Source organism: Mycolicibacterium neoaurum ATCC 25795, assembly GCF_000691525.1.
Classification (GTDB): Bacteria; Actinomycetota; Actinomycetes; order Mycobacteriales; family Mycobacteriaceae; genus Mycobacterium; species Mycobacterium neoaurum.
Genome location: NZ_JMDW01000005.1, coordinates 1 through 230686 on the forward strand (window position 1 = coordinate 1; position 230686 = coordinate 230686).

At 65.9% G+C, this 230686-nt stretch carries 194 protein-coding genes, 2 tRNA genes, 4 pseudogenes and 1 riboswitch; of the genes and pseudogenes, 67 read left to right on the forward strand and 133 right to left on the reverse strand.

Annotated elements, in window-relative coordinates; all coding sequences use genetic code 11:
* On the reverse strand, positions 1-312 hold a 312-nt coding region (locus IC40_RS0104390), incomplete at its 3' end, for a DUF222 domain-containing protein (protein WP_157837297.1).
* 112 nt (positions 313-424) lie between these two features.
* Here IC40_RS0104390 and IC40_RS0104395 point away from each other — a divergent pair.
* The 3 genes from IC40_RS0104395 to IC40_RS0104405 all read left to right on the forward strand — a co-directional run bounded on the left by IC40_RS0104395 (position 425) and on the right by IC40_RS0104405 (position 4991).
* Positions 425-1273, forward strand: a complete 849-nt coding sequence (locus tag IC40_RS0104395; protein ID WP_051644269.1) for an SDR family NAD(P)-dependent oxidoreductase — start codon at positions 425-427, stop codon at positions 1271-1273.
* A gap of 53 nt (positions 1274-1326) precedes the next feature.
* Positions 1327-4476, forward strand: a complete 3150-nt coding sequence (locus IC40_RS0104400; RefSeq protein WP_030133541.1) for a bifunctional cytochrome P450/NADPH--P450 reductase — start codon at positions 1327-1329, stop codon at positions 4474-4476.
* 83 nt (positions 4477-4559) lie between these two features.
* Positions 4560-4991 (forward strand): hypothetical protein, encoded by a 432-nt coding sequence (locus IC40_RS0104405; RefSeq protein ID WP_030133542.1) that lies wholly within the window; start codon positions 4560-4562, stop codon positions 4989-4991.
* Here the strand turns inward: IC40_RS0104405 and IC40_RS0104410 are convergent.
* The 7 genes and pseudogenes from IC40_RS0104410 to IC40_RS28185 form a co-directional block, all read right to left on the reverse strand.
* Positions 4981-7848: an MMPL/RND family transporter gene (locus IC40_RS0104410; protein WP_030133543.1), complete on the reverse strand. Its 2868-nt coding sequence runs from the start codon at positions 7846-7848 to the stop codon at positions 4981-4983. The two genes, IC40_RS0104405 and IC40_RS0104410, sit on opposite strands and share 11 nt — an antisense overlap.
* Complete coding sequence (locus IC40_RS0104415) at positions 7845-8291, reverse strand: MmpS family transport accessory protein (protein WP_030133544.1); 447 nt, start codon at positions 8289-8291, stop codon at positions 7845-7847. Before IC40_RS0104415 ends, IC40_RS0104410 begins: the two co-directional genes overlap by 4 nt.
* 248 nt (positions 8292-8539) lie before the next feature.
* Positions 8540-9019 carry a hypothetical protein gene (locus tag IC40_RS0104420; protein ID WP_138158187.1) on the reverse strand — a complete coding sequence of 160 codons (480 nt, stop codon included), beginning with the start codon at positions 9017-9019 and terminating at the stop codon, positions 8540-8542.
* Positions 9020-9119: 100 nt separating this feature from the next.
* Positions 9120-9931, reverse strand: a pseudogene (istB, locus tag IC40_RS26410) (IS21-like element helper ATPase IstB).
* Positions 9928-11445: an IS21 family transposase gene (gene istA, locus IC40_RS0104430; protein ID WP_081843332.1), complete on the reverse strand. Its 1518-nt coding sequence runs from the start codon at positions 11443-11445 to the stop codon at positions 9928-9930. The pseudogene istB and the gene istA overlap by 4 nt, the downstream one beginning before the upstream one ends.
* 775 nt (positions 11446-12220) lie before the next feature.
* The gene (locus IC40_RS0104435) at positions 12221-14251 is read right to left on the reverse strand and encodes an AAA family ATPase (protein WP_081843315.1); all 2031 of its coding nucleotides are present in this window, start codon (positions 14249-14251) and stop codon (positions 12221-12223) included.
* 71 nt (positions 14252-14322) lie between these two features.
* A pseudogene (locus IC40_RS28185) lies at positions 14323-14453 on the reverse strand (type I restriction-modification system subunit M N-terminal domain-containing protein); the annotation flags it as partial.
* A 323-nt stretch (positions 14454-14776) separates the two neighbouring features.
* Here IC40_RS28185 and IC40_RS27755 point away from each other — a divergent pair.
* Together IC40_RS27755 and IC40_RS0104470 are read left to right on the forward strand one after the other, a co-directional pair.
* Entirely contained in the window at positions 14777-16879 is a 2103-nt protein-coding gene (locus tag IC40_RS27755) for a restriction endonuclease subunit S domain-containing protein (RefSeq protein ID WP_138158188.1), read from the forward strand.
* Between the two features lie 767 nt (positions 16880-17646).
* Entirely contained in the window at positions 17647-18882 is a 1236-nt protein-coding gene (locus IC40_RS0104470) for an IS256 family transposase (RefSeq protein WP_030133552.1), read from the forward strand.
* Here IC40_RS0104470 and IC40_RS27090 read toward each other — a convergent pair.
* The 4 genes from IC40_RS27090 to IC40_RS28525 all read right to left on the reverse strand — a co-directional run bounded on the left by IC40_RS27090 (position 18879) and on the right by IC40_RS28525 (position 23326).
* A complete protein-coding gene (locus IC40_RS27090; protein ID WP_324604690.1) occupies positions 18879-19772 on the reverse strand; it encodes a recombinase family protein in 894 nt (297 codons plus the stop codon). The two genes, IC40_RS0104470 and IC40_RS27090, sit on opposite strands and share 4 nt — an antisense overlap.
* 80 nt (positions 19773-19852) lie before the next feature.
* Positions 19853-22051, reverse strand: a complete 2199-nt coding sequence (locus IC40_RS27095; protein WP_081843317.1) for an AAA family ATPase — start codon at positions 22049-22051, stop codon at positions 19853-19855.
* A 492-nt stretch (positions 22052-22543) separates the two neighbouring features.
* Positions 22544-22876, reverse strand: coding sequence for a DUF732 domain-containing protein (locus IC40_RS27100; protein ID WP_081843318.1), 333 nt, complete (start codon positions 22874-22876; stop codon positions 22544-22546).
* 102 nt (positions 22877-22978) lie between these two features.
* A complete protein-coding gene (locus tag IC40_RS28525) occupies positions 22979-23326 on the reverse strand; it encodes a DUF732 domain-containing protein (RefSeq protein WP_052411936.1) in 348 nt (115 codons plus the stop codon).
* 251 nt (positions 23327-23577) lie between these two features.
* Here IC40_RS28525 and IC40_RS0104480 point away from each other — a divergent pair, with 251 nt between their 5' ends.
* The 3 genes and pseudogenes from IC40_RS0104480 (at position 23578) to IC40_RS27760 (ending at position 27917) form a co-directional block, all read left to right on the forward strand.
* Complete coding sequence (locus IC40_RS0104480) at positions 23578-23898, forward strand: hypothetical protein (RefSeq protein WP_138158189.1); 321 nt, start codon at positions 23578-23580, stop codon at positions 23896-23898.
* Positions 23899-25183: 1285 nt separating this feature from the next.
* Positions 25184-25867, forward strand: a pseudogene (locus IC40_RS28190) (tyrosine-type recombinase/integrase).
* 415 nt (positions 25868-26282) lie between these two features.
* Entirely contained in the window at positions 26283-27917 is a 1635-nt protein-coding gene (locus tag IC40_RS27760) for a hypothetical protein (protein ID WP_138158190.1), read from the forward strand.
* On the opposite strand, the gene IC40_RS0104500 is transcribed toward IC40_RS27760, so the two are convergent.
* The 6 genes from IC40_RS0104500 to IC40_RS27965 form a co-directional block, all read right to left on the reverse strand.
* Positions 27918-29255, reverse strand: a complete 1338-nt coding sequence (locus IC40_RS0104500; RefSeq protein ID WP_036469374.1) for a tyrosine-type recombinase/integrase — start codon at positions 29253-29255, stop codon at positions 27918-27920.
* On the reverse strand, positions 29255-29794 hold the full coding sequence (locus tag IC40_RS0104505; protein ID WP_030133559.1) for a hypothetical protein: 540 nt from the start codon (positions 29792-29794) through the stop codon (positions 29255-29257). Before IC40_RS0104505 ends, IC40_RS0104500 begins: the two co-directional genes overlap by 1 nt.
* The gene (locus IC40_RS27110; protein ID WP_158631992.1) at positions 29794-30606 is read right to left on the reverse strand and encodes a recombinase family protein; all 813 of its coding nucleotides are present in this window, start codon (positions 30604-30606) and stop codon (positions 29794-29796) included. The genes IC40_RS0104505 and IC40_RS27110 overlap by 1 nt, the downstream gene beginning before the upstream one ends.
* Positions 30551-31561 (reverse strand): hypothetical protein, encoded by a 1011-nt coding sequence (locus IC40_RS27960; protein WP_158631993.1) that lies wholly within the window; start codon positions 31559-31561, stop codon positions 30551-30553. Before IC40_RS27960 ends, IC40_RS27110 begins: the two co-directional genes overlap by 56 nt.
* Before the next feature lie 189 nt (positions 31562-31750).
* Complete coding sequence (locus IC40_RS27115) at positions 31751-34366, reverse strand: phage/plasmid primase, P4 family (protein ID WP_324604691.1); 2616 nt, start codon at positions 34364-34366, stop codon at positions 31751-31753.
* Complete coding sequence (locus IC40_RS27965) at positions 34344-34946, reverse strand: hypothetical protein (RefSeq protein ID WP_158631995.1); 603 nt, start codon at positions 34944-34946, stop codon at positions 34344-34346. Before IC40_RS27965 ends, IC40_RS27115 begins: the two co-directional genes overlap by 23 nt.
* Before the next feature lie 607 nt (positions 34947-35553).
* On the opposite strand from IC40_RS27965, the gene IC40_RS0104525 reads away from it, so the two are divergent.
* Entirely contained in the window at positions 35554-36759 is a 1206-nt protein-coding gene (locus IC40_RS0104525; RefSeq protein ID WP_030133563.1) for a hypothetical protein, read from the forward strand.
* A gap of 189 nt (positions 36760-36948) precedes the next feature.
* Here IC40_RS0104525 and IC40_RS0104530 read toward each other — a convergent pair whose 3' ends face one another.
* The 3 genes from IC40_RS0104530 to IC40_RS0104535 form a co-directional block, all read right to left on the reverse strand.
* Positions 36949-37230, reverse strand: coding sequence for a hypothetical protein (locus IC40_RS0104530; RefSeq protein ID WP_030133564.1), 282 nt, complete (start codon positions 37228-37230; stop codon positions 36949-36951).
* A gap of 114 nt (positions 37231-37344) precedes the next feature.
* A complete protein-coding gene (locus IC40_RS27765; protein ID WP_138158192.1) occupies positions 37345-37605 on the reverse strand; it encodes a hypothetical protein in 261 nt (86 codons plus the stop codon).
* Between the two features lie 517 nt (positions 37606-38122).
* A tRNA-Ile gene (locus tag IC40_RS0104535) sits at positions 38123-38196 on the reverse strand.
* 69 nt (positions 38197-38265) lie between these two features.
* Here IC40_RS0104535 and IC40_RS0104540 point away from each other — a divergent pair.
* A complete protein-coding gene (locus tag IC40_RS0104540) occupies positions 38266-38646 on the forward strand; it encodes a phage holin family protein (RefSeq protein ID WP_030133565.1) in 381 nt (126 codons plus the stop codon).
* On the opposite strand, the gene IC40_RS0104545 is transcribed toward IC40_RS0104540, so the two are convergent.
* Positions 38621-39325 (reverse strand): GntR family transcriptional regulator, encoded by a 705-nt coding sequence (locus IC40_RS0104545; protein ID WP_030133566.1) that lies wholly within the window; start codon positions 39323-39325, stop codon positions 38621-38623. The genes IC40_RS0104540 and IC40_RS0104545 overlap by 26 nt on opposite strands.
* A gap of 167 nt (positions 39326-39492) precedes the next feature.
* On the opposite strand from IC40_RS0104545, the gene IC40_RS0104550 reads away from it, so the two are divergent.
* The 8 genes from IC40_RS0104550 to IC40_RS0104585 are packed head-to-tail and all read left to right on the forward strand — an operon-like array spanning position 39493 to position 46825.
* Positions 39493-40314 carry a transporter substrate-binding domain-containing protein gene (locus IC40_RS0104550; RefSeq protein WP_030133567.1) on the forward strand — a complete coding sequence of 274 codons (822 nt, stop codon included), beginning with the start codon at positions 39493-39495 and terminating at the stop codon, positions 40312-40314.
* Positions 40315-40323: 9 nt separating this feature from the next.
* Entirely contained in the window at positions 40324-40986 is a 663-nt protein-coding gene (locus IC40_RS0104555) for an amino acid ABC transporter permease (RefSeq protein WP_030133568.1), read from the forward strand.
* Positions 40986-41690, forward strand: coding sequence for an amino acid ABC transporter permease (locus IC40_RS0104560; protein WP_030133569.1), 705 nt, complete (start codon positions 40986-40988; stop codon positions 41688-41690). Before IC40_RS0104555 ends, IC40_RS0104560 begins: the two co-directional genes overlap by 1 nt.
* Complete coding sequence (locus tag IC40_RS0104565) at positions 41687-42427, forward strand: amino acid ABC transporter ATP-binding protein (protein ID WP_275543307.1); 741 nt, start codon at positions 41687-41689, stop codon at positions 42425-42427. The genes IC40_RS0104560 and IC40_RS0104565 overlap by 4 nt, the downstream gene beginning before the upstream one ends.
* Before the next feature lie 5 nt (positions 42428-42432).
* Positions 42433-44028 carry an N-acyl-D-amino-acid deacylase family protein gene (locus IC40_RS0104570; RefSeq protein WP_030133571.1) on the forward strand — a complete coding sequence of 532 codons (1596 nt, stop codon included), beginning with the start codon at positions 42433-42435 and terminating at the stop codon, positions 44026-44028.
* 60 nt (positions 44029-44088) lie between these two features.
* A complete protein-coding gene (locus tag IC40_RS0104575) occupies positions 44089-45225 on the forward strand; it encodes a mandelate racemase/muconate lactonizing enzyme family protein (RefSeq protein WP_030133572.1) in 1137 nt (378 codons plus the stop codon).
* A complete protein-coding gene (gene eda, locus IC40_RS0104580; protein ID WP_030133573.1) occupies positions 45225-45860 on the forward strand; it encodes a bifunctional 4-hydroxy-2-oxoglutarate aldolase/2-dehydro-3-deoxy-phosphogluconate aldolase in 636 nt (211 codons plus the stop codon). Before IC40_RS0104575 ends, eda begins: the two co-directional genes overlap by 1 nt.
* Positions 45857-46825, forward strand: a complete 969-nt coding sequence (locus IC40_RS0104585) for a sugar kinase (RefSeq protein ID WP_030133574.1) — start codon at positions 45857-45859, stop codon at positions 46823-46825. Before eda ends, IC40_RS0104585 begins: the two co-directional genes overlap by 4 nt.
* A gap of 4 nt (positions 46826-46829) precedes the next feature.
* Here IC40_RS0104585 and IC40_RS0104590 read toward each other — a convergent pair whose 3' ends face one another.
* On the reverse strand, positions 46830-47645 hold the full coding sequence (locus IC40_RS0104590) for a carboxymuconolactone decarboxylase family protein (RefSeq protein ID WP_030133575.1): 816 nt from the start codon (positions 47643-47645) through the stop codon (positions 46830-46832).
* A 61-nt stretch (positions 47646-47706) separates the two neighbouring features.
* Complete coding sequence (locus IC40_RS0104595) at positions 47707-49374, reverse strand: amidohydrolase (RefSeq protein ID WP_157837301.1); 1668 nt, start codon at positions 49372-49374, stop codon at positions 47707-47709.
* A gap of 167 nt (positions 49375-49541) precedes the next feature.
* On the opposite strand from IC40_RS0104595, the gene IC40_RS0104600 reads away from it, so the two are divergent.
* A complete protein-coding gene (locus IC40_RS0104600; RefSeq protein WP_042509567.1) occupies positions 49542-50918 on the forward strand; it encodes an APC family permease in 1377 nt (458 codons plus the stop codon).
* Between the two features lie 52 nt (positions 50919-50970).
* Positions 50971-52311 carry a helix-turn-helix transcriptional regulator gene (locus IC40_RS0104605; protein ID WP_030133578.1) on the forward strand — a complete coding sequence of 447 codons (1341 nt, stop codon included), beginning with the start codon at positions 50971-50973 and terminating at the stop codon, positions 52309-52311.
* 11 nt (positions 52312-52322) lie between these two features.
* Here IC40_RS0104605 and IC40_RS0104610 read toward each other — a convergent pair whose 3' ends face one another.
* The 7 genes from IC40_RS0104610 to IC40_RS0104640 form a co-directional block, all read right to left on the reverse strand.
* The gene (locus IC40_RS0104610) at positions 52323-53705 is read right to left on the reverse strand and encodes a metallopeptidase TldD-related protein (RefSeq protein WP_030133579.1); all 1383 of its coding nucleotides are present in this window, start codon (positions 53703-53705) and stop codon (positions 52323-52325) included.
* Positions 53702-55219, reverse strand: a complete 1518-nt coding sequence (locus tag IC40_RS0104615; RefSeq protein ID WP_030133580.1) for a TldD/PmbA family protein — start codon at positions 55217-55219, stop codon at positions 53702-53704. The genes IC40_RS0104610 and IC40_RS0104615 overlap by 4 nt, the downstream gene beginning before the upstream one ends.
* Before the next feature lie 25 nt (positions 55220-55244).
* Positions 55245-55724 (reverse strand): GreA/GreB family elongation factor, encoded by a 480-nt coding sequence (locus IC40_RS0104620; protein ID WP_030133581.1) that lies wholly within the window; start codon positions 55722-55724, stop codon positions 55245-55247.
* A gap of 77 nt (positions 55725-55801) precedes the next feature.
* Entirely contained in the window at positions 55802-57055 is a 1254-nt protein-coding gene (locus IC40_RS0104625; RefSeq protein WP_030133582.1) for an NAD(P)/FAD-dependent oxidoreductase, read from the reverse strand.
* Positions 57056-57204: 149 nt separating this feature from the next.
* Positions 57205-58728 (reverse strand): PucR family transcriptional regulator, encoded by a 1524-nt coding sequence (locus IC40_RS0104630; RefSeq protein ID WP_030133583.1) that lies wholly within the window; start codon positions 58726-58728, stop codon positions 57205-57207.
* A 9-nt stretch (positions 58729-58737) separates the two neighbouring features.
* Positions 58738-59559 (reverse strand): CbiQ family ECF transporter T component, encoded by an 822-nt coding sequence (locus IC40_RS0104635; RefSeq protein ID WP_030133584.1) that lies wholly within the window; start codon positions 59557-59559, stop codon positions 58738-58740.
* Positions 59560-59581: 22 nt separating this feature from the next.
* Positions 59582-61600: an ABC transporter ATP-binding protein gene (locus IC40_RS0104640; RefSeq protein ID WP_030133585.1), complete on the reverse strand. Its 2019-nt coding sequence runs from the start codon at positions 61598-61600 to the stop codon at positions 59582-59584.
* A gap of 106 nt (positions 61601-61706) precedes the next feature.
* Here IC40_RS0104640 and IC40_RS0104645 point away from each other — a divergent pair, with 106 nt between their 5' ends.
* Both IC40_RS0104645 and IC40_RS0104650 read left to right on the forward strand, forming a co-directional pair.
* Positions 61707-62156, forward strand: coding sequence for a MarR family winged helix-turn-helix transcriptional regulator (locus IC40_RS0104645; protein WP_030133586.1), 450 nt, complete (start codon positions 61707-61709; stop codon positions 62154-62156).
* Between the two features lie 13 nt (positions 62157-62169).
* Positions 62170-63375, forward strand: a complete 1206-nt coding sequence (locus IC40_RS0104650; RefSeq protein WP_030133587.1) for an MFS transporter — start codon at positions 62170-62172, stop codon at positions 63373-63375.
* 25 nt (positions 63376-63400) lie between these two features.
* On the opposite strand, the gene IC40_RS0104655 is transcribed toward IC40_RS0104650, so the two are convergent.
* Positions 63401-64123: a VIT1/CCC1 transporter family protein gene (locus IC40_RS0104655; RefSeq protein ID WP_030133588.1), complete on the reverse strand. Its 723-nt coding sequence runs from the start codon at positions 64121-64123 to the stop codon at positions 63401-63403.
* 80 nt (positions 64124-64203) lie between these two features.
* On the opposite strand from IC40_RS0104655, the gene IC40_RS0104660 reads away from it, so the two are divergent.
* A complete protein-coding gene (locus tag IC40_RS0104660) occupies positions 64204-66174 on the forward strand; it encodes an acyl-CoA dehydrogenase family protein (protein WP_030133589.1) in 1971 nt (656 codons plus the stop codon).
* A 33-nt stretch (positions 66175-66207) separates the two neighbouring features.
* On the opposite strand, the gene IC40_RS0104665 is transcribed toward IC40_RS0104660, so the two are convergent.
* Positions 66208-66756, reverse strand: coding sequence for an LppP/LprE family lipoprotein (locus IC40_RS0104665; protein ID WP_081843323.1), 549 nt, complete (start codon positions 66754-66756; stop codon positions 66208-66210).
* Between the two features lie 28 nt (positions 66757-66784).
* Positions 66785-66857 (reverse strand) — tRNA-Asn (locus IC40_RS0104670).
* Positions 66858-66989: 132 nt separating this feature from the next.
* On the opposite strand from IC40_RS0104670, the gene IC40_RS0104675 reads away from it, so the two are divergent.
* Entirely contained in the window at positions 66990-67256 is a 267-nt protein-coding gene (locus IC40_RS0104675) for a hypothetical protein (RefSeq protein ID WP_030133591.1), read from the forward strand.
* A gap of 6 nt (positions 67257-67262) precedes the next feature.
* On the opposite strand, the gene IC40_RS0104680 is transcribed toward IC40_RS0104675, so the two are convergent.
* From IC40_RS0104680 to IC40_RS0104695, 4 genes are all read right to left on the reverse strand, one after another.
* Entirely contained in the window at positions 67263-67505 is a 243-nt protein-coding gene (locus IC40_RS0104680; RefSeq protein ID WP_030133592.1) for a hypothetical protein, read from the reverse strand.
* Between the two features lie 182 nt (positions 67506-67687).
* Positions 67688-67978: a DUF7155 family protein gene (locus IC40_RS0104685; protein ID WP_030133593.1), complete on the reverse strand. Its 291-nt coding sequence runs from the start codon at positions 67976-67978 to the stop codon at positions 67688-67690.
* Positions 67979-68033: 55 nt separating this feature from the next.
* Entirely contained in the window at positions 68034-69950 is a 1917-nt protein-coding gene (gene dnaG / locus IC40_RS0104690; RefSeq protein WP_030133594.1) for a DNA primase, read from the reverse strand.
* Between the two features lie 35 nt (positions 69951-69985).
* The gene (locus tag IC40_RS0104695) at positions 69986-71278 is read right to left on the reverse strand and encodes a deoxyguanosinetriphosphate triphosphohydrolase (protein ID WP_030133595.1); all 1293 of its coding nucleotides are present in this window, start codon (positions 71276-71278) and stop codon (positions 69986-69988) included.
* Between the two features lie 83 nt (positions 71279-71361).
* Between IC40_RS0104695 and IC40_RS0104700 the strand changes: the two genes are divergently transcribed.
* A complete protein-coding gene (locus IC40_RS0104700; RefSeq protein ID WP_030133596.1) occupies positions 71362-73404 on the forward strand; it encodes a TPM domain-containing protein in 2043 nt (680 codons plus the stop codon).
* 89 nt (positions 73405-73493) lie between these two features.
* Here IC40_RS0104700 and IC40_RS0104705 read toward each other — a convergent pair whose 3' ends face one another.
* The 4 genes from IC40_RS0104705 to IC40_RS0104720 form a co-directional block, all read right to left on the reverse strand.
* On the reverse strand, positions 73494-73994 hold the full coding sequence (locus IC40_RS0104705) for an SRPBCC family protein (protein WP_030133597.1): 501 nt from the start codon (positions 73992-73994) through the stop codon (positions 73494-73496).
* On the reverse strand, positions 73994-74314 hold the full coding sequence (locus tag IC40_RS0104710; protein WP_030133598.1) for an ArsR/SmtB family transcription factor: 321 nt from the start codon (positions 74312-74314) through the stop codon (positions 73994-73996). The genes IC40_RS0104705 and IC40_RS0104710 overlap by 1 nt, the downstream gene beginning before the upstream one ends.
* 119 nt (positions 74315-74433) lie before the next feature.
* Complete coding sequence (locus tag IC40_RS0104715) at positions 74434-75330, reverse strand: type IV toxin-antitoxin system AbiEi family antitoxin domain-containing protein (RefSeq protein ID WP_234411534.1); 897 nt, start codon at positions 75328-75330, stop codon at positions 74434-74436.
* 169 nt (positions 75331-75499) lie between these two features.
* Positions 75500-76906 (reverse strand): glycine--tRNA ligase, encoded by a 1407-nt coding sequence (locus IC40_RS0104720; protein ID WP_030133600.1) that lies wholly within the window; start codon positions 76904-76906, stop codon positions 75500-75502.
* Between the two features lie 96 nt (positions 76907-77002).
* Here IC40_RS0104720 and IC40_RS0104725 point away from each other — a divergent pair, with 96 nt between their 5' ends.
* Both IC40_RS0104725 and IC40_RS0104730 read left to right on the forward strand, forming a co-directional pair.
* On the forward strand, positions 77003-77371 hold the full coding sequence (locus tag IC40_RS0104725) for an ArsR/SmtB family transcription factor (protein WP_030133601.1): 369 nt from the start codon (positions 77003-77005) through the stop codon (positions 77369-77371).
* On the forward strand, positions 77368-77760 hold the full coding sequence (locus IC40_RS0104730) for a Fur family transcriptional regulator (RefSeq protein ID WP_030133602.1): 393 nt from the start codon (positions 77368-77370) through the stop codon (positions 77758-77760). The genes IC40_RS0104725 and IC40_RS0104730 overlap by 4 nt, the downstream gene beginning before the upstream one ends.
* On the opposite strand, the gene IC40_RS0104735 is transcribed toward IC40_RS0104730, so the two are convergent.
* Genes IC40_RS0104735 through recO form a run of 4 tightly spaced genes read right to left on the reverse strand, consistent with a single transcriptional unit; the run spans position 77753 to position 80216 of the window.
* Positions 77753-78151 (reverse strand): NUDIX hydrolase, encoded by a 399-nt coding sequence (locus IC40_RS0104735; RefSeq protein ID WP_030133603.1) that lies wholly within the window; start codon positions 78149-78151, stop codon positions 77753-77755. The two genes, IC40_RS0104730 and IC40_RS0104735, sit on opposite strands and share 8 nt — an antisense overlap.
* Complete coding sequence (locus IC40_RS0104740) at positions 78148-78531, reverse strand: hypothetical protein (RefSeq protein WP_030133604.1); 384 nt, start codon at positions 78529-78531, stop codon at positions 78148-78150. The genes IC40_RS0104735 and IC40_RS0104740 overlap by 4 nt, the downstream gene beginning before the upstream one ends.
* A 13-nt stretch (positions 78532-78544) precedes the next feature.
* Positions 78545-79426, reverse strand: coding sequence for a decaprenyl diphosphate synthase (locus tag IC40_RS0104745; RefSeq protein WP_030133605.1), 882 nt, complete (start codon positions 79424-79426; stop codon positions 78545-78547).
* Positions 79374-80216 (reverse strand): DNA repair protein RecO, encoded by an 843-nt coding sequence (recO, locus tag IC40_RS0104750; RefSeq protein ID WP_030133606.1) that lies wholly within the window; start codon positions 80214-80216, stop codon positions 79374-79376. Before recO ends, IC40_RS0104745 begins: the two co-directional genes overlap by 53 nt.
* Before the next feature lie 66 nt (positions 80217-80282).
* Here recO and IC40_RS0104755 point away from each other — a divergent pair, with 66 nt between their 5' ends.
* Positions 80283-81731, forward strand: a complete 1449-nt coding sequence (locus tag IC40_RS0104755) for an amidase (RefSeq protein ID WP_042509569.1) — start codon at positions 80283-80285, stop codon at positions 81729-81731.
* Between the two features lie 11 nt (positions 81732-81742).
* Positions 81743-82318: a CAP domain-containing protein gene (locus IC40_RS0104760; RefSeq protein ID WP_234411535.1), complete on the forward strand. Its 576-nt coding sequence runs from the start codon at positions 81743-81745 to the stop codon at positions 82316-82318.
* A 3-nt stretch (positions 82319-82321) separates the two neighbouring features.
* Here IC40_RS0104760 and era read toward each other — a convergent pair whose 3' ends face one another.
* The 8 genes from era to hrcA form a co-directional block, all read right to left on the reverse strand.
* The gene (gene era, locus IC40_RS0104765) at positions 82322-83236 is read right to left on the reverse strand and encodes a GTPase Era (protein WP_030133609.1); all 915 of its coding nucleotides are present in this window, start codon (positions 83234-83236) and stop codon (positions 82322-82324) included.
* The gene (locus tag IC40_RS0104770; RefSeq protein ID WP_030133610.1) at positions 83233-83556 is read right to left on the reverse strand and encodes a cytidine deaminase-like protein; all 324 of its coding nucleotides are present in this window, start codon (positions 83554-83556) and stop codon (positions 83233-83235) included. The genes era and IC40_RS0104770 overlap by 4 nt, the downstream gene beginning before the upstream one ends.
* On the reverse strand, positions 83553-84848 hold the full coding sequence (locus tag IC40_RS0104775) for a hemolysin family protein (protein WP_030133611.1): 1296 nt from the start codon (positions 84846-84848) through the stop codon (positions 83553-83555). The genes IC40_RS0104770 and IC40_RS0104775 overlap by 4 nt, the downstream gene beginning before the upstream one ends.
* A complete protein-coding gene (gene ybeY / locus IC40_RS0104780) occupies positions 84845-85381 on the reverse strand; it encodes an rRNA maturation RNase YbeY (RefSeq protein ID WP_030133612.1) in 537 nt (178 codons plus the stop codon). Before ybeY ends, IC40_RS0104775 begins: the two co-directional genes overlap by 4 nt.
* A gap of 19 nt (positions 85382-85400) precedes the next feature.
* Complete coding sequence (locus IC40_RS0104785) at positions 85401-86441, reverse strand: PhoH family protein (protein ID WP_019514604.1); 1041 nt, start codon at positions 86439-86441, stop codon at positions 85401-85403.
* Between the two features lie 93 nt (positions 86442-86534).
* Positions 86535-87275 (reverse strand): 16S rRNA (uracil(1498)-N(3))-methyltransferase, encoded by a 741-nt coding sequence (locus IC40_RS0104790; protein WP_030133613.1) that lies wholly within the window; start codon positions 87273-87275, stop codon positions 86535-86537.
* 29 nt (positions 87276-87304) lie between these two features.
* The gene (dnaJ, locus tag IC40_RS0104795) at positions 87305-88456 is read right to left on the reverse strand and encodes a molecular chaperone DnaJ (protein ID WP_030133614.1); all 1152 of its coding nucleotides are present in this window, start codon (positions 88454-88456) and stop codon (positions 87305-87307) included.
* Between the two features lie 57 nt (positions 88457-88513).
* Positions 88514-89545, reverse strand: a complete 1032-nt coding sequence (gene hrcA, locus IC40_RS0104800; RefSeq protein WP_030133615.1) for a heat-inducible transcriptional repressor HrcA — start codon at positions 89543-89545, stop codon at positions 88514-88516.
* Positions 89546-89745: 200 nt separating this feature from the next.
* Between hrcA and IC40_RS0104805 the strand changes: the two genes are divergently transcribed.
* Entirely contained in the window at positions 89746-90054 is a 309-nt protein-coding gene (locus IC40_RS0104805) for a type II toxin-antitoxin system VapB family antitoxin (RefSeq protein ID WP_030133616.1), read from the forward strand.
* Here the strand turns inward: IC40_RS0104805 and IC40_RS0104810 are convergent.
* The 9 genes from IC40_RS0104810 to IC40_RS0104850 all read right to left on the reverse strand — a co-directional run bounded on the left by IC40_RS0104810 (position 90024) and on the right by IC40_RS0104850 (position 110568).
* Positions 90024-90629 carry a DUF998 domain-containing protein gene (locus tag IC40_RS0104810; protein WP_042509570.1) on the reverse strand — a complete coding sequence of 202 codons (606 nt, stop codon included), beginning with the start codon at positions 90627-90629 and terminating at the stop codon, positions 90024-90026. The genes IC40_RS0104805 and IC40_RS0104810 overlap by 31 nt on opposite strands.
* Positions 90630-90691: 62 nt before the next feature.
* Entirely contained in the window at positions 90692-90901 is a 210-nt protein-coding gene (locus IC40_RS0104815; RefSeq protein WP_030133618.1) for an MbtH family protein, read from the reverse strand.
* On the reverse strand, positions 90879-92189 hold the full coding sequence (gene mbtG / locus IC40_RS0104820; protein WP_030133619.1) for an NADPH-dependent L-lysine N(6)-monooxygenase MbtG: 1311 nt from the start codon (positions 92187-92189) through the stop codon (positions 90879-90881). The genes IC40_RS0104815 and mbtG overlap by 23 nt, the downstream gene beginning before the upstream one ends.
* Entirely contained in the window at positions 92186-96571 is a 4386-nt protein-coding gene (locus IC40_RS0104825) for a non-ribosomal peptide synthetase (protein ID WP_030133620.1), read from the reverse strand. The genes mbtG and IC40_RS0104825 overlap by 4 nt, the downstream gene beginning before the upstream one ends.
* 24 nt (positions 96572-96595) lie before the next feature.
* The gene (locus tag IC40_RS0104830; RefSeq protein ID WP_042509661.1) at positions 96596-101950 is read right to left on the reverse strand and encodes a non-ribosomal peptide synthetase; all 5355 of its coding nucleotides are present in this window, start codon (positions 101948-101950) and stop codon (positions 96596-96598) included.
* Positions 101951-102027: 77 nt separating this feature from the next.
* Complete coding sequence (gene mbtD, locus IC40_RS0104835) at positions 102028-104994, reverse strand: mycobactin polyketide synthase MbtD (RefSeq protein ID WP_030133622.1); 2967 nt, start codon at positions 104992-104994, stop codon at positions 102028-102030.
* Positions 104994-106310, reverse strand: coding sequence for a beta-ketoacyl [acyl carrier protein] synthase domain-containing protein (locus IC40_RS0104840; protein ID WP_030133623.1), 1317 nt, complete (start codon positions 106308-106310; stop codon positions 104994-104996). The genes mbtD and IC40_RS0104840 overlap by 1 nt, the downstream gene beginning before the upstream one ends.
* Positions 106311-106324: 14 nt before the next feature.
* Positions 106325-107068, reverse strand: coding sequence for a thioesterase II family protein (locus IC40_RS0104845; protein WP_030133624.1), 744 nt, complete (start codon positions 107066-107068; stop codon positions 106325-106327).
* Positions 107065-110568 carry a non-ribosomal peptide synthetase gene (locus IC40_RS0104850; protein WP_030133625.1) on the reverse strand — a complete coding sequence of 1168 codons (3504 nt, stop codon included), beginning with the start codon at positions 110566-110568 and terminating at the stop codon, positions 107065-107067. The genes IC40_RS0104845 and IC40_RS0104850 overlap by 4 nt, the downstream gene beginning before the upstream one ends.
* A gap of 101 nt (positions 110569-110669) precedes the next feature.
* On the opposite strand from IC40_RS0104850, the gene IC40_RS0104855 reads away from it, so the two are divergent.
* Complete coding sequence (locus IC40_RS0104855; RefSeq protein ID WP_030133626.1) at positions 110670-112328, forward strand: (2,3-dihydroxybenzoyl)adenylate synthase; 1659 nt, start codon at positions 110670-110672, stop codon at positions 112326-112328.
* Between the two features lie 130 nt (positions 112329-112458).
* Positions 112459-117594 carry a type I polyketide synthase gene (locus tag IC40_RS0104860; RefSeq protein ID WP_036469392.1) on the forward strand — a complete coding sequence of 1712 codons (5136 nt, stop codon included), beginning with the start codon at positions 112459-112461 and terminating at the stop codon, positions 117592-117594.
* Here the strand turns inward: IC40_RS0104860 and hemW are convergent, their stop codons facing one another.
* Positions 117595-118743, reverse strand: coding sequence for a radical SAM family heme chaperone HemW (gene hemW, locus IC40_RS0104865; RefSeq protein WP_030133628.1), 1149 nt, complete (start codon positions 118741-118743; stop codon positions 117595-117597).
* Between the two features lie 83 nt (positions 118744-118826).
* Here hemW and IC40_RS28530 point away from each other — a divergent pair, with 83 nt between their 5' ends.
* The 4 genes from IC40_RS28530 to IC40_RS0104880 all read left to right on the forward strand — a co-directional run bounded on the left by IC40_RS28530 (position 118827) and on the right by IC40_RS0104880 (position 122174).
* Positions 118827-118931 (forward strand): Ms4527A family Cys-rich leader peptide, encoded by a 105-nt coding sequence (locus tag IC40_RS28530; protein WP_353618507.1) that lies wholly within the window; start codon positions 118827-118829, stop codon positions 118929-118931.
* A gap of 124 nt (positions 118932-119055) precedes the next feature.
* Complete coding sequence (locus IC40_RS0104870) at positions 119056-120738, forward strand: nitrite/sulfite reductase (protein WP_030133629.1); 1683 nt, start codon at positions 119056-119058, stop codon at positions 120736-120738.
* Between the two features lie 6 nt (positions 120739-120744).
* Complete coding sequence (locus IC40_RS0104875) at positions 120745-121452, forward strand: phosphoadenylyl-sulfate reductase (RefSeq protein WP_030133630.1); 708 nt, start codon at positions 120745-120747, stop codon at positions 121450-121452.
* The gene (locus IC40_RS0104880) at positions 121449-122174 is read left to right on the forward strand and encodes a sirohydrochlorin chelatase (protein WP_030133631.1); all 726 of its coding nucleotides are present in this window, start codon (positions 121449-121451) and stop codon (positions 122172-122174) included. The genes IC40_RS0104875 and IC40_RS0104880 overlap by 4 nt, the downstream gene beginning before the upstream one ends.
* A gap of 14 nt (positions 122175-122188) precedes the next feature.
* Here the strand turns inward: IC40_RS0104880 and IC40_RS0104885 are convergent, their stop codons facing one another.
* Positions 122189-122779 (reverse strand): TetR/AcrR family transcriptional regulator, encoded by a 591-nt coding sequence (locus IC40_RS0104885; RefSeq protein WP_036469394.1) that lies wholly within the window; start codon positions 122777-122779, stop codon positions 122189-122191.
* Positions 122780-123089: 310 nt separating this feature from the next.
* Between IC40_RS0104885 and IC40_RS0104895 the strand changes: the two genes are divergently transcribed.
* Both IC40_RS0104895 and IC40_RS0104900 read left to right on the forward strand, forming a co-directional pair.
* Positions 123090-123449, forward strand: a complete 360-nt coding sequence (locus IC40_RS0104895; protein WP_030133634.1) for a hypothetical protein — start codon at positions 123090-123092, stop codon at positions 123447-123449.
* A gap of 24 nt (positions 123450-123473) precedes the next feature.
* Entirely contained in the window at positions 123474-124943 is a 1470-nt protein-coding gene (locus IC40_RS0104900; protein WP_030133635.1) for an amidase, read from the forward strand.
* Here the strand turns inward: IC40_RS0104900 and IC40_RS0104905 are convergent.
* The 6 genes from IC40_RS0104905 to IC40_RS0104930 all read right to left on the reverse strand — a co-directional run bounded on the left by IC40_RS0104905 (position 124940) and on the right by IC40_RS0104930 (position 129296).
* A complete protein-coding gene (locus tag IC40_RS0104905; RefSeq protein WP_030133636.1) occupies positions 124940-125983 on the reverse strand; it encodes a sulfate/molybdate ABC transporter ATP-binding protein in 1044 nt (347 codons plus the stop codon). The two genes, IC40_RS0104900 and IC40_RS0104905, sit on opposite strands and share 4 nt — an antisense overlap.
* A gap of 13 nt (positions 125984-125996) precedes the next feature.
* Positions 125997-126815 (reverse strand): sulfate ABC transporter permease subunit CysW, encoded by an 819-nt coding sequence (cysW, locus tag IC40_RS0104910; protein WP_030133637.1) that lies wholly within the window; start codon positions 126813-126815, stop codon positions 125997-125999.
* Positions 126812-127684 carry a sulfate ABC transporter permease subunit CysT gene (gene cysT, locus IC40_RS0104915; RefSeq protein ID WP_030133638.1) on the reverse strand — a complete coding sequence of 291 codons (873 nt, stop codon included), beginning with the start codon at positions 127682-127684 and terminating at the stop codon, positions 126812-126814. The genes cysW and cysT overlap by 4 nt, the downstream gene beginning before the upstream one ends.
* Positions 127685-127717: 33 nt before the next feature.
* Complete coding sequence (locus IC40_RS0104920) at positions 127718-128740, reverse strand: sulfate ABC transporter substrate-binding protein (protein ID WP_030133639.1); 1023 nt, start codon at positions 128738-128740, stop codon at positions 127718-127720.
* 119 nt (positions 128741-128859) lie between these two features.
* Entirely contained in the window at positions 128860-128952 is a 93-nt protein-coding gene (locus tag IC40_RS28535; protein WP_368858996.1) for an Ms4533A family Cys-rich leader peptide, read from the reverse strand.
* Positions 128953-129101: 149 nt separating this feature from the next.
* The gene (locus IC40_RS0104930; RefSeq protein WP_019510681.1) at positions 129102-129296 is read right to left on the reverse strand and encodes a hypothetical protein; all 195 of its coding nucleotides are present in this window, start codon (positions 129294-129296) and stop codon (positions 129102-129104) included.
* A 29-nt stretch (positions 129297-129325) separates the two neighbouring features.
* Here IC40_RS0104930 and IC40_RS0104935 point away from each other — a divergent pair, with 29 nt between their 5' ends.
* Complete coding sequence (locus IC40_RS0104935; protein ID WP_030133640.1) at positions 129326-130558, forward strand: FAD-dependent oxidoreductase; 1233 nt, start codon at positions 129326-129328, stop codon at positions 130556-130558.
* Positions 130559-130642: 84 nt separating this feature from the next.
* Positions 130643-132601, forward strand: a complete 1959-nt coding sequence (locus IC40_RS0104940) for a glycoside hydrolase family 15 protein (RefSeq protein ID WP_234411574.1) — start codon at positions 130643-130645, stop codon at positions 132599-132601.
* Positions 132602-132610: 9 nt separating this feature from the next.
* Here the strand turns inward: IC40_RS0104940 and IC40_RS0104945 are convergent, their stop codons facing one another.
* On the reverse strand, positions 132611-133870 hold the full coding sequence (locus tag IC40_RS0104945; RefSeq protein ID WP_030133642.1) for a thioester domain-containing protein: 1260 nt from the start codon (positions 133868-133870) through the stop codon (positions 132611-132613).
* A gap of 304 nt (positions 133871-134174) precedes the next feature.
* On the opposite strand from IC40_RS0104945, the gene IC40_RS0104950 reads away from it, so the two are divergent.
* Genes IC40_RS0104950 through IC40_RS0104960 form a run of 3 tightly spaced genes read left to right on the forward strand, consistent with a single transcriptional unit; the run spans position 134175 to position 138035 of the window.
* The gene (locus IC40_RS0104950) at positions 134175-135098 is read left to right on the forward strand and encodes a family 2A encapsulin nanocompartment shell protein (protein ID WP_019510677.1); all 924 of its coding nucleotides are present in this window, start codon (positions 134175-134177) and stop codon (positions 135096-135098) included.
* A complete protein-coding gene (locus IC40_RS0104955) occupies positions 135085-136779 on the forward strand; it encodes a family 2A encapsulin nanocompartment cargo protein cysteine desulfurase (protein WP_191293577.1) in 1695 nt (564 codons plus the stop codon). Before IC40_RS0104950 ends, IC40_RS0104955 begins: the two co-directional genes overlap by 14 nt.
* A 38-nt stretch (positions 136780-136817) precedes the next feature.
* On the forward strand, positions 136818-138035 hold the full coding sequence (locus tag IC40_RS0104960; protein ID WP_030133644.1) for a GNAT family N-acetyltransferase: 1218 nt from the start codon (positions 136818-136820) through the stop codon (positions 138033-138035).
* A 44-nt stretch (positions 138036-138079) separates the two neighbouring features.
* On the opposite strand, the gene IC40_RS0104965 is transcribed toward IC40_RS0104960, so the two are convergent.
* From IC40_RS0104965 to lepA, 3 genes are read right to left on the reverse strand one after another with little or no spacing between them, the layout of a single operon-like run.
* Entirely contained in the window at positions 138080-138613 is a 534-nt protein-coding gene (locus tag IC40_RS0104965) for a class I SAM-dependent methyltransferase (protein WP_030133645.1), read from the reverse strand.
* 30 nt (positions 138614-138643) lie between these two features.
* Positions 138644-139363, reverse strand: a complete 720-nt coding sequence (locus tag IC40_RS0104970; protein ID WP_030133646.1) for a sensor domain-containing protein — start codon at positions 139361-139363, stop codon at positions 138644-138646.
* Positions 139364-139395: 32 nt separating this feature from the next.
* Positions 139396-141303 carry a translation elongation factor 4 gene (gene lepA / locus IC40_RS0104975; RefSeq protein ID WP_036461005.1) on the reverse strand — a complete coding sequence of 636 codons (1908 nt, stop codon included), beginning with the start codon at positions 141301-141303 and terminating at the stop codon, positions 139396-139398.
* 35 nt (positions 141304-141338) lie between these two features.
* On the opposite strand from lepA, the gene IC40_RS0104980 reads away from it, so the two are divergent.
* A complete protein-coding gene (locus tag IC40_RS0104980; protein ID WP_030133648.1) occupies positions 141339-141926 on the forward strand; it encodes a type II toxin-antitoxin system PemK/MazF family toxin in 588 nt (195 codons plus the stop codon).
* 53 nt (positions 141927-141979) lie between these two features.
* Here the strand turns inward: IC40_RS0104980 and IC40_RS0104985 are convergent, their stop codons facing one another.
* Positions 141980-143074, reverse strand: a complete 1095-nt coding sequence (locus IC40_RS0104985) for an LLM class flavin-dependent oxidoreductase (RefSeq protein ID WP_030133649.1) — start codon at positions 143072-143074, stop codon at positions 141980-141982.
* Positions 143075-143307: 233 nt separating this feature from the next.
* On the opposite strand from IC40_RS0104985, the gene IC40_RS0104990 reads away from it, so the two are divergent.
* The 4 genes from IC40_RS0104990 to IC40_RS0105005 are packed head-to-tail and all read left to right on the forward strand — an operon-like array spanning position 143308 to position 147341.
* Positions 143308-144309 (forward strand): methionine ABC transporter ATP-binding protein, encoded by a 1002-nt coding sequence (locus IC40_RS0104990; protein WP_030133650.1) that lies wholly within the window; start codon positions 143308-143310, stop codon positions 144307-144309.
* On the forward strand, positions 144306-144989 hold the full coding sequence (locus IC40_RS0104995) for a methionine ABC transporter permease (protein WP_030133651.1): 684 nt from the start codon (positions 144306-144308) through the stop codon (positions 144987-144989). Before IC40_RS0104990 ends, IC40_RS0104995 begins: the two co-directional genes overlap by 4 nt.
* 22 nt (positions 144990-145011) lie before the next feature.
* Positions 145012-145935, forward strand: a complete 924-nt coding sequence (locus tag IC40_RS0105000; RefSeq protein ID WP_030133652.1) for a MetQ/NlpA family ABC transporter substrate-binding protein — start codon at positions 145012-145014, stop codon at positions 145933-145935.
* Entirely contained in the window at positions 145932-147341 is a 1410-nt protein-coding gene (locus tag IC40_RS0105005; protein ID WP_030133653.1) for an NtaA/DmoA family FMN-dependent monooxygenase, read from the forward strand. The genes IC40_RS0105000 and IC40_RS0105005 overlap by 4 nt, the downstream gene beginning before the upstream one ends.
* Here the strand turns inward: IC40_RS0105005 and IC40_RS0105010 are convergent, their stop codons facing one another.
* From IC40_RS0105010 to IC40_RS0105035, 6 genes are all read right to left on the reverse strand, one after another.
* Positions 147342-148097, reverse strand: coding sequence for an ABC transporter ATP-binding protein (locus IC40_RS0105010; RefSeq protein ID WP_030133654.1), 756 nt, complete (start codon positions 148095-148097; stop codon positions 147342-147344).
* On the reverse strand, positions 148094-149080 hold the full coding sequence (locus IC40_RS0105015) for a FecCD family ABC transporter permease (protein ID WP_051936886.1): 987 nt from the start codon (positions 149078-149080) through the stop codon (positions 148094-148096). Before IC40_RS0105015 ends, IC40_RS0105010 begins: the two co-directional genes overlap by 4 nt.
* A gap of 35 nt (positions 149081-149115) precedes the next feature.
* Positions 149116-150126 (reverse strand): ABC transporter substrate-binding protein, encoded by a 1011-nt coding sequence (locus IC40_RS0105020; protein ID WP_030133656.1) that lies wholly within the window; start codon positions 150124-150126, stop codon positions 149116-149118.
* Positions 150123-151151, reverse strand: a complete 1029-nt coding sequence (locus IC40_RS0105025) for an ABC transporter substrate-binding protein (protein ID WP_030133657.1) — start codon at positions 151149-151151, stop codon at positions 150123-150125. Before IC40_RS0105025 ends, IC40_RS0105020 begins: the two co-directional genes overlap by 4 nt.
* 40 nt (positions 151152-151191) lie before the next feature.
* Positions 151192-151332, reverse strand: a riboswitch (cobalamin riboswitch).
* On the reverse strand, positions 151325-151933 hold the full coding sequence (locus IC40_RS0105030) for a GNAT family N-acetyltransferase (RefSeq protein WP_030133658.1): 609 nt from the start codon (positions 151931-151933) through the stop codon (positions 151325-151327). (Overlaps the previous riboswitch by 8 nt.)
* A gap of 8 nt (positions 151934-151941) precedes the next feature.
* Entirely contained in the window at positions 151942-152370 is a 429-nt protein-coding gene (locus IC40_RS0105035; RefSeq protein ID WP_030133659.1) for a CBS domain-containing protein, read from the reverse strand.
* An 88-nt stretch (positions 152371-152458) separates the two neighbouring features.
* Between IC40_RS0105035 and IC40_RS0105040 the strand changes: the two genes are divergently transcribed.
* Entirely contained in the window at positions 152459-153316 is an 858-nt protein-coding gene (locus tag IC40_RS0105040) for a ribonuclease Z (RefSeq protein WP_030133660.1), read from the forward strand.
* Position 153317: 1 nt separating this feature from the next.
* Here IC40_RS0105040 and IC40_RS0105045 read toward each other — a convergent pair whose 3' ends face one another.
* Genes IC40_RS0105045 through IC40_RS0105055 form a run of 3 tightly spaced genes read right to left on the reverse strand, consistent with a single transcriptional unit; the run spans position 153318 to position 156826 of the window.
* Positions 153318-154157 carry a transglutaminase family protein gene (locus IC40_RS0105045; RefSeq protein ID WP_030133661.1) on the reverse strand — a complete coding sequence of 280 codons (840 nt, stop codon included), beginning with the start codon at positions 154155-154157 and terminating at the stop codon, positions 153318-153320.
* Positions 154158-154160: 3 nt separating this feature from the next.
* Positions 154161-155138: an alpha-E domain-containing protein gene (locus IC40_RS0105050; protein ID WP_030133662.1), complete on the reverse strand. Its 978-nt coding sequence runs from the start codon at positions 155136-155138 to the stop codon at positions 154161-154163.
* On the reverse strand, positions 155138-156826 hold the full coding sequence (locus tag IC40_RS0105055) for a circularly permuted type 2 ATP-grasp protein (protein WP_030133663.1): 1689 nt from the start codon (positions 156824-156826) through the stop codon (positions 155138-155140). The genes IC40_RS0105050 and IC40_RS0105055 overlap by 1 nt, the downstream gene beginning before the upstream one ends.
* 156 nt (positions 156827-156982) lie before the next feature.
* Between IC40_RS0105055 and rpsT the strand changes: the two genes are divergently transcribed.
* Complete coding sequence (gene rpsT, locus IC40_RS0105060) at positions 156983-157243, forward strand: 30S ribosomal protein S20 (protein WP_030133664.1); 261 nt, start codon at positions 156983-156985, stop codon at positions 157241-157243.
* A gap of 68 nt (positions 157244-157311) precedes the next feature.
* On the opposite strand, the gene IC40_RS0105065 is transcribed toward rpsT, so the two are convergent.
* Entirely contained in the window at positions 157312-157710 is a 399-nt protein-coding gene (locus IC40_RS0105065; protein ID WP_199900914.1) for a PaaI family thioesterase, read from the reverse strand.
* A gap of 176 nt (positions 157711-157886) precedes the next feature.
* On the opposite strand from IC40_RS0105065, the gene IC40_RS0105070 reads away from it, so the two are divergent.
* A complete protein-coding gene (locus IC40_RS0105070; protein WP_030133666.1) occupies positions 157887-159221 on the forward strand; it encodes an aminotransferase-like domain-containing protein in 1335 nt (444 codons plus the stop codon).
* A gap of 20 nt (positions 159222-159241) precedes the next feature.
* Here IC40_RS0105070 and holA read toward each other — a convergent pair whose 3' ends face one another.
* The 4 genes from holA to IC40_RS0105090 all read right to left on the reverse strand — a co-directional run bounded on the left by holA (position 159242) and on the right by IC40_RS0105090 (position 163075).
* A complete protein-coding gene (gene holA, locus IC40_RS0105075; RefSeq protein ID WP_030133667.1) occupies positions 159242-160198 on the reverse strand; it encodes a DNA polymerase III subunit delta in 957 nt (318 codons plus the stop codon).
* 12 nt (positions 160199-160210) lie between these two features.
* Complete coding sequence (locus IC40_RS0105080) at positions 160211-161725, reverse strand: ComEC/Rec2 family competence protein (RefSeq protein WP_030133668.1); 1515 nt, start codon at positions 161723-161725, stop codon at positions 160211-160213.
* On the reverse strand, positions 161726-162565 hold the full coding sequence (locus IC40_RS0105085) for a ComEA family DNA-binding protein (protein WP_030133669.1): 840 nt from the start codon (positions 162563-162565) through the stop codon (positions 161726-161728).
* A gap of 108 nt (positions 162566-162673) precedes the next feature.
* Positions 162674-163075, reverse strand: a complete 402-nt coding sequence (locus IC40_RS0105090) for a DUF6841 family protein (protein ID WP_138158193.1) — start codon at positions 163073-163075, stop codon at positions 162674-162676.
* 102 nt (positions 163076-163177) lie between these two features.
* On the opposite strand from IC40_RS0105090, the gene IC40_RS0105095 reads away from it, so the two are divergent.
* Positions 163178-164245, forward strand: coding sequence for an NAD(P)H-dependent amine dehydrogenase family protein (locus tag IC40_RS0105095; protein ID WP_030133671.1), 1068 nt, complete (start codon positions 163178-163180; stop codon positions 164243-164245).
* On the opposite strand, the gene IC40_RS0105100 is transcribed toward IC40_RS0105095, so the two are convergent.
* The 8 genes from IC40_RS0105100 to IC40_RS0105135 form a co-directional block, all read right to left on the reverse strand.
* Positions 164229-165065, reverse strand: coding sequence for a DegV family protein (locus IC40_RS0105100; RefSeq protein ID WP_030133672.1), 837 nt, complete (start codon positions 165063-165065; stop codon positions 164229-164231). The genes IC40_RS0105095 and IC40_RS0105100 overlap by 17 nt on opposite strands.
* Positions 165062-165811, reverse strand: coding sequence for a diglucosylglycerate octanoyltransferase (gene octT, locus IC40_RS0105105; RefSeq protein ID WP_030133673.1), 750 nt, complete (start codon positions 165809-165811; stop codon positions 165062-165064). The genes IC40_RS0105100 and octT overlap by 4 nt, the downstream gene beginning before the upstream one ends.
* The gene (gene gpgP / locus IC40_RS0105110; protein WP_030133674.1) at positions 165801-166457 is read right to left on the reverse strand and encodes a glucosyl-3-phosphoglycerate phosphatase; all 657 of its coding nucleotides are present in this window, start codon (positions 166455-166457) and stop codon (positions 165801-165803) included. The genes octT and gpgP overlap by 11 nt, the downstream gene beginning before the upstream one ends.
* A complete protein-coding gene (gene rsfS / locus IC40_RS0105115; RefSeq protein WP_030133675.1) occupies positions 166454-166834 on the reverse strand; it encodes a ribosome silencing factor in 381 nt (126 codons plus the stop codon). The genes gpgP and rsfS overlap by 4 nt, the downstream gene beginning before the upstream one ends.
* Positions 166831-167445 (reverse strand): nicotinate-nucleotide adenylyltransferase, encoded by a 615-nt coding sequence (nadD, locus tag IC40_RS0105120; RefSeq protein WP_267880957.1) that lies wholly within the window; start codon positions 167443-167445, stop codon positions 166831-166833. Before nadD ends, rsfS begins: the two co-directional genes overlap by 4 nt.
* A gap of 138 nt (positions 167446-167583) precedes the next feature.
* Positions 167584-169038, reverse strand: coding sequence for a vWA domain-containing protein (locus IC40_RS0105125; RefSeq protein ID WP_110783536.1), 1455 nt, complete (start codon positions 169036-169038; stop codon positions 167584-167586).
* The gene (locus tag IC40_RS0105130) at positions 169035-169928 is read right to left on the reverse strand and encodes an AAA family ATPase (RefSeq protein ID WP_030133678.1); all 894 of its coding nucleotides are present in this window, start codon (positions 169926-169928) and stop codon (positions 169035-169037) included. Before IC40_RS0105130 ends, IC40_RS0105125 begins: the two co-directional genes overlap by 4 nt.
* Before the next feature lie 29 nt (positions 169929-169957).
* Positions 169958-171268 (reverse strand): glutamate-5-semialdehyde dehydrogenase, encoded by a 1311-nt coding sequence (locus IC40_RS0105135; RefSeq protein ID WP_042510029.1) that lies wholly within the window; start codon positions 171266-171268, stop codon positions 169958-169960.
* A 56-nt stretch (positions 171269-171324) separates the two neighbouring features.
* Here IC40_RS0105135 and IC40_RS0105140 point away from each other — a divergent pair, with 56 nt between their 5' ends.
* Positions 171325-172176 (forward strand): ribokinase, encoded by an 852-nt coding sequence (locus tag IC40_RS0105140; RefSeq protein WP_030133680.1) that lies wholly within the window; start codon positions 171325-171327, stop codon positions 172174-172176.
* A 31-nt stretch (positions 172177-172207) separates the two neighbouring features.
* Here IC40_RS0105140 and IC40_RS0105145 read toward each other — a convergent pair whose 3' ends face one another.
* Both IC40_RS0105145 and IC40_RS0105150 read right to left on the reverse strand, forming a co-directional pair.
* Positions 172208-174253, reverse strand: a complete 2046-nt coding sequence (locus tag IC40_RS0105145; protein WP_030133681.1) for an NAD(+) synthase — start codon at positions 174251-174253, stop codon at positions 172208-172210.
* A gap of 34 nt (positions 174254-174287) precedes the next feature.
* Positions 174288-175241, reverse strand: coding sequence for a phosphotransferase (locus tag IC40_RS0105150; protein WP_051644273.1), 954 nt, complete (start codon positions 175239-175241; stop codon positions 174288-174290).
* Between the two features lie 36 nt (positions 175242-175277).
* Between IC40_RS0105150 and IC40_RS0105155 the strand changes: the two genes are divergently transcribed.
* The gene (locus tag IC40_RS0105155; RefSeq protein ID WP_030133683.1) at positions 175278-176114 is read left to right on the forward strand and encodes an NAD-dependent protein deacetylase; all 837 of its coding nucleotides are present in this window, start codon (positions 175278-175280) and stop codon (positions 176112-176114) included.
* A 28-nt stretch (positions 176115-176142) separates the two neighbouring features.
* On the opposite strand, the gene IC40_RS0105160 is transcribed toward IC40_RS0105155, so the two are convergent.
* Entirely contained in the window at positions 176143-177408 is a 1266-nt protein-coding gene (locus IC40_RS0105160) for a cytochrome P450 (RefSeq protein ID WP_030133684.1), read from the reverse strand.
* Positions 177409-177474: 66 nt separating this feature from the next.
* Here IC40_RS0105160 and IC40_RS0105165 point away from each other — a divergent pair, with 66 nt between their 5' ends.
* Positions 177475-178110 carry a TetR/AcrR family transcriptional regulator gene (locus tag IC40_RS0105165; protein WP_030133685.1) on the forward strand — a complete coding sequence of 212 codons (636 nt, stop codon included), beginning with the start codon at positions 177475-177477 and terminating at the stop codon, positions 178108-178110.
* Positions 178111-178113: 3 nt separating this feature from the next.
* On the opposite strand, the gene IC40_RS0105170 is transcribed toward IC40_RS0105165, so the two are convergent.
* From IC40_RS0105170 to IC40_RS0105235, 14 genes and pseudogenes are all read right to left on the reverse strand, one after another.
* Complete coding sequence (locus IC40_RS0105170; RefSeq protein ID WP_030133686.1) at positions 178114-179406, reverse strand: protoporphyrinogen/coproporphyrinogen oxidase; 1293 nt, start codon at positions 179404-179406, stop codon at positions 178114-178116.
* A 3-nt stretch (positions 179407-179409) separates the two neighbouring features.
* Entirely contained in the window at positions 179410-180033 is a 624-nt protein-coding gene (locus IC40_RS0105175) for a PIG-L deacetylase family protein (protein ID WP_030133687.1), read from the reverse strand.
* A 234-nt stretch (positions 180034-180267) separates the two neighbouring features.
* Positions 180268-181389 (reverse strand): glutamate 5-kinase, encoded by a 1122-nt coding sequence (gene proB / locus IC40_RS0105180; RefSeq protein ID WP_030133688.1) that lies wholly within the window; start codon positions 181387-181389, stop codon positions 180268-180270.
* Positions 181386-182825 (reverse strand): GTPase ObgE, encoded by a 1440-nt coding sequence (gene obgE, locus IC40_RS0105185; RefSeq protein ID WP_030133689.1) that lies wholly within the window; start codon positions 182823-182825, stop codon positions 181386-181388. The genes proB and obgE overlap by 4 nt, the downstream gene beginning before the upstream one ends.
* Before the next feature lie 108 nt (positions 182826-182933).
* Positions 182934-183200 (reverse strand): 50S ribosomal protein L27, encoded by a 267-nt coding sequence (gene rpmA / locus IC40_RS0105190; protein ID WP_019513236.1) that lies wholly within the window; start codon positions 183198-183200, stop codon positions 182934-182936.
* 13 nt (positions 183201-183213) lie between these two features.
* The gene (rplU, locus tag IC40_RS0105195) at positions 183214-183537 is read right to left on the reverse strand and encodes a 50S ribosomal protein L21 (RefSeq protein ID WP_019513235.1); all 324 of its coding nucleotides are present in this window, start codon (positions 183535-183537) and stop codon (positions 183214-183216) included.
* Between the two features lie 162 nt (positions 183538-183699).
* Positions 183700-186783 (reverse strand): ribonuclease E, encoded by a 3084-nt coding sequence (rne, locus tag IC40_RS0105200; RefSeq protein WP_030133690.1) that lies wholly within the window; start codon positions 186781-186783, stop codon positions 183700-183702.
* A 294-nt stretch (positions 186784-187077) separates the two neighbouring features.
* Entirely contained in the window at positions 187078-187497 is a 420-nt protein-coding gene (gene ndk, locus IC40_RS0105205) for a nucleoside-diphosphate kinase (protein WP_030133691.1), read from the reverse strand.
* A 27-nt stretch (positions 187498-187524) separates the two neighbouring features.
* A complete protein-coding gene (locus IC40_RS0105210) occupies positions 187525-187947 on the reverse strand; it encodes a DUF4233 domain-containing protein (RefSeq protein ID WP_030133692.1) in 423 nt (140 codons plus the stop codon).
* Between the two features lie 66 nt (positions 187948-188013).
* Positions 188014-189426, reverse strand: a pseudogene (folC, locus tag IC40_RS0105215) (bifunctional tetrahydrofolate synthase/dihydrofolate synthase); the annotation flags it as partial.
* Positions 189427-189445: 19 nt separating this feature from the next.
* Entirely contained in the window at positions 189446-192097 is a 2652-nt protein-coding gene (locus IC40_RS0105220) for a valine--tRNA ligase (protein ID WP_030133694.1), read from the reverse strand.
* 97 nt (positions 192098-192194) lie between these two features.
* Positions 192195-193469 carry a saccharopine dehydrogenase family protein gene (locus IC40_RS0105225; protein ID WP_030133695.1) on the reverse strand — a complete coding sequence of 425 codons (1275 nt, stop codon included), beginning with the start codon at positions 193467-193469 and terminating at the stop codon, positions 192195-192197.
* 10 nt (positions 193470-193479) lie between these two features.
* The gene (locus IC40_RS0105230; RefSeq protein ID WP_030133696.1) at positions 193480-195447 is read right to left on the reverse strand and encodes a S9 family peptidase; all 1968 of its coding nucleotides are present in this window, start codon (positions 195445-195447) and stop codon (positions 193480-193482) included.
* Positions 195448-195469: 22 nt separating this feature from the next.
* Positions 195470-196069 (reverse strand): hypothetical protein, encoded by a 600-nt coding sequence (locus tag IC40_RS0105235; RefSeq protein ID WP_030133697.1) that lies wholly within the window; start codon positions 196067-196069, stop codon positions 195470-195472.
* A 200-nt stretch (positions 196070-196269) separates the two neighbouring features.
* On the opposite strand from IC40_RS0105235, the gene IC40_RS0105240 reads away from it, so the two are divergent.
* Together IC40_RS0105240 and IC40_RS0105245 are read left to right on the forward strand one after the other, a co-directional pair.
* On the forward strand, positions 196270-197601 hold the full coding sequence (locus tag IC40_RS0105240) for an ammonium transporter (protein ID WP_030133698.1): 1332 nt from the start codon (positions 196270-196272) through the stop codon (positions 197599-197601).
* On the forward strand, positions 197602-197820 hold the full coding sequence (locus tag IC40_RS0105245) for a hypothetical protein (protein ID WP_019513225.1): 219 nt from the start codon (positions 197602-197604) through the stop codon (positions 197818-197820).
* Between the two features lie 65 nt (positions 197821-197885).
* On the opposite strand, the gene IC40_RS0105250 is transcribed toward IC40_RS0105245, so the two are convergent.
* Genes IC40_RS0105250 through IC40_RS0105260 form a run of 3 tightly spaced genes read right to left on the reverse strand, consistent with a single transcriptional unit; the run spans position 197886 to position 200337 of the window.
* On the reverse strand, positions 197886-198863 hold the full coding sequence (locus IC40_RS0105250; protein ID WP_030133699.1) for a heme-dependent oxidative N-demethylase family protein: 978 nt from the start codon (positions 198861-198863) through the stop codon (positions 197886-197888).
* An 8-nt stretch (positions 198864-198871) separates the two neighbouring features.
* A complete protein-coding gene (locus IC40_RS0105255; RefSeq protein WP_030133700.1) occupies positions 198872-199807 on the reverse strand; it encodes a PDR/VanB family oxidoreductase in 936 nt (311 codons plus the stop codon).
* Positions 199804-200337: a dimethylamine monooxygenase subunit DmmA family protein gene (locus tag IC40_RS0105260; RefSeq protein WP_030133701.1), complete on the reverse strand. Its 534-nt coding sequence runs from the start codon at positions 200335-200337 to the stop codon at positions 199804-199806. The genes IC40_RS0105255 and IC40_RS0105260 overlap by 4 nt, the downstream gene beginning before the upstream one ends.
* 111 nt (positions 200338-200448) lie before the next feature.
* On the opposite strand from IC40_RS0105260, the gene IC40_RS0105265 reads away from it, so the two are divergent.
* Positions 200449-201603: an FAD-dependent monooxygenase gene (locus IC40_RS0105265; RefSeq protein WP_030133702.1), complete on the forward strand. Its 1155-nt coding sequence runs from the start codon at positions 200449-200451 to the stop codon at positions 201601-201603.
* A gap of 16 nt (positions 201604-201619) precedes the next feature.
* On the opposite strand, the gene IC40_RS0105270 is transcribed toward IC40_RS0105265, so the two are convergent.
* From IC40_RS0105270 to IC40_RS0105300, 7 genes are all read right to left on the reverse strand, one after another.
* On the reverse strand, positions 201620-202129 hold the full coding sequence (locus IC40_RS0105270) for a transglycosylase family protein (protein ID WP_030133703.1): 510 nt from the start codon (positions 202127-202129) through the stop codon (positions 201620-201622).
* Between the two features lie 212 nt (positions 202130-202341).
* The gene (locus IC40_RS0105275) at positions 202342-202665 is read right to left on the reverse strand and encodes a transglycosylase family protein (RefSeq protein WP_030133704.1); all 324 of its coding nucleotides are present in this window, start codon (positions 202663-202665) and stop codon (positions 202342-202344) included.
* Between the two features lie 1038 nt (positions 202666-203703).
* Positions 203704-204273, reverse strand: coding sequence for a molybdenum cofactor guanylyltransferase (gene mobA, locus IC40_RS0105280; protein WP_030133705.1), 570 nt, complete (start codon positions 204271-204273; stop codon positions 203704-203706).
* 9 nt (positions 204274-204282) lie between these two features.
* Positions 204283-205362, reverse strand: a complete 1080-nt coding sequence (locus tag IC40_RS0105285; protein ID WP_030133706.1) for a 2-oxoacid:ferredoxin oxidoreductase subunit beta — start codon at positions 205360-205362, stop codon at positions 204283-204285.
* Positions 205359-207287, reverse strand: coding sequence for a 2-oxoacid:acceptor oxidoreductase subunit alpha (locus tag IC40_RS0105290; RefSeq protein WP_030133707.1), 1929 nt, complete (start codon positions 207285-207287; stop codon positions 205359-205361). Before IC40_RS0105290 ends, IC40_RS0105285 begins: the two co-directional genes overlap by 4 nt.
* Before the next feature lie 310 nt (positions 207288-207597).
* Complete coding sequence (locus tag IC40_RS0105295) at positions 207598-208443, reverse strand: carbohydrate kinase family protein (protein WP_234411688.1); 846 nt, start codon at positions 208441-208443, stop codon at positions 207598-207600.
* A gap of 118 nt (positions 208444-208561) precedes the next feature.
* Complete coding sequence (locus IC40_RS0105300) at positions 208562-209587, reverse strand: LacI family DNA-binding transcriptional regulator (protein WP_030133709.1); 1026 nt, start codon at positions 209585-209587, stop codon at positions 208562-208564.
* A 184-nt stretch (positions 209588-209771) separates the two neighbouring features.
* Here IC40_RS0105300 and IC40_RS0105305 point away from each other — a divergent pair, with 184 nt between their 5' ends.
* Positions 209772-210791: a Gfo/Idh/MocA family protein gene (locus tag IC40_RS0105305; RefSeq protein WP_030133710.1), complete on the forward strand. Its 1020-nt coding sequence runs from the start codon at positions 209772-209774 to the stop codon at positions 210789-210791.
* Positions 210788-211654: a sugar phosphate isomerase/epimerase family protein gene (locus tag IC40_RS0105310; RefSeq protein WP_030133711.1), complete on the forward strand. Its 867-nt coding sequence runs from the start codon at positions 210788-210790 to the stop codon at positions 211652-211654. The genes IC40_RS0105305 and IC40_RS0105310 overlap by 4 nt, the downstream gene beginning before the upstream one ends.
* Before the next feature lie 63 nt (positions 211655-211717).
* Here IC40_RS0105310 and IC40_RS0105315 read toward each other — a convergent pair whose 3' ends face one another.
* The 5 genes from IC40_RS0105315 to IC40_RS0105335 all read right to left on the reverse strand — a co-directional run bounded on the left by IC40_RS0105315 (position 211718) and on the right by IC40_RS0105335 (position 216084).
* Entirely contained in the window at positions 211718-212191 is a 474-nt protein-coding gene (locus IC40_RS0105315) for an SRPBCC family protein (protein WP_030133712.1), read from the reverse strand.
* 62 nt (positions 212192-212253) lie between these two features.
* Positions 212254-213069 (reverse strand): ATP-binding cassette domain-containing protein, encoded by an 816-nt coding sequence (locus IC40_RS0105320; RefSeq protein WP_030133713.1) that lies wholly within the window; start codon positions 213067-213069, stop codon positions 212254-212256.
* Positions 213070-213073: 4 nt separating this feature from the next.
* Complete coding sequence (locus tag IC40_RS0105325) at positions 213074-214132, reverse strand: ABC transporter permease (protein ID WP_030133714.1); 1059 nt, start codon at positions 214130-214132, stop codon at positions 213074-213076.
* A gap of 20 nt (positions 214133-214152) precedes the next feature.
* Positions 214153-215172 (reverse strand): substrate-binding domain-containing protein, encoded by a 1020-nt coding sequence (locus IC40_RS0105330; RefSeq protein ID WP_036469404.1) that lies wholly within the window; start codon positions 215170-215172, stop codon positions 214153-214155.
* A gap of 174 nt (positions 215173-215346) precedes the next feature.
* The gene (locus tag IC40_RS0105335) at positions 215347-216084 is read right to left on the reverse strand and encodes a GntR family transcriptional regulator (protein ID WP_275543308.1); all 738 of its coding nucleotides are present in this window, start codon (positions 216082-216084) and stop codon (positions 215347-215349) included.
* Between the two features lie 148 nt (positions 216085-216232).
* Between IC40_RS0105335 and iolC the strand changes: the two genes are divergently transcribed.
* Genes iolC through iolD form a run of 4 tightly spaced genes read left to right on the forward strand, consistent with a single transcriptional unit; the run spans position 216233 to position 220914 of the window.
* Positions 216233-217219 (forward strand): 5-dehydro-2-deoxygluconokinase, encoded by a 987-nt coding sequence (gene iolC / locus IC40_RS0105340; RefSeq protein ID WP_030133717.1) that lies wholly within the window; start codon positions 216233-216235, stop codon positions 217217-217219.
* Positions 217212-218093: a Cgl0159 family (beta/alpha)8-fold protein gene (locus IC40_RS0105345; protein ID WP_030133718.1), complete on the forward strand. Its 882-nt coding sequence runs from the start codon at positions 217212-217214 to the stop codon at positions 218091-218093. The genes iolC and IC40_RS0105345 overlap by 8 nt, the downstream gene beginning before the upstream one ends.
* The gene (gene iolB, locus IC40_RS0105350; RefSeq protein ID WP_030133719.1) at positions 218093-218962 is read left to right on the forward strand and encodes a 5-deoxy-glucuronate isomerase; all 870 of its coding nucleotides are present in this window, start codon (positions 218093-218095) and stop codon (positions 218960-218962) included. Before IC40_RS0105345 ends, iolB begins: the two co-directional genes overlap by 1 nt.
* A gap of 2 nt (positions 218963-218964) precedes the next feature.
* On the forward strand, positions 218965-220914 hold the full coding sequence (gene iolD / locus IC40_RS0105355) for a 3D-(3,5/4)-trihydroxycyclohexane-1,2-dione acylhydrolase (decyclizing) (RefSeq protein WP_030133720.1): 1950 nt from the start codon (positions 218965-218967) through the stop codon (positions 220912-220914).
* A gap of 86 nt (positions 220915-221000) precedes the next feature.
* Here the strand turns inward: iolD and IC40_RS0105360 are convergent, their stop codons facing one another.
* Positions 221001-223178 (reverse strand): glutamine synthetase III family protein, encoded by a 2178-nt coding sequence (locus IC40_RS0105360; RefSeq protein WP_030133721.1) that lies wholly within the window; start codon positions 223176-223178, stop codon positions 221001-221003.
* A gap of 196 nt (positions 223179-223374) precedes the next feature.
* Here IC40_RS0105360 and IC40_RS0105365 point away from each other — a divergent pair, with 196 nt between their 5' ends.
* On the forward strand, positions 223375-224997 hold the full coding sequence (locus tag IC40_RS0105365; protein WP_036469406.1) for an HNH endonuclease signature motif containing protein: 1623 nt from the start codon (positions 223375-223377) through the stop codon (positions 224995-224997).
* 1 nt (position 224998) lies between these two features.
* On the opposite strand, the gene IC40_RS0105370 is transcribed toward IC40_RS0105365, so the two are convergent.
* On the reverse strand, positions 224999-225916 hold the full coding sequence (locus tag IC40_RS0105370) for a LysR family transcriptional regulator (RefSeq protein WP_030133723.1): 918 nt from the start codon (positions 225914-225916) through the stop codon (positions 224999-225001).
* 83 nt (positions 225917-225999) lie between these two features.
* Between IC40_RS0105370 and IC40_RS0105375 the strand changes: the two genes are divergently transcribed.
* Entirely contained in the window at positions 226000-228318 is a 2319-nt protein-coding gene (locus IC40_RS0105375) for an FdhF/YdeP family oxidoreductase (RefSeq protein WP_030133724.1), read from the forward strand.
* Positions 228311-229159: a formate dehydrogenase accessory sulfurtransferase FdhD gene (gene fdhD / locus IC40_RS0105380; protein WP_030133725.1), complete on the forward strand. Its 849-nt coding sequence runs from the start codon at positions 228311-228313 to the stop codon at positions 229157-229159. The genes IC40_RS0105375 and fdhD overlap by 8 nt, the downstream gene beginning before the upstream one ends.
* A gap of 63 nt (positions 229160-229222) precedes the next feature.
* On the opposite strand, the gene clpX is transcribed toward fdhD, so the two are convergent.
* A complete protein-coding gene (gene clpX / locus IC40_RS0105385) occupies positions 229223-230503 on the reverse strand; it encodes an ATP-dependent Clp protease ATP-binding subunit ClpX (protein ID WP_030133726.1) in 1281 nt (426 codons plus the stop codon).
* Between the last annotated feature and the right edge of the window lie 183 nt (positions 230504-230686).

Consider the following 230686-nt stretch of genomic DNA (forward strand, 5'->3'; position numbering starts at 1 on the left):
CTGCCCCTGACGCAACGTCGCCGCCAACCGCGGAAACACCTCCAAGCGTTGGGCAATGGCCACCACCACCTGCGCGTTGCGCGGAGACATCCCCAACCGCCACGCCACCAACTCCGACAACGACCGACACCCCGTATCACCCCACAACGACGGCCCATCGCCACCATCGATCTCGGCGACGATCTCCACCAACCGACCATCAAGGGCATTACGCTGACCCACCAACTCGGCGGCCTCGTCATAGAGCGCCAACAACCGATCGGACACCGAATTCACCGCATCAGCGGCGTAAGGCGTTGTCGGAGGAGGCATACCACAATCCTAAAGACAGGGTCCGACAAGTAGCGTGGGCGAAACCCCACCCCAGGGCTCGCGTTTCACGGACACTGTGTCTCGACTGCACAGTCCACCCGAGGAGAGTCAGATGGTACGCGCACCGGCACACCGGCGACGTCTGAAACCGCTGCGCCGATCACGCATCAGCGCCTACCGCGGCGGCTGGGCACTGGTCACCGGAGCGGCCCGCGATGTGGGCCTGGGATATGCCTTTTCGCGACAATTGGCCGCCGAGGGTCTCAATCTGATCCTGGTCGACATCCTCACTGATGAGCTGTCCGCACGCGCCGCGGAGTTACGCGGCGAGTTCGGCGTCGACGTGGTGGTCCTAGCATGCGATATGGCCGATCCCACGGCCATCGATCGGATCGAGCGCGCGGCCGACGGTGTCGATGTCGATGTGTTGGTGTGCAATCACATGTTCACCCCGCCGGAGACACCCAGGATCCTGGACATGCCGTTGGACACCCACCGCCGGATGATCGATATCAACTCTCGCGGTTATACCGACCTGGTACATGTGTTCGGCAACCAGATGCGCCGCCGCGGACGCGGATCGATCATCATGGTGGCGTCCGGGGTGGGCCTCACGTCCAGTCCGTTCACCGGCGCATACGGCGCCAACAAGGCCTTTCAGATCGGCCTCGGCGAGGCATTGTGGTACGAGCTGCGCGGCACCGGTGTCGATGTCCTGGTGATGATCGGCGGGCTGATGAACACCCAGGGCGACATGTTCGACCGGTATCCGCAGTGGCTCATCTCCGAGCCGCGTGATGTGGTCCGTCGGGTGTTCGCCGCGGTGGGCCGCAAGCACATGGTGGTGCCGAGCCTGCCCAACCGCTTGTTCCTGCTGGCCCAGACCCGGTTGATGTCACGCCGCCGGGCCGTCCTCTCGATCGGGGACTTCATGGCCAAAGGGTTGGGCAAGGAGGACTGAGCTGATTGTCGATTATTGACGGCAAGGTCAGGTGAACGTCCTACGCTGCGTAAATGACCGAGTTCGCGCCGTCGCTGCCCCCGACGCTCGATGACATCGTTTCTGCCGAGGGGCATGCGTTGCCCACCGGGGCAGAGCTGGCCGGCCGGCCATACGCGCTGCCGATCGACCTGCTGGGTGAGCGTTACGGGCCGATCTTCTACGCCGACTTCAACGGGTTCCGCAAGCTCTACGCCTGCTCGATGGATCTTGTCGACGAGCTCTGCGACGAGACGAGATTCGCCAAGAACATCACCCAGACTCTCGACCGCGTGCGGCCCCTCGCCGGCGACGGCCTGTTCACGGCATATCACGGGGAACCGAACTGGCAGAAGGCACACGATGTCCTGCTACCGGGATTCAGCTATGCCGGATTGCGCAATTACCACGAGGCGATGCTGGACATCAACGCCGAGCTGATCAGCCGGTGGGACGCTCGAGTGGGTCAGCGCCGGGTGAACGTCTCCGACGATCTGCAGAAGCTGGCGATGGACACCGTGGCACTGGCCGGTTTCGGCGCCCGGTTCGCGTCATTCGACCATGACGGGTTGGCGCCGATCCCGCAATGCTTCATGTCCGCGCTGACCGAAGCGGTAACCCACGGTGAGACAGCAGAATTCATCGCCGGCCGGACGTTGCTGCACAACTACTTCGATGAGCTGATCACCGGGCACCGCGCCGCCGGAGCCGGTGCGGATCTGCTCTACGTGATGCTGGATCACGATGGCGGACCGGCGCTCGACACCGCGAACATTCGCAATCAGATCATGACGTTCCTGATCGCGGGGCAACTCACCACGTCCGAGCTCATGCCCAACACCGTCTACAACCTCATCCACCACCCGGCGGTGCTGGCCCGCGTGCGCCGCGACGTCGACGCGGTATTCGGTGCCGACGACGACTACCTGCCCAGCTACGACGATATCGGCAAGCTCGGCTATCTACGCCAGGTCATCAGCGAGACGCTGCGGTTGTCCCCACCCGTGCTGACCTTCGACCGGATGGCCCTGGCCGACACCGTCATCGGCGGAAAATACCCGATAAAGGCCGGCGAGGCGGTTACCGTGCTGGTCGGTGCGCTGCATCGGCAGCCACAGTGGGGTGACAACGTCGAACTGTTCGACCCCGACCGGTTCGATCCGGATCAGACAGCCGGCCGCTCGCCTGCGTTGTTCAAACCGTTCGGCACCGGAGCGCGGTCCTGTATCGGGCGGCAGTTCGCCCTCCACGAAGCGACGATGCTGATCGCACGGTTGGTGCACCGGTACCACCTGGTGGACTCGCAACACTATGTCCTGCAATGGGAAAGCTCGCTGAGTCGGCGACCGGTCGGCTTTGAGGTCGATCTGGTGCGGCGGACCTCCGCAGAGCGCACCCCGACCATGTCGGCGGTTGCGGCACCGACGGCATCGGACGGCACGACGGCGTCCTCGCCGGTTCGGGCGGGCACGACACTGGCGGTACTGCACGGGTCGAACCTGGGGACGTGTCGGGCACTGGCCACCCAACTTGCCGAGGAGGCGGCCGATATCGGTTGCACCACTACGGTCGGACCGCTCGATGATGCGGCACACGGGCTGCCCGACGCCGATGTGATCCTCATCGTGGCGTCCTCGTACAACGGGCAACCCACCGACGACGCCAAGCAGTTCACCACGTGGCTGTTCGGCGACCACGCGGCGGTGTCTACCGACACCCGCTTCGCCGTCCTCGGCGTCGGGGATCACAACTGGGCCGAGACCTATCAGGCGGTGCCGATCGCGATCGACGACAGGCTGACCGACCTCGGCGCCCAGGCGTTGGTGCCCCGCGGTGCCGCCGACACCTCGGGTGACCTGACCGGTGCGCTGGAGGAGTTCACCTCGGCACTCTGGGCGGCGATATCCGAACTGTTCGGTGATCCGGATGCCGCGCCACTGACCGACAGCAACGAACCGTTGTACGACCTGACGCTCATCACCGGACCGATCACCGCCGCGATCGACGCCCGTTTTGCGGTGACCCCGATGACCGTCGTCCTCAATGACGAACTGGTCGGCGATGACAACTCGCTGGGTCAGGGCAAACGATATGTCCGAGTGACCCTTCCCGACGACGTCGACTACTCCACCGGCGATCATCTGACGGTACTGGCCGATAATCCCCCGGAGGCGGTGGAGGCGGCCGTGAACCTGCTGGGCATCGACCCGCAGCTACGGTTGTCGATCAACCCGCGGCGCACGTCGCGGCGGCTGATCGCACTCGACCGCGAAGTCAGCGTCCGCGAACTGCTCACGCACTTCGTCGAGTTACGTAAGCCCGCCACCCGTAGCCAACTGCGAAAACTGGCTGCCGCCAACCCATGTCGGCCCGAACAGGAACGTCTCCAGGCACTGGCCGAGTCCGACGAGGCGTGCCCTCTCAGCCCCATCGAGTGTCTGCAGGAGTTCCCCGCGTGCGCTCTGACCGGTGCCGAGCTGCTCGAAATGCTGGAACCCATGACCCCGCGCCATTACTCCATCGCGTCATCGTCACGGCTGTCGCCGAAGGAGGTGGCGCTGATCGTCAGCGTGCTGGATGCCCCGGCACGATCCGGTCGCGGACTCTTCAAGGGCGTGGCATCCAACCATCTGGCCGATATCTCCCCCGGTGCCTGTGTTCGTGCTCGCGTCGACCCGGCGCGGCAGGCGTTTCGTGCGGGTGCCGACCCGGAGAAGAACGTGATTCTGGTGAGCGCGGGGACCGGGGTGGCACCGTTCTGCGGTTTTCTCGGGGACCGGCTGGCGGCCAAGCAGAGTGCCGCCCCCTTCGCACCGGCGCTGTGCTTCTTCGGCGTGCGGGATCCCGACGTCGATTACATCTTCCGCGATCTGTTCGAGGATGCCGAACGGCAGGGCATCGTCGCGATGCGACCGGCATTCTCCCGGGCGCCCGAGGCCGGTGTGCGTTATGTGCAGGACCGGATCGCCGCCGATGCCGATGATGTCTGGGACCTCATCGGTGATCCCGCCAAGGACACCCATGTGTTCGTCTGCGGTGACGGGGCGAAGATGGCACCGGCTGTGCGCGAGGCGTTTCGGGATATCTACCGGGCCCGCACCGGTGCCGATGACGACCGGGCGCGTGACTGGCTGGAGGCCATGGTTGCCTCTGATCATTACGTCGAGGATGTGTGGGCTGGGTGATCGGGCGGGGTGATCCCACTCGCAGCCATTACACAGTTAGCTAAGGTAACCTTCTACACCTCGGACTGTAGGAGGGGCCACCGATGATCTGGGGCGAGCTGACAATCCTCGACGGCATCATGGCGGCGGTATTCGCCACCTGCGTCTTCGTCTACGTCACCCGACTGGAGAACCGGACGCCGCACCCGCTGGGTGAACAGGTGGGTGCCCACAAGGCGGTGCTGGCCAAGGTGCGCAAGCGCGAGCCGATCACCCAGGACGAGTACGACTACGCCCGCGAACTGGTCGCCGACGCGCGCACTCCCCTGGCGCTGGCCATCCCGGCCACGCTGTTCTGCATGGGCCTCTTCTACGTCGTCGGCTGCTTGTACGAGCTGCATGTGCACGGTGGCAATCCGTCGTTCCGCACCTTCATCGGCGGTATCCCCATGCTCACCTCGATGAACATGGCGGCCCAGTTGCGCCGCGTCGCGCGCATGGGGGGCAAGCTCGACGGCATCGCCGTCACGTCCTAGCCACCACCGGGTCGCCGTCCTCCCACAGCGGCAACTGCTGGTTCGTCGCGCGCGGGCGCACCGTCGCGCTGGCCGGCCGCTGCCGAACCCGCAGCGGCCACCAGAACCACCTGCCGAGCAACGCGGCGATGGCCGGCGTCATGAACGATCGCACGATCAACGTGTCGAACAACAATCCCAGCGCGATCGTGGTGCCGATCTGTCCGAGGATCTTCAGATCGGCGAACACGAAGGACGCCATGGTCGCCGCGAACACCAGACCGGCGGCCGTCACCACCGCCCCCGACCCGCCCATCGCGCGGATGATGCCGGTGTTCAAGCCGGCGTCGATCTCCTCCTTGAACCGCGATATCAACAGCAGGTTGTAGTCCGAACCGACAGCGAGCAACAGGATGATGGCCAGCGCCAACACGATCCAGAACAGCTCGGTGCCCAGGATGTCCTGCCAGATCAGCACCGACAGACCGAACGACGCGCCCAGCGACAGCGCCACGGTGCCGACGATGACCAGTGCGGCGACGATGCTCCTGGTGATGAACACCATGACCAACAGGATCAGGCAGAGTGCGGCGATCGCCGCGATCATCAGGTCGTACTTGGCGCCGTCCTGAATGTCCTTATACGTGGCGGCGGTACCTGCCAGGTAGATCTTCGATCCGGCCAGCGGGGTGCCCTTGACGGCCTCCTGTGCGGCGTGCCGGATCGCGTCGATATGCGAGATCCCTTCCGGGGTCGCGGGATCACCGTCATGGGTGATGATCATGCGGGCCGCTTTGCCGTCCGGTGACATGAAAAGCTTCATGCCGCGGACGAATTCGGGGTTGGTGAAGGCTTCCGGCGGCAGGTAGAACGAGTCGTCGGTCTTGGATGCGTCATACGCCTTGCCCAGCGCGGTGGCGTTCTCCAGGGCTGCTGCCGCCTGGTCGTTCAACCCCGATGTGGTGGCGTAATTGGTCATCGTCAGGTCGCGGTTGGTTTCCTGGCTCTGGATCTGCGGCGGGATGAGGGCCAGCAGCTTGGGTTGTAGCGCGTCGAGCTGGGCGATACTGCCCGAGACGTTGTTCAGCTGGTCGGTGAGGGCGTCGACACCGTCGAGCGCATCGAACAGCGACCGGATGGCCGCGCACATCGGGATGTCGAAACAGTGTGGTTCCCAGTAGAAATAGTTGCGCAGCGGTCGGAACTGATCGTCGAAGTTGGCGATCTTGTCGCGTAGGTCCTCGGCGGTCTGGACGGTCTGCTCGAAGGCTTTGGACTGGGCGTCGGTGACGGCGCTGGACTGCTGTTGCAGCGCATACTGCTGGCGCAGGATGTCGATCGAATTGTTGATCACGTCAACCTGTTTGAGCAGGTCTTGGCCGCGGGCCTGTTGGAAGGGCAGGTTGTTGATCTGTGACGCGCTGCTCGCGCTGATCTGGAACGGGATCGACGTGTGGTCCAGGGGCGTACCCAGTGGACGGGTGATCGATTGGACTTGGGCGATGCCGTCGGTGTGGAAGACCGCCTTGGCCACCCGTTCCAGCAGGATCATGTCGGTGGGATTGCGCAGATCGTGATCGGTTTCGATCATCAGCAGTTCGGGATTGAGTCTGGCCTGCGAGAAGTGTTGCGCCGCTGCCGTGTAGCCGACGTTGGCGGGAGCGCTCGCCGGCAGGTAGGGCTTGGCGTCGTAGCTCGTCTTGTACTGCGGGAGGGCAAGCAGACCGATGAGCGCGATGGCGATGGTGGCCGCCAGGATCGGCCCGGGCCACCGGACGATCGCCGTGCCGATCCGTCGCCAACCTCGGGTTTGCATGGGGCGGGCCGGTTCGAAAAGCCCGAAATGCCTGCCGATGGCGATAAGTGCGGGCGCCAGGGTCAACGCGGCGATGACCGCGACGAGCACGCCGGTGCCGGCCGGGACGCCCAGGCTCTGGAAGTACGGCAGCCGGGTGAAGGTCAGACACAGCACGGCTCCGGCGATCGTCAGACCCGAGCCCAAGATGATGTGTGCGGTGCCGTGGTACATGGTGTTGAACGCGTTGACACGATCCTGGCCGGCGTAGCGCGCCTCGTGGAATCGGCCGAGCAGAAAGATCGCGTAGTCGGTGCCGGCGGCGATGACCAACAGCGTGAGCAGGTTGGTCGAATAGGTCGACAATTCGATGATCCCGGCGTTGGCGAGCACCGCGACCACGCCGCGTGAGGCGGTCAGCTCGATCATCACCGTGAAGATCACCAGGAACACCGTCGTGAGGCGGCGGTAGAGCCAGAACAGCATGACCGCGATGACCAGGAGCGTGATGATGGTGGTCTTCAGCGTGCCGTGCCGGCCGACCTCGAACTGATCGGTGACCAGGGGCGCCGCGCCGGTGACGTACACCCGCAGGCCCTCGGGCGGCGGGCTGTCGGCAACGATATCGCGCACCGCGTCGACGGATTCGTTGGCCAGCGACTCCCCCTGGTTGCCGGCCAGGTAGAGCTGAACCAGCGCGGCCTTGCCGTCGGAGCTCTGGGAGCCGGCCGCCGTCAGCGGGTCACCCCAGAAGTTGTCGATGTGCTGAACGTGTGTGGTGTCGGCCGAGAGCTTGGCGACCAGGTCGTCGTAGTAATGGTGCGCCTCGGCGCCCAGCGGTTGATCACCTTCCAGGACGATCATCGCCGAGCTGTCGGAATCGAACTCTTGGAAGACCTTGCCGATCTGCTTGCTGGCCTGCAGGGAGGGTGCGTCCTGCGGGCTCAACGAGACGTTGTGCTGTTCGGCGACGGTCTCCAGCTGTGGGACGAAGACGTTGGTGACGACCGCCAGTGCCAGCCAGAACAGCGCGATGAGCACCGAGTACCGGCGGATGAGATCAGGAATGCGATTGCTGCTCATCCGGACTTGTCCAAGCAATAGGTGAAGGCGTTGACGTTGTCGGTGGTGCGCTCGTCCTTGACCGCGTCGTCGATGGTGATCCGGCAGCCGATCCAGTCGCCGGTGCCCTGGGCGGTGATGTTGACGAAGACCGCGGGTTGGGTGGTCGTCGCGTCGTAGGCCCAGGGCAGGCCGACGTTATCGGCGCGCTGCGGCTGGGCGTCGACGTCGAGGTAGGTGATGGTCGCCGCCGCCCCGGGCGGGCCGTACACCTCCAACACCACATGCTTGGGATTGAACGGGACGATCTGATCGGCCGCACCGTTGGGCGTGGAGACGACATCCTGCGATGCGAAGACACCGTTTAAGCGGTAGACGGCAAATCCGGCGATCGCGATGACCACGACCGCCGTGACGAGCGTCCACCGCCGCATCAAATGGCTTCCGAGGGAAACCCGTTGCATCCGTTACCCTTTCATCAGCGTCGACCGATGCCGGCAGCGGCAATCCCGTTAGGAACGCTAATAAACTTAGTTGACACTACGGTATGCAATCGGACTCCACAACAGATATCGCCGCGCCCGAAAGAGCTTCGCTCACAGGGATTTAGCAGCTGATCCACAGGATGAATGAGGGCGGGATTGCTTGGACAACCGGTCGCCGACCCCGACCAAACCCGCAAGCCCTCGACGGGCACCGGAACAGGCCTTCGTCATTCGCGCATTGATTGCGCTAACCCGCGGCGCCGCATGATGAGCACGATTCTCCAAGCTCCGACGTATGTCGGGATCATGATGATCCAGAACCATTTGCTGCCGATGGACACTTCCGGAGCCTGCATCCAGTCATCCAGCCACGTAGCGATGAGCATGACGGCCGCAGACCAGCCAAACATGATGCTGCAGCCGATCACGAATCGCTTGCGATTCATGATCTCGATCGCCACAGCAGAAGTGACGAAGAGGGAGAGCGCAGTGACGATCAGGACCACAGCCTGCCCTGGCGGCCGTCCGACATATCCGAGCGCCAGAGCGGCAAGATAGCCGAACCCACCAGTGATCAGGATCGACAGGGATCGGGTGACGACGTCGCGGTAGAAGGATTCTTCTCTCAGCCAGCCGCCCACGACGTCGGTGACTGGCCGCCTCCTCGACGGCTCACCGGTGGCCCAATCTGGTTCATAGAACGACATGCCGACTCCCCTTGCCCACTGTTGCTGGCCGTGCTGTCAATGGCCAAGTTGAAGTATCCGCTGGTGGCCAGGTGAAAGTATCCGCCCCGTGCGGTGGTTCCTAGGTTGTGCTGGGGTGCTCCTTTCGGTGGCGGGCGTCTTTCATGCGGTAGGAGTCCCCGTCGGTGATCACGACGGTGGCGTGGTGCAAGAGTCGATCGAGGATGCTGACCGCAGTGGTCTGCTCGGGTAGGAATCGGCCCCATTGTTCGAATGGCCAGTGCGATCCGATGGCCAGGGATCGGTGTTCGTAGGCGCCGGCGACGAGCCGGAACAGCAGTTGGGTGCCCGTGTCGTCGAGTGGGGCGAAGCCGAGTTCGTCGAGGATGATCAGATCGACCCGCAGCAGCGATTCGATGATCTTGCCGACAGTGTTGTCGGCCAGGCCGCGGTAGAGGGTTTCGACGAGATCGGCGGCGGTGAAGTAGCGGACCTTGTGCCCGGCGTGGATCGCCGCGGTTCCCAGCCCGATCAGGGTGTGAGATTTGCCGGTGCCAGCGGGTCCGATGATCGCCAGGTTCTGTTGGGCTCGTATCCATTCCAGGCTCGAGAGGTAGTCGAAGACCTTCGGTTGGATCGACAAGGATGCGACGTTAAATGAATCCAGCGTTTTGGGCACCGGGAACGCCGCAGCTTTGAGCCGGTTGACGATGTTGGAGGCATCGCGGGCGGCCAGTTCTGTCTCGATCAGGGTCGCAGCACTTCTTCGGGGGTCCAGCGTTGGGTCTTCGCAGTCTGGAGGACTTCGGGTGCGTTGCGCCGCACCGCGGCCAACTTCAATCGGCGTAGCCCTGCATCCAGATCAGCGGACAGTGGTGGGACTGACGGTGGCCCAACAGGTTTGGAATCAGTGATCGGTGTCGTCCTGGTCATGAGATCACCTCACCGTCGGCGACGGTGCTGACCTTGTAGGCATCCAGCGAACGCGTCGGAGCGACGGGCAGGTCCAGGACCAACGCATCTCCGGCCGGGCGGGGCACAGGTGCGCCCGTTCCGGCTGCGAGGATGGAACGCACGTCGGCGGCCCGGAACCGCCGGAACGCGACCGCCCGATGCAACGCTGCGATGAGCGCCTGCTCGCCGTGGGCCGCGCCCAGAGCCAGCAGGATCTCCAGCTCGGATCCCAGCCGTGTATTGCCGATCGCTGCAGCGCCAACTAAGAACGCCTGCGCATCGTCTCCTAGATCGCAGAACTGTTTTTCCACAGTGGTTCTCGGGCGAGGCCCACGATCGGGCGCCGGACGGGGCCCGTCGTAGTGGTCATCGAGGATCGAGGCTGATCCGGGTGCGGTGAGTTCATGTTCGGCCACAATCATCCCGGTGCTGGGTTCGATCAGACAGACCGCAACGTGATCGATCACCACTGCCACGTGCGTCCCGATCAGCCGGGTGGGCACCGAGTAGCGGGCCGAGCCGTACCGCACACACGAGAGCCGGTCGACCTTGCGTAGCACCGAGGCCGGCCCGACCTGCAGCCGCAGCGATGGCAGTGGTTGCAGCAGTTCGTGTTCGGTGACCAGTCGTTCGTCGGGAACAGCGCAGATTTCGGAGTGCATCGCGGCGTTGACCTCGGTGCACCACGCGGTCGCGGCCGTGTTGGCTGACCGGACATCGACGGTCACGCCGTCGATCGCGGCCTGGGTGAGCAGCGGGACGGCAAGGTCGCGTTGGGCGTAGCCGCACAGGTTCTCCACGATGCCCTTGGATTGCGGGTCGTTGGCGTGACAGAAGTCAGGGGCGAACCCGTAATGGGAGGCCAGACGCACGTAGTCCGGTGTGGGCACCACGACATTGGCGACCACGCCACCTTTGAGGCAGGCCATCCGGTCGGCCAGTACCCGCGCTGGGACCCCGCCGACCGCGGCCATGGCCTCGGCGATCAGCGCCAGTGTCGTGGTGGCCTTCTGGTCGGTGGCAAAGCGCACGAATCGCCACCGGGAGAACGCCAACACCGCGCAGAACAGGAACAACCCGGGTGCGGCCTGTGCCCAGTCGATGACCAGGTATTCCCCCGGTGACCACACCGCTGGACGGCGACCCGAATGATTCTCACTGCGCCACAATGCTTTCGACCCAGCAACTAAGCGACGGAAGTTGCGGGCTGATCCTTCATATCCCGCTGTTCGGGCGATCGGTAGCAGCCGCTTGGCCGAGATCCGCCCGTGCGACTTCTTCACTCGCTCGGCGACCAGGTCGGCTACCGCATCGTAGTTGTGGGGCCGTTCGGCCCGCGGTGGCGGCGGTATCCCTGCTTGGTCGGCTTCGAACTTGTCGATGACCTTCTTCACGGTGCGGTGAGTGGTGCCGCACTCCTCAGCGGCGGCCCGGTACGACCCGAGCTGTTGATAGGCAGAAATGATGTCCATGCGGTCCTTCGCAGACTTCAATGGAACTCCCCGATGGTGATGGCGATTGGTTGGCGCCTTCACCGTCACCATCGGGGCCCGCAGTTCCTGATCGACACGACGAACACGGGGTGGGTACTTTTACCTGGCCAAAACCGGATACCTCTACTTGGCCACCAGTGGGTACTTTTTCATGGCCACGGACACCGTGCGGGGCCACCGGCCGCAATTAACCTCTCCCCGAGCTGTTGCCGATAGCCTGCGTGCGATTCTGCACATCGAAGATTGAAACAGTTGCGCCGCGCCGGAGTGATCTTTGCCTGATCCTGTAGAGCCGCTCCCCCAGCTCGTGATGGTGTGGCCATCCCAGGAACCATCAGCCGGAGCAGAAAGCCACCCATCGACCGATGGCATAGACCTCTGACGTGGGGCTGTTGAGTGGGGCGGGCGGGGCTCGAACCCGCGACCAAGGGATTATCGGAAGCAGCATATCGCGGCAGCTCCACCGATTTCGGATCTAGCGCATACCTGTTGCAATACAAGCAATTTCAGTGATTATCATCACCCCACGCTACAAGAGGATCTCCGGACATCACGGTCATAATCGTCGAATAATCGTCGGGCAACCAAGGTCTTCATCGATAGTCGCGGCCTTGATGATTCGGCGATGGCTGTGGGTAGTTAGGCTGGCCTGCAGGTACCGACCCGGAGGAGATTGACGAGCACAATGCAGCAAAGTCGAATCGTACCTCGACGCGATGAGCGATAAAGAGCGGCAAGTATCCGCTGACGTATGCACTCATGCTCCCGGGGGGAGCTAGCTTCGAGCAGGATCCTCTGGCCTTCCGCCGTTGAGCACTTCGCTCAAGGCGGCGTGTGCAGCCTTGAGGATTTCGATTCCTTCCGGACTCGGAATGGCCAGGCCTTCCTCCACGAGGCGGCTCGCCACGACTCGCTTCCCTGGCAGCGGATGACCTGCAGATCGAGCCCAGCCCTTGATTGTCCTCGGCCACGGTGTTGTCGTGTGTGCCGGTAGATCCGGGAGGTCAGAGATGATCACTCGTTCCGCTCGCGCAGCCTCGTTGATCAGCTTCACGACGACCTGCTTGTAGGATTCCGGGTCGAGGACGTTCTCGAGGGTGAGTGCGCCGAGGGCGACGATGCGGTTCTCCGGGACACCAGCATCGATGAGCGCCTGGCGCAGCCCATGCCCGCCTTGGTCGCCGTCGACCAGATAGGCAACGCGCGCCCCTTCCAAATCCAACTCTGGGTACATCGAGACGGGAACCTCCGAGAGGCCCGGTGCAACTTGATAGTCCAGATCCTGGGCGTCGATTGCCTTTTTGATCAGCGACGGCAGCAACAACATCTCGGTGGCACCCTCTGTGAGCACCACCTTGCGTGCTGCCGAGAATGCTGCCGCACCCGCGCCCATGGCAAGCATCAGTGGCGAGTAACCGACGCCTTTTGTCCAGAAGCTGCCCTCAACTAGGCTTCGTTGTCCGTTGTCGGGGTCGGGCACCACGGCGCGGATATTGGTGCCGAGGTCGGGCGGTAGGCAGGCCGGTGAGTGGGTCGTGTAGATGATCTTCGCTGCCCTGGTCTGGGTCATGAACTCGTTCACAAGGTCGGCCTGTGCGTCGATGTGGAGGTGAGTCTCAGCCTCGTCGATCAAGAGGACCGGCGGCACTGCCTGCCCTCTGAGGTTAAGAAACGCCACCAGCGCCACGAACATCTGCAACCCCGCGCTGCGCTCATCGAATCGTGTGATCGCGTACCCATCCTGCTTGATCCGGATCTCCAGGCTCACACCGTTAATCTTCATGTGAGCCGCAACATTCGATTGATTCCAGGCCTGCGCGAACTTGCTCTGAAGCGTTTGATTCGCCAGCTCGATCAGCGTCTCGCGAGCTCCCTCGTCGCCGTTGTTAATCGCCTTCCACAGTTCGGCGAGCGAGAGCTCAGCCATTCTGCAGATGTTGTCCAGCGCTGCAGGCGGTGTGTCGACAATCTCTGCAGTTAGGTCATAGCTCGAAGCGAGAAGGCGATGATCGTCGGAGAACAACAGAATTTCCGGTGAGCGGCCCCAGAGAATGTTCGCAACCTCATCGGTGGGGTCACCTTTCTGGATCCACGCTTGTACTTGTTCTAGCGCCGACCGGATGGGCCCGCCGAGACCGTGCTCATCGAACTCCCCAATCCATGCGGCTGGGTCGAGTTCGACGGCCTGCTCTTCGGTGCCTAGTTCGCCACACAAATCGAGCGCGTCCAATGCCGCTTTCAGGCGGATTGAGAACGATGCGCGCCGTTGTTCGGGTTCCACCACATTGCCGTCCTCGTCCGGGTTGGCAGGCTCAAGATCTGCATTGCCGTCCTCGTCCGGGTTGGCAGGCTCAAGATCTGCGATGGCCGCATCGGTTCCCGCAGCCTTAAAAGCCTTCAAGGCCAAAGCAAGAGTGGCGAGATTCTTGTACGGAGCTGGAACGATCTCTTTGCCGATATCGCTCGGACCAGCCGTCCTGGACAGCCATAGTTCTGTTGGCTTCTCGTTTAGGTCGAGATGCGAAACGGCATCTTGGTCGTCACCGTTCAGCCGATATTGGACTCGAACGACGACATGATCGTCGAGGACGTCACCTGGAACACCGCGCGATCGCTGGACGAAAGAGAGCGACTCGCCATTATCGATGTAAGCCAGCGCGTTCAGCAGAGTCGTCTTGCCTGCCTCGTTGGGGCCGACAATGGCCACGACCTTATGGTCGAGATTAATCTGGGCATTCGCCAAGCGTCCAAAGCCGCTAAACTCTGCCTTCGTTAGTCGCACATCCACCCCCAAATTCCCATGCATTAGCAGTCGGCGTCTTCGCTGATGACCTCGAAGTGCAGCGTAGTTGCATTGGTCTTGGCGTAAATAGTGACCTCCAGGATGCAGTCAAGGCGGCGCAGGATGGTGAACGGCAAGATCCCCGTGCCGCCGTATTGATTGGGCTGATACGGCCCCCGCAGCGGTCTGCGATCTTCCAGATCAGGATGGCACTGGTCTGCGCCATAGCTGCGTGACTCTCCTCGCATTCAGATGTGACATGTTGACAATTACCGGTCGTGATGGCTCAGAGCGGTCGTTTGAAGCGGCGCGCGTCGCTAGAAGGCCGTCACCGAGGGCTTAGTGGGTGCCAAACTGACACTGTGCTCATCCCCATGTTCGCTGCCCGAATGCAACCGTCAGTCGTAGAGCATGGTTGTTGAACGCTCACCGGCTAAGTCCGAGTCAGTGGGTCGGCCTCCTCAGCCGTTGCAACGTAGTCCGATCTGGTCGCTGCTACAGGCGATAACAGGAGCTTTCTCCGGAGGAGTCGCGACGCCGGTCTACGTCGTGGCCAATGGCGATGAAAAACTCTGGCAGCTCGAAGCGCCGAACGAACTCGGCTTTGCCCGTCGAGATGCACCTTCCGAGGCCGAGTTGATTGCTAGCGTCAACTCAATACTGGAGACGCAGCCCGCGGTAGTCATCCCACCGTGGGACCGTCGACCTGGCGAGCAGATGGACCGGCACGAGGCTGTTGCTCTAAGTTGCACTGCACGACCTAAGCCACATGGCCTGACCATGGTGTTTCCAGCGTTTTCGTTGGTATCGAGTCGTGGCGAAACGTTTCGACGCCGATTCTTCGAGGCCTGGGAACCGACCACAGTCGCGTACATCGCCGGGGGCCTCACCGGAGTGCACCCAAGTTTCCGTACCGCCGTGGTTTCTGTGCTTCCGCGGACTGATGAGTCCCGGCTTCTGCGGATGTTCGAAACGCCGCCCGGTTGGGTGACGGGCGGGGACGATGTGTTTTCGGATATGTGCAGGCTGCTCCGGATGGACGGAGGGAGTACCCAATTCGGTTATGTGCTGCGCCAGCAACCTGAGGCTGGTGTCCGCCTTGGCTTTCGCGATCTCGACCCGCGTATTGCCCGCCGCCGCGATGGCCTGCGGGAATACGGGGACGCAGCAACCCTGGGAGCGGTTTTCCACATTTCTCGCGCTCGTTTACGTCCAACCGATCTTGTCCGCGACCACCGTAACGGCGCGGTGCGAGTGATTTCGGGGCGCGACATAAGGTCCGACGGCACGATTTCCCCGACAGAAACTGACCCTCGGTGGACACACGACAACGATCAGCCGCTTTTCGCGGGCGACATCGTTGTTCGAGCATTAAGACATCCCACCGACCGGCGAGGCTTCATCTGGGCGAGAATTTCGGATGACGACCTGCCTGCCGTCGCCAACACGTCCGTCATCACCCTTAGATCCAAGCATTTGCTATCACCGTTAGCCGAAGCATTCGTTCTGGAATATCTCCGCTCACCCTTGTCGACGGCACTAGGAACAGAACAGTCCGGTTCAACTATCAACGTTTCCCATCTCGCCGACCTACCGGTTCCGCTCCCTGACCACGACATGGAGACTGCGATGGCTGCAGTCCACCACGCGCTCAACCGTGCTGACGAATGGCGACAGGAGGCAGCAGACCTCCTCGACTCTGTCTTCGACGATCCCACCGCGGCCGCCAGCCGCATTCGCATCCTTACCGAAAGTCGGAGGCTGCGCTCAAAGATTGAAGCGGCAGAAGCCGTTGATGATTTCGGGCATAGGGTGCGAACGCTCTACCCGCACCCAATTGCGCTGCGATGGCGTCGAATTGAAGCCAACGCAGCCTCAAGCAGTGAGACAAATGACAATCTCTACCGTGAGATACTCCAGGCCGCCGAAGTTCTCCTCGCGTACCTCGCGAACATCGCACTTGCTCTCGCCCGGGAGTGCAATCTGCCCGTCGGCGCTGTTACGAATATCCGCGAGAACCTCGGCAGAGGCCATGGCCCCGGACTTGGCGACTGGGTCGCCGTACTAGATGAGATCTCGGGACGCCGCTTCAGCCCTATTGACCAACTCATAGGCTTGAGCGACTTACGCGAGTTCGTCGGAAAAGACGACGTAAGCCGAGCGCTGCGCGCATTGCGAAACCGACGCAACGACGAGTCTCACGTCAGAGGAGTAGACGCCCTGGAGCTGCCTACCGCCACCGCAGAAGCGCGCAACGAACTCATCGTGCTACTCACTGCCGCCGACTTCATTGTTGACCTGCCCCTCATCCTCGCCGAGTCCGACGAATGGGACGAACTGTCGAACGAAGGCAGGGTGACATTTCGACAGCTCAGTGGGGACCATGCTGTAGTGCCCGCCCAAGTTATGCGCTCAGATAGGCGAGTCGAGCGGCATAGTCTCTATCTGCTTGACGCCGAACGACGTCTGCATCTCTTGCGCCCATTCCTCATCGCCATGCAATGCCCGATCTGCCGCAACCCATCGACATTCCACATCGACCGGTTGACCTCAACGGGCATAGACGTCAAGAGTCTCGAAGATGGGCACACTACGGCTCGTCCAGACCTCCAAGAATCACTTCAGCGAGCTGGGATCATCAGCAACTCTTGAGTGTCCCGCAGGAAACGCGAATCGAGTGGGGCATGAATGTCGGACACCAACGCGGCTAGAGATCACCGCTTCGTCTTGCGGTCCGTCGCGGATTGTGAGATTCACCGGGTGGAATCCACTAGATGATCTTGCAACCATGCTCGACTGACGCGACCCATGGATACCGCCACTCAGCATCACCGTATCCATACGGACCCCAGACGCCGCTGCTGAAGAAGTAACCGACGTCGCCGCGAGTGAACTCGTGCACTTCATTAGACCCGCAATCAAGCGGAAAACTCTCGCGCCGTTGCTGCGTCGACACAACTCTCACTTCCAGCCGGTCATGTCTGCGTGGTCAGAGTCCACGATCGCGTGTCGATCACCGTCTTCGGTTGAGCAGTACTGAACTTGATATCTATCTGCAAACTGCTCCAGCTCATCGTCGGTCATGCCCTAACTTTTGCAGGCTCAGGCATCCCGGGCATCCAAACATGGAGATTTGCGCGAGGCCGATCTCGCCAAGATCTTTAATGTTCTCCGAATATCGGCATATCTTATTGTGAGACAGCAGCTTTCGACCTAATCTACCCACTGCACATCACCCGGCATCTCTCGCGTTGGGTAAGTCCCCTGGTGTGGTGGGATTTCGGGGGCCGGATGGAGTGTTGCGTTTCGCAACACCCTTCGGTGTTCGGGGTGTGTTGTTGACCTTGCTGGGGTGGGCCATCGCGTAGTGGTCAGTGAGTTACCGACCAAAGTGACTCACGCAAAGGACACACGACGCGATGACCCGGGATCATTCTGCCCTGCTCGCCCATCTCGATGCACTGAAGTCCGCTGATGCGGGCGCAGTGTTCGCCGAGCTGATCCGTAGCGGGCTGCAGCAGCTCATCGAGGCCGAAGCCAGCGCCGCGATCGGCGCCGGCCGCTACGAGCGCACCGACGGACGCACCGTGCACCGCAACGGGCACCGCCCCAAGACCATCGCCGCGACCGCCGGTGATGTCGAGGTGCAGATCCCCAAGCTGCGGGCCGGGTCGTTCTTCCCGTCGCTGCTGGAACGGCGTCGCCGCATCGACCGGGCGTTGCACGCGGTGATCATGGAGGCCTACGTGCACGGCGTGTCGACCCGCAGCGTCGATGACCTTGTCGCAGCTATGGGGGTGCAGACCGGGGTGTCGAAATCGGAGGTCTCGCGGATCTGTGCCGGCCTGGACAAGGAGGTCGAGGCATTCCGCACCCGCAGCCTGGCCCACACGACGTTTCCGTACGTGTTCTGTGATGCGACGTTCTGCAAGGTCCGCGTCGGGGCGCACGTGGTCTCCCAAGCGCTGGTGGTGGCCACCGGAGTGTCGATCGAGGGCACCCGCGAAGTGCTGGGCACCGCCGTCGGTGACAGTGAGTCCTTCGAGTTCTGGCGCGAGTTCCTGGCATCGTTGAAAGCCCGCGGTCTGTCCGGGGTGCATCTGGTCATCTCCGATGCCCATGCGGGACTCAAAACAGCTGTCGCACAGCAGTTCACAAACTCATCGTGGCAGCGTTGCCGGGTGCATCTCATGCGCAATCTGCACACCGCGGTCGCGGCCAAGCACGCTCCGGCCGTCACGGCGGCGGTCAAGACGATCTTCGCCCACACCGACCCCGCCGAGGTCGGCGCCCAGTGGGACCGTGTCGCTGATACCTTGGCCGCCAGCTTCCCGAAGGTGGCCGCGATGATGGCCGAGGCCAAAACCGACGTGCTGGCGTTCACCGCGTTTCCCAGGGCGCACTGGCAGAAGATCTGGTCGAACAACCCCATCGAACGGTTGAACAAGGAGATCAAGCGCCGCGCTGATGTCGTGGAGATCTTCCCCAACCCGGCAGCGTTTCTGCGGCTGGCCACCGCGGTGGTCATCGAGTCCCACGACGAGTGGCAGGTCACCCGCCGCTATCTCTCCGATGTCTCCATGGACGAGCTGCGGGCTGTGATCGCCGCGAAACAGGTTGCTGCAGCGGTTGCGAAACAACACCAAATCGCCTAGCGTTCACCACGACTCGTTGATCGCAACGCGTAACCACGCTCAGATCCGAAGTCCACCACTCCCCGGGGCGCTATCGCGACTGAAGATCCAGACACCGCTGCCCCGTCACCCAAGCGCCGGGCGACATGGTCGCTCAACGTCACCGCCCTAACAGTCGCCGGAAGCCATCGGTGGTGTCCCCTTGACGTCGGAACGCGATCCTCCGTAAGGCCATGTCCGATCGCTCGAAATGACAGTCCCTGCTCGCGCTCCCGCAGTATCCGATCCAGCACATCAGGAGGAAGTCGGGGAGCTGCACCCAATTTCTCACCGCGAGCACGTTTCGCGGCCAACGCATCTCGGGTCCGCTGGCTAATCAGTCGACGCTCGTACTGCGACCCCGAAATGATGATGGTCGCGGCCATCTCGCCCGCCGGGGTGCTGGTATCGATGTCGAGGTCAGCGAAGTACAGAGCCCAGCCCTCCCGCCGGGCTAACTCCATAAGACCTGCACCATCGACGACTGAACGGCTCAGTCGGTCCATCTTGGCCACGAGCAGGCCCGCAGCTCGTTTCGACCGGACCGCATCCAGCGCCGCCAACGCACCGGGACGTCCGCTCAAATTCTTGGCGCTGATGCCCTCATCGCAGAACTCCTCGACGACCTGCAGACCTTTACGCTCTGCATACGCTCGCGCTGTTGCACGCTGAGCTTCGATGCCTAGACCCGAAGCAGCCTGCTCAGACGTAGACACCGGGAGATAGACCACCACGGTGTCGGGCGGAGCGACACCTTTAGACCTTCGTTTCCCTGAAATCCCCACATAATGCATAACATTGAGGGACGTCAATGTTATTTCCGCAAGACACCCGGGAATGCCCATGCCCACTCGCCCGTAAGCTCGACACATCCGGCATATGTGCGAGAAAACAATCGCGCTGTGGCTCACATGGTATGCGCCGAGCCAAGCCGGTCTTCTCAATTCTACATTTAATAGCGATATGTGCCGTCGGGAATGATTGCGCCATTCTTTCGCAACGATTCGATCTTTAGCTGCGCTCGCTGCACCAAGGCTAAGTAGGACCGGGCACCACGAGCTTCAGGCTCAGCACCCTCGATCAATTCGAAGTAGGAAATAGCTTCACGAATCTTTGGTATGCCGATGTCGAATTCTCCTGTAGCGCACATCGCCATACCCAAGTTGTGATTAGCCCTTATACGCCCTTCTTTATTATGTTTGCGCGAATAAATCGAGACGGCTTCGGACAAAACGGCTTTCGCTCGATCGAACTTTGGAAAATCTTCGTTTTCATTCGCGATTACGATTAGAACCGTCCCCAGCTCGTTCAGAGAGTCTGCAAGATCTATCGCATCTCCAGAATTTCGCGCCATCTCGACTGACTGCTCAGCCGCCGATAAGGACGTCTGAGCAGTATTCGCAATTTGCATAGCATGGTACCCAGGCGTCCGCCGTCGTTCTAACGTCTCAGGGTCGCTACCCAGCGATAACGATTTAGTGTGTTTCTCACGAGCCATCTTAGCCAATTTTTGCGCATTTTTTTCCATGTCTAACCGCCCGAGACGCCCGGACACCTCTGCGGCCTGATCGAGCACACTCGCCGAGGCACTGAATGACAACTTTTCGTCCAAGTATCCCGAATACGCCGCCAGCGCCCGAACGCGCATTTCCGAATCTGGAATACGATCCAGCAAGCTGGCAAATACTTCCATTGTGGCGGCCGCTTGCAGCGCCCATCGATAATCACGACTAATCTGCTCGAATAGTTTTATTCCTATAGCGACTGCTGGTTCCGCTCTAGTATGTTCACGCGCGGTATGCTCTATAAAAGCTACCAAGCTATGTACATTTTCCTCGATCCAACACCATGCAATTTTTGCTGATTCAAATCGGTCTGTTGATATTTCCATCGGGGGGTCGAACCTCCAACCATCCACCGCACATAAATCGTCAAAGTAGCCAAGAGCCAAGCGCTTTAACGCCTCTAATTGATCGATACCGACTTCTGGCACTTTTTCCGCTGCATAGAGCCGGATTAGGTCGTGCATACTCCATCGATTATCGACATGTTGGACAACTAAGTGGCTCCGGACTAATGACATTAGCTGGGCACGCGCCGATGGCGGACGCAGATCCGCCATTCTGGCGGCAGCTTCAATGCTGACATCACCACCTGGCACCAGCGACATGAGTACGAATAGGCGACAAAGAGACTCGTCAAGCCGACGGAATGACATCGCTACAGCCGCTCGAAACGACAACTGATCGTCGTAGTGAAGCTGGTCGAGACGACTCTCCTCGTCCCGTAGCTCATCGACAAACAGATCGGCCGGACGTTCGGGCTCGTCGGCCATCAGAGCTGCAGCAATCTGCAGCACCAGCGGAGTGCAATCGCAGAGCGACGCTAATGCTACAAGGCCCGCCGTGTCAGCAATTCGCCTATCGCCTGGATTTCGAAATGAAAGCGATTGCGCCAATAATTCCCCCGCCTGGGCAGGTTGGAGTACTTTCAAATTTACTACCCTGCTCTTTGGTATTCGACCAAAGGTTTCCCTCGTAGTCACCACCATCTGATGGTAGTTTTTCCGGGGAATAAGCGAAAGAACCTGCTCCAAATCACTGACATTATCGGCGATTAATAGAATTCGACAGTATTGCCGTTCCAGAAGATCGAGCTGTTCGTGATACATTCTAAGTTGTTCACCGAAACTCGATGTCGGGGCACAGTCTGATACACCAATTAAGGGCAGTATTCGTCGCATTATATCGACAGCACCGACACGATCGTCAGGCGCATCGTATCCACGTAGGTCCACAAAGAGACTAAGTTTGAAGTGTCCTTTCAGATCACGTGCAGCATTCTTCGCAAGCTCCGTTTTTCCGATGCCGGGCGGTCCGCTTATCACCGTGGCGGAAGGAGCCGACAAGCCCGCACCATGTAGGGCCACCTTTAATTTTGACAATTCGTTCTCTCTGGCTACGAATGGCATGCCTTCGTAGTTCAGGTCGTCCAAGACGAACACCGCTGTGGACACCGTCGGCCGAACGGCATTCGGGTAGATCGCTTGAAAGTTCTTAATTGTGTGCGCGGCGACACTATTATCACGAGCTTCAACATGCAATCCCAGAGGATTTATTTTGCGGCGGCCAAAACGCCTCTTTTTAGCCATTATCGACTTACTTATCCTGAGCGCCAGGCATAGAGACTTTGTTTATCTTATAGGCTGCCACGGAATTATCGCGCGCTTTGATATTAACCTTAGTGAAGCGGCTTTTGAAACTTGGCGTCATTACTAACCGGCTAGACTCGCGTAGCGAAAATATTCCGCAAATCACTAGGCCGAGACTGCCGATACCCAGAGCGAGCCACCACCACCAGTGCGAGTCATCTGAAGTCAGAATATTCGTGGCGAATCCAATATCGACCGAACAAGCTGTCGACACCACTATCAGCATCGCGTTCTTTAATCTCATCGGCCGAGGCTCCCCGTCAGCTAGACATTCTGCCCTCCCACGACGATAGCGCAGCAGACTGCAGATTTCACGTCAAGTGCAGTATTCTGCGTCGTCCCGGCGTATAAACAAGGCCGCAGAATCTTTCAATACTCGTAGATGCGAAATGAAAGCCCTAAGGTTTGGCTTGCGGAGCATGTTGCTGCCCATCATGGATAGCCGACTTCCGGACATAACGTATCTACCGCCACATGCACGAGGCTGCCCATCTCAGCCATGCTGGACACCACACCCTGGGCATCCAGCGATTCCCAAATGACAATCTTTGCCTCATCGGAACTTTTACCTGAATGTCGTACAGAACACGCCAGATGCCCGAATTCTAAGAGACTTTGAACCTTCACACTCGGGTGCGCGGTCAGATAGATCTGGCTTATGAACGCCTGCTCGTCGGCACTAGCAATCGCTGGATTACCGACGCATACCCCAGCCACAGCCGCACCTGATAGCGCGACTAGCCCGACCAGCAAGCGTCGAAACATTGTTTCATCTCTCTCATATACGCGAAGGCGATCCGTGCGTTCTGACAACCCGGGTTATCGCCTGCACGCCGATTCAGGCACCGAATCCGTTGCTGCTAACGATCATCGAACCTCGGGACACAGAATCGACAGGGCTGCTGCGACGATCACCTTAGCCTCCGAATACTGATAAGGCCGTGCCTCATACTCACTCGTCACCTCGCCCATTGCCAGGCTGGCCTCGTTCATCCTCGGATACGTTTGGGCAGTACGGCATACATCGCGACCTAGCTGCACAACATACTCAGCCCCATAGATTGGAACTCCTTGAGCCTGCACGGCTGCCAGGTACGCATCTGACTGCGGCGACGCAGCGGCCACCGCCCCGCTAGACCAGACCATGACCACGGCAGCCACAACGGCAGCCCAAGACCTAGACACAGAAGCCTCCCCCAGCAACACGGTCTCCATATTGTCGCTCAGGCCAGCGTTCGCGCGCAGCAAGATTGAGATATCACCGACAGCAGAGCGTCAGCCCCTCTACCAGTGCTAACGTTTCGTACCGACCGGGCTAGATAACTGGGGGAGCATTGCGGAGAGTTCTTGCGATTGCACTTGCCTGTTCAGCACTCGGTGCGAGCTTCAGCACCGGGGCGCCTCTCGCGGCAGCCGCCGGGGACGAGATCGTCCGGACTCAGTCCGGCAAGATGCGATGCCTGGTCATGATCAACGATTCCGGTCGCGGCGGCGGTCCAGGCATAGCCTGCCAAGCAGACTTCTCGCCGGCACCGCGCTGGGCGCAAGGCTCCTTTGGCGAGCGGATGAACATCGCTGCGGTCAAGTACGACGGCGCCTTCAACTGGGACATAGGCAACATTCCAGGGTCCGATGCAGTGATGGCCGACGACATCGTCTTGACCTACGGATCGACCTACAAGATCAATGGCTGGACGATCCTCGCCGCCTTCGATGGCACCCGGTTCACCAACGATGCGACAGGCCGAGGCATGTTTGCCAGCATCGATCAGGTCTACGCATTTTAGGGCGCCAGTCCGAACTAGTCTTCGTTGATCAAGACCTCGGGGCAGAGGTCGACCCAAGCGGCGTTCACCAGCCATAGGGCCTGATCCGAAGCGGCGGGTTTCCGAAGTGACCCGAAATGCTCATCGATGCGGAGTGAACAGCATCGACGACAAAGGTTTGGGCAAGCCCTGCCTTAACATTGCGCAAGCCCGGTACCCCTCCGCTACCAGGGCATTACTGCTCGGCAACCCCACAACGCCACGAGATGCCATATCTTGCAGAAACTTCTGTTCACCTAGCGAAGAATCAGCTCCGGCAGTACTCGGCAGACCGATAGCGAGCGCGAGACTGAGAAACAACCAGACGCACGGTCCCCGGCGAGCAAGGGCCCAACGTCGTCCATTGTGACGGCTCGTGAAGTCTTGCTCGGGCAACGTACGGCCCGTCAATAGATCTTGCCGATGCACCTGTCCCCCTACCGCGCCTGCCTGACTTCATTATGCAGGCTGCATCCATGGCCTTGCGCTAAAACCGAGCAGCTCACCGCTGCCGTCAGGGACCTGTAGGAATTTCAGCCCTCTTTGTACTTATTTTTTCATAACGCTGTAGGCCTACTCAACGATCCGGACGCCAAGGTCGAGGTGGGCGTACCGAGATTGTCTGGGCATCTTTCGATCGTCCCACCGCAAAGCGGCCGGCCTACCAAATGTCTTCACAGATGTGCGTTGTGCTTCAGGACCTGTAAATAGACCTCAATCTCTGCATAAGCACCAGAGGGGAACAGCCTCCCGCTCCAGTGAAAGGACCGCGCCACTGTCGGTCTATAGGGACGAATCATGTCAATTTCAAGGCTATTTACCAGAGCTGAGTTCGCTCAGCTACTGGGAATATCCGAAAGCAGTGAGCTTAGAGGTCGAGCTCTACACCCAAACTGGCCGCCCCACATCCGTGTCGGAAATTTGGTGTTCTATCGCGAATCTGCTGTGGAGCAATGGCTTCAAGACCAAGAAGCCGCAAGCGCCACCGGCCTCGATGGCGAGCCGTTGAGCAACGAACTGCCGCTCCCCTGCGGCGCTGGTGGATGAGCACCTGCGCCGCCTCACCGAGGACGGCCTGTCCGTCGCCACACTGGGAACGTACACGTTCACCGCCGACAAGCTACGCAGATTCCTTGGCGGCGTACGGGTCCGCGAAGCCACCGTCGCCCGACTTGATGCAGCGCTGCGATCTATGCGTACCGCGCACGGCGCGACGATGGCCAAGCAATCCAAGACAATTCTCCGCGGAGCGCTACAGCTCGCCGTAATGGAGAGTGTTGTACCGGCCAACCCGGTGCGTGACGTGAACCCGATCAGGCCGCAATCAGCGCCCAAGGGTGCCGCCGCCCTCACGGCCGACCAGTTGCGATCGCTTCTGACTGCCGTGCGGGCATCGGCCTACTGTGCGCAGCACGATCTTGCCGACCCGATCACTCTTCTAGTCGCCACCGGCCTACGCCGGTCCGAGCTACTGGCGCTGCGGTGGTCTGACTTTGATGCCGATGCCGCGACGCTGAGCGTCACCGGCAAGCTGGTGCGAGCCACCGGACACGGGCTGCAACGCTTCGACTAGACGAAGACGGCCGCAGGCCAGCGAACCGTGGCGCTGCCGGCGTTTGCCGTCAACATGCTTACCGCGCGCCGGGGCCGGCAGTTCGTCGGCGAGCAGGAGATGGTTTTCCCGGCGACCTCCGGCACCTGGCGCGACCCGAACAACTTCGGCAAGGCATGGCGTACCGCGCGCGCCGACCTCGGGGTCCCTGAGGTCACCAGCCACGCATTCCGTAAAACGTTGGCCACACTGATAGACGACGATGGCTTGTCTGCCCGCGTTGGTGCTGACCAGCTCGGGCACTCAAAGGTGTCGATGACACAGGATCGCTGCATGGCCCGCGGCCGCGTACACACCGAGGTCGCCACCCTCTTGGACAGAGTCATAAACGCCGAATAGCCGCAGGATTTCTTATACCGATCTTGAAAAACACCACTTGAAGTGGGGCGGGCGGGGCTCGAACCCGCGACCAAGGGATTATGAGAACTTGATGCTCGCCGACAATCGGCCCAACTGGCGTGCCTGAAGATTCCCCCGGAGATACTTCAAACGCGATTGAATCCGTTTGTCTATCAATACCTTTCGATGAATCGAAGTGTCCAATCTGCCTTGGTGAATCAACGTCGCAGGTCAGACCCACCGGGGCGGTTGTGCGTAAGACTTGCGTAACGTCTCCCCCGCAACCAGGTTTGCTGACCGGATTGCGGATTGATTCGGCACACGTCCAAGTCCTTTGTTTAGCCGCGCTGCACACAATGCGGCATCCTGGCAAGATAGACCTGTACAATCACCGTTCACGAGTGAGGCCGAATCAATGGCGAACGGAACAGGAAGGCGCAATGTGGCGTCACTGATTGAAGACCCGAGGATGTCTCGCGCGGTCAGCAATATCTCAGCTCGATCTGAACGCGAACCCGACGTAACCGTTCTTCAAAATACATACGTCGAGACGGGCATTCTGCCTCAGTTAGAGAACTACAATAACCAAATTCTCTACGGTCGGCGCGGGACCGGAAAGACGCACGTCTTGCAGGTGCTTGGTCAAGAACTAGAGCGGGACAATGACACATATTCAATGTATGTCGATATCCGCCTCTTGGGCAGCTCGCATCTATTTACGGACAGCACTCGTCCTATTGCAGATCGGTGCGTTGCCGTATTTAAGGACCTTTTAGGCCTGATTCAGGCCCGCCTACTCGACATCGCTACCTCGCCGGATAACGACGGATCAGGACTGCAGGAAGTCAGCGATTTCGCAGATTTCATTGCTCAAAAAGCCGTTGAAGTGACGAAACGCGCGATAAAGGATAGCAATGCGACCAGCCGGAAAGATTCCACTAACGCTACAGTTGATGCGTCGCTAACCGGCGACATCAAGGCAAATTTAGGTTCTTCAGAATCCGATGAATACTCCGCATCACGCGAAGTCGAGTATGAAGAAGCTCTCAGAGAAAGTCTAGTGTTTAGCGAAGTCCAGCAACGCTTGAATTCGACTCTCTCCGCAATGAAAATAGGTCATTTCGTCTTACTGGTAGACGAATGGACGTCGCTGCCCGTAGAAATCCAGCCCTTCGTGGCCGAATTTATACGTCGATCATTCTTCACTTCAACTCGCGTCACCGTCAAAATAGCTTCGCTTGAGTATCGGTCGCGATTTTCACTCACGGACGCAGGCAACATAATAGGATTCGAACTTGGTGCGGATATAGCAGCTAACCTGGATCTAGATGACTTTTATGTATACGATCGCAATGAAGATAAGGTTGTATCGAATTTCCACGAATTGCTCTATAAGCACGTGACATCGGGGCTAGACCCTGAACTCCTCAAGCAACATACCATTCGCGATGCGACGTCCTTCCGGTCGAGAATATTCACAGAGCGCGCAACGTTTGTCGAACTTGTGCGAGCTGGCGAAGGTGTCGTTCGCGACTTCTTGGGAATATTTAGTGCCGCGTTCTTCAAGGCCATCACCACCGGCAGACAGAAAATCGACCTGCATTCTGTCGAAGAGGCAGCTAGAGACTGGTACGAGACTGACAAATCAACTGCACTTTCGGATAATCAGCGTGAAGCACTTCATCGAATAATTCAGGACGTGATCGGTGACCGATCGACGAAAATGTTCATGCTTTCGCGCTCTGACGCAAATCATCCAATGATTCAGTCACTTTTTGACCTCCGGCTGCTTCATCTTATTCTTCGCGGCTACAGCGACAAAGAAAATCCTGGCAAGAGATACAATATCTATGCACTGGATTATGGAACCTATGTCGACCTCAAAAGAACCAAGGCCGAGCCAGAAGGTTTGTTTGAGGTCGACGATGCCGATAAAGATCAGGAAAAGAAACCAGAGCAGTCAGCCGAAGATCGGATCGTACCTTTCAAGGATAAAAGAAGGATTCGCCGCGTGATCCTTGAGACAAGTATTTTTAACGACTTGATCTAGCTAGTTCGCCTTGCGGTCAATCGGCACAACATTCGACTGAATTGCAACAGGTCTCGCCATCCCCGCTGGCTGCGAAATATCGTCGTTGATGTAGTCGCCGTATACGTCCAATGTAAGCGTGAACGTGCTGTGGCCTAGCCACTTTGAGACGCGCTTGAAATCGACAGCAGGGCTCGCGCTCAGCAGATTCACCGCGAATGAATGCCGAAGGTCATGAAGCCGCGCAGCAGGCAAGGTCAGTGCAGACTCCCCCGGCTGCATAAACCGCTTGTAGAAGTTCGACGGGTCTATCGGTTCGGACCAATCGAACCGGTCAGCAGTGTCCTTGACGTTTCGGCCCGCAGCTTTAGCAGCCTTCAAATCCAGCCGACCGGGGAACAGTGGCGCGTTTGGATCATCGGCGCGCGGGTGGTTCTTCAGGTAGGCGCGTAGGTCATCGGCCAACCACGCTTCCAACGGCACCGTTCGCCGAGACTCATCAGTTTTTGGTGGTTCGGTCTGCCATGAGACAACACCGGTCGAATCATCACGGCGCTTGGTTTTCGTGCGATCCACTCGGACAGCGCCAGCTGTACCCGCAAGGTCACTCAGCGTCAGATCACGGATCTCTAGACCGGCAAGCTCAGCAGCACGCAGACCTGTGAAACCCGCGAACAGGATGAACAGACCGTAGGTAGCCAATCCCCTGTCCTTGGTCACGTAGTCCGCCAAGGCGGCGATCTGGTCAGGTCGCAACGGCGTGTGAGTGAACCGGTTGCGAGCATTGCGCTTACTCGACGTGGAGAGCTTCACCAGGGCGGGGTTGGCAGTGATCGCGCCATCTAGTACCGCGACGTTGCAGATACGCCGTAGTACCCCAAGAGCCTGTTTCGCCGTCTTGGGGCTGCGCTTGGCCAATTGGCGATCTTCACCGGGTGCGGTCCCTGCGACGTACCTAGTGGACTCCCCCGACAACAGCGCAGAGAACCACGCCGAGACATCACTAGGCATGATCGAACCGACCGGTCTTGATCCAAAGACATCAGCGAGGTGGCACCGGTAGATGTCGCGATAGCGGTCATGGGTCACTTTGCCGATAGTTGACTCGCTGGCATCGAAGTACCGAGACGCATAGTTACCGAGCGGCAACGCGGCCTTGTCACGCTTGGACGATGGATCGGTGCCCGAATCAATCTCGCTCTCTATCGCCACCCGGCGACGTTCAGCCGCTTTGGCCGTGTCAACCGTCTCTGAGCGTTGTACGTACTGACCTCTGATCGGAGCGCCGAAATCGTCGGTAGCGTGCTCACGCCACAGAACGCGGTACTTGCCGTTGGGAAGCGCGCGAATGTACGCCATCAGTCGTTTACCGCCTTCGGTTCAACATCAACTTCCGACGTGTTCTGTTGTGCCGCTTTGCTTCTCTCACTTTTGATGATGTCGAGAACCTCAAGTCTGATCTGATGAGGGTTGTTTAGAGCGCGGCGCCTCTCGCCGAAAATGCGGTTCACAAGAGCCACCAGAAGCAGCGAAGCAACCGCAATCCAAGTGAGCCATTTCGCGGTAGCGGTGCCGTAGATGCCGGGCAGCATGGTCGATCCGAACAGCACCAGGTACACGCCGATGAACGTGACCGCAAATCTGCGGTACCACTTCAATAGCGGAGAGCTGACTAGTTCGATGCCCTTTAGCTCCTGAATCATTAGTCGTTCAAGGCTCTGGTCATGGTTGATCCAACTGGGAATCTTCTGCTCAATCTCCACTAGGTTCTTTAACCGTTCGACACGACGGCTACGGGTGTTGGCGAGAGCGAATGTCCCAGCGATGAGCGCACCGACGATGGGAACAACGCCAAGCGCAACGGTCATCCACAACGGCGCACCGTCAGTTGAAGCCATCAGGCCAAGCCCTCTTTCAATACTCGTTGAATCGTGCTCACTTGCCATATCAGACCGCCGCGCGCCGTTGGAACCTGGTCGGCTGTTAGACCTGTAGCGATTGCCCGCAGCGATCTACCGGCCTTGCGCTCTTTGCGTATACGTTTGAGCACTGCATCTGGCAGTTGCACAGGACGGCCCAACTTCACACCCTGGGCGCGCTTTACGGCCAGAGCTTCACGGGTGCGCTCGCTGATTCGGTCACGTTCAAACTGCGACACGCTCGCGAACAGTGAAAGTTGCAGCTTGCCCGCAGCAGTGGACGTATCAATATCCAGATCGCCGAACACAATTGACCAACCGAATCGGGTTGCAGCTCTATCGATTTGAACGGCTACAACTACGTCGCGAGCCAACCTGTCGAGTTTGGCGACAATGAGCCGGTCAGCACGGTTTGAATCAAGCTCAGCGATAGCAGCAGACAACGCCGGTCGAGCACTCAAATCCTTCGTACCGCTGACATTCTCATCTAGATACTCGCCCACAAGGACTAACCCGCGACTCCTGGCAATCAAATCGATTGCAGCCCTTTGAGCCTCAATACCTGTGCTCTGGTCGTCTGTGCTCACTCTTAGATAGGCAACGGCTCTATTGCCGTCCCTGATCCCCGGTGCGGTCATCTTAGCTCTCAGATCGTGTACGCGATTAGACCCTTTAGCGTACACCTGCGAGCCGTCTAGCTGCGCCGATTCGGCATATTCGCTGGTCATCGGCTGATCAGTCGCTCTCACCACGCGGCAAGGCGCGCTGATCTGCGGCGATCCGTAGCGCATCCTCTCCGACGATATGGCTACCCGGCTGGTGTGATTGCCTATGCGACCTAGCATCGCGAGCCTGCGGGGCTGGTGGCCGGTCAGAATCGGCATACCGGCCATAGTCGGCGTGGTCGGCGTAGTCATCCACCAGGGCGGGTGGTGATGGACTGCCCAGCACATGATCCACGAGGTTCGATGAGTCGATTTCATGATCTGGCGATTCAAAACCGCGTGCACGCCGTGACTCCGCTCTAGTACCGGTGAAGATGTCAGAGAAGATCTCTTCGGCTGCGGTGATCGGACCAACTTCCACTTGCTCACGTGGTTTCAGCCCAGCACGGTTCAGTGAATCTTTGATCGCATCTAGTTGCACCGCAGCAGGTTTCGTGTCATCAAAAGCGACCTCAATCAATTTGCCCATCAATCGGTTTGAAGCCATCTCCACGCGAACACGGGCCTTGGTCACCACTTGCCGCGCTGAACCGCCGTGATTGCGGCAGACCGATGAACCCATGATCGCGATCTTGCGGCAACGGTTTCCCTTGGCATTGGTTGCAGTGCAACGTCTTTCCGCATTCCTTTCAAGCATCGAATCGTGTTGTGCCACAGCAGCAGGATTCGTTGACTGTCCGTCGGGTGTTCGGTTTGGTTTTGACGGATAGGCATGGAAACCTCGCTCCATGCGTTCGCTCTCTCCATCTATTAACGCCGGAAGATTCAGCGTCTCCACAATCTCGGCATCAATGATCCCGTCGTCTTCAATCTGCCCATCTGGACTACTCTCTACGACAGCCACGTCAGATTTGGCCGGCGCTTCCCGTTTCTCTGAATCTCGTTGCCCTACAGCCTGATTAAGAGATATAACTCCCAGCTCTGCTGCGATCTCATCTTCGGACATACCAGTGTCTCGCAACGTTTGGATCAACTTGTCTCGGCGCGAATTCAGCCGGTCGCGCTTCGCCTTCGCAGACATTTGGACCTCTCTATCAATCATTAACTGCTATTTCACTTTGACTAGCTGAGCTAATCAATATCACGGTCAATATCACGGCCAGTCGCACCGTTGTTCACCGAGAAACACACTCTGACCTGCGCAAAGGTGAGAAAGGTGAGAATGTTTTCTTTATCGAACAAGCAAACTTCATTTGTGAATTGAATATCTCTATGGCGTAACCGATTTGATCTCACCTTTCCCACCTATTCCCTGCTCAGACCGTGTTTCCGAGGTGACCAGACCGCTGTGGCCGACTCCGACCGGCCCACCGTTTTCCCTGCTCAGGTCCACCCGCGACGGGTCCAGACGAACCCCAACTAGAACAGCGCGATTCGTTTGGTAGCTAAAGTTCTTCCGTCGCAACAAATCAAGAAACTGTTTCTTGGGCAACAGTTCTGCGCTGTCTTGAGATCGCACCCAAGTGTTGTAATCATCGAGCAACACAGTCGGTTTCGTCTTGAACAGATCGCCGTGACCGATCTGGCACCGTTGGTCGATCCACATTTGCAGCTTGTCCTGAGAGTGTCGGTATTCCAGACCGGCTGCCACCACCGACTCAGGTAGCGTCATCCGGTATCCGTCTTGCTGATACTTGCGCCAACCTTCGTAGGCCCACATGAAGATGCCGTCAGTTTCCGTCTTGAGCTTTTCGCGCAGGAACTTGTCTTGCTCGCCGGGTTTGAAGTACGTCGGGAAATCCACGATGACGAGGCGATCCCAAATATCGGCACCTTGGCTGGTCACACGTGGAAGATAGTTCGTGATCATCAGCGGCAACCACGTCATATCGAACCGAATATTGTTCTGCCGCATACGTCTAGCGGTATGAGTGCCGCCGCCGGTCATTTTCTTCAACAGAGCTTCCGAAAGCCTTGCATCGCTCTCGGTTTCGTCAATTACCGCCAACCGCGAACCCATTAAATCTGTTTGACTGGTGGTGTGCGCGTTCGGACTTGCGGTGAAAAGATCGCTGGCCGCTGCAACCGCATAATCTCCGAGGACGTGACGCATCACGTCTTCGAAGACGCCTTTGCCGTTTCGCCCGTTTCCCTTGAAGATCACGAGAATGTGCTCTAGCTGCGTACCGGCTAGCGCCAGACCCATCAGAACTTGCACGAACTCGCGTACTTCGCTATCCGGCAACACTTTTGTCAGGTATTCGAGCCACTGCGGGCACTGTGACGACGAATCATACTGTGCGTTAGCAATTTTGGTGATCAGATCGGCGCTGTCATGGTTTCTGGTCTCGCCAGTCTCAAGGTTCAGCGTCAGATTTTGAAGGTTCACCGTGTACGGGTCTGCATCGAGTGATGTGACTGGAGTCGCGAAGCCTTTCCACGTACGTGCGATTCTGGTGATGCCTTCGATTCCTGCTGCGCTTTGGCAGCTTTCGGCGTCCTGCCACAACTTGTCACCGTAGACCGTGTCTTCGTGATCACCTGACTGCATCCTCTTTCCGGCGATCTTCATCGCTTTCGCAATGGTCGCAAGGACAAATTGGGTGATCTTACCTAATGAGTCCTCTTGCCAACGCTTCTTATCCCACCAGTACCAACCGATTTCGGGAACGTATATGAGTTTGTCGTGATACGTATTGCAAAGACCGGCAGCCATCCGAACCTGGCCCTTCGAAAGGCTTTCCTCAATCGGCATATCCGAGACCTTGCGTTTGGCCTTCGGTGTGCTCACATCGGTTCTCCCTGTTGACGTTTGCTTCGACTGTTGCGACTTCTGCCAGCGCGATTGCCATCGCTCGCGTAGTGCGGTCTCGCTGATATTGGCCACTTGATCGATGGCGTACATTTGCAACTGTATGAATTCGGTAGCGGGAAGCAGATCGCCACGGGCTCTATACGCAACACCCGCCCTGGTCTTAATCTTTGCGACGGCCTCTGACCATGAGTATCGACCACCTTTTGATTCCCTTGCAGCCCAGCACAATGCGTCTCGACATGCATCATGAAGGCTCGCAGGTTCTTTGAACTCTCTATCCACTAGCCAATCAATAGCGTTGGACTGCTCTCCACCAACGTATTTCGCGGCGAATCGATCATTGATTGTTCGATCTGATTGCGGCAGCGCACTGCCACCGGCCTTGGTCGTCAAGTACGTCAAAGCTATTGGGGGTAGCTCTGGAACTTCACCCGTTTTAGCCCAACGGTATTCGCCACCTTGTTTCGAGTGAGGCGTGGGTGAGGCAACAAAGATGCGATTGCCAGAGAGGATATCTCCAACTTTGGTACCATCAACCTTAATCTTGCCGGAAGTGAAGACCTGAGCAGACCGGAACACATAGTGACCGCGTTCAGATTCACCAAAGCGGCTGGACTGGACAAGACCCGACCTGAGCCAATCAAGCTCGGCGGGAATAGAATCCACGTCTAGATCGAACACAACAAGATTGCTACGTCCTGCTACGATTCCGATTCCCGCGCTAGGATTGTCTGACCACCAACGTTCTAGCTGTGATGGATCACCGCTGGCCTTTTCGGGCCATCCCTTGCCCAAGATTGATCCGGCATCTTTCCCGTTCGGATCAATCGGAACCACAACCGCTTTCAAGCAATCAGCGTATTGCAGTGCCGCAGTGGGTAGGTCGGCACTCAGTTCGTCGGGAACGTATGGTGAAAGCGGTTGCGGTGTTGGTGTATTCGGCGCTACCATGACTCGTATCTGCCCTTCATGCCTTGTCGTGTGGATGCCCCAGTGAATAAGACCCCCGGTAGTCGCCCTACCTACCGGGGGTCTTCTCATGCAGCGGTCACCGTCTGTCCCAAAGGTCATCAAAGAAGGTGCGCGTGCGAAAATGCTCACGGTCAGGCTGACTGAACCATTTGCGGCAAGACTCGCACGTCTTGTAGATGCACACGAATTCACCGGACTTGATCGCGATGACAAGGCCTGCGTTGGTGCGCTCGCAGCCGATCGACACGTCAACATCACAAACTCGGTACCTGCTCAGGTACTTTTCTGACAACTGTCGCCAGGTGAAGTTTTCCGACAACGGGAAGATCACCTTCGTATCGAAGGCAAGTAAACCGTAGAGTCGATCCGCTGTTTGAAGAGACAGTGACGGGTCATGTTGTGGACCAGCATGTTCGCCGATTACGGTTTCGGCACCGGGCACATGCTCTACACCTTTGCGATGCAACAGAATCGTTTCGCGCGCCAGGTTGCGCGCCTCTTCGTCGTCGTCAAGAGCACTGATACGTCCAAACCCGTTGTTGGCAATAGTTTCTGCCATCTTGTCAAGCGCAGGCCAATCGAGCACCGCAGGCGCACCGGCTTGCGAATTGACCTGGTTGATTCGTTGGTGCCGTTCGTGATTCGGATCTAGATGCTTGAACGGATCATGGTTCGACATATCATTCCTCCCAGTTGTACGCAGGGTCATCAATAGCGTTGTCATTCAACTCTTCGGGATCTACTGTTTGCACGATGCGATCCACCGATCTACATCACTCTGTGCATACAGGACACGACCGCCAATTTTCGTTCGGCGCAACGGCCTATCGCCTTCATAGGTCGCACGCCGGATAGTCCCCGGCTTTACCGTCTTGATGTTTCGCTTCTCATGGCAGTAGGTCACCACTTCATCAGCGGTAAAATAGGTTTCGTTCTCTTCGATTGTGGACGCAGCACGAGACACGGCTATTCCCTCTCAATTGAACTGGCCTGACACGGCCTGAAAGCACGTCAGTGACAACGTGATCCACCGATCATATCGCGTGAAAGGGGCTGTCTGTCAAGGGATTCCAGCGTGTCGAGGGTTGACCGCTGAGCGGGCTTGAGAGACACTGACACCACGGGCATGGTGAAAGTCCTGTGAGTCTCCCCGAGGTCGCCGCAGCAGAGCGTGTGAGCACCGCCGTCGCCGGTAGCAGGTGAGTAGGTCTCCTACCTCTGAAAACCTGCTACCGGGTCGGACGGAATCCGTTCCTACGTTTGCCTTTTGATTTGGAGACTCACAGATGACCGTCCACACCACACCACGATTCAATCCCGTTGATTTCGAACAGCTTTGGTCAGTTCTGCCGTTCGGTTCCGAAGGTGGCTACGCCACAGAATCAGACGCCTTGCCGCGCGTGACGCATCTGGCCGATGGCGTGGCATTGGATGTTGTTTGGCGCGAAGTTCAGCAGATCATCAACGTATGGAATGAGCACCGCAGCGCACTTTCTAGCCTGCTGAGCTACTACACCACGGTTTCCGCCGACGCCATCCCGCAGGCACAAACGGAAGACTACTTCGAACTTGCTACTGAATTTGGCGAGCCTGAGAGCCTGCGCGCTCCCAGCGATCACCTGTTGGTCTCGTACACGCTGAACGATTTTGACAAGGCCAGTCGGTTCACCTGGCGCGCTCTGCGGGCGATGAGTCAGGAACAGGTGCGAGCGAACCTAAATTACGCATTGGAAGCCGACAATCGTCTTGTCAACGGTTCGATCCTGCTGCGCCTGTTCTCACCGGAACAGATCGAAAACGAGTTCGGCAGCGCCGTCTATGGGCTTTACAACGCCGACAACTTCAAACCGCCGACTCATCTGGGCAAGACGTTCGGCCCCAGTCATTCGCACTACCTTGTTTCAGGTAGTGACCAAGTGGACTCCGGCGACCTCGACACCCTGATTCGCCACGTCACCGAGCATGGATTCGGGATGGACAACGGTAGCCAGTTGGTTCTGCTGTGCAACCCGGCAGAAGCCGACACCATTTCCACGTTCCGTGTGGGTACTGAGTCTGCCACTGGTGTCTTCCCGCGCTATGACTTCGTGCCGTCCGAAGGTGCGCCAGCGTTCTATGCACCCGATGAAATCGTCGGCAAGCGTGCACCCGAGAAACTGAACGGTCTGCGTGTTTCCGGCTCCTACGGGCCGCTGTGGATCATCCCCGATGATCTGATCCCCGAAGGCTATGTCACCGCCGTCGCGACGTACGGACCCAACAGCCCGAGCAACTGCATCGCTGTCCGGGAACACGGACTAGCTCAGTACCGGGGTTTCCGAACCATTCCGGGCAGTGTTCCCGGTTATCCACTTTTGGAGAGCTTCTACACGCGCAGCTTTGGTACCGGTGTACGCCGTCGCGGCCAAGCTGCTGTCATGCAGATCAAAACAAGCGGACCCTACGAAACACCCGCGATTGCCGGCCTAGCACCTGGCGCGATGCTGGTCTGATCCGATGGCTAGACACTCAGAAACCGGTGTACGCGGTGGGATGCCCTACGGATTCGTTCCAATGGGCGCAGCAGAGATCCTGGCCGCAAGCGACGTTCAGTCAGAATTCAGCCCACCGGAACCGGATGAGTATTCGGGCACCACACCACCGATGGAACCAAACGTGCGTGTTGACTCAGATGGGCGGATCTAGTCCGAACAGATCCACTGAACGTAACTGCTGAATTCGTCGCATGCGGCCACAATGTTGGTCGGTGACGGATCATCGGCTACGACATTCAGAGCGTCTTGAGTCGAGACGCCAAGCATGGAACTGGACCGCCAACCCAACATGCCGGTTTCAAGAGCACGCTTCATGTCGTCGCAAAACTGCCCGATCATCATCTCTAGCTTTTTGGCCAGCAGATCGCCATCTGTGCCGTCAACAGTGCCGATGGGTTGCCCACAGTCACCGTGGATGAACTTGACCATCTCACCATTTTACATTGGAAATCTCAGGCTACGACTGAAGTCGGCAGAAATATCGGGAACGGCAGTAAACGTTCTCTGGAGAATGAATACCTTCCGTTCCAGCCGAGTTAGCAGCTATATACCCGAACTACTGACGGTCAGCGATATTAGCATCACCTCGTAATCGACCGTCTGGTCCGCGTAGTTTTTCTGGTGGGTAACTGACACGTGGTAGTCAGCGCGCCACCGCGTCTCACCTTCAAGTTCTTCTGCTGCGGCCAATATTTCGAAGGGGGTTGCTTTCAGTTCCGCCACAAGATGACTTGCCGAGAACGACAGCACATCGGGGTTATTCTGCAATAGGGTAAGCAGCTTTTTGGCTAGTTCTGTAAACATCGCAATCCTTATCTTCGGGACTATTAATGGGGTAATTGGTCGACCTACTCCAGCTTAACTCGAGTGCTTCGCCTTGACTAGGCGGATAAGGCGGCCTATTCCACCTGATATCAGGCTAGTTGACATGCAATCTCTTGCGAGTTACTTTTCGGGCCGCTGATTTATTTAATTTGAGAAATTGATCCTGGTTGATTTCTCACTGATTAGGAATCTGAGCAAAATTTGGCATTACAGACGTTATTGTATGCGCATGTTAATCAAGTGACCCGGCCCCCTGCGCCGGACTAACTCGTTCGTCGCTCTGCGGGCCATCTAGAAGCCATTGCGGACCACTGCGAGATATCCGCAGGTCAACCGACATGTTTGCTGTGCGGCCATTGTCGCATACTTTGTACCGTTTGATTGCGTAAGACTTGCGTAAATCTGCGCCATTCTCGACCTAGCTGACCGATACTGGCCCGTCGTCAGCAATATCTTGCAATGCTTCTAACTGCATCGAAGCAGTTTCTAGCTAAAGTGGGGCGGGCGGGGCTCGAACCCGCGACCAAGGGATTATGAGTCCCCGGCTCTAACCAACTGAGCTACCGCCCCGGCGCACTGCGCGGCACCTATGTTCGCACAGCGCCCACGGCGCGGTCGCACCGCGGTTAGGCTCAGCGCGTGGTCAGATTCCTGCTGCGCATCGCCATCTTCCTGGGCTCGTCGGCCATTGGGTTGCTGGTGGCATCCTGGCTGGTCTCCGGGGTGACACTGCGCCCGCTCGGGTTCGTCACCGCCGTGGTGATCTTCACCGTCGCCCAGGCGATCCTGTCACCGTTCTTCCTCAAGATGGCCAATCGCTACGCCTCGGCCTTCCTCGGCGGTATCGGGCTGGTGTCCACCTTCGCCGCGCTGTTCCTGGCCTCGCTGTTCTCCAACGGCATCAGCATCAGCGGTATCGGCTCCTGGATCGCGGCCACCGTGGTCGTCTGGTTGGTCACCGCGGTGGCAACGGTCGTCCTACCGGCCGTTTTCCTCAAGAAGAAGACGACGACGAGCTGACACCGTCGGACTCCTCGCGCGCCAACAGATCACGGGCGCTGGCCACGATATGGGTGTCCAGAGCCGCAACACGTCCCGCCGCATCCGCGCTGGTGATGGCATCCAGCAGCACCCGATGCTCCTGCAAGATCGCAAAGGGCGTGGTGTGCCGCTTCGCCAACCGGTGAATCTGCATCCTGATTCGCGGTTGCACGCTGGCCCAGAGTTGCATCGCATGCTCTGACCGTGCGCTTCGCACGATCGCCTCATGAAAGGCCACGTCCAATTCGTTGAGTGCGTCGAGATCGCCTGCGCCGGCCGCCTCGTCCATCGCTGCGACCACACGCTCCAGTTCGGCCACGACAGTGGGATCCGCGCTGGCGGCCTCGACCGCGAACGACTCGATCGCCAGCCGCACCGGCAGCAGCACGCCGAGCAACTCCGCAGGGCTCACCGACGCAACGAAGGCTCCCCGATTCGGGATGTGATGGACCAGCCCTTCGCTCTCCAACTGCCGCAACGCTTCTCGCACCGGTCCGGGACTGGCCCCCAGATGGGCAGCCAACACATCCTGCTTGAGCTGGGCCCCCGGCGCCAGCGCACCCTTGACGATCTGTTCACGCAGCCAGTCGGCCACCTGGTGACGACGCGATGACACCACCGGCGCCGCTACGGCCAACGATTGCACAGCCTCGATCACTAGACGTCACTCCGCTCCGCGGGCCGTCGTCCCGCGCACTCAGATCCTAATCCGCTCACCGCAGGGTTGCAGCGATCACAGATTATAGATAATCTCCAATCTGTTCCAAGACGTGCTGCCGATCACAGGCCGTCGCCTTCCCATCCGACACCCATCAGAGGAGAGTCATGCGTCGTCGCATTCGGGTCGCGATCACCGTTCTCGCCACCACCCTCACGCTGACCGCTGCGGGATGCACCTCGTCCGGCCAGCACGGACCCGCCCAGACCGGCGAGAGCACACTGACGAAAGTCCTTACCTCCAAGAAGATCTCGATAGGAGTGTTCGCCGACGCTCCCCCGTACTCGGTGCTCAACAGCTCGGGTCAATACGAGGGGTTCGACATCGACAAGGCCACCGCACTGGCCGAATCACTCGGTGCCGAAGTCGAATACGTGAGCACCACCAACGCCAGTCGCATCCCCATGCTGGAGACGCAGAAGGTCGACGTCATCATCGCCGCCCTGACCAACCTCGACGAGCGTGCGCAGGTCGTCGCGCTCACCCGCCCCTACGCATCGGAGGGTCAGCTGGTGGTCGTGCCGGCCGACAGCGATATCCGCTCCTACGACGATCTCGACGGCCGTGCCGTCGCCGCCACCCGCGGTAGCGTCCCGGCCACCATTCTGGAGACCCAGTTTCCGCAGGCGCGCGCAAGTCTCTTCGAAGCCGTGGCCGACTCCATCCAGGCGCTGCGGAGCAACAAGGTCGACGCCCTCATGGAGAGCACCGCCGTCGTCGCCGATATCCGGCGCAGCCAGGGCGACGCCGTCCGCGTCCTCGACGCCCCCGCGCTCTCGCCCTCGCTGGTGTCGTTCGGAGCGAAGATGGGTGATCAGCTATGGCTGAACTACCTCAACAACTTCATCATGAACTACAACATCAGCAAGTCCGCCAACGACTCCTACAACCGTTGGCTCGGGGTCGATGTCCCGGACCTGATCAAGTAGCCGACCGCCATGCAGCTCTACTACGGCGACCTCATCCCCTATCTACATCCCCTGTTGCTCGGGCTGCTGATCAGCATCGCGGTCAGTGCGGCCGCGGTGGTGGGTGGCGGCGGCCTCGCGCTGGTGCTGTACGCGGGTCGGTCCTCCACGGTCCGGGTCATCCGCGCCGCGGCGGCCACCTATATCGAGATCATCCGCAACACCCCGTTGCTGCTACAGCTGTACCTGATCTACTTCGCCCTCCCCCAGGCGGGCGTCAACCTCGACCCGGTGGCGGCCGGGGTCTTGGCGCTCTCCCTCAACAATGCCGCCTACATGGCCGAGATCTACCGGGCCGGATTCGAATCGGTGCCCGCGGGGCTTGCCGAGGCGGGCGCCGCCCTGGGCCTGAGCCGACGGGACACTTTCTGGAAGGTGCAGCTGGCGCCGGCCATGCGAAACGTGCTGCCCGCCATCACCAACCAGACGATCCTGTTGTTCCTCGCCTCGTCGATCACGTCGGTCGTAGCCCTTCCCGACCTCATGCACGCCATGCTGGGCATCACGTCGACGACGTTTCGCACCATCGAGACGTTCACCGTCGGTGGCCTGATGTACTTCGCCGTCGCCCTGCTGATCGCGAGTTCCTCTCGGCTCATCGAGACCCGATTCATCAAGTGGAAGGTGGCGTGATGTTCGAAGGACTCGGTCTGCAGCATCTATCGTTGATCCTCAACGGCGCCGTCGTCACCATCCAGATCTGCGTACTGTCACTGCTTTTCGGATCGATGCTGGGACTACTTCTCGGCTTGATGTCGACGGGCAGCATCAAGGTTCTGCGGATTGTCAGCACCGTGTACGTCGCGCTGATCCGTGGCATACCCGTTCTACTGATCATCTTCTTCGTCTATTTCGGCGTCCCCCTGCTCATTCCGGGGGCCAGCCTGCCCGACTACTGGGCGGGCGTCATCGCCCTGTCGGTCTTCGCCTCGGCCTACATCGCCGAACTGGTCCGCGGAAGCATCCAGGCGATCCCGCGCGGTCAGTTCGAGGCGGCGCACGCGCTCGGACTGTCCTATCCGGCCCGGATGCGCTGGGTCATCCTTCCCCAGGCAGCCCGCATCATGGTGCCACCGGGCGTCGGATTCCTGGTCATCCTCATCAAGGACAGCTCCCTTGTCGCGGTGATCGGCTTGGTGGAGCTCACCCGCGCCGGCAACATCGTCAGCTCTCTGACGGCGGAACCCATCGCGACCTACCTCATCGTCGGCGCCTGCTATTTCGTCATCTGCTACGCCCTCTCGGCCGCAGGCCGCCGCTACGAACGACGCCTCGGCGTACGGGTGCAACCGCCCGGTGTCACCGAGGCCCTCACCCCGACAGGAGCCAAATCATGACCGCCGACATGATCGAGATCAGCGACCTACGACTGAGTTTCGGTGACCACGAGGTCTTGCACGGCGTGTCGTGCCGCGTCGCGCCTCGTGAGGTGGTCTGCATCATCGGCGCCTCCGGTTCCGGTAAGAGCACCCTGCTGCGCTGCATGAACGGGCTGGAACGTCCGACTCACGGCAGTGTGGTCGTCAACGGACACGCGCTGGGTCCGCAAGACAAACGGACCGACCTCGCGATCGTCCGCCGCGATGTCGGGATGGTGTTCCAGCATTTCAACCTCTTTCCGCACATGACCGTCGCGCAGAACATCGCGTTGGCGCCCCAACGCGTCCTGGGCTGTGACCGCAAAGAGGCAACCCAACGCGCACACACTCTGCTGGAGCGTGTCGGATTGGCGGGCAAGGCCGACTCGTATCCCGACTCGCTGTCCGGCGGGCAGGCGCAGCGGGTTGCCATCGCGCGGGCCCTGGCGATGCAACCGAAGGTCATGCTGTTCGACGAGCCCACCTCGGCGCTCGACCCGGAGATCGTGGGCGAGGTACTCGCGGTCATGAAGGGCCTCGCCCAGGACGGCATGACCATGGTCGTCGTGACCCACGAGATGGGGTTCGCCCGCGAGGTGGCCGATCGCGTGATCTACATGGACGAGGGCAGGGTCATCGAAACCGGCTCTCCCAAAGATCTTTTCGGAACGCCACAAATGACACGTACCCGCGAGTTCCTGAGCAAGGTGCTCTGATACCGATGCTCGACACCCTCATCACGGGAGCACGGGTCATCGACGGCACCGGAGCACCCGGCCGGCCGTGCGACGTAGGCATTCTCGACGGCCGCATCGTCCATGTCGGAACGTCCCCGCACCACGAGGCCGCCGTCACCGTCGATGCCGGTGGCATGATCCTGACACCGGGTTTCATCGATCCGCACAGCCACACAGACTGGTCGGTGCTCGGTAACCCGGAGGCGCACAGCACCATCCGGCAGGGCGTCACCACCGAGGTGGTCGGCAACTGTGGCGTGACCTATGCACCATTGCATGATGCCGACGTGCCCGCGGCCCAGAGCGCACTTGCCTCCCTCGGGTATACCGAACAGATCACCTGGCGGAGCTTCGGCGAACTGCTCGACACCGTGCACGGCGGGGGCACCACCCAGAACCTCATGTGGTTCGTCGGCCACACCGCTTTACGCACCGCGGCGGCATCCCGTGCCGCCCACGACGGTGTCGACCGTCGCGCCGAACTCATTCGCCTGCTGGAAGCGGCACTGGAAGCCGGCGCCATCGGCTTCTCCAGTGGTTTGGAGTACGGGTCCGGGCGTTTCGCCGACACCGACGAGCTGGCCGAACTGGCATCGGTCTGCGGTAAGCGGGACGGCATGTACAGCAGCCACATTCGCAACCGCGATACCGGGCTGGCTGCGGCAGTGGACGAGTTCTTCGACGTCGTCCACCGCGGCGGAGTGCGAGCGCAGATCTCACATCTGAACGTGCGGCACGGTACCGGTGCCTCCGAGGGAGCCTGGCACGACGCCGTACAGCGCGTGGTCACCGAGCGTGAACGCGGATGCGCGGTGCTTACTGACATGACGCCCTACCCCGACGGTATCGGCATGGCCACAGGCCTGCTGCCGCCGTGGCTGGCGGACCGACCGGCCACCGATATCGCCGAGTTACTGCGCGATTCCGACATCCGCCGACGGGTGCGCGAGGACTCCGACCGCTACTGGCGTTTCATCCACCGCGGCCAGTGGGATCGGGTCCGGTTGGGGGTCAGTGCGACGCATCCCCAATGGGAGGGTCTGAGCTTCCCGCGTATCGCCGAACTGGCAGGGAAAGACGAATGGGATTGCCTTTTCGACGTCCTGTCGGCGGCCGGACCGGATATCGGATCCGTCCAGCTCCTCGGTGAGCTCTTCACCGAGGAGCACCTTGCCGAGGCGATCGGGCATGACCATTTCCTGCTGGGCGTCGACGCGTTCAGCGCGCGTTGCACCGGACCGCTGGCCGCCCGCACCCGGCATCCCCTGTTCTACTACGGCCACACCCACTATCTGGCCCACCATGTCCCGGTCGGAACGCTGACGTTGGAGGATGCCGTTCACCGGATGACCGGCAAGGTCGCCGACCACTTCGGCATCACCGGACGCGGTCGCATCACCGAGGGCCACCACGCCGACCTGGTGCTCATCGATCCCGACGTTCTGGCCCGCACCGACACCTGGTCTCTGCCCGATGGCTACGCCGATGCGGCGCGCCACGTCTGGGTCAACGGAGTCGCGGTTGTCACCGACGCCGTGCACACCGGCCGTCGGCCCGGACAGCTTCTGTCACGTACCTGATCCCCCGCACCATCACACGACGTCCGCCGGAACGGACGACAAAAGAGGAGCACGTTCACCATGAAGATCACCCGAATCGCCACCTGCGGACTGCGCGGCGCCACCCCGGAGGGGGGATGGTCCAACGAACTGCAACCCGATGACGTGGTCCACACGCTGGTCGCCGTTCACACCGACACCGGACACGTCGGGATCGGCAGCGCATTCACCTCGGAGGGACTGATCCGGGCGGCGTTGGACCTGCTGGCCCCGCAGATCGTCGGACAGAGTGCGCTGGAGGTCGAACGGCTGACCGAAACGCTGCACCAGGGCGCATTCTGGATGGGCCGCGGCGGCACCCTGACCCACGCCACGAGCGCCATCGACATCGCGCTGTGGGATCTCGCCGGCCAGGCACTCGGTCAGCCCGTCGGCCGCCTGCTCGGCGGGCGTTACCGTGAACGAGTACGCCCCTACGCATCGGTGTTGATGGACGAAGCACCGGCGATGTCGGAGAACCTCACCGATCTAGTGGAACAGGGCTTTTCGGCATTCAAGATCGGCTGGTGGAAGTTCGGCCGGGTGGACTTCTCCACCGACGAACGCACGGTCGCCGCCGCCAGGGCCGCAGTGGGCGATCGCCTACTGGCAGTGGACGCCGGTGGTTCCGAGGCGTTCTTCCCTGGGACGCTGTCCTGGGCGAAACGCACCGCCGATATGCTGGCCGACTACGAGGTCGCCTGGTTCGAGGAAGCTCTCGATCCTGACGACATCGACGGATTCGTGGCGCTACGTGCACACTCCCGCGTACCCATCAGCGGCGGCGAGGTACTCACCCGTCGACAGTCCTTCGCGCCCTATCTCGCCGCCGGCGCCTTCGATATCGTCCAGCCCGATACGACCAAGGGCGGCGGGCTCAGCGAATCGCGCCGAATCGGCTGGGCGGCACAGGATCGCGGGATCCGTCTGGTGCCGCACGGCTGGAACACCGCCGTGGGACTGGCCGCCGACCTGCACCTGGCATCGGCACTGTCGGGCACCGATCTGGTGGAGTACAAGACCGGAGCGGCCTATATCGACGAACTCGTCGTCGGTGGCTGGGAGCTGGACAGCGACGGCCTGCTCACGGTGCCGGACCGACCGGGACTCGGTATCGCGCTGTGCCCCGAAGCACTGAACCGCTACGGGACCAACCCGACATTCGCGGCGGCCGCGTGATGTCAGCGCTGACCGGGCATCCACTGCTCGATCATCCCGTCATCCCCCTGGCGACGGTGCGCGCCGAGGAACATATCGACGCCATCGGTGACGGTCTCGTCGCCGCGGGCCTGCCGGTGGTCGAGGTGGCGTTGCGCGGATCGCATGGCCTCCTGGCGATTCGGCGGCTCGCGGCGCGCGGTGATCTGCTGGTCGGGGCCGGAACCGTGCTGACCACCCGGCAGGCGGCCGAGGCGGTGGACGCGGGCGCCGGGTTCATCGTGGCGCCGGGTCTGGATGTCGAGGTCGTCGAGCGGGTCACCACCGCGGGCCACCCGGTGATACCCGGTGTGCTCACCCCCACCGAAGTGGCGGCCGCCGCGCGGCTCGGACTCACACACCTCAAACTGTTTCCCGCATCGGCCGTGGACGCCCGCCTGATGCTCGGCGCCTATGCCGACGTCTTCCCGGACACCCGATTCATGCCGTCATCGGGCGTCAACCAACACAATGCCGGCGAGTTCTCCTGCTTGCCATCGGTATTCGCGGTCAGCGGAAGCTGGATCACGGCCTCGGCCCCCGCGGGTGCGGCGGCCGTGGCCGAGGCTGCCCGCGCAGCCGTCGCCGCGTGCCGGACCGTGGGCCTGCCGCGATGACCGAGCCCCGCACACTCGATGTCGTCACCGTGGGCGAGAGTCTCGGACTGCTCAGCTGCGAGGAGCCGGGCGCACTGCGGCACGGAAGCCGGATGCGACTGACGTTCGGGGGCGCAGAGAGCAATGTCGCCATCGGTGTCGCCAGACTCGGTGGCGCGGCGGGCTGGATCGGCCGCCTCGGTGCCGACGCCGTCGGCGCGTTGATCCTGCGGGAGCTTCGCGCCGAATCCGTCCGGACTTACGCCACGATCGACCCGGTGGCTGCGACGGCGATCATGCTCAAGGAGCTGCCGGTGCCCGGGTCCAGTCGTGTGCGCTACTACCGGCAAACGCAGGCCGGCAGTCGGCTGACGGCAGATGATGTGCCCCAGGGTGCGGTCGCGTCGGCGAAGATCCTTCATGTCACCGGTATCTCGGCGGCACTCGGCACCGGCCCACTGTCTGCCCTCCATCGCGCGATCGATGACGCCAAGGACTCGGGCACGCTCGTGTCCTTCGATGTCAATCATCGTGGATCTCTATGGGCGGACGCGGAACTCGCGGCGAAGGCATATCGGGCCCTTGCCCGCCGCGCCGATATCGTGTTCGCCGGCGACGATGAGGCGGGGTTGCTCACCGAAAGCCGCGATCTGCGGGCGCAACTGGACACCCTGCTGGAGTGGGGCGCCGACCAGGCCGTCGTCAAACGCGGTCAGCGGGGCGCAGTGGCGGCAGCCCGTGAGGGTGACTACGACTCGATGCCGGCCGTCGAGGTACCGGTGATCGACACCGTCGGTGCCGGTGACGCATTCGTCGCCGGGTGGTTGGCCGAGCAGGCCCGCGGTGCCGCGCTACGCGTCCGCCTCGCTACCGCGGTCGCCTGCGGCGCGCTGGCATGTACCGCCCGCGGTGACTGGGAGGCCAACCCCACCCGTGCGGATCTGGCGCAGCTGCAACGCAGTCCCGCCGATCCGGTCAGTCGATGACGTCTCAGGAGCTGAACACCGGGATCCCGTCATCGCCCAGCCGGTAGATCTCGGTCCCCTCGGCCACCCGCGGTTCGTCACCGCCGAGGGCGACGGCGATCTTGTTGGTCGCGTTGCGCATCACATCCAGCGTGATCTCCACCGCTTGTTCGGCCGAGAAGTGTTCCAGCACAGCCGCTGCCGCTCCGTCGACCGCCGCCGGTGTCCAGATCAGCGCGTCGACATAACCCAATGCTGCCTTGTGCACCTCGGTCAGCCGCGCCGAACTCTGATACGCCTCGATATCGGCGTACAGCGATTCCGAACCGCCGGCCTCCAGCGCCGTCGATTCGCGCAGCGACCGGCACAACCGGCAGTTGTGCTGCACCGCCCCGCGCAACCGGATGATCTCGGTGATCAGCGGATCCAGCCCGCGCAGCGCACCGACCGCTCCGGTGAACCTGTTCAGCAGCGCGTCGGCCGGATGGGTCGCGTGATCCCAGCCGTCCGGGTCGGGGAACTCGACCCCGAGTGCTCCGAGCCCGGCACGCACCCGGGGCACGAAATCGGCGACGAACATCAGCGAGACCACGCTGAGCACATCGGCCCCGAACGTCGCTACCAGGGCGCCGCGTTGCTGCACCGACACCCCCGCGACATCGGTGCTGAACTGCTCGGCAACGGCCGCCAACATCGGCTCGGTACCCGACGAAGGCTCGGAAGTCTCCTCGAACGGCAGCGGCTCCAGTCCGAGCGCCCCAGCGCACGCGCTTCGCATCATCTGGTTCTCGTTGGTCAGCCCACCGGGCGACAACGCCACCAGGCCGGTCAGCAGGTCCATCACACCAGCGATTATGGCCTCGACCGGTCGGCAATATCGCAAAGTGCACAGATGCGACCGTTTACAGCGACCCGGATACGATCTTCCCTTCGAACATCACCGCGTCGCACTTGACCTGGCTCAGCGCCTCGGCCGGAACATCGAACAGATCCGCGTTCAGCACAACCAGATTCGCGACCTTGCCTGCCTCGATCGAACCCAGCCTGTCGGCGAGACGCAACTGGCGGGCGGCGTCGATCGTGTGACCCCGCAGCATCAGTTCTCGGGACAGCATGGCGTCGGCACGGGGACGGATGCTGTCCGGGTACACGGCGGGGTCCAGCGGATACTCGGGATCGACTCGCGTGGCGGCCACCTGCATACCGAACATCGGTGCTGCGCGGTGCAATTCGTATCCGGTGACGACATCGCTGCCGAACGTCACCACCGCACCGGCGGCGGCGATCTCATTGAACCGGTACATGCGGTTCCAGCGCTCGTCGCCGAGGTGCTGTCGGGCCTCGTCACCGAAGTAGCCGCCCGACCAGTGTGTCGTCCAGTTGACGAAGACACCCAGCTCGGCGGGACGCGCCATATCCGACGGATCGACCAGTTCACAGTGCGCCAGCGTCACCTGGATCATCCAGCGGTCGGCGAGCCGCTGCCGGGCGACCCCGACCGCGTCACAGGCCACCCGGAAGGCACGGTCGCCGACCAGATGGATATGCACGTCGACCCGCGCATCGTTGCAGAGAATCAGGCACTGGGTGAGTTCCTCGACATCCATCGCGATCTCACCGAGGCCGGCCGGGGCGTGCGAGCACATGGGCGCGATCACCGCGCTGTTCCCACTCTCGTTGGTGCCGTCGAGGAACAACTTCACGGTGCGGATCCTGATGTGCGCGCCACCGTAGCCGGCGTGCAACTCTTCGACGCGGGCCAGCACCTGCGGTAGACCTGCCAAATCCTGGAACTGAAGAGCCCCTTCGTAATACACGTTCAATTCGCCGCGGGAATCGAGTTCGTCAAGTGACTGCAAGAGCTGTTCGTCGGGCAGCAGCGCCTCGAACAACGAGGTCACTCCATGTTCGGTCATGAAGTCGAAGAACGGTTTGATCCGTTCGGGAGTCAGGTCCTGCGGCGGCCGCCATCCGATGCGCTCGTACATGCCGTCGAGGAAATGCCGATGGACGAACTCCCGCAACAGACCCGTCGGATTGCCGTCCTCGTCACGGACGAACATCTCCAGACCCGGCACCGGGTCCGGGGTGTTCTTGTCGACACCCATCAGCTCCAGCATCGTGCTGTTGACCCAATGCTCGTGATCGCTGAAGTCCTGGCACAACACCGGACGATCCGAGACCGCACTGTCGAGCAGTTCCTTGGTGGGGCCGCCGTCGCGGAACGTCGCACTCGGGTAGTACTCGAAGTACAGGAAGGGTGCCTCAGCGACGGGATGCGCCTGGGCGTACTCCCGGATGAAGCACAGGATCTCATCGACATCGGTCGTCCACGGAAGACGTACGTGCCAGAAGCTCTGTGACACCATCGACGGGTGCGTGTGGGCGTCGATCAACCCCGGGATGACGGTGCGCCCGCCGAGGTCGTACACCGGCAGACCCGCGACGTTCTGCCACGAATCCAGCTCGCCCACCCGCGTGATGACGCCGTCCTCGATCACGACGCCACCGACCACGGGCTGCTGTACATCCAAGGTGTACACCCGCGCATTGCTCAGCACCATTCCCATCGCTCGAACGTATCCACCCCAGATCGGCGGCAGCATGACGATGCGGTCGGCCTGAGAGGACTATTCGGCTTTCTGCGGCGGTCACTGCCTGCAATGAGCGTCATCGTCATGTCGATCGAGCCGAATGAGTCTGTCGGGTACCCGTCGTCACTCCCTACATTTGCCCGATGACCGAACTGAAGCGGGTGCTGACACTGCGGAATCTCGTGGTGTTCGGGCTGGCATACCTGGCACCCACGGTGGTGTTCAACTATTTCGGCGTGGTCACGACGTTGACCGGCGGCATGATGACGCTGGCCTATATCGCCACCACGGTCGTCATGTTCTTCACCGCGTACAGCTACGCGACGATGGTGCGCACCTTCCCGGTGGCCGGTTCGGCCTACACCTACGTTCGCCGCGCGGTACATCCACACCTGGGCTTTCTGACCGGGTGGGTGATGCTGCTGGATTACATGCTGCTGCCGATGGTCTGCTACCTGCTCATCGGGATCTACATGAATCAGTTCGTCCCCGGCGTCCCGGTCTGGGTCTGGGTCGTGCTGGCCGCGGCGCTCGGTGCCGTCACGAATGTGCTCGGGGTGAAGATCGCGGGCCAGGTCAACTCGGTGGTGATCGGTGCGCAGATCCTGTTCGCCGTAGGCCTGGTGGTGATCATCGGCGTGTATGTCAGCAGCGGCAACGGCGCAGGCACACTGTTCGATGGCACCGCACTGTTCAACCCACAGACGTTCCAGGCCCCGGATGTGCTTTGGGCCGCATCGATTCTCGCCGCATCCTTCCTCGGCTTCGATGCCGTCTCGACAATGGCCGAGGAGACTGTCGAACCCGCCAAGACGGTCCCGAGAGCGGTACTGCTCGTCCCGATCACCGCCGGAATCGGCTTTGCGGTGATCTCCTACTTCATGCAGCTGGCCTGGCCCGATGCCGCCACCGAGATCGCGGATCCGGATGCGGGCATCTTCGAGCTGCTCGGCCGACTCGGTGGTAACACCCTGTCCACGATGTTCCTGGTCACCGACAATCTCGCAAGCATGGTGTGCGCCATCGCCGGCCTGGCGGCGGCGTCACGCATCCTGTACGGGATGGGCCGCGACGGCGCCCTGCCCCAGCGCTTCTTCGGTGTACTCAACCGACGGTTCCAGACACCGGTCAACAACATCATGGTGATGACGGCGATCGCCCTCACCGCGATCTTCTACGCCGACAATCTGGTCGGCGCCGCATCCCTGGTCGCCTTCGGCGCACTGACCGGATTCATCATGGTCAACTACTCGGTCATCAGTCACTTCTACCTCCGCGGCCGACGGCGCTCGGGTGGCGATCTGCTGCCTTACCTGGTCATTCCCGCCATCGGCATGATCGTCTGCGCAGTGCTCCTTGCCAACGTCGACTCCACCGCGAAGATTCTCGGAGCGGTCTGGCTCGTGCTAGGCATCATCTATCTCGGCGTCACGACCAAGGGGTTCCGGCGGCCGCCGATCGAAATCGACGTGTCCGAGGACGCGGGGACAACGCCGACGCCTACCGGACCGGTGGGCTGAGGCGCTTCCCGCAGCGGTCGTACCCGCCGGGTCTCGGGTATACGTTGATCGGGTGCTCGACGTGGTGACGACGTTCGCCCCCGGCACCCGGGCGTGCACGTCGGTCCGGGCGGTCCGGCGCACCGCCATGCATGCGCATCCCGATGCGCTGGAGATCGTCTACGTCCTGGCCGGCGACCTGCACCTGCGGGTCAGTAGCGAAGACTTCGATCTGACCGCAGGTGACTATGCGGTCGTCAACCGGCTCGATCCGCATCTGCTCGACGGATCCGCGGACAACGTCACGGCGATCATCCATCTCGACCTCTGCGCGTTCACCGATATCGATCCGTTCATCGAGGACATCCTGTTCGCCTGTGAGTCGTTCGATCTTCCCCGCTTCCGCAAACAGGAGGCACTGCTGCGCGGCCTGCTGCTCGACATCATCGACCTCGCGGACGGCAGCGATTCGCACCGGCTCGACGCCCGGAGCTCCGAGCTGGTGCACCTGCTGTGTACCGGCTACACCATTGCCGACTACTACCAGCGTGACCGGCCGATGACCGATGAGCAGCGCAGCAAGCTACGCAGCATCCAGTCGGTCGCGCGCCACCATCTGGACAGTCGCGATGTGTTGCAGGATGTCGCTGCGGCGCATCACTATTCGAAGTCCTACGTATCGCACTTCGTGAAGAACCATTCCGCGATCAGTTTCAGCAGCATGGTCACGGCGCTCCGCGTCATGCACGCCGAACGATTCCTGCTCACGACCGACCACACGATGCGCGATATCTCTGCGCAGTGCGGGTTCTCCGATGTCAAATACTTCACCAGGTGTTACGCCGACTGGTTCAAACAGACACCCGCCGAGTACCGTGCGCGCTATCGGCCGCTGGTGCAGCGCGACGACATTGTCGAGCAGGTCACCGCCGACACAACCGCCGGGCTCATCGCCGAACATCGCAGCCGGGTCGCCAACCCGACCGACCCGCCGCGACTGTCGATCACGCCGATCCTGCTCAAGAACGTCGGTTCGCGGGCCGACCTCTTCGAGCGGATCAAGGGCCCCGAAACCGATGAGCCGGCGCCACCCGCCCCGTCCGCCCACGCGCGACGTCACCTGTTGCCGCTGCGCGTCGGCAGCGCCGAGATGTGCGACGACCATCTGATCCAGGGACTCAAGTCCTTCGTCGAGAACGGTTCGACGCCATGCCTGATGGTCGACTACGCCGGCAGGCAGACGACGCTCGACACCCTGTCCGCGTTGGCCGGGATACTTCGTGATACCCGCACTCGAGACGTGAATGTATGGCTGGTGTATCCGCGTCCGCATCTGCGTGATGACGTCGATGCGCTGATCGACACAATCGACGCCACGCACGGCCTGAATGTACAAGCCGTGATGATCGGCTGAAATCGCCGAAACTATTGCGCCTGACTGACCGAGGACATGTGGAAATCGGGGATCCGCAGCGACGGCATGGTCGCCCGGGTGGCCCAATCACCCCATTCCCTGGGCAGCGTCGGTTCACTGACCCCAGCCTCGGTGGCCCGGCGCAACAGATCCAGCGGGCTCTCGTTGAACCGGAAGTTGTTCACCGCGGCGGTCACTTCGCCGTCTTCGATCAGGTAGACCCCGTCGCGGGTCAGCCCCGTCAACAACAACACGGTCGGATCGACGGTGCGGATGTACCACAGCGTGGTCAGCAGCAGCCCGCGCTCGGTCGAGGCGATCATGTCCGCCGGCTCCGCGCTGCCACCGGTGACCAACAGGTTGTCGGCCGGAACCGCCACCGGCGCAGAGAATTCCGCGGCGGCCGCACGCGGGTAGGCCAGCGCGTTGATGACACCGTCGCGAATCCAGTCCACCCGGCCGATGTCCATCCCGTTGTCGAACACCGAGGCCTGGTCCGATGACGTCGGCACCGCGACGAACGGCCGGCATTCCTGCCCCGGCGCAGCCGGATCGGAGTACATGGTCAACCCGAGGTCGGTGAGCTTCTCCCCCACCCTGGTCCCACCCGGCGCCGACAACGCCGACCGGCCCTCCTGCGCACCGCGCCCGTCCATGCTCCAGGCCAGATAGATCAGCATGTCGGCGACCGTCGAGGGTGGCATCAGGGTCTCGTAGCGGCCGGCGGGCAGCGCGACGGCGCGCTCGGCCCAACCCAGGCGCAATGACAGGTCTGCCAACAGCGCATCGGTGGACACATCGGCGAAATCGGGTGTGCCGACACCAGCCCACGCACTGGCGCCGCCGCGTTTGGCATTGATCTCCACCGAACCGGTCGGCTGCGTGTAACGCCGCCGCAGGCCGGTCGAGGTGGCCACGAACGTCGTCTCCAGCACGTGGCGGGCATACCCGTAGAGCTGGTCGCCGGCGCCCCGGGCGGCACGGAAGCCGTGCACCAAACCCGTTGCCACATCGGTGAACACATCGGCACCGGTGCTGGGCACCGCGGCATCCCAGTCGGCGGGACCCGTGTCGGCGGGCAGGGCCGGCGCGGCATCACCGGCGGCGGGGGCCGCGGCGGCCGCATCCTGGGAGGCCGCGACCAGCGCGGTGATCGCCGCGGGATCGACCTCGGTGCTGCTCACCGATCCGACATGGGCCTGCTCGCCGCGCCGGATCACCGAGATGACCGTGGTGCTGCGCCCGACGGTTTCGCCGTTGGTGGTCATCGAGTTACCGGCCCAGCGCAGCGACGCGTCCGCGCGGTCGGTCACGATGACAATGGTCTCCTCGGCACGGCCGAGCCGGGCGGCCTCGGCGAGGGCGCGGTCGACGACCTGCTGTGGCGCGATCATGAGCGACCCGATTCTGCTTGGGTGTTCAGGACGTTGATACCGCGGAACAGCGCCGACGGGCAGCCGTGGCTGACCGGGGCGACCTGACCGGGCTGGGCCTTGCCGCAGTTGAACGCGCCACCGAGGCGCCAGGTCGACGGTCCGCCGACGGCCTCCATCGAACCCCAGAAGTCGGTGGTGGTGGCCTGGTAGGCGACATCACGCAGCTGACCGTCCAGCCGACCGTCGCGAATCCGGAAGAACCGCTGTCCGGTGAACTGAAAGTTGTAGCGCTGCATGTCGATCGACCACGATTTGTCGCCGACGATGTAGATGCCGTCGGACACCCGGGAGATCAGGTCGGCGGTGCTGAGGTCCTCGGTTGCGGGCTGCAGCGACACATTGGCCATCCGCTGGATCGGCACGTGCTGCGCCGAATCGGCGTAGGAGCATCCGTTGGACCGGCGCACCCCGAGCCGCGGGGCGAACACCCGGTCCAGCTGATAACCGACGAAAAGGCCGTCGCGCACCAGGTCCCAGCTCTGGGCGCGCACCCCCTCGTCGTCGAAACCGACGGTGGCCAGGCCGTGTTCGACGGTACGGTCGGCGGTCACGTTCATCACCGGCGATCCGTACCTCATGGTGTTCAGTTTGTCCGGTGTCGCGAAGGACGTGCCGGCATACGCCGCCTCATAACCGATCGCCCGGTCGTATTCGGTGGCGTGCCCGATGGATTCGTGGATGGTCAGCCACAGATTGGTCGGGTCGATCACCAGGTCGGACGGCCCGGCGGTGACGCTGGGCGCCTTGACCTTCTCGGCGAGCAGCGCCGGCAACTCGGCCAGTTCTGCGCTCCAGTTCCACACATCGTCGGAGACGACGGCTTCCCAGCCACGCCCCATCGGGGGTGCCAGCGTCCGCATGGTCTCGAATGAACCCGCCGCCGCATCGACGCTCACGGCGTCCAGCAGCGGCTGCACCCGCACCCGTTGCTGGGTGGTGGAGGTGCCGAAACTGTCGGCGTAATAGGTCTGTTCCTTGACCGCCTGCAGACTGGCCGACACGTGATCCACCCCGTCGGCGGCGAGCAGGCGCTCCGAATAGTCGCCGAGCACCGCGATCTTGTCCGCCGTCGGGATCGTGAACGGGTCGATCCGATAGCTCGACACCCAGCTCAGATCGTTATAGACCGGTTCCTCGGCCAGTTCGATGCGCTCGGCGTTCAGCGGTGCCAGCGTGGTGGCCACCCGGACGGCGCGGCGGGCCGTCTCGGCGGCCACCTCGGGGGCCAACTCGGCATGCGCGGCGAACCCCCAGGTGCCGTCGACGATGACCCGCACCGCCAACCCGACCTCGTGGTTGATATCGGCGGTTTCCAGGCTGCCGTCACGTAACTGGATGATCTCGGTGGTCAGTCGGTGGATCCGCAGGTCGGCATAGCTGGCGCCGGCCGCCAACGCCGCCGAGAGGGCGGCGTCGGCCAGTGCCCGGCGAGGTAACGCGAGAAAATCGGCATCGACCGAGTGGGCAGTCACGGCCCCCACCGTAGCGGGCCGTCGGTCAGCGTGTGTGCATCCCGTAGGGCACGGCCGAGACCAGCGTCACCGCCTGGAGCTGCCCCGTCGGCAGACGATACTCCCGCCTCTCACCGGATCGCGCACCGCAGATTGCCTCGCCGAGAGGCGAATTCACCGAGTAGACCTCGATATCGCCGTAGTCCGCGCCGCGCACGCCGAGCAGGAACGTCTCGGTTTCCGGGTTGGCCGAGCCGTCCTCGAAGCGCACGGTCAGCACCATGCCGAGTTCGGCGACACCGTCGTTGGGCGGGTCCTCGCCGACGACCGCGGCGGCCAGCATGTCGTGGATCTGTTGGATGCGGCCCTGCTGCGCCCGCCGCACCGCCACGGCGTTGCTGTCGGCGGCGTCGCTGTCGTCACCGTCGACGCCGGTGATCGACCAGGTACGCAGCACCTCCAACTCCTCGAGCAATCGGGCATGGGCGTCCGGGGTGAGCCAGACAGGCGTCGCGGCGGTGGTCATGGGAACTCCTCGTATCGATGGTTGGTCGTCAGGGGCGGGGATATCCCTCCGCCCCTGACGACAGGGTGAAAGTCGTGTCAGCGCAGCGGGTCGAACGCACGCAGCGCCTCGGGTTGCTTGCCGGTGGTGATCTGCTCGGTCAGCAGTCGGCCGGTCACCGGGCCGTGGGCCAGTCCCCACATGCCGTGCCCGCCCGCCACATAGACGCTGGGACCGACCTGACCGATCATGGGCAGGCCGTCGGCACTGACGGGCCGCGGACCGACCCACACATCGCGCGCCTCGTCCCATCGCACCCCGTCGAGCAGACGTGCGGCCGACCTGACGATCGAGCGGACCCGGGCCGGCGCGATGGGTGCCTCTGGTTCCCGGAATTCCATGGTGCCCGCCACGCGCATCGCACCCTGGTAGGGCGTGCATGCCACCCGTTCGGTGGGCAGGTAGATCGGCCCCGGCATGGCCCGGTCGATGGGCACCGTGAACGAGTACCCGCGGCCGGCCCGGACCGGGACTCGCACCCATGGCCGGGTCAGTTCGTTCAGCCACGCGCCGGTGGCGACGACGACGGCATCGGCGGTGTAGTCGGTGCCCCCGGCACCGCGGACGATGACGCGGCTGCCCTGCGGGCTCACCCCGATGACCTGGTCGACCGGCATTGCCGCGCCGCGTTCGGCCACCGCCTCACCGAGGGCGGTAACGAACCGTCCCGGGTCGATATACCGCTGCCGATCGACGGCGACGGCCACGGTGGCCACGCCCGAGGTCAGCGGCACGGCCTCGCGCAGACCGGCACCGCGAAGCTCGTTCACCTCGACGGCCAGGCCCGCCCGCTCCAGCATCGCGATCTCGTGCCGTAATTCACGGGCGTGGGCGTCGGTCTCGAACAACGCGGTGATCGCCGATTCGGTGACCGGTACATCCACCCCGTTGCCCGAAAGTACGTCGAAGGCCTCCAGACATTCGGCGTTGAAGGGCTGATTGGCGCGCACCGCGCGCTCGGCCGACGCCGTGGTGCAGTGCCGGGCGAAGGTGGCGAGGAAACGCGCGAGGCCGAGATCGGCTCGCAGCGGAATATGCAGTGGCGCAGACGGATTGAACAACGATTTCAGCCCGTATCGCAGCACCGCGGGCTGGTTGAGCGGAATGGTCAGCGCAGGTGAGAGCCAGCCGGCGTTACCCCACGACGCGCCGGCCGCCACCCCGGTCCGGTCGATGACGGTGACCTGCACACCACGTTCCTGCAGGAACCATGCGGTGGACAGCCCGACGATGCCGGCACCCACCACCACGACCTGCCGCGGTCCGCCGTCGATGCGATCGACCCCGGCCATCCCCTCGCCCATGGCGCGCCCTCCTGACTCCGATGCTTCGGAACGGCGTCGTCGTCCGACGCCGTACAGGGCCATCATGCGGCCGATCGGAAGGCCTGGTGTTGCGGTATCCGACAGTTGGGTACAAGCCGATTGTGGCGATCCGACAATCAGCCGCGGTCGAGGGTTGCCAGTTCGATCATCATGGCCAGCCGCTTGCGCGGATCGTCGACCTGCACTGCGGCCACCTCGGCCATCTTGCGCAACCGGTAGCGCACGGTGTTCTCGTGCACGCCGAGAACCGCGCCGGTGCGCACCGGATCACCCTGGCATTCCAGCCACACCCGCAGGGTCCGCACATAGGGAGTGCCGTGTTCGCGGTCGTGCCGGTCCAGATCGATGACCGGTCCCCGACTCGGGCCACGGCCGTTGTCCACGGCGGTGCGCAGACGCTGCAGGACCAGGTCGTCCCAGGATTCGTCATAGGCCGGCGGGGGTAGATCCGGCGCTCCGGCCTCGTGCAGGGCCAGACATTCGTCTGCCTCCCAGCGGGCGGCGGCCAGCTCGCCCGCCTCGGCGGCCCCGCTGATACCGGCCATCAGCGTCGCCTGCCCCGGCAGGACCGCGCGCAGTTCGTCCAGCCACGCCCGTGCGGTTTCGGCGCTCTCCCCCGGCAACACCGTGTACACAGTGTTCTCCGCCAACGCGCTGCGCCCGGGACGCGACCACCCGAAGCCGGCCGTGGCCTTCTCGAAGGTCACCAGCAGCGCGGTGTGCCGGTCGGGTTCCAGCCGGGCGCGCAATGCGATGACCCGCAGCGGCCCCAGCGGCAGCCCCACCCGGCTGGCCACCGCGACCGCATCGGCGGCACCCTCGAGCAGACGCTGCACCGATTCCGACTCCACCTGGCGCTCCAGGTCGGCACTGGCGCGCGAGCGCAGCAGATGCAACGCGACGGTGCGCACCCCGGTGCGCAGCGCGGTCAGCCCCGTCCCCTGCAACGGCTCGGAACAGGCCACCCACACCGAGCCCAACAGCTCGCGGCCGACCCGGGCGGCGACCACCATCCGTCCGGTCAGTCCGAGCTGCGGGTCCGGATCGACGAAGATCGGCTCATCGGAGGAGCCCAGATGCGCGAAGACACCGCGGCGGGCCAGCTCATCACGAACCCGCGCGGGTTGCTCGCGTCGCAGGATGGTCTCCACGCGCGCCGCATCGGCCGTCTGCTGCAATCGCGAATAGGCCAGCATCTGCGCGTGCCGATCCTCGATGATGACCGCGCCGCCGATCGCCGCCGCCAGGCTGTCCGCAAGCGCGAACAGATCGGTGGGACCGCGGCCCGATTCGGTCTCCCGGCCCTCCAGCACCAGCCCGTAGGCCACGGCCGCCAGCTCGCTCCACGGCAGCGCGGCGTCCACCAACAGCACCGCGACGCCATCGGGAAGCGACGCGGGAACCTCGTCATCGGCGCCCCGGACCAGGACCACGGCCGCATGCGCCGAGACCGCCAAGGCCAACGCCTGATCCACCGAGTCAGCGCCGATGGCCAGCAGCACGTCACCGAGCACCGGCTCGCCACCAGCGGTCTCGGGCAGCACCACGCTGCGCAGTTCGGTGCTGCGCGGCACCGCGCACAACCGCGTCACCACGCCATACCCGCCCAGCACATTGACCAGGCGATCCAAGGTGATCACGATCGCAGCCTAGGTGGTGGCCAGAAAGGTGAACCCCTCGATATAACCCGCGACCCCGCACACCAGCGCCAAGACGATCAGGGCGACCACATCGGCGGTGTGCAGCCGTGACGGGTGCGCAGAGAGCTGGCCGGCACCCCCGCGCGCGGTGATGGCATCACCCATCTCATCGGCGCGCCGCAGCGACACCGTCACCGTGGCGGCCAGCAGGTCGATCAGATCGGACACCTGCGCCTTCATGCGCTCGCGGCGGCCGTCGGGCAGTTCCCGCGGACGCAGCCGCCGCGCGGCGTAGAGGATGCGGAACTCGTCGATGAGCATCGGGAAGGCACGCAGCGACAGCGCCACGGTGGCGGCCCAGTCGTCGATCGGTAGCCGCAGCCAGCGCAACGGTCGGCCGAGCGTCGACACCGCGGGGGCGATCTCGGCGACGTTGGTGGTCCACGAGACCAGCAGGCCCATGCCCAGCAGGACGATCGACACCGCCGTCACGCGCAGGAACTTCAGCAGCCCGCCCAGCTCGAGCTCCAACCCGCCCAGCGTGACGATCGGGGTGCCACCGGCGAACGCTGCGGTCACCCCGCCGAGCAGGATGAGCAGCCAGATCCACCCAGGGATGCTCGGCAGCGCACCGCGCGGCACTCGCGCCAGCCCGATCGCGACGGCCAGCAGAGCCGTGATCATCGCGATGGGGATCCAGCCCGGGTAGAGCACCATCAACACCGCCAACGCGACGACGCCGATGAGTTTCGTGCCGGCCCAGAGCCGGTGGATGACCGTGTCGCCAGGCACCGGGCGGAGCAGGACCAGCGGCCGCTTCTGTTCGCTCATGTTGTTCGCTCGCAAGCTTCGCTCATGACGGCGTCCCCGATGTGCTCGCGGGTACCGGCACCAACACGCCGTCGCGCAGGTGCAGGGTGCGCGGGCACAAATCTTCCAGACCCGCGAAATCGTGGGAGATCACGATGATCGTCAGCCCGCCTCGGCGCAGCTCCTCCAGCAGCCGCAACAACCCGCGGGCACTGGTCGCATCCAGTCCGGCCAGCGGTTCGTCGAGCACGATGGCCCGCGGCGCACGTGCCAGCAGACCGGCCAGAACGACTCGGCGCATCTGCCCGCCCGAGAGCTGATCGATGCGCCGGTCGGCCAGTTCGGGTTCCAGGCCGACGGTGGCCAGCGCGGCGTTGACCTTGCCGCGGTCCCGCGCGGAAAAGCCGGCGGCCGAGGCGATCTCGCGGAACACGTGACTGCGCATCAGCTGCAGTCGGGCGGCCTGGAACGACAGCGCCACCGCGCCCACCTGCTCGGCCACCGGCCGCCCGTCGAGCAGGCAGGTGCCGGTGGTGGGCTCGGTCAGTCCCGCCAGGATCCAGGCGAGCGTCGACTTGCCCGAGCCGTTGAGCCCGTGGATCAGCACACCGTCGCCCTCGTATACGGTCAGGTCGATATCGCGCAGCGCCGTGGTGGCCCACGGGGTCCCGTCGCCGTAGCTGTGACCCACCCCGGAGAGTTCGAGGACCGGGACGTCGCTGGGACGCTCGCCGGTCGGCTCCGGCGGATCCGCGGACTCCACCATCGCCGATCCGCCGGTGAGGTTGACCACCCGTTCGGCGGCCTCGGCCTCGCCGTTGTAGTGGGTGATGTGCACGAGCGCCATGTTCCGGCGGCGGGTCAGCTCGGCCAGCATCGACATCAGCCCGTCGCGGCCCTCCTGGTCGACCATGCTGGTCACCTCGTCGGCGATCAACAGCGCGGGTTTACGCGCCAGCGCCGCGGCCACCGCGAGGCGCTGCAGTTCGCCGCCGGACAGGCTGCCGGTGTCGCGCTCGTCGAGTCCGTCCAGGCCGACCTCGGCCAGTAGGGCCGGCACGTCGACGGTCGTCCCGGCGGGCAGTCCCCAGACGACATCGTCGGCCACCCGGGTGCCGAGGATCTGACTTTCGGGGTGCTGCATGATCACCGCGGTTCCGCCGGGTGCCCCGAGCCCGACGGCGCCGGGGCGCTCGACGACACCCTCGGTCGGTGGGCGGCCGCAGAGCACCAGCATCAGGGTGGTCTTCCCGGAGCCGTTGGCGCCGGTGACCGCGATGTGCTCGCCGGACTGCACACTCATCGACACCGGTCCGAGCGCGTCGCGGTCGGTACCCGGGTACCGGAACACGACATCGCGCAGGTGCAGCGGTGTCGGTGCGACCGGATCGGACTCGTCCAGGGATTCCAGCTTGTGCACATCGGGAACACCCGCCAACCGGCTGAGCACCCGGGACAATGCCCACCACCCCACCAGCCCGACGAAAACGATGGCGATCAGACCGTAGGAGAAGATGAGGATCGGCCAGTGATCGAGCAGGAAGCCGAAGATCTCGCGCACCTTGTCGGCGAGCGGTTGCAGGTCGGGGACGTAGCCCAGGATCGCGACGGTGCCGTCCACGTTGGCGGTCATCGCGGCAAAGACCAGCTCGCGCATGCGGGTGGCCACCAGCAGCACCAGCACGACGGCCGCGCCGAACAGCGCGCCGGCGGCCGCGGAGACCACGAGCACGGTGGGTAGACCGCGACCGCGGCGTTTGACGAAGCCGACGAGCCCGCCGACATACGCGCAGTTGAGCACCGTCATCAGGCCGCCGATACCCGCGATGATGAAGGCCACCAACGCGCCGGCGACGGTCGCGGCCACCAGCACCCGCAACCGGTAGCGGTATGCGAGCAGCCCCATGGGCACGGTGGCCAGCAGGGACAACCCGGCGGCGAACGGGACCACGACGGCAATGATCGCGATGGCCGCGGACAGCGCGGCCATGACGGAGGCTTGTGCCAACTCCCCCGGAAGCAATGAACCGGCCCGACGGGGGCGCGGCGGACCTGGGGGCATCACCCGATTCTGCCAGTTGACAGCGGCGCCCCGGTTCCACGGACTGTGACGGTGACCACGCCGACAGATTTGCGGATGCATAGTAAATCTATGTAACCTTGGTCGAGTGGATCGCCAAGACCCCGCCGCCCTCGGCGCCGACCTGCTGGCCGTCGTCGCGCGCATCAACCGACTGGCAAACCAACGGATCGAGCTGCCGCTGCCGTTCGCTCAGGCAAGGCTGCTGGCCACCATCGAGGACCAGGGCCGAGCCCGGATCTCCGACCTGGCCGCCATCGACCACTGCTCACAACCGACGATGACCACCCAGGTGCGCAGGCTCGAAGACGCCGGGCTGGTCTCGCGCACCGAGGACGCCGCCGACGCACGGGTCGTGTTGATCGAGATCACCGACGCCGGCCGGGCCATGTTGAACCGGGTGCGCGCCGATCGCAGTGCCGCGATCAATCCCTATCTGGACCACCTCGACGACGCGCAGCGCCGCGCGCTCGTCGACGCGATACAGGTGCTGCGTGGGCTGCTCGACGACGCCCAGCAGGACCGCCGATCGAAGTAAGGAGTTTCACGCCATGTGGCGTCAACCGAAAGCCGTCTGGGCCGTTGCCTTCGCCTCCGTCGTCGCCTTCATGGGCATCGGCCTCGTCGATCCCATCCTCAAGCCCATCGCCGACAATCTGCATGCCACCCCGTCGCAGGTCTCCCTGCTGTTCACCAGCTATATGGCGGTGATGGGTGTCGCCATGCTGATCACCGGCGTGGTGTCCAGCCGCATCGGCCCGAAGAACACCCTGCTGATCGGCCTGGTGATCATCATCGCCGGCGCCGGGCTGGCGGGGATGAGCGAAACGGTGATGGAGATCGTCGGTTGGCGGGCGCTGTGGGGGCTCGGCAACGCGCTGTTCATCGCGACCGCACTGGCCACCATCGTCAACGCCGCCCGCGGATCGGTGGCACAGGCGATCATCCTCTACGAGGCCGCCCTCGGCCTCGGCATCGCGATTGGTCCGCTGGTCGGCGGCGTGCTCGGCTCCATCTCCTGGCGCGGACCGTTCTTCGGGGTGTCGGCGCTGATGGCCGTGGCACTGGTGGTGACCGTGTTCCTGCTGCCGTCCACCCCGCGCCCGGCGCGCGCCACCAGCATCGTCGACCCGTTCCGGGCGTTGCGGCACCGCGGCCTGCTGGCGGTGTCGGTGACCGCGCTGTTCTACAACTTCGGCTTCTTCACCCTGTTGGCGTTCACCCCGTTCCCGCTGGACATGAACGCCCAGCAGATCGGGCTGATCTTCTTCGGTTGGGGTGTCGCGCTGGCCTTCACCTCGGTGGTGGTGGCGCCGCGGCTGCAGCATCGGTTCGGCACCATCCCGACGCTGGTGGTCAATCTGCTGGCGTTGACGGCCACGCTGGCCGTGATGGCCATCGGGACCGCCGACAAGGCGGTGTTGGCAACGTGTGTGGTGGTGGCCGGCTTGTTCATCGGCGTCAACAACACGCTCATCACCGAGACCGTGATGAAGGCCGCACCCGTGGAGCGCGGCGTCGCATCGGCGGCGTACAGCTTCCTGCGGTTCGGTGGCGCGGCGGTGGCCCCGTGGCTGGCGGGCACGCTCGGCGAGCACGTCAGCATCCATCTGCCCTACTGGGTGGGTGCGGGTACGGTGGCCGTCGGTGCCGCGCTGCTCTTCGCCGCGCGCGGACACCTGACCGGGGTCGACGCGCCAGAGGATGAGATCGACGAACTGACCGACGAGGCCACCGCCGTCACCGTCGGCAACTGAGTCAGCCGTACTAACTGACGGTGCTCTAACCGACAGCGACCCCCACCACGGAACCCACCAGATAGGTGGCCGCTATCGCGGCGCCGCCCAACAGCAGCAGGCGCAGCGACGAGAACAGCGGCGGGGTGCGGGTGAACTTCGATGCGAGCGCGCCGGTGATCGCCAAACCCAATCCGCCGCAAGCCAACCCGGCCCACAACGAGGCGAATCCGAGCAAGTACGGGATCAGCGGCACGATGGCGCCGATGGTGAACATCACGAACGACGAGATCGCCGCCACCCACGGGGAGGGCTTCTCGCGCGGGTCCACGCCCAGCTCCTGGACGAGGTGAAAGTTCAGCGCGCGGTTCTCGTCGCGGTGGATCTCCTCGGTGGCGGTGGCCGCGGTCTGCGGGGTCATGCCCATCTCGACGAGCATCGCGGTGAGCTCATCGCGTTCGGCATCGGGCTGGTTGCGGAACGAGCGACGTTCCACCTTCACCTCGGAGTCGATCTGTTCGTTCGCCGTCGTCACCGAGGTGAACTCCCCCAGCGCCATGGAGAACGCGCCGGCCAGCAGGCCGGCGATACCCGCGAGCACCACGGTCTGCGGGCTGGCGCTGGCCGCCACGCCGGCTATCAGGGCGGTGTTGCTGACCAGACCGTCCATCGCTCCGAAGGTGGCCGCGCGCAACCATCCACCCGTCACGTCGGCATGCTTGTGGTCGGGCACATGAGGCAGACCCGTCGGCGACTGAGGATCGGACATGACGCCATTGAACGCTTGGCATTTCCTGAGGTCTTACTCAGGTTTGCCTTGCCGGGAGAACGGGCACGTTACCGTCTGCTATGACCACTACCGCTGATCACCTCCGCAACGCCCTCGACGGCCGCTGGCGAGACGTGAAGAACCAGGTCCGCACGGAGCTCTCGGGCGAAGTGTTCCGTCCGCACTACACCCCGAACACCGTCATCGCCCGAACCAAGGTCGCCGAGCAGCTGAAGATCATGGCCGCGCGCGGTGCCGCCGAGGACGGTTTCAAGAAGGAGCACGGCGGCAACGGTGATGTCGGTGCCGCCGTCACCCAGATCGAGATGCTCGCGATGAGCGATCTCTCGCTGATGGTGAAAGCCGGTGTGCAGTGGGGTCTGTTCGGCGGGGCCATCGAGAATCTGGGCACCGAGCGCCACCACAACGCCTACGTGCGAAAGCTCATCGATCTCGAGCTGCTCGGCTGCTTCGCCATGACCGAGACCGGCCACGGCAGCGATGTGCAGTCCCTGGAGACGACGGCCACCTACGACCCGCGGACCCAGGAATTCGTCATCGACTCCCCCACCCCGTCGTCCCGTAAGGACTACATCGGTGGTGCGGCGGAGACGGCGCGGGTGGCAGCGGTGTTCGCGCAACTGATCACCAAGGGCGAGGGCCACGGTGTGCACTGTTTCGTGGTGCCCATCCGCGATGATGCCGGCAACGACCTGCCGGGCGTCACCACCTCGGACTGCCACTACAAGGGCGGTCTGCCCGGCGTCGACAACGGGCGCATCCAATTCGACCAGGTGCGCATCCCGCGGGAGAACCTGCTCAACAAATACGCCGACGTCGCCGAGGACGGCACCTACAGCTCGCCCATCGAGAACAAGGGCCGCCGCTTCTTCACCATGCTGGGCACCCTGATCCGCGGCCGCGTGACGGTCGGCGGCAGCGCCGGTGCCGCCGCACGGGTGGCGCTCGACATCGCCACCCGATATGCGCTGGAGCGCAGGCAGTTCGAGGCACCCGGCTCGGAGAACGAGGTGCTGATCATGGACTATCTGGTCCACCAGCGCCGGTTGTTCCCGCTGATCGCGAAGTCCTACGCCCTGCAGTTCGCGCAGAACGAGTTGGTCGCCAAATGCCACGAGTTGCAGACCGCGGAGAATCCCGACGCCGAGGAGCAGCGCGAGCTGGAGTCCCGCGCGGCCGGGCTGAAGGCGGCCAACACCTGGCACGCCACCCGGGCCATCCAGGAGGCGCGTGAAGCATGCGGTGGCGCAGGCTATCTCGCCGAGAACCGGCTGATCGCCCTGAAGGCCGACACCGACGTGTTCACCACCTTCGAGGGTGACAACCATGTGCTGACCCAGCTGGTGGCCAAGGAACTGTTGACCTCCTACGCCGACGACATCAAGGGTATGAGCCCCGTCGAGTGGGTGCGGTTCGCGGCCAACTTCGCCGGCGAGCGGGTGCTCAAACGCACCGCGGCCCAGACCATCATGCAGACCATCATCGACACCCGCGAGGACAACGAGGAAGAGGGCTCGCTGTTCAACCGCGGCACCCAGGTCAAGATGTTCGAGGACCGCGAGGAGTACATGCTCGCCTCGGTGGCCCGCCGGCTGCAGAGCAAGGCCAAGGAGATGTCACCCTTCGAGGCGTTCAACTCGGTGCAGGATCACGTGTTGCACACCGCGCAGGCGCATATCGACCGCATCATCCTGGAGGCCTTCGTCGCCGGTATCGACGCCTGCGAGGACGAGCAGGCCCGCGAGATCCTCGGCCTGGTCTGTGACCTGTACGCGCTGTCGGTGATCGAAGAGGACAAGGCGTGGTTTGTCGAACACCGTTTCCTGTCCACCGAGCGGGCCAAGGCCGTCACCCGCGGTATCAACGACCGCTGCCGCCGGTTGCGCCCGCACGCGGAACTTCTGGTGGACGGGTTCGGCATCCCCGAGCAGTTGCGCTACGCCGAAATGCTGCATCCCGAGCACATCCCGGACGCCGACGAGCATCAGGAGAAGGACGCTGTCAGCTCCGGGACCATCGAACCCAAATAGCGTAGGTACCCGATCCCCGGCACGGCGAGCGTCTCACGGGCCGGGGATCGGATCCAGCGCCTGCAGCGAGCCGTCGTCGCCGATCTGGAAGCGCACCTGACCGATTCCGGTCGGGCAACACGGCTTGTCCTCGCCCTGCAGCCACTGATACTGCACCGCGGCCGTGGAGTCGCCCATCGCCACCACCGTGGTGTACGGCCGGGGCCGCGGCGTGGGCGGACCCAGCGGCTTGTTCTTGTCGAAGAAAAGGACCTGCACGGCCGCGTCCGGGGCCTTGTCGCCCGTGCCGATGACGACCCAGTGCAATCGGCAATCGCCGGTGTGGCCGCGCGAGGTTTCCGTCCAGCGCTCCCCCACACCCTGGATGGCCGTGCGCACGGTCTCGGCGGTCGGGGTGTCCTGGGCCGGGCAATCCGCGGAGGTCTGCGGCGCGGAGTTCTTCGGGCTCCAACCGCATGAGGCCAGTGCCGGCGCAGCCAGCGAGACCAGCAAGACCGCTGCGAAAGCGACGGTACGGCGGTGGATTCGGTGCGATCGCGACCGTTGCGTCGCTGTCGGCGGGTGCTGGCTCGTCAGTGACATGAGACGAGCTTACGACCGAGATGAAAAGCTCCCCCGATTGGACTCGAACCAATAACCGCCCGATTAACAGTCGGGAGCTCTGCCAATTGAGCTACAGGGGAATGAACCGAGGACAGACTTTAGCGCATGTACCCCGCGGTCGAAGAATCGACTGGTCAGAAGCCCCGTCACCACCTCCTCCGGCGCGTGAGGCAGGATGGTGGGAGTCCTGCTGTCACCGTGGAGGGAGCCTCGTGTTCCGGATCGTCTTCGTACTGGGTGTCGGCTACGTGCTCGGCGCGAAAGCCGGCCGCCGCCGCTACGAACAGATCACCGCGACGTACAAGGCGGTCACCGAGAATCCGGCCACCAAGGCCGTCCTGGACGCCGGGCGCCGCAAGGTCGCCGACCGGGTGTCCCCGGATCCACAGTTGGTGCGGCTGACCGCGATCGACGCCGAGACCTCGGTGCTCGCGCCCGAGGAGACCGGCGTCCGGCCGCGCAACGGCGCCAGGGACTGATTCCGGCTAGGGAGTGCCGCCCTCGGATCGCAGGGCGGCGATATCGGCAGGCGCCCCGTCCACAGGGGCTTCGCCACCGATAGGTGTCTCGCTGGGCGTCAGCTCCAGCGCCGCCCGCGGCGCGCGCCACTCGTCGTTGTCCAGGGTGCCGCCGTAGAGCGCGATACCGAGCGTGGTGACCACCGCGGTTGCCAGGACGCCGACCCCCTTGGTCGCCGGGATCGCGCGGTAACCGTCCTCAGCGCTCACAATCGACGCCTTCCTGTCGCGTACCCCTGGTGCAGATCGAGTCTTGAGTCTCGCGTCACCAGATAACGAAAGGGACGCGACACGGTGACCATTGGCACACGGTCCTCGGACGCCGAAAAAGTCTGGCCGGATCTCGGAAGTATGTTCCGGGACCCGGCCAGGTGAACGAAAGCAGCGGCTCGCTAGCCGATCGGGATGCTGGTGTTCCAGCTGGTGCCCGGCAGCACCGGACCGGAGTAGAGGCCCCCTGGGCCGATTCCGATGCGGGGCGTACCGACACCGACGCCGTTACCGTTCGAGTAGGACAGGCAGTTGCCGTCGTCCTTGTTGCCGAACCAGGCCAGGCAGGCCGGGGCCGCCTCCGCCGCCGGGGCGGGCGTGGTCGAGAAGGCCACCACGGGCGCCGCGGCGACGGCCGCCGCGAAGGTGCCTGCGACGAGGATCGTGCGTGTCCGATTGCTCAGGAATGACACGGTGGGACCTTTCTGGACAGTTAGCTGCGCTCTCACCATAACGGTTGTGTCGCGATCATGCAGTCAAGTCGTCGCCACTGGCCTGCTCGAGCAGACTGCGCCGGTAGGTCTCCATGGCCACCAGGTCGCCGAACAGTGCGTGGTATTCGTCGCTGTTGTCCACCGGTGACATCCGCTGCAACTTGGACTTGACCTCGGCGATCTGCCGTCCGATCGACACCTCCTGCAGCCTGGCCAGTACGCCGCAGATATAGCGGGCCAGCCGCTCGTCGTCGTCGATCTTGATGGCATCCACGCTGAGTTCGTTCACCAGCACCGCGGCGTCACCCGCCAGATCGCGCACCGTCTCGATCCACTGCGCCCCGGACAGTCCGGCGGACACGCCACCGGCCGCCGCGATCGCTGTCCGCACCGCCGCATAGGCCGGGTGGGTGAAGCTCTCCGGGCCGAGGCTGTCGAACACCGGGCCCGCCAAGCCCGGGTACTGCAGCGCGGACTTCAACGCCTCCCGCTGCGGACGCAATGTCGGGTCCATCGGGTTCGGCCGGGCGACGGATGCCTGGGCTCCCGGCGCGGTGGCGGCGCGCCGGTTGGTCTGCTGGCTGGCACGACCGGCCCTCGGGCCCTTGCGGCCGGCCTCCTCGCGGACCCGGCCCAGCACCTGCCCGACGTCCTCCCAGCCGACCCAGCCGGCCAGCTGGCGGGCGTACTCGTCGCGCAGGGTCGGATCCTTGATCCGCGACACCATCGGAACACACCGGCGCAGCGCGGCGACCCTGCCCTCGGCGCTGTCGAGATCGTGATCGGTCAGCGCGGTGCGGATGGCGAATTCGAACAGCGGGGCGCGGCGGGCGACCAGGTCGCGCAGCGCCCCGTCACCGGAGCGCAGCCGTAGATCGCAGGGGTCCATTCCATCGGCCGCCACCGCCACGAAGGATTGCCCGGCCAGATTCTGCTCACCCTCGAAGGCCTTCACCGCGGCGGCGCGGCCCGCGGCATCACCGTCGAACACGTAGATCAACTCACCACGAAAGAAGTTGTCGTCCATCATGAGTCGTCGCAGCATCGACAGGTGCTCGTCACCGAAAGCGGTGCCGCAGGCGGCCACCGCGGTGGTCACTCCGGCCAGATGCATCGCCATCACATCGGTGTATCCCTCGACGACGACGGCCTGATGACCCTTGGCGATATCGCGCTTGGCCAGATCCAGCCCGAAGAGCACGTGAGACTTCTTGTACAGCACGGTTTCCGGAGTGTTGACGTACTTGGCTTCCATATGGTCGTCGTCGAAGAGCCGACGGGCCCCGAACCCGATGGTCTCACCGGAGGACACCCTGATGGGCCACAGCAGGCGGCGATGGAAGCGGTCGATCGGTCCGCGCTTACCCTCCTTGCTGAGCCCGGCGGCCTCGAGTTCCTTGAACTCGAAACCCTTGCGCAGCAAGTGCTTTGTCAGTTTGTCCCAGCCCGACGGGGCGAATCCGCAGCCGAACCGGGCGGCGGCTTCGGCGTCGAAGTTCCTGTCGATCAGGTACTGCCGGGCCGGGGCGGCCTCCTCGGAGCGCAACTGCTCGGCATAGAATTCCTGTGCGGCGGCGTTCGCCGCGATCAGTCTGCTGCGACTACCGCGGTCGCGCTGCACATTGGTTGCCGCGCCGCCGGTATAGGTGACGGTGTAGCCGACCTTGTCGGCGAGCAACTCGACGGCCTCGACGAAGCTGACATGCTCGATCTTCTGCAGGAACGCGTAGACGTCCCCGCCCTCACCACAACCGAAGCAGTGGAAGTGCCCGTGATTGGGCCGGACATGGAACGACGGGGATTTCTCGTCGTGGAAGGGGCACAGGCCCTTGAGCGAATCGACCCCGGCACGTCGCAACTGCACGTAGTCGCCGACGATGTCCTCGATGCGGACCCGTTCCCGGATGGCCGCGATATCACGATCGGGGATGCGGCCCCGGCCGCCCCGCATCGCATCATTGGCCATCGATGCAGTCTATCGGCCCGTCACAGGGGCCGCGGCGAGCGCACCTCGTGCACCCTTTCCAACCGGGACTCGGTGTAGGACGCGATCTGATCGACCACCACCCGCAGCCGTGCGCCGTCATCGTCGGCGAGGGTGAACTCCGCCGCGAACTGGGGGTCCAGGCTGCTGGGGGCCTGCGCCCACAGCGTCAGCGCGACCTCCTGGATGAGTGTCCGCTGATCGGTCTGGATCTGCAGGTGCCGGTGGTCGGACATGATGAACTGCAGCGCCAGCATCTTGAGCACCGCGACCTCGGCGCGCACCTCGCCGGGCACGTGCAGGTCGGTATCGAAGCGTTTGAGCACGGGTGCACCGCCCACCACCGCGCGGGTCTGGGATATCGCGGCGTTGGCGAAGCGGCCGACGAGTTCGCTGGTCAGGTTCTTCAGTGCCACCGAGGCCGCCAGGGTGCCGTCGTACTTGCCGACGGCGGCCACCACCGGCATCTCCGAGAGGCGCTGCGCCGCGGCGAGCAGATCATCGTGTGAGACGGCCGGATATGCTCCGGCGCCGAGGCGGGCAAGCGCGTCGGCGGCGTCGCGGTCGGCCAGCACCCGCAGGTCGATACGCCCGGAGATGACGCCGTCCTCGACATCGTGCACCGAGTAGGCGACATCGTCGGCCCAGTCCATCACCTGCGCCTCCAGGCACGGGCGGTTGGCCGGTGCGCCGTCGCGCAACCAGTCCGCGGCGGTCATGTCGTCGTCGTAGAAGCCGAACTTCTTCGGGTTCTGCGAGCGCGCCCACGGATACTTGGTGACCGCATCCAGGGCCGCGCGGGTGAGGTTGAGCCCCGCCGAACGACCATCGGCGGTAAGGACTTTCGGTTCCAACCGGGTCAGGATCCGCAGGTTCTGGGCATTGCCCTCGAAGCCGCCGAACGGGGCCGCGATCTCGTTGAGCGCGCGTTCACCGTTGTGCCCGTACGGCGGGTGACCGATATCGTGGGCCAGGCCGGCCAGATCGACCAGATCGGGATCACAGCCGAGGCCGACGGCCATTCCCCGGCCGATCTGCGCGACCTCCAACGAATGGGTCAGGCGGGTGCGCGGGGTGTCCCCGTGGCGGGGGCCGACCACCTGGGTCTTGTCAGCCAGCCTGCGCAGTGCCGCCGAGTGCAGCACCCTGGCCCGGTCGCGGGCGAAGTCGGTGCGGTGCTCGGTGGCGTTATCGGCCAGCTTCGACGAACCCACGCCGGCACCCTTGGGCGCCTCCGGTACCAGCCGCTGCCGGTCGAAGTCGTCATAATCGGATGTGTTGCGTTGCGTGGCCACCGCCCGACAGTCTGCCAGCACCACAACCGCGGTTCGGACATGACTGCCGCCACATCGGCCGGCGAGTCACTAGATTGACGTGCATGCGCCTAGCCCGATTGCTCAGCATGCTGCTCGTGGCCTTGACCGCGGCCCTGTCGATGGCACCCGCTGCGCTGCTGGGGGCGCCCGACGCGGCGGCGCGACCACCGCTGCGGCTGCCCAACCAGATCGTCGACGAGTCCAACGTCCTGGGTGCCGCTGGTAAGGAGCAGGTCGGTCAGGCCATCGATCGGCTCTACCAGAACCGTCAGGTGCGGCTGTGGGTCGTCTACGTGGACAGCTTCTCCGGGCAGAACGCCGAGCCATGGGCGCAGGCGACCCTGCGAGCCAGCGATCTCGGCGAGTACGACGCGCTACTGGCCGTCGCGACCGTCGACCGGGCCTACGCCTTCCTCACCGGTTCCGCGGCGGCCAGCAACTCCGAGGCGAACACGCTGCGGCGCAACGAGATCGAGCCCGCATTGCGTGACGGGAACTGGGCCGCCGCGGCCGTCGCCGCCGCCGACGGGCTCGATGCCAAGACCACCAGCTCGTCGTCGGGTCTGAACTGGTTCGGCGTGCTGGTCGTGCTGGTCATCCTCGGGCTGGGCGTGCTCGGCCTGCTGCTGTGGTCGCGGCGGCGCACGCGCAAACGCCGCGAAGCCGATCTGGCCGCCGCACAACGCATCGATCCGACCGATCCGAGCGCGCTGGCCGCGGTGCCGTTGGAGACGCTGGATGAGTTGTCCCGGTCGATCGTCGTCGAGGTCGACAACGCGGTGCGCACCAGTGACAACGAGTTGACACTGGCCGTCGAGGAGTTCGGTGAACAGCGCACCGCGCCGTTCAGCGCCGCGGTCACCGCCGCGCGGACCGCGCTGACCCAGGCCTTCAACGCCCGGCAGATCCTCGACGACACGGTGCCCGAGACACCGGCCCAACGTCGCGACCTGCTCACCCGGGTGATCGTCGCCGCGGCCAAGGCCGATCGTGAGCTCGACACCCAGCGCGAGGCATTCGGTCAGCTGCGCGATCTGGTGATCAACGCCCCCGCCCGCCTGGACGTGCTGACCCAGCAGATGGTCGATCTGACCACCCGCATCGCGCCTGCCGAGCAGGCGTTGGCCGAACTGAACCGCCAGTTCGCCCCGACCGCACTGCATTCGGTGGCCGATAACGTCGACACCGCCAAGCAGCGCCTCGCCTTCGCCGACCAGAACATCAGCAACGCCCGGGCACTGGTGGCCCGGCCGGCCGGGCAGCAGGCCGGCCTGGTGGATTCCGTGCGGGCCGCCGAATCCGCACTGGGGCAGGCACGCACGATGCTCGACGCCATCGACAGCGCGGCCGGTGACATCAGTCGGGCGATCGCGACGCTGCCCGAGGAGATCGCCGATGTGCAGGCCGGTATCGCCGCCGCCGACGCACAGCTGAGCCGCGGCGGGTTCGCCGAGGCCGCCGAGCTCAAGGCCGCCCGCGATGCCGCGGCACAGGCGGTGGCGACGGCGCAGGAGTCCGGAAAGACCGACCCGCTCGGTGCTTTCAGCGCGCTGACCCAGGCCGACGCCGACCTGGACCGGCTGCTGGCGGTCATCGCCGAGGAACGGCAGGCCCAGGAACGCTTACGCCGGTCCTACGAGCAGGCGCTGGCCGCGGCGCAATCCCGGGTGCGCGGGGTCAGCGATTTCATCGACACCCGGCGTGGCAGCGTCGGCCCCGAGGCGCGTACCCGGCTGGCCGAGGCGGTGCGGCAGCTGCAGGCCGCACAGGACAAGGCCGCCGACAACTCGACCGAGAGCCTCCCGACGGCCATCGCGCATGCCAACAGCGCGACCTCGCTGGCCATGCAGGCCCAACAGCTGGCCAACAACGATGTCAGCTATGCCCATCAGGCCTACAACTCCCAGCACTACGGCGGTGGGTCGAATTCCGGTGCGGTGCTGGGCGGAATCATCATCGGCAACATCCTGTCCGGGGCGTTGCGCGGCGGTATCGGCGGCAGCGTCGGCGGCGGGAGTTGGCGGTCGACATCGTTCGGTGGATCCGGCGGCGGCTTCGGTGGTGGCGGTGGTGGTGGCTTCGGTGGTGGCGGCGGCCGCTTCTAGCAGCCCGATTTCCCGGCGAGCGTGCGTGTCTGCAGCCTGACACGCCGCCGCGCCGCGAAGTTCACGCACGCTCACGCCCCGCGAACGGGTCAGTCGCTCGGCGCCGCCAGCTGCTCGGCGAGCTTGTCCAGCTGGGCCTTGTAACCCATCTTCATGCCGAACGCCGCCATCTTGGCCTTGTCGCCGATCCTGGTGATGGTGACATCGAGGGTGAGCGTGGTCTGTCCGTCGCGCTCGGTCAGCGTGATGTCGTTGGTGTGCTCGATGGTCGAGGTCGCCTCCTGCCCGTCGGTCCAGGATCGTGCGTCATAGATCATCCTGGTGACGGGATCGACGCGGGTGAACGTGCCCGCCATCGGCCAGCGGGTGCCCGCGTATTTGCCCATGCCCTCGCCGGCTTCCATCACGACGTACACCTCACCGCCGACTCGGGCATCGATGCGACATTCGGGCACAAACGTGTCCTTCGGCCCCCACCACTGTTGCAGCATTTCGGCCTTGGTCCAGGCGTCCCACACCGTCGCGATCGGCGCCGGGTAGCTGCGTTCCAGAGAGAACTCTTTCTTCTTCTTGAAGAGTTGCAGAATCATTATTTCTCCACGTGTGCAATTGATTTCAAGAACTCGCCGAGAGAGTCGAGTCGCTCGTCCCACAACCGCTCGAAGGACGCGACCCACTGGCCGATGCTCTCGAACGGCGCCGCTTCGAGCTGGTAGATGCGCCGCCGCGCCACCGCCTGGCTGCTGACGATCCCCGAATCACCAAGCACCCGAAGGTGTTTGGACACCTGCGGCTGACGGATGCCGAGCGCCTCGGCGATATCACCGACCGAAAGCGGTCCGGCCCTGAGCAAATCGACGATACGCAGGCGACTCGGCTCCCCCAGCGCCACGAACACCGCCGCCTGCATGTCAGCCACCATAGGGCGCCCCACATATTCCCGTCAAGGAATATGTCAAGATTGATTCCCCCGCGAGCGTGCGTGTCTGCACCCCGACACACCGCCCTAGCTGCAAAGTTCGCGCACGCTCAGGCCGCCCGGGACCGCGCCAGACTGCGCTCGATCCGTCGCACAAGGGCATCCGGCGCACGGCGCACATCATCGGCCACGATCGTCATGACGGTCCAGCCCATCTCTTGCAACGCGGCGCGCTTCTGGCGATCCTTGGCGAAGCTGACCGGATCGCTGTGCCAGTCGAATCCGTCGTACTCGACCGCCAGTCCGCACGTCGGCCAGGCGAAATCCAGGCGCCACAGCCTGCCACCGAAGTCGACCACCTCATACTGCAGAACCGGCATCGGCAGACCCGCGTCGATCATGACCAGCCGGGCCTCGCTTTCCATCGGCGATTCCGCCTGCGGTGCCGCGTGCGCAACCAGCTCCCGGACGTTCACGATCCCCCGTCGCCCGTACTGTTGCACGACCGCGTCGACAAGCTCATGGCGAGTGCATGTATCGCTGCGCAACGCGGCATCCAGCGTGGCGAGAGCCCTCGGACGACGCAATGACCGCGCGACTTCCACCGCCGTCCATGCCGCGCTCGTCGCAGGCCTGCCGTCGACAACGGACAGCGGTGCACCCTCCCGCCGGTGGACGATCAGGCCGTCGGATGCCCGGAGCTGATGACCCACCGGGGTGAGCACGTGTAGGTCACTGGTGTCCTCGGTATCGAAACCGTATGCTGCGGCGGCGGTGCCGAGGCAGATGGCCACCGGCTCGCCTGCCCGCAGGTCGAGCCCACTGAGCCGGATGTGGTTATCGGGCTCCACGAGCGAGTACACCCCGGGCCAGGCCTTGATGAGCGCACCCGTGCGGATCATCGTGTCGAGACGGCTGCGGCTGACCTCGGCAAGCAACTGCGCAGTGCTCAGAACGCCACCCTGGCGCTCGGCCAGCATAACCAGCTCGGCCATCTGATCGGACATGTTCCCGATCGTCGATCAGCGGCACACGGCACGGCCATGCCGCGCGGTCAATCTGTGGACGAATCGCAGAATGTGGACAAACAGCCGCGGCGAGCGTGCGCAAACTTCCGTACAGGGCGGCGTGTCGACCCGCAGACACGCACGCTCGCCGGGAACGAAACTGAAAGGCTCAGCAGCCCTTGAGGCGCACCGCCAGGTAGTTCGACACCTCCGAGATCGCCACCCGCTCCTGGGTCATGGCGTCGCGCTCGCGCACGGTCACCGCGTGGTCCTCCAGCGAGTCGAAGTCCAGCGTGACGCAGAAGGGGGTGCCGATCTCGTCCTGCCTGCGGTACCTGCGGCCGATCGCACCGGCATCGTCGAACTCGACATTCCAGCTCTGACGCAGTTCGGCGGCGAGATCCTTTGCCTTGGGCGACAAGTCGGCATGCCGCGACAACGGCAACACCGCCGCCTTGACCGGCGCCAGTCGCGGATCGAGCTTGAGCACGGTGCGCTTGTCCACCCCGCCCTTGGCGTTGGGGGCCTCGTCCTCGCGGTAGGAATCCACCAGGAACGCCATCAGCGACCGGGTCAGGCCGGCCGCCGGCTCGATCACATACGGCGTGTACCGGGTATCCGAGGCCTGGTCGTAGTACGTCAGGTCCACCCCGGAAGACTTTGCGTGACTGGACAAGTCGTGATCGGTGCGGTTGGCGATACCTTCCAGCTCACCCCACGGGTTGCCGGTGAAACCAAACTTGTACTCGATGTCGGTGGTGCCCGCGCTGTAGTGCGAGAGCTTCTCCAGCGGATGCTCGTAGAGCCGCAGGTTCTCCGGCCGGATCCCGAGGTCGATGTACCACTGCAGGCGCGTCTCGATCCAGTACTTGTGCCACTCCGGCGCGGTCGACGGCTCGACGAAGAATTCCATCTCCATCTGCTCGAATTCGCGGGTGCGGAAGATGAAGTTGCCCGGCGTGATCTCGTTGCGGAAGCTCTTACCGATCTGCCCGATGCCGAACGGCGGCTTCTTGCGGGATGTCGTCACCACGTTGGCGAAGTTGACGAAAATGCCCTGCGCGGTCTCCGGACGCAGGTAGTGCAGACCTTCCTCGGACTCGATGGGCCCGAGGTAGGTCTTGAGCATCATGTTGAAATCGCGCGGCTCGGTCCACTGCCCCTTGGTGCCGCAGTCCGGACAGACGATCTCGGCCATCGGCACGGCGTCCGGGTCGGCCAGTCCGTCCTTGGCGCCCCGCTTCTCGAAATAGGCTTCCTGCAGGTGGTCCTGCCGGTGCCGTTTGTGGCAGTTCAGGCATTCCACCAGCGGGTCGTTGAACACCGCGACGTGGCCGGAGGCCACCCACACCTGACGCGGCAGGATGATCGCCGAATCCAGGCCGACGACATCGTCGCGACCGGTGACGACGGAACGCCACCACTGCTTCTTGATGTTCTCCTTGAGCTCCACGCCGAGTGGCCCGTAGTCCCATGCGGATTTGGTACCGCCGTAGATCTCGCCCGATTGGTAGACGAGGCCACGGCGTTTCGCCAGGTTTGCAACGGTGTCGATGATCGAAGGAGACGAAGCCACGGGTCAACAGCGTAGCGACGACCTGCGGCGGGTCGCGCCCGGGCTGGTGTGCGGCGAGCGTTGACATGCACGAATCTGCATGTATTCTGACTCGTAATGAAAACCATTTCCAATTCTGCCACGGCCGAGGACCATTCCGCGCACTCCCATCCGAGTACGCCGTTCCCCGAGTTGCCCGCGCGTGAGGTTCTGGACAACGCCGGCGATCTGCTGCGCGCGCTGGCCGCGCCCCTGCGCATCGCGATCGTGCTGCAGTTACGCGAATCGATGCGCTGCGTGCACGAACTGGTAGACGCGCTGGACGTGCCCCAACCATTGGTCAGCCAACACCTGCGGATCCTGAAGTCCGCGGGCGTGGTGGCCGGGGAACGCAGCGGCCGCGAGGTGATGTACCGCCTCGTCGACCATCACCTGGCCGAGATCGTCATCGCCGCTGTGACGCACGCTTCGGAGGACGACCGATGAGCACGCCGGTGCGATCGACCAAACAACGTGCGGCCATCTCGGCACTGCTGGAGAACATCGACGATTTCCGGTCAGCGCAGGAATTACACGATGAACTGCGTAAGCAGGGTGAGGGCATCGGGCTGACCACCGTGTACCGCACCCTGCAGTCGATGGCCACCGCAGGCCAGGTCGACACCCTGCGCACCGACACCGGCGAGTCCGTCTACCGCCGCTGCTCGGACCACCACCACCATCACCTGGTGTGCCGGGTCTGCGGCAGCACCGTCGAGGTCGACGGCGGTGCCGCCGAGGTGTGGGCCGACGAGGTGGCCGCCGAACACGGATTCACCGAGGTCTCCCACACCATCGAGATCTTCGGACTGTGCGGCCCCTGCGCGGTCAGCTGACCCGCACGAACTCCAGCACCGTATCCCTGGTCAGCGGGGCGAGCTCGATATCGCCGGGGTCGTGCGGATCGATCCACGCCATCTCGGCGATCTCGGCCGCTGCGGTCGGCGGACCGTCCAGTTCGACGAAGAAGAGGTCGGCGGCCACCCGGTGACCGGGCTCGTTGGCAGCGGCCGCATCGTGGTGGCCGAGCTCGCGCACCGAGTCGGCGACGATACCCACCCCGAGTTCCTCGGCGATCTCCCGGTGCAGGGCCTGCAGCGGCGTCTCCCCCGGTTCGAGCTTGCCGCCGGGTTGCATGAACGCGGTCGTCCCGCGCTTGCGCACCACCAACACGTGCGCACGCGCGTCGAGCACGACGGCCGCGACCACCCGGATGACGGCGCTCACGCCACCAACGTGCGACGCACATCGGCGCCGGTCGCCAGCACCATCATGATCAACGTGCTGAGCGCCTCATCGGTCAGCCCCGACGCGGGAAAGTTGTAGCGCAGCAGCACATCCGCCGACTCATCCTTCTCGATCAGCGAGACCGTGCCCAACAGGGTGTTCCTGGTGTGCCCGGCGACGATCCCGCGCAATGCGTCATCGAGCGGCTGGTCCCAGACCAGGATCTGGTTCAGCGAGACCATGTCGAGCCCCTCGCCGACACTGACCACCCGCAGCGAGGCGAACGTGCCGTCATGGTGCACGGTCAGGGCGCCGTCCTCTTCGCGGGTGGCAGGCAGCAAGGCCTCGACGACGGCCGCCAGCCGCTCCTGCAGATTCATCAGGCCCTCCCCCTCAAGCTCTGCCGAAGCGACGATTGCGGTGCACGTACTCCTCGCACGCCGCCCACAGATCGCGGCGATCGTAATCCGGCCAGAGCTTGTCCTGGAAGACGTACTCGGCGTACGCGGCCTGCCAGAGCAGGAAGTTGCTGGCGCGTTGCTCACCGGAGGTCCGAATGAACAGGTCGACATCGGGGATATCGGGCCGGTGTAGGTGCCTGGCGAACGACGCCTCGCTGATCCGGCCGGGGTTGATCTTGCCCTCCGCAGCCTCCTCGGCGAGTTGCCGTGCGGCCTCGACGATCTCGGTGCGTCCGCCGTAGTTCACGCAGTAGTTGACGGTGATGACGTCGTTGCCGACGGTCATCTGCTCGGCGATGTCGAACTCCTTGATGACGCTGCTCCACATCCGCGGCCGCGACCCGACCCAGCGCATGTTGACGCCCATCGCGTCCAGGTTCTCCCGGCGCCGGCGCACCACCTCGCGGTTGAAGCCCATCAGGAAGCGCACCTCCTCGGTGCTGCGCTTCCAGTTCTCGGTGGAGAACGCGTACACCGACAGGTGCTTGATACCCAGTTCGATGGCTCCGCAGGTGATGTCGATCAGCACCGCCTCGCCCATCTTGTGACCCTCGGTGCGGCCCAGCCCGCGCTGGGTGGCCCAGCGCCCGTTACCGTCCATCACCACCGCGACGTGGTTGGGGACCTGGTCGGCGGGGATCTGCGGGGGTACAGCCTTGGAGGGGTGCTGCGGCGGCCGGGAGAACCGGCCGTTGGTCTTGGGTGGCAGGTCGGGGAACACCACCGGCCACGTCGAGGTGTCCGGGAATTCCGGATAGTCCTCAGGCGCCGGGGGCAGCTGCGGGTAGATGACCTTGCCCCGTTTGATTGCCATGCGCCATATCCTGCCCGAACACCACGGTCCGGCGTTCAACGGCCGCACTATCAACCCGATAGACCCGCTCCACCAGCGGCAATGTCCGCAGCTGACGTTCCAGGTGCCATTGCAGGTGCGCGGCCACCAGCCCGCTGGCCTGGCTGCGGTGCGCGGTGGTGGAGGTTTGCGCAAACTCCCAGTCCCCGTCGTGCAGCGCAGACATCAGCTCCAGCACAGCTTGGGCAGGGGTTGCCGAGCCGGATGGTCGGCAGTGCACACACACGCTGCCCCCGGCGGCCACGTTGAAGGCCCGGTGCGGGCCCGGTGCGGCACAACGGGCACATTCGGTCAGCGCCGGCGCCCAGCCCGCGATTCCCATCGCCCGCAGCAGGTACGCATCGAGCACCAGCTCACGGGGACGTCGTCCCTCCGCGACCGCCCGCAGCGCCGCCACGGTGAGACCGTGCAGTTGTGGGACGGGGGCGCGTTCCTCGCCGGCGAGGCGCTCGGCGGTCTCCAGGACCGCGCAGGCGCAGGTGTAGCGGCCGTAATCGCTGACGATATCGACGGCGAAGGCGTCGATGGACTGCACCTGGGTGACGATGTCGAGGTTGCGGCCGGGATGCAGCTGAACGTCGATGTGCGCAAAGGGCTCCAGCCGTGCCCCGAACTTGCTGCGGGTGCGGCGCACCCCCTTGGCCACCGCGCGCACCACGCCGTGCTCACGAGTGAGCAGCGTCACGATCCGGTCGGCCTCGCCGAGCTTGTGCTGGCGCAGCACGACCGCTCGATCCCGGTACAACCGCATCCGCCCAGTCTCCCACCGCACTGTGACAACGGCGCCATCGCAACGCCGGATATCCTCAGACATCGTATGTCTGTCACCCAGAAGAATCCCGTTCGCATGCGCGTCTTTCCCACTCTCACCCAACAGCTCTACCGCCTCGCCAGCGGCGCTACGACCTCCGAGGAACTGGTACGCCAGTCCCTTACCGTTATCGAGGCCAGCCAGCCCCGCCTGAACGCGTTCCGTGTCGTGCTCACCGAACAGGCCCTTGCCGCCGCCGCCGAAGCCGACCGCAAACGCGCTGCCGGACAACACCTTCCACTGTTGGGAATCCCGATTGCGGTCAAGGATGACGTGGACGTCGCCGGTGTGCCAACCCGCTTCGGGACCGTCGGCAACCCGCCGCCCGCCACCGCCGACGCCGAGGTGGTACGCCGACTGCGCGCGGCCGGGGCGGTCATCGTCGGCAAGACCAACACCTGCGAACTGGGCCAGTGGCCGTTCACCAGCGGCCCCGGCTTCGGACACACCGCCAACCCGTGGTCACCGCGGCACAGCCCCGGCGGATCGTCCGGCGGCAGCGCCGCCGCCGTGGCCGCGGGACTGGTCACCGCGGCCATCGGATCCGACGGCGCGGGCAGTGTGCGCATCCCGGCGGCCTGGACCCATCTGGTGGGCATCAAGCCACAGCGCGGCCGGATATCCACTTGGCCGCTGCCCGAGGCGTTCAACGGCATCACCGTCAACGGTGTGCTGGCCCGCACCGTCACCGACGCCGCCATCGTGCTGGACGCCGCATCCGGCAACGCCGACGGCGATCTGCACAAACCGGCTCCGGTGCGGGTTTCCGACCACGTCGGCCGGGCGCCGGGCGCGCTGCGGGTGGCGGTGTCCACCGCCCTGCCGTTCACCTTCTTCCGGTCCACGCTGCACCCGGAGATCAGCGCGGCTCTGCAGCGCGTTGCCGGCCAGCTCGAACAACTCGGCCACCACACCGTCCGAGCGGACCCGGACTACCACCTCAAGATGTCGTGGAACTTCCTGGCCCGCTCCACCGCGGGCCTGGTCGAGTGGTCGCAGCGGCTGGGCTCCGATGTCGAGCTCGACAAGCGCACCGTCAGCAATATCCGCACCGGATGGGCGCTCTCCCAGAACACCCTGCGCAAGGCGCGCGCGGCCGAGGCCGATGCCCAGCGCCGCATCGGCTGGATCTTCAACATCGCCGATGTCGTGCTCGCCCCGACGACCGCCCAACCGCCGCCGCTGGTCAACGAGTACGACGATCGCGGTCCGCTGGCCACCGATCGGGCCATGATCCGCGCCTGTCCCGCGACCTGGCCGTGGAATCTGCTCGGTTGGCCCTCGATCAACATCCCCGCCGGGTTCACCGCCGAGGGTCTACCCATCGGGGTCCAGCTGATGGGACCAGCCGACAGCGAACCGTTGCTGATCTCGCTGGCCGGTCAACTGGAGGCGGTGAACGGCTGGATGGTCCAGCAGCCCGAACCGTGGTGGCAGGAGGAGGCGCTCACGTAATGTGCTCGTTCATGTCGTCGTTGCTGCCGTCGCCGCTGTTGATCTCGTCACGCCGCTGGGTGACCGCCCTGCCGGTGGTCGCGCTGGCCGCCGGGACGGTGCTGACCGCACCGTCCGCGCACGCCGACAACCGTCGGCTCAACGACGGCGTGGTCGCCAACGTCTACACCGTTCAGCACCAGGCCGGCTGCACCAACGATGTCAAGATCAACCCGAAGCTGCGGCTGGCCGCCCAGTGGCACACCAACGATGTGCTGAACAACCGAGCACTGAACGCCGATATCGGTTCCGACGGCACGACGGTCGCCGACCGCGCCCGCAACGCCGGGTACGCCGGTGCGGTGGCCGAGACGGTGGCGATCAACCCGGCGCTGGCGATCAGCGGTATCGAGCTGATCAACCAGTGGTATCACCGGCCCGACTATTACGCCATCATGGCCGATTGCACCAACGTCGACATCGGCGTGTGGTCGGAGAGCGTGCTGGACCGCACCGTGGTGGTCGCGGTGTACGGCAAGGGTGACGGTGCACCGCCGGTGCCCTCGAACATCCGTGACTTCGGGCAGGTTCCGGGCTGGACGCCCTAAGGCTCAGAACCCTAGGCGGCCAAGCTGTTTGGGATCACGCTGCCAGTTCTTGGCGACCTTGACGCGGAGCTCCAGGAACACCTTGGTGCCCAACAGCTTCTCGATCTGGTGACGGGCCGCGGTACCGACCTCGCGCAACCGCGCCCCGCCCTTGCCGATCACGATGCCCTTCTGGCTGTCCCGTTCGACGTAGAGGATGGCCCGCACGTCCAGCAGCGGGTCGTCTTCTGGTCGTCCCTCGCGTTCTTCGACCTCGTCGATGACGACGGCCAGTGAATGCGGCAGCTCGTCGCGCACCCCCTCGAGCGCAGCCTCGCGGATCAGCTCGGCCATCAGAACTTCCTCGGGCTCATCGGTCAGCTCGCCGTCGGGGTAGAACGCCGGCCCCGGTTCCAGATGGGAGACCAGCACATCGGTGAGGACATCGATCTGCTGCCCGGCGGTCGCCGAGACCGGGACGATATCGGCGGCCTTGGCGCCGAACTCCTCCTGGACGGCGATCAGTTGCTCGGCCACCTTCTCCCGGGACACCTTGTCGGTCTTGGTGACCACCACGATCAGCGTGGTCCGCGGCGCGACGGCGGAGATCTGTTCGAAGATCCAGCGATCGCCGGGACCGATGCCCTCGTCGGCGGGGATGCAGAAGCCGATCACGTCGACCTCCGAGTAGGTGTCCTTCACCAGCTCGTTGAGCCGCTTCCCGAGCAGGGTGCGCGGCCGGTGCAGACCGGGGGTGTCGACGAGGACGATCTGGAAGTTCTCCCGGTGCACGATGCCGCGGATGGTGTGCCGGGTGGTCTGCGGCCGGTTGGAGGTGATCGCCACCTTCTGCCCCACCAGCGCGTTGGTCAGGGTGGACTTGCCCGTATTGGGGCGGCCGACGAAACAGACGAAGCCGGAGCGGAATTCGTCGCTCACCGGGACTCCAGCGGGGTGCCCGCGCGGTCGGTGACGATGACGGTGGCACCGGACGACAGCTCGGTCACCGCGGCGATCCCGGCGTCCTGGGCCGAGCCTCCGACCAGCACCGCGGCCTCGAAACCGGCGGCACCGCTGGACACCGCGGCGGCCACCGCGGCCTGCAACGCGGTCAGCTGAAGCGCCGCGAGCCGGACCGGCGCACCGGCATAGGTGCGGCCGTCCAGATCGCGCACCGCAGCACCCTCGGGCGCCTCGGCGCGGCCCATCGCCCCACGCGCCAGCGTCACCAGCTTGGCATCCTCGTCTTGCACAGTCATGTACCGCTCTCCTCGCTGGGGCTGGGTTCCTCGGGGCTGATCAAAACGGTGCCGACGCGCACCCGGCCACGATGGTCCGGTCCGCCCTCGGCGCGCAACCGCAGCCCGTTCCAGCTGACCTGTGCGCCGGGCAACGGCACCCGGCCCAACTCGTGGGCCAGCAGACCGCCGACGGTGTCGACCTCCAGGTCCTCGTCGATGCGCAGATCGTCGTAGAGCTCGGTGAGATCCTCGATCGGCACCCGGGCCGACACCCGGAAGGTGCTGTCCCCCAGCTCCTCCCAAGGCGCCACTTCACCGGCGTCGTACTCGTCGTTGATCTCCCCGACGATCTCCTCCAGCACATCCTCGATGGTGACCAGGCCGGCGATGGCACCGTACTCGTCGACCAGCAGAGCCATGTGATTGCGGTCGCGCTGCATTTCCCGCAGCAGGGTGTCCAACGGTTTGGAATCGGGCACGAACACCGCGGGGCGCATCAGATCGGCGACCCGGATGTCCATCCTGGCGCGTTCCAGCCGGGTCTGCTGCACCAGATCCTTGAGGTAGATGACGCCGACGACATCATCGACGTTCTCCCCGATGACCGGAAGACGGGAATGCCCGCTGCGCACCGCCAGCGAGGTCGCCTGGGCCACCGTCTTGTCGCTCTCGATCCACACCATCTCGGTGCGCGGCACCATCACCTCGCGTGCCGGAGTGTCGCCGAGTTCGAACACCGACTGGATCATCCGGCGCTCGTCATCGGCCACCACGCCGCGCTGTTGTGCCAGATCGACCACCTCGCGCAGTTCGATCTCGGAGGCAAACGGCCCGTTGCGGAATCCACGTCCGGGGGTGAGCGCGTTACCGATCAGCACCAGGAGTCGGCTGACCGGGGTGAGCAGCACCGAAATCGCGTGCAATGGCAGCGCCGAGGCGAGCGCGATGGTGTAGGCATTCTGCCTGCCGACGGTGCGCGGTCCGACACCGATGACCACGAAGCTGACCACCACCATGGTGGCGGCGGCGGTGAACAGGCCCCATTCGACCCCGAGCGGGCCGTCCAGATAGGACACCAACAGCACGGTGGCGCTCACTTCGCAGGTGATGCGCAGCAGCACAACGAGATTGATGTAGCGAGGCCGGTCGGCCAGCAACCGGGCCAGCCGGATCGCACCAGGGCGCTCATCGCGCACCATCTCCTCGACCCTGGCCAGCGAGGCGGTGCTGATCGCCGCGTCGACGGCGGCGAAGAGTCCGCCGAGCCCGATCAGCAGCACGGCCCCGATCAACGGCGCTATCCCGGTCACGGCTGATCGAAGTATCGCGACCCGTCCAGCAGCCGGCGATCCTTCGCGTTCTGCAGATCCTGGCGATACGCCTCGACCTGGTCGGCCACCCATTCCTCGAGGAGGCGACGCTGCAAGGCGAACATCTCCTTCTCCTCATCGGGTTCGGCATGGTCGTAGCCGAGCAGGTGCAGCACGCCGTGCACGGTCAACAGTGCCAGCTCCTGGCCCAGAGAGTGGCCGGCCTTCTCGGCCTGTTTGGCGGCGAACTCCGGGCACAGCACGATATCGCCGAGCATCGAGGGTCCCGGCTCGGCGGCGTCGGGACGACCGCCGGGCTCCAGCTCGTCCATCGGGAAGCTCATCACATCGGTGGGCCCGGGCAGGTCCATCCAGCGCATGTGCAGATCGGCCATCGCGGCCTCGTCGAGCAGCACCATGGACAACTCGGCGGCCGGATTGACATCCATCTGGGCGATCACGAACTTCGCGACGCTGATGAGTTCCTGTTCGGAGACGTCGATGCCCGACTCGTTGGAGACTTCGATGCTCATGTCAGTTGTTTTCCGTCATTCATCGTCGCGGCCGACCGGCCGAGGAGCGCCGCTGCGCGCGGTTGACCAGATCGGGCTGCCCCTCGTGGCGCGAGTAGGCGTCCACGATCTCCGACACCAGCCGGTGGCGTACCACATCGGCGCTGGTGAGGCGGGAGAAGTGGATATCGTCGATACCCGCGAGGATGTCCGAGGCGGCCCGCAATCCGGACTGCGCGCCACCGGGCAGGTCCACCTGGGTGACGTCACCGGTGACGACCATCTTGGAGCCGAAACCCAGCCGGGTCAGGAACATCTTCATCTGTTCGGGCGTGGTGTTCTGCGCCTCGTCGAGGATGATGAACGCATCGTTGAGGCTGCGGCCGCGCATGAAGGCCAGGGGCGCGACCTCGATGACCCCGGCCGCCAACAGGTTCGGGATCGCCGCCGGATCCATCATGTCGTGCAACGCGTCGTACAGCGGGCGCAGATACGGGTCGATCTTCTCGGTCAACGTGCCGGGCAGGAAGCCAAGCCGTTCACCGGCCTCGACCGCGGGCCGGGTCAGGATGATCCGATTGACATCCTTGGCCTGCAGCGCGGCGACCGCCTTGGCCATCGCCAGATAGGTCTTCCCGGTGCCCGCGGGCCCGATACCGAACACGATGGTGTGCGAGTCGATCGCGTCGACATAGTGCTTCTGGTTGAGCGTCTTGGGCCGGATCGTCTTCCCGCGCCGGGACAGGATGTCCAGCGTCAACACCTCGGCCGGGGAGGCGTCCGATCCGCCGGTGAGCATCGACACGCTCTGCCTGATCGCATCCGGGGTCAGCGGCTGGCCGCGGGTCACCACCGCGACCAACTCGCCGACGACACGCTCGGCCAGTGCCACGTCGGCGGGCTCACCGCTGAAGGTGATGGCATTACCGCGGACATGGATATCGGCGGTGAGCAGTCCTTCCAGGGCACGCAGATTCTCGTCGGCCGAGCCGAGCAGGCCCACGATGGTGTCGGGCGGAACTGTGATGCTGCTTCGTACCGGTCCGGTGATCGGGCCAGCGGTCGTCTCGCGGGGCGTCACGTGGAGTTTCGTGCCTGCTTTCTGGTTTCTCGAAATCGTGCCTCGAATTGGTGCTGTACTGAGTTTACCGCCGGGCGCCGACGTGACCCAGTATCAGTTCTGCAGGTCCCAGCGGCCGCTGAGTACACCGATCGCCCCGAGCGCGACGGCCGCGGCCGTGGAGGTGCGCAGCACCGACGGCCCCAGCCGCACCGGCTGCGCACCGGCCTCGGTCAACGCGGCCAACTCTTCCGGGGCGATCCCACCCTCCGGCCCGATCACCAGCATCAACTCCTCGCCATCGGCCGGCAGTGCCTCGGCGATGCCGACGGTCGCCGACTCGTGCAGGACCAGGGTCGGGGTGCCGGCCACCCTGGCGAGCAGGTCCCTGGTGGACACCATCGCCTCGACGGCCGGGATGCGTGGGCGCCGCGATTGCCTGGCGGCCGCGCGGGCGACCGCCGCCCAGCGGGCCAGGCCCTTGTCGATCTTGGCCGGCGATTCCCAGCGGGCCACGCAGCGACCGGCCTGCCACGCCAGGAAGGCATCCGCGCCGGCCTCGGTGGCGAGTTCGACGGCCAGCTCGGAACGCTCGGACTTGGGCAGCGCCTGCACGACGGTCACCATCGGCCGCACGGGTGCGACCTCGGTGACGGCCAGCACCCTGGCCGCCAGCCGGCCTTTGGCCGCCTCCTCGACGACGACGTGCGCCAGCGTGCCCGCGCCGTCACTGAGATCGAGTTCCTCGCCGACGCGGGTGCGCCGCACCGTGGCGGCGTGATGGCCCTCGTCACCGTCGACCACCACGACTGCCCCGACATCGGGCAGCGCGTCGACGTAGAACAGGCTCCGCATCGCAGCTCAGGCCGCCGGATTCGGTTCGGTCACCGACCGGAGAAGGTCTCGCGCAGCCGGCTGAACAGCCCGCCGGCCGCACCGGCGGCCGAACCGTTGGCCGACTTCACCTCCGCCACATCACGGGAGCGGTGTTCCTTGAGCTTGGTCAGCAGCTCGGTATCGGTGTGGTCGAGCCGGGTCGGGATCAGCACCTCGACATGGGCGTGCAGGTTGCCGCGCACTCCCGAGCGCAGATGCGGCATCCCGTGCCCGCGCAGGGTGGTCACCGCGCCGGGCTGGGTGCCCGCCGGGATCTCCAATTCGATCGGGCCGTCGAGGATGGCGTCGACGGTGACCGTGGTGCCCAGCGCCGCGTCGAACATCGGCACCGTGACGGTGCAGTGCAGATCGTCACCGTCGCGGACGAACACCTCGTGCTGCTGCTCGTGCACCTCGACATAGAGGTCGCCGGCGGGGCCACCACCGGGGCCGACCTCGCCCTGGGCGGCCAGCCGCACCCGCATCCCGTCGCCGACGCCTGCCGGGATCTTGACGCTGATCTCGCGGCGGGCCTGCACGCGACCGTCACCACCGCAGCGATGGCACGGATCCGGGATGGTCTCGCCGACACCGCCGCAGACCGGGCAGGGACGCGAGGTCATGACCTGACCCAGCAGGGAGCGCTGCACGGTCTGCACCTCGCCCTGACCGTGGCAGGTGCCGCAGGTCTGGGGCTTGGAGTTGCCGTGGGTGCCCTTGCCCTGGCACAGATCGCACAACACCGCGGTGTCGACGGTGACCTGCTTGGTCACCCCGGTCGCGCATTCGGCCAACGTCAAGCGCATCCGCAGCAGCGAGTCCGAGCCGGGACGGACCCGGCCGATCGGCCCGCGGGATCCGGCGCCGCCGCCGAAGAAGGCCTCGAAGACATCGCCGAGACCGCCGAATCCGCCCGCGAATCCGCCACCGCCGGCGGCGGCGTTCTCCATCGGATCGCCGCCCAGGTCGACGATGCGGCGCTTCTCCGGATCGGAGAGCACCTCGTAGGCGACCTGGATCTCGGTGAACCGCGCCTGCGCCGCCTCATCGGGGTTCACATCGGGATGCAGTTCACGGGCCAGCTTGCGATAAGCGCGCTTGAGCTCCGAATCACTGGCGCCCTTGCTCACGCCGAGCAGACCGTAATAATCGCGTGCCACGCTTGAAACCTCTCTCGTACCGCCACCGGCGGTATGCCACTGCTGTTGACGCCCCGACTATCGGGTGCCCAGAACTTCACCTATATAGAGAGCAACTGCGGCGACGTTGGCGATCGTTCCCGGATAGTCCATCCGTGTGGGACCGACCACACCCATACCGCCGAACACCTTGCCCGAGCTGCCATAGGTGGTGCTGACCACCGACGTTCCCAGCATCTGCTCGGCCTCGGTCTCGTGCCCGATACGCACCGTGACCTTACCGGCCTCTTGCTGCGCGGCGAGCAGCCGCAGCACCACCACCTGCTCCTCCAGTGCTTCGAGCACGGACCGCAGAGACCCACCGAAGTCTGCGGTGTTGCGGGTGAGGTTGGCGGTGCCGCCCAGCACCAGGCGCTCCTCGGTGTGTTCGACGAGGGTTTCCACCAGCACCGTCGCGGCGCGGCCCACCGCATCACCGAGTCCACCGTGACCGTCGAGGGTGCTGGCCAGATCCGCCACCGCCACCGAGGCCGCCGACAGCGGCTTGCCCTCCAGTGCCGCGCCGAGACGCTCGCGCAGCTGCGAGAGCTGATGATCGTCGATGGCATCACCCAGTTCGACGACCCGTTGGTCGACGCGGCCGCTGTCGGTGATGACCACCAGCAGCAGCTTGGCCGGTGTCAGCGCCACGACCTCGAGGTGGCGGACCGTCGACGCCGACAGCGTCGGGTACTGGATGATGGCCACCTGCCGGGTGAGCTGCGCCAGCAGGCGCACGGCGCGGCGCAGCACATCGTCGAGATCCACCCCGGATTCCAGGAAACCCAGGATTGCCCGGCGCTCGGCGGACGACATGGGTTTCACATCGTCGAGACGGTCGACGAACTCGCGGTAACCCTTCTCGGTGGGCACCCGGCCCGAACTGGTGTGCGGCTGGGTGATGTACCCCTCGGCTTCCAGCACGGCCATGTCATTGCGCACCGTGGCGCTCGATACGCCCAGGTTGTGCCTCTCCACGAGCGTCTTGGATCCGATCGGCTCCTTGGTGGCGACGAAGTCGGCGACGATGGCTCGCAACACCTCGAAGCGACGGTCATCGGCACTACCCATACATTCACCTCCGGAAGTTCACCTGTTCTTACCCTCGATCTGGGCCGGTTATGCCGTCATTTTACGGGCATCAACTGCACGGATTCGCAGCGACGGCCGGGTACACCGGATCGAGCCGCGGGTGCGTGCTTGACAAGTCAAAGACATTGCCGACATTGCCGGTCGTTTGCGATTAACCTCGCCTTCATGGGAGACCGCCGGTGATCTTCAAAGGTGTCCGCGACGGGAAGCCGTATCCCGAACACGGCCTGTCCTACCGCCAGTGGGCGCAGATCCCGCCCCGCCAGATCCGGCTCGACGAATTGGTGACCACGACCACCGTGCTGGCACTGGATCGGTTGCTGTCGGAGGACTCCACGTTCTACGGCGATCTGTTCCCCCACGCCGTGCGCTGGCAGGGAATCATCTACCTGGAGGACGGCCTGCACCGTGCCGTGCGCGCCGCGCTGCGCAACCGGACCGTCCTGCACGCGCGCGTCTATGACATGGACGACCCGCTGCCGGCCTGACCGGATCGGCTCAGCAGGTAACCGGCGGTCATCAACTGCCAGGCGAAGATCGGGTACACCGCCGCGCGTTCCCACGCGCCGATCTGTGCGGGTCCGAAGACGGTGACAAGCAGCGCCGCCAGCCCGGTGAGGCCGAGCAGCGCCGAGGCACCGCGGTACCACCCCGGGGCGGTCCACCCGGCGCTGCTGAGGGCCGCGGCATTACCGCCGATGATCGCCAATCCCGCCCCGATGACATGCCAGGTGTGGCCCTGCCCGCTGTGCACGATCGCGATCGAGATGTTGCCGATGCCGTTGGCCGCCGCGAACGCCGAGAACCAGCGGTGTCGCCGCGATCGGTGGGTGGCCAGCAGGGCGGCCGCGGCGAAACAAAGACCCTGCAGGATGAACGCCGCGTTCATCCACGCGCCGCGTGGTGAGACGGCCGGGTTGCCCAGGGTGCTGATGTAGTCGGCGTCGTAGCGGTATCCCGGTAAGGCCGCGGCGGCCAGCGCCTCGGCGGCGAAGTATCCGGCGGCGCCGAGGATCCACAGCGCCGCGGCAGGCCTCACCCCGTCACCGGCGAGCAGTCTCATATACCCCTAAATGCCCACCTTTCCGGGGGTACATGCGTCTCCTCGCGAGAGAAAGGTGACCGTCAGGACATGGCGTCGCGCAGGCTCTTGGGCCGCAGGTCGTTCCAGTTCTCCTCGACATAGGCCAGGCAGTCGGCGCGCGTGCTCTCCCCGAACACCACGCGCCAGCCGGCAGGCACATCGGCGAACGTCGGCCAGAGGCTGTACTGCTCCTCGTCGTTGATCAGCACGAAGAAGACGCCGTCCTCGTCATCGAATGGGTTGTTGCTCATGGGCTTTCCTTCTGTTGTCGGTCTGTGCTGCGGTGGCGAAAAGGTCGGATCCCAGCACCCGGTCGGACAGTCGGCCCAGGCAGCTGAGGTTGGGGAAGCCGGGGCCCTGGGTCAAACCGGCGAGCCCGGGCAGGAACAACTTCGGGTCGACATCGTCGACCGACAGGTCATAGCCGATGGATTCGGCGATGCTGTCGGGTGTCAGCGGTCCGCCCAGTCCGAGCTCCAGCACATCGAGGGCGTCCTGCCGCAGCAGCGGGACGAACCACATGGCGTTGGCACCGGACCCGTCGATCACCAGGTCGAAACCGTGCACCGTCTCCAGCCGCTCGCCGCCGCGCTCGGTCTGCAGCGTGAGGCGGATCCGCTCGTCGCGGGCCACCGCATGGGCCACCCGCCCGCGCAGGTGCCGGATACGGTCATCGGCCAGCAGCGCATCCTGCACCCGCACCGAGAACACCCCGCGGTCGGTGCGGTTCATCGCATCGCGTTTCTCGGCGGGTGTCAGTCCGGCCCAGTGGATCGGATCGGAGTACAGCGAGTTCTCGAAAAAGCCCTCACCGCGGGTGAACAACGTGACCTGCGGTGAGATCACCGTGATGGTCGAAACCCGGTGCCGGAACAGCTCATCGAGCATGGTGCCTGCCGTCTCGCCGCCGCCGATGACGGCGACGCGGTCGGCCGAGATCAACTCGTTCTGGGCGGCCCGGTGCCAGAACTGTGCGATCGAGAGCACGCGCGGGTTGCCCGGTAGCAGGGACCGCTCGGCCTGCCCCGGTCCGGTGATCATCAGCGCGTCGGCATGCACGACGCCCTCGCGGGTGCCCAGCTCCCACCGGGTCGCATCGTCGGTGTACTGCAAACCGATCTCGGTGACATCGCCGGTGCGCACCTGCATCCCGATATTGGTCGCCACCCAGGTCAGGTACTGGCTCCATCGCTTGTGCGTCGGTGCGGGCCTGCCGCGGTCGATCCACTCGGCGAATTGACCCGATGAGACGAGATAGGACTGCCAGCTGTGCCGCATCATCCGCTGGTCGAGCTCGGCGTTGCGCCGCGCGACGAGTGCGGACTGGTACGGGAAACCGATGTCCTTCTCCGGTCCGGTACCCAACCGGTGCTGGCCGTCGGTCCAGCCGCCGGCGGCCTGCCAGTTGGCCGCCACCGCGGTGCGCTCGATCGCCACCACCTCGGGGGCGGGCACACCCATCGCCCGCAGCTCGGCGGCCTTGGCCGCCACCGCGATGGCCTTCACCCCGGCGCCGATGACGGCAAGGGTCTTGGTCATGAGATCACCTCGTTCAGTGCTTCCTGCCACAGCGCCTGCAACGTCGTGACGTCCTCTGCGGCGACGATGTCGGGCAGTGTGCGCCACTGGGTTCCGAGCACGGGTGCCCCGTCCTTCTCGACGATCAGCACGTTGAGCGTGATCTCGTGGCGGATGGCCAGATTCGGCTCGGGGACTCGGGATACGTCGTTGAGTAATGCGCGGTCGACCGTGAGCGCCGACCGACCGGGCACCTGACGGAGCCGGCCGAGATAGTTGAGCAGTACCTGCGGTTCGCGGTAGCCGCCGAGGCGTTCGGCCGTGTCACTGCGCAGGTATCGCAACAGGGCGTAGTCGATGCCGTCCCCGGGTATGGCGGCCAGTTCGGCGGCCACCCCGGTGGCGTCCTGGGAGGACAACCGCACCGGATAGATGGCGCTGAGCAATCCGACGGTATCGCCGGTGTCGATGTGGCGGTGGTCGTCGGCCAGTCCCTCCGAGACCGTGATATCCGCTCGGCCGTGGGTCTCGATGGCCAGCAGCGGCGTGCCTTCGGCATGCCCGTGCCGGCGCCGCCACGCGGTGATCGTGCGCGCGGTCGCCGCCGCCAGCACCTCGGTCACCCCGACCGGAGCCGCCAGCACCCGGGCGGTGAGCGCCCTGCCGACGAACGCCATGCTGATCTCGGCGTCGGCGGCCCGGTCGGTGTCCGGGCGTACCCGCCGGGCACCGAGATCGGGGTCGGGACCAGCGAGCTGACGCTCCCAGAAATCGCAGGTATCCAGTTTCAACGCGCGCTCGGCCAACAGGCTCGACCAACGCCGAAGCGAGGTGTGCTCGCGGACCGGCGCCGGATGATGATCGGCAGCCAATGCATGCCAACCGGTTTCGAGTTCCCCGAGCACGATCTGCCAGGAGGACGGATCCATCGCCAGCACATGCGCGGTCAACACCAGGACCTCGGCACCGCTGTCGTGGTGCAACCAGACCGCGTCGAACAACACGCCGCGTTCTGGATCGAGCCGCTGAATCGAAGAGTCGGTATGCGCGGCAACGGCGGCAACCAGTTCACCGCTCGCCCGCGCCTCGGTGAGCAGCTCCCGCTCGCGAGGCTGTTCGACCAGGCTCATCGTCGCCCGGTCGAGCCGGCACCGGAACACCTCGTGACCGTCGATCACATTGCCCAGCAATGTCTCCAGACGCTCCCGGGTGACATCGGCGGGCAACCGGATCGCCTCGGTCTGCGCCAGTCGACGCGCATCCCCATGCGCCAGCAACCAGTGCCCCGCGGGCAGCAGCGGGATCGGTCCGGTGCCGTCGGCGTCGACGGGATCGACGACGATATCGTCGTCGATCGCGCCCGCCAGCTCCCGCACGGTCGCGCATTCCAGCATCAGCCTGGCGCGCAACGGAATTCCGCGCCGGCGCACCGCCTGCACCACCGACAACGCCACGATGCTGTCCAGTCCGAGGTCCAAGAAATCGGCGTTGACGTCCACGATCCGGGCGTCGAGCAGATCCCCGAGCACCTCGGCGATCGCGATCTCGGTCTCGGTGCTCGGCGCGGCGAACTCCGCAGCCACCCCGACACCCCGATCGGCATCGAGTGCGGCCAGTGCCCGGTCGTCGACCTTCCCGTGGGCCGTCAACGGGATCTCATCGACATCGATGATGTGATGTGGGACAAGGTACTTGGGCAGCGTCGCGGTGAGCATCCTGCGCAGGTCCGAGGTGGCCACCTCGGACACCACATACGCCGTCAACCGCGGACCGCTGCGGTGCCTGCGCACCGCGACATGGGCGTGCCGCACCTCGGGGTGCCGGTAGAGCGCGGCCACCACCTCACCGGGCTCCACCCGGAAACCCCGAATCTTGACCTGGTCATCGCTGCGTCCGAGGTACTGCAGCGCACCCGACCCCGGTAGCCGCCGCACGACGTCGCCGGTGCGGTACATGCGGCGGCCCGGACGGATCGGGTCGGCGACGAACCGGGCCGCGGTCTCCCCCGGCCTGCCGAGATAGCCGCGGGTGAGCTGCCCACCGCTGAGGTACAACTCGCCGGCCACTCCGTCGGGAACCGGCCGCAACCAGGAATCCAGCACATGGACGACGCTCGTGGCCGTCGGGTCGCCGATGCACGGTTGCGGGTGGTCGGCGATCGCGGCCACCACGGCCTCGACGGTGGTCTCGGTCGGCCCGTAACAGTTGTGCGCGCGCATCCCGCTGCGCTCGCATTCGGTGCGGATGCCCTGCCAGGCCGCGGTGTCGATGTTCTCCCCGCCGAGGGCCAGCACGGCCAACGGCACGGTCGACAGCAGGCCGGCGGCACGCAACTGGCTGAACATCGACGGGGTGGTGTCGATCATGTCCACGCCGAACCTGCCGATCTCGGCGACCAGCGCCTCGGCGTCCCGTTGCACGCCCGAGCTGATGATGTGGACGCAGTGCCCCTCGAAGAGCGCCACCAGCGGCTGCCACGCCGCGTCGAAGGTGAACGACCATGCGTGCGCGATCCGCAGATCGCGGCCCAGCCGATTCTGCGCCGGGCGCAGCATCCGGGCCGCGTGGTCCGCTCCGTAGGCGAGTACCGCGTGGTGGGTTCCGATGACACCCTTCGGTTTTCCGGTGGTTCCCGAGGTGAAGATGATGTATGCGCCCTGTCCGGGGCGCACTGCCGCGGCGACCGCATCGGCGGCGAGATCGCCGACACCGGCCAGTAGACCATCGTCGATGACGAGTTCGGCACCGGTCTGCGCGACGATCTCCTGCACGCGCTGCGACGGCATCCCCGGGTCCAGCGGCACGATCAACCCACCGGCCTTGAGCACGGCGAGCATCGCCACCACGTAATCGGGTCCACGGCAGAGCAGTATCGGTACGGGCGTCTCGGCGCCCACTCCCCTGCGCTGCAGCTCCGCGGCCAGACGGTCGGCGGCGGTGTCGAGTTCGCGGTAGGTCAGGCTGCCGGAATCCCAGCTGAGCGCGGGCGCGTCTGGACGCTCGGCAGCGACCGCGGTGATCGCGCCGTGGATGCCGCCGTCGTCCTGCACCCACTCTGATTCGGGTTCGGGCACGTCGACCTCGCCGTCGAGGGTGACGGCGATATCCCGCAGCGGACGGTCCCAGTTGGTGAGCAACCGCTGCACCACCAACAGCACCCGCTCGGCGAGGGTTGACGGATCGAGCAGACCCAGTGCACCGGTGGTGGTTTCGACAAGCACCGTCAGGCGGCCGTGCGCCGGATGCGCGGCGATGGTCACCGGAAAATGCGAAAGGCTCTCCAGCGCCGCGGGCCGGATCACCGCATCGCCCATCTCGAAGTCGCCGCCACCGACCAGGCCGCCTGGCGGGAAGTTCTCGTAGACCAGCAGGGTGTCGTACAGCTCGCCGATGCCACCCGCCGTGCGCAGCTCGGCGTGACTGAGAAAGCTGTGCTCGCGCAGCTCGGCGGCTTCACGCTGGAGCGCAAGGCACTGCCTGCCGACGCGCTCACCCGGGTTCACCCGGATCCGCAACGGGACGGTGTTGATGAACAGGCCCACCATGGACTCGACGCCGGACAGTTCGTCGGGTCGCCCGGACACCGTCACCCCGAACACCACGTCGTCGCGGTCGGTGAACGCCGAAAGAATGGTGGCCCAGGCCATCTGGAACAACGTGCTGACGGTGACGCCACGGGCGCGGGCGGCCTCGAACAGGCGCTCGGTGGTCTGCTCGTCGAGTTCGGTCTCGGTGCGCTCGGGCAACCCACCGGCGATGTCCCCGGACAGCGCCGGTGTCAGCATCGTGGGTCCGTCGAGGTCGGCCAGGTGGGTCTGCCAGCGTTGCCTGCTGGCCGCCGGGTCTCGGGCGGCCAGCCAGCCAATGTAGTCGCGGTAGGGCCGGGCCGGCGGCAGCACGGCGGTGTCACCGCCGGCGCCGTAGAGCGCCATGAGCTCACTGACGAACACCGGCAGCGACCAGCCGTCGATCACTATGTGGTGGGCGACCACCACGAATCGCCACTGCGCGTCCGGCAGTTCGGCGAGCACGAACCGGATCGCCGGTCCGTGCGCCAGATCGAACGGTCGGGCACGGGCCTGCAGTTCCACCGCGGCGGCCTCGCCGGCATCGGCGGCCAGCACATGTTGCCACGGCAGGTCGAAGACCGCGGGGACCACCGCGACCGGTCTGCTGAGGGTGCCCTGGAAGAAGCTGACCCGGATGTTGGGATGGCGCTCCAGCATCGCCTCGGCACATGACCGCAGCAGCTCGACATCCAGCGCCCCGGAGACGTCGGCGGCCATCGCGATGATGTACGGGTCGGCTCCCGCCTCACTGTCGGTCAATCCGGCCAGCGAGTACAAACCCTGCTGCAGCGGGCTCAGTGCCATCACGTCGATGATGGCCGGTGCGTCACTCATGTCGTGTCACTCGCGGCTTGTCACTCATGGCTTTTCGCTTCCCCACCCCGCGGTCAGGGCGGCCAGCTCCTCGGGAGACAGCCCGGAGGCGGCCATCGGTGCATGGTGGGTGTCGATGTTCCCGGGGGCGGCGGCCTCGCGTGACCTCGCATCGACGGCGGCGCCGAGCTCGGCAAGGACCGGATGCTCGAACACCATCCGCGCGGTCAACGGCACACCGGCGTCGCGGGCGCGCGCGGCCAGCTGCACGGCCAGGATGCTGTCGCCGCCGAGGGTGAAGAAGTCGTCGTGACGGCCGACATCGGTCGCCGCCAGCAGGTCGGTCAGCAGGCCCGCCAGTGCGCGCTCGGTGTCGGTGCGGGCCGGCTCGCTCGGTGCGGTGGCGGTGACGACGGGGCGCGGCAATGTGTCGGTCAGCGTCGCCAGCACGGTGACCGGCAGCGTCGTGAGGTGCTCGGGCAGTGCGGTGCGGTCGAATTCGGCGCCGGGATCCGACAACACCACGTACCCGGCGAGCACCTGGCCGCTGCGGGTCTCCCAGGTCCTGGTCAGTGCGGCGGCCACCCCGGGCATCGCCTCCAGGGCAGCCTGTACCTCGGGATCGCCGCTCTCCAGGTACTGCAGCTCCCCGTCGGCGGTCCAGCGTGCCCGATCGCCGGTGCGGTAGAGATACCCGTTGCCGAACGGGTTCGCCGGGTAGCGGGACGCCGCGGCGGGCGACGCGGCCGCGGCCGCGGTGTCGATGGCTCCACCGGCGTAGTAGAGATCACCGGTGACACCGACCGCCACCGGGCTCAGCCATTCGTCGAGCACGAAGACCCGGTCGGCACCGGCGGTCTGGGGCAGCCCGGTCCGTGGCGCGATCTGGCGACTGAACCGCGTGACGGTCTGATCGTCTCTGGCGATGGCGATATCGCGCAGGGTGGCATCGGGGTTGTCGGCGAACGCCGCGATGACCTGCTCCAACCAGTGGACGAGGCGCGCCGCGGTGTCCGGCCGGTAGAGCTCGGTGCGGTAGATGACGGTGCCCTGGTATCCGGCCGGGTCACCGTCGCCGGTGGTCTCGGCGAAGAAGTTCAGCGACAGGTCCGCGTGTGCGACATCGAAGGTCGGTTCCAATGCGGTGAAACGGGTTTCACCGGCACCATCGGATCCGGTGGCGATGACCCGGTCGGCAGGCAGTTCCTCGCGGACGTGCACGACGACACCGAACAGCGGGTTGCGCGACAGCGAGCGCACCGGCGCCACCGCCTCCACCACCCGGTCGAAGGGCAGGTCCTGATGCGCGTAGGCGCCGAGGGCCATCTCCCGGGCCCGCCGCAGCACCTCCCGCACCGTCGGGTTGCCGTCCAGGTTGTTACGCAACACCAGGATGTTGATGAAGAAGCCGATCAGGCCGTCGAGTTCGGGTTCGGTCCGACCCGCCACCGGCGTGCCCAGCGGGATGTCGGTACCCTCACCGGCCTTGTGCAGCGCGACCGCGACGGCGGCCTGCAGCAACATGAACTCGGTGATGCCCAGCTCCCTGGTCAGTGCGGCGAGCTTGGCGCGGGTGCCGGTGTCGATGGTGAACGGCAGCGCGGCGCCCTCACCATCGGGCACCGCTGGCCGCGGGAAGTCCGGGCGCAACCCGTTCTCCTCGGGCAGCCCGGCGAGCTGCTCAACCCAGTAGTCGCGCTGGGCCTCGATGCTGGGCGTCTGGCCACCCAGCAGCTGCGCCTGCCAGGCCGCGTAATCGGCGTATTGGATCCGCAGCGGCGCGAAATCCGGTGTCTGCCCGGCGCTGCGAGCCCGGTAGGCGGTCAGCACATCGGTGAACAGCACGCCGGCCGACCAGTGATCGGCGGCGATGTGATGCACCACCAACGACAACACGTGTCCATCGCCGGTGCTGAGCACGGCTGCGCGCAGCGGCCGGTCGTTCTCCAGGTCGAAGCAGTACCGGCGCTCGGCGGTCAGCTCGGCCTGCAGCCACTCCTCCCCGTCACCGCGCGCCCGGCGCACCGGGACGTCGGCGACCGGGTTCACGATCTGGTAAGGGGCACCGTCGATTTCACGATAGGTGGTGCGCAGGATCTCGTGCCTGGCGACCACATCATTGATGGCCGCGACGAAGGCGGCCGGGTCGGCGGGGCCGGTGAGCCTGGCGGCGAACGGGATGTTGTTGACCGGGTTGGGACCGTCGATACGGAACTGGAACCATTGGCGCAGCTGAGCGGCCGACATCTGCAGCGGTCCACCGCGCGGCACCACCACCATCGGTGGGCGGTCCGAGCCGCCACCCGCGGCGATCACGGTGTCGATATGCCCGGCGATGGCGCCGACCGTGGCCAGCTCGAAGATCTCCTGCACACCGATGTCGACCCGGCAGCGTGATCGCACGGCGGCCACCAACTTGGTGGCCAGCAGCGAATGCCCGCCCAATTCGAAGAACGAGTCGTCGGCGCCGACCTGCTCCCGGCCGAGCAGCTCACCGAACAGCCCGGCGACCTGCCGTTCGGTATCGGTGGCGGGCTCGCGGAAGACGGTGGCCACCGAGATCTCCGGCTCGGGAAGGGCTCTGCGATCGATCTTGCCGTGCGCGGTGATCGGGATCTCGCCGATCTCGACATAGGCGGCCGGGATCATGTACTCCGGCAGGGCCGCCGCGACGCGGCTGCGGATCCGGTCGATCTCGACGGTGGCGCCGTCGGCGGCCGGGGTGACGTAGGCGACCAGACTCTTGCCGAGGCCGGGAACGTCGGCGGCGATGACGACGGCCTGCCCGACCGACGGGTCGACCGAGATCGCCGCGGATACCTCACCGAGCTCGATGCGGAATCCGCGGATCTTGACCTGCTCATCGGCGCGGCCGACGAACTCGATATCCCCGTCGGTGTTCCGCCGGGCCAGATCACCCGAGCGGTACATCCGTCGCCCGGGATTGAACGGGTCGGCCACGAACCGTTCGGCCGTCAACCCGAAGCGTTGATGGTATCCGTGCGCGACATGCGTTCCACCGATGTAGATCTCACCGATCACTCCGACCGGAACCGGTTGCAGGTGATCGTCGAGCAGGTGGATGGTGGTGTTGATCTTCGGCGTGCCGATCGGCACGATCCGTGATCCCTGTTTGCCGTCGACCTTGTACCGGGAGCAGTTGATCACGGTCTCGGTCGGACCGTAGAAATTGTGCAGCAGCGCGTCGAACATGGCGTGGAACTTGTCGGCGACCTCCCCGGGCAACGCCTCGCCACCGATCGGGACCCGTTGCAGGGTGCGCCATTCGTTCACGCCGGGCAGGGACAGGAACAGTCCCAGCAGCGAGGGCACGAAATGCATGGACGTGACGCCCTCGTCGCGCAGCAGATCGGTCAGGTAGCCGATATCGGTGAGGCCGTCCGGTTTGGGGATGACAAGTCGGGCTCCGGCGGCGAGCATGCCGAAGATCTCTCCGATCGACACGTCGAACCCCTGGGATGCCACCTGTAACAGCCGGTCGGCTTCGGTCACCCGATACTCGTCACCGAACCAGGCGAAGTACTCGGCGACCGGGCGGTGCGCGACCGGTACGCCCTTGGGCAGACCGGTCGACCCCGAGGTGTAGATCAGGTAGGCGGTGTTCTCCGGGCGCAGCGGACGCACCCGGTCGGTGTCGGTCGGATTGTCGGCGCGGTGGTCGGCCAACTCGGCGGGCAGTTCGCGCAGCACGACCTTCGGATCCGAGTCGGCCAGGATGTAGGTCAGCCGATCTTCGGGATAGCCGGGGTCGACCGGTAGGTAGACCGCGCCGGCCTTGATGATGCCGAGCGCGCTGATCACCAGCTCCGGGGACTTGTCCATGAGCACCGCCACCCGGTCCTCGGCGCCGATACCCCGGTCGATCAGCCAGTGCGCCAACCGATTCGAGGTTTCGTTGATCTCACGGTAGGTGTAGTGCCGCCCCTCGTAGACGACCGCGATGTTGTCCGGGGTGGCGGCCGCCTGATTCTCGACGGCCGCGGCCAGGGTCATCGGCGGAGTGTGGAAGTCCTCGCCGGTCGATACCGCACGCAACCATTCCGCATCGGCGGGTGACAGCAGATCCAGTCGGGCCAGCGGACGGTCGGGGTCGGTCAGCGCGTCCTCGAGCAGCACGGCGAAGGAATCGAGCATCCTGGCCGCGAGGTCGGCACTGATGATCTCGGTGAGGTGCTCGGCTTCGACGGTGACGGTTCCGTTTTCGCGTCCGTCCCATTCGACCATGAAGCCCAGCGGGAGCTGGGTCACGTGGCCGCGCAATTCACCGCGCACGCAGTGCACACCGTCGGGCCGGAAGCCGCCACCGTCGGGTTCGCGGAACCCGAAGCTGATGCGGGTCATCCTTTCGGCGCCGTGGCGTCGGTCGGGGTTGATCTCGGCGACGACGCGGTCGAGGTTGATGCGTTGGTGGGCGAAGGCACCGAGCGCGGTGTCCCGGGTTACCGCGAGCAGATCACGGAATCCGTTGCGGCCCTGCGGGCGCAGGCGCATGACGACGGTGTTGCCGTAGTAGCCCAGCGCCTCCTCGGAGCCGCGGTTCAGCACCGGTGTTGCCACCAGGAAATCATCGGTGTGGGTGTAGCGATGGATCAGGGCGCCGAAGGCGGCCAGCAGCACCATGTACGGGGTCGAGCCCGTGTCGCGAGCCAACTCGGTGACCTTCGCCGCGGTCGCCGGGGCGAGGGTGATGGTGGCGCGCTGGGAGCGGTACGCCGTCGGCACCGCCGAGCCGTTCGGTCCCGGAAGCTCCAGCGGCTCGGGCGGTTGCGCCATCACCTGACGCCAGTAGTCCAGGTCCTCGGAATCGTTGCCGGCGGGCACGGCCGCCATCGCCGGTGCGGGATCGAGCGCGGCGCCCTCGTAGGCGCGGGTGAGGTCGGTGAAGAAGATCCGCCAGCAGCCGTCGTCCCAGGCGATGTGGTGGGCGACCAGCAGCATCACATGCTCGTCGGCGCGCAGGCGTACCAGCGTGATGCGTAGCGGCGAGTCCGTGGTCAGGTCGAAGGCGGTGCCGAACTCGCGCTGGGCCAACACCTCCAGTCGCAGACCGCGGGCACGCTCGGACATCTCAGAGAGGTCGTGGAACGCCCACCCCGGCTGCAGATCCTCGTGCAGGGTCTCCTTCGGTTCACCGTCGGCATCGGCGCTGTATGTGGTGCGCAACAGCGGATGCCGCCGCGCGACGGCCCGCAGCGCGGTGTGCAGCCGCTCGGCATCCAAGGCGCCGGTGAGCCGGTAGGACAGGCTGATGTTGAGCAGCACTCCGGTCGGATCGAATGCCTGCACGAACCACATTCGGCGCTGCCCGTCGGACAGTCCGGTCTGTGCCGGTTGCGCCGGCGCGCTCGCCAGTCCACGTTCGGCGAGCTTGCGCCGCATCAGTTCCAGGCGTGCGTCGGTGGTTTCCCGGGGCGAGCGCAGCGATGTGGTCGTCGCCGGTGTGGTCGTGGTGTCAGTCACTGGGGCGTGCCTTCTGTCGTTCGTTGCATGTGCTCGATGACCTCGGCGACGGTTGCGCCGCCGAGGATCGCGGCCAGCGGCACGTTCGCGCCGGCGGCGTTCTTGAGCTTCTTCCGTAGGTCGAGCGCCAACAGGGAGTCGACGCCCAGGTCGAGCAGGGAGGCCGCGGGGTCGGGGGTGATCTCGTCGGGCAGCTTGAGCACCTCGGTGAGCGCCACCCGCAGCACGCCTGCCGCGTCCATGCCGGCCACCGAAGGCTCGGCGATGCCGTTGGTCACCTGGGCGGTCGGCACCGTCCCCTCGCCGGGGACACCGAGGAAACGGTGCAACCGTTCGGTGTCGGCGGTGAACACCAGCGGGTCGTCGGCAATATCGCGTAATACCGATTCGATGGCCCGGTCGGCGTCCATCGGGAGCAGGCCGGATCGCTGCACCCGCGCGATATCCGGTGTGTCGATGATCCCGCGGCCCGGCCATAGACCCCACCGCACCGCGGTGGCGTGCCTACCCTCGGCCCGCAGTTGCGCGGTCAGCACGTCGGCGAGCCGGTTGGCAGCCGCGTAGGCGGCGTGGCCGGCGCCGCCCCACAATCCCGACACCGACGAGCACACGATGATGCGGGCGTCGGCCTGCATCGGCCAGATCCTGGCGATATTGGCCAACCCGGTGACCTTCGCCGCCATCGTCGCGTCGATATCGGCGCCGGTGAGGTCGCGGTGGTCGGCGATGCGTGCCGCTCCGGCGGCATGGACCAGCAATGTGGCGCCGCCGCAGGCGGACTCGGCCGCGGCGGCGGTGAGCGCGGCGGGATCGGTGATATCGCAACGCGGGGCCAGCACCTCGACCCCTTCGATGCGCGGTACCTCGGCCGGGGTACGACCGAGAAGCACGATGCGCCGTGCTCCGCGGGCGGCCAGGTGGTGCAGGAATCGACTGCCGACCGAACCCGACCCGCCGGTGATGACGACCTCGTCGAACGTCATGGGCCTGTCTCGTGCCGCGCGAGCAGCGTGAAGGGCCGTCGGCGGCGCGGCCCCGATCATGCTGCGGCGCAGCAGTATCGGACCGTCGCCCGTGTCGCGTACCGCCAGTTCGGCGGGGGCGCCCAACAGGGCGTCGACGGCGAGTGCGGTGGTCGCCGGATCGGGTTGCCAGGACGGCAGGTCCAGGTGCCCGAACTCGTGATCGGGATGCTCCCATCCGATGCTGCGATGTATGGCCGCCAGTGCGGCCTGGGCGGGCAGCGGGCCCGGTTCGCCGTCGCGCACCTGCTCACCGCCGACGGTGACGAGCCAGATATCGCGTATCCGCGGCCCGGCATCGTCGGCGTAGCGCAGCAGGCCGCTGTCGACACGAGCGGCCAGTTCGCGTCCGGCGGCGGCGGCGTCGAGCTGCTCGCTGGCCGGGGCCAGCACGATCAGCAGATCGGCGTCCTCGGCCTTGACCATCGGCAATCGTTCCCGCAGTGCACCGGCGAGTTCGGCGGCATCCCCGAGGTCGAGCACCGTCGCGGCCCGGGCCTGGCCTGGCCGGGCCTGCTCCAGCTCCCAGGTCTCGGAGAGCACCTTCAGGCCGGGTATCGGTGGCAGCGGATCCGGGGTGGCCCAGTGATGTCGGGCCTGCATCGGCGCGAACGGGAAGTCCGGCAGCAGGGCGGGATTTCCGGGCAGCGGATCCGGCCAGCGGTGGTCGGGGTCGGAGATCGCCACCGCACCGAGGTTGGCGGCCAGCCGGTCGACGAGCGGTTCGTCGCGGCGACCGGTCCCGAGCACCAGTGCATTCCCGGTCCCGAGCCCGTCGAGGGTGTCACCGATGGCGAAGAGCAACGCCGGATGGGCCGACATCTCGATGTAGGTGCCGACGCCGGATTGCGCGGTGGCTCGGATCGCCTCGTCGAAGCGGACCGTGCTGCGTAGGTTGGTGTACCAGTACTCGGCGAAGTCGGTGCCTGCCTCGACGGTCCGTGCCGTGGCCGATCCGAGGAAGGGAATCATCCCCTCCTCGAATTTGCCTGCTGGGAGCAGGCTTTCGAGTTCCTCGCGCAGCGGGTCGAGCTTGGTGGTGTGTGCGGGGAACCACATCTCGATCTCGCGGGCGAACACACCGTCGGCGGTGAGACGGCCGACCACCGTCGCCACGGCGTCGGTGTCACCGGATACCGCCACCGAGGAGTCGGAGTTGACGACCGAGAGTTCCAGCCAGCCCGGGGTGGCATCGATCTCGGCCTGCGCCCGGTCCGGGCCGACGCCGAGCACCGCCACCCGGTAGGGGCCGGTCAATCGGTCCAGCAGGGTCGCGCGGGCGTGCACGATGCCCACCGCGTCGGCGAGCGTGACGGTTCCGGCGATATAGGCGGCGCCGATCTCACCGAGGCTGTGGCCAACGGTGAGGTCCGGTGTGACACCGATCGATTGCCACACCCTGGCCAGTGCGACGCCGTGCACGAACTGGGCGCCCTGGATCTGCACCTGGTTGAAATCGTTGGTGCGGGCACCGGCGTCGGCCATCAGATAATCCAGCGGCGAGGGATGGCCGGCGGCCCCGAACGCGGCGGCGCAGCGGTCGACTTCGGCGGCGTAGTCGGGCAATTCGGCGTACGCCTGCGCACCCATCGACGGCCACTGGCTGCCCTGACCGGGGAAGACGAAGGCGATGCGGCCGGTGTGATCGCGGTCGGCGCGGGTGACCAACGAGTGCTCGCCACCCGTCGCCAGCGCCTGCAGCGCGTCGGTGAGTTCGCCGATGTCGGCGGCGCGGATCAGGGTGCGATGCCTGCGAACGCGGCGGGTGCGCAGCAGTGTCGCGGCCACCCGGGAGACATCGGTCATCGCCGGCCTGCGCTGCAGGTAACCGGCGATGGCGGCGGCGTCGGAGCCGATCAGATCCTCGGCGTGCGCGCTCAGCACCACCGGGGTCCGGCCGTCCGGCAATGCGGTCCCGGCAGGTGTGTGTGGCATGGTCATCAGGCGGCCTCACCGTCATCGGGTATGGCCACGATGGCGTGGGTGTTCGTGCCGCTCATGCCGAATGCCGACACCGCGGCGATCCGCCGACCTTCGCGCGCAGGCCATTCGGTGAGTGTGGTGGCCAGCCGTAGGCCCTGGGCATCCCAGCCGATCTCCCGGCTGGGATGCGCGGTGTGCAGGCTGGGCGGAACAGCACCGCGCTGGGCGGCGATGATCACCTTGGCCAACCCGAGGGCGCCCGCCGCGGCCTGGGTATGTCCGATATTGGATTTCACCGAGCCGAGCAACGCGCCGGCGCCCGCGCGGGTGGTGTCACCATAGGTGTCGGCCAGCGCACGCAACTCGGTGCGATCGCCGAGCCGGGTCGCGGTGCCGTGTCCTTCGACCATGCCGACGTCGTCGGGGCGCACGCCCGCTCGTCGCAGTGTGCTGGCGAACAACCGCTGCTGGGCGGCGCCGCTCGGGGCGGTCAACCCCACGGTGCGTCCATCGGAGTTGACACCGGTCGCCAGCACCTCGGCCAGTACGCGACGGCCGTCGCGCAGCGCCGCCGACCGGCGCCCCAGCACGAAGATTCCCGCACCTTCGGCCCACACCGTCCCGCTGGCCGCGCTGCTGTAGGGCCGGCAGTGTCCGTCGTCGGATAGTGCATGCTGTTTGGAGAATTCGACGAAGTATCCCGGGCTTCCCATCACGCAGACCCCGCCGGTGAGCGCCATCTCGCAGTCGCCGTTGCGGATGGCTGCCGCGGCGGTGTGCAGGGCCGCCAAGGCCGAGGAGCAGGAGGTGTCCACGGTCAACGCTGGTCCGGCCAGATCCAGGGTGTAGGCGATCCGGCCGGATATGACTCCGAGGGAGGTGCCGGTGATGAGATGTCCACTGTGCTGGGAGTATTCGCTCAGGTCGGGTCCGTACTCCAGCGCTGAGGCACCGATGTAGCAGCCCACCTCCTGCCCGGCGAGATCGTCGGGGTTGATCCCACTGTGTTCGAGGGCACGCCAGGCCAGCCGCAGCGCCACCCGCTGCTGGGGATCCATCGCGGTGGCCTCCCGCGGCGAGATGCCGAAGAACGCGGGATCGAACTCGGCTGCGCCGGTGAGAAATCCACCCAGGTCGTTGATCTTCTTGAAACCGTCGCGGCGCGATCCGTCCAGCAGCTCCGCGATGGACCAGCCCCGGTCGTCCGGGAACGGCGTCAGCGCCTCCCGCCCCTGGGCCAGCAGATCCCAGTAGCTGTCGCAGGAGTCGACACCACCGGGGGCCTCCACGGCCATCCCGATGATCACAACCGGATCGGTGTTCTCAGCGCTCATCGCACGTGCTCATCTCACAGCGCATTCACAAGCTCGGCCACCTCGCCGGAGTGCTCGTCGAGGTAGAAGTGGCCGCCGTCGAACATCGAGACCGTGAAAGCGCCGCTACTGTGGGCCTGCCAGCGCCGCAACATGTTTTCGTCGATGCGGTGGTCACGCTCGCCACCGAGGGTGTGGATATCGGCGGCGATGCGGATATCGCCGCCGCACTCGTACCGATTGAACGCCGCATAGTCGGCGCGCACCGCCATCAGCAACAGTTCGACGAAATCGTCGTCGGCGAGCAGTTGCGGGTCGGTGCCGCCCAGATCGACCATCTCGGCCAGGATCTCGCTCTCGGCCATCGGCAGGTCGGGTGCGCTTGCCACCGCCGACGGTGCCTCACTGGCCGAGGCCCACAGTGCGTCGACGGTGACGCCGCGCTGCTCGGCCACCCGGGCGAACTCGAAGGCAACGACCGCGCCCATACAGTGTCCGAACAACCGCAGCGGACCGATGCCGGCCCAGTCGCCCGCGGCGAAGAGGTCTGTGGCCAACTCCCCCACCGTGGCGTGCGCCGGATGGGTCAGTCGGTCACCACGTCGGGGGTATTGCAGCACATAGGCATCCGATCCGGCAGCGGCCAGCGCGGTACCGAAGGAGCGGTAGGCCAGTGCGGCGCCGCCGGCATGCGGGAACACCAGCGTGGCACCCGCCCCGGTCGTGGCTGCCGGATACCGTTTGATCCAGGGAGCGAACGTCAGATCGGCGGCGGTCACGCTAGTCCCGCGCTGTGCAACTCGGACTGGACGGCGGCGTCATCCATTTCGGCGACCTCCAGGTACAGCTGGGCCACCAGCTCCAAGCGGTCAGCATCGGCCTCGCGTTCGGTCAGGCGCCGCGCCAGCGCGGCGACGGTCCGGGTGGCGAAGACGTCCGGCACCATGATGGTGGGTGTGTCCAGCCAGTCGCGCACATGCGCCACCACCTGTGTCGCCATCACCGAATCCCCACCGAGACCGAAGAAGTCGTCATCGACGCCGATGGTGTCGCGGCCGAGTAGCTCGCCCATGATCCGGGCCACCGCGGTCTCCAGCGCTCCGGTCGGTGCGCGGTAGCCGCGTTCGGCGGGTAGTTCGGCCTCGGCCAACCGCAGCGCGACGGCCTTGCGGTCGATCTTGCCCCCGATCGTGTAGGGGATCCGGTCACAGCTGACGATCAACTGCGGAATCATGTGCGCGGGAACCAGATCGGCCAGCGCCGACGCGATGGCATCGGGATCGAGGGCCGGATCGTCAAGGCGAACCAGAGCCCCGAGCACATCGCCTGTGTGTCGGTCTGCGCCGCCCGGTGGAGCAACCACGGCCGCGACCGCCGCGGCGACACCGGGAAGACGGGTCAGGGCGGCCTCGACCTCACCGAGTTCGATGCGGTAGCCGCTGAGCTTGACCCGGTGATCGGTGCGGCCGATGAACTCCAGCGTGCCGTCGGGCCGGTAGCGGGCCAGATCACCGGTGCGATACCAGGTCCGGCCGTCGTATTCGACGAACTTCTCGGCGGTCAGGTCGGGGCGGCCACGGTAGCTGCGTGCGATCCCGCGGCCGGTGAACCAGAGTTCGCCGGGTACCCAGTCGGGGCAGTCGGCACCGGACGGGCTGACCACCCGGCATGCGTTGTTGTCGAACGGCACACCGTAGGGCACCGCGGCAGCGTTCGCCGGAAGTCCCAGATCGTCTCCCGCACCCGGCCCGATCTCGAAGATGGTGCCGTGCACGGCGGTCTCGGTGGCACCGCCCAGGCCGGCGAATCGCATCCGCGGTGCCCGCGCGCGCAGTGCGCGCACCATGTCCGGGCGCACCCAGTCACCGCCGGCGAGTACCACCCGCAGGGAGGACAGGTCACCGGGAACCTCGGTGAGCATCTGCAGCCATCCGGGTAGGAAGTTCACCACCGACACCCGGTGTTCGGCGATCAACCGTGCCCAGGTGTCCGGATCGCGGCGGTGTTCCTCGTCGACCATCACGATGGTGCCGCCGACGCGCAGGGTGCCGAAGACATCGGGCACAGACATGTCCGATTCCAGGTGTGACAGCGCCAGCGCGCGGGCATCGGCACCGATCTCGAAGTGCCGGTAAAGGAATTCCAGCGTGTTCATCACGGCGTCGTGGGTCAGTTCGACGCCCTTGGGTTCACCGGTCGACCCGGACGTGAACAACACATAGGCGAGGTCGTCGAGCGAAGTCTCGACGGTCTCGAAGGCGACGGTGGCGGTGCAGGCTTGCGTGACCGTGAGGTAGGGCAGGTCGGTCTTCGTCAGGACCTCGGGCACCTCGGTTCCGCAGACCAGCGCGCAGGCCACTCCCGCAGTATCCAGGATGCGGGTGGCACGGTCGGCCGGCTGGTCGATTCCGATCGGCAGGTAGGCCGCGCCGGCGGCCAGGATGCCCAGCAGGGCCGGGATCTGTTCGGCACCTTTGGGTCCCAGCACCGCGACGATATCGCCACGGCCGATACCCCTGGCCTGCAGTGAACCGGCCACCGCGACGACCTGGTCGCGGAGTTGGCCGTAGGTCAGCGCTCCGCCGGAGGCGATCAGTGCCGTGGCGTCCGGTGTCGCCGCGGCGTTGCGGAAGAAGCCGTCGACCAGATTCTCGCCGCTGGGCGGCGCGGTGCGGGAGTTGGCAGCGGCGCGCACGGCGCGCGATTGCTCGCTCAGCGCGGGTGGGTCGGGCTCGTCCCAGGCCGCGTCGTCGGCGGCCAGTCGGGCCAACTCGGCCACCTCGTAGGCGAACATCGCTTCCGGCACACCGGGTGGGAAGGCCTCGACGCGGACGTCCCAGTTGATCATCAGCCCATCGGCCAGCGGGGTGGCCTGCGCGTCGATGAGGACCTGCGGGCCCTGCGAGATGGTCCAGACGGGCTCGCCGAACTGGTCGGTGACATCACCGGCGAACAGATCGCCCAGCCCGAGGGCGCTGGTGTAGACGATGGTGGCCAGCGTCTGGGTGCCGCGATGCCGGCTCATATCGCGCAGCACGTCGAGCCCCGATACCGAAGAGTGCGCGGCGGTGGTGTGTAACACCTCCTGCACGGCGCGGGCGCGTGCCGCCGGGGTCGACGCCGCCCCGAGATCGATGTCGAGCATCAGCGACGAGGTGAAACATCCGACCAGCTTGTCGACATCCGGGTGGTAGGGCTCACGGCCGAACATCGGCAGGTTCAGCAGGAAGCGTGGGTCGGTGGACCAGCGGGCAAGGGCATTCGAATAGGCCGCGGCAACGGCCATCGCCGGGGTGATACCGCGTTTGTGTGCGTTGGCGTACAGCGCGTCCCTGGTCGGCACGTCGAAGATGTGCCACAACCTGATGCTGCGCAACGGGTTTTCCTGCTGATCGCGCGGAACCAACGGCAGCGCAGGCGGTTCCGGAAGATCGGGGATCCGCTCTGCCCACCACTGCCGATCGGCTTCCGAGGGCGGCGGGGTGGATGCGACCAACTGGTTGCGGTACTCGCGGTAGGTGTACCCGAGCTCGGGCAGGTCAGCACCGCGGTAGAACGCGGCCAGGTCGGCCATGAAGTTGCGGTAGCTCACCGCATCGGCGGCCTGCATGTCCATGTCCACGTGCAACCGGGTCTTCCCCCCGGGCAGCAGTGACAACGCGATCTGCAGCACCTCGTCGTCGAGCAGCTGATGGGACTTGTCGTCGCGGATGCGCTCCAGGCGTTCGTCCGCGTCGGCCACTTCGCGCAGGTCGTAGATGGTGACCGGAAGACCGCGATCACCGATCCGCTGGGTGCCGTCGGGCAGGATCTCCTGACGCAGCATGGGATGGCGGACAACGAGTTTCGTCGCCGCGCGCTGTAGCCGCTCGGGATCCACACCAGTACCGTCGAATTCGACGTACAGGTGCGCGGCCACCCCGCCGAGTTCCTGTTCACCGTGGCGACCCACCCACATCGCGTGGGCGATCTGCGCCAGCGAAAAGGGCGCGCCAGGTTCGTCTCCACCATGTGCCCTGGCGGGCATGGCCACAGGTGCCGCAGGTGCGTGCTTGGCGACGAGGTCCTGCCATGCGGCCACCGTGGGATTGGCGGCCAAGGCCGCGAATCCCACCTCGATACCCTGCTTACGCCACCGCCCCGACAGCGACATCATCCGGATGGAGTCGAGCCCGGAGGCGATGAGATCGGCATTCGGGTCCAGCGATTCGGCAGCGATTCCGAGGAGTTCGGCCACCTCGACCCGAACCGTTTCTGCTGTGGTCCCAGCGACCGCCACGCCGTGCCTCCGAAGATTTAGTACAGGCTTCCCTAACTGCAGTGAGGCTACCCTATATTCGTATCGGCATCGCACCTACCCAGAGACAGGGTTTATCCAGCATGAGCACGGTTTTTCCGAAGGAACGCGACGATCTGTCCGATGGCTTCGTGGCGTTTCCGGCCGATCGCGCCGCGGTTTATCGGGAGGCCGGCTACTGGACCGGCTCCCCCTTGGATTCGATACTCGCCGACGCCGCCACCCGGTGGCCGGACGCCCGCGCGGTCGTCGATGCCCAGCGCAGCTACACCTTCACCGAGCTGGACGCCGTCGCCGATGTGGTGGCCGCGCGGCTCGTCGAGCTGGGGCTACAACCCGGTGACCGGGTGCTGCTGCAACTGCTCAACACCACCCAGTTCGCCGTCGCGCTGTTCGGCCTGCTGCGCGCGGGCGTCGTACCCGTCATGTGCCTTTCCGGCCACCGAGCCGCCGAGTTGGGGCACTTCGCCGAGATCAGCGGTGCGGTCGGACTGATAATCCCCGATACCGCAGGCGGTTTCGACTTCCGCGACATGGCCGCCGCGTTGCAGGCCGAGCATCCCGCCTTGCAGCACGTGATCGTCGACGGGGACCCCGGCCCGTACCGGGCCTTCGCCACCCTGACCGAGCCCGGTCCGCCGCCGGTCACCGCGCGCCGGGTGGAGGTCGATACGTCCGGGCCCGCCCTGCTGCTGGTGTCCGGTGGCACCACCGGGTTACCGAAGCTGATCGCGCGGACCCACGACGACTACGTCTACACCGCCGTCGCCTCGGCGCGGGCATACGATATGACCAGCGCGGACACCTATCTGGTCGCCTTGCCCGCCGGGCACAACTTCCCGCTGGCCTGCCCCGGGTTGCTCGGCGCGATGACCGTGGGGGCCACCACCGTCTTCACCACCGACCCCAGCCCGGAGAACGCCTTCGCCCTGATCGACAAGCATCAGGTCACCGTCACCGGCCTGGTCAACGCGCTGGCCAAGGTGTGGGCGCAGGCCTGCGACTGGGAACCGGTGCTACCCACATCGCTGCGGGTCGTCCAGGTCGGCGGTTCACGGATGACGGCCGAGGAGGCGAAGTTCATCCTGGACAACCTGACACCCGGCCTGAGCCAGATCTTCGGCATGGCCGAGGGCATGCTGAACTTCACCCGCCCGGGCGATCCGGTCGAGGTGCTGCTGCACACCCAGGGCAGGCCGATGTCACCGCATGACGAGATGCGCGTCGTCGACGAGTTCGGTGTCGACGTCGCCCCGGGCGACGAGGGCGAGTTGCTGGTGCGCGGTCCGTACACCATTAACGGCTACTACCGCGCCGAGGAGGCCAATGCCCGCTCGTTCAGCCCCGACGGGTTCTACCGCTCCGGGGACCGGGTCCGCATCTTCACCGATGGAGCGAAGGCCGGCTACGTCGAGGTGACCGGTCGCATCAAGGACGTGATCCATCGTGGCGGTGAGACGGTGTCCGCATCCGACCTGGAAGAGCACCTGTTTGCCCATCCCGGGATCTATGCCGCGGCCGTCGTCGCGCTGCCCGACGATTATCTCGGTGAAAAGATCTGCGCCGCTGTGGTTTTTGCCGGTGCGCCCATCACACTGGCCGATTTGAACAGCTTTTTGGATTCCCGTGGGGTGTCCGCCCACACCAGACCGGACATGCTCGCCGCGCTTCCCACCCTGCCCAAGACCGCGGTCGGCAAAGTGGACAAGAAGCAGATCATCGCACAATTGAGTGCGTCGTGACCGGCAATGCACTGGCGCAGTTGAGTTTCCGGAGACCGATGTGCCCGGCGGCACACAGGGTAGCCCGCCACGGGGCCACGAAGCGTGCCACGATCGGTCCAAACGCACACCAGGTGAAGGATCTACAGCCGTGACGCTTGACCAGCAACCCGCCCCGGAGCCGGTCGCCATCATCGGTATCGGCTGCCGACTGGCCGGGGATGTCAACACCCCCAACCAGTTCTGGCAGTTTCTGCTCGACGGGGCCAGCGCGGTCGGCGAGGTCCCCGCCGACCGCTGGGAGCCCTATCTGCGTCGCGACCCACGCAATGCCGCCATCCTGAAGGCCACCACCACCAAGGGCAGCTTCCTGTCCGATCTCGCCGGTTTCGACGCCGAGTTCTTCGGTGTGTCACCGCGTGAGGCCGAACTGATGGACCCGCAGCAGCGGTTGGCACTCGAGGTCAGCTGGGAGGCCCTCGAGGATGCCGGTGTCGCCCCGCGCGCGTTGGCCGGCAGCGATACCGCGGTGCTGATGGGCGTCAACTCCGACGACTACGGCAAGCTCGTCATGGAGGACCTGCCCGGAATCGAGGCCTGGACCGGAATCGGCACCGCCCTGTGCGGGATCGCCAACCGGGTATCGCATCTGCTCGACCTGCGCGGACCCAGCGTCGCGCTCGACGCGGCCTGCGCGGCGTCATTGGTGGCCGTACACCAGGGTTGTCAGCTTCTACGGTCGGGTGAGACCTCGCTGGCCCTCGCCGGTGGTGTCAGCGCGCTGATCGGCCCGGGTTTGACCAGGGTGCTCGACGTGGCCGGGGCCACCGCCGCCGATGGTCGATGCAAATCCTTCGACGACTCCGCCGACGGGTACGGGCGCGGCGAGGGTGCCGCGGTGGTGGTGCTCAAGCGGCTCGCCGACGCCCGCCGGGACAACGACAGGGTGATCGCGGTGATACGCGGCGGCGCCGTGGCCCAGGACGGCAGGACCGTCGGCATCATGTCTCCCAATGGCGCCGCCCAGGAGGATATGTTCCGCCGCACCTGTCGCACCGCGGGTATCGACCCCGCGACCATCGACTATGTGGAGGCCCACGGCACGGGCACGCCGACCGGCGACCCGGTGGAGCTGACCGCGTTGTCGCGGGTCTACGGCCACGGCAGGCCTGCCGGCGCGCCGTGCGTGGTGGGATCGGTCAAACCCAACACCGGACACCTCGAGGGCGGTGCGGGCGTGGTCGGCCTGATCAAGGCGGCACTCGCACTGCAGCACAACATGATCCCCCCGACTGCCGGTGTGCGCACCCCGACCACCGCGGTCGACTGGGGCACCAACGGCCTGCGGGTCAATACCGACACCGAGCCGTGGCCACAGACCGAGACCCCGCGCCGGGCCGCGGTGTGCAGTTACGGCTACGGCGGCACCATCGCCCACGTCCTGCTGGAGGAGGCGCCGCAGAGCTCCCCTGGGCCGGAGTGGGAAACCCCTGCGCTGCACGTCATCCCGGTCTCGGGACGATCGGAGAAACGACTGTCGGCCAATGCCGGCGCCCTTGCCGAACACTTGCGTTCCGGCCATGACGCGATGGCCGATATCGCGGGCACCCTGTGGAATCGCCGTTCCCCCGAGCCGGTGCGCGCGGCCATCATCGCCGAGGATCACAGGGAGGCGGTGCTGGGACTGGACGCGCTGGCCGCCGGTGCCAAGCACAGTTCGGTGGCGACGGGGTCGGTGGTACCGGGCGCCGAACGCGGAGCGGTGTGGGTCTTTTCCGGGCACGGTTCGCACTGGACGGGTATGGGTGCGGAGTTGCTTCGCGAGGAGCCCGCTTTCGCTGCCGTCATCGATCAGATCGAACCGGTGTTCGCCGCCGAACTCGGATTCTCCGCGCGCCACGCCCTGGCCTCGGGCGAGCATGGCGGCACCGACCAGGTCCAGGCGCTGACCTTCGCCATGCAGGTCGGTCTTGCCGCGGTGCTGCGTTCACGCGGCGCTGCGCCTGCCGCCGTCATCGGGCATTCCGTCGGCGAGGTGGCCGCCTGCGTCATCTCCGGGGTGTTCGATCTGATCAGCGGTGCCAAGGTCGCCTGCTACCGCGCCCGCGGGTTCCGCACCGTGCAGGGTCACGGTGCGATGGCATTGGCCGCGGTGTCCTTCGCCGACGCCGAGTCCCGGTTACACGACCATCCCGGTGTGGTCGCCGCCATCAGCGCGGCACCCGAATCCACCGTCATCTCCGGCACCGCCGACGCGGTGCGCAGGGTGGTCGAACAGTGGTCCGCGCTGGGAATCGTGATGCGGACGGTGAACACCGATGTGGCATTCCACAGCCCGGCCATGGACGGGCTCACCGCCGAATTGGGCCGGCTCACAGCACAGTTGGATCCGCAGGACCCGGTCGTGCCGCTGTACACCACCGCGTCGGCCGATCCGAGGTCGACGGCCCGGCGCGGATCGGAGTACTGGATGGCCAATCTGCGCGGACGGGTCCGCTTCGCCGAGGCTGTCACCGCCGCCGCCGAGGACGGGCACCGACTGTTCCTTGAAGTCGCCGCGCATCCGGTGGTCTCGCACTCCATCGTCGACACGCTGACCCACGATGGCATCGACGATTACGGCGTTCTCCCACTGCACCGGCGCAACATGCCCGAGGTTCGGTCGGTGACCACGGCGATCGCCGCACTGCACTGTCACGGCGCACCCGTCGCGCTGGCGCCCGACCATTCGCGCTGGGCACCCGGCCTACCCGGAAACCAGTGGCAGCACCGACGTTTCTGGCGTACCCCGGCGACCCCGCCCAACGGCGGCGGGGTGCACGATCGTGACACCAACACCCTGCTGGGCGGTCGTCTGCAGGTGTCCGCGGGTGTCCCGGCCACGGTGTGGCAGACCCAGTTGGACATGTCCACCCGGCCCTACCCCGGTGATCATCCCGTGCGGGACACCGAGATCGTCCCTGCCGCGGTGCTGCTGAACACGCTGCTGACCGCTGCGGGCAGCGAGATCGTCGATATCCGGTTGCGCACACCGGTGGCGCCCGGTCGGGCCCGCAACATCCAGGTGGTTCGCCAGGACGGGACGCTGACGCTGGCATCGAGCATCCGGACCGAGGGCGACGATGCCACCGACGGATGGCTGACCCATTGCACTGCGGGTATCGCCGCTGCGGTGCCGCTGCCGGCCGATCTCGACCTGGCCGCGGTGCGCGCCCGGTGTACCGAGGCGCTGCCCGCCGGTCATGTGGTGGACACGCTTGCCGGTCTCGGTGTCGCGGCGATGGGTTTCGGCTGGGAGGTCACCGAACTGCGCCGCGGTGATGGCGAGTTCCTGGCCGTCGTACGCGCCGAGCCCGATGGCGGCACGCCCGCCACCTGGGCCGGCCTCTTGGACGCCGCCACTTCGGCCGCCTCGATCATCTTCGACGCCGCACTGCGCCTGCGAATGCCGGCCCGTATCGATCGGGTTGCGTTGCACGCCAACCCGATCGGCACCGCGGTGCTGCACATCCGGTGTGCCGGCGGCACCACGGCCGATGTCAGCATCGCCGACGAGACCGGCACGGTGCTCGGCGCCATCACCGGCATGTACTTCGATGAACTGGAGAACCCGGGCGGTAATGACGTCACCCGGATGATGCAGCAGCTGGCCTGGCACCCCGCGCCGTGGCAGACCGGCGCCCGCCCGCCGCAGCTGATCCTGGTCGGCGGTGATGCGCCGACGCTGGCCTGGTGCATGCGGGATCTGGCGGCGGCCGACGTCGCACACCGGCTGTGCACGACTCCTGAGGAGATCCCGGCGACACTGGCCCCCGGTGCGGTGGTGCTGGTGCTACCGCGGGCCGGTGACGCACCCCTGGACGCCGTCACCGCCGTACATCGCACGCTGACCACGCTGCTGGAGCGCACCACCGCGGCTCGGCTGTGGGCGCTGACCCGAGGCGTGTACGAGGGCAGCGATATCGACGGTTCACCGCTGTGGGGCTTCTCCCGGGTCGCCGCGGCCGAACACCCCGGCCTGTGGGGCGGGGTCATCGACGTGGCCGACGACCGCCTGCCGCTGGGCGTCCTCGCCGAACTGGCGGGCAACGGCGTCGTCGTCGTCCGTGACGATATCGCTCTGACCGCACGGCTGACGCGTGCCGAATCTCATCGTGGTCTGCCGCTGAGCTGTTCACCGGCCGGTACCTACCTGGTCACCGGCGGCACCGGCGCCCTGGGCGTCCTGGTGGCGACCCGGCTGGCCGATCTCGGTGCCCGGCGCATCGTGCTGTTGTCGCGGCGCGGGATCGCCGAGCGCTCGGCATGGGCTGCCGACGCCGAGCCCGCCCGCACCATCCTCGCGCTCGAGGAACGGGGAGTATCGGTGCGGGTGGCCGCGGTCGATATCGCCGCGCCCGGTGCCGCCGACGAGTTACGCGCGGTGCTGCGCGATCTACCCCCGGTGCGCGGGGTCGTGCACGCGGCCGGTGTCGAGGCCGGGGCCCTGCTCGCCAGCACAACGGCCGAGGACTTTTCCGCCGCCATGCGACCGAAGGTCGACGGCACGTTGGTCCTGCACGAGGTGTTCGCACCCGGTGAGCTCGACTGGTTGGTGCTGTTCTCGTCCTGCGGATACCTGGCTGGGTTCCCGGGTCAGGGCGCATACGCCTGCGCCAATGCCTATCTGGATGCCTTCGCCCAGCACCGTCGCAGCCTCGGTGACCGCACCACCGCGGTGGCCTGGACCGCATGGCGCGGACTGGGCATGGGCTCGACCTCGAGCTTCGTGGCCGCGCAGTTGCGCGCGCTCGGTATGGGTGTCGTCGGGCCCGACGATGCCATGCGCGCACTGGATCTCGCGATGCGCGCCGACCAGCCGCATGTGGTGGTCCTCCCGGTCGACGCCGATGCCGCCGCAGTGCCGATGCTGGCCGATATCGCCCCGGTCGACGGCGAGGACACCGGCGCGGCGGTCGTCCACCCCGGCCGCGATGGGGTGCCCTCCCCGGCGCGGGTGGCCGAATTGGTCACCGGCGCAGTGGCCGCCGAGCTCGGCTTGTCCGAGGATGCGGTGGATCCACGCTTGCCGCTGGCCGAGATCGGGGTGGACTCGATCATGACCGTGGCGCTGCGCAAACAGTTGGAGCGTGCGACCGGCCTCGCGCTGCCACCCACGCTGCTGTGGGAGCATCCCACCGCTGCGGCCGTCACGGCACGGATCGTGGAACTGCTTTCCGGGCAACAGGATCCAGCCGATCAGGAGATCCGCGAAGAGATCGACGAACAGATCGGCGCCTGCCCCTGATCAGTCGGCGAGCACATCGCGGATCACCGCGTCAGCGAGCAATCTGCCGCGGTCGGTGAGTACCAATCGGTCCCCGGTGTCGTCCAGCAACCCGTCGGCCACTGCGACCCCGGCGCGCACCGACTCCGCGTCGGTGAGCAGCGATCGTGGCACCCCGCTGCGCAAACGCAACCTCAGCATCACGTCCTCGATGTGTCGTGCGGTGTCGTCGAGTTCCTCGGAATCGGCGACCGGCAACCGGCCTTCGGCAAGGGCCTGCGCATAGGCCTTGGGGTGCTTGACGTTCCACCACCTGGTCGACCCGAGGAAACCGTGCGCGCCCGGGCCCGCACCCCACCAGTGCCCGCCGTCCCAGTAGCCGAGATTGTGCCGGCACTCCCCGCCTGGGGTGCTCCAGTTCGACACCTCGTACCAGTACAGCCCCGCCGCCGAAAGGGCGGCGTCGAGCAGTTCGTAACGATCGGCCAACACATCGTCGTCCGGGGCAGGTAACTCGCCGCGGCGCACCCGGCGGGCCAGCGCGGTGCCGTCCTCGACGATCAGCGCGTACGCCGACAGGTGGTCGATCCCGGCATCCAGCGCCGTCTCCACCGACAGCTTCAGATCGTCATCGCTCTCCCCCGGCGTGCCGTAGATCAGGTCGAGGTTGACGTGCTCGAAACCCTCCGCGCGCGCCTCGCGGGCGGCCGCGGGCGCTCGCCCGGCCGAGTGCACCCGGTCGAGCACCTTGAGCACATGCGTCGCCGCGGATTGCATGCCCAGCGACACCCTGGTGTAGCCGGCCTCGCGCAGTCGGGCGAACAGTGCCGGCGAACTGGACTCCGGATTCGCCTCGGTGGTGACCTCGGTCCCCGGGGCGAGGGTGAAGTTCGTCCGCACCGCGGCCAGCACGGCTGCGAGCCCGTCCCCGCCGAGCAGGGTCGGTGTGCCCCCGCCGACGAACACGGTGTCGACCGGCCGCGCTCCGACCCGTCGGGCGGCGAGTTCCAGTTCGACCTGCAGGGCGGCCAGCCAGCCGTCCGGGGTCGCATCCCCGAGTTCGGCCGGGGTGTAGGTGTTGAAATCGCAGTACCCGCAGCGCGTGGCGCAGAACGGCACGTGGACGTAGATGCCGAAGGGTCCGGCGGTGTCCGGCTGGGGGCTGCTCATACCCGGAATTGTCCCAGAACCCGTTTTGCTCACCCTGAGTCCAAAGCTGGCCCGGTTAGGGCGTCTGCAGCCGTCGTGGCAGAATGTCGCACGTGACCGCCGCCGTTGACAGCACCACCCGCATTGCGCTGGTGGTCCGGCGGCATGTCGACCTGAAGCGCATCTGTAGCTGTTGTTGTCTGCCCTGACCCGCGTCGATATCGGAATCAGCCTGCCCCACCCATGAGCCGGCCGCCGGATCTGCGCCGCCGGCCAGCCCCCGGCGATTCCGCGCGATCGGTGAGCCGCTCCCCGACAAGGAGCCTCGACAACATGACCGAAACGGTCTCCAACACACCCAAGCCTGTGAAGCGGCCCCGCGGCGAGGGCCAGTGGGCCCTCGGCTACCGCGAGCCGCTGAACGCCAACGAGCAGGCCAAGAAGGATGACAACCCGCTCAACGTGCGTCAGCGCATCGAGAGCATTTATGCACCCAACGGGTTCGAATCGATCGACAAAGGTGACCTGCGCGGCCGTTTCCGCTGGTGGGGCCTCTACACCCAGCGCCGGCCCGGTTTCGACGGCACCTGGACCGGTGACGAGAACACCGACATGCTCGAAGACGAGTACTTCATGCTGCGCGTACGCAGCGATGCCGGTGACCTGAGCCTCGCGGCGCTGCGCACCCTCGGTGGCATCTCCACCGAATTCGCGCGCGATACCGCCGACATCTCCGACCGGCAGAACGTCCAGTACCACTGGATCGACGTGCGCGATATGCCGGAGATCTGGCGCCGCCTCGACGAGGTGGGCCTGCAGACCACCGAGGCCTGCGGTGACTGCCCGCGCGTCGTGCTGGGCTCACCGCTGGCCGGCCAGCATCCCGACGAGGTCATCGACGGGACGCCCGCGGTGAACGAGATCGTCAAGCGCTATATCGGCAAGCCCGAGTACTCGAACCTGCCGCGCAAGTTCAAGACCGCGATCTCGGGTCTGCAGGATGTCGTGCACGAAATCAACGACGTGGCGTTCATCGGGGTGGTGCATCCCGAGCACGGGCCCGGCTTCGACCTGTGGGTCGGCGGCGGACTGTCCACCAACCCGATGCTCGCCAAGCGTGTCGGCGTGTGGGTGCCCCTGGAGGAGGTGCCCGATGTCTGGGAGGCGGTCGTCTCGATCTTCCGGGATTACGGATACCGCAGGCTGCGCGCCAAGGCCCGGCTGAAGTTCCTGATCAAGGACTGGGGCACGGATAAGTTCAGGGAAGTTCTCGAACAGGAATACCTGGGTCGGAAACTCATCGACGGGCCGGCGCCGACGCCGGTGACCCGGCCCATCGACCATGTCGGTGTGACCAAGCTCAAGAACGGTCTGAACGCGGTCGGGGTGTCCCCCATCGCCGGGCGCGTCACCGGCACCATCCTGACCAAGGTCGCCGACCTGGCCGAGGCCGCCGGTTCGGACCGCGTGCGTTTTACGCCGTATCAGAAGCTGATCATCCTCAACGTCCCCGACGACAAGCTTGAGGAACTGCGCTCGGGCCTGGACGCCCTGGGCCTGCCGTCGAGCCCGTCGCATTGGCGACGCAACCTGATGGCCTGCACCGGTATCGAATTCTGCAAGCTCAGCTTCGCCGAGACCCGCAGCCGGTCCCAGGTGCTGGTGCCGGAGCTGGAGAAGCGTCTTGAGGACCTCAATGCCCAGCTCGACGTGCCGGTGACCATCAACATCAACGGCTGCCCCAACTCGTGCGCCCGCATCCAGGTCGCCGATATCGGCTTCAAGGGCCAGATGGTCGACGAGGGCAACGGCCCCGAGGAGGGATTCCAGGTCCATCTGGGCGGCAGCCTGGGCCTGGACAGCGCCTTCGGCCGCAAGCTGCGCCAGCACAAGGTGCTGGCCACCGAGCTCGGGGACTACATCGAGCGGGTCGTTCGTAACTTCGTGAAACAACGCGAGCCCGATGAGCGTTTCGCTCAGTGGGCGGTGCGCGCCGACGAAGCAGACTTGAGGTGATGTGACATGACAGCGGTGACACGATCGGAAACCGAGCTGAAGGAGCTGGCGGAGCGCGGCGCGGCGGAGTTGGCCGGCGCCGGCGCCGAGGAACTGCTGCGCTGGACCGACGAGAACTTCGGCAACGGTTACATCGTCGCGTCGAACATGCAGGACGCGGTGCTGGTGGAGATGGCCGCCAAGGTCAGGCCCGGTGTCGACGTGCTGTTCCTGGACACCGGCTATCACTTCGTGGAGACCATCGGCACCCGCGATGCCGTGGAGGCCGTCTACGACGTGCGCGTGGTGAACGTGACCCCGGAGAACTCGGTGACCCGTCAGGACGAGCTGTTCGGCAAGGATCTGTTCGCCCGTGACGCGGGCGCGTGCTGCCGGATGCGCAAGGTCGAACCGCTGGGCAAGGCGTTGAGCAACTACTCGGCATGGGTGACCGGTATCCGCCGGGTCGAGGCTCCCACCCGGGCCAATGCCCCACTGATCAGCTGGGATGCCGCGTTCGGGCTGGTGAAGATCAATCCCATCGCCGCCTGGACCGATGAGGACATGCAGGCCTATATCGACGCCAACGGCATCCTGGTCAATCCCCTGGTATACGAGGGCTATCCCTCCATCGGCTGCGCGCCGTGCACGAGCAAGCCCGTCGAGGGTGCCGACCCGCGCAGCGGACGGTGGGCGGGTCAGTCCAAGACCGAGTGCGGTCTGCACGCGTCATGACCGCGACGGTGCCCGCACCGGTTCTCGTCCTGACCGCCCACGGCAGCGCCGATCCGCGTTCGGCCGCCAACACGCACGCGGTGGCCGACACGATCCGCGTCCTGCGACCCGGGCTGGAGGTCGTGCCCGCTTTCTGCGAGCAGAACGCGCCAGGCTTGGTCGATGTGCTGCGTCAGGTCGGCGATCGTGCCGTGGTGACGCCGTTGCTGTTGGCCAGCGCCTATCACGCTCGGGTGGACATCCCCGCCATGATCGCCGAGAGCGGTACCGCGGCGCGGCAGGCCGACACCCTCGGCGAGGATGACCAGCTGTTGGCCGTGTTGGGCAGGCGGATTGCCGAGGCCGGCGTGTCCGTCCACGACTCGGACGTCGGAGTGATCGTGACCGCGGTCGGTTCGTCGCGACAGGACGCGAATGCCCGCACCGCGACGGTGGCCGCTACAGTCGCACTCAACAGTGCCTGGGCGGGGGTGACGACCGCCTTCGCCACCGGGTCGCAGCGCTCGCTACCCGATGCCGTGCGCGGGTTGCGGCTGCGCGGCGCTCAGCGCATCCTGATCGCCCCGTGGTTCCTGGCGCCCGGGAAGATCACCGATCGGGTGGCGGATTTCGCTGCCGCACACGGTATTTCGATGTCCGCTCCGCTTGGTGCGCACCGCCTGGTCGCCGAGACCGTGTTGGACCGATTCGACGCGGCGATCGCGTTGTCTGTCGCGGCATAGCCGCATAGCGGTACCTAGTCGATCAGCCGGGTCACCGCGTCGACGAGCCTCTCGCGTTCGGCATCGACGAGGAACGCGGGGTCGGTGGCCAGCCTGCTCAGGAAGCCGTCCAGCAGCACCATGACCCAGGTGGCCAGTTCCGGCGCCGGCAGATCGCGACGCATACAGCCCCGTTGCTGTGCCCGGCGCACCACGTCGCGCAGGCCCGTATGCTGGGCCCGGTCGTCGGCTGCCAGCGCCTCGGCGACAGCGGGTTCGGCCATCACCGCACCGACCGCGCGGATGAAGCCGGGAACCCGCGCGTCCGCGGCGGTGTCGGCGGTATGCCTGACCCAGTCCAGCACCACCGCGAGCGGATCATCGCGAGGGCCGCGGTCGGAGAACCATTCCCGGGTCTGCTCGGTGCCCACTTCCAGAATCGCCACTAGCACATCGGTTTTCGTCGGGAAGTAGTGGAAGAACGTCCCTGAGCCGACGCCCGCCTGCGCACAGATCGCGGCGGTGGTCGTGGCGGCCACACCGCCGGCGGCGAAACAGGTCATCGCCGCATCGATGATGTGCGCGCGGCGGGCAGCATGTTTGACCGGGTCGACCGTGCGGGCCATCGGGCACCTCCTCAAGACTATTAATAGAGTATCCACTCCGATAATCTGATGTCATGCCGACACCGGAACGCTGGTATCTGGATGCCGACGGACACCGACATATCGTCGAGGTCGAACCCGCAGGCCTCGGGCGGCGGGCGACCTGGTCCGTCGACGGCACGACAGTCGCTCAGCGCCGCAGCGCCGCCGGCCGGATCACCCTCACCCCCGCGTCCGATACCGGTATCGCGGGATCGGTCCGACTGCGGTTCGGCTCGTTCGGTCCAGCCCGCCGGGTGTCCTGGCACCCGCGCAAGACCCCTCGGCCGCGGTGGGCCTGGGCGGCCAGGATTTCCGCGCCGAGGCCGGCTCACGCGCCGCCCGTCGCGACGCCTTCATCGCGGCCCACCCCCGCGCCTACACGGGATACCGCATCACCATGGCCATCGCGACGCTCGCCGTGGCGTTGGCGGTCGGCCCCATCGTCTCCTGGTTCGTCAACAACGTTCCCTGGCAGCACCTCCCGGCCATCCCCTGGCCCGACGTCCAGCTCCCCGATTGGTCTTTCCCGGACTGGCTCAGCGACGTCATCGACGCGATGAAGTTCGTCATCCCGGTCCTCATCGCCTTCGGGCTCGCCCGCCTGGAATTACGCAGACGCAGACAACAGCGCGAACGGCACCGGGGCTGAATTCGGCAGACATAGGGTGAGCACATGAGATTCGACGAGTACCGCAGCCACGACGCCATCGGACTGGCCGAACTGGTGGCAGCCAAGCAGGTCACCGCGGCCGAACTGCTGGAGCTGGCCACCGCGCGGGCCGCTGAGGTGAACCCGCGAATCAACGCGATCGTGCGCGATGTGCCCGCACAGCCCACCGACGACCTGAGCGGTCCGTTCGCCGGCGTGCCGTTCCTGATCAAGGACCTCGCCCAGGATTACGCCGGGCTTCCCAGCTCGGCCGGTTCCCGCTCGCTGCAGCACCTTCCGGTCGCCGAGCACTCCACCATCGTCTCGCGCTGGCTTGACGCCGGACTGGTGATCTTCGGCAAGACCAATCTGCCCGAGTTCGGCGCCAAGGGCATCTCCGAACCGCAGCTGTGGGGACCCGCCCGCAACCCGTGGGATCTCGATCGGACCCCGGGTGGCTCATCGGGCGGTTCGGCGGCGGCGGTCGCAGCAGGCATCGTGCCGTGCGCGGGGGCAAACGATGGCGGCGGGTCCATCCGTATCCCCGCCGCCTGCTGCGGTCTGGTCGGTCTCAAACCCGGCCGCGGCCTCACCCCGATGGGCCCGGCCAGCGGTGAGTCGATGCACGGTTCGGCCGTGCAGGGTGTCGTGTCGCGCAGCGTCCGCGATTCCGCGGCGATGCTCGACGTCATCGCCGGCGGCGAACCATTCGGCCCCTACTCGCCGGCCCCGGCCGCGGCGCCGTACGCATCGGTTGTGGGGCGCGACCCCGGCAGGTTGCGCATCGGAGTGCGCGTCCCGGCCGCCATCACCCCGCATCCACACCGAGAGGCGTACGCCGCGGTGGAGAAGACCGTCGAGACGCTCACCGCACTCGGCCACCATGTGCAGGAGTTGCCCGAGGCGCCCTTCGACGATGCCGCCCTGGCTCGCGACTTCCTGCTGACCTGGTTCGTCTACCTGGCCTGGGAGGTCGACGAGGCCAAGCGCGTCACCGGCTGCGGTGACGAGATGTTCGAACAGGACACCCTGATCATGGCCGCGCTCGGACGCGCCACCAGCGGCGTGGATTACGTCGACGCGGTGCAACGCCGCCACGAGCACACCCGCCGGCTCAGCACCTTCTTCGAGAGCCACGACCTGCTGCTGACGCCGACGCTGGCGACGCCTCCGCCGCGCATCGGCGAGTTCGATCTGCCCGTTGCGCTGCAGCGCGGCGCCGATCTACTACTGAAGACCCGTACCGCAAAACTGCTGCGCTACACCAAGATCGTGGACGATATGGTCGACAAGAATCTCGGCTGGGTGCCCTACACGCAGCTGGCCAACATCACCGGCCGGCCCGCCATCACGCTGCCGCTGCACTGGACCGTGGACGGGCTACCCCTGGGTGTGCAGTTCGTCGCGCCGCTGGCCGGCGAGTCCCTGCTGCTGACGTTGGCCGCCCAGTTGGAGCAGGCGCTGCCGTGGGCCGATCGAGTGGCCCCGCTCTAAGCCAACGCGTCAGCGCGAACCTCTGCGCTCTGCAGCTCACCGGCGATCGGCGGGACCCGGGTCGCCCGCACGTAGACGGTGTCACCGGCACGCAGGCCGAGCGCCTCGGCATCACCGCGGGTGATCTGCGCGGTGAACGGGGTGCCGTTGACCGCGCTGGTCAGCTCCACCCGTACCTCGAAGCCCAGTGTCACGATCCGGTCGATGGTGGCCTTGGTCACCCCCGTCGACTCGGCAGTGCCGTCACCCGCCGCGATGGCCAGATCGGGGTTACGTCCCACGCGGATATCGTGCGGACGCACCAGGATTCCGTTGAGCAACGACACGGTGCCCAGGAAGGACATCACGAACGGGTTGGCGGGGGCGTCGTACACCTCGGTGGGCGAGCCCACCTGTTCGATGCGTCCCTTGTTCAGCACCGCGATGCGGTCGGCGACATCCAACGCCTCGGCCTGGTCGTGGGTGACCAACACGGTGGTCACGTGGACGTCGTCGTGCAACCGGCGCAGCCAGGACCGCAGGTCCTCACGGACCTTGGCATCCAGCGCACCGAAGGGCTCGTCGAGCAGCAGCACCTCGGGATCGACGGCCAGCGCCCTGGCCAGCGCCATCCGCTGGCGCTGCCCGCCGGACAGCTGTGCGGGATAACGGTTCTGGAAACCGGCGAGGCCGACGACCTCGAGCAGGTTGTCGACCTTCTCCTTGATCTCGTTCTTCGGCTTCTTGCGGATGGACAACCCGAACGCCACGTTGTCGCGCACGGTGAGGTGCTTGAACGCGGCATAGTGCTGGAACACGAAGCCGATACCGCGCTTCTGCGGCGGCACGCCCGTCACGTCGCGGCCGTTGATGGTGATCGACCCGGTATCGGGCTGGTCGAGACCCGCGATGGCACGCAGCAGCGTCGACTTGCCCGAGCCGCTGGGCCCCAGCAACGCGGTCAGCGAACCCTTGGGCACCACGAAGTCGATATTGTCCAGGGCCGCGAAGTCACCGTAGTGCTTGTTCGCGCCCTTCACCGTGATCGCGGTTTCGCTCATCGGTCGGTCTCCTTCAGTCCTCAGTCTTGACGCGCGAACGTTGAGCGTCAAACAAAATCTGCGCCACCAGGACGATCAGCGCGACGGCCATCAGTACGACCGAGATGGTGTAGGCGCCGTAGGGATTGCCCAGGGTGTATCGGTCGTGCACCAGCAGCGTCAGCGTCTGCGACTGCCCGGGCAGATTCGACGAGACCATCAGCACGGCGCCGAACTCCCCGAGCGTGCGGGCCACGGTCAGCACCACCCCGTAGGTCAGCCCCCATCGGATCGAGGGCAGGGTGACCCGCCAGAAGATCTGCCACCAATTGGCACCGAGGGTGGCCGCGGCCTCCTCCTGATCGGTGCCCACCTCGTGCAGCACCGGCTCGACCTCGCGGATGACGAACGGGATGGTCACGAACAGGCTGGCCAGCACGATGCCGGGGAACCCGAAGATGATCTTCAATCCCCAACTGTTCTCCACGAACCCGAACAACCCGGCACTGCCCCACAAGACGATCAGCGCCACACCGATGACCACCGGCGATACCGCGAAGGGCAGGTCGATCGCGGCCTGTAGCGCGTTCTTGCCGCGGAACTTTCGCCGCGCCAACACGATTGCCGTGGGCACCCCGAACACGACGTTCAACGGCACCACGATCGCCACCACCAGCAGGGACAGCGACAGCGCGGACTGTGCTGCCGGGGTCGATATCGAAGCGAAGAACTCGCCGATGCCCGGCGCGAACGCCCGCCACAGGATGGCCCCGAGCGGCACCACCAGCAACGCCACGATGTACAGCGACGCGATGAGTCGCAGGATCAGCCGGGTGGACCGGGACAGCGTCATCGGGCCGACTCCTCCCGCTTCGCGGCCCGCGCACCGAAATAGCGCAGGATGAACAGCACCACGAAGGAGATCAGCAGCAGCACGATCGAGATCGCCGCCGCGCCGACCCGATCGTCGTTCTCGATCAGGGTGCGTATCCACTGCGAGGACACCTCGGTCTCACCGGGGATGGCGCCGCCGATGAGCACGATCGAGCCGAACTCGCCGATGGCGCGGGAAAACGCCAGTCCGGCCCCGGACAACAGGGCCGGAGCCAGTGCGGGCAGGATCACCCTGACGAATATCGTGAGGTTGTTGGCGCCCAGCGAGGCCGCGGCCTCCTCCACCTCATGGTCCAGCTCGAGCAACACCGGTTGCACGGCGCGCACCACGAACGGCAGCGTCACGAAGGCCAGCGCAAGCGCCACGCCCCAGGACGTGTGCTGGATGTGGATGCCCACCGGGCTGCCCGGTCCGTACAGCGAGAGCAGCACCAGGCTCGCCACGATCGTCGGCAGCGCGAACGGCAGGTCGATGATGGCGTCGACGACCCGCTTGAACGGGAAGTCGTCGCGCACCAGGACGAAGGCGATCAGCAGCCCGAAGACCACGTTGAGCAGGGTCACGCCGATCGAGATGGTCAGCGTCACCCGGAACGAGGCCAGCGCCGACGGTGAGGACACCGCCGACCAGAATGCCGACCAGCCGCCCTCGGCCGATGTCACCACGATCGCCGCCAGCGGCAACAGCACGATCAGCGACAACCACAGCACCGCCACCCCGACCTGCAGGGTGGCGCCGCTGGGGCGCGGCGACAATCTCCGCGGGGCAGGCTGGCCGCCCGGAGCAAGCTCCGGACGGCTCGCCTCCGGATTCGACTGAATCGTCATGTGCGAATCGCTTCGTCTCTCGCCCGGTACTGCCTAACCGGTGGCCTGCTTGTAGATCTTGGTGATCTCGCCGTTGTCCTTGTCGAACAGCTGCGGGTCGACCTTCGACCAGCCGCCCAGGTCGGCGATGGTCCACAACTTCTCCGGTGCCGGGAACTTGTCGGCGAAGTCCGCGGCGACGGCCGGATCGACCGGGCGGAAGCCCGCCTCGGCCCAGACCTTCTGCGCTTCCGGGGTGTACTGGAAGTTGACGAAGTCGGTGGCCTTGTCCAGGTGCTTGCTGGTGTTGACCACGGCGACGGGATTCTCGATCTTGAAGGTCTGCGGCGGGTTCACGTGTTCGAGGTCGTAGTGCAGGGCCTCGTTCTCGTAAGCCAGCAGCACGTCGCCGGTGCCCTGCCGGAACACATCGGTGGCCTCACGTCCCGAGCCGGGACGCAACTTGACGTGCTGGGTCACCAGTTCCTGGACGTAGGCGATACCGGCGGCGTGATCCTGACCGCCGTTGCTCTTGGCCGCATACGGGGCCAGTAGGTTCCATTTGGCAGATCCCGAGCTCAACGGGCTCGGTGTGATGACCTCGACACCGGGCTTCAGCAGATCATCCCAGTCGCGAATGTTCTTCGGGTTGCCGGGACGGACGGCGAAGGTGACCAGCGATCCGAAGGGCACACCCTTCTGGGCGCCCGCGTTCCAGTCCTCGTCGACCAGGCCGGCCTTCACCAGCCGGGTGATATCGGGCTCGACGGAGAAGTTCACGACATCGGCGGGCTTGCCGGACTCGACACCACGGGATTGGTCACCGGATGCGCCGTAGGACGCCGTGACCCCGACACCCTTGCCTTCCTCGGTCCCGGCGAAGACGGGAGCCACCTTGGACCAGCCCGGCTCGGGTACTGCGTAGGCCACCAGCGTCAGGGTGGTGTCGGCGTCGGGGCTGTTGCCGCCGCCGGCGACATCGCTGGCACCACCGCCGCAGGCCGCGAGCAGGGTGGTGGACAGGGCCAGCGCGGTGAGGGCGCTCAGACGTTTGGCGGTTCTTCCGGGGTTGCGCATCGATGACCTTTCCAGGGCGGGATTGGGGCAGGGCTGCCGTCTACACGGAAAGGTGATGGAAGGGTGCGCGACGGGGACCTCATGCCGCTACCAACGCCGAACCGCAGACGGGTGTGGTTTCAGCGACAACAACAGACATCGGCGACAGCGGAAAAACCCACGGCAATGAGGGCCAAGACATGGCCGCTCTTGTTGCCGGACGCTGCGCGCATGGCCGGAAGAGTATCAGAATCGCGAGGTGGCGCTTGCCGAGCAGCTATCGGGCAGCTATCGGGCAGCTATCGGGCTATGAACCACATGACGATGACCAGGATCACCAGCGCGACCAGCGCCAGGGTCACCCGCGAGCGGGGCATCTGGTTCACGACGGCTCCTGCTCTTCGTGGCGGGCCTTGCGCAGTACCTTGATGCCGTTACCGAGCGCTCCGTCGAGCACGACGGCGGTCCCCAGTGCCAGGAGTAGGACCACCGGCATCACGATGGCGGTCTGGGCGACGAACCCGAGGCCCGACAGCCACAGTTCGACACCGTCCCACCAACTCAGGAAATCGCCCATCCGTCCCACAGTAGTGCCAGGATGAAACGGTGCCGAAGGCCCCGCAGGATGCCCCCACCACCGGATGCGCGATCGTCGGCGGCGGGCCCGCGGGGATGATGCTGGGGCTGCTGCTGGCCAGGGCCGGCGTGCAGGTCACGGTGCTGGAGAAACACGAGGACTTCCTGCGTGACTTCCGCGGTGACACGGTGCACGCCAGCACCCTGCGCATGCTCGACGAACTCGGCCTCGGCGCGCGCTTCGCAGAAGTACCGCACCGGATGATCGAGTCCCTCGAGCTCAAGGTCCAGGGTGTCCCGGTCCAGGTCGACCTGCGCCACCTGCCGGGAGCACACCAGCACATCGCCCTGGTGCCGCAGTGGGACTTCCTCGAACTGCTGGCCGCGGCCGCCGCGCAGGAGCCGACCTTCACTCTGCTCCGCAGCTGCGAGGTGCTCGGCCCGCTGATGACCGGCAGCTCGGTCTCCGGGGTCCGCTACCGCGACGCCGCCGGGGCGATCCGTGAACTGCGGGCCCCGCTGACGGTGGCCTGCGATGGCCGTGGCTCGACGCTGCGCGACGCAATAGGGTTGACACCCAAGCGCTTTGGGGCGCCGATGGATGTGTGGTGGTTCCGGGTCCCCCGTCACGACAACGACCCGGCCGGGCTGGCCGGGGCGATGGGCCGAGGCCATATGATGGCGATGATCGACCGCGGGGACTACTACCAGTGCGCCTTCGTCATTCCCAAGGGATCCGATGCGGCCCTCCGTGCGGAGGGAATCGAGTCGTTGTACCGTCGGGTCACCGATGTGGTGCCGTGGGTCGCCGACCGCATCGCAACGGTCGCCTCGTTCGACGATGTCAAACTGCTCGACGTGCAGCTGGATCGGCTGCCGCGCTGGTATACCGACGGCGCGCTGATCATCGGTGACGCGGCCCACGCCATGTCACCGGTGGGCGGCGTCGGGATCAACCTGGCGGTCGCCGACGCGGTGGCGGCCGCCCGCCTGCTCGCCGACCCGCTACGCACCGGCTCGGTGCCCGCCAAAGTGCTCCGGCGCGTGCAGATCCGCCGGTGGCTGCCGACCGTCATCATCCAGAGCGTGCAGCGGATGGTGCACAACCGGGTGATCGCCGTCGCCGTCTCCGGAACCGGCCCCGATCGGCCGCCCGCAGCGGTTCGGCTGGTCAGCCGGGTTCCGATGCTGCGCAGGATCATCGGTTACGGAGTTGCCATCGGGCCACTTCCCGAGCACATACCTGCCTACGCGCGGCGCTGACGGCCGGGCTCGCGCGACTAGACGTGTGCGCGATCTGGACCGATGATGGGCGGCATGGTTCTGGAACACACCGATCACGATTCGATGCCGACGCCGTTCACCGCGACGGCGCCCATCGCCTACGCACCCACCGGAGCCTTGCGAAACCCGTTCCCGCCCATCGCGGATTACGGCTTCCTCTCCGACTGTGAGAACACCTGCCTGGTGTCCTCCGCCGGTTCGGTGGAATGGCTGTGCGTCCCGCGCCCCGACTCCCCCAGCGTGTTCGGTGCCATCCTGGACCGTGGCGCAGGCCACTTCCGGTTGAGCCCCTACGGCGTCTCGGTGCCCTCGGCACGGCGTTACCTGCCGGGCAGCCTCATCATGGAGACCACCTGGCAGACCCACACCGGCTGGATGATCGTGCGCGACGCCCTGGTGATGGGACCGTGGCATGACACCGAGACCCGGTCGCGCACCCACCGCCGGACCCCCACCGACTGGGATGCCGAGCACATCCTGCTACGTACGGTGCGCTGCGTCAGCGGTGTCGTCGAGCTGGTGATGAACTGCGAACCGAACTTCGATTACGGGCGCAGCCCGGCCACCTGGGAGTACTCCTCGTCCGCCTACGGTGAGGCGATCGCGCGGGCGAGCAAGGATCCCGACGCCAATCCGACCCTGCGGCTGACGACGAACCTGCGCATCGGCCTGGAGGGACACGAGGCGCGCGCCCGCACCCGGCTGACCGAGGGTGACAAGGTTTTCGTCGCGCTGAGCTGGTCGAAACATCCCGCGCCGCAGAACTTCGAGGAAGCCGCGGACAAGATGTGGAAGACCAGTGAGTCCTGGCGCCAGTGGATCAACATCGGCGATTTCCCGGACCACCCGTGGCGGGCCTATCTGCAGCGCAGCGCGTTGACCCTGAAAGGCCTCGTCTACTCCCCGACCGGCGCCCTGTTGGCCGCCAGCACCACCTCGTTGCCGGAAACCCCGCAGGGCGAACGGAACTGGGATTATCGCTATTCGTGGATCCGGGACTCGACGTTCGCGTTGTGGGGGCTCTACACCCTCGGCCTGGACCGCGAAGCCGACGATTTCTTCTCCTTCATCGCCGACGTGTCCGGGGCCACCAACGGTGAACGCCACCCGCTGCAGGTGATGTACGGCGTCGGCGGGGAGCGCAGCCTGGTCGAGGAGGAGCTCAATCACCTTTCGGGATACGACTATTCGCGACCGGTGCGGATCGGCAACGGCGCCTACAATCAGATGCAGCACGATATCTGGGGCACCATGCTCGATTCGGTGTATCTGCACGCCAAGTCGCGTGAGCAGATTCCGGAGGCGCTGTGGCCGGTGTTGAAGAATCAGGTCGAGGAGACCATCAAACACTGGAAGGAACCCGATCGCGGGATCTGGGAGGTGCGCGGGGAGCCGAAGCACTTCACCTCCAGCAAGATCATGTGCTGGGTCGCCATGGACCGCGGGTCCAAATTGGCTGAGCTGCAGGGCGAGAAGTCCTATGCCCAGCAGTGGCGCGAGATCGCCGAGGAGATCAAGGCCGACATCCTGGCCCACGGCGTGGATTCCCGCGGGGTGCTCACCCAGCGCTACGGTGACGATGCGCTGGACGCGTCGCTGTTGCTGGCGGTGCTGACCCGTTTCCTGCCTCCCGACGACCCGCGGATCCGGGCCACCGTGATGGCGATCGCCGAGGAGCTCACCGAGGACGGACTGGTACTGCGGTACCGCACCGAGGAGACCGACGACGGGCTGTCCGGCGAGGAGGGCACCTTCACCATCTGTTCGTTCTGGCTGGTGTCCGCGCTGGTCGAGATCGGCGAGGTGCGCCGGGCGAAGCGGCTGTGCGAGCGGTTGTTGTCGTTTGCCAGCTCGCTGCACCTCTACGCCGAGGAGATCGAACCGCGCACCGGCAGGCATCTGGGTAACTTCCCGCAGGCATTCACCCATCTCGCGCTGATCAACGCAGTGGTGCACGTGATCCGCGCCGAGGAGGAAGCCGACAGCACCGGGACCTTCCAGCCGGCCAATGCGCCGATGTAGCGCACCCGGTCACGCCGAGACGGTGATCTCGAACTCGATGACCGTCGGGGTGGGGATGGCCAGCGCCACCGGGGTCAGCCGTTCGTCCTCGTAGGCGATACCGGTCAGCACCCGACCACCGAAACCGTCACCGGTGGCGGGCACACGTGCGGTGATCGTGACGGCCGCGTTGCCGGTGTGACGAAGGTAGATGTCGGCGCCCGGTGCCACCGGACCCGCGATCGGCACACCGGCCGCATCGACGATCTGCCCGGCCGACGAGCTCAGCGCCGCCGCGTCGGTCGCATGAAAACCGAACGGTCCCAGCAGATCTGTCTGTACCGTCACCCGATCGGTGGTCAGCCGCGGCGCCACCGTGGCCCGGCGCGCGTTTTCCGCCCCGGCGATCAGGTGGTCGTAGAGCGCGACGACACGGTCGGCATTGCGGTACCGCCCCGAACCGTGCAGCGTGAAGCTCACATCGTCGATCGTCACCGATTCCCCCGACGATCCGACCTCGGTCACCACCTGCAACCGATAGAACCGGTAGCCCCGGTGTGCCTGTCCGGCCACGGCGTCCGAGGTGGTCGTGCCCACCCCGAGCCGGCGCCGGTGCGTGCCACGGCCGGCGGGCACGTTCAGGCCGGAGGCCGTCACATCGCGCCAGGTGATGCCATCGCAAGACTTCTGCAGCTGCATCGACACGGCGCGATCGGACGCCAGGTCCACGGTGTACCCGGAAAGCTGTGGCGTACCGTCGAACTCGAAGATCAGGGCACCCGGCTCTTCGGTCATCGCGACGGGCACATCGAGCGGCCGGTTGTCCAGACGCAACCCATTGGTGAAATGCCAGATCGCGGCCTGGGTGGCCGCGATGGCCTCGTGCTCGGCCAGATGTGCTGTGCCACCCAGGGTTCCGGCAGCGAACACCCGATGGCTCAGTTCCACCGTGCCCAGCGTGGGATACGAGTTCCTGATGATCCAGTCCACCTCTGCCTCGTATGCGCGCGCCGAGGAATTGCGCACAGCCGACCAATTCGCCGGGCGGTACCGCGACGGACGTGTCGGTGCGGCGCCCATGAAATCCACTGAGTAGGAGTCGATCCCGGGATTGAGCCGGATCAGGTCGGTGCGCGCGACACTGCCGTCGGTGAAGACCACGGTGTCCACGGTCGGCGAGTAGGTGCCGCCGCGATATCGGGTCATCCGTGGGATATCGGCGGTGCGGCGCACCGTACGACGCACCGACACCGGTGCGGTGCCGACGGGATGCAGAGCGAGAGCGGGCATTGCTGTGAGCTTTCTGAAGGCTATGAACTGCGCGAATCCGCATACCGCCGAGAGAGGGCGGGAACGGACGCGGGGGTCGACGTCAGAAAATCAACAACAACAACAACACGACACGACGACACAGCGCACCATGGCGGCACGCAACGAATCGTCGTGGGACATGAGCGCCACGATAGGCCCAAACCGGCGGAAATGCCAGTGGTGGGTTTAACTTCACCGTGCGCGCCAAGGCTGTCGGATTCGTTTTCGGGCCGTATCGTGGCCGCCGCATGATCACAACAGAACCCGTCGGAGGTAGCACCCCATGACGTCTGCCCAGAACGAATCGCAGGCACTCGGCGATCTCGCCGCGCGGCAACTCGCCAACGCCACGAAGACCGTTCCCCAGCTGTCCACCATCACGCCGCGTTTCCTGCTGCACCTGCTGTCCTGGGTGCCGGTGGAGGCGGGCATCTACCGCGTGAACCGCGTCGTCAACCCCGACCGCGTCGCCATCCATGCCGACGAGGGCGTCGGCACCGACGATCCGCTGCCCGAGACGTATGTCGACTACGAGACCAGCCCGCGTGAGTACACGCTGCGATCCATCTCGACCCTGCTCGACGTGCACACCCGCGTTTCCGACCTGTACTCCAGCCCGCATGATCAGGTCGCCCAGCAGCTGCGGCTGACCATCGAGACCATCAAGGAGCGTCAGGAGTACGAACTGGTCAACAACCCGGAGTACGGCCTGCTGTCACAGGTCACCCCGGAGCAGACGATCCAGACCCTGCACGGAACCCCCACCCCGGACGACCTGGACTCGTTGATCACGAAGGTGTGGAAGACGCCTGCCTTCTTCCTGACCAACCCGCTGGGCGTCGCCGCGTTCGGCCGGGAGGCCACCCGGCGCGGGGTTCCGCCGCCAGTGGTCAGCCTGTTCGGCGCGCAGTTCATCACGTGGCGCGGTATCCCGATCGTGCCGAGTGACAAGGTGCCGGTGACCGACGGGAAGACGAAGTTCATCCTGGTCCGCACCGGCGAGGAGCGCCAGGGCGTGGTGGGCCTGTTCCAGCCGGGCCTGGTCGGCGAGCAGGCCCCGGGGTTGTCGGTGCGCTTCACCGGTATCAACCGCTCGGCGATCGCGTCGTACCTGGTCACGCTGTACTCATCGCTGGCGGTGCTCACCGACGATGCGCTGGCGGTCCTGGAGGACGTCGGAGTGGACCACTTCCATGAGTACAAGTGACCTCCCGCTGAGCGAGGCCGACCTGTCGGCGCTGGCAAGCCAGTTGTTCGCCACGAGCCTGCGGCCCGGTCCGGACAGCCCACCCGCTACCACCGCGGTGGCCCCGCGTGGAGTCGCCCCGGATGTCACCAGCGCGACCTCGGCGGGCGCCGCGGTGAGCCCCGTGGTGCCGTTCGGTGGGTTCGAGGCATTCGCGGTGACGTCCGGGCTGGTCCCGACCACACCGGGTGTGCTCGCGACTCCCCCATCCGCACCGGCCGCGCCGAACCCTTCCCCGTCGCTTCGCTCGCCCCAGCGCGGTTCAGCGCCGTCCTGGCCCGGTACCGTCCCGGACATCCCGAACTTGGGGTGGACCGGCGCGGCGCCGGCATCGGCGGATGCCGACAGTTACTACTTCCTGCAGCGTCCCGAATCCAATATCGTTGCCGGTGAGCCGGTTCCGGCGATCCGCGATGACCACGAGATCTTCGATGTCAGTGCGATCCGGGCCGACTTCCCGATCCTGCGGGAGACCGTGAACGGCAAACCGCTGATCTGGTTCGACAACGCGGCGACCACGCAGAAACCGCAGGCGGTCATCGACCGGCTGGCGTATTTCTACGCGCACGAGAACTCGAACATCCACCGGGCGGCACACGAGTTGGCAGCGCGGGCCACCGATGCCTACGAGGATGCCCGTGACACGGTGCGACGTTTCCTCAACGCCGGCAAGAGCGAACAGATCATCTTCGTGCGCGGCACCACCGAGGCCATCAACCTGGTGGCCCACTCGTGGGGTGGCAAGCACCTGGGCGCCGGTGACGAGATCGTCATCACGCATCTGGAACATCACGCCAATATCGTTCCGTGGCAACTACTTGCACAGCGGACCGGCGCGGTGCTGAAGGTGGCCCCGGTCGATGATGCGGGCAATCTGCTGCTGGGTGAGTTCGAGAGGCTGCTCGGGCCGAAGACCAAACTGGTTGCGGCCACGCAGGTCTCCAACGCGTTGGGCACCGTGACACCGGTGCAGACGATCGTCGAACTCGGGCACCGTTACGGTGCCAGGGTGCTCATCGACGCCGCCCAGTCGGTCCCGCACATCCCCATCGACGTGCAGGCGCTCGGGGCGGACTTCGTGGCGTTCTCCGGGCACAAGATCTTCGGGCCCACCGGGATCGGGGTGCTGTACGGCACCGAGGAGGCGCTCGCGGAGACCCCGCCCTGGCAGGGCGGCGGCAACATGATCGCCGATGTCACCTTGGAACGTGCCATCTTCCAGGACATTCCGAACAAGTTCGAGGCGGGCACCGGAAACATCGCCGACGCCGTCGGTCTTGGCGAGGCGTTGCGCTACGTGGAACGGGTCGGTATCGAGCGGATCGCGGCCTATGAGCACGCGCTGCTCGACTACGCGACACCGCGGCTGGCCGATATCACCGGGGTGCGGTTGGTCGGTACCGCCGAGGAGAAGGCGAGCGTGCTGTCGTTCGTGCTGGCCGGTCACGAGCCCCTGGAGGTCGGCAAGGCGCTCAATGCCGAGGGCATCGCGGTGCGGGCCGGCCACCACTGTGCGCAGCCCATTCTGCGTCGGCTGGGTCTGGAGGCCACGGTGCGGCCGTCGTTCGCGTTCTACAACACCTTCGACGAGATCGACGTGTTCATCGACGCGGTCCGCCGCATCGCGGAGGGCTCCGCCTAGGCAGCCGGCGAGCAGGCCGGACCTGGGATGATCGACGGGTGAGCCATGACATCCGGGTGTTGACCGCCGAGGACGAGTTGATCGAGGCGGGCAACATCTTCCGCACCGCGATGATCGGTTTTCCGCCGCTCAACGAGCGCCAGCGCGGTGTGATCGGAAAGCTGTTGGAGCCGGGGCGCACGCTCGGCGTATTCGTCGAGGGCAAGCTGGCCGCCACCGCCGATTCCACCACCAGCACCATGACCCTGCCCGGTGGTGCGCGGGTGGGTCATGCCGCGGTGACCCACGTGGGCGTGCTGCCGTCGTACACCCGCCGCGGTATCGCGACCGCGCTGTTGCAGCATCAGTTGCGCGATATCGCCGATCGCGGGGAGGTGTTGGCCTCGTTGCGGGCATCGGAGGCAACGATCTACGAGCGCTTCGGCTACTCGGTCGCGAGCTCAACCGCCACCGTCGAGGTACGCACCGCTCGGGCCGCACTGCGTCCCGGGGTCGCGGCGGGCGGGCCGGTGCGGCTGATCGAACCCGGCCAGGAGTGGGACGCGCTGCCCCGAATCTATGCCGCGCACCGCGGCGTGCGCCCGGGGTCGATCGACCGTGACCCGCACTGGTGGCTCAATCAGCAGTTACGCGCCGAGAGTACTGTCGGTGCGCGTTTCGTCGCCGTGCATGGTCCGGCCGGCGAGGAGACCGGGTTCGTCCGCTACCACCCGGTGGGCACCGACACCTGGTTCACCAGCGATCAGCGCACCGTCGTCGTCGACGATCTGTTCGCCCCCAGCGAGCAGGCCTATGTGGGCTTGCTGCGCTTCCTGCTGGATCTGGATCTGGTGGACCGGCTGGTGTTCACCCAGGCCCCCGTGGACAGTCCGTTGCCATGGCTGTTGCGCGACCGACGTGCTGCCCGAGTCACCGGCGTGCATGACGAAACCTGGTTGCGAGTGGTCGATGTGGCACAGGCGCTGAGTCGGCGTACCTACGCCGGGACACGGAGTGTGACCGTGCAGATCGAGGATCCGCTGCTGAGTCACAATTGCGCGACGTTTGCGATCTCGGCGGACGGAGTTCAGACCACATCCAACCCGGCGCAGCTCGTCGCCGATATTGCCGGCCTCGGAGCCGCACTGCTCGGTGGCACGTCGTGGCGTGATCTCGCATCGGCGGGCCTGGTGGCTGTGCACGATCCGATGGCGTTGGCCGCAGCCGACGAGTTGTTCGCGGTGCCGCAGGAGCCGTATGCGGGGTTCATCTTCTGAACCATGCTGTCCCGCTCAATACGGCGGCGGGTTGGATGCGGACGTCAGCGACGCCCTACCAACCATGCCTGTCCCCCGCCCTCGCCGTCGGCGATCACATCGAGATGATCGAAAGCCGCACGCAATTCACCGGCAACCGCCCTGAATCGACCAGGGGTGGCGCCGACCTCACTGAGCACACAGATCGCCAACAGCCCGCCCGGCCTCAGCCGCGCAATCATCGATCCGTACAAGGCGGTATCGCGAAACTTGTGGCACAGCAGCACATCGACCGGTTCGCCCGACGGCAGACCTGCATCGAGATCGGCGACGTCGAAAGCGACCGGCACAGCGGTCTGTTCGGCGAGCCGACGCGCCCGGGCGATGGCCACCGCCGAGACGTCGACCGCGTGCACCCGAAGTCCGCGCTGCGCCATCCACACCGCGGCACCGCCTGTGCCGCAGGCGATGTCGAGGGCCGTACCGGTGCGCGGGAACACATCCTCCACACCGCCGAACACAGCCGGTAGCGCGGCCACGCGCTCAGCGTCACTCTCGGTGTACACCGTGTCCCAGCGGGCACGGTCCTCAGCGCTCACACCACACACCCTAGGACGGAGTGCAGGCGCCTACTTCGCGGCGTTCTCCAGCATCTTCGCGGTGATCTCCGCCGCTTCGTCGCCCGCGCCGTAACTACATGCCCAGGCCTCGACGGTGAGGTTGGATGCGAAGGACAACGCGTGCTGGCATTCCCAACCGTCGGCATTCTCCTGCGCGGTCACCTGGGTGAGCACGGTGCCGCTATCGGTCAGATCTTCGATCTGCCAGGTGTAGCTGTCGGTACCGTCGTCGATGTCGATGGAGGAGCCTGCGCATTTCTTCCACATCGACTGGGAGTCGTCGAAGAACTGCTTTGCGTCATCGGCGGAGGGATAGAGCACCGCGGTCTGCTCGACCCAGTGCGCGTTGTCCTCATCGGGTTCGCGCGAGACCTGATCGCGCACCGCCGTGTAACCGCTGTCGCCGTAGACCGGTTGCTCGGCCCCGAAGATCGCACCGAGGCACTCGGGATTGGACACGTCGCGCGAGTGGTCGACCATCTGGTCGAGCTCACCGGTCACCTCCATGGTGTCCGAGCCCATGATGGAGTTGATCTCGCTGATGGGCAGCAACACATCATCGAGCTGGCGCTCGCGAAGCAGTGGGATATCGGCGGGCACGGCATTCGGATCACGGATCGCCTGACCGCTCACGGTGCTGGTGCAGCCGGTGAGCAGCGCGCAGCCGACGGCAGCGGCCAGGACGGCATGACGGGCGTATCGCACGCGTGACGCGGCTGCTGTGTTCACCGCGCCATTGTGACCGATGACGCGCCTGCGAGTCACTTCTTGGCTTTGTCCGCGACGGCCTCGGTGGACAACGCCGCGACAAAGGCCTCCTGCGGGACATCGACCCGGCCGATGGTCTTCATCCGCTTCTTGCCCTCCTTCTGCTTCTCCAGCAGCTTGCGTTTACGGGTGATGTCACCGCCATAGCACTTGGACAGCACGTCCTTGCGGATGGCCCGGATGTTCTCGCGGGCAATGATTCTCGAACCGATCGCGGCCTGGATCGGCACCTCGAACTGCTGGCGCGGGATGAGTTCCTTGAGCTTGGTCGTCATCTTGTTGCCGTAGGCCGCGGCGCCGTCCTTGTGCACGATGGCGCTGAACGCGTCGACGGCCTCGCCCTGCAGCAGGATGTCGACCTTCACCAGGTCGGCCTCCTGCTCGCCGGCCTCCTCGTAGTCCAGGCTTGCGTAACCGCGGGTGCGGGACTTCAACGAATCGAAGAAGTCGAAGATGATCTCGCCCAGCGGCATGGTGTAGCGCAGCTCGACGCGCTCCGGGGACAGATAGTCCATCCCGCCGAGCTCACCGCGGCGGGACTGGCACAGCTCCATGATGGTGCCGATGAACTCGCTGGGCGCGATGACCGTCGTCTTGACCACCGGTTCGTAGACGGCGCGAACCTTGCCCTCGGGCCAGTCCGACGGGTTGGTCACCACCATCTCGGTGTTGTCTTCTTTGACCACCCGGTAGACCACGTTGGGGGCCGTCGAGATGAGGTCGAGATTGAACTCACGCTCCAGGCGCTCGCGGGTGATCTCCATGTGCAACAGGCCGAGGAACCCACACCGGAAGCCGAAGCCCAGCGCCACCGATGTCTCGGGCTCATAGGTCAGCGCGGCGTCGTTGAGCTGCAACTTGTCCAGCGCCTCGCGCAGCACCGGATAGTCCGAGCCGTCCACCGGGTACAGGCCCGAGTACACCATCGGGCGCGGCTCGCGGTAGCCGGTGAGCGCCTCGGTGGCGCCCTGGCGCGCGGTGGTGACGGTATCGCCGACCTTCGACTGCCGGACATCCTTCACGCCGGTGATGAGGTAACCGACCTCGCCGACCCCGAGGCCGTCGGAGGCCTTCGGTTCGGGCGAGACGATGCCGACCTCGAGCAACTCGTGCGTCGCACCGGTGGACATCATCTTGATCTTCTCGCGGGGATTGAGCTTGCCGTCCACGACCCGCACGTAGGTCACCACACCGCGGTAGATGTCGTACACCGAGTCGAAGATCATTGCTCGCGCGGGGGCGTCGGCATCCCCGACCGGGGCCGGGATCTGCCGGACCACCTCGTCGAGCAGTTCGCGCACGCCGACACCGGTCTTGCCGGACACCCGCAGCACGTCCTCTGGCTCACAGCCGATGATGTGCGCGATCTCCCCGGCGTACCGGTCCGGGTCGGCGGCGGGCAGGTCGATTTTGTTCAGGACAGGGATGATGGTCAGGTCCCGGTCCAGCGCCAGGTAGAGGTTCGCCAGCGTCTGGGCCTCGATGCCCTGCGCGGCGTCGACCAGCAGCACCGCCCCCTCGCAGGCCTCCAGAGCGCGCGACACCTCGTAGGTGAAGTCGACGTGGCCGGGGGTGTCGATCAGATGCAGGACGTAGTTCTCTTCGGTGCCGTCCTCGGCGGTGACCGTCCACGGCAGCCGCACGTTCTGGGCCTTGATGGTGATCCCGCGCTCGCGTTCGATGTCCATCCGGTCCAGGTACTGGGCCCGCATGTCGCGGTCGGCGACGACGCCGGTGATGCCAAGCATCCGGTCGGCCAGGGTCGATTTACCGTGGTCGATATGCGCGATGATGCAGAAGTTCCTGATCTGCGCCGGCGCAGTGAACGTCTTGTCGGCGAAACTACTGATGGGAATCTCCTGGTCGAAGCGCGATAGGTGGGTCCAGCGTATCGACAGCAGGCCGTCGCCTCACAATCGCGACCTATGCTCGTCACATGGCGTCGCAGTGGAAGACCTTCCAACGCTTCGCGGAGCACCTTGTCTTCAACGAAGCACCCAAGATCATCCGGCAGCTGCCCAAGCCCGAGCGGGTCCTGCAACAGGGGCTGAAAATCGGTCTGGACGCGTTGGCCGGCGCGCAAGCCGCCCAGCGGCCGCCGACGGCGATCACCGCCGGACGCCCGGTGACCAGCGCAAGTGTTCCGACCGCGCATCGGGCCAGGCGCATCGAGTACTCCCCTGACCTGGACGGCCGTGCCGACCCCGGCGAGATCGTGTGGACCTGGGTGGTCTACGAGGACGACCCCACCCGCGGCAAGGACCGACCGGTCCTCGTCGTCGGGCGCGACCAGCGCATGCTACTGGGACTCATGCTGTCCAGCCAGGACCGGCACGCCACCGACGGTGACTGGGTTGGCATCGGCACCGGCAGCTGGGACTACGAGGCCCGGCCCAGCTGGGTGCGGTTGGACCGGGTGCTCGACGTGCCCGAGGACGGGATTCGGCGCGAGGGCGCGATCCTGGAGCGCGAGAAGTTCGAACTGGTCGCGACCCGGTTGCGCGCCGAGTTCTCGTGGTCCTGATTTTCGCTGCCGCGAAGGCGTCCTGATTTTCGCTGCCGCGAAGGCGACCTGATTCAGGCCGGCACGCCCGCACGCACCAGCGGCAGCACGCCGTGGCCGACATGACGGATCTCGTCGGCCTGCGGGTAGCCCGAGAGCACGAACTCGCTGATGCCCAGCCCCGCGTATTCCGCAAACACCGCGGCAACCTGCTCGTAGCTGCCGATCGCCGCGGTACCCGCGCCGTCGCGTAACAGGCTCGGACCGGCCCACAGCCCGGGATGAACCTCGAGGCTGCGCGCGTCGACCAGGTGACCGGTGGTCAGCGCCGCCATCCGGCGCTGCCCCTCCGAGCCGCTGGACAGGTAGCGATCGTGGGCACGGCGCACGGCGTCGGGGTCCAGGCCGGCGATGAGTTCTTCGGCGCGCTGCCAGGCCTGCTCCTCGGTGGGCCGCGCCACGGTGTGCAGGCGCAGGCCGAACCGCACTTCCCGTCCGTGCCGTGCCGCCGCGACGCGCACCCGGTCGATCTTCTCCGCGACCTGATCCGGCGGCTCACCCCACGTCAGGTAGACATCGGCATGTTCGGCAGCCACCTCGATCGCCTCGGGTGAGGAGCCGCCGAAGTAGACCGTGGGCACCTGCTGCACCGGATAGGCCGTCCTGGCGTTCGCCACGTCGTAGAACTCACCGCGGAAGGTGAACTCCGGATTGCTCCATGAGCCGCGGACCACGGTCAGGAACTCGGCGGTTCGCCGATACCGCGCGGACTTGTCGATCGCATCGCCGTAGCGGCGCATCTCGGCATCGTCGCCGCCGGTGACGATGTTGAGGGCCAACCGGTTTCCGGTGAAGCGCTGGTAGGTGCTGACCTGCTGGACGGCCAGTGTCGGTGAGAGCACGCCGGGCCGGAACGCCACCAGGAATTTGAGCCGCTCGGTGTGTTGGGCCAATGCCGCGGTGGCCAACCACGAGTCCTCGCAATGGGATCCCGTCGGCGTGAGGGCGGCCTCGAACCCCAGATCCTCGGCGGTGCGCACCAGCGCGGTCAGGTTCTCCAGCGTCGGCTGCAGGTGTGAACGCGCACGGCTCGCCGAATCTCCTCGGTTGTCGGCGATCGTCGTGGTGTCGCCGTGCGTGGGCAGATACCAATGAAACTTCACCGTCACCACGTCGGCACCCCTCCGACGCTCCGCTTCATCGATACCGGGCAGAAATCCAGTCGCATCCGACAAATCTACTCAGCGACAGTGACTTTCGACAATTGTGACGTACTTCGGATCAATCAGATCGCTACGGTTCCGCGGCGGCGGCCCAGTACGTATCTTGAGCGGATTCGCGCAAAGGTGTGCCAGCGCTCCGTGCCGTCCGACCCCGGGGCGGATCAACCAAGAGAGTCAACGTGATCGAGATCGAGAATCTGACCAAGAGGTTCGGCGACCGCACCGTCCTCGACGATATCTCCCTATCGGTCGGCAGCGGTGAGATCCTGGCCGTCGTCGGACCGAGTGGCGCCGGAAAGAGCACGTTGTCGCGCTGTGTGAGTTTCCTGGAACGGCCAACCAGCGGCACCGTGCGGGTCGACGGCAAGGACTTCACCCGCCTCGACCGTGCCGAACTACTGGCCGCCCGCCGCAGTGTCGGCGTGATCTTCCAGACCGCCCCGCTGCTGCGCCGCCGCACCGTGGCCCAGAACATCGCGCTGCCTTTGCAATACCTGCACGCCACCGAGGGCTCCGCGGCCGCCCGGGTCGACAGACTCCTGGAACGGGTCGGACTCGGTGATCGTCGCGAGTTCTACCCCGCCCAGCTCTCCGGTGGCCAGAAGCAGCGGGTCGGTATCGCCCGGGCGCTCGCGCTCGGGCCGTCCAACCTGCTCTCCGACGAGGCCACGTCCGGGCTGGACCCGGCCACAACCCAGTCGATCCTTGGATTGCTCGGCGAACTGCGCGACGAGTTCGGCCTCTCGATCATCCTGATCACCCACGAGATGGAGGTGGTCCGTGAGATCGCCGACTCGGTGGCCCGCATCGACAACGGCCGCATCATCGAGAGCGGCTCCGTCGAGGACATCATCCTCGATCCGAATTCTGCTCTGGCACATGAATTGTTACCCGATCGTCCCAGCGCGCCCGTGCGCACACCCGGCGACGTATGGGAGGTCTCGTATGCCTCGCGCAATGTCCCGCTGGATTGGTTGACCTCCATCAGGTCCACACCGGGACTGGCCGGTGCACAGGTCAGTGTGCTCAGCGCCAGCGTGGAGGCGATCCGCGGCGTCGCGGTGGGCCGCGCCGTGCTCGCCATCTCCCCCGGCGCACCAGCCGGTTTCGCCGATCACCTGCGTGACCGCGGACTGCACGTGCGTGCCGTCGGCGCCGCCAGCGATGAGGAAGCGGCATGAACCTGCTTGCCGCCGAAGACTTCAGCACCCCATGGGCACGGGTCCCCGATCTGCTCCTACCCGCCTACGGTGAGACCTGGGTGATGGTCGGGGTGACGATGACGCTCGTGGTGCTGATCGGCACACCGGTGGGCATCGTGCTGCACAACACGTCGTCGTTCGGGCTGTTCCCGGACCCGCGGGTGTTCAACGTGCTGAACACGATCGTCAACATCGGCCGATCCCTGCCGTTCTTGATCCTGATGGCCGCGATCATCCCGATAACCCGATTCATCGTCGGCACCACCATCGGCATAGCCGCCGCGATCGTGCCGATGACGGTCGCCGGGATACCTTTCTTCGCCCGCCTCGTCCAGAACGCTCTGCGCGAGGTTCGCACCGATGTCGCCGACATGGGACTGGTCTCTGGCGGTTCGCACGTCCAGGTGATCCGGTCCGTGCAGCTGTCCGAGGCGCTTCCTGCGCTGGCCGGCGCCCTGACCGTCAACACCATCGCGATGATCGAGTACTCGGCGATCGCCGGATCGATCGGCGCCGGCGGCGTCGGACACCTCGCAATCACCTACGGCTACAACCGGTTCGACGACAACATCATGATCGCCACCGTGATCGCGCTGATCCTCACCATTCAGTTGGTGCAGTTCACCGGCGACCGCGCGGTCAAAGCACTCACCCGCTGACCCGACGAGAACAGAGGAACACATGACAGACCAGCACAGCCCGGCGGCAGACATCGAGATCAGACAGCGCAAGCGGTGGCCGTGGATCGCCTCGGCCGCCGGCATCGTCGCCGTCGTCATCGGCGGAATCGTCTACAGCCAGACCGCCAATCGAGACCAGCCCTTCGGCACCGAGCTCGAGGTGGCCACCTGGAGTACCGATATCGCGGCCGAGAACCTACTGGCCTATATCAGCGAAAACATCGCACCCGAGCACGGAATCACCATCAAACCCGTCCAGATCGACAATCTGATCGAGATCAACCGCGCGGTCGACGCCGGTACCGTAGCCGGCAACTTCTTCGAGCACCAGCCGTTCCTGAACGATGCCATCGCCGCCAACGGTTTCGAACTGACGCTGGCCGCACCGACATTCACCTGGGATCAGGCCACCTACTCCGACAAGTATGACAGCTGGGACCAACTGCCCGCCGGCGCCAAGATCGCCCTGCGCGACGATCCCGCCGGTCAGGCCATTGCCCTGTTGGATCTCGCCGAGGCCGGTCAGATCACCTTGGCGCCGGGCAAGGACACCGTCGAGGGGCTGCCCCAGCTCAGTGATGTGGCCACCAACCCGAAGGACTACGAGTTCGTCCAGGTACCGATCGGCCAACTGGCCCGCAGCCTGGCCGATGTCGACGCCGTGGTGGTGCACATCTCCGATGTGTATGCCGCGGGACTGCGCGAAGACCAGATCCTGGACCGCCATCCCGCGCCAGCAGGCAGCGAGGGCGGCCTGGTGGTCAGCAACAAACATCTCGACGACCCGAACGTCAAGAAGCTGATCGCCACCTTCTCCGACCCGAAGATCGCCGAATTCCTGCAGACCACCGACAACGCCCTCATCCGCGACACCCTGGGCCCGATCGGCGAATCGGTCTCCGCGGGACGCGAGACCAGCTCATGACCGACCGACGCACCAAGCCGCTCTACTACTCGGCATTCGTCATGAACACCGCATCCCATGTGCTGCATGGATTGTGGCGGGCACCGGAGGCGCGCAACCACGAGTTCAACTCCCTGCGGCACTGGACGTCGCTGGCCGCCGAGGTCGACAAGGCGGGCTACGATCTGCTGTTCTTCGCCGATGTCTTCGGGTTGCGCGCGCCGTGGAACGGCAACTGGCGCAAGTCCGTGGAGGCGGGCATCCAGATCCCGGTCAACGATCCCTCGGTGCTGGCCTCCGCCCTCGCCGCGGCGACGGAGAACCTCGGCATCGTGTTCACCAGCTCGATCATCCAGGACCACCCGTTCAACTTCGCCAGGCGGATGTCCTCACTCGACCATTACACCGAGGGCCGGCTGGGCTGGAACATCGTGACCAGCTTCAACGCCAACATGTTCCGTAGCTTCGGCCACGAGGGCACCCTCGCCCACGATGAGCGCTACGAGTGGGCCTACGAGTACGTCGACGTGGCCTACAAACTGTGGGAGGGCTCGTGGGACGAGGACGCGCTGGTCCAGGACAAGCAGCGCGGCGTGCACTCCGACCCGGCGAAGATCCACAAGATCAACCACATCGGGCCCCGGTACAGCGTCGAAGGCCCGCATTTCACCTCGCCCTCCCCGCAACGCACACCGGTGCTCTTCCAGGCCGGGTCCTCGCCTGCCGGTCAGCTCTTCTCGGCCCGCAACGCAGAAGGGGTCTACATCGGCAGCCCGACACCTGCGGACGCGCACCGGCTGATCACCGAAACCCGTTTGCTGGCAGCCCAGCACGGGCGCGACCCGTCCGACATCACGTTCGCCCAGGGCCTGTCGTTCGTCATCGGTGACACCCATGCCGATGCGATCCGGCGCAATGACGAACTCAAGCGCTACCTCGATCTGGAGGGCATCGCTCTGCACGCACTCGGTGACGCCGGTATCGATGCGGGCGGTCTGCCGCTGGATACCCCGATCAGTGAACTCGGCGAATTCACCGGCATCCAGAGTTTCACGCGTTGGGCCGCCGAGGTGTCGGGAAACGAGGAGCCCACCATCCGCGATATGGCCTGGGTACTGGAGGGCGCCAACCGGGTCGTCGGCACCCCCGAGGAAATCGCGGATCGCTTGGAAGAATGGCGGGAAGCCGGTGTCGACGGAATCAACGTCTACCACGCGACGGTTCCGCAATCCTTCCGCGAGGTTGCCGATCGGCTGTTTCCCACCCTGCGCGAGCGCGGCCTGCTCGGCACCGACAAGTCGGGCACGTTACGCCACAAGCTGCTGGGCAAAGGCGACCGGTTGCCCGACAGCCATCCTGCCGCACGCTACCGCGGCGCCTTCGCCGACAACTCGCTGGCCGATCGGGAGGCCCAACCGGTCGCCTGATCAGCCGGGCGCGAACCGAACGTGTGGCAGTCCGTCCTCGACGGTGACCCGGCATCGAACCCCGTAGACCATCTCGATCAGCTCTTCGGTCAGCACCTCGGCAGGAATGCCCGTCGCCACGACCACCCCGCCCGACAGCACCACGATGTGATCGCAGAACATCGCCGCCAGATTGAGATCGTGCAGCGCGACGACCGCCGTGATGTCCAACTGGCGGACCAGCGCCAGGATCTCCAACTGATGGGCGATATCGAGGTGGTTGGTCGGCTCGTCGAGTAGCAGGTGGTCCGGGTCCTGAGCCAGCGCCCTGGCGATCTGGACGCGCTGGCGTTCCCCGCCGGAAAGGGTGTGCCAGAAGCGCTCCGTCATGTCTGTCAGCCCGGTCGCCGCCAACGCTCGGTCCACCACCGCCGTGCCCTCGGTATCCGTCCCGATCATGCCGGTGTACGGGATCCGGCCCAGCCGCACCACATCGCGCACCGTGATGTGCAACTCGGTCTCTGCGTGCTGGGCGACCATCGCCACGCGACGGGCCAAGGCGCGCCGTGACATCCGGGATACCGGGCGACCATCGAGTTCGACCGTGCCGTCGTCGGGATGGTCGACCCCGGCGAGCAATTTCAGCAGCGAGGACTTACCGGATCCGTTCGGCCCGAGCAGTCCCACGGTGCTGCCCAGCGCGGGCTCCACGGTGACACCGTCGAGCACCAGCCGGCCCGAGCGGGTCCAGCCGACGCGGTCCGCGCGCAGGCTCATGCCGGTATCCCCCGGCGGCGCAACAGGATCAACGCGAACGCGGGCACGCCCAACAATGCGGTCACCACCCCGGTGGGCAGCTCCTGCGGCGCGAACACGGTGCGGGCCAACGTGTCGACCCACACCATGAACACCGCGCCGAAGATCGCCACCGTCGGCAGCAGGCGCAGATGCGCGGGTCCCACCACGAATCGAGCGGCGTGCGGTAACACCAACCCGACGAAACCGATCGCCCCGGCGGCACTGACCAGCGCGGCGGTGATCAGCGCAGTCATCACCAGCAGCACGATGCGGGCCTGCCGGACCGACACCCCGAGGGTGGCCGCGGCATCATCGCCGAAGGCGAAGGCGTCGAGCGCGCGAGCGTAGGCCAGACAGCACACCAGCCCGGCCCCCACCACCACGCTGCACACCGCGACATCATTCCAGGACACCCCGGCCAGCGAGCCGAGCAACCAGAACAGCACGCCACGGGTCTGCTCGGCGTCCGCCGACGACAACACGATGAACGATGTCAGTGCCGAGAAGAGTTGTGTGGCAGCGACACCGGCCAGCACCACGCGGTCGGTGCCGCCACCCGCGGCATGGGCCAACAGCAGCACCACCCCGAAGGACAGCACCGCGCCGACGAACGCACCGCCGGAGAGCGTCAACGCGCCCGCACCGACCCCGAGCACCGCGATCAACACCGCACCGGTCGAGGCGCCCGAGGAGACCCCGAGCACGAACGGATCGGCCAGCGGGTTGCGCAGCAGTGACTGCAGGATGGCGCCACACAGTGCCAACCCCGCACCGCAGACGGCGGCCAGTAGCACCCGCGGCAGCCGCAGCTGCCAGACGATGCCGTCCTGGATCCTGGTCGCACCCGAGGGGCCGGCACCCAGATGTTCGGCGACGATCCCATAGACGTCGCGGACGGACAGGGCCGCCGGGCCGATGGTGATCGCCACCGCCGCCGAGGCGACCAGCAGCGCCAGTCCCATCACCCACAGGACTGCCAGCGAGGGCGCGCGAAGTGTCAACGTTCGGCGACGTATCCGAATCGGCGCAGTCCGTCGGCGACCTTCTCGGTGCCGTCGACGGTGCGGATGGACGGGTTGAGGTCGGCGCCGTTGACCACGATGTAGCGCTTCTGCTGCACGGCGGTCAACCGGGAGGTCACCGGATTGGACTCCAGGAAGGCGATCTTGGCATCCAGCGCATCACCGTCGATGGTGCGTCGGCTCAGGTCCGCGAGCACCAGGACGTCGGGATCGCGTTCGGCGATCACCTCCCAACTGACCTGTGGCCACTCCTCGGTGGTGTCGACGAAGATGTTGCGCGCACCGACCGCGTCGGTGATGACTCCCGGCGAACCGCAGCACCCGGCGAAGTACGGCGCCCGGATATCGGAGAACCAGTACCCGAGATCGGCGTCGACCTGCAGCCGGTTGGCCTGCATCCGCTGTTCCAACTGGGCAATCAGCTCCTCACCACGGTCGGTGACGTCGAAAATGCGTGCCAGTTCCCGGATCTCGCGGTGGATCGCCGCCATGGTGAACGGTTCGGTGCGGGCACCGTCTTCGTTGACCGATACCTTCCCCTCGCAGTCACTGGGTGCCAGATAGGTCGGCACACCGAGGGATTCGAACTGATCGCGGTCTGCCACGCCGCCGGGCCCGAGCGTTCCGGCGAAAGATGCCGATACGAAATCGGGTTCGGTGTCGAGCACGGTCTCCAGCGACGGCTTGTTCTCCGCCAGTTTGGGAACCGTGGCATTGGCCGCCGCGAGGTTCTCCCGCACCGGGTCGGTCCAGGTGGCGGTACCGACCATCCGGTCGGCGAGTCCGAGCGACAGCAGGATCTCGGTGGAGCCCTGATTCAGTGAGACCGCGCGCTGGGGCGGCGCAGCAATGACGACGTCGCGGCCACAATTGCTGATCGTGATGGGATAGCCCGCGGCGGCGTCGTCGCGGGCGTGGACCTCCGATTGTCCGCAGGCGGTCAGTGCCGCCACGGCGGCGATGCCGAGCACGGTGCGCACGATCATTTCGGTTCCCCGATCTTCGCGAAGCCGTCGGCGAGTTTCTCCACGGCGTCGATCTGGCGGATACCCGGGTCGAGTTCGGAACCGGTCAGCACGACGTACCGGTGCTGTTGGACCGCCGTCATATTCCTGGTCACCGGGTTGGACTCCAGGAAATCGATCTTGGTGTCGAGGGCGTCGCCGTCGATGCGTTTGCGGCTCAGATCTGCCAGCACCAGCACGTCGGGGTTGCGGTCGGCGAGGGCCTCCCAGCTGATCTCCGGCCAGTCCTCGGCGGCATCGGCGAACACATTGGTGGCACCGACCTCACGTGCGTAGAGCCCTGGCGCCGAGCAGCAGCCGGCCAGGTAGGGGGTGCGCAGCCCGGAGAACCAGAACGCCACCGTGGCGTCGCGGGCCTCGATCCGAGGTGCGTCGTCCAGCCTCGTCCTGAGCCGGTTCACCAGTTCCGCGCCACGGTCCTGGACGTCGAAAATCTGCGCCAATTCGCTGATTTCGCGAAACAGGGTGTCCATCTCCAGAGGTGCGGTGCGTGTCACCGTCTCGCCATCGACGATGGCGTCGGTGCATACCGAGGGCGACTGGTAGGTGGGGATGCCGAGTTCGGCCAGGCGGCTGCGCTCACCGACGACGGCAGGGGTGAACGTATGGGCGCTCGCCGAGGTGACGAGGTCGGGTTCCAGGTCGAGCACCGATTCCAGGCTCGGGTCGTTGTCGGCGATCCGGGGCACCCGGTCGTTGTCGGCTGCCAACGCGGGCAGCACCGGGTCGAACCAGGTGGAGGTGCCCACCATGCGGTCGGCCAGCCCGAGGGAGAGCAGGATCTCGGTGGAAGCCTGATACAGGGACACCGCGCGTTGCGGCGCATGCTCGAAGGTGACCTGGACACCGCAGTTCTGCAGCGTCAGCGGATAGCTGGTACGGCCGGCCTCAGCGGCGGGGGCAGCGGGTTCGGCGGCCGGCGCCTCGGCTGTGCCACAGGCGGTGACGGTGAGGACGAGACAAAGCAGCGTGACGATGACACGCACGGCGGTGACTTCCTTCGGTACAGGGCCCAAACGCGGAGCCGTCGACGATTGCACGACCGCAGGCATTCGGGCTCGAGGCCGTGCCTCACACCGCTGCGCGTCAGCTCCGGATTGTCACCGGATTCCCCTGCAGGTCAGCACCGAACTCTACCGGCACCGCACCGCCGACGGGTTCACCGCGGGTCCCGCCACATCGGGTACATGACCGGTCCTCCGTCGGGGAGGGTTATCTCACCGGTGACCTCGAAGCCGAACCGCTGGTAGTAACCGATGTTGTCGGGGTTGCTGGATTCGAGGTAGGCGGGCGCGAACTCGGCATCACAGCGGTCCAGTCGCGACCGCATCAGCGCGTGCCCGAAGCCGTCACCGCGCACCTGGGGATCACTGCCGATCACCGCCAGGTACCAGTGCGGCTCGTCCGGGTGCGACCGCTTCATCAACTCCGACACCTGCATGCCGCGACGCACCGCTTTACCGAAGGTCAGCAGCATCGAGGGCGCCGCGCGCAATTCCTCGGCCGGGGTGTGGCGCCACTGATCCGGCGGATCCCACAGCGCCGCCGCCGCGATACCGGACTCCGCGCCGGCGATCTCCACCCCACCGCGGGCCAGGTGGTGATGGCGGGTCAGTCCGGCGAACAGCTTGTGCAGCTTGCGCCGCCGGGCCTGCGGGTCGGGCAGCATCCACGCCATCACCGGATCGTCGAAGAACGCCCTGCCCAGCACCCGGCACAGGGCATCGACATCGGACCGGGCGGCGGGTCGCACCTGTGGGTCACGCACCCGTCCATTCAGCCCTGCGTGATGTACGCCTGCAAGTACTCCGTGCTGGATTCGAGTTCCTGCATGCGGCTCTTGACCAGATCGCCGATGCTCACGATCCCGGCCAACCGTCCGTCCTGCAGCACCGGGATGTGCCGTACCCGGTGATGGGTCATCGCCGCACTCAGGCTGTCGACGGAATCCTCGGGCGCACAGAACACCAGATGCGTGGTCATGATCTCGCAGACCGGCCTGGTCAGCAGATCGCCGCCGAGATCATGCAGGCGGTGCACCACATCGCGCTCGGAGACGATACCGACCGGCCCGTCGGGCCCCACGACCACCATCGCGCCGATATTGCGACCGACCAGGCCCGCGAGCAGATCGGCCACCGATGTCTCCGGTGCGATCGTCGCCACCGACGATCCCTTGTTCCGCAGCACGTCGGCTATCCGCATGACACCCTCCCGCGATATGTGACCTCCGCCACATCCAGGCTACGTCGGATCGGCCCCGTGTGGACGATCGCGGCGGTATATGTGGGCCATGATCGAGGTGACTCTGCTGGGAACCGGCAGCCCCATCCCCGACCCGGACCGGGCGGGCCCGGCCACCCTGATCCGCGCGGGCGAGCAGACATTCCTCGTCGACTGTGGCCGTGGGGTGCTGCAGAGACTTGCCGCTGCGGGCTCGGGCGCACCCCAACTCAGCGCGCTGTTGCTGACCCACCTGCACAGCGACCATATCGCCGATCTGGGCGATGTCCTGATCACCCGGTGGATCGGTACGTTCAGCCCCGACCCCACGCCGCTGCCCATCATCGGGCCCCCTGGCACCGCCGACGTCGTCAGGGCGACGCTGGCGGCATTCGCCCATGACATCTCCTACCGACTCGAACACCACGCCGACCTGACCGAACCGCCCCGGGTGCAGGTGCACGAGTACACCGACGGGGCGGTATGGGACGAGGCGGGCGTGCAGGTGCGCGTCGCACCCACCGACCACCGGCCGGTCGCGCCGACCATCGCCTTCCGCGTCGATCATGGTGGCGCTTCGGTGGTGCTCGCCGGCGATACCGTGCCGTGCGCCACGCTGGACGCGTTGACTTCCGGAGCAGGTGCGTTGGTGCACACCGCGATTCGTCGCGATCTGATCGATGCAGTGCCCCTGCAGCGGGTCCGCGATATCTGCGACTATCACTCCACCGTGGAACAGGCCGCCGATACCGCCGCGCGTGCCGGGGTCGGCATCCTGATCCTGACCCATTACGTGCCCGCCATGGCACCGGGCACCGAGGATCAGTGGCGGGCGCTGGCCGCCACCGCGTTCGACCGCCAGATCGAACTCGGCAACGACCTGCACCGGGTGCAGGTGCACCCGGGAGTGTGCACCGGGACCGCCTGAGTCAGGCCAGCCGGGTTATCTCCACCACCACGTCCAGATCGGTGGAGCCCTCCCCGGAGTAGATGCCCTTCAGCGGGGCCACATCGGCGTAATCGCGCCCCATCCCCACGGTGATGTACTGCTCGTTGATATCGGTGTCGTTGGTCGGATCGTAATTCCACCAACCGCCGGTCCAGGCCTGCACCCAGGCGTGGCTCTGCCCGTCGATGGTGTCCCCCACCACCGCCTTGCGCTTGGGATGCAGGTAGCCCGACACGTAACGGGCCGGAATCCCCATGCTGCGCAACAGGATCAACGTCAGGTGCGCAAAGTCCTGGCATACCCCTTTACCCTCGCGCAGGGCGTCGAGACCCGACGAATGCACACCGGTGGTACCCGGGACGTAGTCGAGTTCGCTGTGCACCCAGTTCGCGGCCGCCACCACCGCATCCTGCGGTTCGTATTCCTTGGCGATCCGCTGCCCGACCCGATGGATGCGCTTACTGGCCGGGGTGTAATCGGTGGGGCTGAGCAGTTCGTCGAACTTGTCGATCACCGCCTCGGCCCGCAGGTCCTCCCAACTGACCGCCTCTTCGGGCATCTCACCGACCTCGGTCTCGACCACCGAGGACGAGGTGACCTCCAGTTCGGTGTGCGGGGCGTGCAGGTCGAACGAGGTCACCGCGGTGCCCCAGTAATCGACATAACGGTAGGACCGGGTCGCCGGGACGGTCTCCACCCTGTTGAGGATGACGTTCTGTCGGGAATCCGATCGGGGGGTCAGCCGGGCTTCGTTGAACGACGCCGTGACCGGGGACTTGTAGGCGTATCCGGTCGCGTGGACCACGCGCATCCGCCACATCTGTCAGATCTCCCCTTCTTCGATGACGACCGCACCGTGCTTGCCCGCATCGGTCCAGGCAACCCACGGAGCGGAGTGAAAGTACTGCACCGCCAGCGCCTCGCTGACATCGGCGCAGGTCTTCTGCAGACCCGCGAGGTGGTCGGCCAACGACTCCAGCAGCAGACCGGGTTGCAGGAACTCCAGTTCGCTGCGCGCCTGCCCGAGCAACCGCTGCGCCTCACCGGTCGAACCGATGCGGTTGTGCACGCCGTTCTGCAGCTCCTCCAGGCTGTGCTCGGCCAACCGCAGTGAATAGAACACCGACCGCGGGAACAGCCGGTCCAGCAGCAGGAACTCCACGACGCGGCCGGCGTCGAGCACACCGCGATAGGTGCGCAGATACGTGTCGTGGGCACCCGCCGAGCGCAGCACCGTCACCCAGGCCGGTGACGACGCACTGTCCCCGACGCGCGAAAGCAGCAGGCGCACCGTCATATCGACGCGTTCGATGGCACGGCCCAACACCATGAAGCGGTAGCCGTCGTCGCGGGAGAGCGTCGAATCGGCAAGACCGGCGAACATCGCCGCCCGGCCCTCCACATAACCGAGGAACTCATGGGGTCCCAGGCGCCGGGCGGCGCGCTCGCGCTCGGCCAACGCGTTGTAGGTCGTGTTGAGGCACTCCCACATCTCCGTCGAGGTCACCTCGCGCGCACCGCGGGCGTTCTCCCTGGCCGCAGAGATGGAGTCGACGATCGAGTTGCCGCCGTAAGCATCGCGACTGAAGGCGACCAGATCGGTGAGCGACCACACGTCGAGTTCCCGGTCCGGCGACTCGATTCCCAGCGCCTGCAACAGGACTCGCGAGGCCTGGTCGGGATCGACACTGGAATCCTCGAGCAGCTGGTGCACCGCCACATCGAGGATCCTCGCCGTGTCATCGGCGCGTTCGACGTAACGCCCGATCCAATACAGCGATTCGGCATTGCGTGCCAGCATCATCGCCTCCCGTGCACATCGTTGCGCGCCTGTTGCTGTTGCTGGTTCTGTTGTTGCTGCTGCGAGCTCAGCTCAGCGACTTGTTCTGCGCGAGGCACTTTCGCCGATTTGGTCTTGGCGGCCGGGACCAGTTCGGCGGCCGCCAACTCGCGATCGGCGCCGGAGGTCCGCGAGGCCAGCACCCAGGTGTCCTTGGAACCACCGCCCTGGCTCGAATTCACCACCAGCGACCCCTCGGGCAGCGCCACCCGGGTCAGTCCGCCGGGCAGTACCCACACCTCGTCACCGTCGTTGACCGCGAACGGCCGCAGGTCCACGTGCCGGGGGGCGAGCTTGTCGCCGATCTTGGTCGGCACCGTCGACAACTGCACGACGGGTTGGGCGATCCAGCCGCGCGGATCGGCGCGGATCTTCTTCGAGATCGCGGCGAGTTCCTTGGGCGAAGCATCGGGCCCGAACACGATGCCGTACCCACCGGAGCCCTCCACCGGCTTGATCACCAGTTCGTCGACCCGGTCGAGGACCTCCTCGCGCTCCTCGTCCAGCCAGCAGCGGAAGGTGTCCACGTTGGCCAGCAGCGGTTTCTCGCCGAGGTAGTACTCGATGATGGTCGGCACGTAGGTGTAGACCAGCTTGTCATCACCGACGCCGTTACCGACGGCACTGGAGATGACCACATTGCCCGCGCGTGCGGCGTTGAGCACACCGGCGACACCGAGCACCGAATCCGGTTTGAACTGCATGGGGTCCAGGAAGTCGTCATCGATGCGGCGGTAGATGACATCGACCTGGCGCTCACCCTCGGTGGTGCGCATGTAGACGGTGTTGTCGCGGCAGAACAGGTCACGACCCTCGACCAGCTCCACGCCCATCTGTCTGGCCAGCAGCGAGTGCTCGAAGTAGGCGGAGTTGTATACCCCCGGGGTCAGCACGACGACGGTGGGATCGGCCTCGTTGGTGGCCGCCGCCTTGCGCAGCGCGCGCAGCAGGTGCGACGAATAGTCGCCCACGGCCCGGACCCGGTGCGAGGCGAACAGGTTGGGGAACACCCGCGCCATGGTCCGGCGGTTCTCCATCACGTAGGACACCCCCGACGGCGAACGCAGGTTGTCCTCCAACACCCGGAAGGTGCCCTGGGCGTCGCGGACCAGATCGATCCCGGCGACATGGATACGTACACCGTTGGGCGGGACGATGCCGACCGCCTCGCGGTGGAAGTGTTCACACGAGGTGATCAGCCGCCGCGGAATCACCCCGTCGCGCAGGATCTCCTGCTCCCCGTAGATATCGTCCAGATAGAGCTCCAGCGCCTTCACCCGCTGGGCGATGCCTTTCTCCAGCCGCGTCCATTCGGCCGCCGAGATGACCCGCGGGACGAGATCCAGCGGGAAGGGCCGCTCCTGTCCCGACAGCGAGAAGGTGATGCCCTGGTCGATGAACGCACGGCCCAGCGCTTCGGTGCGAGCCTCCAACTCGCCGGCATACGAGGGCGAGAGTTCGGCGAAAATTCCCTTGTAGGGCGGCCGGACGTTGCCCGAGCCGTCGAACATCTCGTCGAAGGCCGCGCCGTAACCGGCCAGCTCGGTGTACCCGTCGAAGATCCCCACCTGCTGTTTTTTCGATCGCGTCGTCGAACGTGGCGGGCGTACGGTCTCGTTGGGCAGGGTTCGTAGGCTCACCGTGCACATGGTGCCGTAAGTCGGGCGTTTCGGCAGGCTGGTCCGGCCGCTTTTGGGGGATTGGTACACCCGCTGGTAACCTGAACCACTGCTGCCCAGCCTGCAATGCTGCGCCGGGCGCCAAATACTTAGCAATCACACCGACGGTGAGAAGGAACTACACGCGTGGCCAACATCAAGTCGCAGGAAAAGCGCATCAAGACCAACGAGCGCCGTCGTCTGCGCAACCAGTCGGTCAAGTCGTCGCTGCGTACGGCTGTCCGCGGTCTCCGCGAGGCCATCGACGCCGGCGAGAAGGACAAGGCCGGCGAGCTGCTGGTGTCGACCAACCGTCAGCTGGACAAGGCAGCCAGCAAGGGTGTCATCCACAAGAACCAGGCCGCCAACAAGAAGTCGGCGCTGACGCTGGCCGTCAACAAGCTCTGACAGACTCTATCGACCCGCGCGTCGACGCTCACGCGTCACGCGCGGGTTTTTGCGTGTCCGGGTAGCAGCTACCGGCCCCGCGCCTGATCACCGCGCAACGTCATGACGGCGCTGCTCACCGTCGCCACCCGCTTGCCGTCGGCCCTGGTGATATCGCACTGGAAATGACCGACCGTCCGGCCGGTATGCGTCGCGAATGCCGTCGCGGTCAGCCGACCACTCCACACCGGACGCAGGAACGTGGCGTTGGCGTCGATGCTGGTGAACGACTCACCCGGAGCGATGGTGGTGGATCGTGCTGTCCCGATGGCCGCATCCGCCAGCTCCACCAGGAACCCGCCGTGCACGGTCCCCTGTTGATTGCCGTGCAGCGACGTGTCGGCGTCCACCTCGAGCACGGCGTGTCCGATGTCGACGCTGACGACCCGGAAGCCGAGCAGTTGTGAGATGGCCGTCGGATAACGCAGATGGGTGCGATCGGTCGGTGCGACGCTGCCGTCCAGGCTCTTGCGCAGATAGTCGAGGACCGGAAGTTCGCGGACAGGCTCTGACACGGGCGGCTCCCTACGTAGATGTGAGACGCCCAGAACGCTAACGATCTGAATTAGGACAATCCACTCAATGTCATAGATACGCTCGGGGCGTGCGGCCTGCCACCTACAAACAGCTCGTCGATCGGTACGCCGGTGCGATCAGGCGCGGCGAACTCATCAGCGGTGCCAAACTCCCGGCGCACCGCACCCTTGCTCGTGAGCACGGGATCGCGCTGGCGACCGCGAGCCGGGTCTATGCCGAGCTCACCGCGATGGGCCTGGTCGTCGGTGAACCGGGCCGCGGCACCTTCGTGCGCGACCAAAGCGGCTACGCCGGTATCGATGCCGACCGCAGGCTGCCGTCCGACCGGCTCGCAGACCTGTCGTTCAACCAACCGCGCGCCGACGCGCCGACACCGATGCTTCGCGATGCACTGCGCCAGCTGTCCACGTCGGGCAATCTCGAATCGATCCTGTACCAACAACCGGCTGGTGGCCGCCGTCACGAACGGTCAGCCGTGGCCACCCACCTGCTCGATCGCGGCATCGACATCACGCCGGACTCGGTATTCCTGACCAACGGAGCCCAGCAGGCACTCGATGTCACGCTCATCACCACCACCCGTCCGGGCGATGTCATCGCCGCCGACGCATTGACCTATCCCGGATTGAAACTGCTGGCGGCGGCGCGCGCACTAGAGATCGTCCCGATTCCCCTTTGCGGCGACGGACCGGACCTGGCCGGTCTGGACAGCCTGTGCGCCACGCGATCGGTTCGCGCCGTCTACTTGATGCCCACGGTGCACAATCCGCTCGGCTGGACGCTGGACCTGGCGCACCGGGAACACCTGGTCGACATCGCCCGCCGCCACGACGCTCTGCTCATCGAGGACGGCACGTACGCCTTCCTGGACGTCGACGCCCCGGCCGCACTGCAGACCATGGCTCCGGAGCGCACCTTCCACCTGGCCAGCCTTTCCAAGAGTGTCGCCACGGGGCTGCGCTTCGGTTATCTGGTTGCCCCGGAGGTCTACGCCACCAGGGTGACGAGCGGTCTTCGGGCCACCGGGTGGGGTGTTCCCAGCGTGGTGACGGCACTGGCCACCGGCTGGATCGCCGACGGGACGGTCGCCCGACTGGAGGCGGTTCGCCGAGACGATGCCCGGGTACGGCAGGAGATCGCCCGGAATGCGCTGCGCGAGCTCACTTATCGCGCCCACCCGGTGTCGATGTTCGGCTGGCTGGAGTTGCCCGGCGAGGTCCGCGCGGACCTCGCCGCCACCCATCTGGCCCGGACCGGAATCCTGGTGTCGACCGCAGACGCGTTCGACACCACCGGCCACTGGCCGCATGCGCTGCGCCTCGCCCTGGCCACCGCGGCCATCGACGAACTCGGCGAGGTGCTCGAAACCCTGCGCACAACCGTTCTGTCGGTCCCCTGGTGAACCCAGGGGTTCGGCGAGGCTCAGCCGTCGGCGGCCAACTCGGCCACCCTGCGCACGGCCCGCTCCAGGGCGAAATCCGCATCAGCGGCCGCACCCTTGACATCGGCGTTGAGCGCGGCGACCACCCGGATGGCCTCGGCCACCCGATCCCGCGACCAGCGTCGGGATTGTTTCTGCGCCTTCTGGATACGCCACGGCGGCATGCCCAGCTCACCGGCCAGCCGGTAGGGGTCGCCGGTGATGGGGCCGACGCGGGCGATGGTGTGCACCGCCTCGGCCAGCGCGTCGGCGAGCACGACATGCGGTTCCCCGCTGTGCATCGCCCAGCGCAGTGCCTCGGCCGCGCCGGGCACGTCACCGGCGACCGCCTTGTCGGCGATCTCGAAACCCTTCACATCGGCTTTGCCGCTGTGATACTGCCGGACCGCGGCGACATCGACCTGCCCGTCGGTGTCGGCGACCAGCTGGGAGCAGACCGCGGCCAGTTCACGGATATCCGAGCCGACGGCATCGAGGATCGCCGTGACGGTGGCGTCGTCGACCTTCATCTTCAGCGTCCGGAACTCACGGCGGACAAAATCGGCACGCTCGGCCGGCTTCGTGATCTTGGCGCACGGATACACCTCGGCGCCAAGCTTTTTGAGCTGATCGGCCATCGCCTTGGCCCGACCACCGCCGGAGTGCACGACCACGAGCAGGGTGCCCGGCGGAAGATCGGCAGCGGAGCTGAGGATCAGCGCCACGGCATCCTTGCCCGCCTCGGCAGCCGCCTCCAACACCACCACGCGTTCCTCGGCGAACAACGAGGGACTGAGCAACTCGGCCAACTCGCTGGTGCTCACCTCTCCGGCCCGGAGCCGGTCCACCGGGACGTCGACGGTGCCCGCCCGCTTGCGTGCCGCGCGCAGCACATCGGCCACCGCCCGTTCGACCAGCAGTTCTTCGTCGCCGAGCACCAGATGCAATCCCTCGCTCACCCCGTGATCGTTTCACGCCGACCCGACGATGCCGGAGACGGTCCACGCCAGCAGACAGCAGAGACCCGCGACGGAGAGGTTGCGGCCCCACCGCCACCGCCAGGTCACGATCACCGCGATCGTGGCCGTCGCCACCAGGGCCATGCCGGGGGCACCGGCCGGGACGGGCACCGTGGCATCGGGCAGGGCGGCGATCCGCTCGGCGACGACAAGCAGCCACCAGAGCTCGGGGCCGGTGAACCGGATCATCAACTCGGCCAGCGGTGCACAGATCGCCGACAATGCCGCGGCCGCGGTACCGATCAGCGTGATCGGTGGGATGACCGCGCCGACAAGCACATTGGCGATGACTGCAAAGACGCTGACATTGCCCGAGATCCCGGCGACCAGCGGGGCGGTGACCGCCTGCGCGGCCGCGGCGATGCAGACCGCATCCGCAAGCGGCTTGGGCCAGCCCCAGCCGACCAGCCGGCGCGACCAGCCGGGGGCGATCACCACCAGCGCGGCCGTCGCCACCACCGAGAGTGCGAAGCCGACGTCGACGGCCAGTTGCGGGGCCACCATCATCAACGCGATCACGGCCGAGGACAACACCGGGATCGCCTGTCGCCGACGGTGTGACACCACGGCGAACAGGCCGATGCCGCCCATCACCGCGGCCCGCAACACGCTGGCCGAGGGTTCCACGACGATGACGAACGCGATCAGCACCACAAGCGCCAGCGCGGCCGCCGGCCGCGGACCCACCAGCGCCGCCGACAGCAGTGCTGCACCGCACACGATCGTCACATTCGCGCCGGACACCGCGGTCAGATGGGTGAGACCGGAGACCTTGAACGCCGCAGCCGTGGTGGCCGTGACCGCCGAGGTGTCCCCGAGCACCAGCGCGGGCAGCATCGCCGCCTGGTCCGCGGGCAGAACCCGGCGGGCCGCGGCCGAGAAACGATCCCGGACGTGCCCGGCCAGACGACGAACCGCGGGCGTCTCGCCCATGGTGGGTCGACCTGTCGCGGTGAGCACCGCCACCGTCAGGTCGGCGCGCAGCGGCCGCCCGATCCGGGCAGTGAAGGTGGCGGGGCGACCCACGACCAGGGTGGCGAATTCCGACACGGGTGCGAACACCAGAACCATCCCCGCCGATGGGGTGCCGTCCACCTCGCGCAAGCCGGCCCGAAACATCATCCGACCGCGCCCCAATGAGCGCGGTGACTCGGTGGCGGCGATCGTCACGGTCGCCCGGTCCCCATATCGCTCGGTGATCGGATGGTGCCGCACCTCGGCACTGCGCAACGCGACCACCACGCCGAAGGCGGCGCCCATCACCGCGACAGCGGCAACACCCGCTACACCCACACGAACTGCGCCACTGCGGGTCAGCAACCCGGTTATGGCACAGGCCACCAGCACCACCGCGCACGGCACCAGCCCTGGCCACACGATCCCCGCGGCCGTCACCGCCCAGGCCGTCAGCGCCGCGGGGACCAGTCGCACATCGACCGGACGCTCCCGGGCATCCGCCGTGGCCATTCACGCGACCACCAGATCACGCAGCTTGTCCAGGCGGGCCGGACCGATCCCATCGACGTCCCCGAGTTGGTCGACACTGCTGAACGGCCCGTTGGCATCCCGCCACGCGATGATCGCAGCGGCGGTCACGGGTCCGACTCCTGGCAACGCGTCGAGATCCTCGGCGGTTGCGGTGTTCAGGTTCACTTGGCCACCGCCGCCCGAACTCCCCGACCCCGTCGTGGCTGCGGTCGACGCCGGCCCGGGCCGGCCGGACGGTTCGGCCGCCGCGCTCACCGAGCTGCCCATCGGCGACGGCGATCCCGGCGCCGCCGCGAGACCGACGATGATCTGCTCGCCGTCGGCCACCCGCCGGGCCATGTTCAGACCGACGAGATCGGCACCGTCGAGGACTCCCCCGGCAAGCTCCACCGCATCGGCGACCCTGCCGCCGGCCTCCAGGGTGACCAGCCCCGGCTTGTTCACCAGGCCGACGACGCTGACCACGACGGGCCCCGGTGGTGCGGGCGAAGGCGAACTGGCTGTCGACACCATCTGTACCGGCGGCAGGTTGGCCGCACTCACCGGATGATCCGGACTCCGCACGACGGTGAACACCGTCACCAAGACCGCCATGACGCCGATGCCGACTAGCGCCATGACCCCGGCCCGCCCCGGATCGGCGCGCAGCGCAGCCACCCGATCGGCGAGGGTCCGCGACGCTGGTCCCTCCGGAAGCCAGCGCGCCAACGCGGCATCGGACTGCTGATCGGCGTCCTCGGCCTCGACCCCATCGACACCGCGATCAAGGCCGGGGCCGATGCGTCGAGAAAGTCGCTGAGCCGGTGATTCGGTGTCCATGCGCCCGACGGTAGGCCCGGGGCGGTGACCGGGAAGCCCCGTCACACCGCCGGAGTCAGGGGGCTGTGGATGAAGGCGGCATTGTGGATAACCGGCGAGTGCCGGCGGTCATCGTCCGTGCGAGGCCAGCACCGCGATCTGCGGATGTTCGGGCCCGTCGACCAGCAGGTAGGTCACCGCCAGACGGCCCAACTCGGCGCCCTCGGTATCACAGCGTACGAACGCCCCGCGGTAGAGGGCCGAGGACGCGTTCAGTTCGGTGACGGCCGCGCTGAGCAGTGTCGTGGACTGGTATCGCTGGGACCGCAGCGCGTCGACCTGGCTTTCCATCACCGCCACGACCTGGTCGGCGGTGGTCAGGCTGATCGCACCGGCATCGGTGGTCAGCGTCAGCGGCACGGCGTAGCAGTCCACCAGCTCGGCCATCGGTTTCGCACCGCGGACGACGGCGGCGAACACGTCCACGTAGCGGTCGAACCATTCCTGCACGGTCGTGGAATCCATTGCCATACCGAGAGTTTAGGGTGTGCCCGACAGGAGCCGTGCTCACAACGGGCACCGAAACCGACGAAACCGGCCCGACGCTGAACATATCGGCAATAGTGTTCACCCATGTCTGACTCAGCGCTCGCGGCCGACCCCCTCCGCGTCATCCAATGGACCACCGGCAATATCGGCCGTCGTTCACTGCACGCCATCATCGGCCGCGCTGACATGGAACTGGTGGGCGTGTACGCCCACGGTGCCGACAAAGTGGGTGTCGATGCCGCCGAACTCGCCGGCTGGCCGACCCCCACCGGTATCAAGGCCACCAATGACATCGGCGAGCTGATCGCCCTGCGCCCCGATGCCTGCTGTTACAACCCGCTGTGGCCCGATATCGACGAGTTGGTGGCCCTGCTCGAGTCGGGCATCAACGTCTGCTCCAGCGCGGCGTGGATCACCGGCGGCAAGCAGACCCCACACGACATCGAGCGGATCAAAAAGGCCTGTGCCACCGGCAATTCGACGATATTCGGCAGTGGCGCGCACCCTGGGATGACCAATATGGTCGGGATGGTGCTCTCCGGCTCCTGCGAACGTGTCGACCAGATCCGGATCACCGAATCGGTGGACTGCTCGACCTACGAGTCCGCCGAGACCCAGACCGCGATGGGCTTCTCACAGGATCCCGGCACCCCGGGCCTGGCCGAGAGCGTGCGCCGCGAGAGCGAGGTCTTCGCCGAGTCCGCGGCCATGATGGCCGATGCCATCGGTGCGAAGCTGGACCGGATGACCTTCGACGTCACCTTCACCGCGGCGACCGGCGATTCGGACCTGGGTTTCATGACGATCCCCAAGGGCACCGTCGGCAGCGTCTACGGTTACCACCGGGGTTGGGTCGGTGACCACAACGTCGTCAGCGTCGGCTTCAACTGGACCATGGGTGATCAGGTCACCCCACCCAAACCGCTGGAGCACGGTCATGTCATCCAGGTCTTCGGCATGCCCAACATGCGCACCGTGCTGCACTGTCTGCCGCCGAAGGACTGGACCGAACCCGGTTTCATGGGACTCGGGATGATCTATACCGCGCTGCCGGTGACCAACGCGGTGCCCGCGGTCGTGGCGGCGGCCCCGGGTATCGCCACGCTCAAGGACCTGCCCCCGGTGACGGGCCGGTTCAGTCCGCGAGGCTGACGCAGGCCCCGACCGCGCCGCCCCCGACGTGCACGGCGAGGACCGCACCCATATCGGTGACGGTCAGCCCCTGTAACTGCGGCAACCGGTCGGTCAGCGCGGCACCCAGAGCGGCGGCGGCGTCGTGGTTGTCGACATGGTGCACGGCCACGGTCGCCGGCCGCTCCCCCACCGCCGCGGCGATCGCGTCGACCATTGCGGCGTGCGCCTTGGACGTGGTGCGCACCCGCTGTGCCAGCACCAGCCGGCCGTCGACGTCCAGATGCAACAGCGGCTTCAGAGACAGGGCGGTACCCAACCACGACGCACCCTTGCCGATCCGGCCGCTGCGCCGCAGATTGTCCAGACGGTCCACCACGATGAACACGTGCCCGCGCGGGATGGCCGCCCGCGCGGCGGCCTCCACCGCGTCGAGGTGGGCGCCACCGGCCGCCGCTCGGGCCGCTGCCTGTGCGACGTAGCCGACACCCATCGCCGCCGATCGCGAATTGACCACGCGCACAGCGGAACCGAACTCTCGCGCCGTCGCGACCGCCGTGGAGAACGTGCTCGAAAGTGCCGCGGACAGATGGACCGCGACGACACCGTCACCACCGCTGTCGGCCAGTGCCTTCCGGTAGGCCGCCACCAGTTCCCCAGGGGAGGCACCGGATGTGCTCACGTGGTGACGCTCGTGGATGTCGTTGGGGATCGGGTCGATACCGTCACAGAGGTCATTGCCGTCGATCAGCACGTGCAGCGGCACCTGGCGGATCGACCACCGCGCCAGTGCATCCGGTTCCAGTCGCGCAGATGAGTCGGTGATCACCTGAACTGTCATGGAAGGGGTCGTATTCCGGGTTCGTATGCACCGGCCTCGGCGAGTGCGCTGAGCATCGACTCGGCCACCGCGGCGTGCGCCTCGAAGTTCCAGTGGATGCCGTCCGGGTTGCCCTGCCCGGTCATCACGTACTCACCGACGGCGGCCTTCAGATCGACCACCGGAATCCGGTGCTGCGCAGCCCATCCGGTGATCGCCGCGACGGTGGCGTCCCGCCAGCGGTGCGACTTGCCGTAGGTTTCGGCGATGTGCACCGAGGGAACTGTTGCCACCACAGGTATTCCCGGCCGGTTGAAGTCGATCGCCGAGCGGGTCTGTTCCAGGTATTCGACGCTCAGATGCGGGGGAAGCGCGGGCCGGGCCACCGGCGAGAGCCGCGGCTGTAACCAGCCGTAACCGTCCCGGGCCCAACGCCGCAGCAGCGGTGGGCGCACGTAGCGAATCAGCTCCCGCAGCGCGGTCGGCAGCGGTGACGGTAGCGAGTCCATCCCGCAGGTCGCGAAGATCACCGCACCTGCGCGCGGCAGCGCGGCCCACGAACGCGGGTCCTGGGTGGCCGCCCACCACACGTCTCGACAGGTCCAGCCGATCCTGCCGATCAGTTCGACATCCCAATCCAGCTGCTCGGCAACGATATTGGGCCATATTCGCGGATCGTCCGCGGGTAGCCCGCCGGTGGGTCCGTAGTAGGACAACGAATCACAGAAGACCAATAGTGTCTTGCGGCCGGATTTCTCAGAGGACATCGTTGGCCACCTGCGCGGAGGCGTTCCAGACATCCAGGCGCCAGGTGAGCCTGCCGTCGACGGGATGCCCCGACAGCTGCGCCCAGCTGGCGTTTCCCATCCCCCCGAGCACCGGCCAGTTGTCCACCGGCAGGTCCAGCAGCGCCCCGGTCAATGCGGCGATCAGGCCGCCGTGCGCCACCAGCACCACCGGCCGGTCGGAACCGTCCGCTCCCCAGCCGGATTCGGCGACCAGCAGCTCGTCGACCAGCGGTACGCTGCGGGCGGCGACATCGACCCTGCTCTCGCCGCCGTGCGGAGCCCACCGGGCATCGTCACGCCAGGCCAACCGGGCACCGGGAGCGCGCTCGTCGACCTCGATGTGGGTCAGACCCTGCCAATCCCCCAGATGGGTCTCTCGCAACCGCTGATCGACCCGTACCGGCACTCCCGCGCGGTCCCCCAGCGCAGTCGCGGTGTCCAACGCGCGACGCAGATCCGAGGACACGATGGCCAGCGGTTGCCGCTTGGCGAGCACCTCGGCCGCCGCGGCGGCCTGATTGCGTCCGAGTTCGGTCAGGTCGGTATCGATCTGACCCTGCATCCGGCTACCGGCATTCCACTCGGTCTGCCCGTGGCGCAACAGGACAAGGCGACGCACCGTCACTGCGCGCCGTCCCGCGGATCCCCGAGATCGACCGGGACCGTGGGGCAGTCACGCCACAGGCGCTCGAGGGCGTAGAACTCACGCTCCTCGGTGTGCTGGACGTGCACCACGATGTCGACATAGTCCAGCAGGGTCCAGCGACCCTCGCGGGTGCCTTCCCGGCGGGCCGGCTTGTGACCGGCCTCGCGCATCTTGTCCTCGATCTCGTCGACGATCGCATTGACCTGACGTTCATTGGACGCCGAGGCGATCACGAAGCAGTCGGTGATGACCAGCTGCTCGGAAACATCGATCACGACGACATCGTCGGCGAGCTTGTCCGAGGCGGCACGGGCCGCAATGGTGGCCATCTGTACTGCTTCTGCCGTTGCGGTCACGACCTGGCCTCCTCGGTGGTGGGTGTATAGAGATTGCGTTTGGATACGTACTGGACGACCCCGTCGGGCACCAGGTACCAGATGGGCCGGGACTGCTGGGCGCGCAGCCGGCAGTCACTCGACGAGATCGCCAGGGCGGGGATCTCCACCAGCGACAGCGCGTCGTCGGGGAGCTCTTTCATCGCCGCGGCGATATGCTCCCCGTCGAGTTCGTAGCCGGGCCTGCTCACCCCGACGAACCGGGCAAGAGAGAACAGTTCCTCCCAGTTCTGCCAGGACAGGATCGAGCCCAGTGCATCGGCACCGGTGATGAAGTACAGGTCGGTGTCCGGGTTCAGCGCCGCCAGGTCACGCAGCGTGTCCTTGGTGTAGGTGGGGCCACCGCGGTCGATGTCGACACGGCTGACCGAGAATCGCGGGTTGGCCGCGGTCGCGATCACCGTCATCAGGTAACGGTCCTCGGGCGCGGTGACCGCGCGGTCACGCTTCTGCCAGGGCTGGCCCGTCGGAACGAACACCACCTCGTCGAGGTCGAACTGATCGGCCACCTCGCTGGCGGCCACCAGGTGGCCGTGATGCACGGGATCGAACGTCCCGCCCATCACTCCCAACCTGCGTCGCGTGGCCACGAACAGGCAGCTTACGGGAGTGATCATGGCGGCCCGAACATGGCGAGCGTGCGCGGACTCCGCCACCGGACCGGCGTGTCGACGAACGGACACGCGCGCCCGCCGGAAACGGGGGGTGGATCAGACCGGGAGCAGGCCGTCGATCACCGAGGCCAACTGCTTGGCCGACCGGCACTCGTGCATCGGGATCAGGTCCTGGTAACGCGGCACGGCCGAGTCGCCGCTGCCCCACAGGTGCCTGGGCTCGGGATTGAGCCAGTGCGCATGCCTGCTGGCATCAACCATCCGCGTCAACAGGTCGGTCTCGGGGTTGCGGTAGTTGTTGCGGGCGTCACCGAGGATCAGCAGCGACGAGCGTGGCGAGAGCACATTCGGGAAGTTCTGGGTGAACGAGACGAAGGCATGCCCGTAATCGGAATGCCCGTCGCGGGTGTAGACACCGGCCTCCCTGGTGATCCGCTGCACCGCGACGGCGAGGTCGGCCTCCGGACCGAACATGTGGGTGACCTCGTCGGTGGTGTCGATGAAGGCGAACACCCGCACCCGGGAGAACTGCTGGCGCAGTGCGGACACCAGCATCAAGGTGAAGTGGCTGAAGCCGGCCACCGATCCGGACACATCGCAGAGCACCACGAGCTCGGGTCGGGCCGGGTGCGGCTTCTTCAGCACGACATCGATCGGCACCCCGCCGGTGGACATCGATTTGCGCAGCGTCTTGCGCAGGTCGATCTCACCGCTGCGTGAGCGGCGGCGTTTCGCCGCCAGCCTGGTGGCCAGCGTGCGGGCCAATGGCTGCACGGTCTTGCGCATCTGGCGCAACTGCTCACCGGAGGCCCGCAGGAACTCGACGTTCTCGGACAGTTGCGGCACGCCGTACATCTGCACGTGGTTCCGGCCGAGCTGTTCGGCGGTTCGGCGCTTGGTTTCGGCTTCCACCATCCGACGTAGCTGGGAGATGCGTTGTGCCGCCATCGCCTTGGCGATCTCCTCCTGCGTCGGAGTCGGTTCCTCACCATAAGGGGCCAACAGCCCGGCCAGTAGTCGCCCTTCCAGATCGTCGAGCGCCATCGATTTGAGCGCCTGATACGACGAGTAGGACGGTCCGCGGCTGGAGTTGTACCGTCCGTAGGCCTCCACGATCCGGGCGATCATCGCCGTCAGCCGGTCGTCGAGGTTCTCCAGTTCGGCATCGGAGCCCAGCATGTCGACCAGCGCCTGTCGCATGCTCTCGATATCCGCCTCGGGCGGGGGGTTCGGGTCGTTGGCGTCGCGCTCGTCGGCGTCCGCGTCGGCGATCACCGTGCGATCGCCCAGCGCCGCGGGCCACCACAGATCGAACAACGCGTCATAGGTGTCCCGGTGATCCGGGCGGCGCAGCACCGCACACGCCAGTCCCTCGCGCAACGCGCCACGATCACCGAGACCGAGCACGTTCATCACCCGGCCGGCGTCGACGGTCTCCGACGGCCCCACCGCAATACCGGACCCGCGCAGCGCTTCGACGAAATCCACCAGGTGGCCGGGGATTCCGTGTGGCGCCAACGGCTGCGGCGGGCGGATGCGTCGGGACATCAGTTCAGCCTCAGCTCTCCCGCCGCCTTGATCTGGTCGGACTGGTTCTTCAGGATGACACCGAGCGTTGCGGCGATCATCTCATCGTCGATGGTGTCCATACCGAGCGCCAGCACCGTGCGGCCCCAGTCGATGGTCTCGGCCACCGAGGGCAGCTTTTTGAGCTGCATGCCGCGCAGCACACCGATGATGCGGACCAGTTCGGCCGCAATGGTTTCGGGCAACTCAGGAACGCGCGAGAGCAGGATGCGCCGCTCCAACTCCGCGTCGGGGAAGTCGATGTGCAGGAACAGGCAGCGCCGCTTGAGCGCCTCGGAGAGTTCGCGCGTGGCGTTGGAGGTCAACACCACCAGCGGTGCCCGCTCGGCCTTGATGGTGCCCAACTCGGGCACGGTGACCGCGAAATCGGAGAGCACCTCCAGCAGCAGACCCTCGATCTCGATATCGGCCTTGTCGGTCTCGTCGATCAGCAGCACGGTCGGGTCGGTCCGCCGGATGGCGGTCAGCAGCGGCCTGCTGAGCAGGAATTCCTCACCGAAGACATCGGTCTTCGTCTGATCCCAGTCCTCGGCGGCGGTGCCACCCGCGGTGCCCGCCTGGATACGAAGGATCTGCTTGGCGTGGTTCCACTCGTAGAGCGCGCGGGATTCGTCGACACCCTCGTAGCACTGCAGCCGGACCAGTTCGCTACCGGTGGTCTGCGCGATCGCGCGGGCCAATTCGGTCTTGCCGACGCCGGCCGGTCCCTCCACCAGCAGCGGCTTGCCGAGCCGATCGGCAAGGAACACCGCTGTGGCTGTGGCCTTGTCGGGCAGATATCCGGTCTCGGCGAGTCGCTTGGCGACATCATCGATATCGGCGAACAAGGGCGCTGGGCGGGCGGGAACGCTCAACATGGTCTCTTTTCTGTCTGTCCGTGTGATCAGGCCGGACGGGTCTGGCCGTCACCCCAGACGATCCATTTGGTCGAAGTCAGTTCGGACAGTCCCATCGGCCCGCGGGCGTGCAGCTTCTGGGTGGAGATTCCGATCTCGGCACCGAACCCGAACTGCTCACCGTCGGTGAACGCGGTCGAGGCGTTCACCATGACCGCCGCAGCATCGACCTGCCCGGTGAAACGTTGGGCGGCAGCCAGTTCGGTGGTGACGATGGCCTCGGTGTGTCCCGTGCCGTAGGTGTTGACGTGGTCGATGGCACCATCCACGCCGTCGACGATCTGCACGGCGATGTCCATGGAAAGGAACTCCGCGCGCAGCTCCTCTTCGCTGGGGTCAAGGTGCACCGTCACCCCGGCGTCCTGCAGGGCGGTCACCAATCTGGGCAGCGCGGTATCGGCGACGGCGCGGTCCACCAGCAGTGTCTCGGCGGCGTTGCAGACACTTGGCCGACGGGTCTTGGCGTTGAGCAGGATTCGCTCGGCGACGTCGAGGTCGGCTGCGGCGTGCACGAACACATGGCAGTTTCCGACGCCGGTCTCGATCGTCGGCACGGTGGCGTCGCGGACCACGGCATCGATCAGTCCGGCCCCACCGCGTGGGATCACCACGTCGACCAGGCCGCGCGCCTGGATGAGGTGCGTGACGCTCGCGCGGTCCGCACTCGGCAAAAGCTGGACGGCATCGGCGGGCAGGCCCTCGGCGACCAGGGCCTCACGCAGCGCGCGCACCAATGCAGCGTTGGAGCGGGCCGCCGATGAGCTCCCGCGCAACAACACCGCGTTGCCCGACTTGAGGGTCAGACCGAAGGCGTCGACGGTGACGTTGGGCCGCCCCTCGTAGACGATGCCGACCACGCCCAGCGGTACCCGCTGCTGACGCAGCTGCAGCCCGTTGGGCAGGGTGTTGCCGCGCAGTACCTCCCCGATCGGGTCGGGCAGTCCGGCCACCTGTCGCAGACCGGCGGCGATACCGTCGACCCGCTGCGGGTTGAGGGCGAGCCTGTCCAGCATGGCCTCGGCGGTCCCGGCGGCGCGGGCAGCCTCCAGGTCCTCGGCGTTGGCCGCGAGGATCACCTCGACCTGGGCAAGCACGCTGTCGGCGGCCGCGTGCAGGGCGCGGTTCTTCTCGGCGGTGCTCAGGGTGGCCAGGCGGCGCGATGCGATGCGCGCCGCGGCGGCGGCATCGTGGACCTGCTGCTTGAGATCCGTATCCGTTTCCCGGGTCGCTGCGCTCCTGCCCTCCGAATCCGTTTCCCGGGTCGCTGCGCTCCTGCCCTCCGAAGCCTTAACGCTCATTGAGCCAGCGTATCGACCATCGGCCGAGATCGAGCGGTTGGGGTTACGGTGAGGTCATGACCCGGGTCTGCGTGGTGGGCAGCGTGAACATGGATCTCGTCTTCACCGTCGACGCCCTCCCCGAACCCGGCGCCACGGTGCTTGCCTCGGCGTTGGCGCACTCGCCGGGCGGCAAAGGTGGAAATCAGGCCGTCGCGGCGGCCCGCGCCGGCGCCACGGTGAGCTTCGTCGGTGCGGTCGGCGAGGATCCGGCCGCTGCCGATCTGCTGGCTCATCTGGAGGAAAACGGGGTCGATGTCAGCGGCGTGGTCCGCCTGCCGATGCCCAGCGGGACGGCAGGCATCCTCGTCGACGCCCGCGCGGAGAACACGATCGTCGTGGCGCCCGGTGCCAACGCGCACCTGACGCTGGATTCGCCAGGGATCCGCGAGCTCGTCGGGGGATGCGAAGTGCTGCTGGTACAGCTTGAGATTCCGTTGGAGACGGCACTGGCGGCCGCCCGGGTGGCCAATCATGGTGGTGCGACGGTGCTGCTGAATGCCTCTCCGGCCGGTGGTGACCCGGACCGGCTGGCCCGCATCGCCGAGGTGAGCGATGTCGTCATCGTCAACGAAACCGAAGCGCAGCAATGGAATTGGCCGGTCCCGAATCTGGTGACCACGCTGGGCTCGCGGGGCGCGGTGCTGCGCAGCGGCTCGGCCGAGATCCAGGTGCCCGCCCCGGCGGTGCAACCGGTGGACACCACCGGCGCGGGCGATGTGTTCGCCGGCGTGCTGGCCACGGCATGGCCCCGAGGAGCAGAACGCGCGTTGCGGTGGGCATGCGCGGCAGGCGCTCTGGCAACGACGGTGCCCGGCGCGGGGGGTTGCGCCCCGACCGCGGAGGCCATCGAGGACGCACTCGACTGAGCGCAACCCGCCGACTCCCGTCGTCGGTCCGTCAGCCCTCGGGGATATCACGTTCGATGGCGGCCAGCCAGATCCGCGCCGACATGTCCGACGGCGCCCGCCAATCCCCACGCGGGGACAGCGCACCGCCCGCAGAGACCTTCGGCCCGTTCGGCAGCGCGGAGCGCTTGAACTGGGAGAACGAATAGAACCGTTGGGCGAACACGGTCAGCCAGCGCCGGATCTCGCCCAACGAGTACTGCGGGCGCTTGTCCAGCGGATAGCCCAGCGGCCAATATCCGCGTTCGGCGTCATGCCAGGCATGCCAGGCCAGGAACGCCACCTTGGCCGGGCCGAACCCGTAGCGCAGCACCTGAAAGAGCGAGAAATCCTGCAGCACATAGGGACCGACCTTGGCCTCGCTGCTCTGGACCTCCTCGTCCTCGCCGGCCGGGACGAGTTCGGGAGTGATTTCGGTGTCCAGCACCGACTGCAACACCTCGCCGACGGACTCGTCGAACTCCCCGGCGGAGATGACCCAGCGGATCAGGTGCTGGATAAGTGTTTTCGGCACGCCACCGTTGACGTTGTAATGCGACATCTGGTCACCCACACCGTAGGTGGACCACCCCAACGCGAGCTCGGACAGGTCGCCGGTGCCCAGCACGATGCCGCCGCGCTGATTGGCCAGCCGGAAAAGATAATCGGTGCGCAGGCCGGCCTGCACGTTCTCGAAGGTGACGTCGTAGACCTTCTCCCCGCGACCGAACGGGTGGTCCATCTCGGTGAGCATCAGCTGGGCGGTATCGCGGATGTCGATCTCGGCGAAGGTCACCCCGAGCGCTTCGCTCAGCGCGATGGCATTGCCCTTGGTCCGGTCGCCGGTGGCGAAGCCCGGCATGGTGAAGGCGAGGATATCGCTGCGCGGACGGCCCTCCCGGTCCATCGCACGGGCGGCGACGATCAGTGCGTGGGTGGAGTCCAGCCCGCCCGACACCCCGATGACGACCTTCGGGTAGTTCAACGCGCGCAACCGCTGCTCGAGCCCGGACACCTGGATGTTGTAGGCCTCATAGCAATCCTGTTGCAGCCGTGCGGCATCCGAGGGAACGAACGGGAAGCGCTCCACCCGCCGCAGCAAGCCGATGTCACCGGTCGGCGGGTCGAGGCTGAACTCGACGCGGCGGAAATCCTCGCCGCCGCGGCGGGCCTCGTGTTGCGCGTTGTCGTCGAAGCTGCCCATCCGCAACCGTTCGGCCCGCAACAGCGACACGTCGACGTCGGCAGTGCTGCGCCGCTCCCCCTTCGGGAAGCGCTCCGACTCGGCGAGCAGCACGCCGTTCTCGTAGATCATCGTCTGCCCGTCCCAGGCAAGATCGGTGGTGGACTCCCCCTCGCCCGCGGCGGCGTAGACGTAGGCCGCCAGGCACCGCGAGGATGCCGATTTGGCGAGCAGTTTGCGGTCGTCGGCGCGGCCGATCGTGATGGGGCTGCCCGACAGGTTGGTCAGCACCGTCGCCCCGGCCAGCGCGGCCCGCGCGCTCGGCGGCACCGGTACCCACATGTCCTCGCAGATCTCGACGTGCAGGACGAAATCGGGCAGATCCGCCGCGTGGAACAGCAGGTCCGACCCGAACGGCACGGTGGCACCGTTCACCCGGATGGCGCCCGCGAGCCCGTCACCGGAAGCCAGCTGACGTTTCTCGTAGAACTCGCGGTAGTTGGGTAGATAGGTCTTCGGCACCACACCGAGCACGGCACCGCGATGGATCACGACCGCGCAGTTGTACACCCGGTTGCGGTGGCGCAGCGGCGCACCGATCACCAGGACCGGCAACAGGTCCGCGGACGCGGCGACGACCGTCGCCACGGCCTCTTCGACGGCATCGAGCAGGGTGTCCTGCAACAGGATGTCCTCGATCGAGTAGCCGCACAGCGTCAGCTCCGGAAAGACCGCCAAGCCCACGCCGTCGTCATGGCACTCACCGGCAAGCCGCAGTACCGATTCGGCGTTGGCGGCGGGATCGGCGAGCGTGGTGTGGTGCGTGCAGGCCGAAACCCGGACGAACCCGTGCCGGTAGGCGGAGTAGAAGTCCACCCGCTCATTCTGGCATTGCAGGCAAAGCGGGAGTTCACATCGTGGGCTGCGTGCGCCAGTCGGCTATCACGCCGGCCAGACCCTCGGCCAAAACCGGTAGTTGCGGTACCAGCACCACACAGCTGATGAACTGCAATGTGCGCGCGGTGTCCATCAGGCGCTGGACGGCCGGGTCGGTCCTGCGCAGACCGAGCGCCTGGGCGGCCGCGTCGTATTCGGCGACGGCCTCGGGTCCGAGCATCGCCAGATCCCACTCGACCGGACCCTGACAGACGTCCTCGAAATCCGCGAACTTCACCCCGGTGGTGGTGCGGATGACGTTGTGTGATGGCCCATCTCCCTGGAGCGCCTGAACCGCTACATCGGGATGGCGAGCGGCGAAGGAGGCGGCACTGCCCAACACCGCCGACAACTCGGCGAACTGTCCGCGGGCACGTTCGACGTCCTCGCCGCTCAAGAACTCCGAGGGCTCCAGTCGGTCGAACATGCCGGGCGCCGCCTCGGTGAACGGCGTCAGAAAGGGTAGTGGCGCAGGATAACCGGCGAGACCGGCATGCAATTCGGCACTCTTGGCGATCGGCACACCGGCATAGGGCTGATGATCGGGTGCGACGTCGGCGAGTGCCCAGAATGTCATGCCGAACCCACCGCACCGTACCGGCATGCGCTGCACCAACGGGCTGGGCGCCACCACCGGCACGCCGCGGGCATCCAACCAGGCCGCCACGTCTAGTTCGCGTTGCTGGCGCGCCGTCTGCAGCGCCGGGGTGTACCCGGGCGGCAGCACCACCGGGATCCGGGCCACCACCGGGGCGGGTTCCAGGTGCACCACGACCGAGAAGACGTCGTGCAGCACGGTGGCGCACTCGACCTCCAGCCCCGCCGCGCGGCCGGCCTCCAGCGCGGCGTCGGTGGCCCGACGGGTGCGGTCGGCAAGCTGGTCGGCACTGAGCGTGCCCCCCGGTCGCGGGGCGGATCCTGCCGTCATGGGTCCACCCTGCCATGGCGGCCTATCCTCGGATTCATGGAAGCCCCGGAACTGGTCGCCGCACTGGCGGGTCGTCGACTTGTGGTGCTCACCGGGGCAGGCATGTCGACCGACTCGGGCATCCCCGACTACCGCGGGCCGGACTCTCCGCCCAGCAACCCGATGACCATCGCGCAGTTCCGTTCGGACGCGGTCTTCCGGCAGCGCTACTGGGCCCGCAACCACATCGGGTGGCGTCATATGGACCAGACGCAGCCCAATGCCGGCCATCGCGCGCTCGCCGCACTGGAGGCTGCCGGGGTGCTGACGGGGTTGATCACCCAGAACGTGGACCTGCTGCACACCAAGGCGGGCAGCCGCACCGTGGTCAACCTGCACGGCACCTATCAGCAGGTGATCTGCCTGCAGTGCGGTTTCACCATGAGCCGCGCAGCGTTGGCCGACGAATTGGAAGCGTTGAATCCGGGTTTCGCCGACCGCGCCGAAAAGGTCGGGGGCATCGCGGTGGCGCCCGATGCCGACGCCGTCGTCGCCGACACCTCGAGTTTCCGGTACCTGGACTGTCCGCGCTGTGGCGGCATGCTCAAACCCGATATCGTCTACTTCGGTGAGAGTGTGCCCAAAGAGCGCGTCGGACAAGCTTTCTCGTTGGTCGATGCCGCCGACGCACTGTTGGTGGCGGGTTCGTCGCTGACGGTGTTCTCCGGTTACCGTTTCGTGCGGCACGCGGCCGCGGCCCAGCTGCCGATCGCGATCATCAATCGGGGGCCCACCCGCGGTGACGATCTGGCCACCGTGAAGGTCGACGGAGGGTGCTCGGAGCTGCTGGCGCTGCTGGCCGGTGAGCTGCCACTGATGATGGCGGCGCGCTGACGCCGGCACGTCGGCGCGCCACCATCGGCTAGAAGCTGCAGGGCAGCGAACGCACGGCGTGCACGAAGTTGCCCGCGACGTAGGACGGTTCGCCGACCTCAAGATCGGGGATCTGGCGCAACAGCTCACCGAAGATCGCCCGCAGCTGCGCCCTGGCGACATGGGCGCCCAGGCAGAAGTGCCGGCCACCGCCGCCGAATCCGACATGCGGGTTGGGGTGCCTGCCGAGATCGAGCCGGTGCGGATCGGTGAACACCTGGCTGTCCCAGTTCGCCGATGAATAGAACATGACGACCTTGTCCCCGGCGGTGATGGTGCGCCCGCCGAGCTCGTAATCGGTGGCGGCAGTGCGCCGGAAGGTCATCACGGGGCTGGCCCACCGCACGAATTCCTCCACCGCGGTTCCGATGCGGTCGTCGAAATCGGCCATCAGCCAGGCGCGTTGGTCGGGGTTGTCGGTCAGCGCCTTCATCGCATGGCTGGTGGTCTGGCGGGTGGTGTCGTTACCGGCTACCGCCAACAGCACGAAGAACGCCGCAACCTCCTGATCGGTCAGGCGCGACCCCTCGACCTCGGCCTGCACCAGCGCGCTGAGCAGGTCGTCACCCGGGTGCTCCCGCCGCTCGGCGGCCAGCGCGAGCGCCACCTGGTGCAGGTACATCTGGTTGGCCACCAGGACCTCCAACGGATTACGACCCGCCAGATACTCCGGATCGGCCCACGAGACCAACGCATCGGCCGCCGCGGCGACCTGATGGCGTTCGGACTCGGGGATGCCGACCATGTCCGACAGGGTGCGGATCGGCAACTCCTTGGCGCACAGGTCGACGAAGTCCGCACCACTGCCCGCGGCCCGCAGCTCGGAGACGATATCGGCGGCGTTGGCCTTGATGGAATCCTCGATGCGGCGCACCTGACGCGGCGTGAACGCCGAATGGACCACCTTGCGGATCTGGGTGTGCCGCGGCGGATCCATCGCCAGGAAGGATTGCGAGGCCTCCAACAGCTCCTGGGGCACGTTCTCGAACAGCACTCCCTGCCCGGACAGGAACACCTCGCTGTTGCGGCTGACCTCGACGACGTCGGCATGCCGGGTCACTGCCCAGTACCCACGGTCTGCCGGATCGGGCATGAGCGAATCCTCGACGGGCGGATGCCAGCTCACGGGGCGCTGGTCCCGCAGCTCGGCGAACGAGATCTCGCGGTCGGCCGCCGTGGTGGCCCAGAACGCCCGAGAGGAGAGGTCGATGGGGTCGAAAGCACGCTCGGTCGTTGTGATCGGTGACACAGTCATGTCGGCGACAATAGGTCTAGACATGTTGTCTAGTCAAGAAGGCCGTGAAGCCGATACGCTGAGCTCATGGCATCGGTGACGCGGGCGAGTCGCAAGCCCCAGGTCAAACGCCAGGAACGCCGCGAGCAGATCGAGCGCCAACTCCTGGAGGCGACGGACCGGCTCATGGCCGGCGGCGCGAGCTTCACCGAGCTCAGCGTGGACAAGCTGGCCACCGAGGCCGGCATCTCCCGGGCCAGCTTCTACATCTACTTCGAGGACAAGGGCGACCTGCTGCGCCGGCTCGCCACCCAGGTGTTCGGGGACCTGACCGCCGATGCGGCGCAATGGTGGACGGTGGCCAACCGGCGCGACCCGGCCGATATCCATGCGTCGATGACGCGGCTGATCGGCAGCTATCGCACACATCAACCGGTGCTGGTTGCGCTCAGCGAGATGGCCGCCTATGACGCCCAGGTCGGCGACACCTACCGCGAGCTGTTGACCGGTATCGCCGCACAATTCACCACCGTCATCGAAGAGGGCCAGGCCGACGGTTCCATCCGCGCCAACCTGCTTCCCGGCCCGACCGCGAGCAGCCTGGTGTGGATGGTCGAGCGGTCGTGCCAACAGAACCTGCCGAACCAGGCGGCGGAATACGATCCCCAACTTGCCACCGCACTGACCGAAATCATCAGGGGTGCCCTGTATCTGGATGGCTGAGCATCAGAAGCGCTCGGGGTGCCAGTAGACATCCTCAGCGGTGCCGTACAGGGCATGATCGACGGCCTGGCGACCCTGTACATATCCGTAATCCTGGTTCGACGACTCGTAGCGCCACCCGCCGAACCGGCCGCGGCTGTAGATGCCATGCGCCAGCAGCAATTTGTCGGCCTCGCGCAGCAGATCGTCGCGCCCGAGCGTCGGCACCGGGTAACCGAAATCCAGTGTCCTGACGAATCGGCCGGCGATCAGCTCCGGATCCGCACCCAGCTTGCACAAAGACGTCACCACACCGTTCACGGCCACCTCTGCGGGCAGCGGCTCGTGCGCGAAAACCGGTACCTCACAAAGGATGTTCCACCGTCCCGGACCGGCATTGGACGGGTCGTAATTGCTCAGCATCGTGGCGCGGTACCACGGCACCGTCTCGTCCGGGCAATACAGCCACGTCTTGTCGGCCAGCGCGGCCGGTGGCTGCCCGGTGAAGCCGATCCCGACCGCATGCAACCGGCTGGCCCGCAGCGACTCGGCGCGATCGATCCCGCCGATCCAGCCGAGCGCGCTGATGATCGGCGCGGTGCTGATGCAATACCGGAACTCCACGGTCGTCCCGTCGTCGAGCCGGGCGACCCGTGCCACCGGATCCACATCGAGCACTGCCGTGCTGAGCCGTACCGAGTTCGGTGTCATCAGTCGGTCATGGACGGCTTGCCACAGCGCGCCGGTCCCACCGACGGGATAGGGAAATGTCGACGCGGCCGGGGGCGCCGTGCCGGCCAGCGCCAGCGTGGGCACATTACGGGCCGTACTACCGCTGCGCAGCGAGGTCCATTGATCGTCGATCTGCTCAAGTGGCAGCGTCCACATCTTGCGGTTGTAGGGCTCGAAGAATTCGTCGTACAGCCGCCGACCGAAGTTGTTGCGGTAGTAGTCGGCCAGATTGTCCACCGGCCCGTCGGGGTCCAGATCCGTTGGCAACTCGGTGAGTTGCTGCTGGATGGGGGTGGCGACCAGACTCTGCGGACCGTCGCCGCGCAACCATACCCAGCCGTTGCGCGTCACATGGTTCAGCGCGATCCCGCTGGCCGCCACAGCCCGGTCGAAATCGGGAAAATGACTGTGCAGCACGTGTCCACCCAGATCCCAGGTGAATCCGGCATCATCGGTGACCGACGCCGACATCCCGCCGACCTGAGGTCCGGCGTCGACGACGAGGTGGTCGATGCCGAGTTCGGTCAACCTGACCGCTGCGCCGATACCGGTGCTACCGGCACCGATGATGAGAAATGTTGGCACTGACTAGAAATCGACGACCTGGCGGATCGGCTCGAATCCCTCGGCGAACGGGCGCCTGCACAGGAATCCATAATGCTCGGCCGAGCTGCGCACCCACGAGGCGCTGACCTTCTCGCTCGCCTCGGCCTGCGACACATGGCACATCAGCGCTTCGATCTTCTTGTCGAGGCAGTCGGAGATGTCGATGAACGAGGTCGGGTTGAAGCCCACCGCCGACGGACCGCCGTAGGCCATGATCGTCGACACCCAGCGCGCGGCACCCATGGTGCACCGCGACACGACACGATGATCCTGGTGACTGTCGTTGGCCATGTGGGTGTAGACCACCGTGGCCGAGACCTTGTCGATGGCGTCCTCGATCAGATGCACCAACTCGAACTCCTGCAGCGACACCCGGCAGTCCAGAAAGCCCTCGCCCCAGATCAGCTTGTCGATCCCGAGCGCATCGGCGGCTGCCTGCTGTTCGGCGACCCGCTGCGACGATTTCCCCGGACCCTCTTCACCACGGGTGACGACGAGCATCGTCACGTGATCCCCCGCAGCAACATGTTTGGCCAGCGCGCCCCCGCAGCCCAGCTCGATATCGTCGGGATGCGCCCCGACCGCGAGAACCGAACGACGTGTCATGCCCCCAGCTTCCACTTTGCTGACACCGAATTGGTGCGAGCATACCCCGGCGTACGGCCGAATGTCCGACTTAGCTCCAAGGAAAGCGTTTGCGGCGTTTATACGACCGATTGCGCGATATGGCAATTTTGACCAAAAGCGCCAGCAAATGGAGTAATTGACGTGTGAACTATTTGCTGGGCGATATTAGCTGATCGACGCGGATGAGAACTTCGGCCTCGGTGTGGCGACGAATCACACCGCGACCAGGTCATCGGCGTGCACCGCCGGCCTACGCAATTCCGGCGGAAGGTCGGGGGTCGACCGGCCGATCATCGCGGTCAGTTCGACCGCGTCATAGGCGACCACCCCGCGAGCGGCCACCGCCCCATCGGGCCCGCGCAGTTCCACGACGTCACCGCCGTGAAAACGGCCCGACACCGCGGTGATCCCGGCAGGCAACAGCGAACGTCGCCGCGTGACGACCGCACGCACGGCGCCCTCGTCGAGGGTCAGGACACCGGTCGCTTCTGCGGCGTAACGGACCCAGAACCGGCGCGCTGACATCCGCTCCGGTCGAGGCGCGAACACCGTACCCACCGACGCGTCGGACAGTGCTGCTGCGGCATCGGCGGCCGCGGCCAACAGCACCGGGACACCGGCATCGGCAGCCAGCAGCGCCGAGGAAAGTTTGGAGGCCATCCCACCGGTGCCCAGGCTGCTACCCCGGCCCGCCACGACTCCGTCGAGGTCACCGTCTGCGGCCACCTCGGGGATGAACCGCGCCGGGTTGTCGGCGGTGGCCTTGCGCGGATCCCCGTCGTACAGCCCATCGATATCGGAGAGCAACACCAGTGCGTCGGCACCCACCAGCTGGGCGACCAGCGCCGAGAGCCGGTCGTTGTCACCGAACCGGATCTCATTGGTGGCGACGGTGTCGTTCTCGTTGACGATCGCCACCGCGTGCAGGGCGCGCAACCGGTCGAGGGTGCGCTGGGCGTTGTTGTGCTGTACCCGCATCGCGATATCGTGCGCGGTCAGCAGCACCTGGCCGACCGTACGGTCGAACCGGGCGAACGCCGTGCTCCAGGCATTCACCAGAGCCACCTGACCGACGCTGGCGGCGGCCTGTTTGGTCGCCAGATCGGTGGGCCGCCGGGACAGCCCCAACGGCTCGATTCCGGCGGCGATGGCTCCGGAGGAGACGATCACGACATCCGAGCCCGCCCGCATCCGGCTCTCGATCGCCTCCACCAGGGCGGCCAGCCTGCCCGCGTCGAACACGCCGGTGGGTGTGGTCAACGCGGTGGTGCCGATCTTGACGACGACGCTGCGGGCGGTCCTGATGGCGTCCCGGTACGTCGAGGGCAGGCTCATTCCCGGTGCTCCCGACGTGCCTTCCGTGCCGCCTTGCGCTCGTCGGCAGATACCCGCTCGGTCTGTTCGAGGCGCACATCGGTGCCGCGGCCGGACATCATGGTGTCGACACCGGCCGGGGTCTGCGGCTCCCAGTCGAAGGTGACATCGCCGATCGTCACCGCGCACCCGGGAGTGGCGCCCTGCTTGACCAGTTCGTCCTCCACACCCAACCTGGCGAGCCGGTCGCCGAGGTAACCGACCGCCTCGTCGTTGTCGAAAGCGGTTTGCGCGATCCAGCGTTCGGGGCGGGTGCCGCGCACCACGAAACCACCCTGGCCGTCCGGGGTGACGGTGAAGCCCGTCTCGTCGATCGCGACGGGGCGGATCACCGGTCGACGTGGCGCCACCTCCGGCTGCGCCGCCCGATACGCCGCGACCATCTCCCACAGCCCGAAGATCAGGGGGCGCAAGCCATCTCGGCTGACCGTCGAGATCTCGAACACCGGCCAGCCGTACTTCTCGACGACGTCTTCGCGCACGAACTCGGCGAGCTCACGCGCATCGGGCACGTCGATCTTGTTCAACACCACCGCCCGTGGCCGGTCGGCGAGATCACCGAGGGTGGTATCGCCTTGGAGGGTCGGCTGGTAGGCCGCCAACTCGGCCTCGAGTGCGTCGATGTCGGAGATCGGATCCCTACCGGGTTCCAGGGTGGCGCAGTCCACGACGTGCACGAGCACGGCACACCGTTCGATGTGGCGCAGGAAATCCAGGCCGAGACCGCGACCATCCGAGGCGCCGGGGATGAGGCCGGGCACGTCGGCGACGGTGAAGGTGTGTTCCCCCGCGGACACCACGCCGAGGTTGGGGACGAGGGTGGTGAAGGGATAGTCGGCGATCTTGGGCTTGGCCGCCGAGATGGTGGACACCAGCGACGATTTCCCGGCGGAGGGGAACCCGACCAGGCCGACATCGGCGACCGTCTTCAGTTCCAGGGTCAGATCGCGGATCTGCCCCTTCTCCCCCAACAACGCAAACCCGGGGGCCTTACGCGCACGGGATGCCAACGCCGCGTTGCCGAGTCCGCCGCGGCCGCCCATCGCGGCCTCGAACCGGGTGCCTGCCCCGACGAGATCGGCGATCAACTTGCCGTCGGCATCGAGCACGACCGTGCCGTCGGGCACATGGACTTCGAGGTCGGCGCCTGCGGCACCGTCACGGTTGCTGCCGGCACCGGGCTTACCGGAGGGTGCCACGACGTGCGGATGGAAGTGGAAATCGAGCAGGGTGTGCACCTGAGGGTCCACCACCAGCACGACGCTGCCGCCGCGGCCACCGTTCCCGCCGTCTGGGCCGCCGAGCGGTTTGAACTTCTCTCGATGCACCGAGGCGCAACCGTTACCACCGTTACCGGCCTGGGCGTGGATGACCACACGGTCCACAAACCGGGGCATTGCGGGTCCTTCCGATGAAAACAGTGAAGCTGCTGCGAGTGTTCTCTAGAGAACTCGCAGCAGCTTCACTGTTCGTTGATACGGTCCCTGGAGGACGTCCTAAATAACTCAGGCCTCCGAGCGGACGAGGCGGACGATGTTGACCGTCCGGCGACCGCGCTTGGCGCCGAATTCGACCACACCGGGGGCGGTGGCGAACAGGGTGTCGTCGCCGCCACGACCGACGTTCACGCCGGGATGGAAATGGGTGCCGCGCTGACGGACGAGGATCTCGCCGGCCTTGACGACCTGGCCGCCGAAGCGCTTGACGCCGAGCCGCTGGGCGGCTGAGTCGCGACCGTTGCGTGAGCTGGATGCGCCCTTCTTATGTGCCATGTCTGACGACCCCTTACTTGATTCCGGTGACCTTGAGCACGGTCAGCTGCTGACGGTGCCCCTGGCGCTTGTGGTAGCCGGTCTTGTTCTTGAACTTGTGGATGCGGATCTTCGGGCCCTTGGTGTGCTCCAGGACCTCGGCGGCCACGGCGACCTTGGCCAGGTCGTCGGCCGAGGTGGTCACCTTGGAACCGGCGACGACCAGGGCGACCGGCAGCGAGACAGAGGCGCCGGGCTCGGTCTCCAGCTTCTCGACCTTGACAATGTCACCGACGGCGACCTTGTACTGCTTGCCGCCAGTCTTGACGATTGCGTACGTGGCGTTATCGGCTGCCATCGTGGATCTACCTCTGCTTCGTTCATCTGGGCGCGCGCATTATGGAACATGCACGTGCGGGTCTTGGGTGCGGGCCGAGCCAGCAGTTGCGGCTGCAAGCCCCGCGACAACTGGTCAAGGGTACGTGAGCAGCGTGGACAGGGTCAAACCGGCTGCTCGCCGTCAGTCCTCCCCTACCGGCGGGCCCGCCGGACGTGCCGCAGCACGGCGGCGCGGCCTGCGGACGGGGGCGACGACGGGCTCGACATCCTCGTCCGAGTCGTCCTCATCCGAATCGTCCTCATCCGAGTCGTCGTCGTCATCTTCGTCATCATCGTCATCGTCGAACTCGTCGTCCGAATCGTCATCGTCCGAATCGTCGTCCGAATCGTCGTCATCATCATCGTCGTCCAGGACGTCGATATCGTCGTCGATTCCCACCACGGCATCGTCGTCATCGGAATTGTCGTCATCGGAATCATCGGTGTCGTCCGAATCGTCATCGCCAGAATCGGTCGATTCCAGGTCCTCATCGACGGGTCCGCTGTCGAACCCATCGCCGCGCGGACCCTGGTCTTCGGCCTGTTCGGTGCCGTCGATCTCGAGCGACTCGTCGGTCTGGTCCTCGTCACCCTCTTCGCGGCCGGCCGCAGCCATCGCCTTGAACATCGGATGCTCACCCGAGGCGTGCGACGGCACCTTCGCCATCTGGATGGATTCCTGCGGCTCTTCGGGCTTGCCGCCCTTCTTCCCGCGCTTACCGCGACGGCCACCGCCGCCACCGTTACCGCCATTGCCGCCGCCGGAATCCGACTTGCGGCCATTACCGCTGGGCGCACCCGAATCCACCGGATCGGCATGCAGCACGATCCCGCGACCGGCACAGTGACTGCAGGTCGTCGAGAACGCCTCGATCAGCCCGGTGCCCAGCTTCTTACGGGTCAGCTGCACCAGCCCCAGCGAGGTCACCTCGGACACCTGATGGCGGGTCCGGTCCCGCGCGAGGGCCTCGGTCAGCCGGCGCAGCACCAGGTCGCGGTTGGACTCCAACACCATGTCGATGAAGTCGATGACGATGATCCCGCCGATATCGCGCAACCGGAGCTGGCGGACGACCTCCTCGGCCGCTTCCAGGTTGTTGCGGGTCACGGTCTGCTCCAGGTTGCCCCCGGAACCGGTGAACTTGCCCGTGTTGACGTCGACGACGGTCATCGCCTCGGTGCGGTCTATCACCAGCGTGCCGCCCGAGGGCAGCCACACCTTGCGGTCCATGGCCTTGGCCAGCTGTTCGTCGATGCGGTGCACTGCGAACACGTCCGGCCCGTCCGGCGAGCTGGGCTCGTACTTCGTCATTCGCGGGACGAGTTCGGGTGCCACCGAATTCACGTAGTCGTTGATGGTGTTCCACGCCTCGTCACCCGAGACGATCAACCCGGAGAAATCCTCGTTGAACAGGTCCCTGATGACCTTGACGAGCACATCGGGCTCCTCGTAGAGGGCCACGGCTGCGCCGGCCTTCTTCGCGGTCACCTCGGCGGCACTCGCCTCGATCTGGGCCCACCGCTCCTGCAACCGGTTCACATCGGTGCGGATATCGGATTCCTTGACGCCCTCGGACGCGGTGCGAATGATGACCCCGGCTCCGGCAGGGACCACCTCCTTGAGGATCTCCTTGAGGCGCTGGCGCTCGGTGTCGGGCAGCTTGCGGCTGATCCCGGTCGACGAGGCCCCCGGCACGTAGACGAGGTAGCGACCGGCCAGCGAGACCTGGGTGGTCAGTCGGGCGCCCTTGTGCCCGACGGGGTCCTTGCTGACCTGGACCACGACGTAATCGCCGGGTTTGAGGGCCTGCTCGATCTTGCGCTGGGCGCCACCGAGGCCGGCAGCCTCCCAGTTGACCTCGCCCGCGTAGAGCACACCGTTGCGGCCGCGGCCGATGTCGACGAAGGCCGCCTCCATCGAGGGCAGCACGTTCTGGACGATGCCGAGGTAGATGTTGCCGACAAGGGACGCCGAAGCGGCCGACGTCACGAAGTGCTCGACGACGACACCGTCCTCCAGCACCGCGATCTGGGTGTACCGCGCGCCCTCGTGCGGCGGTTCTGTGCGGACCTTGTCGCGCACGATCATGGTGCGCTCGACCGCCTCGCGGCGGGCCAGGAACTCGGCCTCGCTCAGGATCGGTGGGCGACGACGGCCGGCATCGCGGCCGTCGCGGCGGCGCTGCCGTTTGGCCTCCAGTCGGGTCGAGCCCGAGATGCCCTGGATCTCGTCGGGGTCTTTTCCGTCGCGGGATGAGGCCGCCTTGGACCGCGGCGCACGCTCGTGCACGACGGTGTTGGGCGGATCGTCGGGAGCGCCGTTGTCATCGGAGTCGGCCGAGCCGGACTTGCGGCGGCGGCGACGCCGGCGGCGACGGGTGCCCGCCTCACCGGTGCCGTCCTCACCACTGTCCTCGTCGGAGTCCTCGCCGTCACCTGAATCAGCGGCATCATCGGAGTCGTCGGCGCCTTCGGTGACCGACTCTGCCGGCTCGCCGTCGGCGTCGGCCTCGGCATCGCCGTCCTCGCCGTCCTCGACGTTCTGCTCACCGCGGCCACGGCCACGGCCACGGCGACCGCGGCGCCGCCGCCGCGCGGCGGGACGTTCGGAATCGTCACCGTCGCCGTCGGCATCATCGGCGTCGCCGTCGGTATCGGTGTCCTCGGGGTCCCCGGCCGGTTCGGCTGCCACGGGACGCGGTGCGAATTCGACTGGCTGCGGGGCCACGAACAACGGCATGTACGCGGCGGGCTCTTCGGCCGGCGGCGAGCTGGGCGGCGCTTCGAGGAGCAGCCGGGACTCCGGTTCCTCGACCGCCGGTGCCGCGAACACGGTGTCGGTCGCGGGCACCTCGGTGATGGTCTCTTCGACGACGACCATCTCTGCCGGGGTGCTGACCTCGACGACGGTGTCCGCGACGACGGTCTCCACGACGGGGGGCGCCTCGGCGGGAGTCTCGACTACAGGGGTCTCCACGGCCGGGCTCTCCACCGCGGAGGCGGTCGCCTCGGCGTTGAGCACCTCGCGGACGCGCTCGGCTTCTTCACGTGCGACGGTCGAGTGCGGGCTGCGCGCACGGCCGTCGAGTTGGGCAAGTGCGTCCACGATCCGCTTGCTGGTGGTGCCGAGCACCCTGGCCAGCGAGTGGACTCTCAGCTTCGCCGGCAGTTCCTCGCTGTGCGCGGTGTTTTCAGGTAGGTCTGTGTTGGGGGCATCTTCGGCCACGAATTCTCCTCAAGCCCCCGGGCGCGTCCGATGACGCGGCCACGCGAGGGCTTCCGCTATGGGTCCGGGGAACTTCTCCCGAACTTGTTATGGTCTCGCCCCGAGGGATCCATGACGAACCCGTTCGGCGCCTGGCTGAATGATGGCTGGACGCTCTGGCGCCGCACCGCTTGCGCGATGGTCGCACTCGTCGAAGTCTTCATCCGGGTTCCCGGCCCCTGTGTGGCGCCGGTCTCCCGAGGTCAGTATCCCATATCGCGCGCCCGGATCTGACCAAGGCGGCGAAAGCGGGCGCTAAGCGCCGGTCAGACCGGGGAACCAGAGCGCGATTTCCCGCGCAGCCGACTCGGGCGAGTCGGAGCCGTGCACCAGGTTCTCCTGGGTCACCGTGGCGAAGTCGCCGCGGATGGTGCCGGGCGTGGCCTTCTCGACCGGATCGGTGCCGCCGGCGATCTGACGGAACGCGGCAATGGCTCGCGGACCCTCGACGACCGCGGCCACAACCGGCCCGGAGGTGATGAATTCCAGCAGCGATCCGAAGAACGGCTTGCCGTCGTGCTCGGCGTAATGCTGCCGGGCCAGATCGTCGCTGACGGTCTTGAGTTCCAGCGCCGCGAAGGTCAGGCCCTTGCGCTCGATCCGGCCGAGGACCTCACCGATCAGGTTCCGCTGTACGCCGTCGGGCTTGATCAACACGAGAGTCCGCTCAGTCACGGCGCATAGCCTACCGGGCAGTAACGACTACTCGGCGTCGGGTCGGCGGGCGGCCTGCTGCGAGGGGAGCTGACCGCGATCCTGGCGCCGCTTCACCTCGGCACGCAGGTAGATGATCAGGGCCCACACCGCGGCGAACACCACTCCGATGAAGCCGATGGCGGCATGTATCAACGCGCCGGCGATCAGCACGAACTGCACCCCGAGGTTGACCCAGATGATGCCCGGCCTGCCCTGCACGCCCGACATGAGCACCAGCACCACGGCCGCACCGATCAGGAAACCGCCGCTGGCCGCCGTCAATCCGGCCGCACCGTTGGCCACCACCGGCAGCGCCAGCAACGCCACGATGGCTTCCAGGATCAAGGTGCCGGCCATGATGCCGCGGAAGCTCTTCCACGGATCGGGAGGTGCGGCGGGTGGGACCGGACGTTCGTTGGCGTCACTCATCTGGCTGCCTCGCAGGCTCGGCTGTCACATGTCCGACTGTCTGTTCGCTCGCAAGCGTCGCTCATGTCAGGCGGGGTCCTTCCCGAACAGGGTGCGAGCCGCACCGGCCGTGACGACGGAACCGGTGATGACCATTCCGCTACCGGAGAAACCCTCTCCATCGTTGCCGGACTCCTCGACCAGCGCGGTGGCTGCCTCGATCGCGTCGGGCAGCGTGGCAGCGGTGAGCACCCGGTCCGGCCCGAAGCGTTCTTCGGCTCGCGCCGCCAGCGTCTCCACATCCAACGCCCGCGGTGATCCGTTGTGGGTGACCACCAGCATGTCGAAGGCCGGCTCAAGGGCCGCCAGGATGCCGTCGACATCCTTATCGGCCATCACCGAGATCACGCCGACCAGATAACGGAAGTCGAACTCGGCGGCCAGCGCCTGGGTCAGGGCGGCGGCACCGGCCGGATTGTGCGCGGCATCGACGAACACCGTCGGCGCGCTACGGACCCGTTCCAGCCGGCCCGGACTGGACACCGACGCGAATCCGGCACGTACCGCGTCGATATCGAGCTGACGCTGCGAACCGGCTCCGAAGAACGCCTCCACCGCGGCCAGCGCCAGGACCGCGTTGTGCGCCTGATGCTCGCCGTGCAACGGCAGGAATATCTCGTCGTACACACCGCCGAGGCCCTGCAGGGTGAGCAGCTGACCACCGATCGCGATCTGGCGATCCAACACCGCGAATTCCGAATCTTCCCGTGCCACAGCGGCATCGGCGCGCACCGTTTCGGCGAGCAACACCTCCATGGCCTCTGGAGGCTGGCGCGCGATGAGGGCGACCGTGTCGGTCGGGATGAGCGCGTCCTGCTGCTTGTGGATGATGCCGGCCTTCTCCCCTGCTATCTCGGCGATGGTGTCTCCGAGATAGTCGGTGTGGTCCAGCCCGATCGGGGTGATGACCGCGACCGGGGCCTCGACGACATTGGTCGCATCCCACCGCCCACCCAGTCCGGTTTCGATGACGGCAACGTCGACAGGCGCGTCGGCGAAGGCCGCGAACGCCATCGCGGTGAGCACCTCGAACTTGCTCATCTTGGGGCCGCCGCCGGCTTCGGACTGCTGGTCGACGAGCTCGACGAACGGTTCGATCTCGCGATAGGTCGCCACGTATTCGGCTGGACTGATCGGCTTTCCGTCGATGGAGATGCGTTCGACCGCGGACTGCAGGTGCGGGCTGGTGGTGCGACCTGTGCGCCGGTGCAGCGCGATCAACAGCGCGTCGATGATGCGGGCCACCGAGGTCTTGCCGTTGGTACCGGCGATGTGGATCGAGGGGTACGCGCGCTGGGGCGCGCCCAGCAGTTCCAGCAGCGCGACGATCCGCGTGGTGCTGGGCTCGATCTTGGTCTCCGGCCAACGCTGGTCGAGTAGGTGCTCCACCTGCAGCAGCGCGGCGACCTGATCGGGGGTGGGTTGGCTCATGCGCGATCCGCTCCGCTGCTCGCTGGTCTCATTTCAGGTCGGCGAGTCGCGCGGTGATCCGTTCGACCTCCTCGGCCGCCAGCTGTTGCCGACCCTTGATCTTCTCGACGACGTTCTCGGGCGCCTTGGCCAGGAATTCGGCGTTACCGAGCTTGCCCGTGGTCTGCGCGAGTTCCTTCTGCGCGGCGGCCAGATCCTTCTCCAGGCGGCGCTTCTCGGCGGCCACGTCCACGGTCCCCGAGGTGTCCAGCTCGACGGTGACCGTGCCCGTGGTCAACCGCACCTCGACCGCTGCCGAGGCGGCGAAACCCTCGGCGGGGTCGGTCAGCCACGCCAGCGCGGTGACGGCTGGCAGCTGTGACTCGATATCGCTGGTATCGAGGCCGGTCAACCGCGCGGGCACCTTCTGCCGGTCGGCCAGCCCCTGATCGCTGCGGAACCGGCGCACCTCGGTGACCAGCTTCTGCATATCGGTGATGCGTCGGGTTGCGGTGGCGTCCACGCTGTGCGCGGTCGCCGTCGGCCAGTCGGCGATGACGACCGACTCACCTCCGGTGAGGGTTTTCCACAGCGTCTCGGTGACAAACGGCATGACCGGGTGCAGCAACTTCAGCAACGTGTCGAGCACCGCGGCCAGAACCGCACCGGTGTGCGAATGGCCCTGTGCGAGCTGAACCTTCGCCAATTCCAGGTACCAGTCGCAGAACTCGTCCCAGGCGAAGTGATACAGCGACTCGCACGCCCGGCTGAACTCGTAGGCCTCCAGCGCGGCATCGGCCTCGGCACGCACCTCCTCGAGGCGCCCGAGGATCCAGCGGTCGGCATCGGTGAGCTGGGTGGCGCTCGGCAGATCGGTCAGTTCGGCGCCGTTCATCAATGCGAACTTGGTGGCGTTGAACAGTTTGGTGGCGAAGTTTCGCGAGGCGCGGGCGTGGTCTTCACCGATGGACAGGTCACCGCCCGGGCTCGCACCGCGGGCCAGGGTGAACCGCAGCGCGTCGGCGCCGAACTTCTCGACCCAGTCCAGCGGATCGATGCCGTTGCCCTTGGACTTACTCATCTTGCGGCCGAACTCGTCACGGATCAGGCCGTGCAGGAACACATTCTCGAACGGGACCTGCGGCCTGCCGGTCGACGGAGCCGGCACGGCGTCGTCCCCGGAGACGAAGGTGCCGAACATCATCATCCGCGCCACCCAGAAGAACAGGATGTCGTAGCCGGTGACCAGAACCGTTGTGGGATAGAACTTCTGCAGCTCGGGCGTGGCCTCCGGCCAGCCCATCGTCGAGAACGGCCACAGCGCCGAGGAGAACCAGGTGTCCAGGACATCGGGATCCTGTTCCCACCCCGGCGGTGGGGTCTCGTCGGGGCCGAGGCAGACCTGCTGACCGTCGGGCCCGTGCCAGATCGGGATGCGGTGGCCCCACCACAGCTGACGCGAGATACACCAGTCGTGCATGTTGTCGACCCAGGCGAACCAGCGAGGCTCCAGGCTGGCGGGGTGGATCACGGTGTCGCCCTTGCGGACCGCGTCACCGGCGGCCTTGGCCAGGGCCTCGACCTTGACCCACCATTGCAGGCTCAATCGGGGTTCGATCGGTTCACCACTGCGCTCGGAGTGACCGACGCTGTGCAGGTACGGTCGCTTCTCGGCGACGATGCGTCCCTCGGCGGCCAATGCCTCGCGCACCGCCACGCGCGCGGCAAAGCGGTCCATACCGTCGAAGCGCGTCCCGGTGCCGGTGATGGCGCCGGTGGTGTCGAGGATGGACGGCATCGGCAGGTTGTGCCGCAACCCGATCTCGAAGTCGTTCGGGTCGTGGGCCGGGGTGACTTTCACTGCGCCGGTGCCGAACTCGGGGTCGACGTGGGCGTCGGCCACGATGACGATCTCGCGGTCCAGGTATGGATGCGGCAGCGTGGTGCCCACCAGTGCGCGATAACGCTCGTCGTCCGGATGCACCGCCACCGCGGTGTCGCCGAGCATGGTCTCCAACCGGGTGGTGGCCACCACGATGTGCGGCTCGTCATCGTTCATCGAGCCGTACCGGAACGAGACGAGCTCGCCCTCGACATCCTCGTATTTGACCTCGAGATCGGAGATGGCGGTCTGCAACACCGGCGACCAGTTGACCAAGCGCTCGGCCTGATAGATCAGCCCCGCGTCGTAGAGCCGTTTGAAGATGGTGCGCACGGCCCGAGAAAGGCCTTCGTCCATGGTGAACCGGTCACGACTCCAGTCGACACCATCGCCGAGCCTGCGCATCTGCCCGCCGATCGTGCCGCCGGACTCGCGCTTCCAGTCCCAGACCCGCTCGATGAAAAGCTCGCGTCCGAGGTCTTCTTTGGTCTTGCCATCTGCCACGAGCTGCTTCTCCACCACCGACTGGGTGGCGATACCGGCATGGTCCATGCCCGGCAGCCAGAGCACCTCGTAGCCCTGCATGCGGCGACGACGGGTCAGCGCATCCATCAGGGTGTGGTCCAGGGCATGCCCCATGTGCAGGCTGCCGGTCACATTCGGCGGCGGCAAAACGATGGAATACGGCGGTTTGTCGCTACCGGGATCCGCGGTGAAATAGCCGGCGTCGACCCAACCCTGGTACAGGTCGCTTTCTACCGCACCCGGCTCCCAGGATTTGGGCAGGGCATCGGCACGCGAAGAGGGGCTGGCAGTCACCTGGCCATTCTAGGAAGGCCGGTCGAGCAGATGCCGACGGCCCACCTTTGACCCAGCCGGCGCCGCGGCCGCACGGCACGGCCGGGTGCGGCGCCGCTCAGTCGAGTCGCGCCGTCTCCAGGGTGACCCCGGCCGCCGGTAGCCGGGTGAGCAGCGCCGAACCGGCCGCCGCGGCCGGCGTCAGCACACCGCGCAGATCCGAGAGCTGGTCACGGTCCAACGCCAAGGCCAGACCGCATTCGGCGAGCAGCACCGCGGTGGCCTTGTACCCCGGGTCGCCCTGCTGGGCGATGGTCGCCCGGTACCGGGCGCCGGTGCTGGTCGTGGTGTAGGTCTCGATGCGGTAGTGCCCGTTGTCGCGGGTGCGCTCGCTGGGTCCGCTGCCCGGCTTCGGCAGGATGCGCTCCAGCAATCCCGTGGGCACCTTGTTGATATAGCGGCTGCCCAGACTGAAGGTCGCCACGCTGGCGGCGGTCTCCAGCGCCGCCGCCGCGGGCGCCAACACCGAGGAGCCCAGGCTCATCTGCTCGGCATAGCGGAAGTTGCGCCCGTACGCCCAATCCAACAGCGCGTTGCTGCGGCGCACGATGCGCGAGTTCGGCGCGGCCATCGCGAACGCACCGGTCCAGATGCCGTCCAGTTCGGGCGCGATATCGCGTCCACGCCGCCAGGGGTTGTCGGACTGATGGCCCAGTTCCGGCTCCGCTCCGCGGTCGGTGGTGAGCGTGTACGGATCCTCCAGGTCGCGGCGGGCCTGCGGATCCTCGGCCGCGGTCCGCATGAACTCGATCATCGAGGCGGCGGTTCCGCCCGAGACCCCGCCGGCGAAGGTGCGCAACACCAGGTTGGTCTCGGTCAGCTCACCGGCGCCGTCGGCGGTCACCCGGTCGTGCAACGCGTACACGCTGATATCCGATGGCACCGAGTCGAATCCGCAGGAATGCACGATCCGCGCGCCGGTGTCGACGGCCTGCTTGTGGAACTGTTCGGCGCTGTCCCTGATGAACAGCGTCTCCCCGGTGAGGTCGGCGTAATCGGTGCCTGCAGCGGCGCACGCCTGCACCAGCGGCAGCCCGTATTTGGTGTAGGGGCCGACGGTGGTGATGACGACCTGGGTGCGGGCGGCCATATCGGCCAGTGTCGACGGCGAGTCGGCGTCGGCCTCGACGAGCTGCCAGTCCTCGGCCTTGGGTCCGAGGCTGTCACGGACGTCACGCACCTTGGTCAGCGAACGTCCGGCCAGCGCGATCCGCGCCCCCGAGTCGGCCAGTGCCAGGTACTGCGCGGTGAGTTTTCCCGCGAAGCCGGTGGCGCCGTACAGGACGATGTCGAATTCGCGCTGCGGTGAGGTCGGAGAGTTCGGCGAGGTCATGAACCCGAAGCTACCCGAGGAGTTCGGGCACAAACATGTCCCGCCCGAACAGGTGGTTGCCCAGGAAAGCCGAGACGACCTGATACCAGATCTTCGTGTGCTGCGGCGCTGCGACCCAATGTCCCTCGGACGGGAAGTACAGGAACTGGTGCGGGCTGGTGCCGTCCTCATCGGCAGGCAGCCCGGACCGGCTGAGCAGCTCGTACCACAATCGCAGGCCTTCCCCGATCGGCACGCGGTAATCCTTGTCACCGTGGATGACCAACATCGGGGTGCGGATGTCGCCGACGTGACGGTGCGGCGAATTCTGTTGTGTCATCTGCTCGGTCATTTGCCGTTCCCACCAGTACGCACCATCGGTGGTGGGCCCGAACTGGTCCAGTGCCCACAGGCTGGCGTGGCTGACGATCGCGGTGAACCGGTCGGTGTGCCCGGCGATCCAGTTCGCCATGTACCCACCGAACGAGCCACCCATCGCCGCGGTGCGCTGCCGGTCGATGCGGGCGTGCTCGCACGCGGTATCGGTGGCGGCCATCAGATCGGTGTAGGGCGGCCCACCCCAGGCACCCCAACCGCGTTGGATGAAGTCCTGGCCGTAACCGGTGGACAGCGCCGGGTCCGGAAGGAGTACGGCATACCCCTCCGCCGCCAGGAGCCACGGATTCCAGCGCCAGTGCCAGGTGTTCCAGCTGCCGAGTGGGCCACCGTGCACCCACAGCAGCAGGGGCGCCGGCTCGGTCCCGCCGGGCAGCACCAGCCAGGAGTGCACCGAGGTGCCGTCCGGTGCCTCAGCGGTGAGTTCCTCCACGGTGCCCGGCAGTTTCGGCAGCTCGACGCAGGGCAGGATCGTGATGGTTCCGTCGGGATCGATGCGCACCGGGTGCGGTGGCGCAAGGTAGGAGCTGCGCAGCGCGAAGATCACCCCACCCGGGGCGGTGCACACATCGCTGTAGGCGTAGGCGTCATCGGTCAATCGGGTCACCGTGCAGGTCGCGGGGTCGACGGCGAAGATCGGGTGCCTGCCGTTGTCATCCGCAGTGACGATGAGCCTGGACCCGTCGGCGCTCCATGTCACCGAGGCCGGCCACCGGTCCCATTCGGTCAGCTCCGTCCAAGCCTGGCCGATTTCGCCCCAGCACAACGTGATCCGTGGCGCCCGCTCGGGTGTCGAGGTGGTTTCTCGCAGAAAGGCCACGCGTCGAGCGTCCGGGGCGAGCACCGGTGCGTCGAGGTCCGCGCCGGGGTCGTCGGCGATCACGGTGCGCTGCCGGGTCGCGGTGTCGATGCGCACGATCTGCGAGCGCAGCGCCACCCCTGCGACCGGCTCGTTCCAGCTGCTGACCAGGAAGGTGCCATCGGCACTGACGTCCAGTGCGGTCTCCCGCAGCGCCGCACCGGGCTCGGGCGTGAGATCCCGCTTTCCGTCGGTGTCGAACAGGTGTGGCAGTTCGGGTCCCAGATCGTGATCCCACTGCCGGACCGGATAGCCGCGGTGCAGAATCGCCGAGACCTTGTTGTCCTTGCGCAGCGTCCGCAGCCGCTCGTCCTCGTCGATGCCGGCCGCCGAGCGCAGCAGTGAGGTGGTGACCACCGTTCGCGGCGCGTCGCCGGCGACGTGCACGGCCGACACCCCACCGGGCAGCGACAACTCCTCGACGGCCTCACCGCCCTCCTTGGGCAGTCGCCAGAGCGCGGCCGGCGCCGACTCCTCCCCCGACGTCGTGGGTCGGCTGGCAAGGAACAGCAGGTCCCCGTCGGAAGTGAAGACCGGTGCCGACTCGCCCTTCCCACCCCGGGTGAGCCGGCGCGCGGAGCCGATGCCTGCGGGGTCCAATTCCCATATCGCCGTGCGATATTCGGTACCCTCGGAGCTGAGCTCGCTGACGGTGGTGACGACCCGGTCGCCGGTGGGGCTGACGGCCAGCCCGGCAACCCTTGGCAGGGCGAGATAGCTGTCGAAATCGTCGAACGGTGTCATGGTGCCACCGTAGTGGGCCGGCTCAGACGATGTCGGTGACCGTTCCGGCGAGGTCGGTGCGGACCTGCTTGCTGCTGCGCTCGCCCTGGACGTTGAGCAGGATCTGCAATTGCTCGGTGAAGGGCAGGTTGCGCTTGACGACGACGGACTGCACGGTGCCGTCGACGATTCCGCTGGCGTCGACCGCATTGTCGATCGCGGTGACGATGGCGCCGGTCGGTACCTCGGCGACCGAGAACAGGTTCTGTCGCAACGCTTCGGCGTCATCGCCGTAGTCGACGGGCCGCAGCGGTCCCACCGCGCCTGCGGTGTAGGTCCACTGATTGAGCTCGGTGGGGGCGGCGGGATCGACGGCCTGCACGGTGACCGACAGCTCGGTGAACACCAACTCCACCACCTGCATCGGGTCGGCGCCCACCTTCGCGGAGATGGCCGCCATGGCCTTGTCGATGGACTCGGCCGCCAGCATGTCCTTACCTGCCGCATCGCCGAGGTGTTCGACCGCAGTACTGGCGACGTCGGTGAGTTGTTGTATCTGATCGATTTTCGAGCAACCGCTCAACAACGTGACGGACAGGGCGGCGAGGGCGAGGCCGACGCCGAGGCGCGGGTAGCTGGTCATGACGGTGACTGTGCCGCCGGCTGCCGGCTACCGATCCCAACTTCGACCCCCGATCGGTCTTCACAGGGAATTAACAGCCGATGACAACCGGGACACATTGGCGCGGTTACTTTCATCTCGGTACACCGTCAGTGCCTCCCGGCCACTGCGGATAAACCCCGGTCGCCCCCATCCCCCACACCTGAACGGCGGAGGTTGTTTTGACACCCGAAGTGGAGGACGCCCTCGCGACGATGGCGTCAGTGAACAACGAATTCTTCTACTGGATGTCCATCGCGCTGATGATGCTCATCCATGCCGGCTTCCTGGCCTACGAGGTCGGCGCGTCCCGGTCGAAGAACGTCCTGGCTACGGCAATGAAGAACCTGCTCGCCTTCGCGACCATCGTCGCATCGTTCTACTTCGTCGGCTGGTTCCTCTACAACGCCATGCCGAGTGGCTTCATCGAGTTCAACGACGCGGCCAAGGCCGCCTTGCCATGGGGCGACAACATGGGCCCCAACACCGCAGACTCCGCCAGCGGCATCTTCTGGGGCGCCTTCGCCCTTTTTGCGGCGACCACCGGCTCGATCATGTCCGGCGCTGTGCTCGAACGCATCCGGACCAGTGGCTTCCTCGTGCTGACCGTGTTGGTCGGCTCGGTCACCTGGATCATCGGCGCCGCCTGGGGGTGGCATGGCGCCGGCTGGATGCTCACCAAACTCGGCTTCCACGACGTGGGTGCTGCGGGCTGCGTGCACATGATCGCCGGCTTCGCGACGTTGGGCATCCTGATCAACCTGGGCCCGCGGATCGGACGGTTCGGCCCCGACGGCAAACCCGTCACCATCCGTCCGCACAATCTGCCGCTCACCATGCTCGGCCTGATGCTGATCTTCACCGGCTTCTTCGGCTTCCTGATGGGCTGCGTCATCTACGCCGGTGACGGCTTCGCCACCATCTACGCCAGCCCGACCACACTGAGCGCCTTCGCCTTCAACACTTTGATGGGTCTGGCCGGCGGGATCATCGGCGCCTACCTGACCTCCCGCGGTGAGCCCTTCTGGACCATCTCCGGCGGCCTGTGCGGCGTGATCGGCGTGGCATCGGGCATGGATCTGTACCACCCGGCGCTCGGGTTCGTCATCGCCTTCGGTGCAGGTGCGCTCGCGCCGTTCATCGGAAAGCTGTTGGAACGCTTCAAGATCGATGATGTGGTTGGTGCGGTCTCGGTTCATGGCGGGATCGGGATGTACTCGGTCCTGATGGCCGGCGTGTTCCTGTCCGGATACCCGAACACCGACGGCAACCCGTCGGTATCGCTGTGGGGTCAGATGATCGGCGCGCTGGTGTTCGCCACGCTCGGCTTCGTCCCGACCTATGTCGTATCGCTACTGCTGAAGAAGGTCGGATTGTTGCGCATTCCGGCCGCCGTCGAGGAACAAGGGCTCGATCTCAGTGAGGTTCCCGCGACGCCGTACCCCGAAGGCATTCCGGTCACCACCATGCCGCTCAACGGCGGCAAGGCATTGCTCATCGCGGAGGTGAAGTAGATGTTCAGTCCCATCGAGAACTACGACGAAGCCGGTGTGGTGTTCACCTTCGGCGGATACTCGTTCGGTGTGTGGTTGTTCTTCATCCTCGCCGTGTTGCTGTTCGTCGGATTCTTCGTCCGGATGATCCAGCACGAGAACAAGGCCTACAAGGCGATCATCGAACACACTCCGGTGGAACCCGGACCGGCCGCCGAGGGGGAACCCACGGCGTACTGAGTCGGCCCCACCACAGCAGAGAATGCCCGGATCGCAGAAGCGATTCGGGCATTCTCGTGCGTGCGTCAGCCTGCCGCCTGCAGCCACCGCACGGCGCGGTCGCGGTAGCCGATGATGCCCTTGTAGTCGGCCATGTCATCGGGCAGATCGGCAAGCACCGCAGCGGTGCGTACCCGCCATGGCTCCACCGCGGCGATATCGGCCAGCGGCAGCATGTAGGTGCGGATCAGGAAGCAGATCGCGCCGGACTCCGGTAACCGGATCAGATGCTGGACCTCGACCCGTAGGTGGACGAGCCTGCCGAACTCCTCGTCGCCCACCTGGGTGATCATCACGCGATCCGGCCCCCAGTCGGGGTAACGCTCGGTGGAGACGTCGAGGCGGCGTCCGATGGTCAACGTCCAGTTGGTGCGCCGGTAGGTTTCGCCGGGCTGCAGCCGCATCAGGAACTCCCTTGCCCGAGTGATCACCCCGGTAGCCCGCAACCGCGGGACCGGACCGTGGATCTCCAGGAACGACATCCCGACGTCGAAGCCGAACGACCAGTCGGCAGCGAAGGTCACCACTCCCGCGTCGCCGAACAGATCGCCCTCGCGCTGGTCCAGCAGCACGATGTCCTCCTGGACCTGACCGGCGATATAAGCCAGCGGCTCGACCGGAAGCGAACTGTCATCGCCGATGGCGAAGGTCTGCTCGATACCCAATCGCTGGTTTCGCCAACGCCAACGATCTCCGTCACGGCTCAATGACATGCTGTCGGGATAGGCGGCCGCCAGCTCCCGCATCAGCGTCATCATCACATCCCAGCACGCCGGCCGCATATGCGGCAGCACCGCGTACCTGGACGGGTCGGCCGCGAGAACCGCTGCCCGCTCGGCCAATTCATGTTCGTACTCGCTGTCGATATCGACCACTCGCTCGCCCCAGCGGCCCGCCGGGGTGGTGACCGGCGCGCCCGCCGGTTCCACGTTCGTCGTGTAGCGGTAGCTGTCCGCCGAGAACGGGTAGGGGAAGGTCTCGATCAGGTCGGTCGAGGAGATCATCTCGGTTGTCACAACGCCACCTCCAGTGTTTCACCGTCACCGCGAGACACGCACGCCATCAGCGTGTCGCCCGCTTGCTTGTCTTCGTCGCCGAGAAAGAGGTCACGATGGGTGATCGCGCCGCCGGCCACCGGTATCCGGCATTCACCGCATACGCCCTTGCGGCACAGGTTGGGAACGTCGAATCCACGGCGTTCCAACGCCTCGAGCAGCGACACCCCCGATTCGACGATGAACTGCTCCCCGGTCGAGGTGATCCTCGCGGTGAAGGGTTCGCCGGGGTCCAGTGCGGCGGAACCGAAGTGCTCGAGATGTATCCGGCTGTCCGGCCAGCCGAGTTCGACGGCCGTTGCCGTGACATCGGCGATGAATGCGGTGGGGCCACACACGTAGAGGTGCGCGCCGAACGGCTGGCCGGCAAGGGCGGTGCGCAGTGCCGTGTCGAATCCGGCCCGGCCGGTATGGATCGACACATCGTCGGCGAGCCGGGTGACGGTGTCGACGTGCACCGCACGCCCGGGTCGGTGGACATACAGCAGCTCGGTGTGACGGCCCCATACGCGCGCCGACCGCAGGTGCGACACCATCGGCGTGATGCCGATGCCCGCGGCGACGAGTAGGTGCTTGCGGGCCCGCAGTACCGGCGCGAAGGCACTGCGCGGCAGACTGGCGATCACGGTGTCGCCGAGGGCGACCCGGTCATGTAGCCACAGCGAGCCGCCGGATCCGTTGTCGCACCGGAGCACGGAAATTTCGTAGGAACACGGCACAGTGCCGTCCCCGGTCAGGGAGTAGGCGTTGGCGACCGCGCCACATTCCAGCACGATGTGGCTGCCCGGGGTGAAGGACGGCAGCGGCGCGCCGTCGGGATCGCTCAGCGTCAACGTCCGGACGTCCTCGATGCTGTCATCGATGGCGGTGACGACGAGCTTGAGGGTTCTCATGCTGGCATCTCCTCGGCATCGGCCATGAATCCGAGGTAGTTGCCGCGTCGTCGTGAAACGTGATAGTAGACAGGTAGATTACGGCCACAACCGGCACACGGCGTGACATCCTCCAGGTCCACCACGACGTGGTTGACGGTCGAGCAGTGCACGCACTGCACCGATCGCGCAGCCACCTCGGTGCTGGCGAACGTCATCTCGTCATCGGCGACGCCGAGTGACACCGCCTCGGCCCGCAGTGCCAGGCAGGCGCGTGCGGGACCGGCCACCATCAGCCGCCAGCCAACCGCCGCGTCGGCCAGGTCGGTCCGCAGCGCGGCGACGGCGTCGGCGATATCGGTGGCACGGTACATCCGCACCGCCGATTCCGCTGCCGCCGAGGCGATCTGACGCCGCCACTCGTGAGCCACTGCGATGGCTGCAGAATCGAAGGTGATGAGGGTCCAGGATCGTCCCCCGATATCGGCCGGCGGTGTGGTGGGCGCGATGGCACAGCCGGGCACACTGGTCACGTCCAGTTCGGGTTTCATGAGCCCCTTTCGGTCACCACGAGTTGACTGAGTTGCCTTTGAGGAAACCAGGTGTGCGTTTCGTCGGTGTGACCCGAATGTCTCGGCTTGTTGACACCTACGCTCGGGGCCATGCCACAGCGCTTCCTCGTCGTCGGCGCCGGGATCGCCGGCTTGGCCACCGCCGTCGCGTTGCGCCGGGTCGGTCACGACGTGCGGGTCATCGAGGGACGCGCCGAAAGCGAGGTCGGGACCGGGGCGGGCATCAGCATCTGGCCCAACGCGCTCGCCGCGCTCGATGTCCTCGGATTGGGTGATGAGGTCCGCGCGGCCGGTGGTCGGGTCGGCGCCGGCGCGGTCCGCTGGTGCGACGGCCGGTGGTTGCGGCGTCCGGCCACCGACCGGATGGTGCGAGCACTCGGCGAACCGCTCGTGGTGATCCACCGCCGAGCGCTGACGGACATCCTGGCCGCGGCACTGCCCACAGGCACCGTGACATATGACTGCACGGCGGCACGGTTGCAGCTGACACCGGGGGCCGCCGGGGTCGTGCTGTCCGATGGCGCGGTGCTCGACGCAGACGCGGTCATCGGAGCCGATGGTGTCGATTCGATTGTCGCCCGCCACCTCAACGGGACTCTGGCGAAGCGTTACGCCGGGTACACCGCCTGGCGCGGTATCGCCGAGCACGCGCTGGAACCGGACCTCGCCGGCGAGACGATGGGACCTGGGCTCGAGGTCGGCCACGTTCCGTTGGGCTCTCGCCACACCTATTGGTTCGCCACCCAGCGCGCGCCCAGGGGCGCCTTCGCACCAGACGGCGAGTTGGCTCACCTACAGAGAGTGTTCGGCGGGTGGCCGGAGCCCATTCCCGCGCTGTTGGCCGCGACCGACCCCGCGGCGGTATTGCGCAATGACCTCTACGACCGCGCGCGTGCCCGCCGATGGTCGAGCGGACGGGTGGTCATCATCGGAGATGCCGCCCACCCGATGCGCCCCCACCTGGGACAGGGCGGATGTCAGGGCCTGGAGGATGCGGCCATCCTGGCCGCCATGACCGCCGGGGGCGCCGATCTTCCGGCGGCCTTCGCCAGGTTCGCGGCGTTCCGCGGCCGACGGGTACGCGCACTAGTCGGCGAGGCGCGCACGATCGGGCAGATCGTCAACCTGCGGCCCGCGCTGCTGAGCGCGGCGGCCAGTCGGGCGTCGACGTTGGTGCCGGAGGTCCTGCTGGCCCGGCACCTGGCGAGCATCGCGGGGCGCTGGGCATTCGTCATGCCGGACTAGGTGAACCGACGGGTCGTCAGCGCGGCTGGAACGTGCGTCCCACGTTCTCCAGCGCCATGCACATCTGCCGGAAGTCGAGGATTCCCAGTACAGCCCCGCCGCGGATGGCTTGGCATCCCGTGGCCGTTGCCACCGGCGCGGGATTCTGCGGCAGGGTCGGCGTCCCCCAGACCGCGGGCGTGGCGCCGCGGGAGCCGCACTTGGGCCATGCCTTGAGCCCTTGGGTGCGCAGCACGTTCTCGGCAACCCGGATCTGCTCGGCACGTGAGGCACCGGCCGGCGAGCCGACGCCGCCGTTGGCGTTCCAGGTGGCCTGTTTGAACTGCAGGCCGCCGTAGTGACCGTTGCCGGAGTTGACCGTCCAATTACCGCCCGACTCGCACTCGGCGATGGCATCCCAGTTGACGGTGTCGGCGCTCGCGGTGGCGGTGAGGACCATCGGCGCCAGCGACAGGCCCATGGCTGCGGCGAACACCCACAGTGCCTTGGTGACGATGTTCTTGACGGTGCTGCTGTAGCTGATCATTCTGCGGTCCTTCCCCGACCGGTGACACGGACCGCGATTCGCGCGGAGAGCATGTGTGCGACGCGGTTGTCCCGTTTGTCGAGTGACCGATATCACCCGTTACGCAGGGGGCGGAAGTTTTAGCAGTTCCTTATGTGACGACAGGTATTTGTGAGAAAACAATGGCGCCGGGCGTAAAGCCCAGCGCCATTGTCGAAAATCGGTTATGTAATTCAGCCCCGGCGACCGCAGGACGGCCACGCGCCGATGCCCTGGCTGCGCAGGACATTCTCCGCGACGCGGATCTGCTCTTCGCGACTTGCGGCGTGCGGCGCACCCGATCCGCCGTTGGACTGCCACGTGCTCATGGTGAACTGCAGGCCACCGTAGTAGCCGTTACCCGTGTTGATCGCCCAGTTGCCGCCCGACTCGCAGGCCGCGACGGCATCCCAGTTCACGGAGTCCGCATGTGCGGTTCCGGTCGCCAACATCAGAGGGGCTGCGCTGAGCGCCCCGGCAATGGCGGCCATCCCGAACGTCTTGCGGATATTCTTCAACGTCGATCCTCTCGCGAAGCGCGCGCCAAAGAACACGTCCGCAACGAATGCGGACGCGGCATGCCTGAGTGTCAGGCGGCAAATTTGGGGCGTGCCGTCTCGGTCGGGCACGACAGTGGGAGACAAATCGGTGTCTTGCCGGATGACTCATCCGACGACCAGCGAGCGCTCAGCGCCTCGCATCGGCCCACTCACACGCAGATGCTTGGATATGAAATTGTTTGCTCCAGCGGAGTTGAAAATGAACGTACAAAAGTCCGAAGACGAAGTCACTTCGGTGTCGAACGTGTCGCGTTCAGATCACAGGATGATCACGGCGGCTCGAAATCCGTAACTGCGCAGGTCAGCCTGGAAATCGCAGCGGCAGGCTAAACCGCAGGTCGAGACACCATTGGTGGGGCAGATCACATGCTTTTTGTGGCCCCGACCACATATTTGTGGGCCCCATGCGCTCGTTTTCGACCCGCGTGCGGTTTGTGTACCCGATATCACCGTTCCCGACACCCGCCCCACAGGTCGGTTCACGGGCTGTTCGCTACACATCACCCTATCTCCGGACACCGAGGACGGCCTATAAACCGTTGTCCTACAATGGTTTACGTATATCCTGCCACAGGAGCCAACCACCGCTAGGCACAGCATGATTGGCACGTCACGGATCGAAAATTTCGTTGCCGCAATGTGTTTCACTGAATGTCGATCAGACTTCGAAGTGGCCAGCTCCACGCGGCGGCGCGAGGAGGACACTCGGCCACATTCGGCGCGCACAGGCAGCCGGGTCGATTTCGAGCAACCGCGAAATCCGGCCTGCCGAAAGCCAGTTCACACACCCACCTTTATCGATGGAAGCGCCTGCGCTACAGCAGATCTCACGCCCTCAAGGCTGCGATACGCAAGCATGCGAGTAAAAGCCGCACTGGAATTATCACACTTTCGGTTGCATGACATTGGCGCTGATGACGCCCGCAATGAGTCTTGTAATCGAATTCGGCCGCAAAGCCGCTTTAATTGCGAATTTGCTGGGTCCGGTGATACAGCTCAGACTTGCAGGTCATCCGGAGAGTTGACATTGGTGAGCGCGCGCTGGGGCTCGGTGACGATGCGCTGGGTGTCGACGGCATCGACAAGGGCCCGCATGCTGCGCTCTCCCCCGGCCACCAGATCATCGGCGACGCCTGCCAACGAGGTGCGATAGAGCCCGGCGAGATAGTGGTCACGGCCATCCCAGACCAGCACCACGGCGGCCTGGGTCGTCGCCGCGGGCTCCAACAGCTCGTCGATGAATGCCGCTGTCAAGTGAGGCATGTCCACCGCACACACGAAGGCCCACTCGGCGCCGGCGGCGGCAGCAGCGCGCAGACCCCTGGCGGTCGCGAGCAACGGGCCAAGGCCGCGCACTTCGTCGCGCAGGACCTGGGCGGGCACAGTCGGCAACGCCTGACCGGGCGCCGCCACGACAAAAACCGGATCACAGCGGGCCGCCACGGTGTCGACGACGCGCTCGACCAGCGTGCGTCCCTCGAACACCAGGGTCGCCTTGTCGCGGCCCATCCGCCGCGACGCACCACCGGCCAGGACGACGGCGGCCGGTGCTGTGCGCGTGGTCACACCAGCAGGTTAGTCCACCGACCAGGTGTCTTTACCGCGAAGCAGCGATTGCAGCGCGGCCGTGTCGTGCACCTTGGCTTCCCGTGCGGCGGCAACCTGCTGACGGGCAGCATCGTCGTAGGTGGGCTTGTTCACCTGCCGGAAAATGCCCATGACCATGTGATCCAGGTTCTGCTCGCTCAGGCGCGACAGCGCAAAGGCGTAGGCCGGATCGTCGATGGTCGCGTCGTGCACCACGATCTGATCGGCAGGCACATCGGCGGTTTTGGCGATCTCCAGCCCGAAACCGGACTTCACCACGGCGTATTCACCGTCGGCACCGAACGTGATCGGCTCACCGTGGGTGATGTTGATCAGCCGGTCCTCGGCACCCTCCTTGCGCAGGGCGTCGAACGAGCCATCGTTGAAGATCGGGCAGTCCTGCATGATCTCGACCAGGGCGGCGCCCCGGTGCTGCGCGGCACCGCGCAACACCTCGGTCAGACCCTTGCGATCGGAGTCCAGCGCACGGCCGACGAAGGTGGCCTCGGCGCCCAGCGCCAGCGACACCGGGTTGAACGGATAGTCCAGCGAGCCCATCGGGGTCGACTTGGTGACCTTGCCGACCTCGGAGGTCGGCGAGTACTGGCCCTTGGTCAGACCGTAGATCCGGTTGTTGAACAACAGGATGGTGATGTTGATGTTGCGGCGCAGCGCATGGATCAGGTGGTTGCCGCCGATGGACAGCGAGTCGCCGTCACCGGTGACGACCCACACCGAGAGGTCCTCGCGGGCGAGCGCCAGGCCGGTGGCGATGGTCGGCGCGCGGCCGTGGATCGAGTGGAACCCGTAGGTCTCCAGGTAGTACGGGAACCGGCTGGAGCAGCCGATACCGCTGACGAACGCGATGTTCTCGCGCCGCAGGCCCAACTCGGGCAGGAAGTTACGGATGGTGTTGAGGATGACGTAGTCACCGCAGCCGGGGCACCAGCGGACCTCCTGGTCACTGGTGAAGTCCTTGCCCTTCTGCGGCTGGTCCGTGGTCGGCACCAGCGCCGTCTTGCTGAGGGCTTCGGTCAGGCCCAGATCAGAGCCAACTAGGTCGGTCATGCTCCTGCTCCCACAGATTCCACGGTGGCCGCGGCCAACCGTGCGAATTTCGCCTTGTCAGTTTCCTTCTCGCGCAATGTGCCATCCAGCGCCGAATCGATGATGCCCTCGACCTCGTCGGCCAGGAAGGCCATGCCCTCGACCTTCGTCACCGACTGGATATCGACCAGGAACTTGCCGCGCAGCAGCAGGGCGAGCTGGCCGAGGTTCATCTCTGGCACGACCACCTTGGGGTACTTGCGCAGTACCTCTTCGAGGTTGGCCGGGAACGGGTTGAGGTGACGCAACTGGGCATGCGCGACCTTGATGCCCTTACGACGTGCCCGCCGGCACGCCTCGCCGATGGGACCGTACGAGCTGCCCCATCCGAGCATCAGCAGCTCGGTATCGTCGGTCGGATCGTCGACCACCAGATCGGGCACGGTGATGCCGTCGATCTTGAGCTGGCGCAACCGCACCATCAGATCGTGGTTCTTGGGCTCATAGGAGATGTTGCCCGAACCGTTGGCCGCCTCGAGACCTCCGATGCGGTGCTCCAGGCCCGGGGTGCCCGGCACGGCGAACTGGCGGGCCAGCGTCTCGGGATCGCGGGCGTAGGGCTCGAACGGTTCGCCGGACTTGGCGAACTTGTGCTCGATCGCCGGGTAGGTGCTGATGTCCGGGATGCGCCACGGTTCGGACCCGTTGGCGATCGCGCCATCGGACAGGATGATCACCGGGGTGTGATAGCCGATCGCGATCCGCACCGCTTCGACCGCGATATCGAAGCAATCCGACGGCGAGCACGGCGCCAGCACCGCGACCGGCGATTCACCGTTGCGCCCGTAGAGGGCCTGCAGCAGGTCGGCCTGCTCGGTCTTGGTGGGCAGACCGGTGGACGGACCACCGCGCTGGACATCGATGACGAGCAACGGCAATTCGGTCATCACGGCCAGGCCGATGGCCTCGGACTTCAGCGATACACCCGGACCCGAGGTGCTGGTGACGCCGAGCGCGCCGCCATAGGAGGCGCCGATGGCGGCACCGATACCGGCGATCTCATCCTCGGCCTGGAAGGTCAGCACGTTGAAGTGCTTGTACTTCGACAGCTCGTGCAGGATGTCGCTGGCCGGGGTGATCGGGTAGGTGCCGAGCACGACCTGGATTCCGGACAGGTGCCCCGCGGCGACCACACCGTAGGCCAGGGCAGTGTTACCCGAGATCTGGCGGTACTCGCCGGACTTCAGCTTGGCCGGAGCGACCTCGTAGGTGGTGGCGAACGCCTCGGTGGTCTCGCCGTAGTTCCAACCCGCCTTGAGCGCCAGCACGTTGGCCTCGGCGATCTCGGGCTTACGGGCGAACTTCTCCCGGATGAACGCCTCACTGGCCTCCAACTCGCGGCCGTACATCCAGGACAGCAGCCCGAGGGCGAACATGTTCTTGGCGCGCTGGCCGTCCTTCTTGGTGGCGCCGATCGCCTCGACGGCACCGAGGGTCAGGGTGGTCATGGCCACCGACTGCACGACGTAGTCGGACAGTTCCTCGTTCTCCAAGGGATTGGCGTCATAGCCGACCTTGGCCAGGTTGCGCTTGGTGAACTCGTCGGAGTTGGCGATGATCAGGCCGCCGCGCGGGAGGTCACCCACGTTGGCCTTCAGCGCGGCCGGGTTCATCGCGACGAGGACGTCGGGACGGTCACCGGCGGTCAGGATGTCGTAGTCGGCGATCTGAATCTGGAACGACGACACACCCGGCAGGGTGCCCTGTGGTGCCCGGATCTCGGCGGGGTAGTTCGGCTGGGTCGCAAGGTCGTTGCCGAAAAGGGCGGCCTCCGAAGTGAAGCGATCGCCGGTAAGCTGCATCCCGTCACCGGAGTCGCCGGCGAAGCGGATGACCACTTTTTCCAGCTTCTGCCGCGGAGCGCCGGTGCTGCCGTTCTGACCCACGACTTCCTGCCTTTCACACCCCGGCCGGTGGCGCGTGGCCAGGCGGGCGTTACGTCAAAAACTTTTGGTGTCACTGCGAGTAACCAGTATGGCACTTCTCTTAGGGTGTCCATTGCCACGCCAGTCGGCGACACGCAGGTGACACCGAGAAAAAGCTACTGGTCAGCGCTGTGTAGCGTGTGGCGGGCCACACATCCTGTGGTTTTCGTCACTTTCCGAGAATGTCGTTCTCTAAGGATCTGGTTACCGATCAGTAGCTCGTGGCGACCGTGGGGCCCGTCCGAGTTGACACCTGTCAAGTCTGTGCAGGTCAAGCCTTGGTAGACGGCATCTGCACACGCTTCTGCAGTTCCCGCGCGACCAACTCGCTGGCGATCTCGACCGCCCTGACCGGCTCGGCGCCCGCCGCGCGATGCGCCACGTAGCTCGCCGTGAACATATCGCCCGCACCGGTGGTCTGCACGTCCATCACGCGCCATGCGGCAGGCACCCGAACCACCGAGCCGTCGCGGTAGATATCGCAGCCCTCGGACCCATAGGTGACCAGGATCTCCGGTACCCCCAGGCGTGCCGCGGCGGCCAGGTCGAACGCACCGTCGGCGACGATCACGGCCTCATCTTCGGCCAATTTGAGAACGCTGAGGTGCCGCAACAACTCCGGAGAGAAGTCTCGATCCAGCACCAGCGGCCCGACCCGGTCGGCGCGCACCAAGCCTTGACCGTCATAGGCGATGCGGTGACCGCGCGCCGCCAGATGGGCCAGGGTGTCGGCCGGGAAATCGGTCCGCAGCAGCGGCGCCAGGTGGATCCAGGTGGTGCGCGGATCATCGGCATCGATATCACCGGGCCGCCACACCGGCCCGATCGCCGAGACGCCCATGTGCCGGTGGTCGGTGTCGTCGTAGTCGAGGCTGAACGCGCTGGTGCGATCGGCGGGAAGGAGCCGCACCAGCTCACCGAACCGGTCGAGCACCGGTCCGAAGAGTTCGTGATGTCGTTGTTCGCCCATGGCCGCGATATGCGTGCTGCCCGGCGCCGATTGCAGTGCCACCCCGGCAAATGATGCGCAGCCACCCGGACTCGGGGCCGCACCGTTGATGACGTCGATGGCGAGGTTGCCCAGCACCGTCACGCCCGGGACCAGTTGTGGCGCCATCAATCCGAATCCCCCGCCTGCGGTATGTCGTGTGGTCGACACACGGGTGACGTGGCCGAGCGGTGAAATGGTAGTCCGCATCGGGCGCTTTCAGCGATTCCGCAGCGCAGCCCCGTTCTCACCGATCCCGTCCCAGACCTTCCCAGCCGGGCACGTTGTAGGGCGTGATGACCTGGATCGGCGCGGGGCGCACGGACTCCTCGGGCAGCGCGCGGTGTCGGGCCAGGATCACCCGCATGGCAAGGCGGGCGTCGGCGCGCAGATCGTTGTGCAGCACCACCGACAACTTGCCCTGCCGCAGCAATGTGCGGTTGTCGGCGTCGAGATCGTGCGCGACGAAAACACGGCACGCGCGCCCGAGCTTCTCGAACGCGGCGACCGTCGCGGCGTTACCGCCGCCTGGCGAGTAGACGGCCTCGATACCGGGGTGGCGACGCAGCGCGTCCAGCACCAGCGCCTCGGTGCTGGCGTCGATGCCATCTCCCTCGCTGATCTCGACGATCTCGCGACGGGATCCCCGCAAGCCGGCCCGAAACCCCACCTCCCGTTCGCCTTCACCACGAAACACCGTGCGGCTCAGTGTGATCAGCACATCGGCCGGTCGCTCACCCAGCCACTGGTCGACGAGGTAGGCGGCCGTCAGCCCGGCCCCGTGGTTGTCGATGCCGACGTAGGCGCTGCGGTCACTGTTGGCCACATCGGAGGTGTAGGTGACCACCGGCACCCCGGCGGCCACCAGCCGGTCGACCTGTTCGGCTACCTCGGGCTCGTCCTGCGCCTTGAGGATGACACCGTGGCTTCCCTTGATCCGGCCCAGCGCCTCGACCGTATCTGCCGCCGAACCGGATTCCCACAGGTGGAAACGGGCCCGCACCGCCGCGGGCGCGAATGCAGGGAGCTCGGCCTCCACGGCGGCCCGGAACGCGTCGGAGAACCGCTGCGGTGTCTGCATCACGATGTCGATCAGGTAGCGACGGCCGTTGAGTCGTAACTGCGCGCGCTGTTTGTCCAGGTCGGCGATTGCCTGCAGCACCTCGGCTCGGGTGTTCTCCCGGACCCCGGGGCGGTCGTTGAGGACGCGGTCGACCGTCGCCTCACTCAGACCGCACTGCTGGGCGATCTCACGAACCTTGTATCGGTGCATCCCCTACCTCTTCCGCGAGCAGACGTAGACCTGCGCTTTCTGCGCTGATTCCGGCAGTTTTGCGTCTGCTCGCCGAAACACGTGATGGTTTTTTGATGGCTTTCTGCTGTTGATTGCGGTCGGTGTCACAGCAAGACTAACCGTGGTGTGCGCCCTGGACGCACCCGGACGAACGGAGAACCCCATGACCACGATCGGTGTGATCGGACTGGGCCGCATCGGCGCATTCCACACCGAAACCCTTGCCGGACTCGACGGGATCGACGGGCTGGTGATCACCGACGAACGCGCCGACGTGACCGCGGCGGTGGCCGCCAAGCACGGCGCCACGGCGGTCGGATCCGTCGAGGAACTGCTGGCGTCCGGTATCGACGGCGTCGTGGTCGCCGCCGCCACCCCGGCGCACGCGGAGCTCACCCTCGCCGCGGTCGAACGCGGGATCCCGACGTTCTGCGAGAAGCCGATCGCCTCGACCGCCGCCGAGAGCGCGCGGGTCGCCGAGACCATCACGCGCACCGGGATACCGGTGCAGGTGGGCTATCAGCGCCGCTTCGACGCCGCGTTCGCCGCGGCCAAGGCTGCTGTCGACAACGGCAGCCTCGGCATCGTGCACACGGTGCGCAGCACCACCATGGACCCCACTCCCCCGCCGCTGGACTACATCAAGGGCTCGGGTGGCATCTTCCGGGACTGCGCCGTCCACGATTTCGACGTCGTCCGGTGGATCACCGGCCAGCAGGCGATCGAGGTCTACGCCACCGGGTCGGTACAGGGCGACCCGCTGTTCGCCGAGTACGGCGATGTCGACACCGCGGCGGTGGTGGTGCGATTCGACGGTGGCGCACTGGGTGTCATCTCCAACGCCAGGTACAACGCGCGCGGTTACGACTGCCGCCTCGAGATCCACGGCTTCGACGATTCGGTGGCTGCCGGCTGGGACCAGGGGGCGCCATTGCGCAATGTCGATCCCGCCAACGAGTTCCCCACTGGACCGGCTCACAACTTCTTCATGGATCGCTTCACCGAGGCGTTCCGCACCGAGCTGGCCGGTTTCGTCGACGTCGCCAACGGCGGCCCGGTCCGCGGAGCGACCGTCGCCGACGCCGTCGAGGTGGCCTGGCTGGCCGAGGCCGCCACCGAGTCCCTGCGCCGTGGTACGCCGGTGCGCATCGATGAGGTCAAAGGAAAGGTGACCAACGCATGAGCATCAAACTTGCCGGAGCACCCATTTCCTGGGGTGTCTGCGAGGTTCCGGGCTGGGGTCACCAGTTGGCCCCAGCACAGGTCCTCGCCGAGATGCGTGGAGTCGGGCTGACAGCAACCGAACTGGGCCCGGAGGGTTTCCTGCCCGCCGACGCCGAAGAACTGAAGTCCGTGCTCGCCGAGCACCAGCTCAGCTGCGTCGGCGGCTTCGTCCCGGTGATCCTGCACCGCGCCGACCATGATCCGGCCGAAGACCTTGCCGGACCGCTGGATTCGCTGATCGCCGCCGACGCCGGCGTGGTGGTGCTGGCCGCCGCCACCGGTGCCGATGGCTACGACTCACGACCCGTGCTCGACGAGACACAATGGAACACGTTGCTGGCCAACCTGGATCGGTTGGCAGGCATCGTCGCCGACCGCGGCCTGTTGGCGGTGCTGCACCCACATGTCGGCACCATCGTGGAGACCCGCGCCGAGGTCGACCGGGTGCTGGCCGGTTCGTCCATCCCGCTGTGCCTGGATACCGGTCACCTGCTCATCGGTGGCACCGACCCCCTGGAGCTGGCCAAGGCCGTCCCGCAGCGCATCGCGCACACCCATCTCAAGGACGTCGACGCGGCGTTGGCCGCCAGGGTGCAGTCCGGTGAGCTCAGCTACACCGCGGCCGTCAAGGCCGGCATGTACACCCCGCTGGGCACCGGCGATGTGGATATCGAAGCCATCGTCGCTGTGTTGCGCGACAACGGGTTCGACGGTTGGTTCGTGATGGAGCAGGACACCATTCTCGACGGCGTGCCTGTCGATGACGGTCCGGTGGCCGATGTGCGGGCCAGTGTCGCTTATCTGAACGGCATCATCGCCTGACACCGAACACCGCAGACGACATCGCGACCCGACCAGTGTCGGGTCGCGATGTCGTTCTCGGGGTCAGTGCGTCAGATACCTGTCGGCGAGCCCGGTCAACGTCTTCTCGATGCCTTTCGCATTCTGCTTCTGCATACCCAGCAGCTCGATGACGAAGGGCACCTTGGCCGAGGAATAGTCGAAGGTCTCGGTGACCTTGGTGATGCCGGGACTCACCTCGGCGAACTCCCAACGCCACTTGTGACCGAGCGGGTGCTGCCACTCGACGATCTCGTTCTCCCTGACCGCCGTCACCTTGGACGTGATCTTGTAGGGCAGCCCGTACTGGGTCATGCCGACCGTGAACTTGTCGCCCTCGGACAACCGGTGCGGACCCTTGACCTCGACATCGCGTACGGTCCCCGATCCGTCGATCTCGTGATGGCGGTGCGGGTCGGCGATCTGCTCGAAAAGCGTGGCCACCGGAGCGGTGACCTGCACGCTGCGGCTGACGGCCTGCTTGCCGGCGTCTTCTGTCTTCAGTGTCGTCGTGGTCATGGCCGTCGTTATACCCCCGCACCCGGTGGCCTACACGAGACGGCCGACCGGCGCGGGGTGACTCAGCGGCCGAGCTCGTGGCTGAGCGCCTCCAGCTCGTCACCACCGGCCATCTGCTGGGTCAGATGCTCCAGCGTGATGTCGTCATAGGTGCAGTCCAGCTTCTGCCGCCCGCGGTTGAGCAGCACGAAGTGGTCGCCGACCATATGGGCATGGTGCGGGTTGTGGGTGATGAAGACGACACCGAACCCGGCCTCCTTGGCCGCGGTGATGTATTTCAGCACCACACCGGACTGTTTCACACCCAGCGCCGCGGTCGGTTCGTCCAGGATCAGCACCCGCGCACCGAAGAAGACCGCCCGCGCGATGGCGACGCACTGGCGCTGGCCACCGGACAATGAGCCGATCGGGGCGTCGACATCAGGCAGCTCGATGCCCATCTTCGACAGCTCGGCCAGCGTGGTGGCGCGCATGGCGTTGGCGTCCAGCGACCACGGGAAAGACTTCTTGCGAACCTCCTGGCCGAGGAAGAAGTTGCGCCACACCGGCATCAGCGGGACGACGGCCAGGTTCTGGTAGACGGTCGCGATGCCCTTGTCCAGCGCATCGGCCGGTGAGGAGAACGTGGTGACCTCCCCGTCGACGAGCAGTTCACCCTCGGTCTGCTGATGCAGGCCGGCGATGATCTTGATCAGCGTGGACTTGCCTGCGCCGTTGTCGCCGAGGATGCCGGTGACCTCACCGGCGTGCACCCGCAGGCTGATGTCCTTGAGCGCGGTGATGTTGCCATAGGACTTGCCGACATTGCGCAGCTCGACCAGCGGCACCTTTTTGCCGCCGGAGGCCGCATTGCTGGGGGTTTCGACTGTTGCGGTCATCAGATCACTTCTTCGCTGCGTAGTTACGGAAGGCATTGTTGGCGATCACCGCGAACAGCAGCATGCCGCCGAGGAAGAACTTGAACCAGTCCGGATCCCAGCCCGCATAGACGATGCCCTGATTGGTCATGCCGAAGATGAACGCACCGATGGCGGCGCCGATCGCGGTGCCGTAGCCACCGGTGAGCAGGCAGCCACCGATGACTGCGGCGATGATGTAGAAGAACTCGTTGCCGATGCCCTGACCGGACTGCACGGTGTTGAACGCGAACAGCAGGTGCATGCCGACGAACCAGGCGCAGAACCCGACGAACATGAACAGGCCGATCTTGACCTTGGTCACCGGAATGCCGATGGCACGGGCACTTTCGGCATCGCCGCCGACGGCGAAGATCCAGTTGCCGATCTTGGTCTTGAACAGCACCCAGGTGGCGACCAAGGTGAAGACCAGCCACCACAGCACGGTGACCCGGATGCCGACACCGAACACGGTGAAGCTGGAGGAGAACACCTTCTGTGCAGAGTCCCAGCCGGCCATATCGCTGACACTCTGGGTGGCCACCTGTCCGGCAACCAGTTTGGTGACGGCCAGGTTGATACCGGCCAGCATGAAGAACGTGCTCAGCGTGATCAGGAAGCTGGGGATCTTGGTCTTCATCACCAGGAAGCCGTTGAAGAAGCCCACCACCAAAGACAGCACCAAGGCCAGCGCGGCCCCGACCCAGAGGTTGAGGTGCAGGTTGTAGGCGAGCATCGACGCCGCCAGCGAACTGAACGTCACCGCGACGCCGGCCGAGAGGTCGAACTCGCCACCGATCATCAGCAGCGCGACACCGCAGGCCATGATGCCGATGGTGCTGCTGGCGTAGAGCACGGTGGCCAGCGACGAGGCCTCGCGGAACGGAGCCGCCACCACGAGGAAGGCGATGAAGATGCCGATCGCGCCGATGCCGGCACCCATCTCCGGACGGATCAGTATGCGTTGTAGCCGGTTTCGTTCCTTGACGCGTTCGTCGCGGACAACCTTGTGGTTCTCGAGGGTCACCTCGGTCTGGGTGGACATCTCTGCTCTTTCCGACACTGCTAGCGAGTTCCGCCCTTGGCCAATTCGGCCACGGCGTCGATGTTCGTGTTGTCGATGAAGGCGGGGCCGGTCAACGTCGGCTTGCCGCCACCGATGACGTTCTTGTTGTTCAGGTAGAGCCAGAGCGAATCGACGGCGAGATAACCCTGTAGGTAGGGCTGCTGGTCGACCGCCCACTGGATATCGCCGCCCTTGATGGCGTCCACCAGCGCCGCATTGGTGTCGAACGTTCCGATCTTTGCCGAGCTGTTGGCGTTCTTGGCCGAGGTGACCGCTGTCAGCGCGAACGGCGCGCCAAGGGCGACGACCATGTCGATGGCGGGATCCTGCTGGAGCTTGGCGGTGATGGTCGATTCCACCGAGGGCATGTCCTTGCCGTTGACGTTGAGGATCTCGGTGGCCCCGAAGGTGTTCTTCATACCCGCACAGCGGGCCTCAAGGTCGACGTTGCCCTGCTCGTGGATGATGCAGATGGCTTTCTTCGCACCATCTTTGGCGACACGCTCGCCCGCCCCCTGGCCGGCGATATAACCGTCCTGACCGAAGAACTCCTGCACACCCATGTCCTGCCAGGTGTCCATGCCGGCGTTGAAGGCCACGACGGGGATTCCCTTGGCCGCGGCGGCCTGGACCGCGGCGCGCATGGCGTCGGGTTTGGCCAGCGTGACCGCGATACCGTCGACATTGGCGTCGACGGCGCTCTGGACCAGGTTGGCCTGGTTGGGCGCCTCCGGATCGCTGGAGTAGCGAAGCTCGACGTTGTCCTTCTTCGCCGCCGTCTCGGCGCCCTTGCGGATGAGATCCCAGAAGGAGTCCCCGGGCGCCTCGTGGGTGATCATCGCGATCGTCACGCGTGGGGTGTCAACCGTTCCGCCGCCAGAACCGTTCCCACCCGCGGTGTCCGGGTTTCCGCCGGTCGACGAACAGGCTGCCATTCCCAGCGCCAGCACACCCGCCCCGGTCAGTGCTGCCCATCGGCGCAACGACCGGATTCCTCGACTGTTCGCGCGAGCGGTCATCCCTGGCTTCTCCTTCGTCCCGCATCCGGGCTCGTGAACTTCAGCGTCCCGGCGGTCGCGGCATCCCGGCGACGCGCCAACATTGATGTAATACGGCTCACACCGGAAAGTCAACACTTTGTCCTGACATTAGGACTGCATGTCATATGCGAGCGGCGACTCCGGGCGTTCAGCTCACCGGTCGACGAGGGTTGTCTCGAAGTAGTACCGCGACGCCCGGTAGCTGTGACTTCCGAATTCGACCGCGCGCCCCGAATCGTCGAAGGCCGTCCGGCTCATGGTCAGCAGCGGGGCCCCGACCTTCTCTTCGAGCAACCGAGCCTCGGTGCGCTGGGCCGGCTTCGCACCGATCCGCTGGCGTGCCAGCCGGATGTGCACACCCCTACCACGCAGCGCCTGATACAACCCGCTTGCCTCGAGTTCCCCGGCGTCCGGGGCGATCTCGGCGGGCAGGTGGTTGGTCATGATGGCCAGCGGCTCCCCGTTGGCGTAGCGCAAGCGCTGCACGGTGACGATCTCGTGATCGGTGGCCAAGTTGAGCTCGGCGGCGATCTCGGCATCGGCGACGCCGCGGCGGTACTCCAACAGCTGCGTTGTCGGATCCTGTCCGGACTTCGCGAGATCGTCGAAGAGGCTGGTCAATTCGACGCGTCGGTGCACTGGGTTCTGCACCACCTGCGTACCGACGCCGCGCTTACGAACCAGCAGCCCCTTGTCCACGAGCTCCTGGATGGCGCGACGCGTCGTCGGTCGCGACAGCGCCAATCGGCCGGCCAGGGACAGCTCGTTCTCGAATCTGTCACCCGGGGCGAGTTCTCCGCTGCGAATCGCCGCCTCGATCGCCTGCGCGAGCTGGTAGTAGAGGGGCACAGGGCTGGACCTGTCGAGTTCGACCGCTAGGGGCACGTCCACTCCGATTCCGTCGGCGATGATCAGCAAGACTAACCGAACCTGCACACTATGACCGAAAGTTCGAATGTCAGGACAAACTGTTGACAGCGGTAGGTGATCGGGGGCACAGTGCTTGCGACAGAGCCCTGCACCCACTTCGGGAGATCACGTGTCGTCACCACCGCAGCCATCAGCCGACCCGTTCGATGCCATCGCCATCGGCCGCAGCGGTGTCGACATCTACCCGCTACAGACGGGTGTGGGACTCGACGAGGTGGACACCTTCGGGAAGTTCCTCGGCGGCAGCGCGGCCAATGTCGCGGTGGCCGCCGCGCGACTGGGTAACCGCACCGCCCTGATATCGGGAACCGGCGACGATCCGTTCGGACGGTTCGTCCGCACCGAACTGGCCCGTCTCGGGGTCGACAACCGCTATGTGGGCATCCACGGCCGCTACCCCACCCCGGTCACCTTCTGCGAAATCTTCCCGCCCGACAATTTCCCGCTCTACTTCTACCGCAAGCCCTCGGCGCCCGATCTGCAAATCGAAGCCGGTGACATCGACGCCGACGCCGTCCGCACTGCACGATTGTTCTGGGCCACGCTGACCGGCTTGTCTGAAGAGCCAAGCCGCAGCGCGCATTTCGCGGCCTGGACCGCACGCGACCGCACGCCGCTCACGGTGCTCGATCTCGACTACCGGCCGATGTTCTGGGCCGACCCCGCCGCAGCAGGTGAGCAGGCACTGCGTGCGCTGGGCCAGGTCACCGTCGCCGTGGGCAACCGCGAGGAGTGCGAGATCGCCGTGGGTGAGACCGTCCCCCATCGCGCCGCCGATGCGTTGCTCGATCTCGGAGTGGAGTTGGCCATCGTCAAACAGGGACCGCGCGGTGTGCTCGGCAAGACCAAGCACAGCTCGGTGACCGTCGCACCCAACGATGTCGACGTGGTCAACGGCCTCGGAGCCGGAGACGCGTTCGGTGGCAGCCTTATTCACGGTCTGCTACGGAACTGGCCACTGGAGAAGACCCTGCGCTACGCCAACGCCGCGGGTGCCATCGTGGCGTCCCGGTTGGAATGCTCGACGGCCATGCCCACCGCCGCCGAGGTGGCCGAACTCGCCGAGCAGAGCGCCGTGGAGGCCGTCAATGTCTGACGCACTGTGCCGTGACTACGCCGAGGTCACCGAGTTGCGCGCCGCCGACCCCGCGTCGGTGACGAAGGCCTGGCACGCCCGCACCACCCGGCCCACGGTGCGTGGTGACGGCAGGCTGATGATCGTGGCGGCCGACCACCCGGCACGCGGCGCGCTGTCGGTCGGCGCCCGGGCGACCGCCATGAACAGCCGCATCGACCTGCTCGACCGGCTGCGGACCGCGCTGGCCGATCCCGGCGTCGACGGTGTGCTGGCGACCGCGGACATCCTCGACGACCTGGTGTTGCTCGGTGCGTTGGAGGACAAGGTCGTGTTCTCGTCGCTGAACCGCGGCGGACTGGCCGGTTCGGTCTTCGAACTCGACGACAGGATGACCGGCGCGACCGCAGCCTCGACCGCCGATGCCCGTATGAACGGCGGGAAGATGTTGTGCCGCATAGATCTTGACGATCCCGGCACCGTCTGCACGCTCGCCGGCTGCGCGCAGGCCGTCGACCAGCTGGCCGCCCACGGGTTGATCGCCATGCTCGAACCGTTCCTGTCCACCCGAGTCGACGGCAAGGTGCGCAACGACCTCTCCCCCGACGCGGTGATCAAGAGCGTGCACATCGCCCAGGGTCTCGGCTCGACATCGGCGTACACCTGGCTCAAACTGCCCGTTGTGCCCGAGATGGACCGGGTGATGGAGTCGACGACGATGCCCACCCTGCTGCTCGGCGGTGATCCGACCGACCCGGACGAGGCCTTCGCAACCTGGGCGTCGGCGCTGGCCCTGCCCGCGGTTCGCGGTCTGATCGTCGGTCGCACCTTGCTCTACCCGCCCGACGACGATGTGGCCTCCGCGGTCGCCGGTGCCGTCGGGTTGGTGCGGTGATGAACAGCTCCTGGTACATCCCGGCGGGTTCGGCCGACGCTCCGTACACGGTGGCCGTCACCCCGCAGTCGGCGGGCTGGTCCGAATGCGGCCTGCACGTCCTGGATCTGGGCGCCGCCGGTTCGGTCACCCTGCAGACCGGCGACTCCGAGGTGATGATCTTGCCGCTGGCCGGAGGCGGCTCGGTCGAATGCGGTGACGAGGTGTTCGCACTCGGCCCGCGGACATCGGTGTTCGACGGTCCCGCCGACATGGTCTATCTGGGCATGGGCCAGTCCTATGTGGTGACCGGGCACGGGCGCATCGCCATCTGTGCCGCCCACGCCACCCGGGCCCTGCCCAACCGGCGGCTGGCGGCCGCCGATGTGCCGGTCGAGTTACGCGGGGCAGGTAACTGCAGTCGGCAGGTGCACAATTTCGGTACCGCGGACACCTTCGAGGCGGATTCGCTGATCGCCTGTGAGGTCATCACACCCGGCGGTAACTGGTCGAGCTACCCGGCCCACAAACACGATGAGGACAGCGACGTCGAGTCCCAGCTCGAAGAGATCTACTACTTCGAGATCGACGACAGCCCGGCCGGTACACCGGGATTCGGCTATCACCGCGTGTTCGGCACACCCGCGCGGCCCATCGAGGTACTCGAAGAGGTCCGCACCGGCGATGTGGTCCTGGTACCGCACGGCTATCACGGCCCGTCGATCGCCGCACCCGGTCACCACATGTACTACCTGAATGTCATGGCCGGATCCGGCCCCGAGCGGGCATGGCGGATCTGCGACAACCCGGACCACACCTGGCTGCGCGCCAGCTGGGATCACCAAGAGATCGACCCGCGCCTGCCGATGCGCACGAACCGAGGAGTTTGACCGTGGTGTCCACCGCCCCGAAAGCAGCCGACAAACTCGCGGATACCGAAGCGACCGTCCGTCTCACCGTCGCGCAGGCCACCATCGCGTTTCTGGCCGCCCAGTATGTCGAACGCGACGGTGAACGCACGCCGTTCTTCGCCGGATGCTTCGGCATCTTCGGCCACGGCAACGTTGCCGGCCTCGGGCAGGCGTTGTTACAGGACGAGATCGAGGCCCAGGCGGACGGCCGCGCACCACGACTGCCCTACGTGCTGGGCCGCAACGAACAGGCGATGGTGCACAGCGCCGTCGCCTATGCGCGGCAGAAAGACCGGCTGCAGACCTGGGCGGTGACCGCCAGCGTCGGACCCGGATCGACCAATATGCTCACCGGCGCGGCGTTGGCCACCATCAACCGGCTGCCGGTCCTGCTGCTGCCCGCCGACACGTTCGCCACCCGGGTCAGCTCGCCGGTGCTCCAGGAGCTCGAACTGCCGTCCTCCGGTGATGTCACGGTCAACGACGCGTTCAAGCCGCTGTCACGCTACTTCGACCGGGTCTGGCGGCCCGAACAGCTACCGGCCGCCCTGCTGGGGGCCATGCGCGTGCTCACCGATCCCGTCGAGACGGGCGCGGCCACGGTATCCATCCCACAGGACGTTCAGGCCGAGGCCCATGACTGGCCGGAATCCCTCTTCGCCGAACGCACCTGGCACATCGCACGTCCGCTGCCCGAACGCGCGGTGGTCGCCCGGGCGGCCGCCCTCATCGCCACGGCGCGTAGGCCGTTGATCATCGCCGGTGGCGGAGTGCACTATTCCGGCGCAGAGGCGGCGCTGGCCGCCCTGGCCGAGCAGACCGGCATCCCCGTCGCCGAGAGCCAAGCCGGTAAGGGGTCGTTGCACCACGATCATCCACAGAGCGTCGGTGCGGTGGGCTCCACCGGCAGCACCGCGGCCAACGCCCTGGCCACCGATGCTGACGTGGTGATCGGAATAGGCACTCGGTACAGCGATTTCACCTCCGCCTCGCGCACCGCTTTCAACAATCCACAGGTGCGTTTCGTCAACATCAATATCGCATCCCTCGACGCGGTGAAGCAGGGCGGGGTGAGTGTCGTTGCCGATGCGCGCGAGGCCATCGAAGCACTCGGCCCCGCGCTGGCCGATTACTGCATACCCGGCGAATACCGCTCCCGCATCACCGAACTGACCACCGAATGGAACGAAGCGGTCTCGGCGGCCTACGCCACCGCGGACGGCGCGCAGTTGAACCAGAACCAGGTGATCGGACTGGTCAACTCCCTGTCGGACCCGCGCGACGTGGTGGTGTGCGCCGCCGGTTCGATGCCCGGCGATCTACACAAGCTGTGGCGATCACGTGACCGCAAGAGCTACCACGTCGAATACGGGTTCTCCTGCATGGGATACGAGATCGCCGGCGGTATCGGGGTACGCATGGCAGCGCCGGATCGCGACGTGTTCGTGATGGTCGGCGACGGTTCGTATCTGATGATGGCCACCGAGATCGCGACCGCGGTGCAGGAAGGCGTCAAGGTGATCCCCGTTCTCGTGCAGAATCACGGGTTCGCCTCCATCGGCGGGCTTTCCGAGTCACTGGGCTCACAGCGCTTCGGTACCGCCTATCGGTACCGCGGCACCGACGGCCGCCTCGACGGTGACCGACTGCCGGTCGACCTGGCCGCCAACGCCGCCAGCCTCGGCGCCGATGTCATCGAGGTCTCCACGGCCGCCGAGTTCACCGATGCGGTCAAGGTCGCCAAGGCCGCCGACCGGATCACCGTCATCCACGTCGAGACCGACCCGCGGGTCTATGCGCCCGACAGCCACTCGTGGTGGGACGTGCCGGTGTCGCAGGTGTCGGCGTTGGAGTCGACACGGCAGGCCTACCAGCGCTACACGGAATGGAAGAAGGTCCAGCGCCCGCTGATCGCGCCGTCGGACGGCTGATCGCCGGGTGCGGGGGCTGCGGTCACCAGAGGCCCGGACGGGCCTGACCCCCACACCCGGCGATGCTTCATGTCGCCGAACTGCGTCTACAGGATGTAGAGCATCTCCTGGTAGGTGGGCAGCGGCCACAGGTCATCGGCCACCACACCTTCGAGTGCGTCGGCGGCCGCCCGCACGGCATCCATGGCCGGCAGCAACACCTTCTGCGCATGGGTGGCCTCCTCGAGCGCGGACTCCGCGGAGTGGTCCGCCAACCCGGCCTTGAGCGCACCGACGGCCGCGGTCAGCTCGGCAATCGGTGTCGAAACCGCTTCCAGCAGCGTGGTATCGGCATCGAGACCGGCCGCCTTGAGGGTGGCGACGTTCTGCGCCAGTTCGGTCTGGTAGCGGACGGCAGCGGGCAGGATCACCGTGGTGCCGAGTTCGAGCGCGAGCTTGGCCTCCACCGCGATGGTCAGCGCGTACTGCTCCAGGCGCACCTCGTAGCGGCTGTGCAGCTCGCGCTCGTTGAACACCCCGTACTTCTCGAACACCGCGACGGCCTCCGGGGTGATCAGCTCCGGGATGGCATCCAGCGTGGTCTTGAGATTCGGCAGACCTCGCTCGGCCGCCTCGGTCTGCCAGTTCTCCGAGTAGCCGTCACCGTTGAAGACCACCGCGCCGTGCTCGGTGATGATGTCGGTGAGCAACTGCTGCACCGCGGTGTCGAATTCGGTACCGTCCGCCACGGCCTTCTCCAACACCGTCGCCATGTAGTCCAACGAGTCGGCCATGATCGTGTTCAGCACGATCATCGGCACCGCCACCGTCTGCCCGGACCCGGGTGCACGGAACTCGAAACGGTTGCCGGTGAAGGCAAACGGGCTGGTCCGGTTGCGGTCGCCCGGATCGGTCGGCAGCTGGGGCAGGGTGTCGACACCGATGTGCATGACGCCCTTACCCTTCGACGAGGTCGCCGCGCCCTTGGCGATCTGCTCGAACACGTCGGCCAGCTGTGCGCCGAGGAAGATCGAGATGATGGCAGGCGGCGCCTCGTTGGCGCCGAGGCGGTGGTCGTTGGTGGCCGAGGCCACTGACACCCTGAGCAACCCGGGGAATTGGTGGACGGCACGGATGACGGCGGCACAGAACACCAGGAATTGCGCGTTCTCGTGCGGAGTGTCACCGGGAACCAACAGGGAACCGAGTTCGGAGTTACCGACCGAGAAGTTCACGTGCTTACCGGAACCGTTGACACCGGCGAACGGCTTCTCGTGGAACAGACATTCCATGCCGTGTTTGCGTGCGATGGTCTTGAACACGGTCATCAACAGCTGCTGATGATCGGAGGCGATATTGGCCCGTTCGAACATCGGCGCGACCTCGAACTGGGCAGGCGCCACCTCGTTGTGCCGGGTCTTGGCCGGGATACCGAGCTTGAACAGCTCGCGCTCGGTGTCCATCATGAAGCCCAGCACCCGCTCGGGCACCGCACCGAAGTAGTGGTCGTCGAACTCCTGACCCTTCGGCGGCTTGGCGCCGAAGAGCGTGCGGCCGGCGTTGATCAGGTCGGGCCTGGCCAGGAAGAAGTGCCGATCGACAAGGAAGTACTCCTGCTCGGGACCGCAGAACGAGACGACCTTCTCCAGGTTCTTGTGCCCGAACAGTGTCAGGATGCGCTCGGCGTGCACACCCATCGCCTGCTGGCTGCGCAACAGCGGAGTCTTGTAGTCCAGGGCCTCACCGGTCATCGAGACGAAAACCGTTGGGATGCACAGTGTGTTCCCGTTCGGGTTCTCCAAGATGTACGCGGGGCTGGTGACATCCCAGCCGGTGTAACCACGGGCCTCGAACGTGCTGCGCAGGCCGCCGGAGGGGAAGCTCGACGCGTCGGGCTCGCCCTGGATCAGCGTTTTGCCCGCGAATTCGGCCAGCGTCTGGCCGTCGGAGACCGGCTCAAGGAAGCTGTCGTGCTTCTCGGCGGTGAGCCCGGTCATCGGGTAGAACACGTGCGCGTAGTGGGTCGCCCCCTTGGACAGTGCCCAGTCCTTCATCGCCGAGGCGACGGCGTCGGCAACCGCCGGATCGAGGGTGGCACCCTTCTCGATGGTCGCCACGACCGATTTGAACACCGACTTGGGCAGCCGCAGCTGCATCTCGGCCTTGGTGAAGACGTTGGCGCCGAAGATCTCTCCGGGAGCCTCGGCAGGATCGAAGCTGATGGCCGGCGGCACATAGGCCTCGACGTTGTTGATGGCCTGGAGCCGGACTGCATTACCGCTCAATGTGGTTCCTATCGCTGCACGTGCTTGACCGGCCAACGGTAGGAATATTCGATGCCGAATCTGTTACGCGCGCGTCAACGTCTGAATGCGCGGTCTGCGCCCGGGAACTATCAGACTCAGAAAAATCTTCCGCCCCAGTACTCCCTGCTGTCACATTTCGACGCGATTTGTCGGATATCGCAAGTATGTTCGAATCATGACCACAGCGACGGTGCCAGCGACGGAGGCGGTGGCGGCTTTACGTGCCGCCTACGATGCGTTCGCCGCCGCCGATCTCGGGACGTTGTCCCGGGACGAGTTGGTCGCTGTGCTGGATGAGGTCGAGACGCTCACCTGCCGGTTACCCGCGCAGTGGCATCGCATGCTGGCTGCCTTGCAGGCCGAGGCGACGTCCCGCGAGATGGGTGCGAAGTCCTGGAACGAGGTGTTGCGGATCCGGTGGCGACTCTCGACTGCGGAGGCCGGTCGGCGTCTGCATGAAGCCGCCGACTTGGGGCCCCGACGGTCGTTGACCGGCGAACCCCTGCCTCCGCTTCTGCCAGTGGTGGCCGTCGCCCAGGCGGCCGGGCTGATCACCGGCGAACACGTCAAGGTGATCCGCGAGGCGGTGCAAGACCTACCCGGCTCGGCCAGTACCGCCGACCGAGAGAAGTTCGAGTCCGCCCTGGTGCGCGAGGCCGTGGGGGTGGGGCCCAAGGCCCTCGCCCAGTCCGCGGCCGACCGACTGTTCCTGCTCGACCAGGACGGCCCGGTGCCCGATGAGCGTGAGCGGCAACGCAAACGGGGGGTGATCATCGGCAACCAACGCCGCGACGGGACCACACCGATCACCGGGAATCTCGATCCGGAAGCGATGGCGGTATGGGAACCCCTCTTCGCGAAGTTCGCCGCCCCCGGGATGTGCAACCCGGCCGATGACCAGCCCTGCACGCTCGGCACCCCCAGCCAGGATCAGATCGACCACGACTACCGCACCCAGGCCCAGCGTCAGCACGATGCGATGATCGCCATCGGGCGCATCGCGCTGATGTCCAACCCCGGGCAGCTCAATGGCTTACCGGTGGCCGTGATCATCCGCACCACCCTGCAGGAATTGCACTCGGTCGCTGGGATCGGCACCTCCGGTGGCGGCACGAAGATTCCCATCCGCGATGTCATCCGGATGGCCGGACATGCCTCCCACCATCTGGCCATCTTCGATGACGCCACCGGTGCGGCCTTGAACTACTTCCGCACCCGGCGTACCGCCAACCCCGCCCAGCGCATCATGCTGATCGCTCGCGACGGAGGTTGCACCAAACCGTGTTGCACCAACGGCCCGTACTTCTGCCAGGTACACCACGGAGAGGCCGATTTCGCCCGCGGCGGCAACACCAATGTTGACGACATGACGCTGGCGTGTGGCTGCGACAACCGGATGGTCGACGAGAACGGCGGCTACACGACGAAGTTCAACGCCCGCAACGAATGCGAATGGCACCCACCGCCGGCCCTGGATCACGGGCAGGCCCGGGTCAACTACCACCACCGCCCGGAACTCCTCCGATACCCGCCGCAAGCTGGTTCGGAATGGGCCGACCGCATCGGGCAGCTGGATAGGCTGCTGGATCCAGCCGCGTATCCGCCCGAGGATGCGTCCGTGGACAGGTGCGATGACGCCGGCTGGTCTGAACACGATGGCTGGCCAGAAAAGGACGGCGACGACCTCACCGAGGAGAGATTGCTCGGCCAGTTCCGCGCAGTCACCGCCGATATCGACTTCTGGGAGCTGGTCACCGGCGACCACCACCACGGCGGCACCGGTCTGCGCGGACCGTGACTCACCAGCCGTCGAGGTGGGCCTCGATGTTCAGTCCGGCGGCCACCTCGACCAGCGCGGCCGCCACGATGGAGGCCGGCACCCGGTCGAGCACCACGAGACCGATTGCCGGCTGGGCACCGTGCTGCACCATCGGCCGTGCGGAAAATCCCTGCGGCAGGCCGAGAGTCGGCAACCAGGCCGTCGAGGCGATGGTCGCCCGGCCCGAACCGGTCAGATGCGCGTACAGCGCGTCGACCGAATCCGCCTCCACGGCAGGGCGATACTGCACACCCTCGGCGGCCATATTGGCGTCCAGGATCCGGCGATTGCGCATGGTGGTGGTCAGCACGCACAACTGCAACCTCGCGGCATCCACCCAAGCCACCTCTGGGGCTGCCACCAACGGATGGTCCGCGGGAGCCAGCAGCACATACCGCTCCCGATACAGCTCCACCGAACGGGTACCCGGCGGTGCCTCGTCATCGAGATACGTCAGGCCCGCGTCGATCTCGAAATCTGCCAATCGGCGTGCGATCTCCCGCGACGACAGCGCCTCGATGCGCACCGACGCCGCCGGGTTACGCGCAAGGAACTCCGCAGAGATGAACGGGCTGACCGGCACGGCCGTCGGAATCGCCCCGATGCGGGCTGTGACGGTCAACCGACCGCGCATCCGGTCGATATCGGTGAGCATGTCATCGCGCTCGGCCACGATGCGTTGGGCCCAGGCCACCACCCGGCGCCCTTCTTCGGTGAATCCCTCGAAGCGGTGGCCGCGCTGGACGATGACGATGCCGAGATCTTTCTCCAGCCGGCGGATGGCCACCGACAACGTCGGCTGACTCACGTGGCACCGTGCCGCCGCACGGCCGAAGTGCCGCTCGGCGGCTAGCGCCAGCAGGTAGTCCAGATGCTGCAGCTGGATATCGTTACCCATCGATAGCAAGCGTCTATCACTGCATGTGAAATGGCAAATATGATCTGGCCTGCACCGGACGCGGCCGGGTCTAGGTTGGAGTCATGACCGATGTCGACGCCATGTATTACGAGGACGATCTGGTCGTCAGCTCCCCCAAGGACGAGGCCGCCGGCGTCAAGGCGGTGATGGTCAGCATGCATCGGGCCCTTGAGCAGATGGGCCCGCTGCGCACGGCGGCCACCCTGACCAGACTCAACCAACGGCACGGGTTCGACTGCCCGGGATGCGCCTGGCCCGAGGAGCACGGCGGCCGCAAGGTCGCCGAGTTCTGCGAGAACGGCGCCAAGGCGGTCGCCGAGGAGGCCACCAAGCGGACCGTCACCGCCGATTTCTTCGCCAGGCACACCATCGCCGACCTGTCGGAGAAACCCGAGTACTGGCTGTCCCAGCAGGGCCGACTGACCGAACCGATGGTGTTGCGACCGGGCGACGAGCATTATCGTCCGATCGGCTGGGACGAGGCCTACCGGTTGATCGCCGACGAGATGCGGGCCCTGGACAGCCCGCACGAAGCGGCGTTCTACACCTCGGGACGCACCAGCAACGAAGCCGCCTTCCTCTACCAGCTCCTGGTCCGCAGCTTCGGCACCAACAACCTGCCCGACTGTTCGAACATGTGCCACGAGTCGTCGGGCACCGCGTTGATCGACTCGATCGGTATCGGCAAGGGCTCGGTCACGGTCGAGGATCTCACCGTCGCCGACCTGATCGTCATCGCGGGCCAGAACCCCGGCACCAACCACCCGCGCATGCTCTCGATTCTGGAGAAGGCAAAGGCCAACGGCGCCAAGATCATCGCCGTCAATCCCCTGCCCGAGGCCGGGCTGATCCGGTTCAAGGATCCCCAGAAGGTGCGCGGTGTAGTGGGCGATGGTGTGCCCATCGCCGACGAGTTCGTGCAGATCCGCCTCGGCGGGGACATGGCGTTGTTCGCGGGACTGGGCCGGTTGTTGCTCGAGGCCCAGGACGCGGCCGGTGACAGCGCACAGATCGTGGACCGGGACTTCATCGCCGAGCACACGTCCGGATTCGAGAGCTACGAGCGCCAGACCCGGGCGGTCGATCTGGACACCGTGCTGGCCGCCACGGGTATCGACCGCGCCCAACTCGAGAAGGTGGCCCATATGATGGCCACCTCCCAGCGCATCATCGTGTGTTGGGCGATGGGACTGACCCAGCACAAGCACGCCGTGCCCTCGATCGCCGAGATCACCAACCTGCTGCTGATGCGCGGCATGATCGGTAAGCCCGGAGCGGGCCTGTGTCCGGTCCGCGGGCATTCCAACGTCCAGGGCGATCGCACCATGGGTATCTGGGAGAAGATGCCCGATTCGTTCCTGGACGCCCTCGACGCACGTTTCGGCATTGTCAGCCCACGTGAACACGGCTATGACACCGTGGATGCCATTCGTGCCATGCGCGACGGCCGGGCCAAGGTGTTCATCGCGATGGGCGGCAACTTCGCCTCGGCCACCCCCGATACCGAGGTTACCGAGCAGGCGTTGCGTAATTGCGCACTGACCGTGCAGGTCTCGACCAAGCTCAACCGCAGCCACCTCGTGCACGGCCGGACCGCACTGATCCTGCCCTCGCTGGGCCGCACCGATCGCGATATCCAAGCCGGCGGCAAACAGCTTGTGTCGGTCGAGGATTCGATGTCGATGGTGCATCTCTCCCGCGGCAGTCTGCACCCGCCCAGTGATCAGGTGCGCAGCGAGGTATCCATCATCTGCCAGCTGGCGCAGGAACTGTTCGGTCCGGAGCACCCGGTGCCGTGGCGCACGTTCAACGCCGATTACGACACCATCCGGGACGCCATCGCCGCAGTCGTGCCCGGTTGCGAGGATTACAACCACCGGGTCCGCCAACCGGATGGTTTCCAACTCCCGCATCCGCCAAGGGATTCCCGCGAGTTCCCGACGATCACCGGCAAAGCCAACTTCGCCACCTACCCGCTGGAATGGGTACCGGTGCCGCCCGGCCGTCTGGTGCTGCAGACCATGCGCAGCCACGATCAGTACAACACCACCATCTACGGTCTCGACGATCGCTACCGCGGCGTGAAGGGCGGCCGCCGAGTGGTCTTTGTGAACCCAGCCGATATCGCCGCCCTCGGCTTGACCGAGGGCGATATGGTCGACCTGGTGTCCGAGTTCGAGGGTCAGGAGCGCAGGGCCGAGGCGTTCCGCGTGGTCGGCTACGCCACACCCGTCGGCAACGCGGCGGCCTACTACCCGGAGACCAATCCGCTGGTACCGCTGGACCATGTTGCGGCCCGGTCGAATACGCCGGTGTCCAAGGCGATCGTGGTGCGACTGGAGAAGTCGACCGTTGAGTCGACGGGAGGCAGCCATGGGTAGGGTCACCACGCGGGTGCGGGCCCAACACGTGACCGCCGGCGGCGCCGGCAATCCAGCCACCGTCGAACGCGCGGTCGCCCGGCCCGAAACGCTGGCCGTCGAGGAGCCGCTGGAGATCAGGGTGAACGGGACCCCGCTGACGGTCACCATGCGCACGCCGGGCTCCGATGTCGAACTGGCGCAGGGCTTTCTGCTCACCGAGGGATTGATCGGCCGCCGTGCCGACATCGCCACCGTTCAGTACTGCAACGGCGCGGGACCCGACGGGCTGAACACCTACAACGTGCTCGACGTGACGCTGGCACCCGGTGTTGCGCTGCCCGATGTCGATATAACCCGCAACTTCTACACGACGTCGTCCTGCGGTGTCTGCGGTAAGGCATCGCTGGAGGCGGTGCGGTTGAGCAGCAAGCATGGCCCCGGCGACGATCCGGTGATTGTCAGCACCGATACGCTGGCGGCGCTGCCCGACCGATTGCGCGCACGCCAGAAGGTGTTCGCCGCCACCGGCGGCCTGCACGGGGCCGCGCTTTTCGACACCGACGGGCAGCCGCTGGTGGTCCGCGAGGACATCGGCCGGCACAACGCCGTGGACAAGGTCATCGGCTGGGCACTCGAGTCCGACAGGGTGCCGTTGACGGGCACCGTCCTGCTGGTCAGTGGACGCGCCTCGTTCGAGTTGACCCAGAAGGCGGTGATGGCCGGCATCCCCATCCTTGCCGCGGTATCGGCGCCCTCCTCATTGGCGGTGGATCTGGCCAGCCAGTCGGGGCTGACACTGGTGGCGTTCCTGCGCGGGGACTCGATGAACGTCTACACCCGGCCCGATCGGATCGGCTGACCAGAACCACAGACACGCACAAAGGCCCCCGCCGATCCGGCGGGGGCCTTCGTGTACGGCTTATTAGGCGCTCTTGTCGCGACGTTCGCTGCGCGACGGCTTGCGCGGCACGATGGTCGGCAGCACGTTGTCCTGCACGGTCTCCCTCGTGACGACCACCTTGGCGACGTCATCGCGGCTGGGGATGTCGTACATCGCCGGCTGCAGGACCTCTTCCATGATGGCGCGCAGGCCACGGGCACCGGTGCCGCGGTGGATGGCCTGATCGGCAATGGCGTCCAGGGCCTCCGGCGTCATCTCCAGTTCCACACCGTCCATCTCGAACAACCGGGTGTACTGCTTGACCAGGGCGTTCTTCGGGGTGGACAGGATCTGGACCAGCGATTCCTTGTCCAGATTGGTCACCGAGGCGACAACCGGGAGACGGCCGATGAACTCGGGGATCAGACCGAACTTGATCAGGTCCTCGGGCATGACCTCGGCGAAGTGGTCCTGGGTGTCGATCTCGGCCTTGGAGTGCACCTCGGCGCCGAAGCCCAGGCCACGCTTGCCGACCCGGTCGGAGACGATCTTCTCCAGGCCCGCGAACGCACCGGCCACGATGAACAGCACGTTGGTGGTGTCGATCTGGATGAACTCCTGGTGCGGGTGCTTGCGGCCGCCCTGCGGCGGCACCGAGGCCTGGGTGCCCTCCAGGATCTTCAGCAGCGCCTGCTGCACACCCTCGCCCGAGACGTCGCGGGTGATCGACGGGTTCTCACTCTTGCGGGCGATCTTGTCGACCTCGTCGATGTAGATGATGCCCGTCTCGGCGCGCTTGACGTCATAGTCGGCGGCCTGGATCAGCTTGAGCAGAATGTTCTCGACATCCTCGCCCACATAACCGGCCTCCGTCAGTGCCGTCGCATCCGCTATGGCAAACGGGACGTTGAGCATCTTGGCCAGCGTCTGCGCCAGGTAGGTCTTACCGCAGCCGGTGGGACCGAGCATCAGGATGTTGGACTTGGCGAGCTCCACCGGTTCGGCGCGTGAGTCGCGGGACTTCTCCTGCGCCTGGATGCGCTTGTAGTGGTTGTAGACGGCCACCGCGAGCGTCTTCTTGGCGGTGTCCTGCCCGATGACGTAGCCCTCGAGGAACTCGCGGATCTCGGCAGGTTTGGGCAACTCATCGAGCTTGACGTCGTCGGCGTCGGCCAACTCCTCCTCGATGATCTCGTTGCACAAGTCGATGCACTCGTCGCAGATGTAGACACCGGGCCCTGCGATGAGCTTCTTGACCTGCTTCTGGCTCTTTCCACAGAATGAGCACTTCAGCAGGTCTCCGCCATCTCCAATGCGCGCCATGTGGGAGGGTCCTACTTCCTGTTTGCAGTCACTCAAAGGTGGGTTTCCCCGGGTATCAACCCGACGCTACCCGTTCGTTCCGTCACGGTGCGACCGAAGGGCCGAATCGCGTCGGTGGTATTTGTTCGCGTGCAGGAGAACATATCTCTCTTGTTGCCTTGCCACCCGGCGGCACGCGGACCG

Coding starts and splice junctions, on each gene's coding strand:
- IC40_RS0104395 (WP_051644269.1), top strand. CDS start 425: ATGGTACGCGCACCGGCACACCGGCGACGTCTGAAACCGCTGCGCCGA.
- IC40_RS0104400 (WP_030133541.1), top strand. CDS start 1,327: ATGACCGAGTTCGCGCCGTCGCTGCCCCCGACGCTCGATGACATCGTT.
- IC40_RS0104405 (WP_030133542.1), top strand. CDS start 4,560: ATGATCTGGGGCGAGCTGACAATCCTCGACGGCATCATGGCGGCGGTA.
- IC40_RS0104410 (WP_030133543.1), bottom strand. CDS start 7,848: ATGAGCAGCAATCGCATTCCTGATCTCATCCGCCGGTACTCGGTGCTC.
- IC40_RS0104415 (WP_030133544.1), bottom strand. CDS start 8,291: ATGCAACGGGTTTCCCTCGGAAGCCATTTGATGCGGCGGTGGACGCTC.
- IC40_RS0104420 (WP_138158187.1), bottom strand. CDS start 9,019: ATGTCGTTCTATGAACCAGATTGGGCCACCGGTGAGCCGTCGAGGAGG.
- IC40_RS0104435 (WP_081843315.1), bottom strand. CDS start 14,251: ATGCATGGGAATTTGGGGGTGGATGTGCGACTAACGAAGGCAGAGTTT.
- IC40_RS0104470 (WP_030133552.1), top strand. CDS start 17,647: ATGACCCGGGATCATTCTGCCCTGCTCGCCCATCTCGATGCACTGAAG.
- IC40_RS27090 (WP_324604690.1), bottom strand. CDS start 19,772: ATGTGTCGAGCTTACGGGCGAGTGGGCATGGGCATTCCCGGGTGTCTT.
- IC40_RS27095 (WP_081843317.1), bottom strand. CDS start 22,051: ATGGCTAAAAAGAGGCGTTTTGGCCGCCGCAAAATAAATCCTCTGGGA.
- IC40_RS27100 (WP_081843318.1), bottom strand. CDS start 22,876: ATGTTTCGACGCTTGCTGGTCGGGCTAGTCGCGCTATCAGGTGCGGCT.
- IC40_RS28525 (WP_052411936.1), bottom strand. CDS start 23,326: ATGGAGACCGTGTTGCTGGGGGAGGCTTCTGTGTCTAGGTCTTGGGCT.
- IC40_RS0104480 (WP_138158189.1), top strand. CDS start 23,578: ATGATCAACGATTCCGGTCGCGGCGGCGGTCCAGGCATAGCCTGCCAA.
- IC40_RS27760 (WP_138158190.1), top strand. CDS start 26,283: ATGGCGAACGGAACAGGAAGGCGCAATGTGGCGTCACTGATTGAAGAC.
- IC40_RS0104500 (WP_036469374.1), bottom strand. CDS start 29,255: ATGGCGTACATTCGCGCGCTTCCCAACGGCAAGTACCGCGTTCTGTGG.
- IC40_RS0104505 (WP_030133559.1), bottom strand. CDS start 29,794: ATGGCTTCAACTGACGGTGCGCCGTTGTGGATGACCGTTGCGCTTGGC.
- IC40_RS27110 (WP_158631992.1), bottom strand. CDS start 30,606: ATGCGCTACGGATCGCCGCAGATCAGCGCGCCTTGCCGCGTGGTGAGA.
- IC40_RS27960 (WP_158631993.1), bottom strand. CDS start 31,561: ATGTCTGCGAAGGCGAAGCGCGACCGGCTGAATTCGCGCCGAGACAAG.
- IC40_RS27115 (WP_324604691.1), bottom strand. CDS start 34,366: ATGACCTTTGGGACAGACGGTGACCGCTGCATGAGAAGACCCCCGGTA.
- IC40_RS27965 (WP_158631995.1), bottom strand. CDS start 34,946: ATGTCGAACCATGATCCGTTCAAGCATCTAGATCCGAATCACGAACGG.
- IC40_RS0104525 (WP_030133563.1), top strand. CDS start 35,554: ATGACCGTCCACACCACACCACGATTCAATCCCGTTGATTTCGAACAG.
- IC40_RS0104530 (WP_030133564.1), bottom strand. CDS start 37,230: ATGGTCAAGTTCATCCACGGTGACTGTGGGCAACCCATCGGCACTGTT.
- IC40_RS27765 (WP_138158192.1), bottom strand. CDS start 37,605: ATGTTTACAGAACTAGCCAAAAAGCTGCTTACCCTATTGCAGAATAAC.
- IC40_RS0104550 (WP_030133567.1), top strand. CDS start 39,493: ATGCGTCGTCGCATTCGGGTCGCGATCACCGTTCTCGCCACCACCCTC.
- IC40_RS0104555 (WP_030133568.1), top strand. CDS start 40,324: ATGCAGCTCTACTACGGCGACCTCATCCCCTATCTACATCCCCTGTTG.
- IC40_RS0104560 (WP_030133569.1), top strand. CDS start 40,986: ATGTTCGAAGGACTCGGTCTGCAGCATCTATCGTTGATCCTCAACGGC.
- IC40_RS0104565 (WP_275543307.1), top strand. CDS start 41,687: ATGACCGCCGACATGATCGAGATCAGCGACCTACGACTGAGTTTCGGT.
- IC40_RS0104570 (WP_030133571.1), top strand. CDS start 42,433: ATGCTCGACACCCTCATCACGGGAGCACGGGTCATCGACGGCACCGGA.
- IC40_RS0104575 (WP_030133572.1), top strand. CDS start 44,089: ATGAAGATCACCCGAATCGCCACCTGCGGACTGCGCGGCGCCACCCCG.
- eda (WP_030133573.1), top strand. CDS start 45,225: ATGTCAGCGCTGACCGGGCATCCACTGCTCGATCATCCCGTCATCCCC.
- IC40_RS0104585 (WP_030133574.1), top strand. CDS start 45,857: ATGACCGAGCCCCGCACACTCGATGTCGTCACCGTGGGCGAGAGTCTC.
- IC40_RS0104590 (WP_030133575.1), bottom strand. CDS start 47,645: ATGGACCTGCTGACCGGCCTGGTGGCGTTGTCGCCCGGTGGGCTGACC.
- IC40_RS0104595 (WP_157837301.1), bottom strand. CDS start 49,374: ATGGGAATGGTGCTGAGCAATGCGCGGGTGTACACCTTGGATGTACAG.
- IC40_RS0104600 (WP_042509567.1), top strand. CDS start 49,542: ATGACCGAACTGAAGCGGGTGCTGACACTGCGGAATCTCGTGGTGTTC.
- IC40_RS0104610 (WP_030133579.1), bottom strand. CDS start 53,705: ATGATCGCGCCACAGCAGGTCGTCGACCGCGCCCTCGCCGAGGCCGCC.
- IC40_RS0104620 (WP_030133581.1), bottom strand. CDS start 55,724: ATGACCACCGCCGCGACGCCTGTCTGGCTCACCCCGGACGCCCATGCC.
- IC40_RS0104625 (WP_030133582.1), bottom strand. CDS start 57,055: ATGGCCGGGGTCGATCGCATCGACGGCGGACCGCGGCAGGTCGTGGTG.
- IC40_RS0104635 (WP_030133584.1), bottom strand. CDS start 59,559: ATGAGCGAACAGAAGCGGCCGCTGGTCCTGCTCCGCCCGGTGCCTGGC.
- IC40_RS0104640 (WP_030133585.1), bottom strand. CDS start 61,600: ATGCCCCCAGGTCCGCCGCGCCCCCGTCGGGCCGGTTCATTGCTTCCG.
- IC40_RS0104650 (WP_030133587.1), top strand. CDS start 62,170: ATGTGGCGTCAACCGAAAGCCGTCTGGGCCGTTGCCTTCGCCTCCGTC.
- IC40_RS0104655 (WP_030133588.1), bottom strand. CDS start 64,123: ATGTCCGATCCTCAGTCGCCGACGGGTCTGCCTCATGTGCCCGACCAC.
- IC40_RS0104660 (WP_030133589.1), top strand. CDS start 64,204: ATGACCACTACCGCTGATCACCTCCGCAACGCCCTCGACGGCCGCTGG.
- IC40_RS0104665 (WP_081843323.1), bottom strand. CDS start 66,756: ATGTCACTGACGAGCCAGCACCCGCCGACAGCGACGCAACGGTCGCGA.
- dnaG (WP_030133594.1), bottom strand. CDS start 69,950: ATGCGGGGCGGCCGGGGCCGCATCCCCGATCGTGATATCGCGGCCATC.
- IC40_RS0104700 (WP_030133596.1), top strand. CDS start 71,362: ATGCGCCTAGCCCGATTGCTCAGCATGCTGCTCGTGGCCTTGACCGCG.
- IC40_RS0104705 (WP_030133597.1), bottom strand. CDS start 73,994: ATGATTCTGCAACTCTTCAAGAAGAAGAAAGAGTTCTCTCTGGAACGC.
- IC40_RS0104710 (WP_030133598.1), bottom strand. CDS start 74,314: ATGCAGGCGGCGGTGTTCGTGGCGCTGGGGGAGCCGAGTCGCCTGCGT.
- IC40_RS0104715 (WP_234411534.1), bottom strand. CDS start 75,330: ATGTCCGATCAGATGGCCGAGCTGGTTATGCTGGCCGAGCGCCAGGGT.
- IC40_RS0104725 (WP_030133601.1), top strand. CDS start 77,003: ATGAAAACCATTTCCAATTCTGCCACGGCCGAGGACCATTCCGCGCAC.
- IC40_RS0104730 (WP_030133602.1), top strand. CDS start 77,368: ATGAGCACGCCGGTGCGATCGACCAAACAACGTGCGGCCATCTCGGCA.
- IC40_RS0104740 (WP_030133604.1), bottom strand. CDS start 78,531: ATGAATCTGCAGGAGCGGCTGGCGGCCGTCGTCGAGGCCTTGCTGCCT.
- IC40_RS0104745 (WP_030133605.1), bottom strand. CDS start 79,426: ATGGCAATCAAACGGGGCAAGGTCATCTACCCGCAGCTGCCCCCGGCG.
- recO (WP_030133606.1), bottom strand. CDS start 80,216: ATGCGGTTGTACCGGGATCGAGCGGTCGTGCTGCGCCAGCACAAGCTC.
- IC40_RS0104755 (WP_042509569.1), top strand. CDS start 80,283: ATGTCTGTCACCCAGAAGAATCCCGTTCGCATGCGCGTCTTTCCCACT.
- IC40_RS0104760 (WP_234411535.1), top strand. CDS start 81,743: ATGTCGTCGTTGCTGCCGTCGCCGCTGTTGATCTCGTCACGCCGCTGG.
- IC40_RS0104770 (WP_030133610.1), bottom strand. CDS start 83,556: ATGACTGTGCAAGACGAGGATGCCAAGCTGGTGACGCTGGCGCGTGGG.
- ybeY (WP_030133612.1), bottom strand. CDS start 85,381: ATGAGCATCGAAGTCTCCAACGAGTCGGGCATCGACGTCTCCGAACAG.
- IC40_RS0104790 (WP_030133613.1), bottom strand. CDS start 87,275: ATGCGGAGCCTGTTCTACGTCGACGCGCTGCCCGATGTCGGGGCAGTC.
- hrcA (WP_030133615.1), bottom strand. CDS start 89,545: ATGGGTAGTGCCGATGACCGTCGCTTCGAGGTGTTGCGAGCCATCGTC.
- IC40_RS0104810 (WP_042509570.1), bottom strand. CDS start 90,629: ATGAGACTGCTCGCCGGTGACGGGGTGAGGCCTGCCGCGGCGCTGTGG.
- IC40_RS0104815 (WP_030133618.1), bottom strand. CDS start 90,901: ATGAGCAACAACCCATTCGATGACGAGGACGGCGTCTTCTTCGTGCTG.
- mbtG (WP_030133619.1), bottom strand. CDS start 92,189: ATGACCAAGACCCTTGCCGTCATCGGCGCCGGGGTGAAGGCCATCGCG.
- IC40_RS0104825 (WP_030133620.1), bottom strand. CDS start 96,571: ATGAGTGACGCACCGGCCATCATCGACGTGATGGCACTGAGCCCGCTG.
- IC40_RS0104830 (WP_042509661.1), bottom strand. CDS start 101,950: ATGCGGCGCAAGCTCGCCGAACGTGGACTGGCGAGCGCGCCGGCGCAA.
- mbtD (WP_030133622.1), bottom strand. CDS start 104,994: ATGACCATGCCACACACACCTGCCGGGACCGCATTGCCGGACGGCCGG.
- IC40_RS0104840 (WP_030133623.1), bottom strand. CDS start 106,310: ATGAGCGCTGAGAACACCGATCCGGTTGTGATCATCGGGATGGCCGTG.
- IC40_RS0104855 (WP_030133626.1), top strand. CDS start 110,670: ATGAGCACGGTTTTTCCGAAGGAACGCGACGATCTGTCCGATGGCTTC.
- hemW (WP_030133628.1), bottom strand. CDS start 118,743: ATGAGCAGCCCCCAGCCGGACACCGCCGGACCCTTCGGCATCTACGTC.
- IC40_RS28530 (WP_353618507.1), top strand. CDS start 118,827: ATGTCGCACGTGACCGCCGCCGTTGACAGCACCACCCGCATTGCGCTG.
- IC40_RS0104870 (WP_030133629.1), top strand. CDS start 119,056: ATGACCGAAACGGTCTCCAACACACCCAAGCCTGTGAAGCGGCCCCGC.
- IC40_RS0104875 (WP_030133630.1), top strand. CDS start 120,745: ATGACAGCGGTGACACGATCGGAAACCGAGCTGAAGGAGCTGGCGGAG.
- IC40_RS0104880 (WP_030133631.1), top strand. CDS start 121,449: ATGACCGCGACGGTGCCCGCACCGGTTCTCGTCCTGACCGCCCACGGC.
- IC40_RS0104885 (WP_036469394.1), bottom strand. CDS start 122,779: ATGGCCCGCACGGTCGACCCGGTCAAACATGCTGCCCGCCGCGCGCAC.
- IC40_RS0104900 (WP_030133635.1), top strand. CDS start 123,474: ATGAGATTCGACGAGTACCGCAGCCACGACGCCATCGGACTGGCCGAA.
- IC40_RS0104905 (WP_030133636.1), bottom strand. CDS start 125,983: ATGAGCGAAACCGCGATCACGGTGAAGGGCGCGAACAAGCACTACGGT.
- cysW (WP_030133637.1), bottom strand. CDS start 126,815: ATGACGCTGTCCCGGTCCACCCGGCTGATCCTGCGACTCATCGCGTCG.
- cysT (WP_030133638.1), bottom strand. CDS start 127,684: ATGACGATTCAGTCGAATCCGGAGGCGAGCCGTCCGGAGCTTGCTCCG.
- IC40_RS0104920 (WP_030133639.1), bottom strand. CDS start 128,740: ATGCGCAACCCCGGAAGAACCGCCAAACGTCTGAGCGCCCTCACCGCG.
- IC40_RS28535 (WP_368858996.1), bottom strand. CDS start 128,952: ATGCGCGCAGCGTCCGGCAACAAGAGCGGCCATGTCTTGGCCCTCATT.
- IC40_RS0104930 (WP_019510681.1), bottom strand. CDS start 129,296: ATGGGCGATTTCCTGAGTTGGTGGGACGGTGTCGAACTGTGGCTGTCG.
- IC40_RS0104940 (WP_234411574.1), top strand. CDS start 130,643: ATGCCGACGCCGTTCACCGCGACGGCGCCCATCGCCTACGCACCCACC.
- IC40_RS0104945 (WP_030133642.1), bottom strand. CDS start 133,870: ATGCCCGCTCTCGCTCTGCATCCCGTCGGCACCGCACCGGTGTCGGTG.
- IC40_RS0104950 (WP_019510677.1), top strand. CDS start 134,175: ATGACGTCTGCCCAGAACGAATCGCAGGCACTCGGCGATCTCGCCGCG.
- IC40_RS0104955 (WP_191293577.1), top strand. CDS start 135,085: ATGAGTACAAGTGACCTCCCGCTGAGCGAGGCCGACCTGTCGGCGCTG.
- IC40_RS0104980 (WP_030133648.1), top strand. CDS start 141,339: ATGGCGTCGCAGTGGAAGACCTTCCAACGCTTCGCGGAGCACCTTGTC.
- IC40_RS0104995 (WP_030133651.1), top strand. CDS start 144,306: ATGAACCTGCTTGCCGCCGAAGACTTCAGCACCCCATGGGCACGGGTC.
- IC40_RS0105000 (WP_030133652.1), top strand. CDS start 145,012: ATGACAGACCAGCACAGCCCGGCGGCAGACATCGAGATCAGACAGCGC.
- IC40_RS0105005 (WP_030133653.1), top strand. CDS start 145,932: ATGACCGACCGACGCACCAAGCCGCTCTACTACTCGGCATTCGTCATG.
- IC40_RS0105010 (WP_030133654.1), bottom strand. CDS start 148,097: ATGAGCCTGCGCGCGGACCGCGTCGGCTGGACCCGCTCGGGCCGGCTG.
- IC40_RS0105015 (WP_051936886.1), bottom strand. CDS start 149,080: ATGGGACTGGCGCTGCTGGTCGCCTCGGCGGCGGTGGCGATCACCATC.
- IC40_RS0105020 (WP_030133656.1), bottom strand. CDS start 150,126: ATGATCGTGCGCACCGTGCTCGGCATCGCCGCCGTGGCGGCACTGACC.
- IC40_RS0105035 (WP_030133659.1), bottom strand. CDS start 152,370: ATGCGGATAGCCGACGTGCTGCGGAACAAGGGATCGTCGGTGGCGACG.
- IC40_RS0105040 (WP_030133660.1), top strand. CDS start 152,459: ATGATCGAGGTGACTCTGCTGGGAACCGGCAGCCCCATCCCCGACCCG.
- IC40_RS0105045 (WP_030133661.1), bottom strand. CDS start 154,157: ATGTGGCGGATGCGCGTGGTCCACGCGACCGGATACGCCTACAAGTCC.
- IC40_RS0105050 (WP_030133662.1), bottom strand. CDS start 155,138: ATGCTGGCACGCAATGCCGAATCGCTGTATTGGATCGGGCGTTACGTC.
- IC40_RS0105055 (WP_030133663.1), bottom strand. CDS start 156,826: ATGTGCACGGTGAGCCTACGAACCCTGCCCAACGAGACCGTACGCCCG.
- IC40_RS0105080 (WP_030133668.1), bottom strand. CDS start 161,725: ATGGCCACGGCGGATGCCCGGGAGCGTCCGGTCGATGTGCGACTGGTC.
- IC40_RS0105085 (WP_030133669.1), bottom strand. CDS start 162,565: ATGGACACCGAATCACCGGCTCAGCGACTTTCTCGACGCATCGGCCCC.
- IC40_RS0105090 (WP_138158193.1), bottom strand. CDS start 163,075: ATGGCAATGGATTCCACGACCGTGCAGGAATGGTTCGACCGCTACGTG.
- IC40_RS0105095 (WP_030133671.1), top strand. CDS start 163,178: ATGTCTGACTCAGCGCTCGCGGCCGACCCCCTCCGCGTCATCCAATGG.
- IC40_RS0105100 (WP_030133672.1), bottom strand. CDS start 165,065: ATGACAGTTCAGGTGATCACCGACTCATCTGCGCGACTGGAACCGGAT.
- octT (WP_030133673.1), bottom strand. CDS start 165,811: ATGTCCTCTGAGAAATCCGGCCGCAAGACACTATTGGTCTTCTGTGAT.
- IC40_RS0105135 (WP_042510029.1), bottom strand. CDS start 171,268: ATGAGCGTTAAGGCTTCGGAGGGCAGGAGCGCAGCGACCCGGGAAACG.
- IC40_RS0105140 (WP_030133680.1), top strand. CDS start 171,325: ATGACCCGGGTCTGCGTGGTGGGCAGCGTGAACATGGATCTCGTCTTC.
- IC40_RS0105150 (WP_051644273.1), bottom strand. CDS start 175,241: ATGACGGCAGGATCCGCCCCGCGACCGGGGGGCACGCTCAGTGCCGAC.
- IC40_RS0105155 (WP_030133683.1), top strand. CDS start 175,278: ATGGAAGCCCCGGAACTGGTCGCCGCACTGGCGGGTCGTCGACTTGTG.
- IC40_RS0105160 (WP_030133684.1), bottom strand. CDS start 177,408: ATGACTGTGTCACCGATCACAACGACCGAGCGTGCTTTCGACCCCATC.
- IC40_RS0105165 (WP_030133685.1), top strand. CDS start 177,475: ATGGCATCGGTGACGCGGGCGAGTCGCAAGCCCCAGGTCAAACGCCAG.
- IC40_RS0105175 (WP_030133687.1), bottom strand. CDS start 180,033: ATGACACGTCGTTCGGTTCTCGCGGTCGGGGCGCATCCCGACGATATC.
- proB (WP_030133688.1), bottom strand. CDS start 181,389: ATGAGCCTGCCCTCGACGTACCGGGACGCCATCAGGACCGCCCGCAGC.
- obgE (WP_030133689.1), bottom strand. CDS start 182,825: ATGCCCCGGTTTGTGGACCGTGTGGTCATCCACGCCCAGGCCGGTAAC.
- rpmA (WP_019513236.1), bottom strand. CDS start 183,200: ATGGCACATAAGAAGGGCGCATCCAGCTCACGCAACGGTCGCGACTCA.
- rplU (WP_019513235.1), bottom strand. CDS start 183,537: ATGGCAGCCGATAACGCCACGTACGCAATCGTCAAGACTGGCGGCAAG.
- IC40_RS0105210 (WP_030133692.1), bottom strand. CDS start 187,947: ATGAGTGACGCCAACGAACGTCCGGTCCCACCCGCCGCACCTCCCGAT.
- IC40_RS0105225 (WP_030133695.1), bottom strand. CDS start 193,469: ATGACCTCGCCGAACTCTCCGACCTCACCGCAGCGCGAATTCGACATC.
- IC40_RS0105230 (WP_030133696.1), bottom strand. CDS start 195,447: ATGACACCGTTCGACGATTTCGACAGCTATCTCGCCCTGCCAAGGGTT.
- IC40_RS0105235 (WP_030133697.1), bottom strand. CDS start 196,069: ATGACCAGCTACCCGCGCCTCGGCGTCGGCCTCGCCCTCGCCGCCCTG.
- IC40_RS0105245 (WP_019513225.1), top strand. CDS start 197,602: ATGTTCAGTCCCATCGAGAACTACGACGAAGCCGGTGTGGTGTTCACC.
- IC40_RS0105250 (WP_030133699.1), bottom strand. CDS start 198,863: ATGATCTCCTCGACCGACCTGATCGAGACCTTCCCCTACCCGTTCTCG.
- IC40_RS0105255 (WP_030133700.1), bottom strand. CDS start 199,807: ATGAGAACCCTCAAGCTCGTCGTCACCGCCATCGATGACAGCATCGAG.
- IC40_RS0105260 (WP_030133701.1), bottom strand. CDS start 200,337: ATGAAACCCGAACTGGACGTGACCAGTGTGCCCGGCTGTGCCATCGCG.
- IC40_RS0105265 (WP_030133702.1), top strand. CDS start 200,449: ATGCCACAGCGCTTCCTCGTCGTCGGCGCCGGGATCGCCGGCTTGGCC.
- IC40_RS0105270 (WP_030133703.1), bottom strand. CDS start 202,129: ATGATCAGCTACAGCAGCACCGTCAAGAACATCGTCACCAAGGCACTG.
- IC40_RS0105285 (WP_030133706.1), bottom strand. CDS start 205,362: ATGACCGACCTAGTTGGCTCTGATCTGGGCCTGACCGAAGCCCTCAGC.
- IC40_RS0105295 (WP_234411688.1), bottom strand. CDS start 208,443: ATGGCGCCACAACTGGTCCCGGGCGTGACGGTGCTGGGCAACCTCGCC.
- IC40_RS0105300 (WP_030133709.1), bottom strand. CDS start 209,587: ATGCACCGATACAAGGTTCGTGAGATCGCCCAGCAGTGCGGTCTGAGT.
- IC40_RS0105305 (WP_030133710.1), top strand. CDS start 209,772: ATGACCACGATCGGTGTGATCGGACTGGGCCGCATCGGCGCATTCCAC.
- IC40_RS0105310 (WP_030133711.1), top strand. CDS start 210,788: ATGAGCATCAAACTTGCCGGAGCACCCATTTCCTGGGGTGTCTGCGAG.
- IC40_RS0105315 (WP_030133712.1), bottom strand. CDS start 212,191: ATGACCACGACGACACTGAAGACAGAAGACGCCGGCAAGCAGGCCGTC.
- IC40_RS0105320 (WP_030133713.1), bottom strand. CDS start 213,069: ATGACCGCAACAGTCGAAACCCCCAGCAATGCGGCCTCCGGCGGCAAA.
- IC40_RS0105325 (WP_030133714.1), bottom strand. CDS start 214,132: ATGTCCACCCAGACCGAGGTGACCCTCGAGAACCACAAGGTTGTCCGC.
- IC40_RS0105330 (WP_036469404.1), bottom strand. CDS start 215,172: ATGACCGCTCGCGCGAACAGTCGAGGAATCCGGTCGTTGCGCCGATGG.
- IC40_RS0105345 (WP_030133718.1), top strand. CDS start 217,212: ATGTCTGACGCACTGTGCCGTGACTACGCCGAGGTCACCGAGTTGCGC.
- iolB (WP_030133719.1), top strand. CDS start 218,093: ATGAACAGCTCCTGGTACATCCCGGCGGGTTCGGCCGACGCTCCGTAC.
- IC40_RS0105365 (WP_036469406.1), top strand. CDS start 223,375: ATGACCACAGCGACGGTGCCAGCGACGGAGGCGGTGGCGGCTTTACGT.
- IC40_RS0105370 (WP_030133723.1), bottom strand. CDS start 225,916: ATGGGTAACGATATCCAGCTGCAGCATCTGGACTACCTGCTGGCGCTA.
- IC40_RS0105375 (WP_030133724.1), top strand. CDS start 226,000: ATGACCGATGTCGACGCCATGTATTACGAGGACGATCTGGTCGTCAGC.
- fdhD (WP_030133725.1), top strand. CDS start 228,311: ATGGGTAGGGTCACCACGCGGGTGCGGGCCCAACACGTGACCGCCGGC.
- clpX (WP_030133726.1), bottom strand. CDS start 230,503: ATGGCGCGCATTGGAGATGGCGGAGACCTGCTGAAGTGCTCATTCTGT.